We start from the raw sequence: 227,015 nt of genomic DNA, 5'->3' as shown, positions 1-227,015 counted from the left end.
CCGCGTTGTTCGTTTCCGCGAGTACCCGGCGTGCCTTCGGCATCGCGATGCGCAGCGTGCACTGCTCGAAGACCGCGGGTTTGCCCCAAAACGCTTCGATCCCGGCGACGTCTTGGCTCGCCAGCACCAGGTGGATGCCTTGCGAGCGGCCGCGCCGGGCGATGTCTTCGAGCAATTGCGTGGCCTGCGCGGTGACCTGGTCGCGTCCGGCGAAGAGGTATTGGAATTCGTCGATCACCGCCACGATCCGCGGCCAGTGTCCGCCCGGATCCTGTTCTCGCAGGTCGGCCAGGTTCGTGACCTCGTGTTCCTTGGCCGCGGCGGAACGGCGGCGCAGTTCGTCGGCGAGGAAACGCAGTAGTGCCAACCCGAATTCGCGGTCGGTGTTGACGTTGACGCCGACCAGTTTCGCGTGCGGCAGCCAGCTGGAGTCCTTACGACCGGGAGCGAGACCGGCGAACGAGACACCTTCCTTGAAGTCCAGCAGGTACAACGCCAGTTCGTCCGGCGTGTAGCGCGCGGCGAGACTGCCCAGCAACGCGTAAAGGAAGTTCGTTTTCCCGGAACCGCTCGGGCCGCCGATGAGCGCGTGCGGGCTCGCGTCGCCGATCACGACTTCGACGGCTTCGCCCTCGTGGAACCCGATCGGCGCGCGCAGTTCCCGCGCGGAGCTTTCCTGGCCGATCTCGGCGGGCATCAGATCGGCGAACGACCGTGGGCCGCCCTGCTTCGAGATCAGTGCTTCGGCGATGCGGTTCGCCGCGCGGATGACCTGCCCGGACGGCATCGGCGGATCCAGGTCAACGACCAGGTCGCTGCCGGTCATGCTGCTGACCGCGCGGCGTTCGTCCAGCAGGCTCAGCGTTTCGATCGACGCGCTCACCGCGGTGGGCACGTCGACCAGGATCAGGCAGATCCCCGCCGCGAGCGCGCCGCTGGCCACGCGTTTGAGGTCGCGCGCGCGTTCCGCGTCGAGGGTTTCGCCGTTGCCGTACAGCACCGCGATCCGGTACGGCTCCAACCGCTGGTTGGTGGCTTTTCGCAGTTCCCGCAACGAGGTGTGGCCCGCCTGCATGCCGGTGGCGTGGATCCGGCGGATGTGCCCGGCGAGTTCGTCGAGCAGGTCCTCCAGTCGTGTCGGGTCGTACAGCGACAGCGCGCTGGTGCGGCTGAGCGGGTACAGGTCCGGCAGGATCGCGGTGAGCTGCCCGACGTCCCACAGGTGGATTTTCACCGCGCCGGGCTCGAACGCCGACAGCACGCGCATCAGCAGGCCCTGCACGATCCCGTCCACCACCGGCCGCGTTTTCGGCGCGGACGTGATGGCCAGGTGGGATTCGTCCAGCAGCGGCACGGCGACATCGAACGTGCGCGAGATGTCGCGTCCGGCCGCGGTGGCCGAACCGACCCGCCACAGCCCGGGCGCGGTGACGCCGGGATTCGTGCCGACACGGCCGAGCCATTCGCTCGGCGGCCGCCCGGCCGGGCCCGGCGCGTGCGCGGCGACGAGGTCGCGCAGTTCGCCGGGACCGGCGCTCCAGTCGGTGTAGAAGGCGGCGCGGGTGCCGCCGAGCGCGGCGAACACGTCGTGCGCCGCCGGATGCCGGGCCCACTCCGTCTGCTGCGCCGGGTCGGCGTGGTCCATGCCGACCCGGACGATCTCCTGTTCCAGCGTCAGCCGCGCCACCTCGGCCTCGGCCATTTCGCGCGCGCCCGCCGCGGCCCCGAGCACGAGCCCGATCTGGTGCCGGACCCGGTCGAGGGCGGTTTGCACACGGTTGCGTTGCTCGGCTGACTTGCTGGCCATCTCATCCCTACAGGCGTGACTGGTAGCCGCCCACTAATTCGTCGGCGGCGGCTAAACGGGTGAGGAGGTGCTCGAGTGCCTCGTCGGCCTGCGCCAATTGCTGCGGCAGCCACGGATCTGCCTTGGCTTGCGCGTCGACGAGTGCGCGCCGGGCGTCGCCGAGCAGAGCTTGCGCCCGCTCGGCATGCGCCCGTCCGTCGCCGACCCCCGCTCGCGCGGCGGTGAGCAACTGGTGGATTTCGGCGAGCCCCGACATCGGCGTTAAAGCCGCGCCGAGTAGGAATCGGCCGACGAGATGCCGGCCTGGATGGTGCTCTGCATGCCGGTGATCCCCTGCAGCGCTTCGGCGAGCAGGCCGTGCGCCTGGTTCACCTCGTGCTGGCTGCTGCCCTGGGTGGCTTGGGACAGCGACAGCTGTGCTTCTTCGAGTGCCTGCGCTGCCTGCTGCAGCGCGGCGATGCTCGCGGACGCCTTCTCGTTCGCGAGCGCGATACCAGCGCGGATCTCTTCCACTCCGGCCATGGGGGCGGGCTCCTCGGTGCGTCGTGGGCTGAAACGACCACATACAAACTTAGCGTGATCAGGTGTCTTCGGTAAGTAAGTGGGAACGGGAGAATCGACAAAGCCCCGGACGCGGTCGGCAGTCCGGGGCCTGTCGGGCGTCGGCTCATCGGGTGCGCACGCGGGGCCCGAAACCCGCGTTTCAGCCTTCTGACCTGCGGGTTATCGGGATGGGTGCGCCGGCCAACGCCCAGGTCAAAACGGTATTCGTGACACCGGGAAACCTCTCCGGACGGCTGCGATGAAGTCTGCGGCGAAGCCTAGCGGGTAGGACCGTTCGGCCGATCCCAGCCCCTGCCGCGGTTGCGGACAGCGACGGCCCGCCGCCCGGTTCAGCGAGCGCCTGCCGGATTCGGGTCGTCGCCGAGGTAAGTGCCGTAGCCCTCGACGACGAGCGGACCGTCGAAGACCAGGACCTCGTTGACCAGTCCGCCCTTCTGGTTGCGGTAGTTGATGACGAGCGCGCCGAGTCCGACGTAGACGCCGACGACCTCGAAGCGGAGATCGGGAATCCGGCGGAGCCCTTCGGCCCAGTACGCGCGCAACGCCGCTTTGCCGCGGAGCACGCCGTCGCCGCCGATCACCTGGACCGCGACCGGGGACCGGAAGGTCACGTCCTCGGCGAAGTGGGTCATCAGGGCGTCGAGATCGTGGGCGTTCCAAGCCTTTGCCCAGTGGTCGGCGAACTCTTGCGCGGCGCTGTGGTCCATGAACGAAGTCTGCCAGCGTCCGAGGGGTGGGACGGCGCGCCGTCAGCGGATTCCCTGGCGCGCCAGATCGGCCGCGATCCCGTCCAGGACACCGGAAAGCCCGGACGCGAACAGTTCGTCCAGGTCCCACGGCTCGGCCATCGACCGCATCGCGCTGCCGAGCCGCGGGTAGTCGGCGAAGCTCGGGTTATGCGCCGGTGCGCCGCGGCGTTCGGCCTCCACGTCGCTGACGTAGGTGAGGGCTACGCCTTGCACATACGAGGCGAACAGGAACATGTACCGGAACGCGTCGGCGGGGTCGAGATCGAGACCGTCGAAGGAGGCGAACGCGTGCTCGCTGCCCGCGGAAAGCGCGGGGCTGTCGTGGGTCCGGGTCGTCACCAGCACTTTCGCCAGGATCCACGGGTGCCGGTGGTAGAGGTCCCAGTCGAGGAAGGCGGCGCGCTCGAGCCCGTCGCGCCAGTCGCGCGGCGGGGTTTCCGGCAGCGGGACCTCGGTGAGCGCCGCCTCGACCATCAACGCCACCAGGTCGTCTTTGGACGCGACATGTCGGTAAAGCGCCATGGTTCCGGCACCGAGTTCGGCGGCCACCCGGCGCATCGACAACGCTTCGAGCCCCTCGGCGTCCGCGACCGCGATCCCCGCTCGGACGATCCGGTCGACGGTCAGGTGGCCGCGGTCTTCCTCGGACTCCGCCTTGCGCGCCCGGTACGCCTTCGCCTGGCAGGCCCTTGAGCAGTACTGCCGCGGGCGGCCCCGGTCCGGAGCGGCGAGCGGCTTTCCGCAGGACCCGCACTTCACTCGAGACACCTCTTTTCGTCACACGTCGACCGAGCGTGCGGAAAGTCTAGCCCGTCGGTCAGGTGCGCGGTAAAGGTGCTGGATAAAAGACTTTGAAGCGCGGCAGCGAGCATGCGTACTTTGTACGCATGCTCGAAGAAACCTCCCCCGCGAAAGCCGGTCCGCGGGAATGGGCCGGACTGGCCGTCCTGCTGTTGCCGTGCGTGCTGGCGTCGATGGACATGTCAGTGATGTTCGTGGCCATGCCGTCGCTGACCGCCGATCTGGAGCCGAGCGGTTCGCAGCTGCTCTGGATCATGGACTCGTACGGCTTCCTGCTGGCCGGCCTGCTCATCACGATGGGCACGCTCGGCGACCGGATCGGCCGTCGCCGGTTGCTGCTCGCCGGAGCGGCGGCGTTCGGCGGCGCGTCGGTCCTCGCCGCCTTCGCCGCTACGCCGACCACGCTCATCGTCGCCCGGATGCTGCTCGGCATAGCCGGCGCGACGCTCGCGCCGTCCACGCTCGCGTTGATCCGCGGCATGTTCCACGACGCCCGGCAGCGCGCCACCGCCGTCGGACTGTGGACGGCAGGGTTCGCGGGCGGCGCCGTGCTGGGGCCGATCATCGGCGGCCTGCTGCTCCAGCACTTCCACTGGGGTTCGGTGTTCCTGATCAACGTGCCGGTGATGGTTCTCCTGCTGACGCTCGGCCCGCTGTTGCTGCCGGAACACCGCGCCCCCGCGACAGGCCGGTTCGACCTGCTCGGCGCGGTGCTGTCGATCGTCTCCGTGCTCGGAATCGTCTACGGCGTCAAGCAAATCGCCGCGCACGGCTTCGACTGGCTGTCGATCGCGAGCTGCGTCGCCGGTCTCGCCGTAGGCGTGGCTTTCGTACGCCGCCAGCGCACCGCCGCGCGTCCGCTGATCGACCTCGCGCTGGTGCGGTCGCGTGCGTTCGCGGTGCCGTTGCTGATCGACCTGCTGGCGACGTTCGCGCTCGTCGGGTTCAACCTGTTCACCTGGCAGTACCTCCAGGTCGTGCGGGGCATGAGCCCGCTGGAGTCGGCGCTGTGGTCGCTGCCGACCTTCGCCGTGATGCCAGTCGGGATCGGGGCGGCCGCCACCTTGGCCGGCCGGATCGGCAAACCGCGCGTGATGACGATCGGCCTGCTGGTGGCCGCGGCGGGGTTCGTCCTGCTGACGCTGCCGCCGCCCGGAATCGGGTACTTCATCGCGGCGCTCACGGTGGTGTCGCTGGGCATCGCCGGAGTCGCGGCGGTGGTGACGGACGTGATCCTGTCCGCCGCGCCCCCGGAGCGAGCCGGAATGGCGTCGGCGATGGCGGAGACGTCCGCGGAGTTCGGCGGCGCGATGGGCATCGCCCTGCTGGGCAGCATCGGCGCGGCCGTCTACCGCGCGGCGATGCCGTCCGATTCCGGGAAAACCTTGGAGTCCGCGGCAAAGCTCCCACCGGGCGACGCACTGCGCGAGGCGGCTTTCGCGGCCTTCAGCACGGAAACCCGAGTGGCGGCGGCGGTGTGCGCGGCGCTGACCGCCGGCGCGGCTTTGGTGATCGCTCGCATCCGCTGAACGACGAAGGTCCCGGCCGCACTGCGGACGGGACCTTCGTGGTGTTGCAGCGGAGGATACAGGATTCGAACCTGCGAGGGCGTGAACCCAACACGCTTTCCAAGCGTGCGCCTTAGGCCGCTCGGCCAATCCTCCGTGGGGAAGAATACCGGATGGCCCTCCGGCCTTCCGCAGGTGGTCCGACCTGCGGCGACGGACTCAGGCCGGGACGACGTCGGCGACCACGATGGTGATGTTGTCCGGGCCGCCGCCCTCGTTGGCCAGTGCGATGAGGCGGGGGACGATTTCCTCGGGCGTGCCGGCGGAGAGGACGTCCTGGATGGCCGGTTCGCTGGCGCCCGCGGTGAGGCCGTCGGAGCAGAGCAGGTAGCGGTCGCCTGCTTGCGGGGTGAACTCCCAGACGTCCGGTTCGGCCGAGCCGGTGCTCAGGAGCGCCTTCATCAGCATCGAGCCGCGCGGGTGGTGGTCGGCGTCGGCGGCGCTGATGGTGCCGTCTTCGACCAGGGCCTGTGCCAGGGTGTGGTCGCGCGTGATGCGCTGCAGTTCGCCGTCGCGCAGGAGGTAGCCGCGGGAGTCGCCGACGTGCGCCGCGGCGAAGTGGGTGCCGTCGAACAGCAGCGTGGTCAGCGTGGTGCCCATGCCGTGCGTCGCGGGGGTTTCCTCGGCCACCTGCGCGAGCTGCCCGGCGACCCGGCGGACGCCGTCGGAGAGCAGGTTCGACAGGTTGTGCGCGGTGAGGTCGAGCGTGCGCAGCTCCGCGTCCAGCGAGGCCAGCACGCTGACCGCGGTCGAGCTGGCCACCTCGCCGTGCGGCTGGCCGCCGATCCCGTCGGCCACCACGAGCATCCGCCCGCTGGCGTAGACGGAGTCCTCGTTGTTGGTGCGTCGTCGCCCTTGGTCCGAGCCTGCGGAGTAGCGCAGGATGAACCGGGTCTGCTCGGTGGCCATGCCCCCATAAAACCATTGGTTGACTGAGTTAACAAGCAAAACGATGGAAACCGCTGTCGTCGGCTATCGTGCTCCCCATGGCAGACGACGCGGCGGTGAGTGCGGCCGACATCGCGCGCCTGGCGGGCGTGCGCCGGGCGGCGGTGAGCAACTGGCGGCGGCGCCATGACGATTTTCCCAAACCAGTGGGCGGCACGGCGTCCAGCCCGTTGTTTTCGCTTCCGGAGGTGCAGGCGTGGCTGCGCGGGCGCGGTCGTCCGTTCGAGCTGGCGCCGATCGACGAAGCTTGGCAACGGCTGCGTGCGCTCGGCGACGACCTCGACCTCGGCGCGCGGTTGGCGGCGGTCGGCGAGTACCTCGCGGACGACGCTGAGGGGCCGGACGATCCGGGGTTGCTGGCGTTGATCTCGCAGCTCGCCGCGAGCGAAGGCGCGGCGGAGACGTTCGAGCAGCTCTGCGACCGTTTCTTCGAAGCACACGCCCGCCGGCTCTCCACGACGCCCACTGCGTACGCCGACCTGATGGTGCGGCTGACCGGCGCGAAGGGGGCCACGGTGCTCGACCCGGCGTGCGGGTTCGGGTCACTGTTGCTGGCCGCCGCGGCGACCCGGGCGCGAGGGCAGGACGTCGACCCGGACACCGCGCGGATCGCGGGCATCCGGCTGCGGCTGCACGGCGCGGACACCGAGGTGCACGCCTCGGACGCGTTGCGCGCGGACGCTTTCGCGGACCGGCTGGCCGACGTCGTGCTGTGCGATCCGCCGTTCAACGAGCGCGGCTGGGGGCACGAGGAACTCGTCGGCGACGCGCGCTGGGAGTACGGGCTGCCGCCGCGGGGCGAGTCGGAGCTGGCGTGGGTGCAGCACTGCCTCGCGCACGTCAAACCCGGTGGCGCGGTCGCGGTGCTGATGCCGGGAGCGGCGGCCGGGCGGCGGAGCGGGAAACGCATCCGGGCCAACCTGCTTCGGGCGGGCGCGTTGCGCGCGGTGTGCACGCTCGCGCCGGGCACCGATCTCTGGTTGCTCACGCGACCGGAGCCGGAGCAGCGCGCGCCGGGGACGGTGCTGATCGCCGACACCACCTCGGACGACGTCGAGCAGGTGTGGCAGGACTTCCTGGCCGATCCGGACACCGGCGAACGCATCATCGACGTGCTCGACGACGACGTCGACCTGAGTCCGTCCGGCCGTCCCGGCGAGAGCGATTCCGGCGAGGCTTTCCTTGCCGCGCAACGGGTTTTCAGGCAGATCGGGATCGAGCTGCCCAAGCTGGAACCGGCGTCCGGCGAAACGGCGCACACGACCGTCGGAGAGCTGGTGAAAGCGGGCGCACTGCGGATCACGCACGCGCCGCCGCGTACCGCTGACGGCGACGAACCCGTGCTGACGACCGACGACGTCCTCATCGGCGGCCCGCCGACCGGGCACGCCGCGCCGGATCCGGCGGCGGTGCTCGCCCACGAGGGGGACGTGGTCGCGTCGGTCACCGGCGCGGTGATCGTCCACAGTGGAGCGCCGGTGCGGCTCGGGCCCGCGCTTTCCCGTTATCGCGTGGATCCGGAGCGGCTCGACCCGCAGTTCCTCGCCGGATGCCTGCGCGCCGCGGACTTCCCGGTGCACAGCGCGTCGACCCGGATCGACGCACGGCGGCTGAAGGTGCCGCGGCATCCGCTCGAAACACAGCGTGCGTACGGCGTCGCTTTCCGCGCGCTCGCGGACTTCGACCGGGCACTGCGGCAAACCGCGGAAATCGGCCGCGACCTGGTGCGGCTAGGCTTTGCCGCACTCGCCGAAGGACGGCTGAAGCCCGGTGGCGGGTGAGCGCTGTGAGGGGGCCCATGCTGATCGCGGACCGCTACGAGGTCGACGATCTGCCGCTCGGGCGGGGCGGCATGGGTTCAGTGCACCGCGGGCTCGACCGGCGGCTCGGCAGGCAGGTCGCGATCAAGCTGCTTCGGCTTCCTGGCGGCGACGAAGAGCTGGAAGAACGCTTCGCCCGCGAAGCGCGGATCCTCGCGACGCTCGACCATCCCGGCGCGCCCACGCTCTACGACTTCGGTGCCCATGACGATCGGTTGTTCCAGGTCATGCAGTTCGTCGAAGGCGTGACGCTGGACGATCTACTCGCCGAACACGGTCCGCTGCCGGTGTCCTGGGCGGCGGCGATCGCGGCGCAAGCGGCCGCGGTCCTGGCGGCAGCGCACGCTCGCGCGGTCTGTCACCGTGACCTCAAGCCGGCCAACCTGATGCTCTGCCCGGACGGCAGTGTGAAGGTGATGGACTTCGGGCTCGCTGTGTTGCGCGAAGCCGACACTGCTCGCTTCACGCGCGCGGGGCAGCTGCTGGGGACACCGTCGTACATGGCTCCGGAGCAGATCCAGCGTGGGCACGCGGAGCCGCGAAGCGACCTGTACGCGCTCGGCTGCGTATTGCACGAGATGCTCACTGGCCGTCCGGTCTTCACCGGGCCGACGGCGTACGCGGTCTTCGACAAGCAGGTGAAGGAACCAGCGCCAGTGGTCCCCGGTGTGCCTCGGGAGTTGAATACGCTTCTCGCTGCGACGCTCGCGAAGGATCCTTCGGTGCGGCCGTCTGGGGCGGAGGTGCTGTACGCGCATCTTGTGCCTTTCGCGCGGGATTTGCCGCCGTTGCCGGGGTTCCTGCATCCGGCGACGGTGTTGAGTCCTTCGCGGATGTACGCGCGCATGGTGGGGCTTAGCGGCGAGCGCTGATGCTTGTCGGCGTCTGCTCCGAGAGCGGCAGACCGCGCTTCTGAATGCGGTAGTAGGTGAAGGCGTTCTGTACGCCGATGCTGACGCCGATCGTGAGCATGATCGTCGAGGACGTCACGGTGTTGCTGACACCGAGCGCGGCTCCGATGAAGGAGAAGGCGACGCGTACGCCGATGGTCGCGAACCACAGCACCAGAGTGAGCGGAGTGCCCTTCACGAACGTCGTGCCTTCGCGTGCACTGAGGACCGAAGTGGAGCTTCGCAGGACGCCCAGCAGCCCGAGGACCACGACGTCGCCAGCCAGCAGCGCGTACTCCGTCGCGGTCGCGCTTTGCAACGCGGTGGCGGCGGAGAACACGCCGATCGCGGTCAGGATGAACGGGAGCGTCAGCAAACGCTTGCGGCTGAGGAGCGTGCCGCGCCACTGCCGGTAGACGACCCGGTACAGGACGAGCGCTGCGATCGCGGCGTAGAGAACGATGGTGAGCGGGCCGAGGTTCATGCTTCCAGCCTCGCCGGAATCGATGCGGGTTTCGTCGGCGTACGGGCTGGGGCCAGGTGGATCCGCGGCTCAACCCCGGGGTGGAGAAGCCGGATCGTGACCATTGCCGAGCAACCACGAAGGGGTGACGGTCGTCTATTCGGGTGATACGGGTCCTGCCGAATGCGACCCGACCGAACGCGGGGGTACCGGATCGTGAAGAGGGTTCTGGTGGGGATGGCGGCGCTGGCCGCGGCTTTCGGGCTCGTGGCGTGCTCCGGCAATACGGCCGGATCGGCTGCCGGCGGCGGCGCGGTGCCTGCGGCGGCGAGCGTGCCCGTCTCGTCCTCCAGTGCGCCGACCAGCAGTTCTGCCCCGGCGACCAGCAGCAGCCCGGCGAGCACCAGCGCGAAACCGACTCCGAAACCGACGCCGAAGCCCGCTCCCAAGCCGAAGGCCGACCCGGAGCCGAGCACCGCCGACGTCCCGTGCGCCGCGGCCGCCGCCGCTTCGGGCACCAGCGCCTGCGTGGACATTTCCGCGCACCGCGCCTGGCTGCTGCAGGACGGCAAGGTGATCTACGGCCCCGTGTCGATGCTGCCCGGACGCAAGGGGCACGCGACCCCGACCGGCACGTTCCACGTGCTGTCCAAGGAAAAGCTGCACCTGAGCAAGCAGTTCGACAACGCGCCGATGCCGAACTCGGTCTTCTTCTACCCGGGCGACGCGTTCCACACCGGCAGCCTGAAGGTGTACTCGCACGGCTGCATCCACCTGTCGGCGACGTCGTCGCTGCGGTTCTTCAACACCCTGCACATTGGCGACGTGGTCCAGGTCGTGCCCTGACCGACCGCGTCACGGTCGAATAAATATCACCCGATAGAGGCAACTTCGTCCCCCTTCTGAGCGATTACCGGTCGCTGAGAAAGGGGTCCCGAATGGCCTGGCGCAAGCTCCGTTCCCTGGTGGTGGCCGCATTAGCGGTCGTCGCTGTCCCCACCGCGGTCACCGCCGTCGCCCCGGCGGCAGCAGCCGATACCCCGGCGCTGCCGCCGGGGTTCGTTTTGCGGGACCTGCCCACCGGGCTCGGCCAGTACGAGTTCACCGACTTCGCCTGGCTGCCTGACGACAGCGTGCTGGCGCTCGGCAAGTCCGGCGTCGTCAACTGGGTCCCGGCCGCGGGTGGCGGCGCGCCGCAGCGGATCGCGACTTTCCCGGTCGAGACGCAGGGCGACATGGGCCTCACGAGCATCGCGCTCGCGCCGGACTACGCCAGCTCGCACCAGGTATACCTGAACCGCTCGGTCTCGCTCGGCAACGGCCAGTACACGATGCGCGCCGCGAAGTTCACCGTGCAGCTCGACGGCGCGGGACATCCGTCCGGGCTGACCGGCGAGAAGGTGATTTTCGACCTGCCCGGCAGTCCGTATTACATCCACGGTCTCGACACGGTTTACCCCGCGCCGGACGGCACGCTCTGGTACTCCGTCGGAGACAACGGCGACGCGGGCAAGACCAACCCGGTCGCCTTCGTCGCGCAAGACCTCGATTCGCCGTTCGGCAAGATCCTGCACCTCACCGCGGACGGCAAGGGCGTACCGAGCAATCCGTACTACAACGCCGCCGCGCCGGATTCCGCTCGCAGCAAGGTGTTCGCGAGCGGATTCCGCAACCCGTTCCGGTTCAGTCTCGACCCGAAGAGCGGGCTGCCGGTGGTCGGCGATGTCGGCTGGTACACGTGGGAAGAGGTGGACGTCGTGCAGCCGGGCGCGAATCTCGCCTGGCCCTGCTACGAGGGGAACCACCCGACGCCGGGCTATTCGGCTGACGCGCGTTGTGCCGTGGCGGTGAACACCCCGCCGTTGTGGGACTACCAGCACGGGACCGGTCCGGCGCAGGGCAACAGTGTCACCGGCGGGATTGTGTATGGCGGCACGACTTATCCGGCCGCTTACCAGGGCGCGTACTTCTTCGGGGACTACGCGGGGCAGAAGATCTGGACGCTGCGGTACGACGCGCAGGGCAAGCTCACGCAGGCGCCCACGAGTCCCGCGCCGTTCCAGAATGTCGGCGGGGTTACCCGGATATCCGCTGCGCCCAACGGGGACATCGTCTTCACAGACCTCAACTCCGGCGTACTGCGGCGGTTGAGCTACTCGACGAACAATGCTCCGCCGGTGGCGAAGGCTACTTCCTCGACGGATCCGGATACTCGCACGGTATCCTTTGCTGCCAACGATTCGACTGACGCTGACGGCGATCCGCTCACCTATTCCTGGGACTTCGGCGACGGCAGCACCGGCACCGGGGTTCAGGTCAGCCATCAGTACGGGGATGGCGCTTCGTTCACCGCGACGTTGACGGTTTCGGATCCGCTTGGCGGTGTCGGGACCGTGAAGATCGCTGTCGCCCCGGGCAATCACTCGCCGGTGCTGAATTTGTCCGCGCCGGACAAGACTTTTGCGGTGGGCGAGCAGGTTTCGTTGTCCGCCAAGGCGACTGACGCGGAGGATGGCGAGCTTCCCGTCACGTGGACGTCATTGATTCGGCATTGTCCGGATCTCGGCGCCTGCCACGTGCATCCCAGTGACGGTGCGACGGGGCCGACGTTGACTGTTCCGTTTACCGATCACACGGACTCTCGGATGGAATTCACCGCGACGGTCACGGACAGCGCCGGGGTGCAGGCGAGCAAGACGTATGTCGCTTACCCGCGCCAGCATCGGTTGACGTTGGTGGGCACGCAGCCGGCCGCGTTGAGCATCCCGAGCGAGGGTGGCGTCAGCAGTGCGATGGTCACTGAGGGTGCGACCTTTGACGTGACTGCTGCGGCGGTTGGCACCGACGGGGTTTCCAAATTCACCGGTTGGCAGGGCGGTCCGGCTACCTCTTCGTGGTCGATCACCGTCGGCGCTGGTGATATGACGCTGACCGCCAACTACCTGACGGCGATCGATCAGCGGTATGCGGCTGAGCCGGAGTTGCGGAGTTCGATCGGCGCGCCGACGGGTCCTGAGGTCGTTGACGGGCCGGTGCGGTATCGGCCGTATGCGAATGGGCGGTTGTACTGGTCCGCGGCTACCGGGGTGCATGAGATCGGCGGGGAGATCCTGGCCCGGTATCTCGCGATCGGCGGGCATCAGGTGTACGGACCGCCGACGACCGACGAGACCCGGACCGCGGACGGGGTGGGCCGGTACAACCATTTGATCGGCACGCCGGGAAGCCAGGCCGCGGCTATTTTCTGGACGCCGTCCACCGGGGCGCATTCGGTACAGGGACAGATTCTGGTCAAGTGGGCCGCTCTCGGCTGGGAACGCGGGGTGGGGTATCCGACCACCGACGAGTCCGGGACTCCCGACGGGGTCGGGCGGTACAACCACTTCACCAGTGGCTCGATTTATTGGACGCCTACCGGTGGCGCGCATCAGATCGGCGGGGCGATTCGGGACAAGTGGGCTTCGTTGGGTTGGGAGCGGGGTCTTGGTTACCCGACTACGGATGAGTCCGCGACGCCGGACGGAGTGGGGCGGTACAACCACTTCACGGTTGGTGGGTCGATCTACTGGACGCCGTCTACCGGTGCGCACCAGATTGGTGGGGCTATCCGGGACAAATGGGCTTCGTTGGGCTGGGAGCGGGGTCTTGGTTACCCGACCACGGACGAGTCCGCGACGCCAGACCGGGTCGGCCGGTACAACCACTTCACGGTGGGCGGGTCGATCTACTGGACGCCGTCCACTGGGGCGCATCAGATCGGCGGGGCGATTCGGGACAAGTGGGCTGCTCTCGGCTGGGAGCGAGGTCTCGGTTACCCGACTACCGATGAAACCGGTACGCCTAACGGGATCGCGCGGTACAACCACTTCAACGGCGGCGGGTCGATTTACTGGAGCCCGCGTACCGGGGCGCATATGGTGCAGGGGGAGATTCGCAAGCGGTGGGCCGCGCTGGGCTGGGAGTGGGGATATTTGGGGTTGCCCACCTCGGATGAATACCCGATCACCGGCGGGGCCCGAAGCGATTTCCAGGGCGGTTATGTGATTTACCGGTATGGAGTGACCACGAATTACCGGTGGTGAGTCGGCTCGGGGCTGCCGTCGGTGTCCTCGCCGGCGGTAGCTCCGCACCGGAGTTTCTTGTTACTGTGTCCGCAGGTCGTGACTGGCGTGTGAAGATGGATCACCATCGGGGAGCGACCTCGTCCACGTGACGTCGTGCCGTACGCCTGGGCTCTTGTGGGATCGAGATCCGGGAGACACGGCGATGGTTCAAGCTCTGGCTTTTTCGGAAGCGTCCTGGCACCGGCCGCGGCTGGTGGGAATCGTGAACGTCAGCGCGGACTCGTTCTCCGACGGCGGCAGATTCCTGACCCCGGCGAACGCACTCGCGCACGCTCGCCGATTGCTGGCGGCGGGTGCGGACGTCGTCGAACTCGGTCCGGCTGCCAGTCATCCGGGTGCCGAGCCGGTGACCGCCGACGAGGAGATCCGGCGGCTGGACCTGGTCCTGGACCACCTGGTCACCGACGGCATCCCGGTGTCGGTCGACTCGTTCCAACCCCGGACCCACCTGTTCGCCGCTGCTCGCGGTGCCGCGTTTCTCAATGACATCCAGGGATTTCCGGACCCTGAACGGTACGCGGAGCTGGCTGGTACCGGATGCCGCCTCGTCGTCATGCACTCGGTGCAGCGGCGGGGTCCCGCGACCAAGGTGCGCACCGATCCACAGGCGGTGCTGACGGCGCTGGAGCAGTTCTTCGACCAGCGGCTGACCGCGCTCGAAGCGGCGGGCATCGACCGCGAACGGCTGATCATCGATCCCGGGCTCGGCTACTTTCTCGGTGCCACGCCGGAACCGTCGCTGGCTGTCCTGGCGGCACTCCGCGCGATCCGGACCAGGTTCGGTGTCCCGATCATGGTTTCGCCGTCCCGGAAGTCGTTTCTGCGGGCGATCACCGGACGCGAGCTGTCGGAGATCGGCCCGGCCAGCCTCGCCGCGGAGCTTTATGCCGCCAGCCACAGCGTCGATTTCATCCGGACTCACGACGTCGCAGCGCTTCGGGACGCGCTCACCGTATTCACCGCTCTAGACCAGTACGCAGGAGCCAGCCGATGACGCGTCTCGACACTGCTCGGATCCGGGCCGCTCGCCAGCGGATCGATCCTGCTTTCCTCGACTCCCCGCTGTTCCGTTGCGAAGCGCTGGAACGCGACCTCGGCTGCGCGGTGAGCATCAAGCTCGAAACGGCGAACCCGGTCCGGAGCTTCAAGGCGCGCGGCACCGAAGTCGTCGCCAGCGCACTCGCCGACAACCACGCCTCCGCTGTCGTGTGCGCGAGCGCGGGAAACCTCGGCCAAGCCCTCGCCTGGTCCGGCCGCGACCGAGGACTCGACGTGACCGTGGTGGCCTCCCGCTTCGCACCCGCCGCCAAGCTCGAGCGCATCCGCGCGCTGGACGCCCGGCTGGAACTGGTGGACGGCGACATCGAAACGGCACGCGAACGAGCAGCAGCCATCGCACGGCGCGACGGCATCCGGCTGGTCGAAGACAGCCTGGACCTCGAGACCTGTGAAGGCGCGGCAACCATCGGCCTGGAACTGGCGGACACCCTGCCCGCGTTCGATGCCGTACTGATCGCTTTGGGCGGCGGGGCACTGGCCACCGGCGTGGGACACGTGCTCAAGGAGCGCGCGCCCGAGGTCGAGGTGATCTGCGTCCAGCCACTGGGCGCACCGGCGATGACGCGCTCCTGGCACCAGCAGCGCGTCGTCTCAACCGACTCGACGGACACCATCGCCGACGGCGTCGCTGGCCGCTTTCCTATCCCAGCGGTGCTGAATGACCTCCTTCTTGTCGCCGACGACGCCGTCCTGGTTCAGGAGGCGTCGATCATCGCTGGCATGCGGATGCTGTTCGAGCGCGCCGGACTCGTCGTCGAACCCTCAGCTGCGCTCGGTGTAGCCGCGATCCTCGAAAACCGCGACCGCTTCGCTGGACGGCACGTGGTCACGATCGTCTGCGGGAGCAACGTCGATGAAGCCGCTTACCGCCGTTGGATCGGGGCGGCTCCCGAACACAGGTCTTGACGGTTTTCCGGAGACGGTTTCCGTGGCGGCGAAGGGATTCTGCGACGGCATAGTGGCATGTGAAACACCCGTTGCGGCAGATTTCGTTGCGGCACAACCTAAGCCGCAGCAGCCGCGACGCAGAACTCGTTCCCCTCCGGATCCGCCATCACCACATGGTGTCCCTCGTCCTCCGCCAGGATCGTCCCGCCTGCCGCCACCAAACGTTCCGCCTCGGCCTTGACCCTGGCCCACCGTTGAGCCGGTTCGCCATCCGCGGGGATTCTGATGTCGATGTGCAGCCGGTTCTTCGCCGTCTTCGGTTCCGGCACCTTCAGGATCGTCAGCCGAGGTCCGGTGCCTTCGGGATGGCACAGCCAGGCGCCATCCTCGGCTGACTCGTCCTCGGGCAGGTCGAACTGAGCGAGCCACTCCTCGCGGGTTCTGAACGGTGGCGGCCGAGGCTCGTCGACATAACCGAGCGCCGTTTTCCGGAAACCCGCGAGGAGTTGTGCGTTGGTGCAGTCCAGGGTGAGATCGATGGTGGCAGTCATGCCGAAAAGCTACTGCGCACCACCGACAAAAATTCAGGCCAGATCAGCCGGACGGGTGCCGGTGGAGGCGAGTGGCAGGCCCAGCGCCACCCGTTCGGTCAGCCAGCTGCTCGGGCGGTAGCGGGGATCCCCGGTGCCGCGCAGGAGGCCGTTCAGGATGCGCAGGACCTTTTCCGGGCCGACCAGATCGCCCCATGCCAGGGGGCCGCGGGGGTAGCCCAGGCCAAGGCGCACCGCGGTGTCGATGTCGGCGGGGGCCGCGAGACCCTGGTCGGCGATGTAGCAAGCCGTGTTGATGATCGAGGCCAGGAGGCGTTGCGCGATGGGGGCGGCACCGTCGCGGACGACCGTCACCGGGGTTCCGGTAGCGGCCAGGGCACCCCAGGCGGCGCGGCCGTAGTGCGGGTCCAGTCCGGGGTGGACGGACATGGTGAAGCGCGATTCGTAGCCGAGGGCGTCGATTCCGACGACGCGCGCGGCGGGCAGTTCCAGTTGCCGCGCAGCGTCCACAGTGGACTCTCCGCGCAGGGTCACCAGGAGAACCGTGTCGGGATAGGCGTCCGGGACGACGTCGACGCCCGCTGCGGACAGGAGACGGCCGAGGCGTTCGTCGGCGGCGTAGACCGGCATGGTCGGGGCGGGCGGAGCGGTGGGCTCCGGCGGGACCTCTTGTTTTCCGTCGACGTAGCGGTAGAAGCCCTCGCCGGTTTTGCGGCCGAAGAGCCCGGCGGCGACGCGCGGGCGGGTGAGCCACGACGGGCGCAGGCGCGGTTCGGAGTGGAAGCCGCTCCAGATGCTTTCCAGCACCGCGTGCGAGACGTCCAAACCGGTGAGGTCCAGCAGCTCGAACGGACCGAGTTTGAGGCCGAGGACGTCGCGCGCGATGCGGTCGATCTCGGCGGGGGCGGCGAGGGATTCGGAAAGAATCTGCAGCGCCTCGGTGTTCAGGCCGCGGCCCGCGTGGTTGACGAGGAAGCCGGGGGCGTCCTTCGCCAGCACCGGCTCGTGGCCCCACCCGCGGACGAGTTCGAGGGCTTCGCCGGGCAGCCAGTCGGCGGTGCGCGCGCCGGGGATGACCTCGACCAGGCGCATGAGCGGGACCGGGTTGAAGAAGTGCAGACCGATCATCCGCGTCGGGTCAGCGAGCCCGGCGGCGATTTGGGTGACCGACAGCGAGCTGGTGTTGGTCGCGAAGATCGTTTCGGGGCCGCAGATCTTCTCGAGCCCGGCGAAGAGCGTCTGCTTCGTGTCGAGGTCTTCGCGGACGGCTTCGATCACCAGGTCCACCCCGTCGGCGGGGGCGAGCGGGCCGTCGACCGGGACGAGGCGTTCCTTCGCCGCGCGGCCGTTCTCCTCGCTCAGCTTCTCCTTGGCGACCAGCCGGTCGACCATCGCGCCGACGTGGTCGATCGCCGCGGCGACCGCTTCCGGCTGCACGTCCGCGAGTTCCACGGTGACCCCGCCGGTCGCGGCGAGCTGGACGATGCCGCGTCCCATCACCCCGGTGCCGATCACGCGGATCCTGCCGACCCGTCCGGCCCATCCCGTCACGTCGAACCTGCCTTTCGCTTTGGCGCCACGGCGAACTTACCCCGGACTACAGACCGACGAAGTCCGCCATCTGCCCGACGAGGTGTTCGAAGTACGCGTCCGCCGGGTCGACGCTGCCGACGTACTGGCCGAACAGCTCGAAATTGAGCGCGCCGAACAGCTGGGTCCAGGCGGCGATGGCGCGCATGACGACCTCGGCCGGCGCGTCGAGGTCCAGAGTCCGGCTGAGCTGGTCGGCCTGCGCGCGCAGTTCCTCCGACATCGGCGCGGTGACCGCCGGCTCGTGCGGATGGGCGTCGCGCAGCACCGCGACCAGCGCGAAGGCCACTCGCCCGGCGGGGCCGACGGTGTCCTGCGGAGCCTGGTAACCGGGGATCGGCGACCCGTAGATGAGCGCGTATTCGTGCGGGTTCGCGCGGGCCCAGTCGCGGGTCGCGCGCCAGATGGCCCGCCAGCGTTCGCGCGGGTCGCCGGTGTGCGGGTCGGCCTGTTCGGCGGCCTGGCCGACGGCGTTGTACGCGTCGACGATCAGCGCGGTGAGCAGGTGATCGCGGCTCGGGAAGTACCGGTACAGCGCCGACGAGACCATCCCCAGTTCACGGGAGACCGCACGCAGGGAAAGCCCGTGCGCGCCGACGTCTGCCAGCTGACGGCGGGCCTCGTCCTTGATCTCGCGGGTCAGCTCTGCACGGACCCGCTCGCGGGCGGTCCGGGGTGCGGCAGTCATGCGATCAGTGTGCCTCGAACGAGAGCGCTGCGCAAAACCGAGAGCACTGCTCTTGACGCGAGACGGCCTGTGGGTGTTCACTGTTCACAACAGAGAGCACCGCTCTCGCAGATCGAGGAGGACCCGATGACCAGCACCCGCTACCTCGAACCGGGCAAGGCGACCGCGGCGTTCAACGGCTGCGTCCGCTGGCTCACCAAGCGCGGCCTCAGCGTGTGGGGCAGCCGGGTGCTGGGCGTCCGCGGCCGCAAGTCAGGCGAACTGCGCGAGGTGCCGGTGAACCTGCTGCCGTTCGAGGGCAAGCAGTACCTGGTGGCCGCACGCGGCGAAACCCAGTGGGTGCGGAACCTGCGCGCCGCGGGCGAGGGCCAGCTGACCGTCGGCCGCCGCACCGAGACGTTCACCTACCGCGAGCTGTCCGACGAGGAGAAGCCCGCCATCCTGCGCTCGTACCTCAAGCGCTGGGCATTCGAGGTCGGCACGTTCTTCGAGGGCGTGGACGCGAAGGCACCGGAGGAGAAGCTGCTGGAGATCGCGCCCGGCTACCCGGTGTTCGAGATCTTCACCCGGTGATCAGCGCACGCGTTTCCGGAAGGTGGTGGCCGCGACGAGAACCACGCCGACGAGGAACGCGACCAGCCCGATCAGGAACCAGAGCTTCTGGCCGGTCATGAAACTGCCGGTCAGCACCCCGACGCCCTGCAGCACCCACACCGCGCCGACGAGCACCAGCACCACACCGCACGCCAGCGTGATCCACCGCTTCACGAGCATCTCCTAGCTAGACGGACCCTCTTGAGGAGTGTCTCAAGGTTCCCCCTCGCGACCCGCCCAGCCCAGCCCCGGCCCGGATGTGCCCCCAATGTGGCATTGGGTGCATCTGACGCACCGAACGCCACATTGGGTGCATCCAACGCACCGAATGTGGCATTGGGGCGCAAGCCCCCACCCCACCCAAACCGCAGCCGGTGCTCCCAACGGTCGAGGCACCCAGCCCCACCCCGCAGCCGATGCACCCAACGAGCGAGGCACCCAGCCCTCCCCCAACCCCGATACGAAGCTCTCCTGCGGTTCGGGGGTGCTTGTCAAGGCATCTTTCCCGCCTTGACAAGCACCCCCGAACCGTCAGCACAATCAAACTTCGGGGTGCCCCACGCAACCACTCACCAAGCACCTACCCCCGCCGACGAGGCTGCCCACTCCCAAACTGCTGAGCCTCCCCCAGCGAAGTAGCAGTAGCCGTAGCCCCCTGCACCTTCGCCACCACAGTCACGTTGTCCCCAGACTTAGGCGACCCACTCTTCTCCGTAGAAGAATCCAACGTATAGCTCTGCTTATAACCGTCCTTGCTAGTCAAAGTCACCGAAGTAGCACTGAGCTCGGTAATCGTCCCGGTCTGCAGCCGCTCAGTCGCATACCCACCAGCCGAATCCGCCACCACGAAATCGCCATGCAACGCATCCCGCAGCGCAGCCATCCCGCCCATCCCCCCGCGACCGGCAAACCCACCAGGCCCGCCTGGCCCACCGAACCCGCCCGGCCCTTGCTGCGCGGCCGCGTTATTGCCACTGGTCCCCGCCCAGATCGCCAGTCCACCACCGACCGCGATCACCACCGCGACTCCCGCCGCGATCGCGGTTTTCCGGCCGGACCACGCCTTGCCCTGGCCGCTGCCGCCGGATGCGGGGGCGGGCTGCTCTCCCCAGGTCGCGCCCTCTGCTGGATCGGTCGTCATGGTCTCCTCCGGAACGTTCGCGCTTGTCCTTTCCGAGCGTCGGGGCGGCCGCTGTGCGGAAGCTGTGCCGGACGTGGGGGACACCTGTGCACCCAGGCGGGGGAACGGCGCACAGGAAACACACAGCCGGCGCACAGGCCGACCTGAAGACGGGGCCCGAAGATGGCACCATGAGCAGTGTGAACGCCGCGTCTGCCGGCCGGGGCAAGGCCGAACTGCGCCGCGCGGACGGCAGCCCGGTCCGCGTGCTGGTCGTCGACGACGAGTCGACGCTGGCCGAACTCGTGTCCATGGCCCTGCGGATGGAGGGCTGGGAGGTGCGCAGCGCGGGCACCGGTGCCGAGGCGGTGCGCGTCGGCCGCGATTTCCGGCCGGACGCCGTGGTGCTCGACGTGATGCTGCCCGATTTCGACGGCCTCGAGGTGCTGCGCCGGATGCGCGCCGAAACGCCGTATCTGCCGGTTCTTTTCCTTACCGCCAAGGACGCGGTGGAGGACCGGATCGCCGGGCTCACCGCGGGCGGCGACGATTACGTGACCAAACCGTTCAGCCTGGAAGAAGTGGCGCTGCGGCTGCGCGCGCTGCTGCGCCGGGCGGGCGGGGTTTCCGGATCGACCGGCTCGCAGCTGGTGGTCGGCGATCTGACCCTGGACGAGGACAGTCGCGAGGTGCACCGGGGCGGCGATCTGGTGCCGCTCACCGCGACCGAGTTCGAATTGCTCCGCTACCTGATGCGCAATCCGCGCCGGGTGCTGTCGAAGGCGCAGATCCTCGACCGCGTGTGGAGCTACGATTTCGGCGGCCAGGCGAATATCGTCGAGCTGTACATTTCCTACCTCCGCAAGAAAATCGACGCCGATCGGGAACCGATGATCCACACCATGCGCGGCGCCGGGTATGTCCTCAAACCAGCCGCGGGCTGAGCGCCGCCGTCCGTGGTCGTTGCGCCGCAGGCTGATCGTTCAGCTGGCGGCGCTGCTCGCGCTGGTCTGCCTGGTGGTCGGGGTGGTCACCGAGTTCGCGTTGAACAGCTTTCTCGTCGGACAGCTCGACGGGCAGCTGTCGGCGGCGAGCGATCGCGGGTTCCGGCACGGCGTTCCGCGTCCGCCGATCAACGGTTCCGGGAAGCTGCCGCCGGATCCGCTGCGCGTGCTCGGCCAGCCCGAGGGGACGCTGAGCCTGGTCGTCCACGACGGCAAGGTCAACGGGCAGGTGATCGGCCCGTTCGGCCTCGTCCCGCTGACCCCGGAGCAGGATCGGGTCCTGCTCGTCCTCGCGCCGAACGGCCAGAGCCGCACGGTCGAACTTCCCGGGAGTCTCAAGAAATACCGCGTGGTCGCGACGTATTCGCCGCGCGGCGAGTTCACCGTGATCGGGCTGCCGATGAGCCGGGTCTCGGAAACGTTGTGGCGGCTGGGATTCATCTTCGGCGGCGTCGCGCTCGGCGGGATTCTCGTCGCCGGGTTCGCCGGTGCGGTCACGATCCGGCGCACGATGGCTCCGCTGGACCGGCTCGCCGCCACCGCTTCCCGGGTATCCGAACTGCCGCTGGACCGCGGCGAGGTCGCGTTGTCCGAGCGAGTGCCCGAAGTGGACACTGACCCGCGCACCGAGGTCGGCAAGGTCGGTTCGGCGATCAACCGGATGCTGGGCCACATCGCCGAAGCGCTCGCCGCCCGGCATGCCAGCGAAAGCCGGGTGCGGCAGTTCGTCGCGGACGCGAGCCACGAATTGCGCACGCCGCTCGCCGCGATTCGCGGATACGCCGAACTGACCCGGCGCGGCAGCGAACAGGTGCCGCCGGACATCGCGTTCGCGATGAGCCGGGTGGAATCCGAATCGGCGCGGATGACGACGCTGGTGGAGGATTTGCTGCTGCTCGCCCGGCTCGATTCCGGGCGTCCGGTCGTGCACGAGCCGGTCGATTTGTCCCGGCTGGTCGCGGACGCGGTCGCCGATTCGCACGTCGCCGGTCCGGAACACAAGTGGCTGCTGGAACTTCCCGGTGAACCGATCGCGGTGCTCGGCGATGCCGGGCAACTGCACCAGGTCGTGCTGAACCTCCTCGGCAACGCCCGCACGCACACGCCTGCGGGCACCACAGTGACCACCGCACTGTCCACTAGGGACGGATGGGTCACTTTGTCCGTTGTGGACGATGGGCCGGGAATTCCGCCGGAAATCCTGCCCGAGGTGTTCGAGCGGTTCGCGCGCGGCGACAATTCGCGTTCGCGTGCTGCCGGGAGCACTGGGCTGGGGCTGGCGATTGTCGCCGCGGTCGTGGCCGCGCATTCCGGACGGGTGATGGTGAACAGCGGTCCCGGGCGGACCGAATTCGTGGCCTCGTTCCCGCAATTGCGTGACGGTGCCAACACTACTTAGCGAGCGATTCACAGCCCGCGCACAGCCCGGCCCGTGAGAATGACGGGCATGACGACTGCCGTCGCGCCGCGCTGGGTGCGCCCCGCCGTCGCGGTGCTGCTGCTGGGCACCGCCGCGTTGTATCTCACGAATGTCGCGATTTCCGGCTGGGGCAATGATTTCTACGCGATGGCCGTGCAAGCGGGCACGTGGGACTGGAAAGCGTGGTTCTTCGGTTCGCTCGACCCGGGCAATGTGGTCACCGTCGACAAACCGCCGCTTTCCCTGTGGGCGATGGGATTGTCCGGGCGGCTCTTCGGCTTCTCCAGCTGGAGCATGCTGGTGCCGGACGCGCTCGCCGGCGTGGGCTCGGTCGGCCTGCTGTACCTGGCGGTGCGGCGGCTTTCCGGTCCGGTCGCCGGATTGCTGGCCGGGGCGTTGCTCGCGCTCACCCCGGTCGCCGCGCTGATGTTCCGGTTCAACAACCCGGACGCGTTCCTGGTGCTGCTGCTTGTCGCGGGTGGGTATTTCCTGGTGCGGGCGCTGGAAACGGCGAGCACGAAATGGCTGCTGCTGTCGGGTGTCGCGATCGGTTTCGGGTTCCTCGACAAGATGTTGCAGGCATTCCTGGTGTTGCCTGCCTTCGTGCTCGCCTACGCGGTTGCAGCGCCGACTTCCTTGGGACGGCGGGGGTGGCAATTGCTCGCCGCCGCCGGTGCGGTGGTGGTTTCCGCGGGTTGGTGGGTGCTCGCGGTGGCGTTGTGGCCGGTCGCGGATCGGCCGTACATCAGCGGGTCGACGAACAACAGCGTGCTGGAATTGGCCTTCGGGTACAACGGGCTCGGCCGGATTTTCGGACAGTCGCACGGAGGGGACGCCCGGCCGAAGATGCCGGAGTTTTCCGGTGCCGGACACGGTTTCGGCGGTCAGACGGGCCTGACTCGCTTGTTCACCGAGCAATTCGGCGGCGAAGCGTCCTGGCTGCTGCCAGCCGCCTTGATCGGGCTCGTGGCCGGGTTGTGGTTCACCCGGCGTGCGCCGCGGACTGACCGGACTCGGGCGGCGCTGCTGCTGTGGGGCGCCTGGACGGTGCTCAGCGTCCTCGTCTTCAGCTACATGAGCGGGATCATCCACCCGTACTACACGGTCGCGCTCGTTCCTGGAATCGCTGCCACCGTGGCGATTTCCGCTACTGAACTGTGGCGTGGCCGTGCTTATCTCGCGCCGCGGGCGGTGCTCGCGGTGATGCTGGCGGCGACGGTCGCGTGGAGTTTCGTTCTCCTGCACCGGACGCCGAGCTGGCAGCCATGGGTGCGGTACTCCGTGTTGGTGCTGGGTGTCCTTGGCGTTTTCGCGTTGCTGATCGGGACTGCGCGCCGGGCAGTCGCGCTGCTGGCACTCGTGGCTGCCCTGCTGGGGATGGCCTCATTCACCGTGGCCACCGCGTCGACGGCGCATACCGGGGGAAGTCCGGCATCCGGACCGCAGCACAAGAGCCGCATCAGTTTCGGCGGACCGCAACAGTCCAATGTGGAACTGAATCGGCTGCTGGAGTCCACGACGACGAAGTGGGCCGCCGCGGAAACCGGTGCGATGCAGGCCGCCGGGCTCGCGTTGGGCAGCGGCAAACCGGTGCTCGCCGTCGGCGGGTTCAGCGGTGGCGACCCCGCGCCGACCCTCGCGCAATTCCAGCAGTACGTGGCGAGCGGAGAGATCCACTACTTCGTCGTCGGAGCGCGCAACGGCCGCGGCGGCCCAGGTGGCAGCCGCGGCACGTCCGGGAAGATCACCGCCTGGGTCGAGCAGCACTTCCACCCCACCACGGTCGGCGGCGCGAAGGTCTACGACCTCACGCAAAAGTGACCGAGGTATTGGCTCCGCACAACACAAAACACGGCAGATCGGCCGGCACGCGCCCGGCCAGCCAAGCGGCCAGCGGGGCCGCGGCGGCAGGTTCGACGACGAGCCGGAAGTCGCGCCACAGCAGGTCGCGCGCGGCGAGGATCTCGGCGTCGGACACCAGCACAGACGTGACGCCTGGCGAGTTGAGGATGCCGAACGCCAGCTCGCCGACACGGGTCGCGCCGAGCGCGGAGGCGGCGACCGAGTCGATGGTGACGTCCACCGGCTCGCCCGCGGCGAGGGCGGCGTGCAGTGCCTGGCAGTGCTCTGGCTCCACCGCGAACACCTGACGGCCGTCCGCGGCCAGCGTCGCACCGGACGCCAGTCCACCGCCGCCCACCGCGACGGCAATGGCATCGACGTCCGGTGCGTCGGCCACGATCTCCGCGGTCGCGGTTCCTTGCCCGGCGATGACGTCGGCGTCGTCGTACGCGTGCAGGTAGCGGGTGCCTGGTTCTTCTGCGACGGCCAGCGCGGCTGCCGCGGCCTCGCTGTACGCCGCGCCGTGCCGGATGAGCTTCGCGCCGGCCGCTTCGATGCCGGCGGCCTTCGCTTCGGGCACGGACTCCGGCACGTAGACGACAGCGGGAATGCCCAGCGACTGCGCGGCAGTGGCGACGCCAAGGCCGTGATTGCCGCCCGACGCCGTGACGACGCGCTTCGGCTTAGGTCCGTTGAGCAGGGCGTTCACCGCGCCGCGGAGTTTGAACGAACCGGACCGCTGGAGCTGCTCCAGCTTGAGCACGAGGGGACGGCCGTCGATTTCGGTGCGTAACAGCGGTGTCCACCGGACGTGTGGTCGGAGGCGGAGATGGGCAGCGGCGACGTCGGCGGCGACAGGTGCGGTGCGCATATCGGCCATTCTGCTCCCGGTCCTGCTCGCTCGCGTGCCGCTCGCCGGGAAAACCCCAGCGTGTCAGGGCACGACACGGGGCAAGAGGGCATTGTCCATCCCTTGCCGATCTCGCTAAGCTCTGCGCAGACGTGGGGTGTCCGACCATGTGCGTACCGCGACGAGTACTACTGAGAGTAGTAGCGTCCTGCGGGTGTCCCCGTTCGGTGCACTCCACGCCTCGGTCTCGTCGGGACTCCTCGGGAACGGAAGGTGACGTGGATGCGCGACGGCTCGCCCCGGTCGCGGGAATCCGCTGCGCGGCTGCTTGACCGCCTCGGGATCCGCACCGTGCAGGCGCGAGTGACCGTGCTGGTCGTGGCTCCGCTGGTCCTGGTCTTGGCAGCGGCAGTTCCGCTCGTGGTTGCCCAGGTCACCGCCGCGTCGGCAGCCGCGACCGCTTCGGACACCGCGGCCCGAGGGCAGCGGGTCGGCGGCCTGGTCGGGCAGTTGCAGCGGGAAAGCCTGCTCACGGCCGCTTTTGTCGCTGACCCGTCGGCCACCAACTCGGCGCTCGTCCGGCAGCAGCAGACGGTCGACAGCGCTGCCCACGGCGTCGCGGACAGCCTGGTGAGCCCCGGTGGTGAACTGGCGAAACTGCGGCAGAAGGCGCTCAATCGTCAGATTTCCGTAGCTGATGTCGCTTCTGGCTACGATTCCATGTCCGTCGGGCTGATCGACGCACTGGGACTGGCCACTTCGGACAGCTCCGGGGCAAGGACGCTCGACGCCCTGCTGCGCGCGGACGAACAGCGAGCGGCCCGGGCGAGCGCGCTGATCGCGTCCGCCGGAGCCGATCGCGCAGGTCAGCGCGCTGCCGTCTACGGAGAACAGTTCGCCCGGCTGGCGGGGAAGCAGGACGCGGCACAGGTCGACGCGGTCGAGGCCGGAGCGACGGCCCAGCAGCTTGACCGGCTGGCCGCGGCACCGCGGCAGGACCGGCAGTTTGTGTCCGATGTGGTCACTGCCGGTGCTCAGCTCGCCGATCAGCGCGACGCGATGGAGACCCGGATCGCCGACGCGATTGCCGCCGCGGCCTCCGCGAAAGCGTCCAGCGCGACCCGGACGGCCTTCATCGTCGGCGGTGCCGCGATTGTCCTTTTCGGACTGGTTGCCGCGTTGTCCGTGCTGGCCGCGCGCTCCATTGCCCGGCCGCTGCGGCGGCTGAGCAGGCAAGCCCGCTCGACCGCCGACCTCGCTGCGCCTGAATTGGTTCAGGCCGCCGAACCGGGATCGGGTCCGCCGCAACCGCTGCTGCCCGCGCTCGAGGCGGACACCGGCGGCGAACTGGCCGAGCTGGCCGAGGCGTTCAACCGGCTCCGCGGCACCGCGGTGGAAGCGGTGACCGAGCAGGCGAACTCGCGCCGCGCCGGGGTGCAGCTGCTGGTCGGAGCCGCCAAGCGCACGCAGAATCTGGTCGCGGGCCAGCGCGCCGCGATCGAGGAATTGACGCGCGGCGCCGACGATCCGGTGCTGCTCGCCGGGCTGCACCGCGTGGGGCACGCGGCCCTCCGGCTGCGGCGCACCGCGGACGATCTGCTTGTGGTGACCGGAAATCGCGACGAAACCCGGGTCGGCGGTCCGATCGAACTGGCCACCGCGTTGCGTTCGGCCGCCGCGGAAATCGACGACGAATCCCGGATCCGGCTCGGCGAACCGGCGGAGGCGCTGCTCGCGCCGTCGCTGGGGATCGACCTGGTGCTGCTGTTCGCCGAACTGCTGGAAAACGCCGCCGCGTTCTCCCCGCCGGAGTCGCTGGTGGAGATTTCGACGGAGTTCCAGTCGTCGGGCGACCTGCTGGTGCGCATCGCCGATCACGGCGTCGGGCTGTCCGCGGACCGGTTGGCGCAGGAGAACCGCCGCCTCGCCGAACCGGTCGACGAGGCGTCCGGCCAGCAGCTCGGCTTGGCCGTGGTCGGACGGCTCGCGCAGCGGCATTCGCTGCGGGTCGAACTGGAGTCCACTCCGGACGGTGGCGTGACGGCGAAGATCTCGGTGCCGCAGGCGCTGTTCACCCGCGACGTCGATTTCCGGCGCGGGCCTGGGCTTTTCGAGCCGGGGCAGGTGCCCGACCCGCGGCCGGTCCTGCTGCCCGCGCCCGCGATCGCCGCGTTGTCCACGCCGACTCCGGCCGGATTCCGGTGGTTCACCGACCCGCCGGAGCCGGAAGCCGACGAGCCGGCGCAGGACGAGGCTCCGAAATGGCCGGAAGCGGAGCCGGAATTCGCGTCCCGCGCCGGAACGCTGGAACTTCCCGACGAGCCCGAAGAGTCCACAGAGGACGTTCCGGACACCGCGGACCCGTCCCCGACGCACCAGTTCACCGTGGTGCAGCCGGAATCCCGTGACGGCGTCTTCCGTCGCGTCCCCGGCGCGCAACTGGCCCCCGGGCTCAAACTGCCGCAGATCGTCCGCACCCCGTTGCCGCGCCGCGAATTGCGCGATCCGGCCGCCGAGCGGGCCACCTTCGACTCGTTTTCCGACGGCGTCGCCAAAGCACAGCAAGTCACCGCCCAGCAGGCCGATCAAGGAGGATCATGACCGTTCCCGCCGCCGCGCAGAACTTCAACTGGCTGGTCAACCGCTTCGCGCTGCACACCGCGGGCGCGATCGCCGCGCTCGCGGTGTCCGCGGACGGGCTGCTGATCGCCGCGTCGCAGGACCTTGACCGCGCCGACGCCGACCGGCTCGCGGCGACCTGCTCGGCGATGCTCGCGCTGGCACAGAGCGTGTCCGAAAGCCATCCGCTCGGCGATCCGGACAAGGTCGTGGTCGAGCTGGAACGCGGCTACCTCGTGGTCTGCACCATCAGCATCGGCTGCTCGCTCGGCGTGCTGGCCAACAAGCAGGCCAGCCTCGGCACGATCGCCTACGAGATGGCGATGTTCGCCAACCGCGCGTCCGAAGTCCTTACCCCCGCGCTGGTCGAGGAGTTGAAGAACACCGCGTTCGCCTGACCCGTGAAGATCCTCGTGCTTGGCCCGGCCGGAGCCGGGAAAACGACGGCGGTGCACGCCGTTTCGGAGATCGCGCCGGTGCGCACCGACGCCGGCGACACCACCGCGGCGCTCGACTTCGGCAGGCTCGGCGAGGGCGAGCGGCGCCGCTACCTGTTCGGCGCGCCGGGTCAGGCCCGGTTCTGGTTCCGCTGGCCCGATCTCGTGCGGGGCGCGGACGCGGCGCTCGTGGTGGTCGACCCGCGGCGGATCGCGGACGCCTACCCGGTGCTCGACGCGGTCGAAGGGCTGCGGCTGCCGTTCGTGGTCGGGGTGAACTGCTTCGACGGCCTGCTCACGCGTCCGCTGCACGACGTGCGCTGGGCGTTGACCGTGCGCGACGGCATTCCGGTGCATCCGTTCGACGCCCGCGACCCGGCGTCCGTGCGCGAGGTGCTCGACCTCGTCGAGGCCGCCGTGGTGCGGGGGTCGGAGGCGCGGCAACCGAGTCCGCTATAGTCGTCTGCGGGGACCCCCCGTGGCGTCCACCCTGTGAACTTCCCCAGGGCCGGAAGGCAGCAAGGATAAGCGGGCTCTGGCGGGTACGGGGGGAACCCGCTTTTTTATGCCCTAAAACAGGCCTAACACGTCATCAGGTGGGGTCGGCGAGGGCAGTGCCTCCGCGTCGAAGACCGGCGCGGCCTTACCCCGCAGCTGCCGCAGCTCATCGCCGTGCACCACCCGCGCCGGATACGGCGAGGACGCCGCGCGCCGGGTCAGCTCCGCGGTCGGCAGGTCGAGCCGCGAGGCGGCCAGCACGAGATTCCCGAACCGGCGCCCGCGCAGCACGCTGGGCTCGGCCAGCAGGACGACGTGCGGAAACACCTCCGCCAGCGTCGCGAGGAACCGGCGGGCGAACGGCAGGCCGGGGCCGTCGGAGATGTTCGCCAGCATCGTGGCGCCCGGTCGCAGCACGCGGGCCACGTCGGTGACGAACTCGACCGTCGCCAAGCCGCTTGCCAGCGTCGCGCGCTCGAAGGCGTCGAGCACGATCAGGTCCGCCGTCGCGTCGTGCCTGCTGCGCACGCCCGTGCGGCCGTCCTCAATCCGTACCCGCAGCTTCGGGACGCTGCGCAGGTCGAGCTGTTCGCGGACCAGGTCGATCAGCGGCTCGTCGGCGTCGAAGACCAGCTGCCGCGAACCCGGTCGCGTCGCGGCGACGTAGCGCGGCAGGGAGCAGCCCGCGCCGCCGACGTGCAGCGCGTCGAGCGGGCCGGGCGGAAGGAAGTCGACCAGGTCGCCGAGCCGGCGCACGTAGTCGAACTCCAGGTTCGTCGGGTCGTCCAGATCGACGTAGGACTGTGCCACCCCGCCCACCGAAAGCATCCACGCGTTGGGCCGATCGGCGTCGCGCAGCAGCTCGGCGGTCCCGAACCGCACCGGATAAGTGCCCGGCCGCGGGCCGCTCGGCGCACGGCCGCGACCGGAACGGGAGGGGCTCACCGTGCTCACTGTAGTCTCGGGCTCGTGGCTCTCGCGCTGTACCGGAAGTACCGTCCGGCGACCTTCGCCGAGGTCGTCGGCCAGGAGCATGTGACCGAACCGCTGCGCACGGCGCTGGCCGCCGGGCGCATCAACCACGCGTACCTGTTCTCCGGGCCGCGCGGCTGCGGCAAGACGTCGAGCGCGCGGATCATGGCGCGCTCGCTCAACTGCGCCAAAGGCCCGACCCCGGATCCGTGCGGCGAGTGCAACTCGTGCCGCGCGCTCGCGCCGGAAGGCCCTGGCAGCGTCGACGTCACCGAACTCGACGCGGCCAGCCACGGCGGTGTGGACGACGCCCGCGAACTGCGGGACAAGGCGTTCTACGCGCCCGCCGAATCGCGCTATCGCGTGTTCATCATCGACGAGGCGCACATGGTCACCACGCAGGGCTTCAACGCCCTGCTGAAGATCGTCGAAGAACCGCCCGAGCACCTGATCTTCATCTTCGCCACCACCGAGCCGGACAAGGTGCTCACCACCATCCGCTCGCGCACGCACCACTACCCGTTCCGGCTGATCCCGCCGAGCTCGATGCGGGAGCTGCTGGAACGCAACGTCGCCGCCGAGGGCGCGACGGTCGAACCTGCGGTGTACCCGTTGGTGATCCGCGCGGGCGGCGGTTCGGCTCGCGACACGCAGTCGGTGCTCGACCAGCTGCTCGCCGGGGCCGGTCCGGAAGGCGTCACGTACCCGCGGGCGGTGGCGCTGCTGGGCGTCACGGACACCGCGCTGATCGACGCGGTGATCGACGGGCTCGCGAACGACAACCCGGCCGAAGTGTTCGGCACCGTCGAAAAACTCGCCGACGCCGGACACGACCCGCGCCGCTTCGCCACCGACCTGCTCGACCGCCTGCGGGACCTGCTGCTGATGCGCGCGGTCCCGGAAGCGGGCGAGCGCGGTCTGGTCGCCGCGCCGGACGACGAACTGAAGCGGATGACCGAGCAGGCGGAGAAGCTCGGCCCGGCCACGCTGTCCCGCTACGCCGACATCGTCCACAGTGGACTGCTCGAGATGCGCGGCGCGACGTCGCCGCGGCTCGTGCTCGAACTGCTCTGCGCGCGGATGCTGCTGCCGTCGGTCACCGAGGCGGAGAAAGCCTTGCTGGCGCGGATCGAACGGCTCGAGCGGCGGCCCGCTGGCGCGCCTGCTCCCGCCGCGGCACCTGCTGCTCCCGCGCCCAATGCCGGTCCCGCACCCGCTCCGGCGGCTGCCGCTGCTCCGGCGGAGGCGCCGGCTCGGTTCCAGCGGCCTTCGCAGCGTCCGGCGCAGGAAGCTCCCGCCGAACGTCCGGCGGCGGAGGCTCGTCCGGCGGCCGAAGAACCGGTGCGTCCGGAGGTCAGCCGTCCGGCTCCCGTCGAACCGCCTGCCGCGGCTGCTCCCGCACCCGAGGCCCCGCCCGCTCCGCCTGCTGAGGAGGCCCCGTCCGCGGGCGGGATCGACGCGGCCAAGGTGCGCGAGAAGTGGCCGCAACTGCTGGCGTCGCTGCGTAAGTTCACCGGCGGCCGGGCGCTCGAAGCCATGCTCACGCAGGCGACGGTCGCCGAGGTCGACGGTTCGGCGGTCACGCTGACGCACAAGTCCGAACCGCTCGCCCGGCGGCTGAGCGACCAGGGGAACGCGAGTAAGATCGCGGCCGGGCTGAGCGAGGTGCTCGGCGGCGAATGGCAGGTCCGCTGCGTGCACGGCGCGGCCCCGGCGGCCGCTCCGGCGCGGCAGGCCCCCCGGCAGCAACCGGCGGCACCGGCTCCGGAACGGTCGTTCACGCGTCCGTCCGCGGCTGCGCAGACTCCCTCGGCAGCGCCGCCTGCCCCGCCGAAGCCCGCGGCGGAAGCGCCGAGCCGTCCGCGCGTCACCACGAGCGAACCGGACATCCCGCTCCCGCCCGAGCCCACGGACGAGGACGACGACATCTACTCCGAGGATTCCAGCCCGGTCCCGCCGCCTCCGCCGCCGCCCGCGGAGGAGGATCCGGAGCAGATCGCACGGAAGCTGCTCTCGGATCACCTCGGCGCGCGTCCGCTGGACTAGCGGATCAGCCGGACCGTGAGCGGGTGCGACGTCGGCGGTGCCTGCACGGTCACGGTCCGGGTCGCGGCGTCCCAGGTCCAGCTTCCGCTGCGCCGACCGTCCACGTACACCGCGGCTGGCTTGGCGGCATTGGTGAACCGGACCGTCCAAGCGCGTTGCGAGGCACCGATCGCGAGCATTGCCGAGTGGGCATTTTCGGTGTAGCGCAAGGCAGTCGAGGACCGCTCCTCCTGCAGAGTGAACGCGCCGTTGTGGCCGCCAGCCACCGTGACGGTCGCGGCGGTCAGCGGATCGTGCGCGTCACCGGCGACATTTCCGCTGCGGGTGACCATGATTCCGCCCGAGCGCACGAACACCGGCATCGTGTCCCAGCCCGTGGTGATCTGCGCGCTGGTGCCGCCGCGGTAGGTCTTGCCGGTGAAGTAGTCCGTCCAGTCGCTGCCCGGCGGGAACCAGACGCTCGTGGTCGCGGTGGCACCCGGGCTGGTCGCCGGAGCCACGAGGACGTCCGGGCCGTACAGGTATTCCCCGCCCGCCTGCGCGTACGCCTCCTGCTGGTCCGGATATTGCAGGTACAGCGGTCGCACGATCGGCATTCCGGTCGCGGTCGCCTGCTGCGCGAGCGAGTAGGTGTAGGGCACGAGATTTTCGCGCAGGTTCAGGAATTTCGTCGCTGACGCGTCCGCGGCGGCTCCGTACTGCCAGGGCAGCCGGTCGCTGTGGTTCGAGTGCAGCCGGTCGATCGGCTGGAACGTTCCGAGTTGCACCCAGCGCGCGTACAGATCGTCCGGCAGCTTGGTGCTGCCCGGCTCCGTGCCCGGCTGCTGCAACCCGCCGGTGTGGCCGCCGATGTCGTGGCTCACCGAAGCCAGGCCGGTCGCCGCGGACTCACCGGGGGTGTAGCCGACCTCGAAGGCCAGCGTTGCCCAGTCGGAAATGGTGTCGCCGGTGAAGTGCAGCGTGGTGCGCTTGTCCGCCCACGGACCGGTCGGCACGGCGGTCGGCGAGCTGTATCCGCCGGCTTGCAGCGAGCCGTACGCACGGGAGAACGCGAAGCCGCCGTGCTGTGCGTACTGCTGGTTGATCCACGCGTCCGGGGTGACGCCGGCGAGGCTGGATTTCGAGGCGTCGCAACACCAATCGAGCCACCAGACGTCGTTGCCCTGCTGTTCCATCGGCCGGTGCAGGTCGAAGTAGGCCCGCAGCTGGTCGGGGTCGCCGAAGTCGAAGACGTAGCAGTCTTTTCCGCAGCTGGGCTGAAGTTTGCCCTTCGCGGTCGCCTGCGCGGCCGGGAACTGCGGGTCGTCGCCGCGGATGCTCGGGTGGATGTTCAGCGACGTGTGCAGGCCCTGGTCGTGCGCCCACTGGAAGAACGCCTTCGGATCGGGGAAGCGGGTCGGGTCGATTTCCCAGCCGTTCCACCGGTCCGGCGATTTGAAGTCGGTGTCCACGACGAGCATGTCGAGCGGCACCTGCTGCTCGCGGAACTTCGGCACGATCGTCTGCTCGAAGTCAGCGGCGGTGCGGTCGTAGTACTCGGAATACCAGACGCCGTAAGCCCAGTGGGGCAGCAGCAGCGACGGTCCGGTCAGCTGGGCCAATTCCTGGAGCGCTTGGCCGTAGTCTTGGCCGTACGCGAAGACGTAACCGTCCTGATAGTTCTCGCTGCTGGGTCGCTGAGTGACGACTTTGGTGCGCGGGTCGTACAGCGCCGATGCGGTGTCGTCCAGCAGCGACCAGCCGTCCTGGTAAAGGATTCCTGGCGCGGTGACCGCAGTTCCGTCGACGCCGTCGAGGCCGCGTCGGTAGCCGCCGAGCGGCGCGTGCGGGGCGAGCAACACCGAATGCGCGGCGGTGACGGCGACGGTGTCGAGGTTGACGTGGCAGTTCGAGTCCGGACAGGACAGTGTGACGGTGTTGGTGCCAGCTTTGAGCTGTACCGGGATTGCCTTGGTGCGCCAGGAATTCCAGCTACTGGTCGATGCCAGGGTCAGGTTGGTGGCGGTGCCACCGGCTTGGAGCGTCAACGAGGTTGGCTGGGTTTGGCCGGACACGGCGGTCGCGTCGGCGTAGCGCAGCTGCAGATCGTAGGCACCGTCGGCGGGGACGCCGGTGATCGTCAGCGCGTCCGCAGCGCCGGATCGCTCCATGCCAGCGAGGAAGGCCTTGCCCGAGTGTCCGTCGTGGTCGCTGGCCGGGTGTGCGCCGCCGGACAGCGCGCCCTGCTCGGCCTCGCAGAGGACACCGAACGCGCACGGCGTCGGCGCGGGCGGCACGGGTTGCGGGTACTCGGCACCAGTGTTGACCAGGGCAAGGCTGTCGATGTTGACGTTGCCCGAATCGCCGGTGCCGCGCTTGACGGTCACCTGATGCTGTCCTGCGGGCAGCGTGATCGGCACGGTCGCGACGGCCCAGGTGTCCCAGTCCGCGGTCGCCGGAAGGGTGATGGTCCGCGCGTTCGCACCGTCCACGAGGACGCTGAGTGTGCGGGCGGTGTGCTGTCCGTCGCCGCCTGTTCCGTTGGCGTAGCGCAGATCCAGCTGGTGATCACCGGCAGCGGTGGCGCGGAAAGCGAGGCTGTCGCCGGGGTTGATGAAGCCCGCCGCGAAACCGTCGCCGGTGTAGCCGCGGTGGTCGGTAGCCGTGCCTGGCCCGTTGAGCTGCAGATGTTCGGCCTCGCAGAGGGTGCCGAAAGCGCAGACCGGCGTCAGCTTGCCCGCCCACGGCCGCGCGGTGACGTCCTGGCCGCCGGTTCGCAGCTGGACGGTGAGGTTGTCGTCGGAGAACGCGCCCGAGTCGAGCTTGTAGCGCAGCTGGACGGCGCTGGTCCGGATGGTCAGCCAGCCGTCGCGTTTCGTTGCGGTGTAAGGGGTTTTGGAGAAGCTGCCGCGGCCGATCGCGTTGAACGTGCCCGCGTCGACGAACTTGGCGTCACCCGCGTATTCGGTGCGGATGAGTGTCGGCGACAGGACTTCGAACCGCGCTGGCCCGGCGGTCACCGACTGTGGAGCGGCCTCGGCGACTCCCGTCGACACGAGAGTGCCCGCCATGGCTGCCACGGCGAACAGCCGTACCAGTCGTCCTCGGAGTGAAGTTGCCACCGACGCCTCCTCGAAAGGTCCCCAGCGACGGTAAGTCGGGACCGATCAAGAAAGAAGACGGTGTCCGGTGTTCTGTCCGCTCAGTAGCCCTTTCGGCTCTCTGCGTCAGGCACCGGCCAGGTACGCCTCGATCGCCTTCGCGATGGCCTGCGCGTAGTGCGCCCGGCCCGCCGCCGAGGACATCTGACCGGCCTCGTCGGCGTTGCGCATGTTGCCGCATTCGACAAGCACGGCGGGCCGGGTCGACAGATTCAGCCCGCCCAGATCATTCCGTGGCGAGAGGCCCGCCGAGCCGATGTAAGTGGAGGTGGGAAAGCCGTAGTCGCGGATTCCGTCGCGCATGGTGCGCGCAAGCTTCAGCGAAGGTTCGCCCTGCGCGGCGTTCAACGGCGGTGCCGAGTACGCGACGTGGAAGCCGTGCGCGGTTGGCGAAGTGGACCCGTCGGCGTGGATCGAGACCACTGCGTCGGCGTTCGCGTCGTTGCCGATCCGCGCGCGCTCGTCGACGCACGGGCCGACGCCGGAGTCGTTCTGTCGCGTGTAGACGACCTTGATTCCCTTGGCCGCCAACGCATTCCCGACCTGCTGCGCGACCGCGAAGGTGAAGGCGTGCTCCGGGTACCCGGCGTTGGTCGAGGTGCCGGTGGTGTTGCACGGCTTCGTCTGCCCGCGCCCGGCGGGCACCTTCCGGTTGATCTCGCCGGGGTGCGAGGCGTTGCCGCCGTTGTGTCCGGGATCGAGGACCACGACCTTGCCCGAGCCGACCGGCGGCACGGCGGACGTCGAGGGCGGGCTGGAAGACGAGGACGGCGCCGGTGGCGGGCTGGAAGACGAAGGGCTCGGCGTCGCGGATCCCGGGGACGACGTCGGCGCGGCGGCCGGTGCCGGAGGCGTCCCGCCGCCGCCGGAACACGCCGTGAGCAGCAGCAGGCCGGTCAGCAGCGGGAGTGTCTTCGCTCGCACGCGACCACGGTGCCACAGCACACGCGTGCCGCGGGGACGGACGCGCCGGACTCGCGGCTAGGCTGGGGAGGAACACCCAAACGCGGAAGGACCGAGTGCGATCATGGTGCAACCCGGCGGCGGCGGCTTCGACCTGTCGCAGATCATGCAGCAGGCCCAGCAGATGCAGCAGAAGCTGGTGGAGGCCCAGGAGGAACTCGCCAACACCGAGGTCACCGGCACCGCGGGCGGCGGTCTGGTCACCGCGACGGTGTCCGGCGACAGCCAGTTGAAGGGCCTCGTCATCGACCCGAAGGTGGTCGACCCGGACGACGTCGAAACCCTGGCCGACCTGGTGGTCGCCGCGGTGCGCGACGCGTCGGCGAGCGCGCAGAAGCTCACCGAGCAGAAGCTGGGCCCGCTGGCGGGCGGCCTCGGCGGCGGCATGCCGGACCTCGGCAGCCTCGGCTTCGGCGGCTGACACTTGTACGAAGGTGTCGTCCAGGACCTGATCGACGAACTGGGGCGGTTGCCCGGCGTCGGTCCGAAGAGTGCCCAGCGCATCGCGTTCCACCTGCTGGCCGCCGACCCCGCGGACATCGCGCGGCTGCAGGACGTGCTGGGCAAGGTCAAGGAAGGCGTGCAGTTCTGCGAGATCTGCGGCAACGTCTCGGAACAGGAAACGTGCCGGATCTGCCGCGACGAACGCCGCGACCTCACGGTGATCTGCGTGGTCGAGGAGCCGAAGGACGTGCTGGCGGTCGAGCGGACCCGCGAGTTCAAGGGCCGCTACCACGTCCTCGGCGGCGCTCTGGACCCGCTGTCGGGCATCGGCCCGGAGCAGTTGCGGATGCGAGAACTGCTGAAGCGCATCGGCGAGGCGGACGTCCGGGAGATCATCATCGCGACCGACCCGAACACCGAGGGCGAGGCGACCGCGACGTACCTGGTGCGGATGCTGCGCGATTTCCCGGGCCTCTCGGTGACGCGGCTGGCGTCGGGGCTGCCGATGGGCGGGGACCTGGAGTTCGCGGACGAACTGACTTTGGGCCGCGCGTTGTCCGGGCGGCGCGCGCTCTGAGCTGTTGACAGGGAAGGACGCGGCCGTGGCGCCGCGTCCTTTTTTGCACTGGGGGAGGCACGATGACCTGGGTGGACCCCGTCCGTACCCGGCTCTGGTCGACGACGGAGTTCGTGGACCTCGTGGATTGCACCGAGCGGCCGCACACGCGGTACGGCGAGGACCTGGCCGGCGCGATCCTGCTCACCGTGTCCGGGGTGGTGATTCTCGACGAGAATCTGGCTTCGGAGATCGAAGGACTGTGGTCTGCGGTCGCGCACCTCGTCGCGGAGTACCGGAAAACTGGCTGCGCGCGGTCACTCTTCCCGGACCAGTCGCTGGAGCTCGCACTGGACCGGGTGTCGCGAGGGCTGGTTCGGATCACCGTCCGCGGCAGCGATTTCCGCCGGGCCTCGGTGGGCGGGGAAGCGGACCTGCTGTCGGCACTGGTCGCCGGCGGGCTTCAGTTCTTCGAGAAGATGGCTGAGCTGACACAGAATTTCTACGCCCGGGAGATCCAGCTGCTCAAGGGTCAGCAATAACCCAGCTGTGCCAACGAGTTCACCACGATGTCCGACGGATGGTACTTGTCCGTCCAGGACTGTCCGCGGCGATTTCGGTACGTGGACAGGAATTCCCGCAGCCGGTCTCCGCGCATCTCGGTCAGGACGACGTTCTCGCCGATGCCCACGTGCCGTTCGGTGCGGGCCCGGTGGACCGCGCACGGGACGCCGAGGTAGCCGCATTCCTCCTGCAACCCGCCGGAGTCCGTGACCACGTACTCGGCTCGCGCGACCAGTGGCAGGAACTTCAGGTACCGCATCTTCGGCTGCGCGATGAACCTGTCGTCGAACAGCTCGTCCAAGCCCAGCGCGCGGATCTTCTCCCGCTCTGGCGCGCCGGCCAGGTACAGGACCGGCATCTCGCGGCTCTGCGCGCGCAGGATTTCCAGTGCCTCGCGGTACTTGTCCGCCCGCGACACCAGTTCGAACCGGTGCAGCGTCGCCAGGCCGAACTTCTCCGGCAGGCCCGGCACGTCCAGCGGCTGGTCGACGACCTGACGCATCGAGTCGATCGCCGTGTTCGCCTCGGTGTTCACCACGACGCCGCGGGCGCCCCGCAGGTTGTGCACCTCGCGCTCGCTCGGCGAGAAGTGGATGTCCACGAACTTCCCGGCGATCTTGCGGTTCAGTTCCTCCGGCAGCGGCGACAGGATGCTGCCCGACCGCGTGCCCGCCTCGATGTGCCCAACGCGGGCCTTCAGGATCTTCTTACCGATCAACGCTCCGTACGGCGTGGTGAACGTGTCGCCGTGCACCAGCACCAAGGGCGGGCGGCCGTCCTCGGTCAACTGGGCGCGGAGTTCGGCGCGGCGGCTCCACGCGGTGCGCATGACCTGCGCGGCCCAGCCCGGCACCTGCGCCGGGGATTCGAGGTCGCGTGCCCGCGCGCGAGGCACGAACCACAGATCCGGTTCGGGCAGCCGCAGATCGGACAGGACGTCGGCGACCTCGTCCACGTGCTGCGCGGTGAACCAGAGCTTCGGGGTCGTTCCGCGCTCGGCGACGCGGTGGAAGACCGGCGCGATCTTGATCAGTTCCGCGGTGGTGCCTGCGACGAAGGAGATCACCGTGGATGCCCAATCAACAGAGGGTTAGCGACGGCGGCAAGGATACTGCGCATTCCCGCCGGTCAAGTGCAGGGTAGCCTCGCCGCGTGAGTGCTCACCCGCTCCTTCCGTCGCTCAGCGTCGTGATCCCGGTCCACAACGAACAGGACTGGATCGACCGCAGCGTGGGCGCGCTGATCGCCTCCGCCGAGGCGGCCCGGTGGCCGGTCGAGGTGCTCGTCGTGGACGACGGGAGCACCGACGGCACGCCCGGGAAGCTGGCCCGGCTGCGCGAGGAACACGGCATCACGGTGCTGACCCAGCCCAACGGCGGCCGGTTCGAGGCCCGCCGTGCCGGGATGGCGAAGGCCTCCGGCGACTGGCTGCTGCTGCTGGACAGCCGGGTCATCGTCGACGCGGACAGCCTCGCCTTCCTGCGCGAGCAGCTGGTCGAACACCCGGAGCGCGCGGTCTGGAACGGCCACATCCACGTCGCCTCTGAGCGCAATCCCTACGCCGGGTTCATGGCCGGCCTCGTCGCCGTCGGCTGGCGGCGGTACTTCGCGGACCCGAAGCTGACGTCGTTCGGCATCGAGGAGTTCGACGTCTACCCGAAGGGCACCACGTTCTTCTGCGCCCGCCGCGACCTGCTGGAGGGCGCGGCGGCCGCGTTCGAGTCGCTGTTCGACGACGTCCGGCTCGCCAGCGACGACACCCGGATGCTGCGCTGGATCGCCGAACGCGCGCGGATTTTTCTGGCCCCGCAGTTCTCCGCGATCTACCACGGGCGTGATTCCTTCAGAAAGTTCTACGCTCAGTCATTCTTTCGGGGGACAACCTATGTGGATTCCTACCTAAATTCACCCGGTCCAGCGAGAAACGCGTTATTTTGCTCGCTCGCTGTAGGCGTGATTGGTGCCGGACTTGCGGTGAAAATGCCGAAGACAACGGCCGCGCTCGGGGTGACCGGAAGCGTCGCGGCGGCCGCCGTGGTGAAGAAGTGCGGGGCCACCAACGCCGAGGCGCGCGCGGTCAGCACCCTGCTGCCGGTCTTCGCGGCCGGCTTCGGCTCGGGGGTGTTCCGGGGGCTCTACCTGGCATTACGCGCACGGCTGCGGCGTCGATGAGCGTGACCGAAGAGACGGCAGGCGGAGTCGTCCGCGACACCCATCGCACCGCTGGGAAACTCGGCGGTTCGCTGCTCGCGTCGATCGTTCTCGGCTACGTCCTCACCGTCGCTTGCGCGCGGCTTCTGCCGCCGGACCAGTACGCCACGTTCGTCACCTTCTGGGGCCTGCTGATGGGTCTCGGCAGCGCGCTTTCCCCGCTTGAGCAGGAACTTTCCCGGCAGTCCGCGGTGGCCGCGCTCACTGGCGGGCTCGCCGGCCGGGGTGCGCTCCGGGCCGTCGCCACCGCCGCCGCGGTGGCCGCCGCGTTCGGGCTCGCGCTGCTCGTCCCGCCGGTCCGCGACCGGCTTTTCCCCGGCTACGGGGAACTCGCCCTCGTCGTGCTGGCCGGCGGAGTCGCGTTCGCCTGCCAGTTCGGCGTTCGCGGGCTGCTGATCGGGCAGCACCAGGTGAAGCATTTCGCCTGGCTGGTGGTCGCCGAACCGGCGGTTCGCGCGCTGGTCCTGGGCCTGCTGGTCCTCGCGACGGCCTACCAGTTGGTCCCGTTGGCGCTGGCAGTCGCGGCGGGTTCGTTCGCCTGGCTGCTGTTCGTCCGCCAAGGCTGGCGGCTGCTCGACGTCCGCGCCGAGGGCGACGGCTGGCCAGTGACTGTCCGCCGGATGCTGATGCTGCTGCTCGGTGCCGCGCTCACCGCGAGCGTCATCACCGGATATCCCGCGCTCGTCGGCCTGCTCGCACCGGGCGGCGACCGCGGCCGGCTGGGTGCGGTCTTCGCCGCGCTGGTCATCGCACGGTTGCCATTGACGCTGGTAGGGCCGGTGCAATCGCTTGCGGTGCCGTTCGTCGTGCGGCTTTCCACGAGCGACGCCGGACGGCACCGGCTGCGTCGCGTGCTGCTGCTCGGCACGTTCGCCTCGCTCGCGCTGGCCGCGCTCGGCGCGCTGGTCGGCCTGTTGATCGGCCCATGGGCGGTGGGGTTCGTCTACGGCACCGGCTACCAGGTCGACGGCTGGGCGGTCGCCGGGCTCGTCTGGTCCTCGGTGCTGCTGGTGCCCATGCAGCTGCTCACCGCCGTGCTCGTCGCGCGCGCCCAGGCCAGGCGCGTGTTGATCACGTGGACGGTGGTCGCGGCCACCGCTTCGGTGCTGCTGCTGGCGGTACCCGGGGACACCGTTTTCCGTGCCGTGATCGCACTCGCCGCCGCGCCAATGACCGGCCTCGCGGTTGTGCTCGCATTCGTTCTCGTCAATTCGTCGATCATGGCAACGAACCACTCCGATGAAACGGCGGAATAGCGCCGCAGTAGTGTGACTTCGCAGCCTCCGGCATCGGTGTGCGGCGAAGGCAAAATGGTGCTCACGGTTGGACCGCGAAATCGATGAACGTTCTTCTGGTGCTGCTCGCGTTCTGGGTGCCCGGGCTCGTCTTCGGGACTGCCGTCCGGCTGCGCGGATGGACGCTCGCCGCCACCGCGCCGCTGCTCACTTTCGGAGTCGTCGCGCTCGGCGTCCCGGTGCTCGGCGGCCTCGGCATCCGCTGGACGATGCTCGCGGTCGCGCTCTGGACGCTCGTGCTCGCGATCGTCGGCTTCGGGCTGGCGTTCGCCGCGCGACGGCTGCGCGCGCGCCGTCATCCGGACTGGACGGTCGAAGAACTTCCGAAGCTCCCGCTGCGCGACCACGTCGTGATGGCGGCGGGCGTCGCCGCGGGCCTCGTCGTGGGCGCGGTCGCGTTTTTGCGCGGCACCAACGGGATCAACACGGTCCAGCAGGGCTGGGACGCGCCGTTCCACGGCAACCTGATCCGCTGGATCGCCGAACACGGCGACGCCCGGCCGTCCACCGTGGGCACGATCGCGAACCTGCCCCACCAGACGAACTACTTCTACCCGGACACCTACCACGCACTGCTCTCGCTGGTCTTCGGCAAGGGCGGGCTGACCATGATGCCCACGCTGAACCTGGCCGCGCTGGCAGTGGTTTTCACCGTGCCGGTCGGCGTCGCGGCGCTGTGCCGCGTGTGGGGCATGCCGGCGCTCGGTACCGCCGCAGCCGCCGCGGTCACCACGTGGTTCAGCGCGTTCCCGTACGACTCGCTGTGGCGCGGTCCGCTGTGGCCGTACGTCGCGGGCGTCGCGCTGATCCCGGCGATGCTCGTGCTCGCGCGGTACCTGCTGAAGCCGGACGGCGCGACGGGCCCGGTCGCGCTCGGGGTCGGCGTCGCCGGACTGTGCGGGCTGCACACCAGCCTCGTGTTCGTGCTCGGCGCGTACTTCCTGCTCATCCTGCTCGCGGTGCTGCTGCGCTACGAGAAGATCGATTGGCGGCGTAGCGCTCCCACGCTGATCGCGACAGCCGGGCTGGCGATCGCGCTCGGCGTGCCGCTCGTGCTGCCGTCGCTGTACAACGCGAGCGGCGTGACGAGCGCGCACTGGCCGACGGAGGCGACCCTCGCCGGCGGCCTCGGCGAGACGCTGACGTTCTCCCCGATGTCGGAGTTCCCGCAGTGGTGGGTCGGCGTGCCCGCGTTCATCGGCATCGTGCTGATGGTGCGGCACCGGCGGATGCTGTGGCTGGTCGGCGCGTACGTCGTGTTCGGCGGGCTGTTCATGGTCTCCGTGTCGCTCGAATCGAACCTCGTGCGGTCGGTCACGAGCGTCTTCTACAACGACCACTGGCGGATCGCCGCGCTCGTGCCGCTCGCCGGTGCGGTGGCGTTCGGCGAGTTCGCGCACACCTTCGTCGCCTGGCTGGTCCGCAAAACGCAGCCACGGGTGAAGCTCAAGCCGGTCGCGCTCACCGGCGTCGCCGTGCTGCTGCTGGTTGTGGTGCTCGGCGGGCTGAGCGGGGGCGGTTACGTCGGCCGCAACGCGGTGCGGCTGGCGGCCAGGTACCAGGACGGGCCCACGGTGTCCAAAGCGGAGGAAGCCGCGTACGCCTGGCTCGCGCAGCACACGGTGCCCGGCGAACGCGTGATGAACAACAAGGCCGACGGTTCCGCGTGGATGTACGCGCTGTCCGGCGTGACGCCCGTCGAGTGGAACTTCTACGGAGCCGGCCCGGGCACGACGGCCGCGTACCTCAGCGACCAGGTCGACCAGGTCGGCACGTCGCCGCGGGTCCGCAGGGACCTCACGGACCTGCGCGTGCGCTATGTCATCCAGGGCAAGGGGCTGGCCACCGCTACCGCGATCCAGTCGGCGGGCGTCGCCCGGATCGCCGAGGGCCCGATGTTCCACGTCGTCTTCCGCAATTCCGACGCGACGATTTACGAGATCGCGGGACAGTCCGGCGTCGCGGTGGCACCCGCGCTGAGCACTTCGCACGGGGAGTGAGCGCTCATGGCTGACTTGTCCGGCACGCTCGTGCACACCCGCCGCGTGCTCATCGTGATCCCGGCCTTCAACGAGCAGGACAGCGTCTCGTCGGTGCTCGCCCAGATCAAACGGTCGCTGCCCGGCATGGACGTGCTGGTCGTCGACGACGGTTCGCTCGACCGCACCGCCGAACTCGCCCGCGAGGCGGGAGCCAGGGTGGTCCGGCTGTCGGTGAACCTCGGCGTCGGCGGCGCGATGCGCACCGGATTCCGTTACGCCGTCTCGCGCGGGTACGACACCGTGGTCCAGGTCGACGCCGACGGACAGCACGATCCGGCCGAGGTCGGCGCGTTGCTGCGGCTGCTCGACGAGGGAGCCGACCTCGCGATCGGCTCCCGGTTCGCGGGCAAGGGTTCGTACCGGGCCGTCGGTCCGCGCAAGTACGCGATGGCCGTGCTGTCGCTGGTGTTCAGCAAGCTGGCCGGGACCAGGCTCACCGACGTCACGTCCGGGTTCAAGGCGATGGGACCGCGCGCGATCCGGCTGTTCGCCGCCGGCTACCCGGCCGAATACCTCGGCGACACGGTCGAGGCGCTCATGCTGGCGATCCGGGCGAAGCTCGCGATCGCGGAAACCCCGGTCCTGATGCGGGAGCGGGCGGGCGGCACGCCGAGCCATTCGCCGGTGAAATCCGCCGTGTACCTGGGCCGCGCGGGGCTGGCGCTGCTGCTCGCCCTGGTCCGCCGCCGTCCCTCCGTCGATTCTTCCGACGCCGTGTAAGGAGGCCCTCCATGGCAGGCTGGCGGGTGCTGAGCATCGTCATCGCGTGTCTCGTGCTGTTCGTCGTCATCGAGATGATGCGGCGGCGCAAACTGCGCGAGAAGTACGCTGGCATCTGGCTCGTGGTGGCCATCGGGGTCGTGATCCTCGCCGTGGTGCCCGCGGTGGCGAACTTCGTGGCGCACCTGACGGGCGTGGAGACCCCGTCGAACTTCGTCTTCTTCCTGTCCGGAGTGGTCCTCGCGATGGTTTCGCTGCAGCTTTCGACCGAGGTCGGGCACCTGGAGGAAGAGGTACGGACCTCGGTCGAGGAGACCGCCTTGCTGCGCTGCGAACTGGAAGACACCCAGCGCGAGCTCGAAGCACGCATCGCCGAACTGGAGAAACGCACGACCGCGCCGGACACCGTGGACGGCCTGCCCGAAGCGAGGCCGGCACGCGTTCCCTGATCTCCGCGCTGCTCGCCGCCCCGCCCCGGCTCGGCGGCGTTCGGGTGCTCGCCGTCGACGGTCCGTCCGGAGCCGGGAAATCCACTCTCGCCGCCGAGACGGTCGAGGGTCTCGGTTCGCGTGCCGCATTGGTCAGCACGGACGCCTTCGCCACCTGGGACGATCCCGTCGCGTGGTGGCCGCAGCTGGAAGACGGAGTGCTGACGCCGCTGGCACAGGGCCTGCCCGGCGAGTACCGGCGGATGGACTGGACCTCTGGCACTCCGCGGCCGGGCGAGCTGGTGCGCGTCGAGGTGCCTGAGGTGCTGGTGCTGGAAGGCGTGTCGAGCGGACGCCGCGCGGTGCGGTCCCGGTTGTCGTGGCTGTGCTGGGTCGAGGGCGGCACCGAGGCTGAACGGTTGTCCAGGGCAGTCGCCCGGGACGGCGAGCCCGCACGGGCCGAACTGCGCCGCTGGCAGTTGTTCGAGCGCGGCTGGTTCGCCGTCGACGGCACCCGGGAGGCCGCCGACCAGCTGGTCTGAACAACCGGAATCCCGGCTCGACATCGGTTTGCGGCAGGCGAAATGGCTATTGCGCGGAATGCGCGAGCACGGCGGACACGAGTGCATTCGGGCCGATTCGGCGGCCTTCGCGGGCAACTCTCCAGGCCGGCCGGAGAGATTCCGGAACATCCACGGCACCCGGAACGGACAACCCGGACCGCTAGGCCAACCGGGTGAGCAAACCGCCACTCAACGTACCAAACCGGCAGTTTTCGCTACGCTGTGCACACAATTGCCGACACGTTGCGCTCAATTTGGGCCTTACGTAGCGCGATCGTAACCTCACGTGCTTAAGCGGGGGCCGAGTTCCCGCTAGTGTCACCGAACACACCGATCGCATTGGTCTTCCCGAACTGACCGCCGACGGTGCTTTCGAGACACCGAACATTCCCAAGGGGTGCCAGATGCAGCAATTGCGGCTGACCCGAACACGCCGGGCAGCTCTGATCGGGCTCGCGGGCGCGCTCGCAGTCTCGCTGTCCGCGTGCGCGGAATCGAAGCGCGACGAGTCCGGAGGCGGTGGGTCCGGGGGCACCATGGTCTTCGGCAACACCGGCAACCCGAAGATGTTCGACCCGATCTTCAACGACGAGGGCGAGACGTTCCGGATCACCCGGCAGATGCTGGACACGCTGATCCAGAACAAGCCGGGCACCGCGGACCTGGCCCCGTCGCTCGCCACGAAGTGGACGCCGAGCAACGACGGCAAGACCTGGACCTTCGACCTCAAGCAGGGCGTGAAGTTCAGCGACGGCACCGCGTTCGACGCGAAGGCCGTCTGCTTCAACTTCGATCGCTGGTACAACATGAAGGGCGCCACCGCCCAGAGCCAGATGATCTACTACGGCGACGTCTTCGAGGGCTTCAAGAACAACGAGGGCACGACCAAGGGCCAGCCGGTCTACCAGAGCTGCGAGGCGAAGGACGACCACACCGCGGTCCTGAACCTGACCCGCGCGAAGGGCGCCTTCCCGGCCGCGTTCACCCTGCCGTCGTTCGCGATCCAGAGCCCCACCGCGCTGCAGAAGTACAACGCGGACAAGGTCACCGGCTCCGGCACGTCGATCACGTATCCGGAGTACGGCTACAAGCACCCGACCGGCACCGGCCCGTTCAAGTTCGAGAGCTGGGACCAGGGCAACGGCCAGATCACCTTGGTGCGCAACGAGACCAGCACGATGCCGCAGCCTGCCAAGCTGGACAAGCTCGTGTTCAAGGTGATCCCGGACGAGAACGCCCGCAAGCAGGCGCTCAAGGCCGGCGACATCAACGGCTACGACTTCCCGGCTCCCGCCGACTACGGCCTTCTGCGCAACGACGGCGAGCAGGTGCTGATCCGCCCGTCGTTCAACGTGCTCTACCTCGGCATCAACCAGGCCGGCCCCAACGGCGCGAAGCTGCAGAACCCCAAGGTCCGCCAGGCGCTGGCCTACGGCATCAACCGCGAGCAGTTCGTGCGCTCCAAGCTGGCCGAGGGTTCCGAGGTCGCGACCGAGTTCGTGCCGAAGGCGATCTCCGGCTACACCGACGACGTGACCAAGTACCCGTACGACAAGGAAAAGGCCAAGGCGTTGCTGAAAGAAGCAGGCGCCGAGGGCATGACTCTGAAGTTCTACTACCCGACCGAGGTCACCCGGCCCTACATGCCGAACCCGGCCGACACCTACACCGCGATCTCCGAGGACCTGAAGGCCATCGGCATCAACGTGCAGCCGGTCGCCGAGTCGTGGAACGGCGGGTACAAGGACGACGTGCAGCAGAACGGCAAGCAGGACATCCACCTGCTGGGCTGGACCGGTGACTACAACGACGCGGGCAACTTCGTCGGCACCTTCTTCGGCCGCCCGAAGCCGGAGTTCGGCCTCACCGACCAGAACAACCAGGGCATCTTCAAGGCGCTCGCCGACGCGGACGCGGCGCCCTCGGGCGACGCGCACACCAAGGCGTACCAGGAAGCCAACAAGAAGATCATGGAATACCTGCCCGCCATCCCGATCGCCTACCCGACGCCGGCGATCGTGGTCGGCCCGAAGATCAAGGGCGTGGTGGCCAGCCCGCTCACCGACGAACGCTTTGACAACGTCACTGTCGGCTGACGTGCTCCACTGAGCAGCCAGGCCAAGGGCAGGTGCTACCGCGCCTGCCCTTGGCCTCGTTCCCGGGCTGTACACAAAGGACTACTCGTGCTCCGTTTTCTCGTGCGTCGGCTGCTACAAGCGATCCCGACGCTCCTCATCCTGTCCATCCTGGTGTTCGCCTGGTTGCGCTCACTTCCCGGCGGGCCCGCGTCGGCTCTCCTCGGGGACAAGGCGACACCGGAAAAACTGGCGAACCTCAACCACGTGCTCGGCCTCGACCAGCCGATTTTCGTGCAGTACTTCAAATTCCTCGGTCGCGCGGTCACCGGTGATTTCGGCAATTCGCTCGTGTCGTCCCGGCCGGTGATGTCGGAGATCGGCACATTCCTCCCGGCCACCATCGAACTGGGCATCACGGCGATGCTGATCGCGGTGCTGTTCGGCATCTCGTTCGGCTATCTCGCCGCCCGGTTCCGCGGCCAGATCGTCGACAACGTCATCATCGTGCTGACCCTGGTCGGCGTGGCGGTGCCGATCTTCTTCCTCGGCTACATGATGCAGGACCTGCTTTCCACGCCGCTCGGCTTGCCGTCGCAGGGCAGGCAGGCACCGGGCATCGACGCCACCGTCGTCACGCATTTCGCCATTCTCGACGGAATGATGACCGGCGAATGGGACGCGGTGTGGGACGCGATCAAGCACCTCATTCTTCCCGCGCTCGCGCTCGCCACGATTCCGCTCGCGGTGATCACCCGGATCACCCGCGCGTCGGTGCTCGACGTGTTCAACGAGGACTTCATCCGCACCGCGAACTCCAAGGGCCTCACCCAGCCCGTGGTCCGCCAGCGGCACGTGCTGCGCAATGCTTTGCTGCCGGTGATCACCACGATCGGCCTGCAGACCGGCGCGCTGCTCGGCGGCGCCGTGCTGACCGAGCGAGTGTTCAACTTCCGCGGCCTCGGATTCCTTCTCGCCGAAGGGATCGACAAGCGGGACTACCCGCGGCTGCAGGCGCTGCTGCTTCTCGGGGCACTGGTCTACGTGCTCGTGAACATGCTCGTGGATATTTCCTACGGGCTCATCGACCCGAGGGTGCGTGTGCGGTGAACACTCTGCTGAACAAGAAGAAAGAGCCGATCGACAAGCTCGCCGCGGCTTCGGCGGGCGGGCGCAGTCTCGGCGCCGAGGCACTGCGCCGGATGCTGCGCAGCCCGGTGGCGATCGTCGGCGGCGTGATCACCCTGCTGTTCCTGCTGCTGGCGATTTTCGCGCCGCTGCTCGCGCCGAAGGACCCACAGGTCCGGTACCTGCAGGACAAGGTCATCCTCGGCCGGGGCATCATTCCGGGCGCACAGCCCGGTTTCCCGCTCGGCGTCGACGACTTCGGCCGCGACTTCCTGTCCCGGCTGCTGATCGGCGCACAGCAGACGCTGCTGGTCGGCGTGCTCGCCACGGTGATCGGCGTGCTGCTCGGCGCGCTCATCGGCGGGCTCGCGGGCGCGTTCGGCGGCTGGGTCGACACCGTCCTCATGCGCATCGTCGACGTGCTGCTGGCGTTTCCCTCGCTGCTGCTGGCGATTTCGATCGCGGCGCTGTTCGCGAAGCCGAGCCAGTGGACGGTGATCATCGCGGTGTCGATCATCGGCGTGCCGATCTTCGCCCGGCTGCTGCGCGGTTCGATGCTCGCCCAGCGCGAGGCGGACCACGTGCTGGCGGCGACGTCGCTCGGCGTGAAGCGGACGACCGTCGTGTTCCGGCACATGCTGCCGAACTCGCTCGGCCCGGTGATCGTGCAGGCGACGCTGACCCTGGCGACCGCGATCCTGGAGGCCGCGGCACTGTCGTTCCTCGGTCTCGGCGACCCGGACCCGACCCGCGCGGAGTGGGGATTGATGCTGGGCAACGCTTCCCAGCACTTCCTCGACATCCGGCCCGAGCTGGCCTACTACCCGGCGATCGCGATCATCATCGTGGCGCTCGGGTTCACGCTGCTCGGCGAGTCCCTCCGCGAAGCCCTCGACCCGAAGAACCGGCGGTGACCCCGTGGCACTTCTCGAAGTCCGCGACCTGAAGGTCGTGTTCCAGCGCCGCGGCGAGCGTCCGTTCACCGCGGTCGACGGCGTGAGTTTCGACGTCGAACCCGGCCAGACGGTCGGGCTGGTCGGCGAGTCCGGCTGCGGCAAGTCGGTGACCTCGCTCGCGATCATGCGGCTGCTCGCCAAGCGCGGCAACACCGTCAGCGGTTCGGTGCGCTTCGAGGGCACCGATCTGCTGACCCTGTCCGACCGCGAAATGCGCGACCGGCGCGGCCGCGATCTCGGCATGGTGTTCCAGGACCCGCTGTCCTCGCTGAACCCGGTCATCCCGATCGGGCTGCAGATCACCGAGGTGCTGGAGCGCCACCGCGACATGCCGCGCAAGAAGGCGCGGATCGAAGCGGCGGAACTGCTCGACAAGGTCGGCATTCCCGACCCGACGCGGCGGCTTTCCGAGTACCCGCACCAGCTTTCCGGCGGGATGCGCCAGCGCGCGCTGATCGCGATCGCGCTGGCGTGCCGTCCTCGGCTGCTCATCGCGGACGAGCCGACCACCGCGCTCGACGTGACGATCCAGGCGCAGATCCTCGCCCTGCTGCGGGAACTGGTGCAGGACACCGGGACCGCGCTGGTGATGATCACGCACGACCTCGGCGTCGTCGCCGGGCTCTGCGACGAGGTCAACGTGCTCTACGGCGGCCGGATCGTGGAGCGCCAGGAGCGGCATTCGCTGTTCGCGCAGCCGCGGCATCCGTACACGCACGGCCTGCTGGCCTCGATCCCGCGGCTCGACGAGGGCCGCGGCGAGAAGCTGGTGCCGATCCGCGGTTCGGTGGCCGACAACATCCCGTGGGACGGCGGCTGTGCCTTCGCGCCGCGCTGCCCGAACGCGATCCAGGCCTGCCTGGAGAATTCGCCGGAGCTGGTTCCCGACCGGAACGGCTTGCTGCGCTGCCACAACCCGGTGCAACCCGCCGTGGCGGCAGGAGGAGGAACCCGATGACGGTGGCGAACACCGACGAGGTGCTGCTCGAGGTCACCGGCCTCAAGGTGCACTTCCCGATCAAACGCGGCATCGTCGTGGACCGCACGGTGGGCCACGTGTTCGCGGTCGACGGGGTTGACCTGTCGATCCGCCGCGGCGAAACCTACGGCCTGGTCGGCGAATCCGGCTGCGGCAAGTCGACGCTCGGCCGCGCGATCCTGCGGCTCAACGAACCGACCGACGGCAAGGTCGTGTTCGACGGCACCGACGTCGCCCAGCTCAAGGGCGAGCAGCTGCGCAAGGCGCGGCGGCGGATGCAGATGGTGTTCCAGGACCCGATGTCGAGCCTGGACCCGCGCCAGTCGGTCGAATCGATCCTCGTCGAGGGCATGCGCGCGCACGGCCTCGACAAGGACAAGGAATCGACCGCGAAGCGGCTGCGCGAACTGCTGAGCGCGGTCGGCCTTCCGGAGTCGTCGCTGCGGAAGTACCCGCACGAGTTCTCCGGCGGCCAGCGCCAGCGCATCGGCATCGCGCGGGCGCTGTCGGTGGAGCCGGACCTGATCGTCGCCGACGAACCGGTGTCCGCGCTGGACGTTTCGGTGCAGGCGCAGGTGGTGAACCTGCTGGAGGACCTCCAGGACGAGCTCGGTCTCACCTACGTGGTGATCGCGCACGACCTCGCGGTGGTCCGGCACATCTCCGACCGGATCGGCGTGATGTACCTCGGCGCGCTGGTCGAGGAAACGACGTCGGAGGAGCTGTACCAAAACCCGCTGCACCCGTACACGCGCGCGCTGCTGTCGGCGATCCCGGTGCCGGACCCGGTGGTGGAGGACAGCCGCGAGCAAATCCTGCTCGCCGGCGACCTCCCGTCGCCCGCCAACCCGCCGTCGGGCTGCCGCTTCCACACGCGGTGCCCGTGGAAGCAGGAAAGCCTGTGCGACACCGATCGCCCGCAATTGCGCGAGATCGGAGCCGGACACCGGGTGGCCTGCCACTACGCGGAGGACATCCGCGACGGGCGGATCCAGCCGCACAAGGTCGAGGTGGAACTGGTCGACGCCGGAGCGCTGAACCCGGACCTCGGCCCGCCGGACGTCGGTTCGGCCGCCGAGATCCTCTGACCGTCCGTGAAGGACTCCTTGAGGGAATCTGATTCCCTCAAGGAGTCCTTCACGGCTTTTCAGGGCTTTCAGGGCTGGAGGTCGACGGCAGCGCGGAACGAACCGTCCATGTGGAACGGCGTCGAGTTGTGCTCGTGCGCGATCAGCCAGCCGTTTCCGTTGCGTCGCAAGGCGAACGTGGTGCGGAACCAGAGCGTGAACGATTCGTTGTGGCCCTGCGGCGTCGCGGTCAGCTTCGTCAGCGCCGCCACCACCGCCAGATCGCCGGACACCGTGATCTCCTCGTCGTGGTACGTGTAGGAAATCGGCCCGTCGAAGGTGCTCATCCACTGCGCGACGTGCTCCGCGGAAGCGCGGGTCGTGCGCAGCGGCGGGGCGAGGTCGAATTTGACCGCCTTCTCGGTGTAGCTCGCGACGACTCGCTTCGGGTCCTTCGCGTGCATCGCGGCGGTGCGCTCGGCCAGCAGGTCGCGGATCTCGTTTTCGGACATTTTGTGGTCTCCTTTTCCCGGACTCGGTGTTCGTCCGGGACGTCGAAGCCGCGGGTCCGGCTTCGACATCTGGGGTGGAAAAACTTTTCGAGGAGGCTCCCGATGAAGTATCTGGTCCTGATCTACGGCAACCCGGCGTCGCGCGCGGCCTGGGCGGGGATGAGCGACGAGCAGAAGGCCGAGGGCCTGCGGGCCTACCAGCGGTTCCACGAGGAGCTGGCGGGCACCGGCGAGCGGATCGTGTCCGAGCGGCTGGCCGCGCCCGAGCTGACGAAGCAGGTCCGCGTGAGCACTGACGGCGTGAGCACCACCGACGGCCCGTTCGCCGAGATCAAGGAACAGCTCGCCGGGTTCTACCTGCTGGAATGCGATTCGGAGGCCCGTGCGCTGGAGATCGCCGCGCGGATCCCGGAGGCGCCGTTCGCGACGATCGAGGTGCGGCCTGTGATGGGGCTGACCGGCGACGTGGACTTCGAGCTGTGATCGACGGCCTCCTGCGCGACCTCATCCCGCAGGTCCTGACCGCGCTCGTGCGCCGCTACGGCGATTTCGGCAAATGCGAGGACGCCGTGCAGGAGGCCCTGCTCGCCGCCGCCGTGCAGTGGCCGAAGGACGGGGTCCCGGACAATCCGAAGGCCTGGCTCATCACGACCGCTTCGCGGCGGCGGATCGAGATGTGGCGCAACGAAGCCGCGCGGATCCGCCGCGAGGAGACGGTGGCCGCGCTGGAACCGCCGTCCTTCGAACTCGTGCCGCAGCAAGACGACACCCTCACCCTGCTGTTGCTCTGCTGCCATCCCGCGCTGACCCGTCCGTCGCAGGTGGCGCTCACGTTGCGTGCCGTCGGCGGCCTGACCACCGCCGAGATTGCGCGCGCGTACCTGGTTCCGGAGCCGACGATCGGTCAGCGGATCAGCCGCGCGAAACAGAAGCTGCGCGGTGCGGATTTCGCCCTGCCGCCCCGGGACGAGCTGCCGGAACGCGTCGCCGCGGTACTGCAGGTGCTGTATCTGGTGTTCACCGAGGGCCACACCGCCAGCTCCGGCAGCGAGGTGAACCGCGTCGAACTGACCGCCGAGGCCATCCGGCTCGCCCGGCAACTGCACGCGCTGCTGCCTGCTGACGGCGAGGTCGCCGGTCTGCTCGCCCTCATGCTGCTCACTGACGCCCGCCGTCCCGCCCGCACCGGCCAGGACGGCGTGCCCGTGCCGCTGGCCGAACAAGACCGTTCGCTCTGGGACGCGTCCGCGATCGCCGAAGGCAGCGCACTCATCGAACACGCGCTGGCGAACACCCCCGTCGGCCCGTACCAGCTGCAAGCCGCGATCGCCGCCGTGCACGACGAAGCCCCGACCGCCGACGACACCGAGTGGCCGCAGATCCTGATGCTGTACGACCTCCTGCGGCAGCTCGCGCCCGGCCCGATGGTCACCCTCAACCGCCTGGTCGCGCTCGCCCGCGTCGAAGGCCCCGCGGTCGCGCTGGCCGAACTGGACGCGTCCGAGCACCTGGACCACTACCGCGCCGACGTGGTCCGCGCCGATCTCCTCGAACGGTCCGGCGACGCGCAAGGCGCCCGCGACTGCTACCTCCGGGCCGCCCAGCGCACCTTGAGCCTGCCGGAACGCGAGTACTTCGAATCGCGCGCTTTGCGTGTTATGTCGGAAAAACCCTGAAAAACCCCTGCCTGAAGACGGACCCCACCCCCGACTCCAGGCGGACGCGAGAACGCTCGTCAGCTGGGTACTCTGCGGAGACCAGGCACGAATCACAAGGGGGTTGGCAGTGAACATCGACCACGTGCTGGAGGCGATCCCTCCGCTCTCGGTCTACCTGTTGGTGGGCTTGGTGGTGATGGTCGAAAGCCTGGGCATCCCGCTGCCGGGGGAGATCGTGCTGGTGAGCGCTGCGCTGCTGGCGTCGTCGCACAGCGGGCTGAACCCGCTGTGGATCGGCGTGCTGGCGTCGGCGGGCGCGATCATCGGCGACAGCATCGGGTACCTGATCGGCAAGAAGGGCGGCAAACGGCTCTTCGCCTGGGCCGGCCGGAAGTTCCCGAAACATTTCGGCCCCGACCACATCGCGAGCGCCGAAAAGATGTTCCACAAACGCGGCATGTGGGCCGTGTTCTTCGGCCGGTTCGTCGCGGTGCTGCGCATCCTGGCCGGCCCGCTCGCCGGGTCGCTGAACATGCACTACCCGCGCTTCCTGATCGCGAACGCACTGGGCGGCATCGTCTGGGCGGGCGGGACGACGGCGCTCATCTACTACCTCGGCGTGGTCGCCGACAAGTGGCTGAAGGGCTTCCAGTGGGCAGGCCTCGGCGCGGCGCTGGTGATCGGCATCGTGGTGACGCTGGTGCTGAAGAAGCGCATGGCCCGCCACGCGGCGGGATCGGCCTCGTCCGCGTCGTCGGAGGAGAAGAACGACGCGGTCGCCTGAACCGGCTGACGGGATTCCCCCGGCAGGTCTTCGGACGTGCCGGGGGTTTTCTGTTCCCCGGCCCGGAAATAAGCGATGCCCCGAGCGGCATGCGAAAGCAGAGGCGACCCGGGGCGTACTGCGCCATACTAGCACATCCCCTCCGCCCGAGAGGGGCAAGAAACGGGGAGGGGCAGCTGATGCCGGGGGAGCCGGGGTGGATCAGGGAAGGTTTGTCGACCCCGAGGTTCGCGCCGTATCTCGCGAAGGCGGAAGGCGATCTCGCTCGGGCTTGTGCGTTGTACTGGTGGAACGTAGAGGTTTCCGCGGCGTTCTACCCGTCGCTGCATTGCCTGGAGCTCGCGCTGCGGAACGGCCTGCACCGCACGCTGGCGATGGCGTTCGACCGGGAAGACTGGTGGCAGGTCGCCCCGCTGCGCCCCGACGGCGTCGGCAAGCTGGCAGAGGCCCGGCGCAAGCTGACCGTGCGCGGACGGCCGCAGACGCCCGATGACCTCGTGGCCAACCTGTCGCTCGGGTTCTGGGTGTCCACGCTCAGCAGTGCCTACGACCGGACGCTGTGGGTCCCGCACCTGCACCGCACGTTCGCCTTCTACCGCGGCAAACGGCGTGATCTGCACACGGATTTGCGCACCGTTCTGCTGTTCCGCAACCGGATCATGCATCACGAGCCGATTCATCACCGGCATCTGTGGAAGGACCACGAGACGATCCTGCGGGTGCTCGGCTATCTGGTCCCGGAGCTGGCCGGCGAGCTGAAGGCGTACGACCGGGTGCCCGAACTGGTGCGGCAGCGTCCCAGCCGGTGACCCTTACACCGGCAGCAGTTCCTCCGGTGTGACCGCGGGCTTCTTCCGCAGCGAGCCCAGCAAAACCCCGCCGATCACCACCGCTGCGGCGACCAGGGTCAGTACCGTCGGCACCTCGCCGAGGATGAAGAACGACGCCGTCAACCCGACCACCGGCACGAGCAGCGAGAACGGCGCGACCACGCCCGCCGGGTTGCGGCGCATCAGCGTGGTCCAGATGCCGGAGCCCACGACCGTCCCGAAGATGACGACGTACGCCAGGCCCGCGATGCCGATCAGGCCGGTCTTGGTGCCGAGCGTCGCCAGCGAGTGCCACGCCGCGGCCGGGCCTTCGAAGATGCTCGACAGCGCCAGCATCGGCAGCGGCGGCACCACCGACATCCACAGCGTCAGGTGCAGCGGGTTGTCCGGCTCCGCGCGGCGCATGCTCAGGTTGCCGATCGCCCAGCTCAGCGCGGCCAGCAGGGTCAGCAGCACCGGCACCAGCGCGGCGTGGGCGGACTGCTGCCAGGCGATCGCGGTCATGCCCGCCACCGCGAGCAGGATCCCGGCCAGCTGCCGTCCGGAGACGCGTTCCCGCAGCAGCACCGCGCCCAGCAGCACGGTGAACGGCGCGGACGCCTGCAGCACCAGCGACGCCAGCCCAGTCGGCATGCCCAGGTGCATCGCGACGAACAGGAACGCGAACTGTCCGGTGCCGAACCCGAGCCCGTAGCCGAGGAGGTAGCGCAGCTTCACGCGCGGCCGCGGCACCAGGACCATCGTCGGAATCGCGATCAGCAGAAACCGCAGCGCGCCCGCGAACATCGGCGGGAATTGGCCGAGTGTGGCGTGGATCGCAATGAAATTCAGACCCCACAAGACGGCGACGAACACAGCGAGCAGACGGTCCCGGATGGCCATGCCGCCACTCTGCCTAGGCAAACCTTGAAGCACCAGCGAGAAAAACTGCACCGACTGTGTAGCGCTGCTTCACATACACTGCGCGGATGGACTTGGGCAGGCTCCGGACGCTGCGCGAATTCGCCGATCGGGGCAGCGTCACCGCCGCCGCTCGAGCGTTGCACTGCACCCCGTCGGCGATATCCCAGCAGTTGCGCGCGTTGCAGGCGGAGGTCGGCATCGCCCTCACCGAACCGGCCGGCCGCGGGCTGCGGCTCACCGACGCGGGCCGCGCGCTGGTAGCCCGCGCCGACGACGTGCTGGCCGCGCTGGACCGGGCCGAAGCGGAACTGGCCACCTACCGCAGCGCCCCGCGCGGACGGGTGCGGATCGCGATCTTTCAGTCCGCGGGCCTGATGCTCCTGCCCGGTCTGCTGCGCCGCATCGACCAGTACGAAAACCTCGACGTCGACGTCCGCGACGTCGACATGGTCCCGCCGCAGGTCCCGGGCCTGGTCGCCGACTACGACGTCGTCGTCGCCCACCGAGACGAGCACGCGCCCGAATTCGACACCGAACGCCTCGACGTCGTCCCGCTGCTGCGCGAACCGCTGGACGTCGCACTGCCCGCCGATCACCGGCTCGCCCGCCGCCGCCGGGTCGAACTCGCCGATCTCGCCGACGAACGCTGGATCTCGGTGGACCACGGCTTCCCGGTCGACGACGTCCTGCGCTCGCTGACCGTGCGCACCGGCGTGCGGCCGCAGATCGTCCAGCGCATCAACGATTTCCGCATCACCGAACGGCTTGTCGCGGCCGGACACGGGATCGCGTTGATGCCTAGGTACACAATGGACACTCGACGCGGCAGTGGATTGGTCGGCCGTCCGCTGGCGGGAATCCGGGCGGCGCGGTTGGTGGAAGTGGTGTGCCGTACCGGTGCGGTGAACCGTCCGGCGGTCGCGACTGTGATCGATGAGTTGCGTGCCGAGGTCGCCGCGTTGACGACCTAACCGGGTTCCCGGGCAGGAAGCCCACGCAGCAACGTGTCGAGAAACAGCTCAAACCGCGGCGCGTCCGGCCCGAGATCGAGCGGGTTTTCCCGTACGGCGAGCCAGCTGACCGTGCACGTGATGAAGATGTACCAGCTCTGCTCGGCCAGTTCCGGCGACACCCCGGCGTTGGTGAACGCGGCGACCACCTGCGAGCGCAGCCTGCCGAACGAATCCGCGTTGTGCCGGTGCGGCCGGGACAACCGGGTCGCGTAACCGGGCACCGCGAGGAACTGGTCGTGCATCGCCCACGCGACCTGGGCGAGCCACGGCCGCCAAGACCGGCGTGGCGGTCCTTCCTCGGGAAGTACCCGCTCCAGCACCACCTCGCTGATCAGATCGAACAGCGCGTCCCGGGTGGCGACCCAGCGGTAGAGCGCGCCATGCGTCACGCCCAGCCGCGTCGCCAGCTCGCGCATGGTCAAGGTGTCGAGGTTTCCCGTGGACAACGCCGCGTCGACGATCCGCTCGCGATCGAGCTGCGCGGGGCGGCCGGGCCGCGGTCGGGTCATAGCTGCGGACTCTACCGAGACAGAGTTAGTGACCAATGGTTACAAACAGGAGTACGGTCGTGGCATGGAAAACATCGAGGGCACCGTGCGGCCCGGTTTCGAACAGGTGCGGGACACGTTCGCGGCGGTTGCCGACGGAGCTGCCCAGCTGGTGGCGTATCACCGCGGCGAGCGAGTAGTCGACTTGTGGACCGGCGTCGACGGGGACTGCCTGCTTGGCGCTTACTCCGCGACGAAAGGCGCGGCGCATCTGGTCGTCGCGCTGCTGGTCCAGGACGGGGTGCTGGACCTTGACCAGCGGGTGCGCCACTACTGGCCGGAGTTCTCGGCCGACGTCACGCTCAGGGAACTCCTGGCGCACCGAGCCGGACTGGTCGGCGCCGACGAAGGATTCTCCCGCGCGGAACTCGCGGACGACCGGATCGTCGCGGAACGCCTGGCCCGCCAGCGCCCGTTCTGGCGACCGGGAACCGCGTTCGGCTACCACGCGCTGGTCATCGGCGCGCTCAGCGGCGAGGTCGTGCTGCGGGCGACCGGCCGCACCATTCAGGAACACTTCGCCGCACGGATCCGCGATCCGTACGCAGTGGACTTCTACCTCGGCCTCCCCGCCGAACTGGAACCGCGATTCGCCAGTGCGGAGCCGATGATCCTGACCCCCGAGCGGCAGATCGCCCCGCCCGCCGCCAACAGCCTGAACGGGATCGCGTTCAACCGGCACCATCCGGACGGCCCGGAGGTCTGGGAACTGCCGAATCTCCCGGAGGTCCGGCGGCTCGGCCCGGCCTCGTTCGGCGGCGTCGCCTCGGCCCGTGGGTTGGCCCGGATGTACGCCGCCGCGATCAGTCCGCTGGACGGCGAACCGCCGCTGCTGAAGCCGGAAACCGCCGCCGAGTTCGCGCAAATCCAGTCCACCGGCGACGACGTGGTGTTGCATCAGCACAAGGCGTTCGGCGTCGGATTCCACGCCACCAGCGAGTACTACCCCGAGTTGGGCCAGGGCAGCTTCGGACACAGCGGCGCGGGTGGCCAGCAGGCGTTCGCCGACCCGCGCAATGGCGTCGCGTACGGCTACACCCGCCGCCGGATCCCGTTCCCCGCCGCGGCCGCGCCGGAGAACGAACCGCTGATCAAGGCGCTGTACTCGGCGCTGCGTGCCGTCGAATCCCGATAGTGATCGCCGAGCCCAGCAGCACCGCGATGGTCAGCGACAGCGCGAGGCTCAGGCCCGGCTCGGCGACCAGTTGCCCGCCGGCGTAGCCGAGGAACGCGACGTACGACGTCCACAGCAGCACGCCGACCGCGGACGCGGTCAGGAACTCGGTGAACCGCCATCGCAACGAGCCGGCCAGCAGCGCGCCGATCGTGCCGCCGGAAGGCAGCCATCGCGCGACCACCAGAACCGGTCGCGGATGCCGTTGCAAGCGTCCGTCGAGCCAGGTCAGCCCGGCGGCCAGTTTGCGCCGACGGCCCAGCCGGGCCAGTACGCGAGCCCCGCCGAACCGCCCGAGTGCGTACAACGCCTGGTCGGACAGCAGGCAGCCGAAGCTGGCGACTGCGATCACGACGGCAAGCGAGGTCCCGTGCTGCGCGGCTGCCACGCCCATGCCGAGCAGAGTCACCTCGGTGGGCAACACCGGCACCAGCGAGACGACGAACAGCACCACCAGCCCAGCCGTCGTAGCGTCCATATCTCCATTAACCGCTTCGTCGACGCCGATGAGTCCCAATCACCGGCTCTTCACAGCAAGGCACAGCCAGGACACAGATTTCCGGAACCCGGACAGAGGATGTCAGGGTTCGCGCGCACGCTGGTGGTTCACCGAGAGAGAAGAGGACGAACGGAATGAGCGGGGAACTGGCGGGCAAGGTCGCGCTCGTGGCGGGCGGCACGCGCGGGGCGAGCCGGGCGATCGCGGTCGAGCTGGGCCGGGCCGGGGCGTACGTGTACGTCACCGGCCGCACGACGCGGGCCGGACGGTCCGAAGTGGACCGTCCGGAGACCATCGAGGACACTCTGGAGCGGATCGAAGCCGCGGGCGGCAAGGGAACCGCGCTGCGGGTCGACCACCTGGTGAGCGACGAGGTCGCCGCGCTCGCCAAGCGGATCGACGCCGAGCACGGCGGCCTCGACATCCTGGTCGACGGCATCTGGGGCGGCGACCGTTACCTGGAATGGGGCAAACCGGTCTGGGAGCACTCGCTGGACGCCAGCCTGCGGATGATGCGGCTGTCTCTCGACGCCCACCTGATCACCAGCCACCACCTGTTTCCGCTGGTCATCCGGCGTCCGGGCGGGCTGGTGATCGAACTGACCGACGGCACCGCCGAGTACAACCAGAAGTACCGCGAGGGCACGTCGCTGCCGTACTACCTGGCGAAGGCGGCGATCAACGTCTTGGCGGTCGGCGAGGCGGCTGAACTCAAAAAGCACGAGTGCACCGCGATCGCGTTCACGCCGGGGTGGCTGCGTTCGGAGGCGATGCTGGAGATTTTCGAGGTCACCGAGGAAAACTGGCGCGACGCGACCGCCCGTGAGCCGCACTTCGTGATCTCGGAATCGCCGACCTTCTCCGGCCGCACGGTCGTCGCGCTCGCCGCCGACGCGGACCGGCACCGGTGGACCGGACAGACCGTTTCCAGCGGTCAGCTGGCGAAGGTCTACGAGATCGACGACGTGGACGGCAGCCGTCCGGACGCGTGGCGGTACATCGAGGAGGTGCAGGAACCCGGAAAGCCCGCCGACGCCAGCGGCTACCGCTGATCCTTGTTGCGCTCAGCCAGCGCTTGACCGAATTCCGCGACCGCGGCGCGGATCTCCGGCGGGGTGAGCACCTCGACGCCGGGGCCGAGGGAAACCAGCTGTCCGACGGCGACTTCCTTGCCCTCCATGGCGAACTCGGCCTCGGCCCACCCGTCGGCGTCCTTCGGGCCGAGCGACACCAGTACCTCGTTCACGTGCTCGGGCCCGAAAACCCGCCGCAACGCCCCCGCCGCGGACCGGTCGAGCCGAGCCGTCACCTTCAACGGCAGCGGCATCTTCTCGAACTCCGCCGACGACGCGCGCCACCAGTCAGCGAGCGAGAATTCCTCCGGCCGGGCAAAGGTTTCCCCGGTTTCGGCGACCGCCGTCAGCCGGGAGACGCGATACGTCCGCAGGTCGGCGTCGACGCGCGCCACCAGGTACCAAACCCCGGCTTTGAGCACGAGCCCCAGCGGATCGAGCGTCCGCCGGGTGACCTTGTCGCGCCGCCGGTACCGCACGTCGAGCCGCTGCTGCGTCCACACCGCCTTCGCGACCGCGGGCAGCGCGCCCGTGTCGTCCGGAGAGGTGAACCAGGCCGAGGCGTCGAGATGAAACCGCCCGGCGACCGTCCGGGCCTGTTCCTGCAGCTGCTTCGGCATGCTCGCGGACACTTTCGCGTGCGCCGCGGCCACGGCGGTGCCGAGACCGAGCCCGGCCAGCGCGTCCGGCACGTCGAGGGCCAACAGCGCCACGGCCTCCCGCGAGGTGAGGCCGTCGAGCCGCGAACGCCAGCCATCGACGAGCCGGATGCCGCCGTGCCGCCCGGGTTCGCTCCAGAGCGGCACGCCGGCTTCGCGCAACGCGGCGAGATCCCGCCGCAGCGTCCGCTCGGTCACGCCCAGCTCGCCGGCCAGCTCCCCGACGGTGCCCGCGCGTTTGCGGTGCAGCGTGAAGAGAAGCGCGACCAGGCGCTCGGCTCGCATCCTCGTCTCCCTCGCCCAGAACCGCCCCAATGCCGCATTGGGTGCATGTGACGCACCCAATGTGGCATGGGGACGATCAGGTTCGGGTCAGCGGTTGGCCCGGTTGACCGCGCTGACCACGGCACGCAGCGAGGCGGTGACGATCGACGGGTCGACGCCGATGCCCCAGAACACGCGGTCGGAGATCGCGCATTCGATGTAGGACGCGGCGCGCGAGTCGTCGCCAGGGCTCAGCGTGTGCTCGCTGTAGTCCAGGAGCCGCAGGTCGTAGCCCACAGTGGACAGTGCGTCGAAGAACGCGGCGATCGGCCCGTTGCCGCGGCCGGTGATCTCGTGCTCGTCGCCCTCGACCTTCACCGTGGCCTCGAGGTCGTACTCGCCGCCGCCGTTGTCGGTGACCCGCTGCTTGATCAGCTCCAGCGGGGTCTTCGACTCCAGGTACTCGGCCGAGAACGCGCGCCACATGGTGGCCGGGTCGACCTCGCCGCCCTCGGTGTCGGTGTAGGCCTGGATGACCTTCGAGAACTCCATCTGCAGCCGGCGCGGCAGGTCCAGCTGGTGCTCGGCCTTCATGATGTAGGCGACGCCGCCCTTGCCGGACTGCGAGTTCACCCGGATCACGGCCTCGTAGGTGCGGCCGACGTCCTTCGGGTCGATCGGCAGGTACGGGACCTCCCACGGGTGCTCGTCGACCGGGACGCCCTTCTTGTCGGCGGCGTCCTTCATCGCGTCGAGGCCCTTGTTGATCGCGTCCTGGTGGCTGCCGGAGAAGGCGGTGAACACCAGGTCGCCGCCCCACGGGGAGCGTTCCGGGACCGGCAGCTGGTTGCAGTACTCGACGGTCCGCTTGATCTCGTCCATGTCGGAGAAGTCGATCTGCGGGTCGATGCCCTGGCTGTAGAGGTTCATGCCCAGCGCGACCAGGTCGACGTTGCCGGTGCGCTCGCCGTTGCCGAACAGGCAGCCCTCGATCCGGTCCGCGCCGGCCTGGTAGCCCAGTTCGGCGGCGGCGATGCCGGTGCCGCGGTCGTTGTGCGGGTGCAGCGACAGGATCACCGAATCGCGGCGTTCCAGGTTGCGGCTCATCCACTCGATCGAGTCGGCGTAGACGTTCGGCGTCGCCATCTCGACGGTCGCCGGCAGGTTCAGGATCACCGGCTTCTCCGGCGTCGGCTGCCAGATCTCGGTGACGGCGTTGCACACCTCGAGCGCGTAAGACAGCTCGGTGCCGGTGTAGGACTCGGGCGAGTACTGGAAGCGGAAGTCGGTGTCCGGCTGCTTCGCCGCCAGCTCGACGACCATTTCGGCGGCCTGCGTCGCGATCTTCTTGATGCCCTCGCGCTCCTCGCGGAACACGACGCGGCGCTGCAGGATCGACGTCGAGTTGTAAATGTGGACGATCGCTCGCGGCGCGCCCTCGAGCGCCTGGAAGGTGCGCTCGATCAGCTCGGGGCGGCACTGGGTCAGCACCTGGATGTGCACGTCGTCCGGGATCGCGCCCTCTTCGATGATCTCGCGGACGAAGTCGAAGTCGGTCTGCGACGCGGCCGGGAAGCCGACCTCGATCTCCTTGTAGCCCATGCGGACCAGCAGGTCGAAGAACTTGCGCTTGCGCGCGGGCGACATCGGGTCGATCAGCGCCTGGTTGCCGTCGCGCAGGTCGACGGCACACCACAGCGGCGCGCGGTCGATGCGCTTGTCCGGCCAGGTGCGGTCGGGTACGTCGATGTTCTCGACGACGTCGTACCAGGGGCGGTAACGGTGGACCGGCATGGACGTGCCGCGCTGCGGGTTCCACGAGGGCTGTCCGGCGGGCGCGGGACGAGAGGGCGTGCGCAGACGGGAGTTAGTGGTGCGGGGGTCGGTGCTCATCGCGGGAAATTCTCCTGAAGGGATCGGTGCGGACGACCGGCACCACAAAGCCCCGCGACGAGGAGCCGGTCAGATCAGGCCCCGTCGCGGCAGCGAAGCAGGAGTTCACGCGCCACGGGGTCACTGTAACCACCCGACGCCGCGAAAGGAAAGCCGCCCGTCGCGATCGAACTGTTACGTCGGGTGGCTGATACCTGTTACTAGCGGGTAGCGGGCCGCGAAACGACGTGCCAGACTGCCCGGCATGGGCGAGCACGCGGAAGAAGCGCAGGAAACCGAGGCGAAGGCGCGGCCCCAGCGCACCCCGGTGGACTGGCGGCGCACTCGTGAGCGCGGGGTGTCCTTCCTCGCATCGCTGGTGCGCTGGGTCGGACTGCTGTTCGCCGCGGTCTTGGTGCTGCACGTGATTTTCGTCATCGGCGAGGCAAACCAGGGCAACGGCATCGTCTCGTTCGTCCGCGGCTGGGCCGACGGACTGTCGCTCGGCTTCAAGGACCTGTTCACGCCGAGCGACGCGAAACTGCGCGTTCTGGTGAACTACGGCATCGCGGCGGTGTTCTGGCTGATCGTGTCGGGAATCCTGGCGAAGATCATCCGGCGCGTCGGGGGCGCGGGCGCCTGACTGGTCAGTTTTCGGCCAGTTCGTCGAACACTCGGTCGCAGATGTACTGGCGTCCGTAGTTCCCGCCGGTGATCTCGCGCAGGAAGCCAGCTTCCTCGAGTTTTTTGATCGCGTTGCTCGCGGTCGGGTAGGACACGCCGAGGTTGTTCTGCACCTCGGGAATCGTCATCATCGGGTACCCGATGATGGTCACCGCGAGATCCTGGACGGCGCCTCGTGCGCCGAGGCCGCGCATCGTGTCGCTCACTTCCTGGGAGAACGCGGTGAGCCTGCCGATCGTGTTTCCCGCGGCCAATGCGCGGGCTTTGACAGCTTCGGCGAAGAACCGCACCCAGGGATCGAAGTCACCTGTCTTGCTGACGTTCAGGAGGTGGTCGATGTAATCCTCCCTGCGCGGTTCCAGCCAGGACGACAAGTTCAGCACCGGGTACTTGAGGATCTTCTCCTCGATCAGCTGCAAGGTGATGATCAGCCGTCCGATCCGGCCGTTTCCGTCGCTGAACGGGTGCAGGGTTTCGAACTGGTAGTGGCCGAGTGCCAGCTTCACTAGTGCTGGCAGCTCCTGCTCGGCGTTGATCCACTTTTCCCATGCGCTCACCCCGTCTCGGAGCATGTCGCCGTTCGGCGGCGGGACGAAACGAGACTGTTCGATTCCGCGGCCGCGGTCGCCGATGCAGACCAGTCGTTCGCGCAGCCGGCCCGCGTCGTAGGAGTCGCCACGCGTGCCGGCGACGAGGATCTGCTGGAGTTTCGAGACCACCTTCAGGCAGATGGGCAGTTTGCTGATGAGGTCCAGACCCTCGAACGCGGCCTTGACGTAGTTCTGGATCTCTCGGATCTCCGCGGTGGCCGGCTCCCTGCTGGTTTGCTGCGCCTGGAGCACATCGGCGTAGGGGGCGAAGGTGCCTTCCAGTGCCGAAGTACTGATCGCTTCCCGGGTAAGCGAGGGGCGGACCAGGAGTCCGGGGTTGGGCAGCTGATCGGTCAGGGCATCCAGCGCGCCAAGCGCCCGGTCGGCTTCGCTGAGCAGCTTGTAGGTTCCGGCGGTGAGCGCGACCTCGGTGGGAAGCGGGTCAGGAACAAACGCGAAGTGGCGGTACGGTTGCTTGGTGCGCCCGTCGGTGCCGGTTATGGGTACGAGGTGCCCGATCGGCGACTGACGGAAGGTCTCTAGCTCCACTTTTAAAGGTTATCAGCAAAGGCTTTAATTCTGCTCGCGACATCTCAAGTTCCTTGAATTTTTTCAAGGAACTTGCAAGGAACCGCCCGATGCCTTGAATTCACCGCGTCGGGGCGCTGGTGCGTCGACCAGCGCCCCGCCTATGGTTCAGGACTGCCAGGTCACGGCGTCCTTGCCGTAGTCAGTGTTCGGCGCCAGGTCCCGGTACGTGCTCGCGGTGTAGCTAGCCCCCTTGACCTCCGTGCCAGCGGGGGCCAGTGCCAGCACGCAGCTGTCGTACGAAGCGCCCTTCGTGGTGAACGCCTTGCCGGAGTTGCCGCGGTCGCACTTCTCGAACTTGCCGATCACCGTCACGTGCGGGCCGTCGGTGCCATCCGCGAGCAGGCCGTTCATCAGGCCCAGCGAGCTGTACGAGAAGTCCGAGCCGGTCTCGTTCGTGACCTTGACCTGGATGTAGTACGGCGTCATCCCCTTGGCCCGGTCGCCGAGCTTCAGCGGGGCCAGGTCGGCCTCCACGCCCTTGTCGATGCCGGTCACCGTCACGCCGATCGCGCCGGTGATCTTCTGCGACTTGAACGGCACCACGGCCTTCTCGCCGATCTTCAGCTTCGTGCCCTGCTTGGTGTAGTCGGCGGAGGCGGAGTCGCCGGCGGGAGCGGCGGCCGAGGAGGACGGTGCGGCCGCGGAGGACGAAGCGGGCGGAGTGGCGATCGGCGGGGCGGGGGTGTCCTCGGAGGAGCACCCGGACAGCGCGAACGCCATCGCCGTCGCGGAAACCGCCAGTGCAACCGGCATCGCTGTACGCATTTCGTCACTCCTTGAGAAGAATCCCACCGAATCAGCGGCCTGACCGGTTTGGCGTCTATCTGACCTCAACGGCGGGACTCCGGTTCCCCGGATTGCTCACGAAACGGTCACAGTGCCGGAGACCCCCATCGATCACCGAAGACGAACTCCGCGAGCGGCAGCCGTCGCCGAGGGGCGAGTTCGCGTTCGATCCGGCGCGGGTCGTCCAGTACGGACGGGTCGGCGGGCGACCCGACGGCGATCGCGACCCGGGCCACCGCCTCGTCCGGGAGGCCGAACTCCGCGCGGACCGCGTCCGGCGAGAAGCCCGCCATCTGGTGGGCGATCAGGCCGAGTTCGACTGCCTGGAGGACGAGGTTCTCGGTCGCCAAACCCAGTCCGTAGTCGGCGTAGGGCACCTCGCCCTTCTCATTCGTGGTGACCGTCACGCCGATCAGCAACGCGCTCGCCCGGAACGCCCACGCCTGGTTCCCGGAGTTGAGCGTCGCGAGGATGCGGGGGAACACCGGATCGCCCCGGCGGCCGACGAGGTAGCGCGCCGGCTGGGTGTTGCCGAAAGACGGCGCCCACCTGGCGGCTTCGAGCAACGCGGTCAGCTGGGCGCCGGTGATTTCGGCGGTCTCGTCGTAGGCCCGCGGGCTCCACCGCTCGGCGATGGCCGGCGCGACGGGGACGCTCGTCTCGGCTGGTTTGCGCATGCGGCGAAGGTAGTACGGCCGGGGAGTGCTCTCCGTCACTCCGGAGGAAGGGCTTCGAGCTTTCCCCTGGCGTTAAGGAAAATTTACTTCCAAACCCTCCTGACGGGCCGTGGCGGACCACTCGATGGGGTGGCGAGCGCCGTTCGCGCCGGTAGGCTCTTCTCCAAATGAAGGGCCGTGGGCGCTCCTCGGTGCCCTCCAAGGAGTACGCCCCGGCCCGTCAAGGAGGTTCGGGCGTGGCCCTCGTGGTCCAGAAGTACGGCGGATCGTCGCTGGAAAGTGCCGACCGGATCAAGCGCGTGGCAGAACGGATCGTCGCGACCAAGAAGGCGGGCAACGACGTGGTCGTCGTGTGCTCGGCGATGGGCGACACCACTGATGAGCTGCTCGATCTGGCGCAGCAAGTGAACCCGGCTCCGCCGGAGCGGGAAATGGACATGCTGCTCACCGCCGGTGAGCGCATCTCGAATTCGCTGGTCGCGATGGCCATTTCCGCGCAGGGCGCGCAAGCCTGGTCGTTCACCGGTTCCCAAGCGGGCGTGGTCACCACCTCGGTGCATGGCAACGCGCGCATCATCGACGTCACTCCGAGCCGCGTCACCGAGGCGCTCGAGCAGGGTTACGTCGCGCTGGTGGCCGGTTTCCAAGGCGTGGCACAGGACACCAAGGACATCACGACGCTCGGCCGCGGCGGTTCCGACACCACCGCGGTGGCGCTCGCCGCCGCGCTGAACGCGGACGTCTGCGAGATCTATTCCGATGTGGACGGTGTGTATTCGGCCGACCCTCGGATCGTGCCGGACGCCAAAAAGCTCGACACCATCCCGTACGAGGAGATGCTGGAGCTCGCGGCGAGCGGATCGAAGATCCTGCACCTGCGTTCGGTCGAGTACGCGCGCCGTTACGGCGTGCCGATCCGAGTCCGTTCTTCTTACAGCGACAAGCCGGGCACCACGGTGGCCGGATCGATCGAGGAGATCCCCGTGGAACAAGCGCTGATCACCGGTGTGGCACACGACCGCTCGGAAGCGAAGATCACCGTGACCGGCGTGCCGGACCACGCCGGTGCCGCGGGCAAGATCTTCCGGGTGGTCGCCGACGCCGAGATCGACATCGACATGGTGCTGCAGAACGTGTCCAGCACGTCCTCGGGCCGCACCGACATCACCTTCACGCTGTCGAAGGCCAACGGGGCCAAGGCGGTCAAGGAACTCGAGAAGATCAAGGCGGAGATCGGCTTCGAGTCCGTGCTGTACGACGACCACGTCGGCAAGGTGTCGCTCGTCGGCGCCGGGATGCGTTCGCACCCGGGCGTCACCGCGACGTTCTGCGAGGCGCTGGCCAACGCGGGCGTGAACATCGAAATCATCAACACCTCGGAGATCCGCATTTCGGTGCTGATCCGCGATGCGCAGCTGGACGAGGCCGTGCGCGCGATCCACGAGGCGTTCGAACTGGGCGGCGACGAGGAAGCCGTCGTCTACGCGGGGAGTGGTCGCTGATGGCGCAGGGTCTTCGCGTCGGGGTGGTCGGGGCTACCGGCCAGGTCGGCGCTGTGATGCGCAAGCTGCTCGACGAGCGGAATTTCCCGGTCGAGCAAATCCGGTACTTCGCCTCGGCCCGTTCAGCGGGACGCACGCTGCCGTGGCGCGACGAGGAAATCACCGTCGAGGACACGGCGACCGCTGATCTGTCCGGTTTGGACATCGCGTTGTTCTCCGCGGGCGGTGCGACGTCGCGCGAGCAGGCGCCGCGGTTCGCCGAGGCGGGCGCGATCGTGGTCGACAACTCGTCGGCGTTCCGGCGCGACCCGGACGTGCCGCTGATCGTCAGCGAGGTCAACCCGGAGGCGATCAAGGACGTGCGGAAGGGGATCATCGCGAACCCCAACTGCACCACCATGGCCGCGATGCCGGTCCTCAAGCCGCTGCACGACGAAGCCGGTCTGGTGCGGATCATCGCGAGCACCTACCAGGCGGTGTCCGGCAGCGGTCTGGCCGGCGTCGACGAACTGGCCGCTCAGGTGAACGCTGTCGCCTCGCGCGCGGCCTCGCTCACGCACGACGGTTCGGCGGTCGAATTCCCGGCCCCGGCCAAGTACGTCGCGCCGATCGCGTTCAACGTCCTGCCGATGGCCGGGTCCATTGTGGACGACGGCACGTTCGAGACGGACGAGGAACAGAAGCTGCGCAACGAAAGCCGGAAGATCCTGGGCATCCCGGAGCTGCTGGTGTCCGGCACGTGCGTCCGGGTGCCGGTGTTCACCGGGCACTCGCTGTCGATCAACGTCGAATTCGAACGGCCGCTGTCGGTCGAGCGGGCGACCGAACTGCTGTCGAACGCGCCGGGCGTGCAACTGGCGGACGTGCCGACGCCGCTGCAGGCCGCGGGAATCGACCCGAGCCTCGTCGGGCGCATCCGGACCGACCCGGGTGTCCCGGACGGCCGCGGTCTCGCGCTGTTCGTCTCCGCCGACAACCTCCGCAAGGGGGCGGCGCTGAACACCGTGCAGATCGCCGAACTGGTGGCGCAGAACCGCTGAGCTTCGCGCTGAAACTGCCCGGTCCCTTGTCCAGGGACCGGGCAGTTTTCACTTCTTCTTCTGCCGCGGCTTGATCGGTTTCAGCCCGAACGCGACCCGGATCTCCGGCTTCTGCAACGGGCGCAGCACCGCCTGCATCAGGAAACCCCACAGGATCAGCCCGACCGGCGCGCCGCCCCCGGCTCCGGAACTCATGGCCAGCGACAGGATCGCGCCGAGCAGCAGCATCGCCATGAACCCGCACTCGAGCCAGATGAGCGCGAGCATCACCCCGCGCTGCCGCCTGCCCAGCAGGACGGCGCACACCACCAACGCACTGGTCAGCGCCGAGTTGATTACCAGGATCGTCACCGGCAGGGTCACGGTGCCCGACGTGCCGCCAAGCCCGAGCAGGTAACCGACGAACGCCGCGAGCGCCAGGTAGAGCACGGCCTGGCCGCCGATCGCCCACCGCATCGACCGGATTCCTCGTCGCACCTCCTGCTCCGCGTTTTCGCCGGACGCGGGCATCGGCTGGGATGGACTGGACGGGATCACCTCGGACACCACCTCTTGCTCGGGAACCAGGCCAGGAGACCACTGGTCGTTCGGGACCGGTCCCCGCTGCTTGGCGAGCCGGCAGGCTTGGTTGCGGTGCGTCCGGAATTCGTGAATGGCTCCGTAACCGCTGTACGACCACACCCGTCCGGACGCGCTCCGGCCGAGGTGGCGGAATTGTTCCACCGCTTAGGGGCCACGCCGGAGTTCGACGAGCGCGGCTTCGACGCGCTTGTCCCCTCCTCGGCGAAGGTCCACATTAGATCGTGGGTGCCGAACCACTTGTCACACCAATACTGCAGGGCGCGCGCTGGAATCCCGTGAATTGCTCCGCGCTGACGTACTTCGCCCCCGCGCGCTGCGGATCTGCCACGCCACGTTCGTGAGCGCGTCGGCGTGCACCGCGGAACGGTGTAGAGCTTGATCAGTCCCAGCAAAGGGTTTCCTCTCAGGAACGAACCGGGGCGAGCAACGCGCGGAGCGGAGCGGTGTCCCCGTCGATCGCCGCGCCGACGGCGGGATCCAGTTCGGCGGCGTACGGTTCGGCCAGCACCAGCTTCGCTGGTCCAGACCAAGACAGTTCCCAGTGCGCCGCACCGGCTTTGGCGAGCATTGCGTGCAGCACAATGGACAGTCTCAAGTGGACTTGCGCTCGGTAGAGTTCGCGCTCCGGCCGCGCCCGGGCCTCCGGCGGAGCCGTGGGGTCGGCGAGTTCCTCGAGGCGTCCGGCGTCGAGCAGGTCCAGCAGATCGTCGAGACGGCGGCTGCGGAGGATCCGCAGCGCCTCGGCCTGATTCGAATCGCGCACGCCGATGTCGACGAGGCTGGCCCAGTCGAGCTTCTTCTTCGAGGACACTCCCTCCGTGAAGCCGGTGATCAGTACCGCATCGAGCAGCTCCGGTCCGTTGTGGAGAAGGTCCATCGCCGGTCGCTCGCCGCCGGGCGGAACCGGGACGGCCGGAGCGGCTTCCAGCAGCGCGATCCGTTCTGCCATCGGCGGGTGGCTGTCGTACTTCGAGGCAGGCCGCGACGGCGGATTTTCCCGCAGGGAAGCCATTTCCTCCGCGCGCTGATCGTCGGAGAGCAGCAGCTGGTAGCCCTCGGTCATCCGCGCCGGCAGATAGCCGGAGGACCAGGCGACCGTCGCGTAGTCGTTCAGGAACACCCACCAGGCCGCGTCGAGGACTTCGACCTCGCGCAGCGCGCTGGCCGCGGCCGCGCTGCCGGCGACGCGCGCGGAATCGGTGTCGGCAGCGAGTTCCTGTTGCTGACTCACGCGCGCCGAGACCTGGAAATACACGGCGGCGTACGCGGTGAAGATCGGCCGCACCAGCCGGCCGGACCCAGCCGAGCTGAGTCCGTTCACGACTCGCCCGATCGTCTGCCGTCCGCGATAAGTCGCGCCGGCGAAGCGGGTGTGGCGATTGCTGTAGTGGCCGAGCTCGTGCCCGAGAATGGCCCGGAGCTGGCTGACCCGCATCCCGGCGAAAAGCTGCGCGCCAATGAACATCCGGCGCCGCCGCACGCGCAGCCCCGCCCAGTGCGTCTCCTCGTTCACCGCCGCGTTGACCTGCGGAACGAGGTAAATCTCGTCCGGCGGCCGGGTGCCGACCTCCTGGGCGAGCTCGCGGACGGCTGCCCACAGTTCGGGCTGCTCGCCGGGCGTGACGAGCACACCGTCGACGTCGTCGTGCGACCGCTCGAACGTCAGCAGGGCGGTGACCAGCACGTACAGCACGGGAACGGCGAGGAAGCCGAGCCGTATCGCGGTGAACGGATGACCGTGGAACGCCTCGACCTCGAGCCAGATCAGCGCCCCGGCGACGGCGAGCATCAGCACCGGAAACCCGGCCAGCAACAAGACCGCGAGCGTCGCCCGCAATGAGTACCTCATGGAAAAACGGAATCCTCCCCAAGACCGGCACCCTCGGCGAACCGGTCGTCCGAGCCGTTATCGACGGAAGCGCCGATTTCGTTTCACCGATGCACCGGTGTTCGAAAACCCGTTGTCGCCAGCGCCCGAGTGCCGGATGCTGAGCGGGCAAACTTCGTTCTGGGAAAGGAAAGTCATGTACACGGCAGTGGACGGCGCGCGGGTTCCGATCCGGATGTGGGCAGATCCCGCGTCGGTCGAAGACCAAGCGATGCGGCAGCTGCGCAACGTCGCGAACCTGCCGTGGGTGCACGGCGTCGCGGTGATGCCGGACGTCCACTACGGCAAGGGCGCCACGGTCGGCAGCGTCATCGCGATGCGCGACGCGGTCTCCCCGGCCGCGGTCGGCGTCGACATCGGCTGCGGGATGAGCGCGGTGCGGACCTCGCTCACCGCGAGCGACCTGCCCGACGACCTCGGCAAGCTGCGCAAGCGGATCGAATCGGCGGTGCCGGTCGGGTTCGGCTTGCACAAGACGCCGGTCAACACCGCGAAGGTGCACGGCGTCGGCGGCTGGGACACGTTCTGGAAGTCGTTCGGCGACCTGCACGAGGGAGTCCAGGACCTGCGCAAGCGCGCGCATCTGCAGGTAGGCAGCCTCGGCGGCGGCAACCACTTCATCGAGGTCTGCCTCGAACAGGGCGGCGCCGACGAGGGCCGGGTCTGGCTGATGCTGCATTCGGGTTCGCGCAACATCGGCAAGGAACTCGCTGAGCGGCACATGGCGATCGCGCGGAAACTGCCGCACAACCGCGATCTGCCGGACCCCGACCTGTCGGTGTTCGTCGCGGACACGCCGGAAATGCAGGCGTACCGGCGCGACCTTTTCTGGGCACAGGACTACGCGGCACGGAACCGGGCGACGATGGTCGCGCTGGTGAAGCTCGCGGTCGCGGAAGTGATCCCGGGGACGACGTTCGATGACGCAGTTTCGTGTCACCACAACTATGTCGCCGAGGAAACCTACGACGGCGTCGACCTGCTCGTCACCCGCAAGGGCGCGATCCGGGCCGGCTCCGGCGATCTCGGGATCATCCCGGGCAGCATGGGAACGGGCTCGTACATCGTGCGCGGACTCGGCAACACCGCGTCGTTCGAGTCCGCGTCCCACGGAGCCGGACGGCGGATGTCGCGGACGAAGGCTCGCAAGACCTTCACCGCCGCCGACCTCGCCGCGCAGACCGCGGGCGTGGAATGCCGGAAGGACACCGGGGTCGTCGACGAGATCCCGGCCGCGTACAAGGACATCGAGACGGTGATCCAGGCGCAGACCGACCTGGTCGAGGTGGTCGCCCACCTCAAGCAGGTCGTGTGCGTGAAGGGATGAGGGGTTCCCGCGGGCGAATCGCGCCGGTGCGCCCGCGGGAGCCGCTACCCTGATGGCATGAAGAGCTGGGGGGTGGCGGTCGCCTTGGTCGCGGCCGGAACGTTGCTGGCCGGATGCGACCAGGTCGATTCGGCGGTCAATCAGACGAATTCAGCGGTGGACAAGGTCTCCACGTGCACCGAAGCGCTGGGCCTCGCGGACCTGAACCCGTTGGTGGACGGCGACAAGCTCAAGGCCCGCGCGCAGGACAAGGAACGGCGGCTGCGCGAGCTGGCGGCCGACGTCAAGGAAGAGGACGTCAAGAACGCCCTGCTCGGCATGGCCGATTCGTACGTCCAGGTGCAGAAGGAACACCTCGAGGACGCCGGGGTGATCGCCCGGTGGACCAAACGGAACCTGGAAAAGCTCGACGGGCTGCGCAAAGCCTGCACCTGACCCTTCGCAGAAATCCGTGAAGGAGCCCTTCACGGACGTCCGCGTCGCGGATCGCGCCCGGCAACAGCTCAGCGGCGAGCCCGCACAGCCGCCGCCAGCGAAGGGGTTCGCACCGAGCTCCGGCGCAGCGACCACACCAGCCCCAGCGCCGCCAGCGCCAGCCCGCCGAATCCGGCCGCCGCGAAACCCCACGCCGGGCTCGAATGGTCGATCGCGAAGCCGACCACCGGGCTCCCCGCGGCCAGCCCGAGCCGCGTCGACGCGTCCTGCAGGCCCATCGCCTCGCCGCGGACGGCGGGCGGCGCGAGTTCGCTGACCGCCTCCGTGGTGGCGGCGAGCGTCGGGGCGCAGACCAGGTTCGTCGGGATCAGCACGAGCATCAGCAGCCACCACGGCTGCGTCACCAGCCCGACCGGGATCACCAGCAGCGCGAGCAGCAGCATCAGCAGCCCCTGCGGCAGCGACTTCCGCACCGCGCCGTGCACGATGCCGCCGATCATCGACGCCGCGCACATCACCGCGATGACCAGGCCGGTCCAGCCGACGTCGCCGTGCGAGCGCAGCGCGGCCAGCGTCGCGACCTCCGTGCCGACCAGGCAGAACAGCGTTCCGGCGGCGATCAGCAGGGTCGCCAGCAGCCGTCCGGTGAGCCAGGACCGCAGCGGCGGCCGCACGATGCCGGCCGGGGCGAGTTCGTCCTCGTTCCGGATCGGCGGGTTGAGCAGGAAGATCAGCAGCGCGGTGACGCCGAAGATGGTGCCGATGCCGCTCAAGGTCAGCGTCGCCGACAGTTGCGAGATCGCCGCGATCCCGGCCGCCGGGCCGATCATGAACGACGCCTCGACCAGGATCGTGTCCAGCGAGTACGCCGCGCGCCGCTGGTCGGCGGGCACGAGCGCGGCGAGGATCTGCCGCGCCAGCGAACCCGCGGGCACCGACAGCACGCCAGCAGGCAGCGCGCACACCACCAGCGCCTCGTACGACAGGTGCGGAGCCGCGAACCAGAACGCGGTGGACGACAACCCGCACACCGCGACCACCGGACGCAGGCCGTACCGGTCGATGGTGCGCCCGATCACCGGCGCGCCGAGCGCCATGCCCAAGGTGACCGCCGCGCCGACGACGCCCGCCGCGCCGTAGCCCCGGCCGAGGCCACTGACGACGTACAGCGTCAGCGTCACGCCGGTCATCGTCATGGGCACGCGTGCGAAGAACATCAGCGCCATCGACGGGCGGAGGCCGGGGACGCTCAGGACGCGGCGATAAGGCTGAAAAGGCACGTACCCCATGAGAGCAAGAGTTGGTACGAGCGTGCAACTTCTTTTCGTCACACTCGCTGAGCGGCACCCGCCACCCGTCCGGGTGTCGTGCAGGCGTTCGGCGGACCCGGAAAATGCGAGCGCGACCTGGGTGATAACTTCATCGGCAGCACGGAAAAGCATTCTCGCCGCCCATTCGCGAACAGTTTTTCACATTTCCGCGCCGACCTTGGAGTTTTCCGGTCGAGGCGGCGGAGTTCCCCAGGAAAAAGGGGAGCGGACCCGAATGCGGGCGGCGGTGCGTGCGTGGGGGACCCCCACGGTCGGACGAGCGAGATCGCGCGTCCCGACAGGGTGATGAAGGTAATCGATCACGAACTACGCCTGTGTGAGTGAGCGATGCCGCCGTTCGGGCAATCCGGCTACTATGAGTCAGATTCAGGTCCGCGGTCCGTGATCGTCGGGGGACGCGCAAGCCGTCCACGTTAATCAATTGCGGGCCGGTTCCCGATTCTTGGATTCGGCACGTAAGGGTTAGAAAAACTCCCTATCCGGTGATCGGCTGGTGTTGGGCCGACACGGCGGGTATCGATTTACCCGGCAGGTCCCAGAGGCCAGGGAGGTAAAGAATGAAAGGCAAGATCGGGCGGATCATCGCTGTGGTCGCCGCGGGCAGTCTGCTGGCCGTCGGCACCTCGGGGATGGCCTCCGCGAGCCCGGCGGGCGGCAAGGGGTCCTCGGCCACTCAAGCCGTCGCCGCGCAGGTACTGCAGATGCGGGACGACCTGACCAAGGTCGCGTACGCCGGCGATGTCGCCAAGACGAGGGCGGACCTCACCCGGCTCAGCCCGGTGCTCGCCGACATCGCGGCGGGCAAGCGCTACCAGGTCCAATCCGAAACCCAGCAACTCTCGTCGGCGGCGAAGGTCCGCGCGGACGAGTCCAACCGGCTCCTCGGCGACCCGACTGCGACGCCGCGGCAGATCCCGCCGCTGCCGATCCCGCCGTTGCCGGACCTGCCCGGACCGCTCAAGGCGGTGAGCGACCTGGTCAAGGGCCTGCTCGCCGCGGTCACCAGCCTGCTGGCCGGGCTGCTCGGCGGAGTGCCGGTACCGCCGCTTCCGGTGCCGACGCCACCGCTGCCGGCCCCGCCGGTGCCCGCCCCGGTGCCAGTGCCGGGAACCTGAACGGCCTGACGGGGAGGGGGAAAGGCCCGGAGCCTGGTGCGGTTCGCCGCGCCAGGCTCCGTTCCATGTCCGGGCTCGGGTGCCGGGTGTTGACCGGGAACACCGTTCGCGGGCGGTTGGCGAGCCCGGCTTGCAGCGCGTTCGGGTGCCGGTGTTGACCGGGAACGCCGCTGACGGATGGTTGGCATGGCCCGCTCGCAGAGCGTTCGGGCACCGGTGTGACCGGCGACGTCCCTTGCGGGTGCTTGGCGTGTCTCGTTCGCAATGCGTCCGAGTTCGGTCCGGGTGCCGGTGCTGACCGGCGACCCCGCTCGCGAGCGCTTTGGCGTGCCCGCTCGCAGCGTCTCCGGGCCCAGGCCCCGGTGCTAACCGGCAACCCCTCTCACGAGCGCTTGGCGAGCCCCACCCGCAGCGCGCCCGCCATCTCCGCGATCGCCTCGCGGAACCGGGTCCCCACTCCGGCGAAGTTGAGGAATCCGTGGATCAGGTCGGCCTGCCTGCTGACCGCCACCGGAACTCCCGCCGCGCGCAGTTTTTCCGCGTACGCCTCGCCTTCGTCGCGCAGCGGGTCGAAGCCCGCGGTGACGATGTAGGCGGGCGGGAGTCCACTGTGGTCAGACGCGAGCAAAGGCGACATCCGTGGGTCGGCTTTGTCGACGCCCTCCGGCGCGTAATGCCCCTCGAACCACACCATCGCCTCGTCGGTGAGGAAGAGGTCTTCGCCGAACAGTTCGCGAGACCGGCGTCGCGTAGTGAAGTCGACCGCCGGGTAGATCAACAGCTGGAACGCGGGGGCCGGTCCGCCCCGCCGGGTCGCCTCCAGTGCGACGACGGCGGACAGGTTGCCGCCCGCGCTGTCGCCGCCCACCGCGATCCGGTCCGGGTCCGCGCCGAGGTCGGCCGCCTTGGCGTGCGCGTAGTCGAACGCGGCCAGCGCGTCCTCCACCGGTCCGGGGAACGGGCATTCCGGCGCGAGCCGGTACTCCACCGACAGCACCCGGACCCCGGCGTGTTTCGCGAGGTAGCGCGCGGCGTTGTCGTGCGTGGCCCGGCTGCCGATGACCCATCCGCCGCCGTGGAAGAACACCAGCAGCGGCGACGGTTCCGGCAGGCCGGCCGGGGTGTAGAGGGTGGCTTCGAGGGACGCGTCGCCGGACGGGATGGCGACGTCGCGGGTCGCGACCGGGTCGATCCGTTTGCCGTTGACCAGGTGCTGGCTCGCTTCCAGCAGCGCCCGGGACCGCTCGACCGACCCGTTGACCAGCGAAGCACCGGAGAGCTTCTGCAACCGCAGCAGCAACTGGGCGTCGAGGGCGAGCTCCTGGCCGTCCAGCCGCAGCGGTGCTCCGGCGATCAGCCTGCGCACCGGCCTGGGCAGCCAGAACAGCAACTGCGCGGCGGCAGCCTGGGCGCGGATCTGCAGCGGAATGGCCATCGTTCCTCCTCGAACGCCGGATGAGCCGAGGTTACTTGCCAGTAGGTACGTTGGTCCAGTCGGTGTGTGACCCAGGCCTCCGTCTCAGATCCTGGTCCTCCAGTTAGGTGGAGGGGTTAGCCTCAAAACAGGCCAGCGTGGCGCAGCCACTCCGTTGAGGGTGGTGGTGGGGAGGAAGGTCGGAAGTGACTTCGGGACAAAAGGTCAAGGTGCTGGGCATTGGCGGCTCGCTGCGCGAGGGCTCGCAATCCGAGCGCGCGTTGCGCATCGCGCTCGCCGCCGCCGAGGAACGCGGCGTCGTGACCGAGCTGATCCCCGGTCCGGAGCTGGTCCTTCCGTTCTACGACACCGCGACCCCGGAGCGGGACGAACGCGCGCGGAAGCTCATCGAGGGCGTGCGCCAGGCGGACGGGCTCATCGTCGTCTCGCCCGGTTACCACGGCGGGCTGTCCGGGCTGGTCAAGAACGCCCTGGACTACATCGAAGACCTCCGCGAGGACACCCGCCCCTACCTCGACGGCCGCGCGGTGGGGCTCGCCGCCGTCGCGTACGGCTGGCAGGCCGCGGTCACCACGCTCGAACAGCTCCGCACGATCACGCACGCGTTGCGCGGCTGGTCCACCCCGCTGGGTGGTTCGATCAACTCCGCCGAGACGAAATTCGACGAGGGCGGCGGCGCGTCCGACGAGAAGAGCGTCCGCACGTTGCGGCTCATCGGGGAGCAGGTCGCGGAGCACGCGTTGCTTCGCTCACGCTGAGGTTTCCCCTCCTCGAATCCCGGTTATTCCCGGGGTGATGACTGCCATGCCGGGGCACGGTTCCGCGGATGCGGGGCGTTGAACTCATTGCGACGCTGACTCCGGAGGCGTCCCCGATGAGGAGGTAACACGCATGGCCGAGCCGATTTACACCGCCGTCGCGACCGCGCGAGGAGAAGGCCGCAACGGCGACGTGACGTCCTCGGACGGCGTGCTGGACGAGTCGCTGGCGATCCCCAAGGAAATGGGCGGTCCCGGCGGCGACAAGACCAACCCGGAGCAGCTGTTCGCCGCGGGGTACTCCGCGTGCTTCCTGAGCGCGCTGCAGGCCGTGGCCCGGCAGGCGAAGGTCGCGCTGCCCGCCGCGACGGTGACCGGTTCGGTGAGCGTGTTCAAGAAGGACGTCGGGTTCCAGCTCGGCGTGCGCCTTGACGTTTCGCTGCCCGGTTTGGCGAAGGCCGACGCCGACCAGCTGGTCGAGCAGGCGCACCAGGTCTGCCCGTACTCCAACGCGACCCGCGGCAACATCGAGGTGGAGCTGACCACCACCGTCTGACCCAAGACAGAGGAGGGACACCCGAGATGACCACTTCCCCGATCAAGAGCCCGCTTTCCGAATCCGACAAGGAGATCACCGGCAACGCGCTGCAGGCGACGCTCGCCGACCTGATCGACCTCTCGCTGATCGCGAAGCAGGCGCACTGGAACGTAGTGGGCCAGAACTTCCGCAGCGCGCACCTGCAGCTCGACGAGCTGGTGTCGACCGCGCGGCAGTACGTCGACGAGGTGGCCGAGCGCGCCGCCGCGATCGGGGTTTCGCCCAACGGCAAGGCGAAAACCGTCGTGGCGACCTCCGGTGCGCCGGAGTACCCGGACAACTGGCAGTCCGTCGAATCGACCATCGCGGCGATCGTCGACACGCTCGCGGCGCTGATCGAACGGCTCCGCAAGCGCATCGACGAGACCGACAAGAGCGACCTCGTGACGCAGGACCTGCTCATCGAGATCACCCGCGCGCTGGAAGAGGCGCACTGGATGTGGCAGGCGCAGCAGGCCTGACCCGCGCCGCCTGACGAAAAGCCGTCCGCCGTTGTCGCGGACGGCTTTTCGTTCATCCGGTGGTCGTCGCGGGTGCCCGGCAGTAGGTTCGCTGACATGGTGCTGCATCAGGGGAAACAAGATCGGGCAGACCGGAAGACCGGCACGAATCCGTTGTACGCGGGGAGCAATCCGGCGCTCGCCGCGGACTTCACGATGCCGCGCGACCGGCTGCGGGACGATTCGCTGCCGCCGGACACGGCGCTGCAGCTGGTGCGCGACGAGCTGATGCTCGACGGCAACGCGCGGCTCAACCTCGCCACGTTCGTCACGACGTGGATGGAGCCGCAGGCGCGCGAGCTGATGGCCGAGTGCGTCGACAAGAACATGATCGACAAGGACGAGTACCCGCAGACCGCGGAACTCGAGCGGCGCTGCGTCAACATCCTCGCCGACCTGTGGCACGCGCCGGATCCCGCCGACATCATGGGCTGCTCGACCACCGGGTCGTCCGAGGCGTGCATGCTCGCCGGAATGGCGTTGAAGCGCCGCTGGTCGAAACTGGGCCGCACCGGGAAGCCGAACCTGGTGATGGGCGTCAACGTCCAGGTGTGCTGGGAAAAGTTCTGCGAGTACTGGGAAGTCGAGCCGCGCCTGGTGCCGATGCAGGGCGACCGGTACCACCTGTCCGCGGAAGAAGCGGTGAAGCTCTGCGACGAGAACACCATCGGCGTCGTCGCGATCCTCGGCTCGACCTTCGACGGCAGCTACGAGCCGGTCGCCGAGGTCGCGGCCGCCCTCGACGCGCTGCAGGAGCGAACCGGCTGGGACATTCCGGTGCACGTCGACGGCGCGTCCGGCGCGATGATCGCCCCGTTCCTCGACGAGGACCTGGAGTGGGACTTCCGGCTGCCGCGCGTCGCGTCGATCAACACCTCCGGGCACAAATACGGCCTCGTGTACCCCGGCGTCGGCTGGGTGGTGTGGCGCGACAAGGCGGCGCTGCCCGAGGAACTGGTGTTCAACGTCAATTACCTCGGCGGCGACATGCCAACCTTCGCGCTCAACTTCTCCCGCCCCGGTTCGGAAGTCGCCGCGCAGTACTACACGTTCGTCCGGCTGGGCCGCGAAGGTTTCCGTGTGGTGCAACAAGCTTCCCGCGACGTGGCGACCTACCTGGCCGAGGAGATCTCCAAACTGGGGCCGTTCGAACTGCTCACCCGCGGCGACCAGCTGCCGGTATTCGCCTTCACCACCCGTTCGGATGTCACCTCGTTCGACGTCTTCGACGTGTCCCGCCGCCTCCGCGAACGCGGCTGGCTCGTGCCCGCGTACACGTTCCCGGACAACCGCACCGACCTGGCGGTCCTGCGCGTCGTCGTCCGCAACGGCTTCACCCACGACCTGGCTGACCTGCTGCTCGGCGACCTGAAGCGGATCCTTCCGGAACTGAACCGGCAGCCGTCCCCGCAGCACGACCCGGCCACGTCGACCGGTTTCCACCATTAACTGGCGAGTAACCTAGCTGACATGGGCCTTGCCAAGGATGAACGCCAAGCGCTGAGCGACCTCTTCGAGCAGCTCGGCCCGGATGCCCCGACCCTGTGCGAGGGCTGGCAGACGCGGGACCTGGCCGCGCATCTGGTCGTGCGGGAGCACCGGCCGGACGCGATGCCGGGGATCGTCGTGCCCGCGCTGGCCGGGCACACGCAGAAGGTGCAGGACGGCGTCGCGGCGCGTCCGTGGGACGACCTGGTCGCCCAGGTCCGCCGAGGCCCGTCCCGGTTCTGGCCGACGTCCATCGGCCCGGTGGACGAGGCGACGAACAGCGCCGAGTTCCTGGTGCACCACGAGGATGTCCGCCGGGCACAACCGGATTGGACCCCGCGCCCGGCCGATCCGTCGCGGGACGGGGCGGCGTGGCGGCTCGCGACGCGGACGGCGAAGCTGAACCTGCGCAAGTCCCCGGTCGGGGTGGTGCTGCGGACCCCGGACGGCCAGTCGGCTTCGGTGAAGTCGGGCGCCCCGGTGGTCACGGTGGTGGGCGAGCCGGTGGAACTGCTGCTTTTCGTCTTCGGGCGGGACGCGGTGCAGGTGACTTACGAGGGTGACGATGCCGCGATGGCGCAGTTGAAGGGCGCCAAGCGCGGGCTGTGATCCGGGCCGCCCGGGCAGACCCCTGGGCGGCCCGAACCGTCAGCGCATTCCCAGCGCCCGCAAGGCGAAGTACACCTCGATGGACGTCTGCTTGATCGTCTCGGCGATCACCAGCGAGCCGTGCCCGGCGTCGTAGCGGTAGAACTCGTGGGGTGCGTCGCGCTTGGCGAGGCGGTCCAGGTAGTTCTCGATCTGCCGGATCGGGCAGCGCGGGTCGTTGTCGCCGGCCAGGATCAGGACCGGGGCGGCGACCGCGTCCACGTACGTCAGCGGCGAGCACTCGCGGTACACCGCGGGCACGTCCGCCGGGGAGCCGCCGAACAGGGCGCGGTCGAACGAGCGCAGCTGCTCCATCTCGTCCTCGTACGCGGCCACGTAGTCGGCCACCGGCACGCCCGCGACGCCGGCGGCCCATCGGGTCGGCTGGGTGCCCAGCGCCAGCAGGGTCAGGTATCCGCCCCACGAAGCGCCGTTCACGACGCACTTGTCCTTATCGGACAGTCCACTTTCGACTGCCCAGTCGTGCACCGCCGCGACGTCTTCCAGTTCGGTCAGGCCAGGGCGGCCTTCGATGGCGTCGCGCCACGCCGAGCCGTAGCCGGTGGAGCCGCGGTAGTTCACCTCGACCACGGCGAATCCGGCGTCCAGCCAGGTCGCGCGGTAGGCGGAGAACCGGTCCTCGTCAGCCGCGTGCGGGCCGCCGTGCAGCGAAAACACCGTCGGCAACGGGCCTTCGGGAGCATTCGCCGGACGGGAAACCAGCGCGTGGATCCGGCCGCCGACCCCCTCGACGAACGCGTCGGTGACCGGCGACGAACGCGGCGCGCGCTCGCCCGGCGGCGTCAGCAGGACCGAGTCGGTGCCGTCGGCCGCGCGGGCACGGACCGCTGCGGGCTCCGCGGCGCTGGACCACGAGTACTCGATGGTCCCGTCCGGCCGCACGCCCGCGCCGCCGATCCGTCCGGCCGGAGTGTCCACAGCGGACAGTTCGCCGGTGTCGAGGTCGTAGCGGTACAACGAACTACGCGCCTCATGGAAGTGCACGACGAGCAACGCGCGTGCGTCCGGATACCAGTCCGCGACGACCTCGCCGGGCAAATCGATCAGCAGTTCGGTTTCGGTGTCCGCCTGCACGTCCCACACCAGCAGTTCTTCGCGACCGCGGCGTTCGTGCAGGACCAGCACGCGCTGGTCGCCCGGCAGCGGCGAGAACTCCAGTGCCTGCAAGCCTTTTCCTTCGCCGTCCCACTTCTCCGCGACGGTGGCGAACCCGTCAGTGGACAGCACGCGCAACGCCGGGTGCCGGGAATCCCCGTGCTCGGAATGGGAAATGGCGAGCAGGCTTTCGTCGCGCGACATCGACGCGATCCCCGCGTCGTCCGCGTGCTGATAGAACCGCTCGGTCACACCGTCGATTTTCGCGAAGAGTTCGCTGCCGTCGTCGGTCGAAACACCGGCCGCGATCACTCGCTGGCCGATTTCCAGACCGGCCGGGTATCCGTCGTGAATATCGGGCAGTGCTTTGACCGCCGCGGAACTGTCGCCGTCGAACGGCTGGGTGCGCCAGGACCCGAACTCGTCGCCGTCGGTGTCGTCGAACCACCAGATGGCTGTTCCGTCGGGCGAGGGCGTCGCGTGCAGGGTGCCGTTGGGCCGGTTGGTGACTCGCCGGTGACTGTCGGTGGCCCGGTCCCACGCGTAAACCTCCCATACGCCACTGGCGTTGGAGACGTACACGTTGGCCTCAGGCGCGTCGCGGGCCCACTCGGGCACCGAGATGCGCGGCGCGTGGAACCGCGCCAGCCAGCGCTTTTCGGCTTCGGGGTCGTCGAACAGGCGGTCCGGGACCACCGCGGGCGGATTTTGGTTGCCTGACTGCGTGCTCACCCCTCGATCCTGCCACCTTCTACCCGTACTCTGTGCGGGGTGCTGGAGGGTTACGCGCCGGGCTATGCCCAAGACGCGCTGTCGACGATGAACACGCGCACAGCGAGTGACCGCGCCGCGTTCGCCCGATCACTCTTCACCCCAGGCGCACGAGTCCTGGACCTGGGTTGTGGGCAAGGTTCGCTTCTCAGTGCCCTGACCCCGGCCGTGCGGGTGGTCTGCGTCGACGTCTGTCCACCGGAACCGGCTTTGCCGTCGACAGCGGACTATGTGGCTGGAGCGGTCTACGCACTTCCCTTTGCGGCTTCATCGATCGACGTGGTGTTCTCTCATTCGCTCTTCGAGCATCTGTCCGACCCGCACGCGGCTCTGACCGAAATCCGCCGCATCCTGCGCCCTGGAGGCAGGCTGGCGTTGGCCGCGCCGGACTGGAGCCGCGCGAAAATCCGGCCCAGAACAGCAAACGTGGACGCCGCACTGCGCGGCTACTACCTCGTGCGCCGCCGCGCGGGCGGAGACCCTTTCGCGGGCCGCGCTATCGCCGCCCACGTCGCCGACGCAGGATTCACCGACATCGTCGAACGCGCTCGTTTTCGGGAAGACCTGTCCTACCGATCCTTGGCCGCCTACATGGAATCCCGGCTGGCCGTCGCCCTGTCGGAATCCGGCGCGAACGAGCGTGACCAACTGACCTCCGCGGCTCGTTCCGCCTGGTCCTGGGCAAGAACGGCCGCCGTGGGGGACTTTCAGCAGTGCTGGCAAGAGTTGACCGCTACGTGCTGAACACACCCGCTGCCGCGTGAACGACGGGTACCGCGCCGAGCGCAACGCAAAACAGCCCGGCAGGCCAGAGCGTCCGGCTGTACATCCGCCGAGACAGCCAGACCGCGAATCCGCCGGCCAGCATGGTCCAGACCGCGCCTGTCGCGAACATGGCGAACGCCGCGCCCGCGTTGACCCAGCCTTGACCGCCGCGGCTTAACGCGAGAACGAAGAGAAGCCCGCACACCGCGGCGATTCCCAGTGTGATCAGTGCCAGCCCGAGAACCAGGATTACCGTTCTCGCGGTCCGGAAGTTCCGGCTGTCGTCTGGCATTTCGGCACGATACCGTGGCCGATAAATTGAGCCGCGCGTTTTCGCACTGCCTCAGAAAGGCAATTGCTTTCCGAGTACGCCCGGATCGTGACTTCGCGATCGGCACGGGGAGCAGGCGATCAAGGACGAGCACTGCGCCGGGAGCTCCGGACCGGCCGGGCAAGGCCACTGCCGGTCCTCGGGCGAACCAGGGACGGCGGCGAAACTATGAAGGCCGGGTAGTCGCGATCTCGTGACTACCCGGCCTTCATGCGTCGGGGTGGCGGGATTTGAACCCACGACCTCCTCGACCCGAACGAGGCACGCTACCAAGCTGCGCCACACCCCGAGGTACTGCTTAGCGGGTCGAGAGTAAGTCTAGCGGACGGGTTTCGCGGCTTTACGCGGGGCTGGTTTGCGGGGGTCGGAGGCCCCGGATCCGCGCGGGACCAGCGTCAACAGGCTCGCTTCGGGCGGGCAGGCGAAGCGGGCGGGGGCGTAGGGGGAGGTGCCGAGTCCGGCGGAGACGTGCAGCCACATCCGGGCTCCCCAGCGGGAGGCGCCGCGGGCGCGGCTGCGGTCGAGTTCGCAGTTGGTGATGATCGCGCCGTAGCCGGGGATGCGGAGTTGCCCGCCGTGGGTGTGGCCGGCGAGGACGAGGTCGTAGCCGTCGGTGGCGAAGGTGTCGAGGACGCGCGGTTCCGGGGAGTGCGTGACGCCGATGCGGACGGCCGCGGTGGTGTCGGCGGGTCCGGCGATGTCGGAGTACCGGTCGCGGTGGAGGTGCGGGTCGTCGACACCGGCGGCGAAGACGGCGCGGCCGCCGACGTCGACCGTGCGGCGGACGTGCGTGAGGTCGACCCAGCCGTGTTCGACGAAGGCGGCGCGGAGGTCGCGCCAGGGCAGCTGGGTGCCGTGGATGCGCTTCTTTTTGCCGCGCGGCATGAGGTAGCGCGCGGGGTTCTTGGGCTTGGGCGCGTAGTAGTCGTTGCTGCCGAAGACGAACAGCCCCGGCCGGTCCAGCAGCGGGCCGAGCGCGCGGAGCACGGAGGGGACCGCGGTGCGGTGGGAGAGGTTGTCGCCGGTGTTGACGACGAGGTCCGGTTCGAGCTCGTCGAGCGCGGCGACCCAGCGTTGCTTGGCCTGGTGACCGGGGAGCATGTGCAGGTCGGAGACGTGCAGGATGGTGAACGGCGGCGTACCGGGCGCGAGCACGGGCAACTCGGCGGTCCGCAGGGTGTAGCGGCGGCGTTCGATGCCGACGGCGTAACCGAGAGTGGCGGCCCCGAGGGCGATGGTCCCTACGGCAAACCGCTTCGCGGTGCCCCCGGGCGGACTGGCGTTACCGAGCGTGCTCACATGTTCGAGGATACGTGTTCGGCCATCCGGAGGGGTGGCCCCGGCTCAGTCGTTGAGCTTGACCTCCCGTTTCACCGGGGCGCCGCCGTCCGGCATGAGTTCGTCGACGGGAGCGGCAACCGGGCGTCGTGGGCTCGAGATGGACTGGACCAGCCGGACGACGGCGGTTAAGCCCGGACAAGCGAAACGGGGCGGGAGATCGCGTCTCCCGCCCCGTTTTCACCGGATTCAGTTGGTATACGCCGGATCCTCCGGCGGCAACGGCACGACCGGCTGGCCCTCCATGATGTTCTTCATCGCGCCGAACCACGTCTGCGCGGGAGTCTTGCCGCCGAACATGTTGCCCGTGCCGCAAGTGCTCACGTTGCCGACGCCGTTGTAGCAAAGGCCGCCGCTGCCGCCTTCCGGACGGAACACCATGGCCGCACCGGCCATCTGCGGCGTGCCCGCCACGAAGGTCGCCGAGCCGTTGTTCTGGGTCGTCCCCGTCTTGCCGACGAGCGGCCGGTTCCAGCCGACGCCCTCGGCCGCCTTGGCGGACGTGCCACCGGGCTGGTCGTCCTTGCTCATCCCGACCGCCATGGTGTTCGCGAGGCCTTCGGGCACGACCTGCTCGCAGGGAGCTTCCTTGATCGGCACCGGCTTGCCGTCGCGGTCGGTCACCGCCGCCAGCGGGGTCGGCGGGCACCATTTGCCGCCGCTCAGGATGGTCGCGGCGACGTTCGCCATTTCCAGGCCGCTGGTCGGGCTGAAGCCGAGCGTGAACGCACCCGTGCCCGGGTAGTTGCCCTTGGGGCCGTAAGCCTGCGCCTGAGTCTGGTTCTTGCCAGGGTCGTTCGACTTCGGGTCGACCTTTCCGCCGCCGGGGTTGCTCGCCATGGTCTCCCGCATGCCCAGCTTCGTCGCCATGTCGATGGCGGGCCCGGTGCTGCCGAGTTTGTCCTCCAGCGCCACGAACGCGGTGTTCGGAGAAGTCGCGAGCGCGTTCTGCAGCGAAGCCGACTCGGGATAGCCATTGCCGGCGTTGCCCACGCAATACCAGCGCGTGTTGGGCGCGCCGGTCGCCGGACAGTGCGGCTGGCTGCCGGTGAAGACGTGCGAGACGTAGCTGTTGCCGACCGGGATGTTGCTGTAGATCCCCGCGATGTGCTGGTTCAGCACGGCCGCGGTGGTGAAGATCTTGTAGCTCGACCCCGCGCCGCCGGTGTTGAACACGCCGGACGGGAGCGCGTAGGTGGTCTGTCCTTGATCCGCGTCGATCCCGTAGTCCCGGTTCGCCGCGAGCGCCACTACTTCGTGCCGGTCCTTGCCGGGACGGATCAGCGAAAGCGTGTTCGCGACGTTCTTCTGGGTTTTGCTCACTTGGGTTTCGGCCGAGACCTTCGCCTCGTGATTGGCCTTCTCGTCCAGCGTGGTCTTGATCGTGTACCCGCCGGTGTACAGCTGGTCCTCGGTCATCCCGGACTTGAGCAGGTAGTCCTGGACGTACTGGCAGAAGAACCCGTTCTCCGGACCGGCTCCGGTGCAGTTCGACGCGGGCTTCTGCGGGGTGTCCGGCACGATGCCGAGCGGTTCCGCCTTGAACTTGTCCGCGTCCGCCTTCGCCAGTTTCTGGTTGCTGACCATCCGGTCCAGCACCAGGTTGCGCCGCTTGGTCGCCTTGTCCGGGTGGTTCCACGGGTCGAGGACGATCGGGTTGTTCACGATGCCCGCGAGCAGCGCGGCCTGCGGGACGGTCAGGTTCTCCGGCGTGGTGTTGAAGTAGGCGTGCGCTGCCGCTCCGATGCCGTAGATCTGCCGGGAGAACTCGACGATGTTGAGGTAGCCAGCGAGAATCTGGTCCTTCGAGAGCTTGGTCTCGAGGTTGATCGCGATCCGGGCTTCCTTGAGCTTGCGCGAGAGCGACTGTTCCTGCGCCTTCGCCTGCCCGTTCTTGTCGCCGCGGTAGACGACGTTGATCAGGTAGTTCTTGACGTACTGCTGCGTGATCGTCGAGGCGCCCTGCGTGTCCCCGCCCGCGGTGTTGGAGACGGCGGCGCGCAGCGTCCGTCCCCAGTTCACCCCGTGGTGCTCGTAGAACGCCTTGTCCTCGGCCGACAGCAGCGCCCACTTCAGCGCCGGGTTGATCTGGTCCGGGCGGACCGGGATCCGGTACTGCTTGTACAGCGTCGCGATCGGCTTGCCGCCGGAGTCGGTGATAGTCGTCACCAGCGGCGGGGGGATGTCGGCGAGGTCGGACGACGTCTTGTCGACCGTTTCGCTCGCCTGGTTGGACACGACCCCCGCGGCGCCCACCACCGGGAACATGATCCCGGCGACCAGCACCCCTGCCAGCAGGCACAGGCCGAGGAGCTTGAAAAGACCATCCGTTTTGCGCACGAAAGCCAGGGTACTGAAGCCCCGTGTCGCCTTCGTGACCTCACGCCCGCGCGCCCCCCGCGAGCGATCATTAACAGGCCCCCGTGTCGTGACCTTTGGTAACGGAATGCATGCTAGGTCTCGACGGAGGGAACCGAGGGACCCTACAGTCCGTCAACGTCTCACGTAGATGCCGACAGACGGAGCAGCCCGGGTGGGAGCCTGGCTGGTCCGGACGGCGGCAGCGGCACCGGGGAGGTGCCGTCACCGACGTGCGGCGCAGTGGGAAACGCTCGCGGGGGTGGGAGCGGGAGCTTCGCCTTCGCTGGTGCCATACACCAGATGAGGGAGCTGGGGGTATGCAAACCAATCAGGTTGGCTGGCGGGTCGATGCCTCGTGCCGGGACGCTGATCCCGACGGGTTGTTCGTGCGAGGTGCCGAACAGAACAGGGCGAAAGCCGTGTGCATGGGGTGCCCGGTCCGCACCGAATGCCTCGCCGAGGCACTCGACGGCCGGATCAATTTCGGGGTCTGGGGCGGGATGACGGAACGGGAGCGGCGCGCCCTGCTGCGCCGTCGTCCGGACGTGACCAGCTGGACCGACCTGCTCGAAGCGGCCAAGCGGGACGCGCTGGCCGCCGCGGCGGGCTGAACCTGCTCGTGAGCGGCTGTGTTTCGCGCACAGCCGCTCACGACGTCAGCTTTGCTCCGATGTCGCGCAGGCCCTCGAGGTCGTGGACGTCACCGGCGAGCGCGGGCACCCGGGTCAGCGGCACTTCCGGATGCGCGCGGGTGAAGCGCGCCAGCAGCCGGTTCTCGCGTTCGGCCAGCGCGACGCGGTCGGCGTGCAGCCGCAGCACGGCCTCGGCGAGCGGCGCGTTCTGCACTGACTCGGCAGCGGTCAGCGCTTCGGTCGCGGACAGCGGCGCGAGCACCGGATGCGTGCGGTTGGCGACCAGTCCGGCCAGCGGCATCGATTCGCCGGCGAGCCGCTCCACGAAGTAGGACGCCTCGCGCAGCGCGTCCGGCTCCGGCGCGGCCACCACGAGGAACGACGTGCCCGAGGACCGCAGCAGTTCGGCGGTCTTGCGCGCGCGTTCGCGGAATCCGCCGAACATGCTGTCGAAGGCCTGCATGAACGCCGACGCGTCGGCGAGCAACTGGCCGCCGATGATCGTCGACACGGCCTTCGCGAACATCGAGAACCCCGCGCTGACCACCTTGCGCAGACCCCAGCCGCCCGCCTTCGCCGGACCGGTGAGCAGCCGGATCATCCGGCCGTCGAGCGCGGTGGACAGGCGGGTCGGCGCGTCGAGGAAGTCGAGCGCGGACCGGCTCGGCGGCGTGTCGACGATGATCAGATCCCATTCGTCGGTCGCCGCGAGCTGGCCGAGCTTCTCCATCGCCATGTACTCCTGCGTGCCGGAGAACGACGTGGAAATGGTCTGGTAGAAGGGGTTCTGCAGCAGCTGCTCGGCCCGCTCAGGCCCGGCGTGCACGCGCACCATGTCGTCGAACGTGCGGCGCATGTCGAGCATCATCGCCCACAGTTCGCCCTTGGGCTCGAAGCCCTCGACCCGCACCTGCTTCGGGTGATTGCCCAGTTCGCGCAGCCCGAGCGCCTGCGCGAGCCTGCGTGCCGGGTCGATCGTGAGCACCACGGTCTGCCTGCCGCGTTCGGCGGCCCGCAGCGCGAGCGCCGCCGCGGTGGTGGTCTTGCCGACGCCGCCGGAACCGCAGCACACGATCACGCGGCTGTCCGGGTCGTCGAGGAGGGCGTCCACGTCGAGCGTCGGGTCGGCGGGCATCAGCGCACCCCCTGTTCCTGCAGCGTTTCGGCGAGTTCGTAGAGCGCGGCGACGTCGACGCCGTCGGTGAGGTCCGGCAGCTCCAGCGTCGGCAGATCGGCCTCGGCGAGCTGTTCGCGGGCCCGTTGCTCGGCGGCGACCCGGACGGCGTGCTCCACGGTTTCCTCCACGAGCGCGTCGAGCGTCGCCTCCGGCAGGTTCAGCCCGGCCGAGGCGAGGCCGGAGCGCACCCGGTCGGCGTCCACCCGGCCGTCGGCGGCCGCGGTCACCGAACGCGCGGGCAGCCGCGGCGGACGGACCCGGTTCACGAGCACGGCGCCCGGCCGCAGATCGGCCCCGTCCAGCTCGGCCACCGCTTCGACGGTCTCGCGCACCGGCATCTCCTCCAGCAGCGTGGTGAGGTGCACGGCGGTCTCGCCGGAATGCAGCAGCCGGACGACGCCGTCGGCCTGGCCGCGGATCGGGCCGGTCTTGGCGAGGTCGGTGAGAGCCTTGGTGACGTCGAGGAACTTCACCACGCGCCCGGTCGGCGGCGCGTCGACCACGACCGCGTCGTAGGTGTGGCGCCCGTCGGATTCGGTGCGCCCGACGCATTCCTTGATCTTCCCGGTGAGCAGGACGTCGCGAAGGCCCGGCGCGAGCGTGGTGGCGAACTCGATCGCCCCCATCCGGCGCAGCGTCCGCCCGGCGAAACCGAGGTTGTAGAACATTTCGAAGTACTCGAGCAGCGCCGCTTCGACGTCGATGTGCAGCGCGCGCAGTTCGCCGCCGCCCGGGACCGACGCGATCCGCTGTTCCGCGTACGGCAGCGGTTCGGTGTCGAAAAGCTGTGCGATGCCTTGCCGTCCCTCGACCTCGATCAAGAGCACCCGGCGGCCATTGCGGGCGAGTGCGAGACCCAGCGCCGCGGCGAGCGTGGTCTTGCCGGTTCCGCCCTTGCCGGTGACGAAGTGCAGCCGGGCCCTGGCGAGCTCGTCGGTCCAGCCGGCGGAGGGTGTGGTCACATCCTCAACACTAAACCGGTGCTCAGCTGGCCAGCATCATGACGCTGACCGCAGCGGCGACGGCCGCGACGACGATCCAGGTCACCACGCCGGGCAGCACGGTCAGCGTGAGCACTGCCACCACGATCAGCCCGGTGAGGGTGACCGCCCCGGCGATCGCCACCTGGCCCGAATCGTTCACCCGGTCCCGCGTTTTGGCCATCACGGCCAGCACGAGCGGCACCCCGGCCACGGTGAGCAGCACGGTCGCGACGATCCGCCAGGTCTCCACGCGCCCACGCTAGCGAGCGACGATCGGATGTGAACTGACCCACACTCACCCGGCCTACCAGGCGCTCCCCTGGACGGGTGACGGGCTTTCGGCGGCGGCGGTCCGGAGGGGCCTTGCCCGCTTGGTTACGCTCCCGAGTCATGAGTGCGACCAAATGGGAGTACGCCACCGTCCCGCTGCTGATCCACGCTACGAAGCAGATCCTCGACCAGTGGGGCGAGGACGGCTGGGAGCTGGTGACCGTGCTGCCCAACCCGAGCGGCGAACAGCACGTCGCGTACCTGAAGCGGCCGAAGAGCTGAGGGGGCGGCGTTGACCTGGAGCGACCGGCTCGCCGAGCTCGGCATCGAACTGCCCGGAGTCGCCGCACCGCTGGCCGCGTATGTGCCGGCCGTGCGCTCCGGCTCGCACGTCTACACCTCCGGCCAGCTGCCCTTCGTCGACGGCGCGCTCGCCGCGACCGGGAAGGTCGGCGGCGAGGTCAGCCCGGAGGAAGCCAAGGGCCACGCCCGCACGGCGACGCTGAACGCGCTCGCCGCGGTGCACGCCCTCGTCGGCATCGACTCAGTTGTCCGGATTGTCAAGGTGGTCGGTTTCGTCGCCTCCGCGGAGGGCTTCACCGGCCAGCCCGCGGTCGTGAACGGGGCGTCCGAACTGCTCGGCGAGATCTTCGGCGACGCCGGGGTGCACGCTCGTTCGGCCGTCGGCGTCGCGGAGCTTCCGATCGCGTCGCCGGTCGAGGTCGAACTGATCGTGGAGGTGAAGTGATGGATCCCGACATCGAACAGTCCCTGCACGAACTGCTGCTGCGGCTCGCCGGCCGTACGCCGGACCAGCTGTTGTGGCGGTTCCGCGACTGGCTCGGCGAAGGCGCGATGGGGACGCTCGCGCGGACCCTGCCGAGGTCTTTGCTCAAGCACAGGATCGATTTGGACCAGGCGGAGTACCGCCTGCTCGTGGCCGGTCTGATCCCGCACGGCGCCGACTGGCACCAGGTGAGTTCGACCCTGGGGGTAGACGACGTCACCGAGACCAGGTACACATTCACGCAGAGTGCGCCCGAATGGGTGAACTCCGTCGACTCTGTGTCCGTCTTGCTCCACGCGACGTTGCGTGGACGCGCGGATGTGGGGGAAGTACGGCAGAGCTGGCGGCGCCTCGGCGCTTCCGGCGAGGGCGGGGCGAAGCGAGTCCTGCTGGTGACGGCGACCGCGGGACAGCCCCGGCTCACCGGTGAACTGCAGCGGGTGCTGCGGGTCATGGGGGACGAGGAACCGAGTGTCGAGGTCATCCCGCCGCGCTTCGACCTTCCCGGGTACCACCGGGCCGCGCTCGCCGAGTCCGAGCTGGTCTGCGTAGGCGCCGCGGGCGCCGGTCATCGACTTGTCGCCGCTTAACGCTCGTTGCCGCCAGGCGAGCTGGGAGGAGCAGAGCCATGGTGGAGGTTCACGACGGCCCGATGGATGGGTTCTCGGTGCCCCTGCGCCTGCATAACTTGTTGCTGGCCCTGGCGGGCCGCATCGACGACAGCGCGCTCACCGAAGCGCGGGAACTGATCGCCCGTGCCCACATCGACGAGGCGGTGGAACTCACCACCGGCACGTTGATCGCGGGCCGGATCGCGGTGAGCGAGGCCGAACAGCGCGAGCTGGCGCTGGTGCTCGAGATGAGCCGGTCGGACGCGACGCTCGCGAACGACCTGCTGGTCACCGACCACGAGCCGATGCACACGCACCGGTTCACGGGCGACAACCAGCCGGAGTTCGGTCTCGCCGAGGCGCTCGACCGGACCTTGCAGGTGCTGCCCGACGTGCGTTCCGTGCACGCGGTGTGGCGCAACACGCCGGCGGGCAGCGTGCCGGGCGCGCTGCCGCAGCGGGTCGTGCTGGTCGAACTCGGCCCCGAGGGCAACCCGCCCGCGGTCGCGTTCCGGGTCGACACCGCGCTGCGCCGGGCGGGCATCCGCTCGGTCGTGGAGGTGAGCGGTCCGGGGATCCCGCAGTCGGATTACCACCAGGCCGCGGGTGCCGTCGCGAGCCCGGTGTGGGTCACTGGCAGCACGCATTCGGCCCCCGACTACCGGCCGGAACCGACGCCGCAGCGCAGCGCCCCGGCGCCCGCTTCGGCCCCGGTCCCCGAACCGGTCTCGGAAGCGCCGAGCCGGCACGGGCACCGTCAGCCCGAACCGGAACCGGTAGCCGCCGCCGAACCGGTGGTCCCGGTCGCGCCGGTGGTGCCGATCGTGCAGGCCGTGCCCGCACAGCCGGTGTCGATGCCGGAGCCGGCGGCCGAGCCCGCCGCGTCTTCGGAGCGGCCGAGGACGGCCGGGTCGGAGACGCGTGCCGAGCGCACGTCGGACCTGACACCGTCCGAGGTGGCGCAGCTGCGGCGCGCGCTGGCCGAGGACCCGGAGAAGGGCCGCGAGATCGCCGCGGGCAAGCCGAGCATGCACGAGGTGGTCGAGCTGCCCGCGCTGGATCTGGACGATCCGAGCCTGTCCGAACGCGACCGCGCGCTGCTGCGCGAGCTGCACGAGGAACTGGCTGAGCGCGAGCGTGCCGAGGCTGCCCGGTTGCGGCTCAACGGCGCGTCCCGTTCCGGCGGGGACCAGCACTGGTCCTGAGCCCCTTGTTGTTCCGTGAAGGGCTCCTTGAGGGAAGCAGATTCCCGCAAGGAGCCCTTCACGGCTTTCGGCCGGCCGGGCGCGCGACGGCGGTTCCGGGCTGGCTCGGGTTGCGGTTCGGGAAGTCCGCCTTGAGCGACTCCGAGTCCGTGCGGGTTCCTGCCGCGAGGTGACACAAGTAATCCGCGACGCGTACGGATTGCGAGGTATGTTGCCCGAGTGGAACGGCCGCGTGAATTCGTTTTCGACATCCCCGCCCGTCCCGGCATCGCGATCCGGGACAACGCGGATGGCCCGCCGGCGACCCCGAAGGACGCCGCCACGGTGATCCTGCTGCGGGACGTTTCGGACGGCGTGGAGGTCTTCCTCCAGCACCGCGTCATGGGCATGGCGTTCGCCGGCGGGATGACGGTGTTCCCTGGCGGCGGGGTCGATCCGCGCGACGCCGACACCTCCGTGGCGTGGGCCGGGCCGCCGCCGTCGTGGTGGGCCGAGCAGTTCACCTGCGACGAAAGCCTCGCCCGCGCGCTCGTTTGCGCCGCGGTTCGGGAGACGTTCGAGGAGTCCGGCGTGCTGCTGGCCGGGACCGAGGACTCGGTCGTCGCCGACGTCACGCCGTACCACGAAGCGCGGAAAGCGTTGGAATCACGGGAAATCTCGCTCGCCGGTTTCCTCGCCGACGCCGGTCTCACGTTGCGCGCGGACCTGCTGCACCCGTACGCGCACTGGGTCACGCCGCCGCAGGAACAGCGTCGATACGACACCCGCTTCTTCGTCGCGAAGCTGCCTGAGGGCCAGCGCGCGGACGGCGCGACTTCGGAAGCTGCTGCCGCCGGTTGGCAACCGCCCGCCGAGGCAGTCGCGGACGCGCGCGAAGGCCGTCGCGCGTTGATGCCGCCGACGTGGCTGACCCTCGTCGAACTCGCCGAGTTCTCCCAGGCCGATGCGGTGCTCGCCGAGCCGCGCGAGATCGTGAAGACTGTGCCGACCCTGGTCCGGGACGGCGAGAACATCCGCGTTGTCCTCGATACTTCGGAGTCCTGAGTGACCGCTCCCGCTTATGGCGTGCTGCGCCGTGTTTCGGAAACCGCGTCGGTGCTGCTGGAAAACAATCCTTCGACGATGACCCTGGAGGGCACCAACACGTGGGTGCTGCGCGGTGGCGACGCCGCGGCCGCCGTGGTCGTCGACCCTGGTTACCACGATCTGGAGCACCTGGAAAAGCTCGCCGCTGTCGGTCCAGTCGAGCTGATCCTGCTGACCCACCACCACCCGGATCACGCCGAAGGAGCCCCCTGGTTCGCTTCGAAAACCGGCGCGCCGGTGCGTGCCTTCGACGCTTCCCTCTGCATCGACGCGCCCGCGTTCGCCGACGGCGACTCCTTCTCGGCGGGTGGCCTGGACTTCACCGTCCTGCACACCCCCGGCCACACCGACGATTCAGTGTCGCTGCTGGTCGGAGGCCAGATCCTGACCGGAGACACAATCCTCGGCCGAGGCACGACGGTCCTGCACGACCTGGGCGACTACCTCCGCTCGCTGCGCAAACTGATCGCACTCCCGACCGGCACCCCAGGCCTGCCCGGCCACGGCCCGGAGCTGCCGGACCTGCCCGCCACCGCGCGGGAGTATTTGGAGCACCGGGAACAGCGCTTGGATCAGGTGCGTTCCGCCTTGCGAACGCTCGGCGAAGACGCAACGCCGCGGCAAGTGGTCGAGGTGGTGTACGCCGACGTCGACCGCGCGCTGTGGGCACCGGCCGAGGCGAGCGTGCGCGCACAACTGGAGTATCTACGGGCGTCTTCGGAGGACGGACAATGAGCAACGTCGAGGTCGAGTTCTACTGGCGCCCAGGCTGCGGCTTCTGCTCAGCCCTGCGCCGCCCCCTGCTGGAAAGCGGTTTGCCGGTAAGGGAAATCAACATCTGGGAAGAACCGGGCGCGGCTGAGCGAGTGCGCGAGGTAGCGAACGGCAACGAGACGGTGCCCACGGTGATCGTGGGGTCGACCGCGCTGGTGAACCCGACTTTCGACGAGGTCAAGGCCGCGGTGGCTGCGGAGTCGGCTGCCTGAGGTTGTTTCAGGCGCGCTGAGTGGAGCCTGGGGATGCTTCAGGCGCGCGGCTGGTGGCTGCGCAGGCCCTGGCACGCTCCGCGTGCGAGACCGTTGCCGCCGGGCGTGTGCCGTGCCGCGGGTCGTCCTAGTGCCATGGCGTGCCGCACAGGCCCGCTGCTCTGGGCTCGCTCGGGCGAGCCCGAGCGCCCTGGCGGTTTCCCGGGCACGCGGCACCGGCCCAGCCGCTGCGGGCTCGCTCGGGTGCGCCCTAGCCCTAGTGCCCTGGCGGTTTCCCGGGCATGCCGCACCGGCTCGGCGGCTGTGGGCTCGCTCGGGTGCCCCAGAGCAGGCCGGGGTGGCATGGGCGCAGACGGCGTCTGGCCCGTCGCCGCGCACTTCCGCGCACGGCGGACCGCCGGAAGCGCCCACGGCCAACCGACGGCGACATGCCCCGGCCCCGGAGCACGCTCAGCGTGCGAGACGGCTTCTGGCCCACCACGGCCCGCCTGAGCGCGACTTGGCCCGAGGTGGGCATGGTGCGGCTGCGCTTTGCGCCGCTCAGCCCAGCCCAGCCCAGCCCGGCTCGGCCCGGCCCGGCTCGGCCCGGCTCGGCCAGCCCAGTCCGGCTCGACTCGTCCCGGCTCAGTGCAGTCCGCCCAGCCTGGCCACTCGCCCCGGCATTGGCCCGCCGTTCGGCCGCCACCACGCGGCCGAACCCGTGACGACTCCGGTTCGCACCCCGCCCGGTGCGAGCCAGCCGTCAGGCCGAAGCCCGAGTCGGCATTCGCCGGTTACCGGGACAGCATCGGCATCAAGTAGTACTTCAATGCCACCTCCCGTCCGTCCTCGTCGGCTGGGGTCAGGACGCACGCTCGCAGCCCTGGCTGGATTGCCAGTCGGACGCGTTCTCCGCTGAACGGGGCTAGGGCGTCCAGCAGGTACCGGGCCTGGAAGGACGGGGACGTTCGGCCGCCGCAAACGTTTGCTTTCAGGTGTTCTTCTGCCTCGCCGGTGTCTTGGCGGGCGCTGGCCAGGCGGAGGTGGGCGTCGCCGACTTCGAGGGTCAGGACTCGGCGGTCTTCGGAGTAGACGCCGACTCGGCGGATGGCTGCGGCTAGCTCGTCGGCACCTACCTCGACTTCTGTGTCTACCGCGTCGGACGGGATGGAGTCCGCGGACAGGAAGCCTGCGTCCAGGACCGCTGTGGTGACGGTGCCTCCTGCCCAGCTCAGGGCGAAGTGACTGGGGTCGGCGTGCAGTCCCATGGCACCGACGCTGTGGCGGGCGGCTTCGGTCAGCAGGGTGGCTGGGACCAGGACGTCGATGGGTCCCCGGACGTCCCGCAGCGGCAGGCGGGCGACGGCCATGCGGTAGCGGTCCGAGGCGGTCAGGCACAGTTCGCCGCCGATTGATTGCACTCGTACGCCGGTGAAGATCGGGAGTGGGTCGTCCTTGGCGGCGGTGCCCGCGACGGTGCGCAAAGCCGTGCCGAGGGCCGCACCGTCTACTTTGGACAGCAGGGGTGGCGGTTCCGGCACGTGGAGCAGGTCGCGGTCCAGCAAAGGCAGGGCGAAGCGGGCACTGTCCGTTCGGATCGCGAGGCGGGTTCCTTCGACGGCTAACCGGACCTGGTCGACATCCAGCATGCGGACCGTTTCGGCGAACGGCGCGGCTGGTACTACGACCTCGCCGTCGAGATGGGTCGTCGCCGGGCAGGACAACTGGACGGCCAAATCACGATCGCTGCCGGACACGACGAGGCCCTCAGCGGTCGCCCGCAAACGCAGGCGGGCTTGCCTCGACAGGAGTCGGGCCGCGGCGCTCGCGACCGCCGCCAGCGGCCGCACGAAGGATGTGAGATCCATGCCACGCAAAGTAGCGGCGACCACCGACAAAAACGGTGGGCAAGGTGGTTGAGCTGCGGAAACAGGGAAGACCGCCAGTGAGCATGGGGGTGCCCGGCCCGGGAAAACCCGAAAACGGCTACCCGGCGGCGCTGCCGGGTGAGGTGGGCAAAAGGGGCTCGGGTGGTTCCTCGGCCGTGGCGAGGCGGCATCTGCCGTGGGTAGAGGCGAGTTATCCGGCAGCGCTGGCGAGTAGGGCGGGCAAGTGGGCTCGGGTGGTTCCTCGGCAGTGGCGAGCTGCCGTGGGTAGAGGCGAGTTACCCAGCAGCGCTGGCGAATGGGGCGGGCAAGGATGCTCGGGCGGTTCCCCGGCAGTGGCGAGGCGGGCACCAGCCGTGGGCAGAGACGAGTTACCCAGCAGCGCGGCCGAGTGAGGTAGCCAAGGAGACTCAGGCGGTTCCCCAACAGCGACTAGGCGGGCACCATCCGTGGATAGAAGCGAGTCACGCACGGGTGGGCGAAAGGGCTCGGCTGGTGCCCCAACAGTGACGAAGCGGCACCAGCCGTAGGAAGAACCGAGCTACCCAGCAACCCCGACAAGAGCACCGTCAGCAGGCGCCGGCGAAGCAGCCCGCACAGTCCCGCGCAGCAGCCACACCACCACTGCCAACACGACACCGGCCACGCCAGCAGCCAGGAAAGCTGCAGCCGTCCCGGAATGTTCGACCAGGTAGCCGCTCACCGATTGGCCTGCCGCTAGCCCCAGCGTCACTGCTGTGAGGACCCAGCCGAATGCCTCTGCCGCGGTGCCGCGCGGGGCGACGACCTCGATGGCCGCGGAGTGGGTCGTCGACTGGGGCGTGATCATTGCGCCGGCCAGCAGCATCAGCAGTGCCAGCGCCCACAGGCTCGACGGAAGCGCAAGCAGGGCAACGAAAGCACCGAAGCCGCCCAGCAGGATCGGCAGGCGCAGGCCCAGGCGGCGCGGCCACGGGTGCAGGCTGTAGGCCACGCCGAACGCCACCGAACTCAACGACCACGCGGACAGCAGCAGACCGCTGAGCGAGGGGTGGCCGGATTCCGTCGCAGCGGCGGGCACGGCGACCTCCACGAAGCCGATCACCATGCCGAAACCGAGCGCGGCCAGCGCGAGCGTCCGCATTCCGGGGCTGGCCAGCGCGCCGAGCAGCGGCGTCTTCGCCTTCGGGGCCGGACCCCACGCGCGCACGGTCGGGTTCAGCGCGAACAGCACCGCGCCGGTGACCATGGTGATCGCGCCGACGATCATGGCGGTGCCCGCCCACGGCGCGGTGATCAGCAGGCCCGCGATGCCGGGGCCGAGGATGAAGAAGACCTCCATGCTGATCGCCTCATAGGACAGGGCGGCGTTGCGCGCCGGTCCCTCCGGCAGGATTTTCGTCCACAGCGCCCGCGACGCCGAGCCGACCATCGGCTCCGAAAGCCCGGTCGCGGCGGCCAGCGGGATCAGCACGAACGTCGGCAGGTGCGCCTCGATCGCGATCGCGAGCGACGCCATCGACAGCGCGAACACCGCTGCGACGACCAGCAGCGGACGGCTCGGCCCGAACCGGTCGATCAGCCTGCCCTGCACGACCGCGCCCACCGAGACCCCGGCGAGCGAGCTTGCGGAGACCAGCCCGGCGGCGGCGAACGAGCCGGTTTCGCGCTGCACGTACAGCAGCGCGGAAATGCCGATCATCGCGATCGGGAGCCGGGCGAGGATCGACGCGATCACCGGGCCGCGCGAGCCAGGGGCGGTCAGCGCGGCGCGGTAGTCGGCGAGCGTGGTGCGGCCTTCGGAGTGGGCAGACTGGGACACGCGTACTAGTATGACGAAATTGGTACGGCGGTACCAGTAATTTCCCGGTCATCTTGGTCACGCCCGATCGGGTAAGTCAGTACGCTCGCGCGATGCGGCTGATGTTCTCCTCCGGAGCTGGGTACAGCCATCTCGCGCCGATGCTTCCGCTCGCCAAGGCGGCCCGCGCCGCTGGGGACGAGGTCGCGTTCGTGACCGGTCCGGAAGCCGTTCAGTACTTGGAAAACACCGGTCTGCAGGCGGTGTCGGTGGGGCAGCCGAGCGACCCCGCCGCCGCGGCCTCGATGTGGCAGCGGGCTCGCGAGGAGATGGCCGGGATGTCCGCGGACGAGCGGCTCTCCCATCTGGTCGCCGAGTACATGGTCGGGCTCGGCGCGGCCGCGCGGCTCGACGCCATGGTCGGGTTCGTCCGCGACTGGCGGCCGGATCTCGTCGTCGCCAATCTCGCCGAACGCGCGGCCGTGATGGCTGCGTGCCTGGCCGGCGTGCCGTACGCGATGCACGCGATCGGTCCGCCGAAGTCCGCCGCGACGATGGAGCGGGCCTGGGAAGTCGCCAACGGTCTGGTTCGCGAACGCGGGCTCGACGCGTTGCCGCCGCGCGACGCCGTGCCGTACCTGGACTTCTGGCCGACGGGATTGATCCCGTCTGACGTCGCGTGGGAGTACCCGACGCGCTGGCCGCTCCAGCCCGCTGGCGTGACGCCGACGCCTGGTCCGCGCCCGGCAGTCCTCGACGGGCTGCCCTACGACCGGACCGTCTACGTCACCCTCGGCACCACCCACAACGCTCGGCCAGGCGTGCTGGAGGGAATGGTGGCCGCGCTGCGCGACGAGCCGGTGAACGTCGTGGCGACGATCGGCCGGGACGGCGACGTCGGCCGGTTCGGACAGCAGCCGGACCACGTGCGGATCGAGCAGTTCGTGCCGCAGTCGCAGCTGCTGCCCGCCGTCGACGCGGTGGTATGCCACGGCGGCTCGGCGACCGTTCTCGGCGCGCTCGCGCACGGCGTGCCGCTGGTGGTCCTGCCGCTGGCGACTGATCATTTCGAAGTCGCGGCGCAGATCCAGGACGCGGAAGCCGGAATCGCGGTCGACTCCGGCGACGGAATCCTCGAGGCGGTCCAGACGGTGCTCGCCGGCCCGGCCTACCGGGCGTCCGCGGCGGCGCTGGCCGCCCAGATCGCTGAGCAGCCCGCTCCGGCGGCGGTGGCGGCCCGGTTGCGTGACCTAAAGGTCTCGATCCGATAACACCAGCTGGATTCTTCGTGAACTCGTGCAACGAAGACGCGGTCTTGGCGTCCTTGAGGGTGAATGGCCTTGAATTCGTGAGTTTTGGCCGTGATGGTTGAACGACAGCCCATTACGGGCTGGACAGCACTGCAGCACCCAGCTCCCTCCGGCATATGGGTCGGGGCCTGGTCCGGAGGGCGGGGAGCGCGGGTCGTCGGGGGATGATCCGTGCGCAGGCGAGGAGCCGGTGCGCCACGTCGGGGGTGGCGCCCGGCTCCTTGTCATTTTCCCGGCCGGACCGGCCGAAACCGGCGGCGACACGGGCCCGGAGCGGAATGCCGCTCTTGTGGGGGACAGTCCGGTACGCACGCACGAAGGCCACCCCCAGTAGGAGGTGGCCTTCGAAAAACCCGTGCGGATTAACCCACTCGGGGGAAGATCAGCGGGCGCGGCGGGCGAGCCGCTCCGGGTCGAGGATCAGCACGCTCTTGCCCTCGAGCCGCAGCCAGCCGCGGTGCGCGAAGTCGGCGAGCGCCTTGTTGACGGTCTCGCGGGACGCGCCGACGTACTGGGCGATCTCTTCCTGCGTCAGGTCGTGCGTGACCCGCAGCAGGCCCGCCTCCTGGCTGCCGAAGCGCTGCGCCAGCTGCAGCAGCGCACGGGCCACGCGGCCGGGGACGTCGGTGAAGATCAGCTCCGCGACCATGTTGTTCGTGCGGCGCAGGCGGCGCGCGACGACGCGCAGCAGCTGCTCGGCGATCTCCGGGCGGGTGGCGATCCACTGCCGCAGCGCCGGGCGGTCCATGGTGACCGCGCGGACCTCGGTGACCGTCGTGGCGCCGGACGTGCGCGGGCCGGGGTCGAAGATGGACAGTTCGCCGAACATGTCGGACGGACCGGCGATCCACAGCAGGTTCTCGCGGCCGTCCGGGGACTTGCGGCCGATCTTCACCTTGCCGGACTGGATGATGTACAGCCGGTCGCCCGGCTCGCCCTCGTTGAAGATGACATGGCCGCGGGGGAACTCCACGGATTCCAAGGTCTGGGCCAGCGCCTCCGCCGCTGCCGGCTCCACACCCTGGAAAATGCCCGCACGGGCCAGGGTTTCGTCCACCTCGGGTGCCTCCTCGTCGAGAAACGATCACTTCCTTCGCAGGTCGAAGGCAGTGTCGCCGATCACTTTCGCGTCAGTCTAGGGCGTGTCGGGCAGATCGCTCGTCAGCTCGCCGCGCCCGGCGCGGCTGCCTGGAACGATCACGTCCGACTGAGCAGCCTAACTCCGCACCTTGCGCGCGCGTAGCCTGGCTGCCCGTCCGCCGAGCCTGCGGAGCCGGAACAGCTCGAGCGCGCGGCCGATCCCGTGCCCGTACAGGGCCCTGACCTCGTTGGGCTGGGCCTGCTCCAGGAACTCCTCGACCTCGTTCTCCTGAACCGCGACGTGCTTGAGCCTGCTCTCGACCCGTTCCATGAACAACGCGAAGAACATGATCACCAGCGGGACCAAGATCACGAACCACACGGTCATGCCACAGCTCCGCTGTTTTCGGTGACGCACTCGGTCATGGATCTCCAGATCCTCGCTCAGGGCGGACGCGCGGCCCGCAGAGGTGGTGCTCTGGCGGTTCGGCCGTCCACCGGCGGATGCTCCCGACCGGCTCGTCCGACTCGCCCGTAGGCTATCGGGGTGCCCCCTGTTGTCCCGAACGGGCCCCGCGCGGACCGCGAAGAAAGCCGGCTCGCTCTCGTGAGACGCGCCCGGCGGATGAAACGTTGCCTCGACGAGGTTTATCCGGACGCGAAGGCCGAGCTGGACTTCACGAATCCGCTGGAACTGCTGGTCGCGGTGGTGTTGTCGGCGCAGACCACGGACGTGCGGGTGAACCTCGTCACGCCCGCGTTGTTCAAGAAGTACCGCACCGCGGCCGATTACGCCGGAGCGGAGCGCGCCGAACTCGAGGAATACCTGCGCACGACCGGGTTTTTCCGGGCGAAGGCGAATTCGCTGATGGGTCTCGGCGCGGCGCTCGTGGAGCGCTACGGCGGCGAGGTGCCGAAGAAGCTGGACGACCTCGTCACGCTGCCCGGCGTCGGCCGCAAGACCGCGAATGTCGTGCTCGGCAACGCTTTCGACGTGCCGGGAATCACAGTGGACACTCACTTCGGCCGTCTCGTGCGGCGCTGGGGCTGGACCGCGGAAGAGGATCCGGTCAAGGTCGAGCACGCGGTCGGCGAGCTGATCCCGCGCAAAGAGTGGACCATGCTGTCCCACCGCGTGATTTTCCACGGCCGCCGCGTGTGCCACGCCCGGAAACCGGCCTGCGGCGCGTGTCCGCTGCGCAAGGACTGCCCGTCGTTCGGCACCGGGCCCACCGAGTTCGAGGTGGCCGCGAAACTGGTCAAGGGCCCGGAGAGGGACCACATTCTCGAGCTGGCGGCGCGCGGGTGACTGCAGTCACCAAATGGGCGCTCGGGGTCGCGGTGCTGGCGGTGGCCGCGTTGGTCGCCGTCCTGACGCTGCGCGGCGGCGATTCGACGGCCGCGCCGCCCGCGTCCGGCGACCTCACCGCGGCGCGCGCGGCGGCGAAGCTCCAGGCTTGTCCGCCCGCCGCGGCGAAGGCGGTCGGCCAGCTGTCCGGGATCGAGGCGGACTGCCTCGGCGACGGGTCCAGGGTGGACGTCGGCAAGGTCCTCGGCGGCGGCCCGGTGCTGGTCAACGTGTGGGCGTCGTGGTGCCAGCCGTGCCGCACCGAACTGCCGGTGCTGCAGCGGTACGCCGCCGAGCCGGGTGCGGTGCGCGTGGTCGGCGTGCAGGTCGCCAGCCCGGCTTCGGACGGGCTCGGCTTGTTCCAGCGACTCGGCGTGCACCTGCCGTCGCTCTACGACGGCGACGGCCAGACCGGTCCCATCCGCACCGCGCTCAAGGTGCCCTCGTCGCTGCCCGCGTCGTACCTGGTCACCGCGGACGGCCAGGTCCGGTTCATCGCGAACCCGCGGGTGTTCGACAACACTGACCAGGTGCGCGCTGCTGTGAAGGACTACTCATGACCACCGGACCGCTCGTCGAACCCGAAGCCGTGCCGGAATGGCTGCGGCCGCTGGTGAAGGTGTCCGGCGAGGTCGACAGCCGCACGTTCACCCGCTTCAGCCCGCCGGAAGACCTGCTCACCCGCGCCGCCGCGGTGCTCATTCTCTTCGGCGAACGGCCCGGCGGAGACGGTCCGGACGTCCTGTTGCAGCGGCGGGCGGACACGCTCGGCTCGCACGCCGGGCAGGTTTCCTTCCCCGGCGGCGGCGCGGAGGACGGCGACGACGGCCCGGTCGGCACGGCGCTGCGCGAGGCCGAGGAGGAGACCGGCGTCGACCCGTCGGGGATCCTGCCCGTCGCGGTGCTGCCAGAGCTGTTCGTGCCGGTGTCGAGGTTCGCGGTGACGCCGGTGCTGGCGCATTGGCACACCCCGTCGCCGGTGCGCGCCGTCGATCCGGCCGAGACGGCGGCGGTCGCGCGGGTTTCGCTGGCCGACCTCGCCGACCCGGCCAACCGGTTCACCGTGCGCCGCGGCGACGCGTCGTGGCGAGGTCCGGCGTTCACCGTCGACGGCCTGTTCGTCTGGGGTTTCACCGCCGGTCTGCTGTCGGTGCTGCTCTCGCTCGGCGGCTGGGAACGGGAGTGGGACACCGGCGATGTGCGCGAGCTTGACGTAGCGTGGGCCGAACATCAGGGCCGGTCGGCGGCCCGGGACGGTTCTATCGAGGAGTGACGGCGCGGTGAACTGGGTCGATGTCGTCGTCCTGCTGCTCGCGGTCATGGCCGCGGTTTCCGGTGCGTTCCAGGGCGTGATCGTCGCGCTGCCCGCGCTCGTGGGCGTCGCGCTGGGCGCGGTGGCCGGGGTGAAGCTGGCGCCGTTCGTGATCAGCCTTTTCGACAGTCCGGTCGCCAAGGTGGCTTTCGCGTTCGCGGTGGTCGTGTTCCTGATCGTGCTCGGCGAGACGCTCGGCGTGTGGGTCGGGCGGAAGCTGCGGCAGAAGATCAATCCGGACAAGCTTTCCGGCATCGACAAGACGCTCGGTGCGATCTTGCAGGCGGCCGCGGTGTTCGTGGTCGCTTGGCTGGTCGCTAATCCGTTGACTACGGTGTCGGCGATTCCCGGGTTGGCTAAGTCGATCAACTCGTCGGTCGTGCTGGGTGAGGTCAACGACCTGATGCCTGCTGAGGCGCAGGGGCTTCCCAGTGATCTGCGGAAGTTGCTTGACGCGTCTGGGTTTCCGTCTGCGTTGTCGCCGTTTGAGAAGGCGCCTTCGGCGGATACGCCGCCGCCGGATACTTCGCTCAATGTGTCCGCTGTGGCTAAGCGGGTGCATCCCAGTGTGGTGAAGATTCGGGGGAACGCGCCTTCTTGTTCTCGGGCGCTTGAGGGCAGTGGGTTTGTGGTTGCGCCGCAGCGGGTTATGACCAATGCGCATGTGGTGGCGGGGACTGACGAGGTCGGGATTGAGTCGACTTCGGGGGATTATCGGGCTCGGGTTGTTTACTTCAATCCGGAGGTTGATATTGCCGTGTTGGCGGTGCCTGGGTTGAAGGCGCCGGTGTTGCCGTTTGCGCCGCAGACTGCTCGGGCTGGGGATAATGCGGTGGTGTTGGGGTATCCGTTGGATGGGCCCTACACGGCTACTCCGGCTCGGGTTCGGGGGCGGATTAACTTGCGCGGGCCGGATATTTATGACTCTCGTACTGTGCAGCGGGATGTGTTTACGGTTCGGGGGACGGTGCGGAGCGGGAATTCCGGGGGGCCGATGATTACTCCTGACGGGGATGTCATCGGGGTGGTGTTTGGGGCTGCGGTGGAGGATCCGGATACCGGGTTTACGTTGACCGCGGATCAGGTGCGCAGTGAGGTTGATGCTGCTTCGCCGCAGACTGCTCGGGTGGGGACTGGGGCTTGCGCTAGTTGAGTCTGGCTCGGCTCGTCGCCTGGCGGCGACATTGGCCCGTGCTTGCGTGGGGCACCCCGAAGCTTGATTGTGCTGACGGTCTGGGGGTGCTTCGTATCGGGGTGCGGGGGGAGGGCTGGGTGCCTCGCTCGTTGGGTGGGTCTGTTGCGGGTTGTTGGTGCTGGTGGTTAGCGGATGAAGTCCACAACGGACTTTGTTACTCGGTCTGGGTCTTCTAGCTGGGGGAAGTGGCCGATGCCTGGCCAGAGTTTTGGTTCGCTGTGGGGGCCTGCCCAGTGGACTGACGCCAGTGCGGTTTCCGGGAGGATGCAGGTGTCGTCCGCGCCGTGCAACTGCAGTACGGGGGCGGTGATGCGGGCGTTGACTGCGTCGGTGAAGCGTCGGCCTTCGCCTCGGAACTGGGCGCGGAAGGCCCAGCGGTAGTACTCCAGTGCGGAGTGGGCGACGCCTGGGACCAGCATGGCTTGGCGGAACGGCGGCAGGGTCTCGGTGAAGTCCGAGGAGGAGCGCCAGGTCTCGCCGGACCATTTGCTGAACAGTTCTTCTACTGCCGCCGCGTTGTCGCGGACCAGCCATTTCTCCGGGGCCATCGGTACCTGGAAGCGGAAAAGGTGGCCTGCGGCGCGGATCTGGCTGCTGGTGCGCTTCACCGCCGACTTGAACGCTAGCGGGTGTGCGGCGCCGATGGCGGTCACCGAGGACACCAGGCGGGGGTGCAGTGCGGCGACTGTCCAGGCGAGCATGCCGCCCCAGGCGTGTCCTACCAGGTGTGCCCGGCGGGCGCCCAGGGTCTTGATCAGGCCGCCTACGTCGCCTGCCAGGGTCCACGCGTCATAGCCGCGCGGGGGTTTGTCCGAGTCGCCGTAGCCGCGCAGATCTACCGCTACCGCGCGGAAACCGGCGTCGGCCAGCGCGGGCAGCTGGTGTCGCCAGGTCCACCAGAAACCCGCGAACCCGTGCAGGAGCAGCACTAACGGGCCCTCGCCGCATTCGGCTACGTGCAGGCGGATGCCGTTGGCCGAGACGTCGCGATGCGTCCACGGCCCGTCGACCCGCACGCTCGACGGGTCCGGCGTCAGCTCCACCACCGGCGCGTGGGCTGGCGTCAGCCCTGCGTCGAGGGCAGGTCGTCGTCTTCGACCGGCTTGCGCTTGAACGCCTCGGCCGTCTCCTTGACGCTGCTGATCGTGCGTTCCGGCGCGCGCAGCTTCTTCACCTTGCGCCAGCCGAGGAACGCGGTCGCGCCCACGGTGATCAGCATCAGGCCGAACACCGTCGCGAACGCGGGCCAGCGGATGCCCCACCAGTCCGACAGACCCTCGGCGATCAGCAGGAACAGGAAGAAGGTGCTGTACAGAAAGACGGTGAGGGCGATCAGGAAGAAGACCGTCCCCTTGAGCGCCTTCTTCGCTTCCTGCGCCAGCTCGGCTTTCGCCAGCTCGATTTCGGCGCGGACCAGCGTCGACAGGTGCTGGGTGGCGTCGCCGACGAGCTTGCCGATGGACTGCTCGCTCGCCGCGGCTTCCTCGTCGCTGGACAGGGGCAGGTACGGCACGGCCCCCACGCCGTCGGGGCTGGTGCGCTCGTGTTTGGGGCTGCTCACTGGGTCATCGTGCCACGTGGCCGTACGCGAGGCGCGACGGACCGGCGGGAGTGTCGGGATCAACCCGCCTTCGCGTGTACCCGGCTGCGCCGCAGGAGCAGCACGGCGGCGGTCAGCGAGGCGATCGCGGAGGCGATCAAGACGGCCGCCTTGGCCACTTCGGCCATGTCCTCGGGCAGGGCGAGTTCGGCGATCAGCAGGCTGACGGTGAACCCGACTCCGCCGAGCACGGACAGCGCGGCCACGTCTCGCCAGCTCATCCCGCTGGGCTTTTCCGCGACGTGCAGCTTCACCGCCAGCAGGCTCGCCCCGAAGATGCCGACGAACTTCCCGACGACCAGTCCGATGAGGACAGCCAGCGGCAACGCGGTGGTGAAAACCGTCGACAGCGCGTCGCCGTTCACCGAAATCCCCGCGGCGAACAAGGCGAACACCGGCACCGCCACCGCCGCTGACCACGGCTGCAAGCGGTGCTCGAGCCGGACCGCGGGTGCTTCCTCCTCGCCCTCGTCCTCGCGGACGCGAGTGAGCAGCCCGAGCGCGACGCCGGCGATCGTCGCGTGGATGCCCGCCGAATGCACCGCGACCCAGGTGATCAGCGCGATCGGCACGTACAGCCACGGCGTCCGGACGCGCTTGTGCTGCAGGAAGGCGTAAAGCCCGAGCGCGACCACCGCGACCGCCGCCGCGATCAGGTTGAAACTGCTGGTGAAGAGGATCGCGATGACGAGGATCGCGCCGAGGTCGTCCACCACGGCAAGGGAAAGCAGGAAGACCCGCGCGCTGCTCGGCAGGTTCGAGGCGGTCAGCGCGAGCACGCCGAGCGCGAACGCGATGTCCGTGGCCACCGGGATCGCCCACGCCCGGTCGACGCCGGGCGTGCCCCAGGCGATCGAGAGCGCGAGCACCGCGGGCACGACCATCCCGCCGACCGCGGCGATCACCGGCAGCACCGCCTGCCGCCACCGGGACAGCTCGCCGACCACCAGTTCTCGTTTGAGCTCAAGCCCCGCGACGAAGAAGAACAGCGCGAGCAGGCCGTCCTTCGCCCAGTCGCCGAGGGTGAGGTTGAGGTGCAGGAACTCCGGGCCGAGCCGGAAGTCGCGCAATGCCTCGTAAGCGGGCGCGAGCGGCGAGTTGGCCCAGACCAGGGCGACCGCGGTGGCGGCGAGCAGGATCAGCCCGCCAGTGGTTTCCGTGCGCAGGAAACGGGCGAATTCGGCGACGGCGCGGGCTGGGGTCACGAAAAACTCCTTGTGGGGACGGCGGCTCTCCCGCCGACCAGACTTCCCGGCACACCGATGTCCAGTTTACCGTCCGCAGTCGCCGACTACCGCCCGTTGTGACGAACGGCAAACCCAGGACTGCCCGATGACGCTCGCATCTGGCCGAGTCGCACGCAAACGCAGGTCCGCCCGTCGCCGCGGCCAAGTTGTCTAGTCCATACTGACGCCGGTTTTTCGTTCACCTGTTCGCCTTCTAGCATGCGAGGAGAGAACGACAACGATGTTGAATACAGGGACGAGGCAGTAGTGAGCACCCCTATCGACGCCCAGGCCGACACCAGATTTTTCGGGCACCCGAGGGGGTTGGCGAACCTCTTCGGCGTGGAGATGTGGGAGCGCTTCTCCTTCTACGGGATGCAGGGCATCCTCGCCATCTACCTCTACTACCAGGCCGACAAGGGCGGCCTCGGGATCGACCAGAGCGCCGCGCTCGGCATCGTCGGCGCGTACGGCGGCACGGTCTACCTCGCCACGGTCGTCGGCGCGTGGATCGCCGACCGGCTGCTCGGCTCCGAACGCACGCTGTTCTACAGCGCCATCGTGGTGATGATCGGGCACATCGCGCTGGCCGTGCTGCCCGGCCTGACCGGCGTCGGCGTCGGTCTCGCGTGCGTCGCGCTCGGGTCCGGCGGGCTCAAGGGCAACGCGACCTCGGTGGTCGGCACGCTGTACGCCGAGGGCGACGAGCGGCGCGACGCCGGATTCACGATCTTCTACATGGGCGTCAACATCGGCGGGTTCATCGGCCCGCTGCTGACCGGGCTCGCCCAGCAGAACGGCGGCTTCCACCTCGGCTTCGGGCTCGCCGCGATCGGCATGGCGCTCGGGCTGATCCAGTACACGATCGGGCGGAAGAACCTCGGCGCGAAGGCGTCCGAGGTGCCGAACCCGCTGCCGTCCTCGCAGCGCGTGCTCGTGATCGGCGTGGCCGTGGTGATCGTCGCCGCGGTCGTCGCGCTGATCATGTCCGGCGTGGTCACCCCGGACAACCTCGCCGACGTCGTGGTCTACGTGGTCGTCGCGATCTCGGTGGTCTACTTCGTCGCGATCCTGTCCAGCAAGAAGATCACCTCGGACGAGCGCAGCCGGGTGCTGTCGTTCATCCCGATGTACATCGCGAGCGCCGCGTTCTTCTCGCTGTACCAGCAGCAGTCGACGGTCGTCTCGGTCTACAGCGACCAGCGGCTCGACCGCGACCTGTTCGGCTGGACGATGCCGGTGTCCTGGGTCAACTCGATCAACCCGGTGTTCATCATCGTGTTCGCGCCGATCATCGCGGCGGTCTGGACGAAGCTCGGCCCGAAGCAGCCGTCGACGCCGATGAAGTTCGTGCTCGGCACGGTGCTCATGGGCGTGGCGTTCCTGCTGTTCCTGCCGATGGCGCACACCGGGCAGAACGGCAGCCCGCTGCTCGCGCTGGCCGGCATCCTGCTGGTGTTCACGATCGCCGAGCTGATGCTGTCGCCGGTCGGGCTTTCGCTGTCGACGAAGCTCGCGCCGGAGGCGTTCCGGACGCAGATGGTGGCGCTGAACTTCCTGTCGGTTTCGCTGGGCACGGCGATGTCGGGCAAGCTCGCGCAGTCCTACGACCCGCACGACGAGGTGCCGTACTTCAGCATCATTGGCGGCGTCGCGATCGTGGTCGGCGTGGTGTTGCTCGCGCTGATCCCCTTCATCCGCAAGTTGATGCGCGGAGTTCACTAACCCACGGTGGTGCCGAAAAGCACTCCGACGAAGTAAGTGACGAGCATGGTGAGGGCGCCGACGCCGACGTTTCGGACGATCGCGCGCCCCGCCTGCGCGTTGCCGAGCCTCGCGCTCACGAACCCGGTGAGCGTGAGGCCGACGACCACCGCCAGCGCGCACGCCCAGACGCGGACGCTGACCGACGTCCAGGCGATCGCCAGCAACGGCAGCAGCGCGCCGACGGAGAACGCCAGCAGCGACGCCCACGCCGCCTGCCACGGGCTGGTGAGGTTGTCCGGGTCGATGCCGAGTTCGGCCTCCGCGTGCGCCTGCAGCGGATCCTTGTCGGTCAGCTCGCGCGCGACCTGCTTCGCCAGCTCCGGCGAGAGGCCCTTGTCCTCGTAGATCTGCGCGAGTTCGCGTTCCTCGGCCTCCGGCATCGTTTTCAGTTCGTGCTTCTCGAGCCGCAGCAGCGCGCGTTCGGTGTCGCGCTGGGTGCTCACGCTCACGTATTCCCCGCCCGCCATGGAAAACGCGCCCGCGACGAGCCCGGCAATTCCGGCGGTGAGGATCGTGGTGCTGTCGGTGGTGGCTCCCGCGACGCCGACGACGATGCCCGCGACGGACACGATCCCGTCGTTCGCGCCGAGAACCCCGGCGCGCAGCCAGTTCAGCTTGCCGCCGAGGTCCTCGTGCGGTTCGTGCGCGTGCACCGCGTCGCCCATCGTTTCGGTCACGGCTTCAGTGAATCACGGAAATTGTTTCCGCGCGACATTTTCCCGGATTGCAGGAATTCGGTTAAGAAAGGCAATCCTCAATGAATTGTGCCTTGCCTGACCGGGCGAATAGGCTGCCGGGATGGAGCGGGAGTGGCGGACGTTGTCGGTGGTGGAGGGCGTGGCGTTGCGCGGCGGCACCGGGCTGATCCGGGAACGGGCGCGCGCGGAACACGGTCTGGCGTACGAAATCCGTTATCCGGCGGGCGTCGCGTCGGCCGAGCACAGCCACGACCACGACAGCATCGTGCACGTGCTGGAAGGGCGACTGCGCGGAACGGTCGACGGCGTGTGGTCCGAACTCGGGCCGGGAGACGTGCTGGTGCATCCGCGCGGCGTGCGCCACCACGTCGAAGCGCTGACCGACAGCCGGTGGATCGAGTTCAAAGCCCCGCTGCCGGGACGGCCGCCGGTGGGCTGAAACGACGAACGCCCGGGTCCGGAGCCACGAGTGGACACCGGACCCGGGCGAACCGGGTCTGACTCAGTTGTCGAGCTCGGCCAGCGCCGCCTTCGCGGCTTCCAGCTCGGCCTCGAGCTGCGCGACCTTCGCGGCCTGCGCCTCGCGGGCGGCGTTGATGACCTCGTCGATCGGGCCGGACAGGTCGTCGTGCAGTTCCTTCGCCGCACGCGAAACCGCCGCGGCCGGAACGGCAAGGCCCTTCGCGACCCACTTGGCGCCGTTCTTCAGCTCGGCCTGCCACTCGCCGTCCGCCGTGCCGGTGACGGTGAGCGTGAGCTCCACGGTGCGGGTCTTCTTCGCCGTCGACGCCGCGGCCTTCGGGCGGCCGCGCTTCGGCTTCGGCGATTCGACCGCCGGGGTCTCCTCAGCCTGCGAAGACTCCGGCTTCGGGGCGTCCTCCGGGGCGCTCGAAGCTTCGGGAGCGGCGGTGGGCTCGGCGACTTCCGGGGCCTCCGGGGTGCCGGCGGCCTGCGGCGATGACTCCGCCGCCGGCCCGGCCGCAGTGTCCTCGTCGTGCGTCAAGGCTTCCACGGACATTCGTGTCGTCTCCTTGCCCGGATCTGGGTTGGGTACGCGGGCATCTTAGAACATGCGTTCGATGCCCGCACTTTCAGGGGATCAATGCAGGAAGGGACCCTCCCAGCCGGGAGGGTCCCTTCCTGACGGTGAAGAACTTACTCCTCCTTGCCGGAGTTCAGCCCGGAGGAGATGAGGTCCATGACCGACGAGTCGGCGAGCGTGGTGACGTCGCCGATCTGGCGGTTCTCCGCGACGTCGCGCAGCAGTCGGCGCATGATCTTGCCGGAGCGGGTCTTCGGCAGCTCGGCCACGACCATGATCTGCCGCGGCTTCGCGATCGGCCCGATCTCCTTCGCGACGTGGTTGCGCAGCTCCTGCACCGCGTCGTCCCCGCCGTCGACCGCGTTGCCGCGCAGGATCACGAACGCGACGATGCCCTGTCCAGTGGTCGGGTCCGTCGCGCCGACGACGGCGGCCTCGGCGACCGTCGGATGCGACACGAGCGCGGACTCGACCTCGGTGGTGGAGATCCGGTGCCCGGACACGTTCATCACGTCGTCCACGCGGCCGAGCAGCCAGATGTCGCCGTCCTCGTCGTACTTCGCGCCGTCGCCCGCGAAGTAGTAGCCCTGCTCGGAGAAACGGGACCAGTAGGTGTCGCGGAAGCGCTCGTCGTCGCCCCACACGCCGCGCAGCATCGACGGCCACGGCTTGTCCAGCACCAGGTATCCGCCGCCGCCGTGCGGGACCTCGGCGCCGGTGTCGTCCACGACCTTCGCCGAGATGCCCGGCAGCGCGCGCTGCGCGGAACCCGGCTTGGCGGCGGTGACGCCCGGCAGCGGCGAGATCATGATCGCGCCGGTTTCGGTCTGCCACCACGTGTCGACGACCGGCGTCTTGTTCGCGCCGATCTTGTCGCGGTACCAGATCCAGGCCTCGGGGTTGATCGGCTCGCCCACGCTGCCGAGGACCCGCAGCGAGGACAGGTCGTACTTCGCCGGGATGTCCTCGCCCCACTTCATGAAGGTGCGGATCAGCGTCGGCGCGGTGTAGTAGATCGAGACCTTGTACTTCTGGATGATTTCCCAGTGCCTGCCCTCGTGCGGGGTGTTCGGCGTGCCTTCGTAGACGACCTGGGTCACGCGGTTCGCCAGCGGTCCGTACACGATGTAGGAGTGTCCGGTGATCCAGCCGATGTCGGCGGTGCACCAATAGACGTCTTCGCCCGGCTTGTGGTCGAACACGACATTGTGGGTGTACGCGGTCTGGGTCAGGTAGCCGCCCGAAGTGTGCAGAATGCCCTTCGGCTTACCGGTGGTGCCCGAGGTGTAGAGGATGAACAGCGGGTGCTCGGAATCGAACGCTTCCGGCTTGTGTTCGGTGGACTGCCCGTCGACCAGTTCGTGCCACCACAGGTCGCGGCCCTCGGTCCACGGCGTCTCGCCCTCGAGGTCGCTGCCGGTGCGCCGGACGACAATGACCTTCTGCACGGTTTCCGCGCCCTGCAAGGCTTCGTCGACGTTCGCCTTCATCGGCGCGGCCTTGCCGCGGCGGTACTGGCCGTCCGACGTGATCACGATCTTCGCCGCCGCGTCGTCCACCCGCGCGCGCAGTGCCGTCGGCGAGAAACCGCCGAACACCACGCTGTGCAGGGCTCCGATGCGCGCGCACGCCAGCATCGCGAAAATCGCCTCGGGCACCATCTGCAGCTGGATCGCCACGACGTCCCCGGCGACGACGCCCAGCGACGACAGCGCGTTCGCGGCCTTCGAGACCTCGTCCTTCAGCTGCGCGTAGGTGATGTCGCGCGTGTCGCCCGGTTCGCCGACCCAGTGGATCGCGACCTGGTCCCCGTGGCCGGACTCGACGTGCCGGTCCACGCAGTTGTACGCGACGTTCAGTTTCCCGCCCACGAACCACTTCGCGAACGGAGCATTGGTCCAGTCCAATACCTGGGACCACTTCGTGTCCCACGACAGCCGCTCCGCCTGCCCGGCCCAGAACTGCTCCCGGTCAGCGTCCGCCGTCGCATACATATCGGCCTTCGCGTTCGCCTGACCAGCGAACTCGTCGCTGGGAGGAAACGTGCGGCTCTCCGTGAGCAGGTTGTCCAACGCTGGGGACTGCTCGGTCATGGTGCAAAGCCTCCTGTAGTGCGAACCCGCGGCTCAGGGAACGCTAGCGACGTTAGTCCGCCTACGACAAGGTTGCAGCCACGTTGCGCGCACAGCGCCAAGCGGAGTGCGGCGAGGCTCAGCCGAGGCGGGCGAGCAGCCGGGCACGGGCGCCCGGCCACTCGGCGTCCGTCATCGAGTAGAGCACCGTGTCGCGGGTCGTGCCGTCCGGACGGATCCGGTGCGCCCGCAGCACCCCTTCGCGCAGCGCGCCGAGCCGTTCGATGGCGCGTTGCGAACGGAGGTTGCGGTTGTCGGTTTCCCACGCGACGCGCTGGGCGCCCCAGTCCTCGAAGGCGTTGCGCAGCAGGAGGAATTTGGACTCGGTGTTGAGCGCCGTGCGCTGGAAATCCGCGCCGATCCAGGTGTGCCCGATCGAGAGGATCCGGTGCTTCGCTACTACCTGGTAATAAGAAGTGGTTCCGGCGACGCGGCCGGACGCGACGTCGATCTGCGCCCACGGGCGGCGGTCCTGGTCGGCGAGCGCGTCCTTCACCATCGTCTCGGCTTCGCCGAGGTCGGCGGGCTGGCGGAGGCTCAGCCAGGCCCAGATGCCCGGGTCGGCTCCGGCTTCGAGCAGGCCGGCGGCGTGCTCGAGGCCGAGGGGTTCGAGCCGTACGTGGCGGCCGGACAGAATGGGGTGCTCGCTCCAGGTCACGGGCTCACGCTACGGCGACGAGTGGCTGTGTCGAAGTGCCATTTCCCAGTCATTTCAGCAGTCCACTTTACGGCCGCTTATGCTCGGCGGACCACCCGAGAAAGAGAGCGCGCATGGCCGAGGAGCGAGAAAACCTCACCTGGGAGTTGTTCGGTTCGGCGAGCCGGGAGCTGGCGGAGGCGGTGGCCGAGGACGGGTTCGCGCCCGACCTCATCCTGTCCATCGCGCGCGGCGGGCTGTTCGTCGCCGGCGCGCTCGGGTACGCGCTCGACGTGAAGAACCTGCACGTGATGAACGTCGAGTTCTACACCGGCGTCGACCAGCGGCTGGACCTTCCGGTCATGCTGCCGCCGGTGCCCAACGTGGTGGATCTCACACACAAGAAGGTGCTGGTCACCGACGACGTCGCGGACACCGGCGCGACGCTCAAGCTGGTCCGCGACTTCTGCGCCGACCACGTCGCGGACGTGCGGTGCGCGGTGGTCTACGAGAAGCCCGCCTCGACGGTGAAGTGCGAATACGTGTGGAAGCGGACTGACCGGTGGATCAACTTTCCCTGGTCGGTGCTGCCTCCGGTGGTGGAGCGCGCGGGGCAGGTGCTCGACGCATGAGTGATCCCCTGAAGCCATTGCTGGAGCTCGACGGCGTCGCCGCGGCAGCCAAGGCCGCGCAGGACGCCGTCTTCGCCGTGCACCGGCTGCCCGCGAACCTGCGGGGCGGCGCGGAGACCGCGGCGGAGGCTTCGGTTCGGGCGGCTCGGGCTTCGGCGGGGATCGACGGGGCCAATCCCGAGCTGCCGGAAGACGGTTCGGTGACCGACCCGCTGCTCGCCGGGGCGCTGCGGGTCGCGGAGAAGCTGGAGTCGTTGCTGCCGACGTGGCGGCGGGCTCCGTTGCAGACGGTGGCCCGGCTGCATTTGCTGGCCGCGTCGGACGTGGTGTCCGATCCGGATCAGCTCGGCCGTCCGCAGCGCGGCGGCGAGCGACTGGAGATGCTGGCTCAGCTCGTCACCGGCGCGACCTCGGTGCCCGGGCCGGTGCTGACCGCGGTGGTGCACGGCGAACTGCTGGCGCTGTCGCCGTTCGGTTCGGCGGACGGGGTGGTCGCCCGGGCGGCGGCTCGCCTGTCGATGGTGGCCACCGGGCTTGACCCGAAGGCGTTGACGGTGCCGGAAGTCGCCTATTTCCGGCGGGTGCCGCGGTATGTCGAGCTGGCGCAAGGGTTCGCTGGCGGGACGGCCGACGGCGTGCGCGAGTGGCTGCTCTTCTGCTGCGAGGCGTTCGAAATCGGGGCGAGCGAGGCGCGGAGCATCTCGTCGGCCGCTGGCTGACCCGGGCCGAGCTGTGTGATGCTGAAGGCATGATCAAGCCTGGAGGACGCGACCTCTGCCGTCGGCGACACGCCGAAACCGGCGCGGAATGCTGCCTGCCGGATACCCATTACCCGCGGCCGCATTGCGACGTCTCGGGAACCAGTTGGCACGACGGCCTTTGCCCGGACTGCCATGGCGGTGGTGCCGTGTTCGACGCGGTGTGTCCCACCTGCAACGGCCACGGGTTCGAGCTGATCGTGATGGACGAAGATTAAGCTTCCAGCGTGGGCTGACCACATAGAGAATCAGCGTTCTGTGGTGGATTGACCCATGGTCGCCCAGGTCGGAGCGACTTACTGTTTCCGGCCATGACCAGTGACAGTTCCCTCGCCGGGCGCACCGCGCTGGTGACCGGCGGCGGCAGCGGCATCGGGCTGGCCTGCGTGCGGGCGTTCGGCGCGGCCGGGGCCAAGGTGCATGTCGTGGACGTCGCCGGGGCGGAGGCGGCTGCCGCTGAGGTCGGCGGGCAGGCGCACGCCGTGGACCTGACCGACCCGGCGGCGCTGGCGAGGCTGCCCGCGGACGTCGACGTGCTCGTCAACAACGCGGGCGTGCAGCACGTCGCCCCGTTGCCGGAATTCCCGCCGGAGCGGTTCGCCTTCATCCAGTCGTTGATGGTGACCGCGCCGTTTCTGTTGATCCGCCAGTGCCTGCCCGCGATGTACGCGCGCGGCTGGGGCCGGATTGTCAACATGTCCAGCGTGCACGGCGTGCGGGCGAGTCCGTACAAAGCTGCTTACGTCACGGCGAAACACGCGCTCGAGGGACTGTCCAAAGTGGCCGCTCTCGAAGGTGCCGAGCACGGCGTGACTAGCAACTGCGTGAATCCCGGCTACGTTCGTACGTCGCTCGTCACCGGTCAGATCGAAGCGCAGGCGGCCGAACACGGGGTGCCGCCGGAAGAAGTGCTGGAACAGGTTTTGCTGCGCCGGGCCGCGATCAAGCGATTGATCGAACCCGAGGACGTCGCCGATCTCGTGGTGTGGCTGTGCGGCGAGTCCGCCGGGCACGTCACCGGCGCGTCGCTTCCCGTTGACGGCGGCTGGACCGCTGGCTGAATCCCCTTTTCCCCACAACGGAGTGGAGTCCATTATGGACAAAAAGCTGCTGCGCGTCGTCGGAGCCGGGCTGATCGGAACCACCATCGAGTGGTACGACTTCTTCCTCTACACCTCGGCCGCCGCGCTGGTCTTCAACAAGCTGTTCTTCCCGACCGCCGACCCGCTCACCGGCACCTTGCTCGCCTTGCTCACCTACGCGGTCGGCTTCCTCGCGCGGCCGATCGGCGGGCTCGTGTTCGGGCACTTCGGCGACCGGATCGGACGCAAGAAACTGCTGGTCGTGAGCCTCCTGATGATGGGCGGCTCGACGTTCGCGATGGGGTTGCTGCCCACCTACAGCGCGGTCGGCGTGCTCGCAGCGGTCCTGCTCACGCTGCTGCGGCTGATCCAGGGCTTCGCCCTCGGCGGCGAGTGGGGCGGCGCGGTGCTGCTGGTGTCCGAGCACGGCGACGACCGGCGGCGCGGGTTCTGGGCGTCGTGGCCGCAGACCGGCGTTCCGGCCGGGAACCTGCTGGCCACCGCGGTGCTCACGATCCTGGCATCGGCGCAGTCGGACGCGACTTTCCAGGCTTGGGGCTGGCGGGTTCCGTTCCTGCTGTCCGGCGTGCTGGTGGTGCTCGGCCTGTGGATCCGGCTGGCGGTTTCGGAATCGCCGGTGTTCATCGCGGCGAAGGCTGCCGCGGACGAGCGTGAGCAGGCACCGATTGTCGACGTTTTCCGCGGGCACTTCCGCGCGCTGGCGGTGACGTTCGGCGCGCGCATCGCGGAAAACGTGTCCTACTACGTGATCACCGCGTTCATTCTCGTGTACGTGACCACCGGACTCGGCCTGCCGAAGGCGACCGGGCTGACCGCGGTGCTCGTCGCGTCCGCGGTGCACTTCGTGACGATTCCCTTGTGGGGCTTGCTGTCCGACAAGATCGGCAGGAAGCCGGTGTACCTGTTCGGCGTGGTCGGGATGGCCGCTTGGTCGTTTGGTTTCTTCTGGCTGCTCGACTTGCGCACGACAGGTTCGGTGATCGGCGCGGCGGTGATCGGGCTGGTCGTGCACGGTGCGATGTACGGGCCGCAGGCGGCGTTCTTCGCGGAACAATTCCCGACGCGCGTGCGCTATACCGGGCTTTCGGTCGGCGGCCAGCTGTCGTCCATCGCGGCCGGTGCGGTCGCGCCGTTGATCGCGGTGGCGCTGTTCGAGGCGTACCACTCGACGGTGCCGGTTTCGGTCTACGTGGTCGCGATGTGCCTGTTGTCGCTGGTCGCGCTGCTCGCCGCCCGGGAGACGCGCGGCGCGTCGCTGCACGAGACGGCGGCCGAACGGCAGGCTTCAATGACAGCATGACGGGTGTGGACCCCACTGCCGAGGCGTATCGCCGGCTGCTCGAACTGCTCGCCGCCGGAGCGAGCAGCGAGCAGCTGGCGCACGTCGCTGCCCGGGGGTTGTCCGCGGAACAGTCCGCCGCGATCGGTTCGGCGACCGAGCTGGCGTTGCGGATCCGCGAGACGCTCAGCGAGCACCGGCGGCGGGAAGCCGAGCTGACCGCGTTGTTCGACACCGCCAGCGACCTCGCCCGGTTGCGCGATCCGGACGCGGTGCTGCGGTCGATTGTCCGGCGCGCGCGGACGTTGCTGGGCGTGGACGTTTCGTACCTCAGCCTCAACGACGAGGCGAACGGCGAGACGTACATCCGGGTCACCGACGGGTCGGTTTCCGCGCTGTTCCAGCAGATTGTCCTGGGGATGGGCGAGGGGCTCGGCGGGCTCGTAGCGCAAACCGCGCGTCCCTACGCGACCGCGGACTACTTCGAGGACGAGCGGTTCCGGCACACGAATCCGATCGACGCGGGTGTCCGCGAGGAGGGGTTGAAGGCGATCCTCGGCGTGCCGCTGGCGATCGGCGGCAAGGTGTTGGGCGTGCTGTATGCGTCCGACCGGTCGTCGCGGGCATTCTCGACGGCGGAAGTCGCGCTGCTGTCATCGTTGGCCGCGCACGCCGCGATCGCGTTGGACACCGCGCATCTGCTGGAAGAAACGCGATCCGCGGCCGCGGAACTGAACGCGGCCAACGCGACGATGCGCCGCGCCGACGACGCGCACGACCGGTTGATGGACCTCGTGCTCGGCGGCGCGGATTTGCCTGCGGTGGCGGCGGAAGTGGCCGGTGTGTTGCGCGGATCGATCGCTGTGCACGACGAGGAAGGCGGCCTGCTGGCCGGTACTGCGGTCGATTTTGACGCTGCCGCGGTTGCTTCATCGCACGCCAATGGACGCGCTGTGTCCACAAAGGACGCATGGGTCTGCGCAGTGCGGGCGGGCCGCGAACTGCTCGGCAGCCTGACGCTCTCCGGGCGGCCCGAGCTAGCCGGGGACGATCGTCGGCTCTTTGAACGGGCTGCGGTTGTCACGGCGTTGCTGTTGCTGCTGCGTCGTTCCGTCGCGCAAGCCGAGGATCAAGTACGCGGCGAGTTGCTGACCGACCTGCTTACCGCGCCGACTCGTAACCCGGGCTCGTTGGTCGCTCGCGCACGCCGGTTGGGGGTCGATTTGTCGGCACCGCACGCGGTTTTGGTCGCACATGCGTCCGGCATTTCTCGACGCGGGCTCGCCGCAGCCTGTGCACGGTACGGGGATTTGGTCGGTGTTCACGCGGAGCAAGTTGTCGCACTCGCTCCGGATCAGCCTGCGGCAGCAGGGATCGCGGCCGAGCTGAAGTCCGTTGTGGACTGTCCGGTGACCGTCGGCGCGGCTGGTCCGGCGAGTGGCCCGGAAGCGTTGGCGCAGGCGTACACTGAAGCTGTTCGATGCGTTAATACCCTGCTCGCTCTCGGCCGCGAAGGCGACGGCGCGGCGATGGCCGACCTCGGGTTCCTCGGCGTCCTGCTCGGCAGGCATTCCGACCTGTCTGGCTACGTCCGCGCGACACTCGGACCGGTCCTCGACTACGACGCCCGCCGCGGCACCGACCTTATCGGCACGCTGCGTGCGTACTACGCGGCAGGCGGGAATTTGGCGCGGGCAAAGGAAACCCTGCACGTCCACGTCAACACGGTCGCGCAACGGATGGAACGCCTCGCGGTGCTGCTGGGCGAGGACTGGCGCGAGCCCGAACGCTCGCTGGAGATCCAGCTCGCGCTGCGCGTGCATCAACTCGGCGGCTGACGGACCCCGGCGAGGATCAGATCGAGCATCCGGTCCAGTTGCTCCGGCCCGTCCGGCAGCGTCCGCATGCTGCACGCACCGACCACCGTCACGACCACGTCCTGCGCCCGGACGTCCGTCCGAAGCGTGCCATCGGCCGCGCCCGCGTCCATGATCAGCTGGACGGCCTCGGTCAGTTCGGCGCGGACTTGCGTCATGTCGACCGTGCCCGCCTCGATGATCGCGCGCAGCGTGTCGGCCATGTCGTACTTCGTACTCGCGTACTCGGCGAAGCGGTCCATCCACCGGCGCAGCGCGCGAAGCGGCTTCTCGCTCTCAAGCAGCTTCGGCGCACTCGCGACGACCTGAGCCAACTCGTCCCGGTACAGCGCTTCGACCAGTGCTTCGCGGGTAGGGAAGTGACGGTAGAGCGTCCCGATGCCGACACCTGCTTCGCGTGCGACGCGCTCCAACGTCACTGGCTCGTCGCCTTCGCCGAACGCTTTGCGGGCAGCAGCGAGCAGGCGAAGCCGGTTGCGTTCGGCGTCCGCGCGCGGTTTCTTGGCGCTCGACAAAGCGGAGGGCCCTCCGGTTCTGCTACGGTGGAAATACGGAGGTGCCTCCGCATCATCTTCCACTATGCCACGGCAGGAGTCTTTCCTCATGACGGCAACCACTGCTCCAGGCGGCACCGCGAAGCTCGCCGGCCGCGAGGTCGCGCGGATCGGCTACGGCGTGATGCAACTCGGCCGCCCCGGAACCGACCGCGCTGACCAGGTGAAACTGCTGCGCGAGGCGGCCAACGCGGGTGTGAACCACCTCGACACCGCCCAGTTCTACAGCGACGGCCGCTGCAACGACCTGATCCGCGAAGCCTTCTCGCCCTATCCGGACGACCTGGTCGTGGTGACCAAGGTCGGGGCCGAGGAATCAGCGCAAGGGCTCCGGCTCGCGCAACAGCCCGAGCAGCTGCGGGCGCAGGTCGAGGCCAACCTCGCCGCGCTCGGCGTCGAACAGCTCGACGTGGTCAACCTGCGCCGCGCGGACGCCGGACCCGGCCTGATCGCGGAAGGCGACCAGCTCGTCGACATCGACGACCAGCTCGCCGAGCTGATTTCCCTGCGCGACGCGGGAAAGATCGGCTCGCTCGGGCTCAGCAACGTGTCCGCCGACCAGCTCCGGCACGCGCTCGGAGCCGAGATCGTCTGCGTGCAGAACTCCTACAACGTGCTCTACCGCGCCACGGAACCGGTGCTGGAGCTGTGCCGGGAACACGAAATCGCGTGGGTGCCGTACTTCCCGCTGGGCTCCGCGTTCGAGCTGGGCCAGGACGTGCGCGGCAATCCGGTCGTGACCGGCGTCGCGGCCGAACTCGGCTGCACCCCGGCGCAGGTCGCGCTGGCCTGGTTGTTGCAACGCTACGCGGGCACGCTCCTGATCGCGGGCACGGCGACCCCCGCGCATCTCGCCGAAAACCTCGCGGCCGGCCAGGTGCAGCTGCCCGCCGAAGCGGTAGCCGCCCTGGACCGGCTCGGCTGACCTCAGAAGTTCAGCGCCGCGATCCGCTCGACGTCGGCGAGGATGTTGATCTCCGTGATCACCCCGTCGGCCACGGTGAACGACAGCACCGAAACCGCCTTCCCGTCGCGCCGGGCGACGAAGCCAGGACCGCCGTTGACGGTCGCGTACTGCGACACCAGACCGTCCGGGCGGAACTGCGACGCGCTGCCCGCGACCTCGGCCGCGCCGCGCACGACCTTCGAGCCGAGTCCGCCGGTGTCGACGCGCAGCAGGGCGTCCGGGTGCAGCAGGGCGACGAGCCCCTCGAGGTTGCCGCCGCGCGCAGCGGTGAGCCAGGCGTCCGCGATCTTGCGCTGCTGCGCTCGATCCGCCGGACCGGCCGGGGTCACCCCCTGCACGCGGCGGCGCGCCCGGCTCGCCAGCTGCCGCACCGCGGCGGTGTTCTTGTCGAGCATCGTCGCGATCTCGTCGAACGGCACGGCGAACATGTCGTGCAGGACGAACGCGAGCCGTTCCGCCGGGTCGAGCGCCTCCAGCACCACCAGCAGGGCGAGCCCCACCGAGTCCGCGAGGACCTCCTGTTCCGCCGGGTCGACGCCGTCCCCGGTCTCCACGACCGGGTCCGGCACCCGGATGTCCAGCGGGTCCTCGCGCCGGCTCGCGCGCGAGCGCAGCATGTTGAGGCACTGCCGCGACACGATCGTCGTCAGCCAGCTGCCGGTGTTGCGGACGTCCTCTCCCGAGGACCGCGTCACCCGCAGCCAGGTCTCCTGGATGGCGTCGTCGGCCTCGGCGAACGAACCGAGCATCCGGTACGCCACCGCTCGCAACCTGGGCCGATGCTCCTCGAACTGAGCCGCCCAAAAATTCTCGTCCTGTTTTTCGTCCCGCACTGTCACATCTTCTCCTTGGGCCGGGTCACACCAGCAAGACCCGCCGAACGAGGCGGGCGTGACAGGAGGAGATCACCATGCAGGCTCGGATGACCCACCCGATCCAGGTTCAGCCGGACGCCATGAAGGCGCTGATGGCGCTGAGCAAGGCCACGAACGACAGCACCGTGCCCGCGACGACGCACCACCTGATCCACCTGCGGGTGAGCCAGATCAACGGCTGCAGCATGTGCGTCGACATGCACTCGCGGGAGATGAAGGAAGCGGGCGAGAAGGACGAGCGGATCTGGGGCGTCGGCGCGTGGCGCGAATCGCCGTACTTCACCGACGCCGAGCGCGCCGCGCTGGACCTGGCCGAGCACGTGACCCGGCTCGCCGACCGGTCGGACCCGGTGCCGGACGAGGTCTGGGACGCCGCCGCGGACATCTACGACGAGAAGGAGCTCTCGTCGCTGCTGCTGTCCATCGCCGGCATCAACGTGTGGAACCGGCTCAACGCCGCGATCCGCCAGCCGGTCGGCTCGTTCTGAGACGCGCTGGGGGTACTGGGGGTGGTGCCGGGGCGGCGGCAGGGGGATCCGCCGCCGCTCCCGGCAGCTTCACACGCTCGCGGGCAACTGGTCCCGGATCGCCGCGACGGCGGCTCGCGGATCGTCGGCCCAGAGGTCGAGCCGAGTGATCTCGACGGTGCCCTTGCGGCCGAGGTCGATCAGCCGCGGTGCGCACAGGGTGACCGAGATGTTGGTCGCCTGGCTGATTCCCACGGCCAGCACGCCGTCTTCGGGCACGCTGACCCCGCCGCGTTCCTTGAGCGACCGGCTCGCCTGCCGGACCGAATCGATGCTGGCCAACGGGATCCGATGGTCGAAGAAGGACAGGTACCGCACGCGGAGCCCGTCGCCGCTGACTGCGTGCGGGTACTTGTAGAGCGTCGCGACGAGTGCCAAGAACGCGAGCGCGCCCAGGATTTCCAGCACCAGCAACACGATCCGCACCGGAACCGACTTCACCACGACCTCGACCAGCACGATGTCGACCGGGTTGACCGCCAGCATCACCCAGAACAGCGGACGGATGCCGCGGCTGTAGTGGATCGCGACGCCGTCCGGCGGCACGTCGGTCTGGCGGCGGAACACGAGCGCCAGCGCTCTGGCCAGTATCGGCAGTTGTCCCTTCACGATGCCCCCTGCGGTGTCAGTCGGCGGCACCCAGCCGCGCGGCCCACTTCTCCTCTATTCTCCCGAATTTCCAGATCGCGAACGCGGCCGACCAGGTGATCACGAACAGCCCGACGATCGCGAAGCCCACGTAGTCGAGGTCCACCGAGGCGATCGCGGCGAGCGGGCCGGACGTGATGTCGAGCTTCTCGGCGAGCAGCGTCACCAGTTCGATGGTCCCGATGCCGAGCGCGACCGCCACGGAAAGCGCGGTGACCGTGAGGTTGTAATAAATCTTCCGGATCGGCCGGGAAAACGCCCAGCCGTATGCGTAGTTCATCAGCACGCCGTCGGCGGCGTCGAACAAGCTCATTCCGGCGGCGAACAAGATCGGCAGCACGAGAATCGCGTACCAGGGCAAGGAGAACGCGGCCGCACCCGCGGCGAGCACGAGCAATCCGATTTCCGTCGCGGTGTCGAAACCGAGTCCGAAAAGGACTCCCACCGGATAGATGTGCCACGGCTTCCGCACCGCCTTGGTGGCTCCGCGCAACAGCCGGTTCATCAGGCCGCGGTTGTCGAGATGACGTTCCAGTTCCGCCTCGTCCAGTTCGCCGCGGCGCATCCGGGCGAACACGCGCGCGATCCCGACGAGCACGACCAGGTTCATGATCGCGATCAGGTACAGGAAAACCCCGGACACCGACGTGCCGATCAGGCCGGTCGTCTCGTGCAGCGCGGAACCGTCGTCCTCCAGTTGCCCGGCGATCGCGCGGACGCCCGTCGACAGCAGCAGGCACAGCGCGAAGACGATCGTCGAATGCCCGAGGGAGAACCAGAACCCGACAGACAGCGGACGCTGCCCGTCGGCCATCAGCTTGCGCGTGGTGTTGTCGATGGCGGCGATGTGGTCGGCGTCGAAGGCGTGCCGCATGCCGAGCGTGAACGCGGTGACCCCGAGGCCGATGCCGAAGGTGCCGCCCGCACCGAGCGCGTAATGCTCAGGCGCGACCACCAGCACGAGCAACCCCCAGCCGACGAGGTTGAGCAGCAGGATCACGGCCGCCATGCCGCCGATCGACCACCGGTCGCCGCGAGTGAGCCGCTGCGTCATCGCCGTCCTCTCGCTCGCCGGAAAGCCGTGAAGAGCCCCTTGCGGGAATCAGATTCTCGCAAGGGGCCCTTCACGGACAATCGGGTAAAGCTCAGCCGGCGCGCAGGTGCAGCGAGTCGAGCGCCTTGCGGACGTGCCCGCCCGCCGCGGACAGCGCCTCGGCGGAACGCGTGACGTCGCAGCCGGACAGCAGGTGCACGAGCGCGACCTTGAGGTCGCCGCCCGCTTCGGTGAGCGCGTCCGAGCAGTCGGCCATCGTCATGCCGGTGGCTTCCTGCAGGATCCGGATGGTGCGGCCGCGCAGCTTCGCGTTCGTCGCGCGCATGCTCACCATCAGGTTCGAGTACGTCTTGCCCAGCTTGATCATCGTCGCGCTGGAGAACGCGGTGAGGATCAGCTTCTGCGCCGTGCCCGCCTTCATCCGGGTCGAGCCCGCGATGGCCTCGGGACCGGTGGCGACGGCGATCAGGACGTCCACGCCAGCCGGTTGCGCGGCGCGCGGGTTCGCCGAGACGAGCCCGGTGTGCGCGCCGATCCGGCTGGCTTCGGCGAGCGCGCCGAGCACGTACGGAGTGCGCCCGGAGGCCGCGAGACCGAGCACGAAATCGCCCGGCCGCACCGACCCGGCGATTTCCGCCGCGCCGGCGTCCGCGTCGTCCTCGGCGTTCTCGACGGCCTGCCGCAGCGCCTTCTCACCGCCCGCGTGGTGGGCGATGAACCAGTCGCCGGGCACGTTGAACGTCGGCACGAGCTCAGCCGCGTCCAGCGTCGCGAGGCGGCCCGAGGTGCCCGCGCCGACGTAATGCACGCGCCCCCCGCCGCGCAGCGCCTCGACGGCGTAGTCGACCGCGCGGGCCAGCTGCGGCAGCACCGCGGCCACCGCGTCCGGCACCCGGCGGTCCTCGGCGTTGATCGCGCCGAGGATCCCCATGGTGGACATCAGATCGATGTCCACCGTGCGCGGGTTTCGTTGTTCGGTGGGCGAATCGACGTGCACCGTCTGGCAAGGGACGGACATCAGATCCTCGCTTCTTGGTTCATTTGCCGGTTTCCCGCGGACGACGACGACCGTCGGGTCTGACCCCGAGCCGGTGCGAGCCGACCGCGTCCCTCGTGGCGTCCAAGGCGCTGACCGACGCCTCCATGTGCCGCTGCGCGACGCCGATGAAGAGGCAGTCGATGACGGTCAGCTGGGCGATCCGGCTGGCGGTGGCCCCGGACCGGAAGGTGGTTTCGCGGGCCGCCGTGGTGAGCACGTGGTCGGCGACCTCGGTGATCGGCGAGCGCGGGAAGTTCGTGACCGCGACGGTCACCGCGCCGTGCTCGCGCGCGACCCGCAGCGCCTCGACGGTGTCCGTGGTCGCGCCGGTGTGCGAGATGCCGACCGCGACGTCGCCCGGCTTCAGCACGGCGGCCGAGGTCAGCATGATGTGCGTGTCCGACCAGGAGAAGCTGACGCGGCCGATCCGGTGCAGCTTCTGCTGCAGGTCAGCGGCGACGAAAGCGCTTGCGCCCACGCCGTACACGTCGACCCGGCCGGCTTCCGCGACGAGGTCGATCACGCTCTGCAGCGCGGCGACGTCGAGCTGGTCGGCGGTCTCTTCGACGGCGCGCGCGTCGGCGAAGCTGACCTTGCCGATGACGGACGCCAGGTCGTCGCCGGGGCCGATCTCGCCGCCGAGGTTGCGCGAGGTGCGCGCCTCGGTGCGGGCGGTGTCCGCGGCGAGCGCGATGCGCAGCTGCGGGTAGCCGCCGACGCCGACGGCCTTGCAGAAGCGCGTCACGGTGGTCTCGGAGGTGTTCGCGGCGAGCGCGACCTCGGTGATGCTGCGGCGCGCGACGGCGGCCGGGTCTTCCAGGACAACCTTCGCGACCCGCTGCTCGGCCCGGGCGAGTCCGGGCAGCAGCGAGCGAATGCGGACCAGGGGGCTCGCATCCGCGTCGCGCGCCGTCGCCTGACCTGCGAGGTGCTCGGAGGGTGCGCTGCTGATTACGGATCCCGCATCATCCGCCGTCGGAAAGTTACTAACCGTTGGCATTTGCGACAAGGCTACCCACATCCTTCGGCAGAACCACAACCCGTCCGTGTCTGCGGACTTCGGTTTGCGATTAATCGTTGTCAAGAAAGTCGCCAACCGAGTCCACGGTGTTAACGACCTCAAGCTAACGACTTGGCAACTAAGTGTGTCTAGCGAAGGAGTCTTGTTCCACTGAGTGGGGACACGAAGGTGGCAATGCGCGGCGGGGTGCCTACCGAGCGCTCAAATTCCAGCCCGAAGAGGCCAGCTCCGAGGGGTTTCGCTCACCATCGAGAACGACGTGGCCGCGTTGGGTGACTTTCACACTATCGAGGGAAACTCCCCGTCCCGTGTAATTCGGATCGGTGCTGTAACGCCACCGGAGCGAGGTAGCCGCGGCGGCGGGCACCTCCGCGGACACCCGCCACCAGGAGCGGTGCCCGTGTCCGCCGAGCGCGGACGTCTCGTCGCCGGGTGCGCCCGGGCCACGGGCCTGGAGCGGAACAGGTTGCCAATTAACCCCGTCGGTGCTCGATTCGAGCTGCAGCGGGTCGCTCGGGCCCTCTGTGTCGACGAAAGCGGCGAAGGAGACGCGCAGTGGTGCACCTGCTGGAAGCGGTTGGGTACTGAGCGTAGCGACGCCGTTGTTTCCCAGGCTCGCGTACCAGGCATCGGGACCCTGGACCGGCCGCACGGCCATCGCCTTCGCGAGCGAGGTCGCCCAGACCTGGCGGGCGGTGTTGATGGAACCCCAGGTGCGCGTGGGGTGCACGCGGTTGGTGAGCAGCAACGCGAACGACCGCGACTCGGGGTCGATGACCAGCGTGGTGCCGGTGAAACCGGTGTGGCCCGCGCTGATCGGCGACGCCAGCGCGCCCATGTACCAGGGCTGGTCCAGTTCGAAGCCGAGCCCGTGCTCGTCGCCGGGGAAGCGCTGGTTGTAGTTCGTCAGCATCTTGGTGACGGTGTCCGGCCGCAGGATCCGGTGCCCACGGTAGCTGCCGCCGTTGAGGATGGCTTGGGAGAGCACGGCCATGTCGTTCGCCGTGGAGAAGACGCCGGCGTGCCCGGCGACGCCGCCGAGCGACCAGGCGTTCTCGTCGTGCACCTGTCCGCGCACGAGCCCGCGCGGCGGCGTCGTCTCGTACTCGGTCGCGGCGATGCGGTCGAGCTTCGACGCGGGCGGGTTGTAGCCGGTGTCGACCATGCCGAGCGGCGCGGTGATGCGGTCGTGCACCACCTGGTCCAGCGGCTTGCCGGACAGCTTCTCGATCAGCAGGCCCAGGGTGAGCATGTTGAGGTCGGAGTACAGGTACGTGCTGCCCGGCGCGTTCTTGAGCGGGCTGTCGAGGATGGCCTTGCGCCGCGATGGGATGTCGGGATAGCCAGCCCAGAGCGACGGTGACGGGTCGGCGTCGAAGCCCGAGGTGTGGGTGAGCAGCTGCAGCACGGTGACGTCCTGCTTGCCGTTGACGCCGAACTCCGGCAGATAGCGCACGACCGGCGCGTTGACGTCCAGCTTGCCCTGCTCGGTCAGCTGCAGCGCGGCGATCGAGGTGAAGAGCTTCGAGATCGACGCCATGTCGAAAATGGTGTCGTTGCGCATCGGGACCTGCTGGTCCGGCGGCAGTTCGGTGCCCTTGGCGTCGGCGTACCGGAGCGCGCCGCCGACGGCGTAACGGTCCACGACCACGCCGTCGTGCGCGAGCAGGCCGACCGCGCCGGAGAAGTGCGGATGCCCGCTGGCGTCCGGCTGCGTCCAGCTCTTCAGGAACTGTTCGGCGTCGCGGATCGGCTGCGGATCGAGGTTGACCTCGCCCGGGCTGCCGTCGCGCAGCGTCGTGCTCGCCGGGGCGAACCCGTGCTGCGGACGGTCGAAACGCCCGGCGAAGCCGCCGTGTCGGTTGTCGATCGTGGCTGCTCCCGCGGTCGTCGTGGCCGCGACCAGTACGGCCAACGTCGCGACGAGCACTTTCCTAGCACGCATGACCGCTCTCCTCAGCGATAGATCAGGTGGGGGCGGCGTCTGCGGGCGAAGTCGGCGAGTTCGGCGCGCCACGCGCCGGTGATCTCGTCTACCCCGGCGCCGGCGTCGACCATGGTGCGCAGCCGCGCGGATCCGGACAGCTTGTCGATCATGTGGTCCGGCCGCCAGCCGAATTTGTCGGGCGCGACGCGCTTGGCCGTCACGAACATCGAGACGGTGGTGCTGATGGCGTCGAAGGCGCGCGGGTCGGTGACGGTGACCTGTACGCCGCCGCAGGGCTCGTTCACGAATTTGCCGAAGGTAGGCACGAAGTAGATCTCGCGGAACGCCGCGCCCGGCAGGTGGAGCTTCTCGAGCTCTTCGCGCCAACGCCAGTCGAGGCCCGGCGCGCCGATGATCTCGAACGGCCTTGTGGTGCCGCGTCCTTCGGAGAACACGGTGCCCTCGAACATGCCTGTGCCCGGGTAAACGAGCGCTGTGTCCGGCGTCGGCATGTTCGGGCTTGGCAGGACCCAACGGAGACCGGTGTCGGCGAAGAAGCTGTCGCGTCGCCAGCCGCGTACCTGGACGACTTCGAGCTTCGCCAGCTTCACGCCTTCGCCGGGCAGGAACTCGGCGGCGAAGAACCGCGCGAGTTCGCCGACCGTCATCCCGTGCTGCTGCGCGATCGGCTTCAGCCCGACGCCGGACGAGAACTTCGGGTCGAGCACTGGGCCGGACAGTCGTCCGCCGATGGGGTTCGGCCGGTCTAGGACGACGAAGGCCGCGTCGACCTTCGCTGCGGCGACCATCGCCGTGTACAGCGACCAGATGTACGTGTAGAAGCGCGCGCCGACGTCAGCGATGTCGAAGACGACAGTGTCCAGTCCGGCCTTCTGAAACAGCGAAGCGAGCTTCGTCGCGTTCGCGCCGTACGCGTCGTACACGGGGATGCCGGTGCGCGGGTCCGTGTAATCGCCTTCGGAGCCACCGGCTTGCGCGCTGCCGCGAAAGCCGTGCTCCGGCCCGAAGGCCGCGACGGGACGTACGCCCGCCGCGACCATCGAGTCGACGATGTGGTCACCGTTGGCGAGCACGCCTGTCGGGTTGGACAGCACGCCGAGCTTGCGTCCGGCGAGCGGACGCCAGCCCTGCGCGGCGAGCTGTTCGGCACCGGTGAGCACCCGGCGTGCCAACTCGGCTTGCGGTGCTTCGGGTGTCGCTTGGGCTGCCTGTGCCGCTGTCGAACTGCTCGCCAGCACTGGCACGGCGAGCGCCGGAACGGCCAGGAAATTCCTGCGGTTGAGAGTCACCAGGTCAGCCCGTGTCCGAAGGGGTATTTGACGGTGTGCACGTCCGCCCCGGCCGGGACGTCGACCGGCAGCTTCCCGCTGGGCTTCGTCTCGCCGAGCACGACCTTCGCCAGCGCTTCGAGCGACGGCGTGATGTACCCGTAGGTGGCGAGCCAGGTCGGCACCGGGTTCGCGTAGCCGGCGTCGTACGGAATCTGCGCGGCGACCGCGACCACCGGCTTGCCAGTGTCCATGAGTGCTTGAAGAAGCTTGCCCTGTAAGGGGAAACCGCCGAGGTTGTTGGTGAGCACCACGACGACGTCATTCTGCTTCGCGGCCGCCGCGGCTTCGGCGATCTGCGCGTCGGTCGGGGTTTGCCCGGTGGCGAGCGCGGTCGCCTTGGTGCCGTGTGCGGTGAAGCGGTCGGCAAGCGTTTGCGTCGTGGTCGCGCCCCAGCCGGTGACCAGCACGCTCGACGGCTTCTGCTTGAGCGGCAGCACCCCGGCGTCATTGGCGATCGCGGTGATCGACCGGTCGGCGATGCCCTGCGCGGTAGCCAGGTGGTCCGGCGTGCCGACCTTCTTCATGACCTGCGACGGGTTATCGAACGGCGAGTACAGGATTCCGCGCTTCAGCTTGAGCTTCAGCACCCGCAGCACGCTCTGGTCGATCCGCTGCATCGGCAGGTCGCCGGACTTCACTGCGGCGATCACCGCGTTGATCGCGACGTCCAGGTGCACCGGCATGAGCAGCTGGTCCACGCCAGCTTTCAAGGCGAGAACCGGGATTTCGGCGTCGCTGTGCAACTCCCGCACGCCCTGCATCTCGAGCGAGTCGGTGATCACGACGCCGTTGTAGCCGAGTTCGCCGCGCAGCTTGCCGGTGATGATCGGCTTCGACAGCGTCGCGGGCTCACCGGACGGGTCGAGGCTCGGGAACTGGATGTGCGCGCTCATGATCGAGTCGATGCCGGCGGCGATCGCGGCCTTGAACGGCGGCACGTCGATCTTGCGCCAGTCCGCCTCGGAGCGGTCGATCTTCGGCAGCCCGGTGTGACTGTCGGTGGCCGCGTCGCCGTGGCCGGGGAAGTGCTTCGCGGTGGACGAGACGGTCTGGCTCGCCGGCCCGGAGTCCTGGTAGCCCTTGACCTCCGCGGTCACGAAACTGCTGGCCAGGTCGGGTCGTCCGGAGAACGACCGGACGCCGATGACCGGGTTGGCCGGGTTGGAGTTGACGTCCGCGTCCGGCGCGTAGTCCTGGTTGATGCCGACCGCGCGCAGCTCGTGGCCGAGGATCGTGGCGGCCTTGGTCGCGCTGCCGGTGTCCCGGCCGGCGGCGATGGCCATCGAGTTGGGGAACTCGGTGGCCGGCGCGCCCATCCGCGTGACCGTGCCGCCCTCCTGGTCGGTGCCGATCTGCAGCGGGATGTGCGCGCCGCTGGAGATCGCCGCGCGCTGTAGGCCGTTGGACAGCTTCGCGACCTGCGTCGGGTCGTCGAAGTTGTCGCGGCTGGAGTTGTTGAAGTAGATGACGCCGCCGAGGTGGTACTTCTGCACGGCTTGGGCGGCGGTGTCGACGCCGAAGTCGGTCTGGTTCTTCGGGTTGACCTCGTCCGCGGACTTGCCGTTCACCCACGTGACGAACAGCTGCCCCACTTTTTCTTCCAGGCTCATGCCGCGCAGCGCCCGTGCGGCCGCGGCGTCGAGCTGGGCGGCCGCCTGCTGGGGTGTCTGCTGCGGCTGTTTCGGCGCCGCGAACGCCGAGGAACTCAACCCCCCGACGGCGAGCACCCCCGCAAGGGGAACGGCGAACACCTGCATCCTCCGCGTGCGCGCGAGTCGGTTCGTCACGAATTGCCTCCCAGTGTCGCGTGCCGCCGCGGGTGCGGACGCGAGTCGTGAAGCGTCCACCGGGCAGCACCGGTATCGGGAAGCTACTCACCGCGATACGGGGTTGTCCATCGGCCGAGCGCAGGAACGAGAGGGTTCACCTGGGAGGACGTCAGGCCGCGCGCGGATTTCTTCGAGCCGGGCTCGGTCCGCTGCGCAAGGGCCGCCGACATAACACTGGCGGCGCCCGTCAGCCGAGGCCAACGGGCGCCGCCAGTCAGCGCGAACATCTCGGGCGACCAAGCGTGCAACTCTGGTCGTACCTTCATGGACTCGGCGTCCGGCGTCCCGGTACGCAGTCCCTAGACGACGAGCCTCCCGCGGCGTGCTGCGCGTGGGTACCCGGAGTCCGCGCACGGAGGTTGCCCGGGGTGACAGAGGCTTCTCTTCTACCTCTGTCCTGGCCGAATCAACGTCCGCACCTACTTTCTACGCCGTGAGCGCGGTCACTTCAAGTGCGCGTACGGGTGCACCGGTACAGAGGCTCGATCCGGTGACAACACCACCCACAGCAACGGACCTAGCTGCGGAAACCGGCGTTTTGGTACCGCCACGCGGGTGCTCAGTTGTCGGCGCCCCGAGACCGGCGGCGCCGGCTCAGGCTGTACCAGGTCGCGCCCGCCGCCACGGCCCCCACGCCGAGCGCCACCATGCCCGCGGACTTCGCCGGGATCCGCGTCCGCAGCGACATCGGCCGCTCGAACGCGAGGATCGGCCAGCCGTGCTCGTCCGCGGTCCGGCGCAGGAGCTTGTCGGGGTTCACCGCGTGCGGGTGACCCACCACCTCCAGCAGGGGGATGTCGGTGCTGGAGTCGGTGTAGGCGAAGCAGTCAGCGAGGTCGTAGCCGTGCGTCGCGGCCTGCTGCTTCGCGGCGACGGCTTTGTTCTCGCCGTAGCAATAGAAATCGACCTCGCCGGAGTAGCGGCCGTCGACGATCTCCATGCGAGTGGCGACGCAGCGGGTCGCGCCGAGCATCTCCGCGACCGGGGCGGCGACCTCCTCGCCGGTCGCGGACAGCACGATCACGTCGTGCCCGTCGTCGAGGTGCTGTGCGATGAGGTCGGTCGCCTCCACGTAAACGAGCGGATCGACTACGTCGTGCAAGGTTTCGCGCACGATCGCGGAAACCTGCGCGACATCCCAGCCCGCGCACAACGCGGAAACCTCGGCGCGCATCCGCTCGGTCTTGTCCGCGTCCGCACCGGCGAGCGAGAAAACCAGTTGCGCGTAAGCACTTCGCAGCGCCGCACGGCGGTTGATCAGTCCTTCGCGGAGCAACGGCTTGCTGAACGCGAGCGCGCTGGACGACGCGATGATCGTCTTGTCGAGGTCGAAGAAGGCGGCTACGCGCCGGGGTGCTTCTTCGCTGCGGGGTTCGGCCACGTGATCAGGATAGGCGTACCGCGCCGTGTTGTTGGCAGCACACCGGTCGTGGCGACGGCCGGAAAATCGATGACATCGGCTCGCTTACGGCCTCGGGTGCCGTTATCGAATCGTATGTGTCACTCACACAGCCAACTCATAGCTAACGGAGTTACAGTGAACGGACCCGGTCTTGAACCGGGCTGGTTCAGTCCGACCCCCCGGGGCTGAACCCCCTGGCGGCCCTCGTCCCTCCCCCCTGGCGAGGGCCGCCTTCTATTCTTCCCCGTTTTCCCGTCGGCGAACAATTTTCACTTCTGCCCCGATACCGTTGTCTGGACCATGTTTGCGGCCCTGACCTGGGCTGTCTCGGTCGTTCACCGCGCGCCTTACGGGCAAGATCAATTAACCGCGTGCTTACCTTTCCGGTGTTTTCTCCGGCCGCGGCGCTCCTTACTCGTGCCGGTGCGGCAAATTTACTTCTTTGCTCTCGATTTTCCGGAGGTTCTCCGCGGCAATCGTTTTCTCGGCCGAATGCGCGGAGCCGTGCATTGTCCGGTGCGGGCGGACACTCCGCGGTGCTGGATCGATTTCGCACCCCGAGTTGTCCACAACCCCCGGGTTATCCACATGACGGAAAAACGGGCGTTGCCGTGTCGGCGGGCGGGGAGCGACGGTGGAAGTCCGGCCCGCGAAACCCAGGGGAGGGGCACATGGCCACCGCACAACCGCTCGTCGTCTCCGGCGAAGGCACCGTGTTCGAAGAGATCCGCCGCGTCGCCGCGGTAGTCGGCTGCGAGTTCGATCACGCGCCAGATCTGGCCGCCGCACGCGGACGATGGACGCGAGCTCCGCTCGTGGTGCTGGACGAGGACATTTCGGTTGACAGCCCGCCCATGCCAGCACGCGACAGCGTCGTGCTTGTCTGCAAAGGCGCACCCGGTCTCGATACCTGGCGACGCGCGGCCGCTCTCGGCGCCCGCCGAGTCTTCAGCCTGCCTGACGACGAAGCGGGCTTGACCGGTGCGTTCGCCGACGTCACCGACGCACCAGCCGAATCTCCAGGCCCAGTAATCGCTTTCGTCGGCGGCCGAGGCGGTTCCGGCACCTCAGTGCTGGCCGCAGCGGTCGCCGTCGAAGGCGCCCGTACCGACTCCGCGCTCTTGGTCGACTGCGATCCGTTAGGCGGCGGATTGGATCTCCCGCTGGGTCTGGAACACACGAAAGGCCTGCGCTGGCCCGAAGTTCGGTTGTCCGGCCGAGTGTCTGTCCCGTCCCTGATCGCCTCACTGCCCAGCCGCGGCAAGCTCCCCGTGTTGTCCTGCGGCCGTTCCGGCGAGGGTCCGAGTCCTCGCGCTTTGTCCGCGGTAGTCGCCGCGGGTAGCCGCGCCGGCCGAACCGTCGTCTGCGATTTACCCCGCCATTTCGACGAGGGCACGCTCGCCGTCGCCTCAGCCGCAGATCTGGTCGTGCTAGTCGTTCCCGTCGAGTTCCGTGCCTGTATGGCAGCGAAACAAGTTCTGACCCGCCTCCGTCCGCACACCGAGCGTTTCGCAGTCGTCGCAAGTGGACATCGCATCGACGGCGTCCCGGCTTCGCAAACCGCGGGAATGCTCGGCCCGCCTTTGATCGCTGACGTGGCTCCAGAACGTCGAGTAGCCGCCACCTTGGAATCCGGCGAGTTCGACCTGCCCCCGAAGGGCGCGTTGGCCACCGCGGCTCGTGCCGTGCTGGCGAACCTGCGTCCCCTCACCACCGCACAGGCCGCGTAAATGACCACCGACCTAGTAGAACGAGTCCGCCACCGCCTGGCCGGCGAAAGCCGCGGCACCGACCCGATCGCCCTAGCCGAAGCCGTCCGCGCCGAAGCCGGCGGCGCCCTGAGCCACGACGCAGTGCTGGCTGCCGTCCGCCAAGCCAGAGACGAGTTCGTAGGCGCGGGCCCGCTAGCCTCGTTGCTGGAGGACGACACGGTCACCGACGTCCTGGTCACCGCCCCCGACCAGGTCTGGACCGACGGTCCCGCAGGCCTCGCCCGCACAACCATCCGCTTCCCCAACGAGGACGCCGTCCGCCGCCTAGCGCAACGCCTGGCTCTAGCCGCAGGCCGCCGCCTGGACGACGCCCAGCCATACGTCGACGGCTGGCTCCCCGCCCGCCAAGGCCGAATCCGCGTCCACGCCGTCCTGCCGCCCATCGCGGCGAACGGCACCTGCCTGTCCCTGCGCGTCCTACGCCCGGTGACCCACGACCTAGCCGCGCTCGAAGCGCACGGCTCCATCGACCCAACCGCCCGGAACATCCTCGCAGCAATCCTCAACCACCGCCTAGCCTTCCTCGTCACCGGCGGCACCGGTGCCGGAAAGACGACGCTCCTGAGCGCCTTGCTGAGTGCGGTAGCTCCCACGGAACGAATCGTCTGCGTAGAAGACGCTGGCGAACTACGCCCGACCCACCCACAGTTCGTAAGCCTCGTCGCCAGACCCGCGAACGTAGAAGGTGCTGGCGCGGTCGAACTTCCAGAACTGGTCCGCCAAGCCCTGCGCATGCGTCCAGACCGCCTGATCGTCGGCGAGGTTCGCGGTGCAGAAGTGTGCTCCCTGCTGAACGCCATGAACACCGGCCACGACGGCGGTGCCTGCACCTTGCACGCGAACTCCCCCGCAGAAGCCCCGGCACGCCTGGAGGCTCTGGCCGCCCTAGGCGGTCTGCCGAGAGACGCGCTGCACAGCCAATTAGCCGCAGCCGTCCGCGTCATCCTCCACATGCGCCGAACACCCACCGGCCGCCGCCTGACGGAAGTCGCAGTACTCCAGCGCTACCACGGAGAAGTAAAAACCCACCCCGTCTGGCGCGACGGCCACTGGACGAACCGCCGCTCCCTCTTCACCGCCCTGACCACTCCCGAATCCGCCCGCGACTAGCTCATTCGCTCCAGCATCGAGGTGACCCCCGTTGATCTCCGCATGGCCGTTCCTCTGCGCAGGCACCGGAATCCTGTGCTGGCCAGCCACCCCCAACCGCCTTCTTCCGACACCCCGCCGCCACCTCCGCTTTCCCGTCCCGCCCCGGCAGGCACTCTGGCTGGCCCCCGCCGCCGTCGCCCTGCCGCTGGGCGGAATCGGCGCTGCGATAGCCATCGCCCTGCTCACCCTCGCCGTCCGCCAGGAATGGCACAGTAGAAGGGAAACCACCGAAACCCTGACCCGCGCCGAACGCACCGCGACCGTCCTCCGCACGATGGTCTCCGAACTCCGCGCCGGCGCCCACCCGGTAACGGCCGCCGAAGCAGCGGCGGACGCAGTCCCGGAACTAGCCGGAGAACTCCACAACCTCGCCACCGCCGCCCGCCTAGACGGAGCCTTGGATTCGCCCGCACTCCCCGCCGTCGCCCAATCCTGGAACCTCGCCCGCCGTCACGGCCTGCCCATCGCCGACGCCCTCGACGCCGCCCGTCGAGACGTCGACGCCGAAGTCGCCTTCGTCCGCCGTCTGCGCGCAAAGATGGCAGGCCCACGCATGAGCGCGATAGTCCTGACCGTGCTACCCGTCGGCTGCCTGGCAATGGGCCAGCTCATCGGTGCCAATCCGCTCGCCGTCCTCACGGAAACCCTTATCGGACAAGCGTTTCTGGTCGCAGGCGCAGCCCTGCTCTGGGCAGGAACCGCCTGGTCCAGAGCCCTCACCAACCGCAGGTCCGCGCCATGACCGCCCTGAGCCTCGCCCTCGCCGCCACCGCACTGCTGCTCTGGCCAACCACCGCCCAGCCCCGACACCTAGCCCGGCCCAACCGTCCACGCCGCACCCCGCGACCAGAAGTCTGGCACCCCGCCGCCGCAATCGTCTGCGGTGTGTCCGCCACCGTCCTCACCGGATTCCCGGTAGGACTAGCCGCCGGTGCAGGCTCATGGTGGCTCCTGCGCCGATCCCGCCACCCCAAGAACCCAGACGACGTCGCGGAACGGCTCCGTTCCGCGTCAGTTCTGGACATGCTCGCCGCCTGCCTGCGCGCCGGAATGCCAGTCCCGACCGCCCTCGAAGCCGTAGCACCCGGCGCACCACCGGCCACCGAAACCGCCCTGCACGCAACAGCAAACCTGCTGGCCCTAGGCGCGGACCCGGCCCCAGCCTGGGCCCCGCTCCGAGCCCGAACGGGCTTCGCCGAGCTGGCAGTCGCGGCCACCCGAACCGCGCGGTCCGGGGCAGCCCTCGCCTCGACCGCGGACGACCTGGCCCGCCGCATCCGCGACGGACTGGGCGTCGAGGCCGAAGAACGCGCCGAACGCGCCGGAGTCGCCCTGGCCCTGCCGGTCGGGTTGTGCTTCCTGCCCGCGTTCTTCGCCCTCGGCGTGCTGCCGGTAGTGCTCGGCCTTGCCGGGCGAATCGGCGGCCTGCTGTGAACCCGTCCACGACAGAAAGGGAATCCGACCATGTGGTTCTTGCCCGGAGACGAGGGCACCACCACCGCCGAATACGCCATCGGCACGGTAGCCGCGGCAGCGTTCGCCGTGGCGCTCTACGTGCTGCTCAGCGGAGACTCCGTCTCCGCGACGTTGGCCGGCCTGGTGCACAAAGCCCTGACGGTGGCCACCTGATGGCCAACCGTCGCCGGGACGGCGGATTTGTCACGGTAGAAGCCGCCCTGTCCCTGGGCGCGCTGACCGCCGTGCTGGCGATCCTGCTAGCGGGCACCAGCGCGATCGCCGGACACCTCCGATGCCTGGACGCCGCCCGCGAAGCCGCCCGCCTGACCGCGGCCGGACAACCAGGAGCCGCCGACGCAGTGGTCCAAACCATTGCCCCGTACGGCGCACACCTCACCATCCACCGCACCGGCGACGGCCTCACCGCCGAAGTAACCACCGACGCCCTGTCCGCTCTCCACCTGAGCGCAACCGCCTACGCCATCGTCGAGCCGACCTCAGCCTCATGACCCAAAAACAACCCGCGGACGCAGGCGTAGCCACGATCTGGACAGCCCTGGCCGCCGCCACCCTGATCGCCGTGACAGTCCTGGTGTGGTGGCTAGCCGCAGCCATCACCGCCCGCCACCGCACCGAAGCCGCCGCCGACCTCGGTGCACTAGCCGCAGCAGCCCACGCCGCCGCCGGACCGACCCTCGCCTGCGCCCGAGCCAAGGAGGTAGCCGACCACGAACGCGCAGTACTGACCAGCTGCCGCTGGCACAACCGCGACGCCTTCATCGAAGTCCGCTCCACGACCACCCCCATCCCCGGCCTACCACCCCCCACCGCAAAATCCCGCGCCGGTCCGGTCGACCTGCCTCCCTGACCGGGGGTCCCACCGGCCCCGGCAGCCGCGTCGGCAGCGATCTCCGGCCCGGTCGGCAGCCATGCTCCGCAACGGCCCTACGCGTGTGAACATCGGCGCTGGCCCGGCGGCCGTGTCGGCAGCGATCACCGGCCCGGTCGGCAGCCATGCTCCGCAACGGCCCTACGCGTGCGGACACCGGCGCTGGCCCGGCAGCCGCGTTCAGCGGGAGCCACGTGCGGGCTGGTCGAGTAACCGTGCCCGCTGCTTGCGCGGCGCCAGTGCTGGCCCGGTGGCGGAGCTGACAGGCAGCGACGCTTGCGCGCCACCGGTGCTGGCCCGGTCGCGGTGCTGGGAGGCAGCGACGCGCGGCCCGGTCCAGCGTTCGTGCTCCGCGACGGGCCTCTGACTGGTCGCGCTCGCCGGAGCTGCTGCGCGACCACCCGCGCTGTCCCCGATTGCTCGGGCCGAGGACTGCCTCAGCGATCACCCCGGCCCAGTTCGCCCACAGCAGTCCAACGCGTGGTTTGCCACCGAGGCCGACCTCGCCCGACCCAACCGAAGGGAGTTGCAACCTGCCACCCGCCTCCGCTCACCCCGCCAACCCGGTCACCGCGCACCGTCCTCCGCGGCGCGCCGGAGCCACTCGTCGGCGACGAGCCGGACCGGTGACCAGTCGCCGGAACCCCGGTTCGTCCGGACCTTTCCGGCACCGGCGACGAGTGGCGAAGAACACGAGCAGCGGTCGCTGGCGCACGCCGAACGGTCAAACCCGCAGGTCAGCGGGTGGTCCGCGGGTATGCCTCAGTACGCGTGCGAAAAGGCGGGAAAGTGTCGAATCCCGTGGTGGGCCCGTTCTCGCGGGCCGGACGGCGGGGTCAGCGGCCGGTGATCGGCACCTTGTTATCGGCCGGACAGTGGGCTACTGGGCGTTCATCGCTCGGTAACGGCCGGTTGTCGCGCGGAGTCTTCCCCGCAATGTGCAACTTGCCGTTTAGTGAGACGTGCGCCACCACGGCCCCGACCCGGACGGCGCGAAAACCGGACCTCGAAGGCAGGAAAGCAATGTTGGACGCGAATTGGCCGGACAGCTGGCGGAACGCCTTCCGCATCGAATTGCGTGCGGAGGCGATCGGCCTCGCTTGGCGCGGCTGGCCGGTGCTTCCGGGGGCGACCCCGGAGCCGATCACCGCGGAGGGGGACGATCTGACCTGGCGCCGGCCGGTGCCGGTGCGCGACGACTGGCGTGAGCTGGTCGGTTCGCACGCCCACGAGGTCGCCAGCTGGTTCAGCGACCGCACGCACAGCCTGCTCGTGGCGACCGGCACCGTGCTCGACGCGGTCGAGGTGGACCAGGAACTGGGCAAGCGCGCCGCCCGGCTGCTGCGTTCCATCGGGCACCCGGCCCCGATCGTCGCGATGCCGAACGGCCGGTGGCTGTTCCTCACCCAGCCCTCCGAGCACCTGCCCGCCGAAATCGCCGAGCAGATTTCCGTGCAGTGGCACGGCAAGGACAGCTACATCCCGCTGCCGCCGTCGCCGTTCCAGCACGGCGTCGTGCACTGGCGAGTGAAGCCCGAGGTGTGCGGCTGGCAGTTGCCGCCCGCCGCCGAGGTGCAGGACGTGCTGGTCCGCGCCCTCGCCGACGAGCACGCCTCGATGCTGGTCGAGAGCACCGCCGCCTGATTTCCGGTTCCACCCCGGCAGGCAGCACGCGACAACCGAAGAAAGTTTTCACGCTCCACCGTGGCCGCACTGTTCCCCGTGCTGACGCAACGCCCCGAGCACGGCTCCCAGTACGGCCACCGCCCCTGCCTTGTCCAGCGGATCGTTGCCGTTCCCGCACTTCGGCGACTGGACGCAGGACGGGCAGCCCGTCGGGCACTCGCAGGAGACGATCGCCTCCCGCGTAGCGGCCAGCCACGGGACAATCGCGGCATAACCGCGGTCGGCAAACCCCGCACCCCCGGGATGCCCATCGTGCACGAACACCGTCGCCTCCCCGGTGTCCTCGTGCCACGCGGTAGACACCCCGCCGATGTCCCAGCGGTCGCACGTAGCGAACAGCGGTAGCAGGCCGATCGCCGCGTGCTCGGCGGCATGCAGGGCACCGGGGACGCGCGCCGGAATCAACCCGGCGCCCCCCGGTGCTCTGCCAGCACCCCCGGTCCCCGCCGGTCCCACCGCACCACCGATCTCGACCCCGGCACCGGGCCCCCGCCCATCCGCCGGATCGCCCGAAACTTCGCCGGTTACCCCGACAACCGACGAGGCACCCCCGGTCCCCACCGGTTTTCCAGCCGCACGACGGTCCGCTGCCCCCGCAGCGGCCCTGCCAATTCCCCCGGCGGCTGGCGACGCATTCCCGGTCCCCACCGGTTCCCCGCCGTCATGACTGGACGCGGACGCCGCAGCGGCTTCGTCGATTGCTCCGTCGGTTGGCGGCACGCTCTCGGTCCCCACCGGTTCTCCGGCAGCATGACTGGACGCAGCCGTCCCGCTGAATTCCCTGTCGGCTGGCGATGCGATCCCGCTCCCCGCCGGTTCTCCTGTCGACGCCGCTTCCGTGTCGCCGGAATTCCCGGCAGTCGGTGACGTGCCCTCGGCCCCAGTCGGTCCGCCAACCCCCTGGCTCGTTACCCCACCACCGCCACCCGGAGACTCCAGCAGCTCACCAGAAACCGTGTACCAAACCGCTCTCGTGTGCAGGCTCTGTTCCGGCAGGTCGAGCGGCGTGTGGTCCAGCACCTCACCCGACGGCCGCCTCCGCAAATACCCCACCACCTGCGACGTCACCGCGACCTCGCCCAGGCACACCGTCACTCCGCCGTGGCGGCATTGTTCTTCTGTCGACAGCACCGAGATATCCACGATCTCGCGCGGCGAAGTCGTCCAGTCCGGGTCCTCCGCGTGCACCAGCGCCAAGCCCGTCTCCAGGTCCAGCTCATCGACGACATACGACGATCCCTGATGCAGATACACCGCCCCGGGATGGACGGAGTAGCAAGCCGACCCGGGATCGACGGTGCCCAGCATTCGGCCGGAGTCCGCTTCCACCACTGCGATCTGATCGCCGCCTGAGCCGCGGATGCCGACTTCTCCGTGCGGGCGGTCGCGGGAAGTCCAGTACCAGCCGCTGGAACGGCGGCGCAGCAGTTTCTCCTCGGCCAGATCCGCCAGCACCGCGCGGGCCGCCTCGCCGCCGAAGGTTTCCAGTTCCGGTTCGGTGAGCGGCAGCTCCGCGACGGCGCACGCGAGTTGCGGGCCCAATACGTAAGGGTTCGTCGGGTCCAGTACCGCGGTTTCCACCGGGCGTTCCAGCAACGCGGCCGGGTGGTGCACCAGGTAGGTGTCGAGCGGATCGTCTCGGGCGACGAACACCACGAGCGCTTCGTCGCCCGAACGTCCGGCGCGGCCGGATTGCTGCCAGAACGACGCGAGAGTGCCGGGGTAACCAGCCAGAACCACAGCGTCCAGGCCGGCGATGTCGACGCCCAGCTCCAAAGCGTTCGTGGTCGCGACACCCAGCAGCCGACCCGAAAGCAGGGCTTGCTCCAGGGCGCGCCGCTCTTCAGGAAGATAGCCGGATCGGTACGCGGCAACGGTATCCGCCAACCGAGGGTCCACTTCGGACAGAAGACGGCGTGCTCCCAGCGCGGTCAGCTCAGCACCGCGGCGGGAGCGGACGAACGCCAGCGACCGAGCGCCTTCGACGACCAGTTCGGTGAGAATTCGCGCGGTCTCGACGCCAGCCGGACGGCGGACGGGTGCGCCGTTCTCTCCGGTCAGTTCGTCGAGCAGTGGCGGCTCCCACAACGCGACCGTCCGCGCACCACGCGGCGACGCGTCATCGGTGACCGCGGCGCAGTCCACGCCGGTGAGCCGAGTGGCGAAGGAGGCTGGCGAAGCAGTGGTCGCCGAAGCCAGCACGAACACCGGGGAAGCGCCGTAGTGCTCCGCCACCCGGCGCAGGCGACGCAGCAACAGCGCGACGTGCGAGCCGAAGACGCCGCGATAACTGTGGCATTCGTCGACCACGACGTACCGCAACCGGCGGAAGAACTGCGTCCATCGGGAGTGCGCCGAAAGGATGCCGCGGTGCAGCATGTCGGGGTTGCTGAACACCCAGTTCGCGTGTGCGCGGACCCAGTCGCGCTCTGTCATCGGGGTGTCCCCGTCGAACGCCGCCGCGCGTACGCCCGCGACGTCCAAAGAGGACACCGCGCGCAGCTGATCAGCACCGAGCGCCTTCGTCGGCGACAGATACAGCGCCGTCGCCCGCGCGTCCGTCGCCAATGCGCTCAGCACCGGCAGCTGATACGCCAGCGACTTCCCCGACGCGGTTCCAGTGGACACCACGACGTGCGTGCCCGCATGCGCCAGCGAAGCGGCCTCGACCTGGTGCCGCCACGGTTTTTCGACTCCGGCCGCGCGGAACGCGGCCACCGCCGACGGCTCCGCCCACTCCGGCCACGGCTCGTGCCGGGCCGCGCGTTCCGGCAGCCGGGACACGTGCGTCACCGGATTCTCGTGCGCCGGGATCCCTGCCGTGACCCGGTCCAGCAGCCTCCGTCCTCGCTCTCCCACCACGTGCCGAAGCTTCGCACAGGGCACCGACAAAACCGGGCCGAGATCGATCCAGTGACCAATCACACAAGGTTACCGAACGTGCTGTCGCCGGGACGCATTGCGGACGCGCAGATCACTACCAATACACTCCCTCGATCCACACCCACTGTGGCGAGCGTCATGTGAGACGTGCATTGCTTGCACGGCTAGCGTGTCCTTCGGCACAGATCCACGCCAGCGCAGGCGCGCCGGGTACGACGGGCCCGCGCTGGCCAAACGGCGTTCCCAGGAGGACGAATGTCCCGGCAGTTCCTCGCGGAGGGCGGTATCACGCTCTCCGGGGGTGGCTACACCATCGTCGGTGTGGTCGCCGTGGTCGCCCTTGTCGCACTGGCCATCGGTTACGTACTGCTCAAGGAGGTGCTGGCCGCGGGCCAGGGCACCGCCAAGATGCAGGACATCGCCAAGGCAGTGCAGGAAGGTGCGGCCGCATACCTGAAGCGGCAGCGCAACACCCTCGCCATCTTCGGCGTGATCGTGTTCCTGCTCCTGTTCGCGCTTCCCGCGGACGACTGGAGCGAACGGATCGGCCGGTCGATCTTCTTCCTCGTCGGGGCGGCGTTCTCGTTCACCATCGGCTACCTCGGCATGTGGCTGGCCACGCAGGCGAACCTGCGCGTGGCCGCCGCGTCGCGCGAGGAGGGCGGGCGCGAGAAGGCGATGCGCGTGGCGTTCCGCACCGGCGGCGTGGTCGGCATGATCACCGTCGGGCTCGGCCTCTTCGGCGCGGCCGTCGTGGTGCTCGTCTACACCGGCCAGGCACCGAAGGTGTTGGAGGGCTTCGGTTTCGGCGCGGCGCTGATCGCCATGTTCATGCGGGTCGGCGGCGGCATCTTCACCAAGGCCGCCGACGTCGGCGCCGACCTGGTCGGCAAGGTCGAGCAGGGTATCCCCGAGGACGACCCGCGCAACGCCGCGACGATCGCCGACAACGTGGGCGACAACGTCGGCGACTGCGCGGGCATGGCCGCGGACCTCTTCGAGTCCTACGCGGTGATGCTCGTCGCCGCGCTGATCCTCGGCAGCTCCGCGTTCGGCGCGTCCGGCCTGATCTTCCCGCTGATCGTGCCCGCCATCGGCGTGATCACCGCGGTGATCGGCGTCTACATCACGAAGGCGCGCGCGGGCGAGGGCGGCCTGGTCACGATCAACCGCTCGTTCTACATCTCCGCGGTCATTTCCGCGGTGCTGTCGGCGATCGCCGCGTTCGTGTACCTGCCGAACAGCTTCGCCGAATTCGGCGAGGGCTACGCGCACAACACCGGCAACCCCGCGGTGATCGCGACGGTCTCGGTGATCATCGGCATCGTGCTCGCCGCGCTGATCCTGCGCATCACCGGCTACTACACCGGCACCGAGCACAAGCCGGTGCAGGACGTCGGCAAGACGTCGGAAACCGGTGCGGCGACGGTGATCCTGTCCGGCATCTCGGTCGGGTTCGAGTCCGCCGTGTACACCGCGCTGGTGATCGGCGCGGCCGTGTTCGGCGCGTACCTGCTCGGCGGCGGCGTCGCGCTGTTCGCGGTGGCGCTGGCCGGCACCGGCCTGCTGACCACCGTCGGCGTCATCGTCGCGATGGACACCTTCGGCCCGGTCTCGGACAACGCGCAGGGCATCGCCGAGATGTCCGGCGACGTCGACGAGAAGGCCGCGCAGATCCTCACCGAGCTGGACGCGGTCGGCAACACCACCAAGGCCATCACCAAGGGCATCGCGATCGCCACCGCGGTGCTGGCGGCGACTGCGCTGTTCGGGTCCTATTCGGACGCGATCGCGAAGACCGTGGCCGAACGCGGCGAGGGCGCGGTCACCGCGGTGTCCTCGTTCGTCAACCAGGTGGTCAGCCCGAACACGCTGGTCGGCGTGATCGTCGGCGCGGCGGTCGTGTTCCTCTTCTCCGGTCTCGCGGTCAACGCGGTTTCGCGTGCCGCCGGCGCGGTGGTGTACGAGGTGCGCCGCCAGTTCCGCGACATCCCCGGGATCATGGAGGGCACCACGCGGCCCGAGTACGGCCGGGTCGTCGACATCGTCACCCGCGATTCGCTGCGGGAGCTGGCGACGCCGGGTCTGCTGGCCGTCTTCGCGCCGATCGCGGTCGGTTTCGGTCTCGGCACCGGTGCGCTCGCCGGGTACCTGGCCGGCGCGATCGCGACCGGCACGCTGATGGCGATCTTCCTCGCCAACTCCGGTGGCGCCTGGGACAACGCCAAGAAGCTCGTCGAGGACGGCAACCACGGCGGCAAGGGTTCCGACGCGCACGAGGCGACGATCATCGGCGACACCGTCGGCGACCCGTTCAAGGACACCGCCGGTCCCGCGATCAACCCGCTGATCAAGGTCATGAACCTGGTCTCGGTGCTGATCGCGCCCGCGGTGGTCACGCTGACGCTCGGCGGCGGCGCGGACACCACGTGGCGGATCGTGATCGCGGTCGTCGCGGTCGCGGTGATCGTCGCGGCGATCGTCGTGTCCAAGCGGCGCGGCAGCGTCATGTCGGAGACTCCGGCGGAGGCGAAAGCCTGACGCATTGCTCCATTCGGGCCCGGTACGCCTCGTGCGTGCCGGGCCCGTTCGCGTCCGCTCCCCGGGGCGAGTTGCGGACTACTGGCGGGTCGGTACCGTGCGGAGGACACGGATCTCGACGGACAGGAGTGGTGCGGGTGCGGCCGCGGTGGACCGGTTTAGCCGCGCTGGCAACAGGAATCGGGATAGGGCTCACGGGCTGCGGGCAACCGCCGCCGCCGACCGAGCAGGTCGTGTCCGGCGGGCACTCGGAAACCGCGGGCCAATCCGACCCGGCCGCGAAATGGGCCGACGGATACTGCGGGGCGGTCACGCACCTGGTTCGTGCGCTGGCGAATCTGCCTTCGATCGATCCGAGTTCGTCAGCGCAGGCCACTCGCACGTCGAGCGATCTTCTGGCGTCGGTCGCCCGCGGCATCGACCAGACCGTGTCCGGGTTGCACCGGGTCGGTCCCGCGCCGCTGCCCGGCGGCGAACCGGCGCGTACCGCTTTGCTCGGCCAGTTCGCTTCGGTGCGGCAGCAGGCGAACGAGGTGCGCGGCAAACTCGACGCGGCCGACAATCCCGCCGCGGTGAAGGCGGCGCTGGACGACGCCAAATCGGCTATCGACCAGATTTCCCGGCTCGACGTCCTCAAGGGCTTGGACGCGACGCCAGCCCTGTCCGCGGCGGGCAAGCGCGCGGCGGGCTGTCAGCAGCTGGTCGTCCCGCCCGCGCCACGCTGATCAGGATCGAGCGCCCGCCGAAGCGCGGCGGCGCGCTCCGCGTCATGGTGCGCGACGGCGGACAGGTAGTGCTGAAGCAGCGCCTGCCGAGACCGTTCGAGCTCGACCGAGCTGACCGACGCCGCCCGGCCGTCTCGCAGCGTCGCCAGCACCGGTTCGGGCAGCCGGTCGACTTCGCGCCCGTGCCAAGGATTCAAGCCGTGCCGCAGGCATTCCAGCGCGATGATCTGGTCGCGCAGGTCGTCGAGCATCAGGACTGCTTGCCACGTCCGTCCGCGGGCGATGGCCGAGCGGGCGTGCAACGCGTACAGCCAGGCCATGCCGATCATCTGCTCGCTGCCCGGTTCCGCGACGCGGGTCGGCTCGTTGGCCTGGCCGAAAACGAGCTGGAAGCCGTCCTCGGTGGCCCGGAACAGCTCGTGGGGCCAGAACGACAAGTCGACCTGGAGCGAGGAGCCGAGGAGAAAGACCCGGTAGCGAACTCCTTCGCGCGAGGTCACGTCGAGGGTGTCGGCGACGCCGAACTTCTCGTCGAGCGACTGAGTCCAGCGTGCGACGACTGCGGGTTCGTCCGCGTCCTCCGCGAGCTGAAGGACGAGGTCGATGTCCGACCAGCGGTCCTCGGTCCCGCGAGCGGCCGATCCGACCAGCGCGGCACCTGCGATGTCCGCGTCGTGGCGGGCCGCGGCGATCAGCTCGGCGCGCACCCGGACGCGTTCGGCGACTTCGAACAAAGGAACCCCCAATGCCGGTATTACTATACCGGCAACACTGTGTGCCCGGGAAAAACCTCGGCGTGACGCTCGCCTTCAATCGAACTTGTGTTCTATCATCGCGGCGTGGATCGGACGATCTCGCTGTTCTCGGCGGAGGCGACCGGCCCGGGCCTGCCAGACCTGGCCGGGCTGTTGTGCTGCCAAGGGCAGATCACCGGGTTCGGCCGCACGGCGGCGCGGCTGTCGGTGCTGGTCGAGGAGTCGTGGCGGGCTCGGGTGCTGGCGCGCGAATGCCGGAGCCGGGGTGCGGACGCGCAGGTCGCGGTGGCCGACTGCGGCAGTCCGCAGGTGCGCACGTCGTTCCGGGTCGATCTGCTCGGGCTCGCCGAACAGTGGCTGCGGCCGGGGCACACCGGTCCGGCGGAGGACGATTCGGGCAAGGCGGTGCCCGGCGGCTTCCGGCTGAGCGGCGCGATGCTCCGGATGTGGGCGCTCGCGGCAGGTCGTCCCGAACCTGGTGGCTACTTGCTAGGAGTCGATCCGCTGGCCCCAGGAATGCACGAGGAGCTGCTGGCCGTGCTCGCGCCGCTCGGCGTCCAAGCGCGGCTGCTCGGTCCGAAGGCGGAGCAGCCCGCGGTGCGCGTCAGCGGGCGGCGGAAGCTGGCCGGTCTGCTGGAGCTGATCGGCGAACCTCCGGCGGGCGCGGAGGCGGCGTGGCCGGAGCTGCCGCCGGCCGGGGAACGCCGCGAACGGACGGCGGGGGAGCCGCGCCGAGGTGCTCCGGCGGAGAGCCCTACACAGTATTTACTGGAGGCTGTGGGGTAGAGCCGCGCAGAAAAAAGGTCCCCATCGCTCAGCGGAGCGACGAGGGACCTTTCCGAGGACGGGTCTTACGGTTTCGGCAGGGTGCAGCCCTGCTGGTTGAGGTCGATCTCGTTGGCCGGGGTCAGGCAGGCCGGGATTCCGTAGGTCTCCTGGCCGTACTTGTAGTTCGGCCGCACGGTCACGTTGCCCGCTTCGTCGACCTCGCACGGGTTGTTCAGCGTGCAGCGCTGGCCGTCGTCGTTGGACGTGTTGTTCACGCCGATGACCTTGCCGGTGTTGCGGTCGACGACCGGCGAACCGGACGTGCCGCCGATGGTCGCGCAGCCCGGCACGTACCGGATCGAGTCCTTCCAGACCCAGTTGTTCTCGTGCAGTTCGTGCACGAAACCGTCGATCGAGCAGGAGTAGATCTGCTTCCAGTACCCGGACACCACGTCGATCGGCGTGCCCGCCTGCGGATGGGTGTTGACCAGTTCGAGCGGCGGCACGCTGTACTTCTGCTCGATGTCGGCGTAGGTGTCGCTCAGCTGGTAGAGCGAGATATCAGTGTCGGTCATCGTCGCGTAGACGACCTTGGTCGCGGTCACGGTGCCCACCGAGCTCTGGCCGTCCGGCGACAGCAGGTCGAACGAGCGGTTCGAAGGCTGCCCGACGATCACCTGCCCCGGATCGGGCATGCCGTCTTCGAGACAGTGCCCGTTCGAGAGCACCATCGCGGGCGCGTCCATCGGCGTGGCGGCCGGTTTCACGACCGAACCAGAGCAGTTGGACAGCGCCACGGCACCGGTGAACGTGGTGGTCGCCGCGCTCGCTTCGGGGGCGGTGACCAGCGCGAACGTCGCCGTGATGGCGATCGCGGTGCCAACCAGTCGGCGGATCATGGTGGGTTCCTTTCGGCTGGGGGGAGGAATAAGTGAACCGTCGACTTCCTTGGACCCGCCACCGTCTAACGGAGGGTATCGGTGGTATGACCGGTTACCCTGCACGGCACGTGTCCGATATCACGTGCTAGGTGTGGAAAGGAAACATCGCCGAGGTCAGCGGCGATCCGACGGGCAAGGGCCCGGCGGCTCGTCAGGGCACCTCGGCGCTGCGCGGACACTGGGGACGTGCACACTGACAGGTCGAGACGCGGGCGCAGTACCCCTCTGGTGCAGGGGTGAGAGCGCCGCTGCGGCGGCGCGGAGATGAGTGGAGAGCAGGGCAGCGTGGCAGGAACACGGACCAAGAAGAGCGGCGCCGGGGGCAACGGTGCCGATCGACGGCGGCTGGTGATCGTCGAGTCGCCTACCAAGGCCCGCAAGATCGCCCCTTATCTCGGCGGCAACTACGTCGTCGAGTCCTCCGTCGGGCACATCCGGGACCTGCCCCGCGGCGCCGCTGACGTCCCCGCGCAGTACAAGGGCGAATCGTGGGCCCGGCTCGGCGTCGACATCGACAACGACTTCAAGCCGCTCTACATCGTGACCCCGGACAAGAAGTCCAAGGTCACCGAGCTGAAGGGGCTGCTGAAGGACGTCGACGAGCTCTACCTCGCGACGGACCCCGACCGCGAGGGCGAGGCCATCGCCTGGCACCTGCTGGAGACCTTGAAGCCCAAGGTCCCGGTGCGCCGGATGGTCTTCCACGAGGTCACCGAGCAGGCCATCCAGGCCGCCGCCGCGGCCACCCGCGAGCTGGACGCCGACCTGGTCGACGCGCAGGAAACCCGCCGCATCCTCGACCGGCTTTACGGCTACGAGGTCTCGCCGGTGCTGTGGAAGAAGGTCATGCCGAAGCTCTCGGCGGGCCGCGTGCAGTCCGTGGCGACGCGGATCGTCGTGGAGCGCGAGCGCGAGCGGATGCGCTTCACCTCGGCGTCGTACTGGGACATCTCGGCGACCATGGACGCTGGCGAAGACGCTTCGCCGCGTACGTTCCCCTCGCGGCTCATCGCGGTCGACGGTGCGCGCCTCGCGACGGGTCGCGACTTCGACTCCAACGGTCAGCTCAAGGGCAACACCGCGGACATCCGCGTGCTCGGCGAATCCGACGCCCGGGCGCTGGCCCAGGGGCTGCAGAACCGCGACTTCAAGGTCGCGAGCGTCGAAGAGAAGCCGTACACGCGGAAGCCGTACGCGCCGTTCATGACGTCGACGCTGCAGCAGGAGGCGGGCCGCAAGCTGCGCTTCACCTCCGAGCGCACGATGCGGGTCGCGCAGAAGCTGTACGAGAACGGTTACATCACTTATATGCGTACCGACTCCACGACGCTGTCGGAGTCGGCGATCACGGCCGCGCGAAGCCAGGCAACGCAGCTGTACGGCAAGGAGTACGTCTCGCCGTCGCCGCGCCAGTACACGCGCAAGGTGAAGAACGCGCAGGAAGCGCACGAGGCGATCCGTCCGTCGGGCGAGGTCTTCCGTACGCCGGGCCAGGTCGCGAAAGAGCTGGACACCGACGAGTTCCGGCTCTACGAGATGATCTGGCAGCGCACGATCGCGTCGCAGATGGCGGACGCGAAGGGCACCACGATGTCGGTGCGCATCATCGGCACCGCCACGACCGGCGAGGAGTGCACCTTCGCCGCTTCGGGCCGCACGATCACCTTCGCCGGCTTCCTGAAGGCATACGTCGAGGCAGTCGACTCCGAGGCCGGCGGCGAGGCCGACGACAAGCAGAGCCGGCTTCCGGTGCTGGTCAAGGACCAGGGCCTGACCGCGCCCGAGCTGTCCGCGGACGGCCACTCCACGTCGCCGCCCGCGCGCTACTCCGAGCCGAGCCTGGTCAGCAAGCTGGAAGAGCTGGGCATCGGCCGCCCGTCGACGTACGCGTCGATCATCAAGACCATCCAGGACCGCGGCTACGTCTGGAAGAAGGGCTCCGCCCTCGTTCCGTCGTGGGTCGCGTTCGCGGTGATCGGCTTGCTGGAGCGGCACTTCGAACGGCTGGTGGACTACAACTTCACCGCCGGTCTCGAGGACGAGCTGGACCGCATCGCCAGCGGCGACGAGCACCGCGTCGAATGGCTGTCGAAGTTCTACTTCGGCGGCGACTTCGGCGTCGAGGGTTCGGTCGGCCGGCTCGGCGGGCTGAAGAAGCTGGTCGACGGCAGCGTCGAGGGCATCGACGCGCGCGAGATCAACTCGATCCCGATGTTCAGCGACGCCGAAGGGCACCAGGTCGTGGTGCGCGTCGGCCGCTACGGGCCGTACCTGGAGCGCGAGGTCAACGGCGAGTCGCAGCGCGCGAACCTGCCCGAAGACCTGCCGCCGGACGAGCTGACGGCGGAGATCGCGGAGAAGCTCTTCGCGACGCCGCAGGAAGGTCGCGTGCTGGGCACCGACCCGGTCAGCGGGCACGAGATCGTGGCGAAGGAAGGCCGCTTCGGCCCGTACGTCACGGAGCTGCTGCCTGAGCCGGAGCTGCCCGAGGACGCGACGGCGGCGCAGAAGAAGGCCGCGAAGGCGAAGCTGCCGAAGCCGCGTACGGGCTCGCTGTTCAAGTCGATGTCGATCGAGACGATCACGCTCGACGACGCGCTGAAGCTGCTTTCGCTGCCGCGCGTCGTGGGCAAGGACCCGGAGTCGGGCGACGAGATCACCGCGCAGAACGGGCGCTACGGGCCGTACCTGAAGAAGGGCACGGACTCGCGGTCGATCCAGACCGAGGACCAGCTGTTCTCGATCACGCTGGAAGAGGCGCTGAAGATCTATTCGGAGCCGAAGCAGCGCGGCCGGTCGGCCACTGCGCGTCCGCCGCTGAAGGAACTCGGCGACGACCCGGTGTCGGGCAAGCCGATGGTGGTCAAGGACGGCCGCTTCGGCCCGTACGTGACCGACGGCGAGTACAACGCGACGCTGCGGAAGTCCGACAGCATCGAGGAACTCACCGCGGAGCGCGCCGCCGAGCTGTTGGCGGAGAAGCGCGCGAAGGGCCCGGCTCCGAAGAAGCGGACGACGCGCAAGGCACCGGCGAAGTCCACCGCGACGAAGTCGACCACGACCAAGTCGACGGCGGCGAAGTCGACCACTGCGAAGAAGGCACCGGCGAAGCGGAGCAGCACCGCGACGAAGTCGAAGTAACGAGGATCTGAAGGGCCACCTGGAAACTCCGGGTGGCCCTTTCTCGTGTCAGGGGGATGGATGGGGGAGACACAGCGCGCGCGTGCCGCGGTTTCCGTGGTTTTCGCGGTATGCGGTGCGGCGTTTGCTTCGTGGGCGGCTCGAATTCCTGCGGTACAAGGAAAACTCGGCCTCAGCGCCGGAGAGCTCGGGATCGGCCTTTTCGGGCTCGCCGCCGGTTCGGTCGTCGCCTTGCTGGCGGCGGGGCCGTTGATCACGAAGATCGGCAGCCGGCGCGGGGTTCTTTGCGGAGCCACGGTCTTGTGCGGCGGCTTGCCCCTCGTCGCCTTCGCGCCGGACGCGCCGCTGTTCGTCGCCGCGCTCGTCGTGCTCGGAGTGGGCAACAGCCTGCTGGACGTCTCGATGAACGCGCACGCCGCGCGCGTCGAAGAGGCTTACGGACGGCCAATTTTCGCTGGGTTCCACGCGTTCTGGAACATCGGCGGACTGGCGGGCTCGGGTCTCGCGGCGCTGATGGAGGTCTGGCGGGTGCCGGTCGAAGCGCATTTCACCGGCGCTGGTGCCGTGCTGCTGGTGCTCGGGATCCTGGCCGCTACGCAGTTCTTGCCGGGCGCTGATCGCGGACAGGGCGATGCGGCGTTTGCCTTGCCCAGCAAGGCATTGATCCCGTTGGGCGTGATCGCGTTCTGCGGGTTCGTCGCGGAAGGCACGGTGAACGACTGGAGCGCGGTCTACCTCCGAGAGGTCACCACGGCGAGCGCGGCTGTCGCGTCGCTGGGCTATTTCGCGTTCTCGATCACGATGATCGCGGTGCGCACGGTGGCCGACCGGGTCGTAGAGCGTGTTGGTGCGGTGTTGTTCATGCGGGTCGCTACGGCGGTGACGGTCGCCGGGTTCCTGCTGGTGGTCGCGGTTCCGGTGCCGGTGGTCGCGGTGGTGGGGTTCGCCGTGGTCGGGCTCGGCGTGTCCGGGATGGTGCCGCTCGCGTGGAGTGCGGCCGGGCGCAAGCAGCCGGAAGCGCCGGGCCGGGCGATCGCGGCCGTCGCGGCGTGCGGGTACCTCGGGTTCCTCGCCGGTCCGGTGCTGGTCAGCGGCCTGAGCGGCGGGATCGGCCTGCACTGGACACTCGCTGTGGTCGGTGCCCTCGTGGTCACGGTCGGTTTCCTCGCGCCCACAATGCGTGTCGGCGAGCCGGTGTCGCGGCGCTGACCGACCGCTCGGCGCACGGATGGGTTGACTCGAACAAAAGTTCGAGAAATTGTCGGTACCAGGGTGTTCAATGACGGGGTGAGCAGTTCAGCACCCGTCGTCTTCGACGTCATCGACGAGGTCATCGGACCGCTGCGGGCCGAGATGCCGCAGCGGCCTTCGGTGATGGAGTTCTACGACCCGCATTTCGAGGTGCCGCCCGTGCTGGCCGAGGAGGAGCCCGCCGGAGCGGCTTCGGGACTGAGCCTCGCCGAGGAGGTCCGGCAGTCGTTCGGGCCGATGCTCGGCGCCGGCTTGGCCGAGGAGGTGGAGCAGTACACGCGCTTCGTCGCCGGGATGGCCGCGCTCGGCCTCGCCGCGGACGGGGAGGTGACCGCCGAGGCGGTCGAGCTGTACCGAGTGCTGCGCGGCGGGTTCATCCGGGGAGTGGTCACCGGGGTGTTCCCGGCGAGCGAGGAGCCGTGGGAGGTGCGGTTCTTCGGAGACGAGGACTTCACCACGGTGATGAGCAAACTGGGCCGCCGGGCGCGGCTGCGGTCCGGAATGCTCAGCGCACTGCCGGGATGGGTGTTCGACGGCCTGCCCGATCGCCCGCCCGGCCCTGGTCCCGCCGTGCGCATCGAAACGGACGACAGCGGCCTGATCCCACGGGAGGCGTGGGGAGACCTGGACGTCATCCGGCAAGCCGTCGCCCGGCCCCGGCAGGGAACGGTGCTGGTGGACCTGGCGGTGCGGGACGCGGTGCTGGCGGAGTATCCGCACGGCGCGTTCGGATTGGTGGACAACGATCAAGGGAGGTACCAGTTCCGAGCCGCCCCGCGAGGCGGCGGCAGAGGCGGATGGGTGGTGACGTGGTCTCCGGCTACCCGGGGGACTGCCGAGGCTTGGATTGTGGAGGCGGTGCGCAGCCATGCTTGACCGGGTGTGAGGGGGCTGGGCTGGTCTTAGGCGGCCGAGCCCGGGGAGAGCCCGTGTGAGTCCGATGCGGTCCAACTGGGCTCGGCGCGGTCGGTCGTGTTCGGGAGGGCCCGGGCGGGGGCCAGCTCGGCTGGGCTCGGCGTGGTCCGGTTGGGCGTGGGCGGTCCGGTCGTGCTCGGGAGAGCCTGGCTGAGCGCGGGTTTGTTTGCCTGAGTTCGAGCCAGCCCGGCTGGAGCTGGGGCGGTCCGGCTGAGCGTGCGACGGGTCCTGCCGAGCGGTGCTGATCCAGGCTGGGCTCCGGCCGCGGTTGGCTGGGGCGAGCGTGGCTCAATCGCGCTCAGCGCCTTCCCGAGGCGGACGTTGTCGGTTCATTGGTCCCGACTGAGGCGTCCAACCCGGCCGCCTGCCAGCTCGGTCGAATCGCAAGCCCAGCTGTCTGCGAGCCGTGCCGTTCTGACGGCTTGGCTAGCAGGTCGACGGGGCCACCCGGTTCGGCCGCGGACCTCACAGCCCTGCCTGCCCGCCGGCCATTCAGCCCCTACAGCCAGTCAGCCTTGCCCCCCTAAAATCAACCCCGCTCCACCACCACCGGAAGCCACAGTTTCCGCCGCCAAAACCCCTCCCCGAGCCCGTCCGCAGGAGGTCACTGGTCCGGGTGGCGCGCCTTCCCCCGGGCGCGGGCAGTAGTGGTTCTGCGGCCATTGGGTGGATGCGGGGACCGGTACTCTCGCCGACACTGGACTCGGCGGACATTCCGTAGTGAGGTGGTCACCATGAGCACGAGCGACGGGACTCCGTTTTTTCCCGCCTCCGGGCCTGACCGGGACGGGACGTTGGCCGGTGACGTCGGCGAGGTCGGGGGCGAGCGGTTCTCCGATCCGTTGTCCGGGTTCGAGATGGCGTCCAACCGCGCGCCCCGGCCGCTGCCGACTGCCAAGCCGGTTCAGCATGACCCCGAAGAGGTCAAGCGGATGGTCGAGGCCGCGCTCAAAGAGGAAGCCAAGAAAAAAGAAGTCGTCAAGACGCCGAATCCGATTCCGCCTTCCGACCGGCCGGATCTGGTTCCGCTCGGGTTGCTGCCCCGGCAGCGGACCTGGCCGACCAAGGCTCCTCAGCTGCTGAAGAAGGTGCCCCGGCCTCGGCCGAAGCGGGTTACCGAGATCGCTGACGACGACATCGAGGAAGAGCTCGCCGAGCGGCAGAGCCGGCGTGGGATGCCCTCGCTCAGCATGCCCAGCTTCGGGCGTCCGTCCAGCAGCACGGCGGGCGTGGTGCTCGCTGTGGTGTTGCTCATCGTGTTCGGAATCGTGGCGATCGAGCTCATCGCTAGCCTGGTGAGCAGTGTGAAGGGGCTGTTCGGCTGACACCCGCTGACCTCGGATATCACGGGGCGTGCCCTCCTCCCGTGCGCGGCGGGACTACCCTGGCTGCTACACGGTCGGGGGATCCGCCGGGGTCGCCTGACTCCGCCGTGACAAGTGGGGTGGGCGTATCAGCGAGGGCGTACGGTCGGTGCCTGGCACCGGCCCGGGCGGATCGGGCGGGACGTCCACGATCCATCGGGCCCGCCGGGTGCTGGCGATCAAACCGTTCCGTCGGCTGTGGGGCGTCACGTATCTGTGCAGTGTCGCCGACTGGCTGAACCTGCTGAACCTCACCAGCCTGAGCACCAAACTCCTCGACAACTACTCCGCGCAGAACTACGCGTTCGTCGGCGTCATCGTCACCGCGCTGCTGCCCGGCCTGCTCTTCGCGCCGGTCGGCGGCCTGCTCGCGGACCGGTTCGACCGGCGCAAGATCATGGTCGTCTGCGACCTGCTGCGCTGCGGGTTCCTGCTGTCGATCGCGGTCGTCGGGGCGCCGTGGTGGCTGTTCGTGGCGAACTTCCTGGTCGGCTGCTGTTCGATCATGTGGATCCCGTCCAAGGACGCGGCGGTGCCGAACCTGCTGCGCCGCCCCGAGCAGGTCGAGACCGCCAACCAGCTCGGCATGGTGATGACCTACGGCCTCGCCGTCATCACCGCCGCTGGGGCGAACGCGCTGATCCAGGGCGCGAACTCCACGTTCCACCTGTTCCAGGGCCCCGGCGTCGACCTGTACATCGCCAAGGTCGTCGTCGTCATCACCGGCCTGCTGTACCTGATCAGCGGCATCCTCGTCGCCACCCGCATCCCCGAGCTGTCCCTGCGCGACGTCCACTCGCTGCCGCAGCAGAAGGTCAAGCGGGCCGACGAGGAGAAGTTCGGCTTCGGCGCGATGATGCGCGACGGGCTGAAGTTCGTCCGCAGCACGCCGATCGTCCGCGGCCTGCTGATCGGTGCCTTCGGCGCGTTCGCGGCCGGTGGCGCGGTCATCGGCGCGGCCAAGCCGTACTCGTCGTCGCTGCTCGGCGGCGACGCGGCGTTCAACCTGCTGATGCTGGCCGTCTTCATCGGCCTCGCTCTCGGCATGGCGCTGGCCCCGAAGCTCGCGCACCGGCTGCCGCACGACCGGCTGTTCGGCATCTCGATCGTCCTCGCCGGGCTCGCGCTCGGCGTCGTCGCGTTGTCGCCGCACCTGGCGATCTCGGTCGGCGCGGTCGCCTTCGTCGGCATCTGCGCCGGCACCGCCTTCCTCACCGGCGTCACGATCATCGGCTCCCGCGTCGAGGACGCGATCCGCGGCCGGATCAACGCGATCTATCAGGCGATGCTCAAGATCGTGCTGTTCGGCGCGACGGTGGTCACGCCGGTGCTGATCGGCCTGGTCCGGCAGCGCAACGTCAACCTGTTCGGCACGCCGATCATCGTCGACGGCACCCGTCCGGTCATCCTCGGCGGCGGCCTGCTCGCGGTGCTGCTCGGGATCATCGCGTACCGGCAGATGGACGAGCGGCGCACCGAGAAAATCTTCAGCGACCTGCGCAACGCGCTGCGTCGCAACCCGCGCCGCGTCAACGGCTTCCTGATCGCCATCGAGGGCACCACCGCGGTCAACACCGCCGAACAGGCCGCTCGCCTCGCGCGCTGGCTCGGCACCGGCACCCGTCCGGTCGTCCTCACCGCCGACCCGGCGCTCGGCGAACAGCGCTTCCGCACCCTCGTCTCGGACGCTGCCCTCACCGGGGTGCGGGCGCAGGCGCTCGTCGCCGCGGCCGTGCGCGCCGAACTGGTGGAACGCCAGATCCAGCCCGCGCTCGACGCCGGGTCCGTCGTCGTCATGGAACGCTTCGTCGACTCCCCGCTCGCGTCGCTGTCCGCGGCGGGCGAGCTGGACCGCGACGAGCTGGAAGGCCTGGTCGACTGGGCCACCGGACGGCTCCGCCCCGACCTCACCGTGCTCCTCGACTCCGAGCACCCGGACGACCCGCAGCCGCCGCTGAAGGACCAGCTGTGGGTGCAGAAGCTGCTCGCCGAGATGGCCGCCGCAGACCCGGACCGGTACGTGGTGGTCGACGCCGAGGGCTCCGACGGCGACGTCGCGGGTCGCGTCCGCAGCGCCGTCCAGTCGGTCTTCGTCGGCTCGCTCGCCGGGCTCGCCCCGGCGGAACCGCCGGAGGAGGAGCCTGAGGACGCGGCTGTCGCGGACGTCGCCGAGGCGGCGGCCGCCGAAGCGGAAGCGACGCAGAACGGTGCGGACGCACTGCCCGTAGTGTCCAAAGTGGAGGATCGGTGACGACCCCGATCGGCGTCTGGACTGAGCTTGTCGGCCAGGAGCCTGCCGTGGAAACGCTGTCCACCGCGGCGGCCGCGGCGGCCAAGATCGTGGCCGGGGAACCCGTCGCGCCAGCGGCGATGACGCACGCCTGGCTGCTGACCGGACCGCCCGGCTCCGGCCGTTCGGTCGCCGCGCGCACGTTCGCCGCGGCCCTGCAGTGCAGTACCGGAACCGGTTGCGGCGCTTGCCCCGGCTGCCGGACGACGATGGCCGGCACCCACGCGGACGTGCGGCTCGTCGTCCCGGAAGGACTGTCCATTTCGGTCGCCGAGATGCGCGCGCTCGTGCAGGCGGCGGCGCGCCGGCCGACGACCGGCGAGTGGCAGGTCGTGATCATCGAGGACGCCGACCGGCTTACCGAAGGCGCTTCGAACGCGCTGCTCAAGGCCGTGGAAGAGCCGCCCGCCCGCACCGTTTTCCTGCTGTGCGCGCCCTCGGATCACCCGGAGGACGTCTCGGTCACCATCCGTTCGCGGTGCCGGTTGGTCCCGCTGCGCACCCCGCCCGCCGAGGCGATCGCGCAGGTGCTGATCTCCCGGGACGGCGTCGAGCCCGAGCGCGCCAACTGGGCCGCGGCGGTGTGCAACGGCCACGTCGGCCGCGCGCGCCGCCTCGCCACTGATGAAGCCGCTCGCCAGCGTCGCGCCACCGTGCTGCGGATTCCGCTCGGACTGCGCCGTCCGGACGACGTTTTCACCAGCGCCGACCAGCTGATCAGCGCGGCGGAAGCGGACGCGGGCGAGGAAAGCAAGGGTCGCGACGAGCAGGAACGCTCTGAACTGCGCACCGCGATGGGCGGCGACGGCACCGGCAAGGGCGTCGCCGGAGCGAAGCGTGCCGCAGAGGCCGCGGTGAAGCAGCTGGAGAAGCGCCAGAAGTCCCGCGCGACGCGAACCCAGCGCGACACGCTCGACATCGCCCTGGTGGATCTGGCCGGGTTCTACCGCGACGTGCTCGTGACGACCTCGCGTTCCGGTGCGACGCTGACGCATCCTGACCACGCCGAGCAGATCAACTCGGCCGCGGCGGCTTGGTCGCTGGAATCGACGATGCGCCGCCTGGAAGCCGTCCTGGAATGCCGCGAGGCGATCGGGCTGAACGTGAAGCCGCGGATCGCGGTCGAAGCCATGGTCACGACGCTTCGCCAAGGCTGACCCAGACCCGTTAACGAAAACGGCCCCCTCGCCAGCAGCGAGGGGGCCGTTCTCATTTGCCTAGCGCGTCAGTCGCGCGGATGCGGCGACGGCTTGAACGGCGTGTCCGGACCGCCGGTCGGCCGCTTCAGCACCAGCGCGGGTCGCCGCCGGTTCGGGAACGCCGCCACCATCACGACGCCGAGCAGCAGCATCGCCGTACCTGTCCAGAACAGCGGCACCGTGTCGTACGCGCCGTTCGTGTAGGCCAGGTGCTTCACCGGACCAGCCGGTGCGGCACCGCCCTGCGGCGGGGCGGGCGGAGTCGTCGTCGAACCGCACACGACGCCGCCGGTCGGGGCGTACGCGCGGGCGATCTGCTCGCCGAGCGACAGCTGCGCCAGCGACGACGGCAGGTTGTCGCCTGCCTGCGTCGGCAGCAGCTCCTTGAGCTTCTGCGTCGGCAGCACCTGGAGGTCGAGCAGCCGCGCGGCCGCGCCGATCTGGTAGCCCTTGAACGGCGTGGTCGCCTCGGACTGCTTCTGGTCCAGGTTCGCGATGCTCAGCCGCAGCACGCCGAGGTCGAGCACCTTCCCGGTGGTGTCGCCGAGCTGCTGCAAGCCCTTCGTCGCGGTGGCGACGAGGCCGCCGACCACCGGCACGTTGTCCAGCGCGCCGAACTGCTGGCTCAGCGGTGCGAGCGGCAGGCCGATCGGGATGTCCTTGGTCGGGTGCGCCGCGTCGAGCGTGTACAGCGTCTTGCCGCCGGCCGCGATGGTGATCACCGGAGCCTGGTAGTCGACCTTGGACGTCTTCGCGTCGCCGGTGGAGGTGACGGTGAGCGTCGGCTGGCTGGCCACCTTGAGGTTCAGCTCGAGCGGGGTGCCCTTGAGGATGTTGATGTCCGCCGCCTGCAGCGTGGACCTCGACTGCACCGCCTTGTTCTTCGAACCGGGGATGTCGACGAGCTTGACCTGCGACCGCGACGACAGCGTGTTCGGCAGGCTCAGCAGCGAACCGGTGCCCGTCGCGGGAGTCTGGCCGCTGCCGGGCAGCAGGCCGCCGAGGCTCTGCAGCCCGCTCTTCGGGTCGAAGCCCTGCGCGAGCTGGGTGCCGTCCGGCAGCTTCAGCCCGCCGCTGCCGAGCAGCGGGACCTGCGGAAGCGTCGGGATGACGTTCAGCAGCGACAGGCTCGCGACGGACGTGCTGGCGTCGGCGATCGTGTCCACGCACGGGCCGAGCGATTCGCTCCAGCGGGCGTGCGCGGTGCCGTTCAGCAGCCCGACGTTCAGCAGCGGGTTCGGCGGCGCGTTCAGGCCCCCGCTGATCTCCTTCGGGTTGTCCGGAAGCGCGGTCTGCACGAGGCTGCCCGGCGTCTGCGGAGCCTGGCCCCCGACGGCCAGCCCGAACGGAGACGACTGCGCGATCGACTTCTCGTAGGCCAGGTAGGCCTCCGAGTTCGCCGACGCGCTGGACAGGCCCATCCCGGCCTCGAGCGCGGACTGCTTCGGCAGCGTCTGGCCGAAGCCCGGAAGGATCGTGCTCGTGGTGACCGAGTTCGGCAGCAGCCGCAGGACGCCGAGCGCGGTGCCCGCGTCGCCCACCGCGTGCCCGAGCGGCTGCGGCCCGATGGGCGCCGACGCGGGCGGCTGCGAGGGGTTGTTCGGCTGCGGAATCGGCGTCGTGGGAATCTCCTGCGCACCGGCCGGCGCGGCCAGGAGCAGCAGCAACGCGGCAGTTGCGGGTACCGCCAGCGCACGGGGCAGTCTTCGCTGCATGTGCCGGGTCCTCCAGTGGATCGCCGGGTCGGGGGGTGAGACCGAAGTCATAGGAGCCTAACGACGCGGCCCCCGCAAGGTGACGCACCACGCCTCCGCTACACTGATGACCGTCGCACAGCGGCATGCCGCCTTAGCTCAGTCGGCCAGAGCGATTCACTCGTAATGAATAGGTCGGGGGTTCGATTCCCCCAGGCGGCTCCGCAGGTCAGGCCCCATCCGAGACTTCTCGGATGGGGCCTGACTCGTCTGGTGGGTGACTAAGTGGGTGACTACGGCGGCTGGTGGGTGGGTGGAGGAATTTCCGCAGGTTCACCCAGTTCGGGGAAGATTCGATCCGTCGTAGCCAGCCTGATCAGCTGGATCACTCGGCGAGTGTGGGTCTCAGGCTGCGCCTCGACCTCGGCTTGGTCTGTGACGGCTAGGCCACTAGTTCATCTAGACAGTGACGAAATGACTACATAACGTGACCTAGTAGGGCTGCGATCCTGCGTGGCAGCCAGGTCGATGCGCAGACAACGCATGGGCGCGGGCGAGGCACCGCGAGGCGATGTATCGGGTCTCAGTACGCCGCCGGAATGGCCGACCGGATGGGGCTAATCAAGACTTCCTAGAAGGTGGCTAGTAGACGCTTCGAACGACGTAACGCGATCATGTCGAGTAGGAAGTCGCGGTGGTCGAACGCGTTGGGCAGGTCTGTTACGACGTAAGTGATGGCGCTGGTCAGGTCAGCGAGCTTCCATCGTGCGTTCTGGACTGACAGCGCATGCGCCCAGTGCGAGTACGCCAACTGGTGGAATGTCTCCAAGTTGACACTGGTCGAACATGTGTTCGAGGAGCTACTCTGTAGCTATGTCTGACAAGAGCGCGATCGAGTGGACTGAGGCGACGTGGAACCCAACGACTGGGTGTGATCGCGTTTCTGAGGGCTGTGACAACTGCTACGCCCTAACCCTTGCGAAGCGGCTTAAGGCGATGGGTGTTGAGAAGTATCAAACTGACGGTGATCCACGCACGAGTGGTCCGGGATTCGGAGTTGCATGGCATGAAGATACCTTGTCCGCTCCGTACTCTTGGCGAAAACCGCGCCTGGTATTTGTTAACTCAATGAGTGATCTTTTTCACGCTCGTGTTCCGGTGGCATTCGTGCATGACGTATTTCAAGTTATGCGTGAGACACCGCAGCATACTTATCAAATTCTGACCAAACGTAGCAAGAGGATGCTTCGGTTGGCTCCAAGCCTTCAGTGGCCGGAAAACGTTTGGATGGGTGTCAGCGTTGAATCAGCCGATCAATTTGATCGGGTAAGTCATTTGCATGCTGTTCCCGCTGCGGTCAGGTTCCTATCGTGTGAGCCATTGCTGGGGCCTTTGTCGGGAATTCCACTCGATGGGATCGACTGGGTGATCGCTGGCGGGGAAAGTGGGCCGAATGCGCGATCACTGGACCCTGAGTGGGTCCGTGAGATTCGCGACAGGTGTCGCGAGTTCTCCACGCCTTTTTTCTTTAAGCAGTGGGGAGGGGTGCGTGCAAAGAGTGGCGGTCGCACGCTTGACGGTGAACTATGGAGTGAGATGCCGGCTCCTAGGCGCGCTCCACGTACGCTCGCTGAAGCTTCCCTGTAGGAACTACCTTGATGATGTTCCGAGTTTTCAGGAGCTTTAGCGCGCTTCGAATGTGCGTTTCGCGAGCCAGTCCCAATGTGCGACCAAGTAGTTCGCCGAGTTTGCTTTCAATAATGAAGCCGGGTTGACTGTTCAGTATTAATTCGATGTTGGTTGCTATCTCGTCAATCCACGCTTCTTTGTTATCGTCGAAGCTAAGTCCACGCAGTTCTTCTTGGCCGCCGGCGGCTTCTTCGCGGCGCGATGCGAGCCATTGTCGCCACTCCTGGCGAGCCATGGACATCGATCGCGCCATCTCCCATAGGCCATCCCAGTGGCGCGTGAAGAGGATTAGCTCATAGACTGGCTTTGCTTCCAGTGAGTCGGCAACGTTCGCAGTTATTGTGCCATAATTTGCGGCCTGGCAGACGCGGTTTGCGTAGCCATGTAATACTTCCTGGACCCAGCCTTCGCTCTCATTTCGAGCTAACTCTTGCCACCAATCACCGCCGAGTGCTTCGTTGAGAGCTCGAATTTGTCCTTCTTTTGCCGGGTACTCTTTTTCGCTGCGAACCACGCCCGAAATTCGCCGGACTGCCTCGTATGAGAAGTTCATGAGAAGCTCGGTCTTAGGCTGCTGGAAGCTCGGCGTCGCTGGCTTGTCTCGTGAGGTAAGGACGTGAACGACACGTTCAAAGGGGATCGTTAGACCGTAGGGGTCAAGGAAGACAAGAAGAGGTAGTCCGTCGGTCTTCGACAAGACGTCGTCGACATGCTTTTCAACCGGTCCCTGGCGGACCTCGTACGTGGACGGATCGACGCCCTTACTTTTCAGTAGATCGGAAAGCTTGTCGCAGTAGTCCTGCTCCTTCTCGCTAAAAACTGAGTACACTGATCGCAAGCTCGCCATAGCCACTGCTGTGTCGACCAGTAGTTCAGGTGATCCCGGATTTTCGTCCTCGTAGCGTCCAGGGCCAGAGTAAGCGTCGTAAACGACTAGCTTATTGTTGGCTGACGTCGAGCCAACTTTTCCTGCCCAGGCGGGAGTGTAACTCTTCAGCAGCTTATGCTTATAGATCGCCGCAGCTTGAGGGGAAAGAAAGAAATTCTTGTTGCTGCTCATCGACTCAATCCCCTCCGTGTCCTGATCCGAACAGACAAGGATAGTTGCAGATGTGGCGATGATCGATCCGCCAGTCCGGTGGTGCCGCCGCTCGGTCTGCGAAGGCTTACCCGAGGTGTCACTCCAGGCTTCGGGACGAATCGTACGTGTGTTCTATGGCGAAGTATGCGTTGTGCTCGTCGGCGGCGTTTGTGGGGCGCGTCTTTTAGACGCTGTGCCCCGCGTCCTCGATCGGATCCGGTGCATTCGTGCTAGAGCAGCGACGGCATGTTGTAGTGTGCTGTCTCCTGCGCATCTGAGTGTGAGGATCAAAATCGATGTCGATAATGTGCTCCCGCTGAAACTTGATTTTGCTGCCGATATCCAGCCGTGGAAAGCCTAGAGGTCTGTTTGCTAGGGAGCCGACGAACGTTCGATTACCTACCTTTTCAACGATTACCCACATCTTTTCGCTCCAGCCGTCGCTTTGATCAAACATCAGCTTGACGACGGTGCCGGGTTCTATTGCGTCCTTTTCTTCCTCCTCTGGGATCCAGAACGACCCGGGATGAAGGCGATTTAGTTTGACTCCCGATTTGAGCTTCCAGTGCAGGATGACCCGACCTGTGAGTGCCCATCTGATGCGCGGGCCAAGTCCGTCAAATATCGCTGTTTCGATCTGCTCGGCGACCCAGAATGGACGCTTAAGGCGCGGAACCTCGTACAGTTCGGCAATCAACTCTGCTCGCCGAGGGTCGTCTCGCTCGTAAACCATAACGACGAGGCGCAGCACGAAACCGGGCGCGAAGCCGTACAGGAGGATTGCAATCAGCAATGTAGGCCACGAGGCCACGCTCTGGAGTAGTTCGGTTACGTTCACGCGAACCGCCCGACTAGGCCGGGAAGGTTGGTGAAGCGAGCGTCGCGGCGAGCGTCGACAAGGATGCCTCCGAGTGCCAGTCGTCCCTTGTCCGTCAGCTCGTAGTACCGGCGGGGCGGACGCTTGCCTTTGATGGTTGCGGGATCTTCCCAGCCGTCGACGAGCCAACCTTCGTCCAACATTCGCGTCAAGATCGGGTAGAGCACGCCAGACCGGACACCGGCCGCCTTGGACAGGTGGTAGCCCCAGTGGCGACCGGTCGGGTTGTCCAGTATGGCGATCGTCACCTGGACTAAAGCATGTGTCTTCCGCACGCCTCGTAATCTACATAGGTAGTTTACGGGTGTCCACTGTGCGTGGGCCCTCGCGCGAAGATGGCGGCAGGACCTCGCGCCTCGAACGAGCTGAGTGACATCTGGGTGCATGTCTGCCAAGAGGCTCTTCGGGGCTCTGGGGCCTGGCGGGTGACTAAGTGGGTGACAATCGGGGTGACTAACTCCGGACGTGCACGGACGTTCGGGGACGGTGTATACGCAGGTCAGAGCCCTACGACCGAGGTCAACGAGTGACGAAATCCGCTCGTAATGAATAGGTCGGGGGTTCGATTCCCCCAGGCGGCTCCACGAATCAGGCCCGTCCGAGACACCTCGGACGGGGCCTGATTCGTTCGGCAGGCAACCCCGAGATTCACCCGTTAGGGGAGTTAGCTCCGTTCGGCGAGCAGCTCCAGCCCGCCGGACCCGAGGCGCAGGACGAACGGGACCAGTTCCGTCGTCTCGTACGGCGAAGCGAGGACCTGCTTCCGGACGGTGTCCGCCATGTCGGAGCCCTCCCTGGCGACGTACATCTCGTCCGGGCAGGGCAGGCCGACGATCAGGTTTCCGGTCCCGAGGTGCGGTGCCAGCTGGGCATGCAGATCGGGCAGCGCGAGTGCGGACGCCGCCAGCTGGTTCTCCCTGGCCAGCGAGACCAGCACGTCCTCGCCCGAACTGCGGATCTCGAACTTCAGCCCGCGGACTAGGGCACCGAACCCGACGTCGAACAGTTTCTCGAGCGGCGCGCCCATCTGCTCCTGCTCGTGCCGGGTGATGTGCTGCATCCCGATCTTGCCCTCCGGGGTCCGCGACACCACCGCGAGCGCGACCGACACCTTGCCGGGCACGAGTGGGCGGTGTGGCAGGGCCTCGAGCAGTTCGGCGCGCGGCGAGGACGCGCTCCAGAGGATCGGCAGGATCTCCTCGGCGCTTTTCCGCTGCTCGGTTTCGGCCATTACGGCGCGTGCTTCGGCGAAGGCGCGGTCCCATTCACCGGGACCCGGCCGGGGGAAACTGTAGGTGCACTCGGCCTTCCGGAAATTCTTGGCCATGAATTTCTGGTCGGCCGCGGAGGGCTGCCATTCGCTGTATACGGCCAAAACCGCGGACCCGCGCACCTTGTGCTGCTGCCGGATGCTCCCCCACGCCTGCTCGACCGCGTCCTCGGCCTGGGTGGGCGCGCTGGCCAGCACCGGTTCGGGGAGGCCTTGATCCGGAAGACGACGAGGTTCTGGGAAACGTCATCGTTCATGAGATTTCCCTGAAGGAAAAGGATCTTCGCATGCGTCCTAGCTACCACAATCGGTGCGCAGTCCGGCGAGGCTGAACGAGAGCATGCGCCGCCACGCGTCCGGGGTTGCCTCAACGGTCTCGCGCACGATCAGCGCGTTCGTGAAGATCAGCAGCATCAGATCGTCGGACGTGACATCCGCGCGCAGCGGTTTTGGGGGAGCTGCGCGACCGCGGCGAAGGCAGCATCCTGATCAGCCAGAGCGTCTCGGCGACGCAGCCCGCGCCTGTCCTGAGCGGCATCGGCCCGGCGATGGCGGCGACCCGCAACTACATCCAGAGCCTGTCAGCGGAAATCTCGCCGCACGGCGTGCACGCGGCGACGCTCCAGATCGGAGCCATGATCAGGGGCAGCGCCGTCCATTCCGCACTGCTGTCCGGTGCCCTCGGACCCAATACTGAGTTTCCGGAGATCGACCCGGCCGACATCGCGGAGACGCTGTGGGAGATGCACGCCAAGCGTGACGCCTCCGACCTTCAGCTTCCCTAGCTGCGTTGCGGGGCAGCGGATTCCGGGATCGGCTCGCCGACGCCAGTCGTCAGCAGCGCGTGCAGGCTCGTGTTGACGCAACTCGTCCAGCCGCGCGAGCACTCGCGGTAGCAAGCCTGGTCCGGAGTGAGGCCGTGGTGCGTGAAGCGCAGCGTCGTCCCGTTCGGGCCTGGCGTGATGTCGAAGCTCATCCGGGTGTCGGTCCATTCGTCCGGCTGATCCGTGAAGGCGACGTACGCGTCCTCGACGTGCCAAGCGACGCGGCGGCCGGGCACGAGCTCCGTGACACGGATCCGGGTCGACGGGATTCCCTTGTCCACAAAGGAAAACGCGTCGCCGACCGCGGTCGCGATGCCGGTGATCGTTTTGCTGAACCAGGCTCGGACGTCGGTGACCGCGGCGAAGACCTCTTCGGGGGTGCGGTCGACGGTCAGCTCGGTGGTGAAGGAGTTCATCGGTCTTCCTTTCGCCAAGTAATGCAACTGAATGGTTGCGATATTATGGCAACCATCTGGTTGCGTCAATGGGGTGTGGTTGCCTAGGCTCGGTCCGGAAGGAGCACGACATGGGGTTTCCCGACCGCATCGAGCGGACGGTCGAGCTGGCGCAGCCGCCCGCGACGGTGTGGACGGCGCTGACCACCGCGGACGGCCTGAGCGCCTGGTTCGGCGACGAGGCCGAGATCGACCTGCGTCCGGGCGGGCTCGGCCGGGTCGCGTGGATCGGGGACCGCACTGCCGAGATCCGGGTCGAGCGCGTCGAGGAGCCCGCGGTGTTCGGCTTCACCTGGCAGGTCGACGGGATGCCGGAGGACGACCCGCGGCGCACGTACGTCGAGTTCACGCTGCGGGCCGAGGGCGGCGGGACCCGGCTCACCGTCGTCGAATCCGGGTTCGCGCAACTGCCGGACGGCCAGTACCCGGCGACCTACCGTTCGCACGTCGAAGGCTGGGCGCGCGAACTGGACGAGCTGGCGGCCAGTCTCGATGGCAGCTGACTCCGAAGCGGTCGCCGAGCAGGTATTCGCCGCGCTCGCCGATCCGACCCGGCGCGCGATCCTCGCCGAGCTGGCCGCACGCGGTCCGGCGACCGCGACGGACCTGGCGGCGCGGCTTCCGATCACGCGGCAGGCAATCGCCAAGCACCTCGGCCTGCTGTCCGACGCCGGGCTGGTCGCCGCCGAACCTGGTGAGCGCCGCCGCGTGCGGTACCGGCTCGATTCCGCGCCGATGCGGGTCGCGCAGCAGTTCCTCGCGGCGCTCGCGCGGGACTGGGACGGTCCGCTCGCCGCGCTGCGGGCTCATCTCGACGGCGAAGAATGACCCGCGATTTCACTCATGTGAGGGACGGAGTCGGCCGACTGGCCAGCGGCAAAGGGCCGGAAGAACGAGGGCGGGGCGCGCCGGTCTCGGTTGACTGGAAGCCATGAACAGCGTGCGGAACAAGGCGGTACTGGCCGCGACCGGGATCGTGGCTCTGGCCACGGTCGCGTCGTGCGGGCTCGGCGCCTCGGTCGAGGAGAAGTCGAACGGCCACGTGAAGGCGGTTTCCTACGACACCGGAAAGCAGGGCAAAGCCAACGCGGACGCCCGGCTGCCGTCGTGGGTGCCCGACGACGCGAAGTCAGTCACCGAACTGATCCGCACCACCGGTTCGGAACGGATTCTGCGCTACCAACCAGGTCCCTCCGGCCTGCCCGCGCTGTGCAAGCCGGGAAAGGCCGAGGCGAAAGCGCCGACGCTCACCGCGGACTGGTGGCCGGCGGGCGAGCACAAGCGGATGGACACGGACTGCGGCGGCTGGCACGTCGCGGTCGAGACCGACGGCGTGTTCGCCTATCAGGTCGAAACGGTGGCCAACGCCGACAAATAACAGCGGCCGCCCCGGGAACCGGGGCGGCCACTGTCTGTCCTCTGTGGTCAGTTGGCGGGCGGGGTCAGCTTCAGCACCGTCGCGGTGGCTTGCCCGCGCGGGGTGCGGTAGCTGATTTCCTCACCTGCCTTCGCGTTGGCCAGCGCGAGGCCGAGCGGGCTGTCGGAGGTGATCGCGTCCGCGTCCTCGCCGGGAAGGGTCACCACGGTGAACTCTTCCTCGTCACCGTCGGAAAAACGCAGCGAAACCCGCGTGCCGTCGGGAAGCAGCGAGCTGTCGTACGCGCCGTGCTCCAGCTTCGCGGTGACGTCGGCGATCTGCCGGTCCAGACGCGCCGCTGCCTCGGCGCGGTCGATCACGTCCGCCTGGTCGGCGGCGTCCCCCGTGCGTTCCTGCTCGCCGGGCTGCGGCGATAGCGCCTCGCGTTGCGCGCGCAGATCCGCGATTTCCTTCTCCAGCTGACGGCGCGCCGCCTCGCTGAGCCCCTTGTCCCCTGAGATCACCATGCCGGGCATTGTCCGCTGCGCGGACCGGGGTGGCCAATCCGGTTTTTCACCCGCCGGAAGACGTTGGGACGGCTGGCCTAGGATTCAGGGCTGCCGTCCTGACAAACGTAACGAGGATCACCGTGAGCGCCGTACCCGGTCGCAGCACCCAGCTGTCGCCCAACCAGTTGCAGAAACAGGAACTGATCGTCGAAGCCGCTCGCAAGGTCCTCGCCCGCGAAGGGCTCGCCGGCTGCACGGTACGCGCGATCGCCGAGGCCGGGCCGCTCACCAAGAGCGCGATCCACTACTACTTCGCCGACATCGACGTGCTCATCGACCGGGCGATGGCCGCGCACATCAACACTTTCGCGGCGGGGCTGCGCAAGGTCGCGGACAAGCACTCCGACCCGCGCAAACGGCTTTTCGCGGTGACCGAGGCCTACCTCGCCGAATTCGCCGACCGTCCGCGCGGCGCGTTCCTCTGGTTCGAGTACTGGATCGCGGCGGGCCGCGCGCAGCACCCGCAGGCGATCGACGCGATGCTCACCTCGATCACCGAACTGTTCGCCGAACTCCTCGCCCCGCTCGACGTCGACGATCCGCGCGCCCGTGCCCGCGCGCTGCTGAGCTATCTGCTCGGCGCGGTGGTGCAGCAACGCGTCCGGCCGCGGTCGTCCGCGAGCCTCCGCGGCGACATCGAGGCGCTCTGCTTCGCCGGATACCGCTGACGCCGCTTAGGCTCCCGGCATGCCTTTGTTCTCCTTGGACGGCGTCAGCCCGCAGGTCCACCCGGACGCCTGGATCGCCCCCACCGCCACCCTGATCGGCAACGTGACCGTCGAGAAGGACGCTTCGGTCTGGTACGGCGCGGTGATCCGCGCGGACTTCGGCCCGATCGTCATCCGCGAGGGCGCGAACATCCAGGACAACTCGGTGATCCACTCCGGACCCGAGATGACCGAGGTCGGCCGCAACGTGACCGTCGGGCACCAGTGCCTCGTGCACGACTGCACGGTCGGAGAACAGGCGTTGATCGGCAACGGTTCCACGGTGCTCGACCGCGCGGTGATCGGAGCGCGCGCGTTCGTCGCGGCGGGGTCGACGGTCACGCCCGGCACCGAGGTCCCGGCGGAGACGATCGCGATGGGCAGCCCGGCGAAGAAGTTCGTGGAGCTCACCGATTCCGCGCGGCTGTGGGTCGACCACAACGCGGCGGTCTACCAGGAACTCGCCCGGCGTCATCGCGGCGGCCTCGAGCAGGTCTGAGCCGTTTCCCGTCCGTTCCCGCGGACCGGACGGGGCTGGCGCGGTGCACTAAACTTCGTCCCGCAGCAGCGACTGGCGCCATTCAAGAGGTGGAGCACCACCGGGGAGCGACGACGAGGCCGGCACCGCGCGCCTGGGTGAGGGCCACTGCAGAGCCGGAGTACGCCATGACACACCAGCCCGCCCTGTCCGCACTGTCCTCGGCGGATCCGCAGATCGCGGGACTCGTCGAGGACGAGGCGAAACGCCAGCACGACAAGATCCGCCTGATCGCGTCCGAGAACTACGTTTCGCAGGCGGTGCTCGAAGCCACCGGAAGCGTGCTCACCAACAAGTACTCCGAGGGCTACGCGGGCAAGCGCTACTACGAGGGCCAGCAGTTCATCGACCAGGTCGAGCAGGTGGCGATCGAGCGTGCGAAGGCTGTCTTCGGCACCGACCACGCGAACGTCCAGCCGTACTCCGGTTCCCCGGCCAACCTCGCGGTGTACCTGGCGTTCGCGAAGCCGGGCGACACCGTGCTCGGCATGGCGCTGCCGGACGGTGGCCACCTCACGCACGGCTGGAGCGTGTCCGCGACCGGCAAGTGGTTCACGCCGGTCCGCTACGGTGTCCGGAAGGAAACCGGCCGCGTCGACCTCGACCAGGTCCGCGACCTCGCCCGCCAGCACCGGCCGAAGCTGATCTTCGCGGGCGGTACGGCCATCCCGCGCACCATCGACTTCCCGGCGTTCGCGGAGATCGCCCGCGAGGTCGACGCCGTGCTGGTGGCCGACATCGCGCACATCGCCGGCCTGATCGCGGGCGGCGCGCACCCGTCGCCGGTCGGCCACGCGCAGGTCATCACCACGACCACGCACAAGACGCTGCGCGGTCCGCGCGGCGCGATGATCCTCTCCGACGCCGAGCACGCCAAGGCCGTCGACAAGGCGGTGTTCCCCGGTCTGCAGGGCGGTCCGCACAACCACACGACGGCCGCCATCGCGGTCGCGCTGGGGGAGGCGCAGCAGCCGTCGTTCTCCGAGTACGCGCACACGATCGTCGCGAACGCCAAGGCGCTGGCCGAAGCGCTGGTCGAGCGCGGGTACGACCTCGTCTCCGGCGGCACGGACAACCACCTGCTCCTGATCGACCTGACCAACAAGGCGGTGCCCGGCAAGCCCGCCGCGCAGGCGCTGGACCGCGCGGGCATCGAGCTGAACTACAACACCGTGCCGTTCGACCCGCGCAAGCCGTTCGACCCGTCCGGCATCCGGCTTGGCACGTCGGCGATCACGACGCGCGGGCTCAAGCCGGAGCACCAGGTGCAGGTCGCGGACTGGATCGACCGGACCGTGACGGCTGCGGCCGCGCAGCAGGACGGCGCGCTGGACGCGATCGCCGCCGAGATCCGCGAGTTCCTGCAGCCGTTCCCGATCCCGGGCTACGCCGAGTGATGTCGTGAGCGGCGAAGCCGGTTAGAACCGGCTTCGCCACTCACGAGTTGTTGAGCCGCGCTGCCTGCCTGATCAAGTGAGCGCGCTCGGCCATGTTGGGTGCTTTCTCCGCCGCTTCGCTGTACAGCCGCGCGGCGGTCGCCAGATCTCCGTCCCGTTCGTGCAGGTAAGCCGCCACCGCGCGATACCGCGGCAGCTTGTCGTCCAACTCCGCCAGCGCCTTCAACCCGGCACGCGGCCCGTCCGCCTCGCCGACCGCGACCGCCCGGTTGAGCCGGACGATCGGGCTGTCGGTCAGCGCCAGCAGCTCGTCGTACCACTCGACGATCTGCACCCAGTCGGTTTCTTCCGCGGCTAGAGCGTCGGCGTGCAGCGCGGCGATCGCGGCTTGGGCCTGGTACTCGCCGAGCTGGTCGCGGGCCAGCGCCGCCTGGAGGATGTCGACGCCCTCGGCGATCAGCCGGGTGTCCCAGGTCCCGCGGTCCTGTTCGGCGAGCGGCACGAGGCTGCCGTCGGGTTTCGTCCGCGCGGCCCGGCGGGCGTGGTGCAGCAGCATCAACGCGAGCAGACCGGCCACTTCCGGATGGTCGAATCCCGCCGCGAGCTGCCGGGTCAGCCGGATGGCTTCGGCGGCGAGGTCGAGCTCGCCGGAGTAACCCTCGTTGAAGACCAGGTACAGCACTCGCAGCACGGTCGCGACGTCGCCGGGCGCGTCGAACCGCACGCTTGAGACGGTCTTCTTCGCCCGGCTGATCCGTTGCGCCATCGTCGCTTCCGGCACCAGATACGCCTGCGCGATCTGCTTCGTGGTCAACCCGCCGACCGCGCGCAGCGTGAGCGCGACGGCCGACGACGGCGTCAAAGACGGATGCGCGCACAGGAAGTAGAGCTGGAGCGAATCGTCCACCGCGGACGCTGGACCGGGCTGCGGCTCGGCGTCCATCGCCACTTCCCGGCCCCGGCGCGAGGACTCCGACCGCGTGGCGTCGAGGAACCGGCGCCACGCGGCGGAGATGAGCCACGCCTTCGGGTCGCGCGGCGGATCGTCCCGCCACGCGTCCAACGCGCGGATCAGCGCTTCCTGCACGGCATCCTCGGCCGACGCGAAATCCGCTCCGCGCCGGACGAGGATGCCGATCACCGCGGGCACGAGTTCCCGCAGCAGCTCCTCGTTCACTCGGTCACCGAAGGCGTGACGCCGTAGAACGGGCGCAGTTCGAGCCATTCGTGGATCGGCTTGCCGCCCGCTCCGGGAGCCGCGGAGAGCTCTCCGGCCAGTTCGATCGCACGGTCGTAGCTGTCGACGTCGATGATCATCCAGCCCGCGATGACGTCCTTGGTCTCGGCGAACGGGCCGTCGGTGACCGGCGGGCGGCCCTCGCCGTCGAAGCGGACCCACGTGCCTTCCGGCGACAGCGCCTGCTCGCTGACGAACTCGCCGGTCTCCACGAGCCGGTCGGCGAAGTCGCGCATGTACTGGATGTGGGCGGTGACCTCCTCGGGCGTCCACTGGTCCATCGGGACGTTGTTCACCGAAGCCGGCGCGCCGCGGTAGTGCTTGAGCAGCAGGTACTTGGCCATCGTGGTTCTCCTCCGTGCTGGTGGCGGCTCCTTGCCGGCCACGTTCGCGCCAGGGACGGAGCCGTCCGCCCGTTCTCGACATCGCCCGGCGAGAGATTAGCGTCACACGATATTTGGTTGATGAATGCAAGCTTTTCGGGAACAGTTGTGGCGAGCAAGTAGTTGAGAGATACAAGCAACTAGTACGGCACTGAGGGAGACCACCATGAGCGACACCGCCACTGCGGAAGGGGGCGCCACCACGAACGGACGGCTTTCACACCGGCAGATCCTCACGGTTCTGTCCGGACTGATGCTCGGCATGTTCCTGGCGGCCCTCGACCAGACCATTGTGTCCTCGGCGATGAAGACCATCGCCGACGAACTGCACGGACAGAGCCTCCAGGCCTGGGCCACCACCGCCTACCTGATCACCGCGACGCTTTCCACACCGCTGTACGGCAAGCTGTCCGACCTCTTCGGCCGCAAGCCGATGTACCTGACCGCGATCTCGCTGTTCCTCGCCGGTTCGCTGGCGAGCGCGATGGCCGGGTCGATGTACGAACTGGCCGCGTTCCGCGCGTTCCAGGGTCTCGGCGCCGGCGGCCTGATGTCGCTCGCGCTGGCGATCATCACCGACATCACCTCGCCGCGGGAACGCAGCCGCTACCAGGGCTACTTCATGGCCGTGTTCGGCGTCTCGAGCGTCGCCGGCCCGGTCGTCGGCGGGTTCTTCGCCGGGCTCGACTCGTTCGCCGGCCTCACCGGCTGGCGCTGGGTGTTCATGGTGAACGTCCCGATCGCGCTCGCCGCGCTGGTCGTGGTGACCAAGGTGCTGAACCTCCCGCACACCCGCGTCGACCAGAAGGTCGACTTCCTCGGAGCGGGCGCGCTGACGGTCGGCCTCGTGCCGCTGCTGCTCGTCGCCGAGCAGGGTCGCGAATGGGGATGGGGTTCGCCCGCGTCGCTGGCGATGTACCTGGTCGGCGCACTCGGCGTGGTCCTGTTCATCCTCCAGGAACGCCGGATGGGCGACGCCGCCCTGCTGCCGCTGCGGCTGTTCCGCAGCGGGGTGTTCCGGGTCTCGACGATGGTCACCGTGATCCAGGGCATCGGGATGTTCGGCGCGATGATGTCGCTGCCGCTATACCTGCAGATCGTCAAGGGCGCGACGCCGACCCAGGCCGGGCTGCAGATGCTGCCGCTCACCCTCGGGATCATGGTCGCGAGCCTCGGCAGCGGCCGGATCATCACCCGGACCGGCCGGTACAAGGGCTTCGCGGTCGCCGGACTCGGCCTGATGGCCGCGGCGGTCTTCTCGTTCTCGATGATCGGGGTGGACACCGCGCTCGGCGTGGTCATGGCCATCGCGTTCGTGCTCGGACTCGGCCTCGGCTCGACCATGCAGACGCTGACCCTGGCCGCCACGAACGACGTCACGCCCCGCGACATCGGCGTCGCGACCTCGTCGGTGACCTTCTTCCGGCAGATCGGCGGCACGGCGGGCACCGCGGTGTTCCTGTCGATCCTGTTCAGCACGGTCGGCGACCGGATCGCGGCGGCGGTCCGCTCGGCGATGGCCTCCCCGGCCTACACCGCGGCGCTGGCGCAGCACCCGGAGTTCGCCCGGCAGCTGGCCGGCGGCGGGCTCGACGTGAACGACACCTCGTTCCTGTCGACCCTCGACCCGGTGCTCGCCCGGCCGATCCTCGAAGGGTTCTCCAGCTCGATGAGCACGGTGTTCCTGATCGGCGGCGCGGTGCTGACCGTCGGGTTCGCGCTGGTCTGGCTGCTGCGGGAGAAGCCGCTCTCGGACAAGTCGGCCATGGAGCAGCGCGCCGAGCAGGAAGCGGGCGAACTGGCCCTCGCGGGCTGAGCGAGCAGTAAAAAGGGGCCGTCCACCAGGCAGGTGGACGGCCCCTTTTCGGTTGCCTCAGTGGTGCTCTTCGCCGTTGATCTCTTCCTTGGCGAGGCGGTCCTTCTCGCGCTCGTACGAACGGGCGATCTCCGACTCGGCGTCGGCGCGGCTCACCCAGGACGAGCCCTCGACGCTCTTGCCCGGCTCGAGGTCCTTGTAGACCTCGAAGAAGTGCTGGATCTCGAGCTTGTGGAACTCGTTCAGGTGGTGAATGTCCCGCAGGTGCTCGAGACGCGGGTCGTTCGTCGGGACGGCGAGGACCTTGTCGTCCGGGCCCTTCTCGTCGGTCATCCGGAACATGCCGATCGCGCGGCAGCGGATCAGGCAGCCGGGGAACGTCGGCTCCTGGACGAGCACGAGCACGTCGAGTGGGTCGCCGTCCTGGCCGAGCGTGTCGTCGATGAACCCGTAGTCGGCCGGGTACTGGGTCGCGGTGAACAGGGTCCGGTCGAGCTTGATCCGACCGGTCTTGTGGTCGACCTCGTACTTGTTGCGCTCCCCCTTGGGGATTTCGATCGTGACGTCGAATTCCACGGCCGTCCTCGCTGCTTCTCGAATCTCGGTGTCCCACGCGCTCGTGGGCGGCAACCTAATGACCTCGTTGACGTCACTAGTGTGGACTACGCCCCGTCGGCCGGTCGCGCCGATGTAGGCCAGACGGCATGTGACCTTGGCCCCTCCGGGGGCGGGTGAGAAGGAGTGGTGGGTGCCGGAAAACGACCAGCCGAGGTGGCCCACGGGCGACGAGGACACCTCGTCCCAGGCGGACCGGGCGACCTCCCGCCTCCCCCTGCCCAAGCGCGACGCGGGAGCCACCGCGCAGCTTTCCGTGCCGAACGTCACACCGGGCGACGGGCCGGGATCGTGGTTCCGGCCCAAAGTCGAACCGGAGGAAGTCCCCGGGCTCAACGCGCCCTCGGACGCTCCCGTCACGCCGCCGGAACCGCCCCGGTCGAACCTCGCGGACCGGATGAGCGGTGCGTCGGTGCCCGCCCGGCCGGAGGAGCCGAAACCGCAGGCGCCGTGGGTCCCGGTGGAGGGGCCGACCCGGTTCACGGCCGGGGTGCCGAGGCCGGGCGACAACGCGGGCCGTCCGGACGCCGAGGCGACGGTGCAGGCGTCGCAGCAGCAGCCGAGGCCGTCCGCGGAGGGGGCCGCGGAGCAGACGGTCCGCGCGCAGCCGAATGTTTCGCCTGGTCAGGGTGGGCAGCAGCAGTCGTCGCCCGCGTGGCAGGCCGCGCGGAAGCCGGGGAACTCGCTGTTCGAGCCCGCTGGGTCCGGCGCGGGGTCTTCGGACGAGGGGCAGGGGTGGAACCCGTTCCAGTCCGGCCGGCCCGCCGAGGCTGCCGAGTCCGCCGGGAAGCCGGGGCAGTTCGCCGCGTTCCGGGACGAAACGCCGGGAACGGGCGAGAACAGCCAGGGCTGGGCGGCGTTCCGGCCGGTCGTCGCGCGGGACGAGCAGGGGCAGGAGCCGCCCAAGGAGGGCTGGACCGCCTTCCGCGACGACTCCGGTCCCGCCGCGGGCCAGGACCAGTCGGGCCGGGGCGGAGAAGGAGCACCTGAGTTCCGGGGCGCGCGTTCCGATGGGCAGGCTCAATCCGGCCGCGCCGGGGAGGAACCGCAGGAGAACCGGACGGGCTTCCGAGGCGAACCGGCTCCCGGTTCCGCCGCCGCACGGCTCAACCCGGGTCAGCCTGGTCGCCAGGGGAACGAGTCGCAGGAGAACTGGGGGCGTTCCAGCGCCGCTCAGTCCGGTCGTCCGGGGGATGAGTCGCAGGAGAACTGGGGCCGCGCGAGCGCCGCTCAAGCCAGTCGTCCCGGGGACGAGTCGCAGGAGAACTGGGGCCGCTCCAACGCCGCTCAACCCGGCCGTCCAGGAGACGAATCGCAGGCGAGCCGGAACGAATCCGAAGCCGAGTCGTGGTCGCAGCAGATCGAAATCCCGGTCCGTCCTGCCCTGCCCGAACCAGCGCCCGGCACCGTCCCACCGGCGGGCGGCGGCCAGGTGCGGCCGATGCGCATCGACCCGACCGGGGGCCAGTTCCCGGCGGAGGCGACCGTCGGCATTCCGCGGCCGCCCGAAGGTTTCCCCGGTGAAGCGCAGCAGGGACCGTCCGAAGCGACCGTCGGCATTCCTCGTCCTGCGGAAGGCTTCGCCGAACGCCCAGGTCCGGAGCAGATTCCGCCGCGGGCTGCCGAGCAGCCTCCGGAACCGCCGTCCGGGGCCGGGCCGATTCCGCCGCAGGGTGACGCGCCTCGGCCGGAGGGCAAGAAGCCTCGCCGGAAGGCGTTGATCCTGGCGCTCGTCGTGCTGCTTCTGCTCGCCGCCGCGGGTGGGGCGTCGGCTGTGCCCGCCGTGTCCAACCGGCTTGGGTTGCCGTGGGCGCCGAACGCGCCGAAGGGCAGTGCGCCCGACCCCGCCGACGCCAGCCTCGCGCTGCACGGCCCGGACACGTCCGGTCAGGGGCCGTCCGCGAACGGCGTCGCCGCGAAGCTCTCCGGTCCCGCCGGGGCGGCCGCGTTGTCGCAGCTCAGCGGCAGTGTGATCGACCCGGCGAACGGCACCGTGCTGTGGGATCACGCGTCGAACACCCCGCTGACCCCGGCGTCGACCACGAAGATCCTCACCGTCGCCGCGGCGCTGCTCGCGATGGAGCCGACGAAGCGGATCTCCACCAAGATCGTCCAGGGTGCGCAGCCGGGCACGGTCGTCATCGTCGGCGGCGGCGACCCGTCGCTGACCGCGCTGCCGGTCGGCACCGATTCGCCGCTCTACCCGGGCGCGGCGCACGTCGACGACCTCGTCAACCAGGTCAAGAAGGCCGGCGGCGACGTCAAGAAGGTCCAGCTCGACGCGAGCGCCTTCAGCGGCCCGAACACCGCGCCGGGCTGGGAGCCGGGCGACGCGCCGTCGCTGTACGGCGCCCCGATCGTCCCGGCCATGACCGACGGCGGCCGCGGGAACCCGAAGGTCGACGAGACCATGCGCTCGGGCAACCCGGGGACCGCGCTCACCCAGCTCGTCGCGGACAAGCTCGGCGCGAGCCCAGCCGGTCCCGCCAAGGCTCCGGAAGGGGCGAAGGTGCTCGGCGAAGTCCAGTCGGCACCGCTGCCGGACCTCGCGTACGCGCTGCTGCAGATCTCCGACAACGTGCTCGCCGACTCGCTCGGCCGCCAGGTCGCCATGGCCACCGGTGGGGAAGCGTCGTTCGCCGGCGCCTCGGCCGCGGTGAAGAAGGTGTTGGCAGACCACGGGTTCGACGTCAACGGCCTGCAGCTGTTCGACACGAGCGGACTGTCCAATCAGAACAAGGTGCCGGCCAGGCTGCTGGCACAGGTGCTCGCCGCGGCGGCCGGTCCGGACGGCAAGGACCCGAACACGCCGAAGCTGCGTCCGCTGCTGGCCGGGCTTCCGGTCGCGGGCAGCCCGGAGGGCACCCTGCACGGCCGCTACCACTCGGGCGAAACCCAAGGGGGCAAGGGCTGGGTGCGGGCCAAGACCGGCACGCTCACCGGCGTCAACACCCTCGCGGGGTATGTGCTCGACAGCGACAACCGTGTGCTCGCCTTCGCGTTCATGTCCAACGGCTCGGAGAAGAATTCCGGGCAGGCGGCGCTCGACGTGCTGGCGACGGCCTTGCGGGGCTGCGGCTGCAAGTAGCCCGCACTGAGCCGACTCGCTGAACCGGTTCGGCTGAGCTGCCCACAAACGCGTACCGGAAGGTAGCGTCGGAGGCGTGAGCCAGGAAACCGAGACCCGACGGCGGCCCATGGTCGACTGGGACCGGGCAGCCGCCACCGGCGCGCTGCTCGTGCGCGGCGGCCCGCAGGTCGCGCGCGGCGAAGCGGACCGCGCGGTGGTCGACCTGCGGGAGCTGACCGCCGAGGCGGAGGGGCACGTCCGCGAGCTGACCGGCCTCGGCCGGGACCTGCCGCTGCTGCCCGGCACCGTGGTCGACCGGCCGGGCTGGGTCCGGTCCGCGGCGTCCGGTCTCGGCGAGCTCACCGGGCGCGCGCTGCCCGCGGCGCAGGGCGGTCCGCTCGGCCCGATCCTGGCGTCCGGCGCCGGCGTGCAGACCGGGCTGCTGCTCGCGTTCCTGGCGTCCCGCGTGCTGGGTCAGTACGACCCGTTCGGCGGCCCGGAGAACAAGGGCGAGCTGCTGCTCGTCGCGCCGAACGTGGTGGCCGCCGAACGCGCGCTGAAGGTTCCCGCACACGATTTCCGGCTGTGGGTCTGCCTGCACGAATGCACGCACCGCCTGCAGTTCACCGCGGTGCCGTGGCTGCGCGACTACTTCGCCGACGAGGTCGAACGGCTGGTGTCCGGGCTCGCGGAGAGCTCCACCGAGGGGCTGGCCGAACTGGTCGGCAGGCTGCCCGACGCGCTGCGCAACCGCGGCAAGGGCGGCGGCATCGCGGAGCTGCTGCAGTCGCCGAAGGAGCGGTCGGTTTTCGACCGCCTGCTGGCGTTGTCGACGCTGCTGGAGGGCCACGCCGACTACGTGATGGACGCGGTCGGCCCGCAGGTCGTGCCGAGCGTCGAGCAGATCCGGGAGCGGTTCACCGCGCGGCGGCAAGGCGGCGGGCTTTTCGACCGGCTGCTGCGCGCGGTGCTCGGTCTCGACGCGAAGATCCGCCAGTACGAGGAAGGCGCGAAGTTCACGCGGCACGTGGTCGACGCGGTCGGGATGGACGGGTTCAACAAGGTTTGGCGCTCGCCGAACACGTTGCCGACCCGCGCCGAGATCGCCGACCCCGCGGCCTGGGTGCGGCGCCTGCACGGGTGAGCGCGCTCGCCGCGGTCCGGACAGCGGTCCGCGATTTCCTTGCGACAGTCGCTGTTCCCGGCGAAGTGTGCGTCGCGGTGTCAGGCGGCGCGGACTCCTTAGCGCTCGCTGAAGCGACGGCGTACGTCCTTCGGCATCGAGACGTCCGTACGCGGGCGCTCGTCGTCGACCATGGCCTTCAGGCCGACTCAGCGGTTGTTGCCGCCGAAGCGGCGACGGTCGTGAAGGGCCTTGGCATCGACGTCGTCGAAGTGCATGCCGTGCACGTCGTGGGCAAAGGCGGTCCTGAAGCAGCCGCGCGCGCCGCGAGGTACCACGCGCTGCGCGAAGCGTTGCCAAACGGCGAAGGGCTCGTACTGCTCGGCCACACCCAAGACGACCAAGCCGAAACGGTGTTGCTCGGCCTAGGACGCGGTTCCGGGCCACGGTCGTTGGCGGGCATGCGTCCGCACGATCCGCCGTGGGGCCGTCCGCTGCTCGGCATCACGCGCGCGCAAACCGTCGCGGCGTGCACAGAACTCGGCCTAGCACCGTGGCAAGACCCGCACAACGCCGATCCCCGCTTCACTCGCGTACGGCTGCGTACGGAAGCACTGCCGCTCCTGGAGGACGTGCTGTCGGGTGGAGTCGCTCCAGCTTTAGCCCGTACGGCCGCACAGCTGCGCGAGGACACCGAGGCGTTGGACACACTCGCCGCGCGCGTTCACGAGCGCGCGGCCCGCGAAGACGACCTCGACGTAGCCGTGCTGGCGGCCGAGCCCGCTGCGCTGCGCAGACGGGTTCTCCGCAGGTGGCTGCTGGACTCCGGGGTCCGCGAACTGACCGACGCGCACCTGCGTTCGGTCGACGCGCTCGTGGCCCGCTGGCGGGGTCAGGGCGGGGTGTGGCTGCCGGGCAACTTGGAGGCTCGACGGCGGCGTGGCAGGCTCTCGCTTGCCGGACCCGAACCCACCACCCGAGGGGAATGACCCGTGTACGAGGGCGAGATCGCCTCCGTGCTCATCACCGAGCAGCAGATCAAAGACAAGATCGCGGAGCTGGCGGCGAAAATCGCCGCGGACCACCCGGAAAACGGCCAGGGCGACCTCCTCCTGGTCGGCGTCCTCAAGGGCGCCGTCATGTTCATGACCGACTTCGCGCGGGCGCTTCCGGTGCCGACGCAGCTGGAGTTCATGGCCGTGTCGTCCTACGGGTCTTCGACCTCGTCGTCGGGGGTGGTGCGGATCTTGAAGGACCTCGACCGCGACATCGCCGGGCGCGACGTGCTCATCGTCGAGGACATCGTCGACTCCGGGCTCACCCTGTCCTGGCTGCTGAAGAACCTGGCGAGCCGGAACCCGGCCTCGCTCGAGGTCGTCTCGCTGCTGCGCAAGCCGGAAGCCGTGAAGGTCGAGGTGCCGGTCAAATACATCGGCTTCGACATCCCCAACGAGTTCGTCGTGGGCTACGGCCTCGACTACGCCGAGCGCTACCGCGACCTGCCCTACATCGGCACGCTCGATCCGCACGTCTACACGTCCGGTTAGTCCGGTTCGCGATAATCCTTCCGGCCGCGGAACCCGGAAGCCCGAAATCGCGTCATAGGGCTCGACCAGGTGCGTTAACCTATGCGAAGACCTATTGCCATGCGGACGAGTGACACCAGCCGACGGGCTGGTCCTCGCGCGGGGGAACGGAGAGAGGGCAGATGGGCAACAACAGCTCGGCGGATGCCGCGGCGTTCAAGAACGCCGCTGTCAACGGCCAGGTCGGGATCGACCCGGATGCCGCGCAGACCGTGCTGAAGAAGATCCGGACCGGGCGCGACGCGGTCGAAGCTCTCCTGAACAGCGCGGGCACGCTCGCGCAGCCGCCGAAGCTCGGCGCGAACCCGGTCGGCAAGGCGATGGCGACCAAGTTCGTGCAGCGCGCCGACGGCGGCGGCGACTCCTACTCGTCCGCGCTGCAGAACCTGCTCAGCCAGTACCAGGCCGCGGAGGAAGGCATCGTCGCGGCGATGGCGCGCTACCACGAGATCGACCAGTCCGCCGCCGACCCGTTCCGCAACAAGGCCTGACGTCCTAGGGGGATCACGCAGTCATGGCACCGAACACCACCACCTCGGCCCCGGACGGCTCCGTCCCGGACGGGTCGGGCTACACCACCTCCGGCTACGGCACCTCGTCCTCGGTCCCGGCGCCCGGCTCCGCCGTCGCGATGGGCTCGAACGCGGCGACCAACGACATCGTCGCCTCCGCGCGCAGCAGCTCCGGCGGCTTCGAGATGGGCGGCGACCGCGCCATCGGCAACCCGCCGAACTGGCAGGCGCAGGAAAGCCACCAGCTCTACATCGGCGCGACCACGGACAACGACCCGGGCACCGCCGAGGCCACCGGGCAGCACTGGGCCAAGCACGGCACCGAGCTGAAGCAGGCGTCCGACGACCTGTACAACGCGATCACCGAACTGGGCAACGTCTGGGTCGGCCACGGCGCCGCCAGCGCGCAGGGCGCGCTCGTGGCGATCGCCAACTCGGGCACGCAGGCCTCCGACGCCGCGCACACGATGTCGGACCGGCTCGCCCGCCAGGCCGCCGCGGCCGCCGAGGTCAAGAAGATGCCGGCCCCGCGCGACTACGACCCGAAGCAGGCCATGACGGCCGCGCTCGCGGGCGGTCCGGCCGCGCTGGCCGCGGACCAGAAGGCGCAGGCGGACGCCGCGAACGACGTCAAGGCGCAGCAGGTCGCGTTCTTCAACGCCTACACCCAGGCGATGAGCGAGGTCGACAGCTCCACCCCGAGCTTCGGCCCTGACTCGCTCGGCATGAAGCCGACCGCGTCGCACTTCAACGGCAACTCGTTCAACAACGTCAACAACCTCGGCCACACCGACGGACCCGGCGCGCTCGGTTCCCCGGCCAGCTTCGGCACGGTGGGCGCGCACGGCGCGGCCGGCGGCGCGGCGGTCGCCGGACACGGCGCCCCGGCGCACATCTCGGCCGACTCGGGCAAGTACGGCACCTCCGGTCTCGAGGGCGGCGCGCTCGCCGGCGGCACCGGGGTGGGCGTTGGCGCCGCTTCCGGCGTCGGTGCGGCTCCGGTCGCCGCCGCGCCCGCACCCGCGTCCACGGGCGGCAGCGGCCTCGGTTCCGCGCTCGGCCTCGGCGCGATCGGCGCGGGCGCCGGGCTCGCCGGCGGCAAACTGGGCGAGGGCAACCGCAGCGGTTCGCGCAAGGAGGAGGAAGGCAAGACCTCCGCGGCGTCCGAGCACCAGAGCGGCCAGAGCGCCGCGTCGGCGGCTCCGCAGCAGCAGGGCGTCGTCCCGGCGGGCGGCACCATCGGCCAGTCGCAGGGCGGCATGAGCCCGATGGGCGGCATGGGCGGAGCGGGCGCGCACGGCGCGGGCGAAGGGGACGAGGAGCACACGCACGCTTCGTTCCTCATCGAACCGGACCCGGACGACGCGTTCGGGGCCAACCAGGCCACCCCGCCGCCGGTCATCGGCGCGTGGTCGGACGACGACAACTGACGCAGTGCTCGCGGGCGCGTGACCGGACCGGTCACGCGCCCGCGAGCGTTCGCAAACACGTGGGGTAGGGGGTTGGTCGATGCCGAACGCGGAGCTGCTCGCGCCGATCGAGGTGGACTTCCTGTGGGAGTCGGCCGGTATGGGCGAGCTGCCGTATCCGCTGCGGATCCGTTCGCACGGCGCGACGATGGACGAGCGCTCGGCGCTGCGCACGCGCACGCTCGGCGCACTGGCTGACCGGGGGCTCGCGGACGACCGCGGCAGGCCCGCTCCGCACGTCGAGGACTACTTCGGGATCCTCGCGTCGCCGGACGTCAGCCTCGACACCGTCCAGTTGCTCGACCCGAACGGCGAGCCGCTGCTCGCGGTCGCGGGCAGCGCGAACGGCGACGGCCTGTTCGCCGTGCAGGACCAGCGCGGGCTGCACCTGCACCCGTGCGCGCCGGACGGCCTGGCCACGGCGATCATCTCGCTTCTGCCGGCCGCCCCGCGCGGTACCGAGAAGTCGATCACCGTGCCGCTGGAGCAGCTGGTCGGCGCTTCCGGGGTCGACTTCATGCAGCGGCGCGGCAACCAGGTCGATGCCTCCGGCCGCGCGAGCGTGGACGAGGACCGCAAGGCGCTCGCCCGGCTGCACGCCCAGCAGCGACTGCGCGGCGGTCAGATCGGCGCGAACGCCCGCAACCGCCTCGGCGGCCGCAGCCGGTCGACGGTGCTGAGCTGGTTCGACACCGAAACCGGCCGGTACTTCACACAGGCGAGCCAGGGCCACGACGGCCGCGACTGGATCACCATCGCGCCCGCCGACCCGGCGACCCTGCGGCACCGGCTAGGCGAAATGCTCGCCGGGGTGGCCGACCAGGCCAGCGCGGGCGCGTTCTGACCCGCGTTGACTGAGCTGCGCTGACCAGCCTCGGCTCCCGCTCGGCCGAAACCGCCCCAATGTGGCATTGGGTGCATCTGACGCACCGAATGCCGCATTGGGTGCGCAGGGTGCACCGAACGCGGCATCGGGTGCGCAGGATGCACCGAACGCCACATTGGGTGCGTGGGACGCACCCAATGCCACGTTGGGGGCGCGGGATGCACCCAAAGTGGCATCGAGGCGCTTGAAGACTGCCGATCCGGCGCTACGCTGGGCCGGAAATCGTTGACCGGAGGGTGAGCAGCACCGGATGCACCAAGAGTTCTTCTCGCCGCTGGCATTCGACTTCCTGTGGGAGTCGATGGAGCTGGGCGAGCTGCCCTACCCGCTGCGCGTGCGCTCGCACGGCGCGACCGAGGACGAGCGCGTGTCGCTGCGGCACCGGGTCGACACCGAGCTGAAGGCGCGCGGCATCCGCGACTCGCGCGGCCGGGTCGAGCCCGACGTCGAGGAGTGGCTGACGCTGCTCGCGCGGGCCCCGCATTCCATCGACGCGCTGCACATCCCGCAGTTCGAGGCGCATCCGGTCGCGTTGCTCGCCGCGGGCGACGAGCGCACCGGCGTGGTCGCGATCCAGGACGCCGACGGCATCTGGCTGCGCGCGATCCCGGCGGACGGACTGGTGTCCACGATCGTCGAACTGCTGCCCGGCGGTCCGCGCGGCAGTGAGGCGTCGGTCACGCTTCCGCTGGACGAGGCGCTGCACACCCAGCCGATCCGGGTTCCGGTCGCCGCGGGCGGCGGGCAGTCCGAGGAAAAGGGCGGCCGGCGGGCGAGGCGCCAGTCGCTCAGCGAGCGCGCCACGGTCGATCCGCGCGAGACCTACGCGCTCATCGCGGGCCAACCGCGGCAGCGCGGCGGTCAGCTCGCAGCGAACAGCCGGTCCCAGCTGGGAAGCCGGCAGCGGTCGCGCGTCCTCGGCTGGTTCGACACTGCCACCGGACGGTATTTGAGCTTGTCGAGGGCGGGTTCGGACGGCCGGGAATGGGTCACCGTTGCCCCGGCGGACCCGGCCACGCTGCGGAGCAGGCTGGGTGAAATGGTGGCTTCGGTGGCGGTTGACACCCGGTAGCCGGGTGACGTCTCCTCCCGGAACGGGAACCCTCGCGCGGGATTGGCCGTTGACCTGCGAGAGGCTCGCCAGGCTTCCCCGCCCGCCCGGACGGTACGCTGGTGGGACGGGTGCCTTGCGGCACCCACGGGTTGTCAAGATCGCGATGGCGGGTATCACAGGAGCCGCCCAACCAGGGAGGGTCGAGGCCGCAAGGGCCGAGTCGTATGAACCGGAAGAGCGTGCTCAGGAACCCACTGCTGTGGATCGTCGCGGGGTTGCTGGCGTTGTTCGCCTACAACACGATCTTCGACAGCGATCGTGGCTACACCCAGGCTCCTATCTCCACGGCGATGCAGCAGGTCAAGGCTGGACATGTCAAGGAAGCGAGCCTCGAGGACAAGGAGCAGCAGCTCAAACTGCTGCTCACGCAGCCGATCGACATCGACGGCCAGCAGGCCGACAAGGTCGTCGCGCAGTTCCCCGGCGGTGCGACCGATGACATCTACAAAGATCTCCTCGGCGCGAACGTCGGCAACCAGGCGAACCATCCGATCAAGTTCACCACCAAGGTCACCCAGCAGAGCCTGCTGACCCAGATCCTGATCTTCGCGATCCCGCTGGCGCTGGTGCTCGGCCTGCTGATGTGGATGATGAACAACGCGCAGGGCGGCGGGAACCGCGTCCTGAACTTCGGCAAGTCGAAGGCGAAGCAGCTCAACAAGGACATGCCGAAGACCACCTTCGGCGACGTCGCGGGCGCTGACGAAGCGGTCGAAGAGCTGTACGAGATCAAGGACTTCCTGCAGAACCCGGCGCGCTACCAGGCGCTCGGCGCGAAGATCCCGAAGGGCGTGCTGCTCTACGGGCCGCCCGGCACCGGCAAGACGCTGCTCGCGCGTGCTGTCGCGGGCGAAGCGGGCGTGCCGTTCTACACGATCTCCGGTTCGGACTTCGTCGAGATGTTCGTCGGTGTCGGTGCTTCGCGAGTGCGCGACCTGTTCGAGCAGGCGAAGCAGAACGCGCCGTGCATCATCTTCGTGGACGAGATCGACGCGGTCGGCCGCCAGCGCGGCGCCGGCCTCGGCGGCGGACACGACGAGCGCGAGCAGACGCTGAACCAGCTGCTGGTCGAGATGGACGGCTTCGACGCCCGCGGCGGCATCATCCTGATCGCGGCCACCAACCGGCCGGACATCCTCGACCCGGCGCTGCTGCGCCCCGGCCGGTTCGACCGGCAGATCCCGGTGTCCGCGCCGGACCTGCTCGGCCGCAAGGCGATCCTCGAGGTGCACGCGAAGGGCAAGCCGATCGCGCAGGGCACCGACCTGACCGGGCTGGCCAAGCGCACGGTCGGCATGTCCGGTGCGGACCTGGCCAACGTGCTGAACGAGGCCGCGCTGCTCACCGCCCGCGAGAACGGGCACGTGATCACCGACGTCGCGCTCGAGGAATCGGTCGACCGCGTGGTCGGCGGTCCCGCGCGCAAGAGCCGGATCATTTCCGAGAAGGAAAAGAAGATCACCGCCTACCACGAGGGCGGGCACGCGCTCGCCGCGTGGGCGATGCCGGACATCGAACCGGTGTACAAGCTGACGATCCTGCCGCGCGGCCGTACCGGCGGGCACGCGCTGCTGGTGCCGGAGGACGACAAGCAGCTGATGACCCGGTCGGAGATGATCGGCAGGCTGGTCTTCGCGATGGGCGGCCGCACGGCCGAGGAGCTCGTCTTCCACGAGCCCACCACCGGTGCGTCCTCGGACATCGAGCAGGCGACGAAGATCGCCCGCGCGATGGTCACCGAATACGGCATGAGCGCGCGGCTGGGCGCGGTGAAGTACGGCCAGGAGCAGGGCGACCCGTTCCTCGGCCGGTCCGCGGGACGGCAGGCCGACTACTCGCTCGAGGTGGCGCACGAGATCGACGAGGAGGTGCGCAAGCTCATCGAGACCGCGCACACCGAGGCGTGGCACGTGCTGAACACCTACCGCGACGTGCTCGACAACCTGGTCATGGAGCTGCTGGAGAAGGAAACGCTGCAGCGCAAGGACCTCGAGCGGATCTTCGCGACGGTCGAGAAGCGCCCGCACATCACCGTCTTCAACGAGTTCGGCGAGCGCACGCCGTCGGACAAGCCGCCGATCAAGACCCCGGGCGAGCTGGCGATGGAGCGCGGCGAGCCGTGGCCGCCGCCCGCTCCGGAGAAGGAAAAGCCCGCCCTGCAGCCCGCTCCGACCCCGGTCGGCACGGCTCCTGGCGCCGGCGAGCTGCCCGGCGGTCCGCCGTACCAGGCTCCGGACCCGAACGCGAACCCGTACGCCCCGCCGGCGAACGGCGGTCGTCCGGGCGGGCCGAACGGCGCCGGCCGCTGGGGCCAGCCGTATGGTGGTCAGCAGCAGCCGGGCGGTCCGGCAGGCGGCGGCTACCAGCCCGGTGGCCCGGGCGGTGCGCAGAGCGGACCGCCGAACTACGGGGCGCCTCCGGGCTGGACCCCGGCGACGTCCCCGGGCGGCCAGCAGCCGTGGCGCCCCGCCGAAGACCGTCCGCGTGAGCAGGGCTGGTTCGCCGACGGCGCGAACGGCCAGCAGCCGGACGAGGGGCAGCATCGGCGTGACGTCGACGGATCAGACAAGCAGTAAAGACGGCATCCGCCCGGTCTTCGATCAGGACCGGGCGGAGCGCGCCGTTCGCGAGCTGCTGCTCGCCTGCGGCGAAGACCCGGATCGGGACGGTCTCCAGGACACCCCGGCCCGGGTCGCTCGCGCTTATCAGGAAATGTTCGCCGGCCTCTACACCGATCCGGACGAGGTGCTGGCGCGGACGTTCGACGAATCGCACGAGGAGCTCGTGCTCGTCACGGACATCCCGATGTATTCCAACTGTGAACACCACTTGCTGCCCTTCCACGGCGTGGCCCACGTCGGCTATATCCCGAACGGCGACGGCAAGGTCACCGGGCTGTCGAAGCTCGCCCGGCTGGTCGATCTCTACGCTCGCCGCCCGCAGGTGCAGGAGCGGCTCACCTCGCAGATCGCCGACGCGCTCGTGCGGCGGCTGGAGCCGCGCGGCGTGATCGTGGTCGTCGAGGCCGAGCATTTGTGCATGTCGGTGCGCGGGATCCGCAAGCCGGGTTCGCGGACCACCACGTCGGCGGTGCGCGGGATGCTGCGGTCGTCGGCGACGTCGCGGGCCGAGGCGATCGAGCTGATCCGGGGGCGCCGGTGATCCCCCGGCCGGGGCGGTGCGCCGTGATGGGCGTGCTGAACGTGACGCCGGATTCGTTCTCCGACGGCGGCCGCTACCTCGATCTCGACCAGGCGCTGGAGCACGCGCGCGAGATGTGGGCGCGTGGCGCGGACCTGATCGACGTCGGCGGCGAATCGACGCGGCCGGGTGCTTCGCGGGTCGACGCGGAGACCGAGGCCGCGCGCATCTTGCCGGTGATCCGGCAGCTGGCTTCCGAGGGCGTCGTGCTGTCGGTCGACACCACGCGGGCCGCGGTCGCGGAAGCCGCGGTGGCGGCCGGTGCGAAGGTGATCAACGACGTGTCCGGCGGGCTTGCCGATCCAGCGATGGGGCGGGTCGCGGCGGAAACCAAGGCGCCGTGGGTGCTGATGCACTGGCGCGGGCACAGCAAGGACATGAACGCGCTGGCCACGTACACCGACGTCGTCGCCGAGGTGCGTGGCGAGTTGCTGCAGCGGGTCGACGAGGCGATCGCGGCCGGGGTTGCCGAGAGCGAGATCGTGCTCGACCCGGGTCTCGGGTTCGCGAAGCACGCCGAGCACGACTGGGCGCTGCTGCACGGGCTGGATGCGTTGCTGGACTTGGGTTTCCCGGTTTTGGTGGGTGCTTCGCGCAAACGTTTCCTCGGCCGTCTGCTGTCCGGAAAGGACGGTGTGCCGAGGCCCCCGGACGGTCGCGAGGTCGCCACCGCGTCGATCTCGGCGCTGGCCGCGTCGGCGGGCGCTTGGGGCGTGCGGGTGCACGAGGTGGGGGCTTCACTGGACGCCGTGGCGGTGGCCGCGGCCTGGCAGCAAGGACGGGCCGATGGCTGACCGCATCACGCTCACGGGACTGCGCGTGTTCGGCCGACATGGGGTCTTCGACCACGAGAAGCGCGACGGACAGGAATTCGGCATCGACATCGTCGCGTGGCTCGACCTCGGGCCCGCCGCGGCATCGGACGACCTGACCAAGACGCTGCACTACGGCGAGCTGGCCGAACTGGCGGCGGGGATCGTCGCCGGGGAGCCGTACGACCTGATCGAGAGCGTCGCCGGGAAGATCGCCGACGAGGTCATGCGCGACGATCGGCTGACCGCCGTCGAGGTCACCGTGCACAAGCCGTCCGCGCCGATTCCGCTGACCTTCGACGACGTCGCGGTCACCGTCCGGCGGGAGCGGTGAGCCGCGCGGTCCTGTCGCTGGGCTCCAACCTCGGCGACCGGCTCGGCTACCTGCGCAGCGCGGTCGACGCGGTGCGCCCGGCGCTCGTCGCGGTGTCCGGCGTGTACGAGACGAAAGCCTGGGGCGTCGAGGACCAGCCGGATTTCCTGAACGCGCTGTGCATCGTCGACGACCCGGCACGCGACCACTGGGCGTGGCTGCGCGCCGGGCAGGCGGCCGAGCAGGCGGCGGGCCGGGTGCGCGAACTGCGCTGGGGCCCGCGCACGCTGGATGTCGACATAGTGACAGTGCAGGGCGTGACGTCCGACGATCCGGAGTTGTTGCTGCCGCATCCCGGGACCCCGGACCGGGCGAGCGTGCTGATCCCGTGGCTCGAGATCGACCCGGACGCCGAGGTTCCCGGGCACGGCCGGGCCGCCGACCTGCTCGCCCGGCTGCCGGAAGCCGACCGGGCGGGCGTCGTCCTGCGGCCCGGCCTGACCCTGTCGTGAGTGCCTAGGCCGGTTCTAACCGGCTTGGACGCTCACGAGGCCCGCAGCGCTGCCAGCAGGAATTGCACTTCCTCCTGGCGGCTCGGGATGGCGGGCCAGCCGTTGATCGTCGCGAGCAACTGCCAGTACCGCTCGGCGCGCGGATCCGCCCCGGCGGCGATCCCGTCGGCCATCCGGTTGCGGACCGCCGGGTCGGCCGGGTCCTGGTCCGGCCGGGCCGAGGCGGTCGCGATCGCGTCCGCCAGCGCCCGTCCGGCCGGGGAGCCCGGCGCGTGGCCCGCGTCGAGCGCGGACCGGGCGTCGGTCATCCAGGCGGCCCAGTTTTCCTGTTGAGCCTTGGTCGGCTGCTCGTACTCGCCCGCTTCCCGCGCGGACGAATGCCGTTCGCTCATCGTGCGGATGGACTGCCGGAATCCCGGGTCCTGCACGAGTTCGGCGAACTCGATCCAGGCTTCCAACTGTTCCGGCGTCGGATCATCCGGAAGATCCGGTTTCGCCGACTGCATTCGCGCGTAGAACTCGGGATCGACATCGAGCCCTTCCATCATTTCGGCCCAGAACTCGTCCACCAAACGGCGGCGTTCCTCGTCCGGCATTTGGGCGATGCGATTCATCAGTTTCACTTCCTCCAGCTCGGAATCCCGTTTCAGCACCGCGCGCAATACCGCGCGGCGCAGCCGCAACCGCCGGATCTGCTCGTCGAGCGCGTCGACGTGGCTCGTCGCCAGGTCGCGCACCGTCGTCTCGCGCGCCAGTGCGCGGGACACGTCGGGCAGGCCGATGCCCAGCTCGCGCAGCGTCCGCACCAGCTCCAGCCGGGCGAGCGCGTGCGCGTCGTACAGCCGGTAGCCGGCTCCGGTCCGCTGCGTGGGCGGGAGCAGGCCCTCGTCGGAGTAGAACCGGATGGTCTTCACCGGCAGCCCGGTGCGCCGGGACAGTTCGCCGATCGTGAAGACCGTGGTGGCAGGCATGTCAGGCATCGTGGAGTCTCCAGTCGCTGGAGAGTCAAGCCTGCCAGAGCGGGCTCGGTACGGTGGAGTCATGCACTTCACGCGGTCCCGGGACCTGGTCGTGGCCGCGGTCCTCGGCCTCGCCGTGGTCTATGTGCTGTTCCAGGCTGCTTACGGCGATCTGCCGCAGCTGCCGTTGCTCGCCGGGGTGACCTTCGCGGTGCTCGCGATCGCGGAGGCGGGGTTGGCGCTGTCGATCCGGTCGCGGATCAAGTCCGGCCGGGTGCACGGCAACGCGGTCGGGATCGCTCGGGCGGTGGCGCTGGCTAAGGCGTCTTCGCTGGCCGGGGCGTTCCTCGGCGGTGGTTGGCTGGCCGCGTTCATCTACGTTTTCCCGCGACGTGACGAACTCGTCGCCGCGGTCTCCGACAGCAAGTCGGCGGTCGTCGGGGTGGTGTCGTCGGCGCTGCTCGTAGCTGCCGGTTTGTGGCTCGAGCACTGCTGCCGGACGCCACCGGAGGACCGTAAGGGAACGACCGGTTAACGCTTCGATGGCGCCGCTCGAAGTACCGACTAGGTCTCATTCGGATCACCGGAAGGTACGGTGTCAGGCATGACTGGCGTGGGTGACGACTCGCACGGCCGCCGCCCTGGCAGGCCGTGGCTTGTCGTCGGATTGCTCCTCGCCGTCGGCGCCACCCTCGCGTTGGTGCTCAGCGACGACCTCCGGTACCTCCGGCTCGGGATCGTCGCGGCGCTCTGGGCTGCCCTGATCGGCGCCTTCCTGGCTGTCCGGGCCCGCAAGAACGCGGCGCACAGCGAGGACGCGGTCGCCGAGGCGCAGGCGGTATACGAACTCGAGCTGGAACGCGAGATCGCGGCCCGGCGGGAGTACGAACTCGAGCTCGAAACGGAAACGCGCGAGGCCGCGCAGGCACAATCGCGCGAAGAATTGGATGCGCTGCGTGCCGAAGTGGCTGCGCTCCGCGAAAGCCTGCAATCGCTGTTCGGCGGCGAGGTGTTGCTCGAACGCGTCGCGCTCACCGCGCAGGCGACCCGGATGCGCTCGCTGAACGACGAGCAGCGGCTCGTTTCGGCCGGTTCGGAAACCAAGAACGGCAATGGCAAGAAACCGGCTCAGCTGCTCGCCCCGAAGAAGCCGGTGGTCGATGTTCCGGAGCGGCCGACCGAATTCATGGACCGGGTGCTCGACGCGGCTCCACCGGAGCGTCGCCGTACTCCTGCGAACGGGACGGCGAAGACCAATGGCGCCAACGGGACTTCCGGTGCGAACGGCTCGATCAGCGCTGGGCTGAACGGTTCGGGACCGAATGGTTCCGGGCCGAATGGCGACCGCTCGACTCAGCTGCGTACGCAGCAGATGCCGCGGCTCAAGCCGAAGCGGCCGGAACCGCCTGCCGAGCCGGAGCCGTTCGAGGACGAGGTCGAAGCGGAGAGTCCCGCTCCGCGCGGCGGCCGCGATCCTCGGGCCAACCTGGCGGAGGCGTTCGTGCCCCGCGGCGACTCGGGTCCGCACGAGGGGCGGGCCAGTGTGGCGGATGCCTTCGCTGGCCGTGAGCCGCGGAATGGAGCGCCGGATGCCGCACGGCCCGCTCGTGGTGGTGCGCCGGAGCCGCAGGTCGAGCGTGGGCCTCGGGGCGGTGCGCCGAAGCCGCGCGCTGATCGTGCGCCGGAGCCGTATGAAGCTGAGCGCCGTTCGGCGGGTGACTCTGGGTCGCACGTCATTCCGGAGCCGTTCGAGCAGGACGGTGCTGGGGCGCGCAATGTGACTGAGCCGTTGCCGCGTGAGGCTGAGCGGGTTCGGGAGCCGCGTGGGCCACGGCCTCGGCCTCAGAAGGAAGCGGCGGAGACGCCTCGGCGGCCTGAAGCGCAGCCGACCCGGACTGTGGCGCCGGTGAGCAAGCCGGAGCCGGTCAAGGAGGAGCGGCCGGTGCCCCGGTTGGCGGCACGGCCTGCGCCGCAGCGGGAGGAGCGGCCGGAAGCTGCTGAGCAGACTGCTATTTCCCGGCCTGCTGAGCCTGCTCGGCATGCTGAACCTGCTCCTCAGGCGGAGAAAGCGGTGCCGGAGAAGGAAACCGCGGTGGAGTCGCAGAAGCGGGCTCCGTCTCGGTTGGAGCAGTTCTCTCGGTCGGATTTGTCGCCGTTGGCGGAGGACACGCCTACTGGGCGGCATGGGGCTCCTGGGGCGGATGCGGTTAATCCGACGTTGCCTGAGTCGGTTCGCAGTTCGGTGAGCAATGGGACTGGGGGGCGGCGTCGGCGGCCTGAGGGGGAGGCTGTTTCGGCTTCGTCTGGGGGGCGTCGGAGGCGGCCGGAGGGGGAGCCGCCTGCTTGGGAGGCTCCTGCTGAGGAGGCTGCCTCGGCTGGGCATCACGCTTCTGGGCGGTCGGTTACTGAATTGCTTGCGGCTAATGGGAAGACGGAGGGGAGTCCTCGGCGTCGGCGTCGGGCTGAGGATTGATCGTTCTTCGTCGGCTCTGTCGGCTCGTCGCCTGGCGGCGACATTGCGCCCATTGTTGCGGTGGGCACCCCGAAGCTTGATTGTGCTGACGGTCTGGGGTGGCTTGTCAAGGCGGGAAAGATGCCTTGACAAGCCACCCCAGACCGCAGGGGAGCTTCGTATCGGGGTGCGGGGGTGGTGTGGGTGCACTTCGAGTTGGGTGCATCGGTGGTGGTTTCGTTCGTGGTGGGGGTTGCGCCCCAATGTGGCGTTGGGTGCATGCCACGCACCCAATGTGGCGTTCGGTGCGTGGGACGCACCCAATGCCGCATTGGGGCGCTTCCCGAGCAGGCGTGGGGCGGGCGGGGCGCGCGAGGGTCGTGAGGGGAACCCTCACGGAATCAGATTCCCTCAGGGTGGCCCTCACGTACGCCAAAAAGCCGTGAAGGGCTTCTTCAGGGAATCCAGGTCCGTGAAGGAGCCCCTCACAGACCGGCCGCGGTGAGTGAGGGGAACCCTGGGGGAATCAGATTCCGTCAGGGTGGCCCTCACGGACTTCGGGGGCGCGAGATGAGGGGCACGAGGCATCGCGCGGAGGGCTGAACTCGGTGCGCCCAACCGGCATCCCTTGGGGGGCCTGCGTATGGTGACCGCTCGTGAACGGCACCCTTTCTGCCACGCCGCCTGGGTCTGCGTCCACGGGCTCTCGTTCGCGGCATATCACCGTGCTCCTTCCGGTGCTCGGGTTGATCGTCGTGGCGTTGTGCGGGCTTTTTCTCTTCGGGCTCGCGACTGCGCGCGTCGGGTGGCTGGCGGTCGCGATCGGGGTGGTCGCTGCGTTGGTGCCGGTCGGCGTGGTGGTTGCCGGGTTGCTCTGGGTTGATCGTTGGGAACCCGAGCCGGCGAAGTTGCTGCTGATTGCTTTCGCTTGGGGCGCTTGCATTGCCACGGTTACCGCGCTGTTGATCAATACCGGGGCCGAGGCGTTCGGTGACCTGCTTCTCGGGGGCGGCAACGGCAGCAAGGTGAGTGCGCTCGTCTCCGCGCCGCTGGTCGAGGAAGCCGCGAAGGGCGTTTTTGTCCTGTTGATCTTCTGGCGGCGCAACGAGGAATTCGACGGGATCGTCGACGGCGTCGTCTACGCGGGGTTCGCGGCCGCTGGGTTCGCCTTCACCGAGAACATCTACTACTTCGGCCGCGCCTTCGCTGACCACGGCTTCGGCAACGGGACCAGCTCCGGCGTGCTTGCCGCTTTCCTCGTGCGTGGGGTGCTTTCGCCGTTCACGCATCCGCTGTTCACCGCTATGACCGGCATCGGGTTCGGGATCGCGGCGCGGTACGCGCAGCGGTGGGTTCGGATTCTCGCGCCGCTCGCCGGGTATCTCGCCGGGGTCTTCCTGCACGTGCTCTGGAACGCGGCGGCCACGCTCAACGGCGGGAAGTCCTTTCTCACCTTGTACTTCCTCGTGATTTTGCCGCTGCTGATCGCCGCGATCTACGTGATCGTGTTGCAGCGGCGGCGAGAACAGCGGATTGTCGCCGCCGCGTTGCCGAAGATGGCGGCTGCGCGGTGGATCGCGCCGTCGGAGATCGAGTTGCTCGCGAGTCTTCCTGGGCGGCGGCAATGGCGGAAGCAGGCGCGCAAGCAGTCCGGGCGGGCGGCGGCGCGGGCGGTGGGCCGGTATCAGGCGAGCGTGACCGAGCTCGCATTCCTTCGTCGTACTCGGCTGCGCACCGAGCAGGACCGGCAGCGGCAGGAAGAGTTGTTGCAGGCACTGCGGGACGCGCGGGCGGATGCGGTGCAATTGGCGAACAATCGCGACAGTCGGTGAACATTCCCCGTCCGGGGTAGCTCGACCGTGCCAAAAGTAGCGCTCCACCGGGGGAATCGAGGGCACGGCGACCGCGGGAAGCCGAACGCCAATAAGGTACGGGCGCGATTGGACGCCCCGGGTGAAGCTGGTCACCCGGGCACCTCGATCCCGCCGGGTCGGGGCTACTCTCGCGCCGTCGTCTGGTACCCGCGACAAAAGAGCGGGACTGGAACGAACATGAGGAGTTTCGAGCCATGAGCGTCCACAGGCGCACGCCATGAACCGACCGGCCCGCCTTGCCGTGGGCGTCGTTTCCGCCGGCCGCGTGGGCAGTGTCCTCGGTGCGGCATTGGCCAGGGCAGGCCACACCGTAGTCGCCGCTTCGGGGCTGTCCGCGGCTTCGCTGAACCGCGCGGAACGGCTGCTGCCGGATGTCCCCTTGCTGCCGCCCGACGAGGTCGTGCGGAGAGCGGATCTCGTCTTGCTCGCGTTGCCCGACGACGCGCTCGCCGGCACCGTCCGTGGTCTGGTCGCTACGAATTCGGTATGCGCGGGCCAGATCGTGGTGCACACCTCGGGTGCGCACGGCATCGACGTGCTGGCCCCGGTCGCGGAAGCCGGTGCGCTGCCGCTCGCGCTGCATCCGGTGCTCACCTTCACCGGACGCGAGGAAGACCTGGAACGCCTTGTCGCGGCAAGCATCGGCGTCACCGCGGCGCCGGACGACGACGCGGCGTGGAACGTCGGCGAGGCGCTCGCCGTCGAGATGGGCGCCGAACCGGTGCGGGTTCCCGAATCCGCGCGGGCGCTGTATCACGCGGCGCTGGCGCACGGCGCGAATCACCTGATGACGCTGGTCGCCGACTGCACCGAAACCTTGCGCGGCGCCGGAATCGGGCATCCGGAACGACTCGTCGCACCGCTGCTTTCGGCGGCATTGGACAATGTCCTTCGCCACGGGGACCGCGCCCTCACCGGACCGGTCCCGCGTGGTGATCTCGGCACCGTCCGCAAGCACCTCGACGTGCTCACGGACCGGGCGCCGCAGATCGCCCCGGCCTACCGGGCGCTGGCCCGGCGCACGGCCGAACGGTCCCGCGCGGCGGGCCTGCTCGATCCCGCGGCCGCGGGCGAACTGACCGATCTTCTCGCCGACCCCGCTGAAGGACAGACCCCGTGACGACACCGAAATTCCAGCGCGGAACGCTCAACACGTTCCAGCCGCCCGAGCACATCAGCAAGGTGAGCTGGGGCCTGCGCAGCGTCGGCCGGAAGGTCGCGCTCGTGCCCACCATGGGCGCGCTGCACGACGGCCACCGCGAGCTGCTGCGCCGCGCGAAGCGGCTGCCGAACACCGTCGTCGCCGCGTCGATCTTCGTGAACCCGTTGCAGTTCGGCGAGGGCGAGGACTTCGAGGCGTACCCGCGCCAGCTCGAAGCCGACTTGGCGACATTGTCCGAAGCGGGCGTCGAACTGGCCTTCACGCCGAAGGCTTCGGACCTGTACGCGGACAATGCGATGGTCACCGTGAACCCGGGCCCGCTCGGCGACGAACTCGAGGGAGCTGTGCGGCCCGGGCATTTCTCCGGGGTGCTGACGGTCGTCGCGAAGCTGTTCAACCTGCTGCGCCCGGATTACGCGTTCTTCGGGGAGAAGGACTACCAGCAGCTGGTGCTGATCAAGCGGATGGTGGCGGACCTGAACATCGACACCCGCGTCATCGGGGTGCCGACGGTCCGGGAACGGGACGGTCTCGCGCTGTCCTCGCGCAACGTCTACCTGACGCCGGAACAACGGGAAGACGCCGTGGTGCTGTCGGCCGCTTTGTCGGCCGGGGCGCACGTCGGACGGGACGGAGCGGAGGCCGTGCTGGACATGGCGCGCAAGACGCTCGCGGCCCGGCCCCAGGTGGAAGTGGATTACCTGGAATTGAGGGGAACCGATTTGGGGCCGGCGCCCGTCGACGGTGAGGCGCGGTTGCTGGTCGCGGCCCGGGTGGGGAGTACCCGGCTGATCGACAACGCGGGAGTGCTGCTCGGAAAAGCCGTGGAACATCCGAGCGGGGATCCGGACGCAGGGGAATAGGGAGAGTCCACGATGTATCGCACGATGCTGAAATCGAAGATCCACCGGGCCACGGTGACCCAGGCCGACCTGCACTACGTGGGCTCGGTCACGGTCGACGAGGACCTGATGGAGGCCGCCGATCTGCTCGAGGGCGAGCAGGTGTCCATTGTGGACGTCACGAACGGCGCCCGGCTGGAAACCTACGTCATCACCGGCGAGCGCGGCAGCGGCGTGCTCGGCATCAACGGAGCCGCCGCGCACCTGGTGCACCCGGGCGACCTCGTCATCCTGATCGCCTACGGGCAGATGGACGACGCGGAGGCGCGCGCGTACCGGCCGCGAGTGATCTTTGTGGACGATTACAACCGGATCGTCGAGCGCGGGGACGACCCCGCGCACGCCCCGGACGGATCGGGCCTGCTGAGCGGCACGGTCACGCTGCCCGAAGAGGACACGATGACCTTCCCGGTGGCCGAAACCGCGGACGCGCGCCGGCTCGACGCGTTGCTGCACGCCGAAAACTGACCGATCGACGGCGGACGATTCGCGGGCCGCGGTAAGGAAAGACCTCGTTGCTGCTCACTGTCGACGTCGGGAACACCAACATCAATCTCGGTCTCTACCAGGGAACCGAGCTCCTCGGCGACTGGCGGATGCGCACCGACGCGCAGATGACCGCGGACGAACTCGCGCTGACCATGCGGGGACTGCTCGGCCCGCACGCCGACGCGGTCACCGGGATCAGCGCGCTGTCCACGGTTCCCGCGGTGCTGCGGGAATTGCGCGTGATGCTCGGCCGCTATTACGCGCGGGTGCCGAAGATCGTCGTCGAGCCCGGCGTGCGCACCGGCGTCGCGCTGCTGGTGGACAACCCGAAGGAAGTCGGCGCGGACCGGCTCGTGAACACCCTCGCCGCGCACCATTTGCACGCCACCGCGTGCGTGGTGGTCGATTTCGGCACCTCCACGAACGTCGACGCGATCTCGGCCCGGGGCGAATTCCTCGGCGGGGCGTTCGCCCCGGGCATCGAGATCTCGGTGGACGCGCTCGCCGCCCGCGCGGCCGCGCTGCGGAAGGTGGAACTCGTCCCGCCGCGTTCGGTGATCGGCAAGAACACCGTGGAATGCCTGCAGTCCGGCATTCTGTACGGCTTCGCCGGCCAGGTCGACGGGCTCGTGCGACGGATCGTGCGCGAATTGCAGCACGACAGCGCAGAACCGGTCACGGTGATCGCCACCGGCGGGCTCGCCCCGTTGGTGCTGGGCGAATCCGAGACCATCAAGGAGCACGTGCCGGACCTGACGCTGCTCGGCCTGCGGCTGGTGTACGAACGGAATGTGCGTTAGCCGATCTGCTCGGCGAGGTAATCCTCGAACGTGCGGGCGCCGGTGTCCGCGTCGAGGTTGAGGTTGCCGTCGGCGCGATAGACCTTTCCGGCCGCGCCGGGAATGCGCACCGGCATTTTCAGCCGCCGTCGTCCGCGAGCCCGCAAAAACTTGTCGACCAGCTCGCCCATGCCGTACACCTTGGGCCCGGCCAGATCCCGTACCCGTCCGGCCGGATCGCCGAGCGCCAGCTGTGCGATCCGCTCGGCCACCTCCCGGACCTCGACCGGCTGGAAATTGATCGCGGGAACCGGCACGACCGGCAGTTTCGCCACCGCCTGCACGGCATTGAGGCAGAAACCGTGGAACTGGGCGGCGCGGAGGATGGTCGAGGGCACATCCGACGCGGCGACGAGTTTTTCGGCCTCGTGCTTGCGGCGGAAATAACCCAGCGGCACCACGTCCGCGGCGATCACCGAAATGAAAACCAGATGGCCGACTCCGGCGCGTTCGGCCGCGCGGACCAGATTCCCCGTCGCGACGTCGTCGCCCTTCGGACCGCCCGCCAGGTGCACGACGACGTCGGCGCCGTCGATCGCGGGAGCCAGTCCATCGCCGGTCATCAGGTCGCACGCGAACCGGTCGGGACCGTTCGCGGTGCGGCTGAGGACGCGCACCTTCGCGTCGCCGAGCGCGGGAACGACCAGTTTGCCGAGGGTTCCGGTGCCGCCGGTGACCAAGATCGTCGTCATGACAATTCCTTCCGGGTACAGTGCCGCTGGGCTTGGGCACTGGGGGTGTCCTACTGGGATGAACCCGGCCGTGAAGGAGATGTGACACGTGGACGAGAAAAGCCTGCTCGCGGCTCAATTCGAGGAGCAACGTCTACGGCTGCGCGGAGTCGCTTACCGGATGCTCGGGTCGCTGAGCGAGGCCGACGACGCGGTGCAGGAAGCCTGGCTGCGCGTCGACAGCGCGGACCTTTCCGCAGTGCAGAATTTGCCTGCCTGGCTCACGACTGTGGTCGCGCGGGTGTGCCTGAACCTGTTGCGCACGCGCGAACGCCGTCGGGAGGATTCGCTGGACGCGTTCCCCCTCGACCGCGGCGACGACGGCGCGGACCTCGCCGAAGAAGCCCAGCTGGCCGATTCCGTCGGCCTGGCGATGCTGGTAGTGCTCGACGTCCTCGGCCCGGCCGAGCGGATCGCGTTCGTGCTGCACGACATGTTCGCCGTGCCCTTCGAGGACATCGCGCAGATCCTGGACCGCAATCCGGCGGCGGTCCGGCAGCTGGCCAGCCGAGCCCGTCGCCGGGTGCGTGGCGGAGAAGCCGGACCGGCTGATGCGAGCAAGCGGCGTGGGGTCGTCGAGGCGTATCTGGCCGCGGCTCGCGAGGGAGACTTCGCGGGACTGCTGAAGGTGCTCGACCCAGACGTCGTGCTGCACTCGGACACCAGCGCGGCCCCGGTGGTGCTGCGCGGTGTCCGAGCGGTCAGCAAGGGCGCGCTGCTCGCTTCGGAAATGGCGCGCAGCACGCAGGTCGCGGTGGTCGACGGCGTTCCCGGATTGGTGCTCGCCCCGCGCGGCAGGCTGGCCGTGGTCCTCAAGTTCGTTTTCGACGGCGACCTGATTGCCGGGATCGACGTGATTTCCGCGCCGGAGCGGCTGCGCGGGCTGGAGATCGCGCTCGGATGAACCTCAGTGGAACAGTTTCAGCCCGACGACCCCGGCGACAATCAGCACGAGGCAGGTGATCCGACCGACGGTGAGCGGATCGTTCATCGCGACGATCCCGTACACCGCGGTTCCCACCGCGCCGATGCCGACCCACACCGCGTATCCGGTGCCGAGCGGAATTTCGCGCAATGAATACGCGAGGCCGGACATGCTGAGCAGCAGCGCGCCGCCGAACAGCACGCTCGGCCAGAGCCTGCTGAAGCCTTTCGAGGCGCCGAGCGCCGCGGCCCACACGGTTTCGAGAAATCCGGAAACAACAAGAACGAGCCAGGCCATGATCGAGAACCTTTCGCAGTGACGGATGCGTTCACTGCGCCGTCTTGTCGTCACCGGGTACGACGCGCTCGTCCGGGGCGGGAGCACCGCCGCTTCCGAAATTAGCACTCCCGGCCCGCGGCGAGGTGGTGATTTCGGTCGCCGCTCAGCCCCGGCGAGCCCGCATCACCGTCGTGACCAGTGGATAGTCGAATTCGCCTGTTCCCGTCTCCGGAACGGATTCCAGGTACTCCCTGGCTCGCGCGAGCGTCCGGTCGCGGTCCGGCTCCGAAGCGACGAGCAGATGCGAATGCGTGGACACGGTCGCCAGCAGCGAATCGATCGAGCGGCGGTGCTGGTGGGCGAACCGCTCCTGTTCGAACGGGCCGAAGCCGTCCGCGCGCAGCGTTTGTTCCGCGCCGGCGAGGTAGCGGCTGATGCCCGTGCGGATGATCCGGGCGAATTCGAGCACCCACGGCACTGATTCATCGTCGTGATTCCATAGCGCCACGACGGCCCCTCCCGGCCGCAGCACCCGGCGGATCTGCGCGAACGCCGGCGCCAAATCGAACCAGTGCAGGGCCTGTCCGATGAACACCGCGTCCACCGACGCGTCCGGAAGCGGAATGTCCTCGGCCTTGCCGAGCAGCGCGGGAACGTCCGGCAGTCGCCGGGACAGTTCGGCGAGCATGTCCGGATCGGGCTCCACCGCGGTCACCGAGCGGCCGAGGCCGGCCAGTCCCTCGGTGAGTTTTCCGGTGCCCGCCGCGAGGTCCAGCACCTCACGTACCGGTCGATTTGCTCCGGACATCCCCCATTCGAGTGCGGCCAGGGGATAGTCCGGCCGGTGCCGGGCGTAGGCGCCCGCCTGGTCGCCGAACGAAGAAGCCCGCCGGGCGTGCAGTTCCGCATCAGTGCCGGGATCGCTCACGAGTAACCACCCTAATACCGTGAGTGCCCCGGTAGGGGAATCCGGTTGACGCGGTTCACCAGCGGCTTCGTACGCTATGGCCATGACCGAATTCCCCGCGTCCGACGCACTGCCCGATGACGACCTGCCCGAACAGATGCGGGTGCGCCGGGACAAGCGCGACCGGATAATCGCGGAGGGCGCCGATCCTTACCCGGTAGAGGTTCCGCGTACGCACACTCTCGCGCAGATCCGTGCCGAACATTCCGGTCTCGAAGCCGACACCAGCACCGGTCAGTCGGTCGGCGTCACCGGTCGCGTCATGTTTCTCCGCAATACGGGCAAACTGTGTTTCGCCACTCTTCGTGAGGGCGACGGCACGGAACTGCAGGCGATGCTGAGTCTCGCGCAGGTCGGCGCCGAGTCGCTCGCCTCGTGGAAGTCCACTGTCGATCTCGGCGACCACGTATTCGTGCACGGCGAGGTGATCACCTCGAAGCGCGGCGAGCTTTCCGTGCTGGCCGACAGCTGGCAGATCGCGGCGAAGTCGCTGCGCCCGCTGCCGGTGGCGTTCAAGGAGCTGGCCGAGGAAACGCGAATCCGGCAGCGTTATGTCGATCTGATTATGCGGCCGAAGGCGCGCGACGTGGTGCGCACGCGCTCCGGCGTGATGCGTTCGCTGCGCGAGTCGTTCCACCGCCGGGGATTCACCGAGGTCGAGACGCCGATGCTGCAGACGCTGCACGGCGGAGCCGCGGCCCGGCCGTTCGTCACGCATTCCAATGCCTTCGACCTCGAGCTGTTCCTGCGCATCGCGCCGGAGCTGTACCTCAAGCGCTGTGTGGTCGGCGGCATCGAGAAGGTTTTCGAGATCAACCGGAACTTCCGCAACGAGGGCAGCGACTCCTCGCACTCGCCGGAGTTCGCGATGCTGGAGTACTACGAGGCGTACGCCACTTACGACACGAATGCCGTGATGACGCGCGAACTCATCCAGGAGGCCGCGGAGAACGTGCTCGGCACCCAGGTCGTCACTCTCGCCGACGGAACCGAGTACGACCTTTCCGGCGAATGGACGACACTCGGCATGTACGAGTCGCTCTCGGAAGCGCTCGGCGAGGAAGTGACGCCGGATACTCCCGCCGAAGCACTGCACAAGATCGCCGCGGCGCGCGAGATCGAGGTGGATCCCAAGCTAGCGCACGGCAAACTCGTTGAGGAACTGTGGGAACATCTCGTCGGCGACGGACTGCACGCCCCCACATTTGTCCGCGATTTCCCGCTCGAGACGTCTCCGCTCACCCGGCAGCACCGCACCCGCGCGGGCGTGGCCGAGAAGTGGGACCTGTACGTGCGCGGATTCGAACTCGCCACCGGATACTCCGAGCTGGTGGATCCGGTCGTGGAACGGCAGCGGCTCACCGAACAGGCGCGGCTCGCCGCTGCCGGGGATAGCGAGGCCATGCGTCTCGACGAGGATTTCCTCCGCGCGCTCGAGTACGGAATGCCGCCGAGCGGCGGGGTCGGAATGGGGATCGACCGGCTGCTCATGGCACTGACCGGGCTCGGTATCCGGGAGACGATCCTCTTCCCGCTCGTACGCCCTGAATAGGTCGCGGCCCCGTCGCACGGTCGGATTTTCTCAATGCGGATTTGCCTACGGCGGGGCAAGCGGGTATTAATATGGGTGTCAAAGACTTCTGTAGCTCGGGGCTTGCCCCGAAACCAGATCATGTAGCCAGATCATTCGGGCAAGCCCCGCAGGAGGAATCAGATGGCACAGAAGGTGCTGGTCTCTCTGGTCGACGACCTCGACGGCAGTGAGGCGGAAGAGACCGTTGAGTTCGGTTTGGACGGTGTGAGCTACCAGATCGACCTGTCGAGCGAAAACGCCGAGGAACTGCGGGACGCGCTGGCGCAGTATGTCGAGCACGCGCGCCGCGCCGGCGGCCGCAAGCGCGCGCCGCTGCGTCCGGTCGCCGGCGGCAAGTCCCCGGCCCGCCCGGCCGCGGTCGACCGCGAGCAGAACCAGGCGATTCGCGCGTGGGCCCGCAAGAACGGTTTCCAGGTTTCCGACCGCGGGCGCATCCCGTCGGAGGTCGTCGAGGCTTACCACAAGAAGAACTGACCGGGCATTTCCGGAACTCGCGGATGCGGTCCTCCGGTTAGCGAACCGGAGACCCCCTTCGGGGACTGCCTGCCAAACGGCCGTCGGGAACATTCCCGGCGGCCGTTTGGCGTTCCGGATTAGTTTCCCGGCTTTGCGCCGTCCGGCGTGCCCGACATCAGCCGGCGAGCGGAGCGCGCGTACTCCGCGGGAGGCGCTCCGGTCACCGCGCGGAAATCGCGGATGAAGTGAGGTTGGTCGCTATAGCCCAGCCGAGTCGCCAGATCTGCGTAATCCGGCGGGATCGGTGCGGCGAGCAACCGAGCGGCTTCGTTGAGGCGGTAAATCCGGATCGCCCACTTCGGCGTTGTTCCGACGTGCTCGGCGAACAACCGCTGCACCGCCCGGACGGACAGTCCGAGTGCCGCCGCCAGTTCCGCGACCTTGGTGATCCCGGGATCCGCGGCGATTGTTTCCACCGCGTCGGCGGCCGCCCGGGTCGCTCGCGGAATGGGACGGCGGCGTGCGATCAGCAAGTTGTCGATTGCATTGATCATTTCCGCGTCGGTCCGCGCATTCCGGATGGATTTTTCCGCGAGCGCGGCGTCCGGCCCGAAGACCTCGGCCACGTCCGCCGCGCGATCGGCGAGGGTGCGCACCGGGGCGTCGAGGAACGGGCGGAAACAGCCGGGCCGGATCCTCGCCCCGATCCCGTGCACGCGTCCGGTGAGCCGGTGCGTGAAAAGCTGGTGCGCCGGACCGTAAACCCCGCACGCGCCGGGAAAGAACGTCACGTGCACCGACAGATTCGGCAGCACGTGCTGGTCGTGGGGTTCGGGCAGGTCCCAGCGCAGGATCCAGTGGTGTTCCACGAATTCGCGCAGTTCCGGGGCGGGCGGATGCCGGGTCAGCGTGAACTTGGTGCGAGCCGTCCGCTCGTTCAGGATGCCGCTCGGGATCCGCCGCATGGCTGAAAACAGTAGTGCGTCGCGTAATTTCAAGACGGCCGCCGAACCCGGGTGGTTGGCTCGGGAGCATGTCGAATCACTCCGGACTGCTCGCCCCGGCCGCCGCCGAACTGCGGCGCGTCGCGGCGGCCGCCCCGTCGCTGACCGCGCCCACCGCGTGCGCCGACTACGACGTGCGCGGCCTCCTCAACCACCTTCTCTACTGGGGCCCGTGGCTGGCCGCCGCGATCCGGCACGAGCCTTACGAACCGCCCGCGCCGACCGAAGCCGAGGCGTCCCTCGTCGGCGACGACTGGCCGAAGGCGTTGGAAGCGATGACCGACGACGTGCTCGCCGCGCTCGCCCCGGCGGAGGCGTGGACCGGCACCATCACCTTCGGCGGTTCCGAGCTGCCCGCCGCGGTCGTCGGTGACATGGTGCTCGGCGAACTCGTCCTGCACGCCTGGGACCTGACGCGGGCGAGCGGCACGGAGCTGAACTGTCCGGACGAAACTGCCGAGGTTGTCCTCGCGTTCGCGGCGGGGATGGGCGAGCAGGCCCGCAAGGGCGGCGTCTTCGGCCCGGAAGTCGCGGTGCCGGAAACCGCGCCGGTGCTGCATCGGGCGCTGGGCGCGACGGGCCGGGACCCGTACGCCTGAAAGATCACTCGATGGAGATCATCGGGGACAGGTGCGCGGACAGCTGTCGCATTCCGCCTCGCCGGGTAGGAGATAGGAGAAGCAACAGCTCTCCCGGCGGCGTTCCCAAACCCGGTGTCCGTCGTCGTTGACCGCCATTCGCAAGGTGGACGCCGAGGTCAGCGGGCGGTACTGCGCGTCGAGCACCAGCGCGGCATCCGCGACGCCAGCGCCTTCGGACTCGGCTGTCCCGCCTTGCCGGCCAACCCGCCACAGCGCGCCGTCCAGCGCGTCTGTGGCGGCCGCCCAGAGCATGCGGCGGCCGAGCCGGGTGCCAGGGGCGTAGGCGCGGACGAAGCGGGCAGCGTGGCCGACGAACTGCGCGCGCAGCACCGCGGCCAGCGCGCGCTCGTCGCGGACGACGGTCGCCTCGGGGCGGACGCTGCCCGGGTCGGTGGGCAGGCAATAGAAGGCGTCGCTGAGCACGGCCATGCCCTCGGGATGCGGTCGATCGGGGCCGAGGCCGAACGCGAGCTGCTCCGGCTTCAGCGACGGCACCCGGCGCTCGTGGTGCAGCAGCAGCGCGCCCACGTACGCGGGGACGTACAGGTACCAAGACATCACGTAGCTGGCCGCCGTGCGCGCGGGTGCCGCGCCGTGCTGGTCGAGGAGCCAGTCGGTCAGCCGGGACCGCCACTCGGCGAACAGCTCGGGCTGTTCCAGGAGGTCAGCGCAGCGGAACCAGCCCTCGGGGACGTCGCGGCGCAGTTCGTACCGGGCGCTGGTGCGCAGCAGGGAGGACGCGAGACCGTCGCCGATCTCGCGGGCGTCGTCGCGCGAGCGCTGCGGGTTCACCGGTCCACCCCCTGTTCTGGGCACAGCCTGCATTAGGTGTGCCTAACCTTACATACGGCGCGGCATTGCGCCAATCGGGTGGCCAAGGGGTGAGACCACCCGGACGCGCGGGGGTGTTCGCGCTGAGCGGACAGGGGCGCCGGGGCGGAATCCTGATCCGGTCCCGTACGTTCGAGAGGGAGTAAAGGTGCAGCGCAACCGGATGAGCAGCGGTGACCGACCGGGTCGCCGTCCGGGTGCGAAGGGGCCGCCGGAAGCCGTAGTGGTACGCAAGCGCGACCGCTTGGCTACTAGAGTGGTCTCACGGTGCTGTCCGCCGCGGACGCGATCCGCGGAGGTTACGGGCCGCCGACGCAGCAGTCGAGGGAGTGCGCATGTTTGAGAGGTTCACCGACCGCGCGAGGCGGGTGGTCGTCCTGGCCCAAGAAGAGGCCCGGATGCTCAACCACAACTACATCGGCACCGAGCACATCCTCCTGGGTCTGATCCACGAGGGTGAGGGTGTCGCCGCCAAGGCGCTGGAGTCGCTGGGCATCGCCCTCGAGGGCGTGCGCCAGCAGGTCGAGGAGATCATCGGCCAGGGCCAGCAGGCGCCGAGCGGGCACATCCCGTTCACGCCGCGGGCGAAGAAGGTGCTGGAGCTGTCGCTGCGCGAGGCGCTGCAGCTCGGCCACAACTACATCGGCACGGAGCACATCCTGCTCGGCCTGATCCGCGAGGGCGAGGGCGTCGCCGCCCAGGTGCTCGTGAAGCTGGGCGCGGACCTCAACCGGGTCCGCCAGCAGGTGCTGCAGCTCCTGTCGGGCTACCAGACCGGCGAGAAGTCCGCCGAGAGCGGTTCCGGCCGCGGCGAGGGCACCCCGTCCTCCTCGCTGGTGCTCGACCAGTTCGGCCGCAACATGACCGTGCTCGCCCGCGAGGGCAAGCTCGACCCGGTCATCGGGCGCGGCAAGGAGATCGAGCGGGTCATGCAGGTGCTGTCCCGCCGGACTAAGAACAACCCGGTGCTCATCGGCGAGCCCGGCGTCGGCAAGACCGCCGTCGTCGAGGGGCTCGCGCAGAGCATCGTCAAGGGCGAGGTGCCCGAGACGCTCAAGGACAAGCAGCTCTACACCCTCGACCTCGGCTCGCTGGTCGCCGGTTCCCGGTACCGCGGTGACTTCGAAGAGCGCCTGAAGAAGGTGCTCAAGGAGATCAAGACCCGCGGCGACATCATCCTGTTCATCGACGAGCTGCACACGCTCGTCGGCGCGGGCGCCGCCGAGGGCGCGATCGACGCGGCGTCGATCCTGAAGCCGATGCTGGCCCGCGGCGAGCTGCAGACGATCGGTGCGACCACGCTCGAGGAGTACCGCAAGTACATCGAGAAGGACGCCGCGCTGGAGCGCCGCTTCCAGCCGATCCAGGTGGGCGAGCCGTCGCTCGAGCACACGATCGAGATCCTGAAGGGCCTGCGCGACCGGTACGAGGCGCACCACCGCGTCTCGATCACCGACTCGGCGCTGGTCGCGGCCGCGACGCTGGCCGACCGCTACATCAACGACCGGTTCCTGCCGGACAAGGCGATCGACCTGATCGACGAGGCCGGGGCCCGGATGCGCATCCGCCGGATGACCGCTCCGCCGGACCTGCGCGAGTTCGACGAGAAGATCGCCGACGTGCGCCGGGACAAGGAGTCCGCGATCGACGCGCAGGACTTCGAGCGGGCCGCGCGCCTTCGCGACGAGGAGAAGCAGCTCCTCGGCCAGAAGGGCGAGCGGGAGAAGCAGTGGAAGGACGGCGACCTCGACGTCGTCGCCGAGGTGGACGACGAGCAGATCGCGGAGGTGCTGGCCAACTGGACCGGCATCCCGGTGTTCAAGCTCACCGAGGAGGAGACCACCCGGCTGCTGCGCATGGAGGACGAACTCCACAAGCGCATCATCGGCCAGGAGGACGCGGTCAAGGCCGTCTCCCAGGCGATCCGCCGTACGCGTGCGGGTCTGAAGGACCCGAAGCGCCCGTCCGGTTCGTTCATCTTCGCCGGCCCGTCCGGTGTCGGTAAGACCGAGCTGTCGAAGGCGCTGGCGTCCTTCCTGTTCGGCGAGGACGACGCGCTCATCCAGATCGACATGGGCGAGTTCCACGACCGCTACACCGCTTCGCGGCTCTTCGGCGCCCCTCCGGGCTACGTCGGCTACGAAGAGGGCGGGCAGCTGACCGAGAAGGTGCGGCGCAAGCCGTTCTCGGTGGTGCTTTTCGACGAGATCGAAAAGGCGCACCAGGAGATCTACAACACCCTCCTGCAGGTGCTCGAAGACGGCCGCCTCACCGACGGTCAGGGCCGCACGGTCGACTTCAAGAACACCGTGCTGATCTTCACCTCGAACCTGGGCACCTCGGACATCTCGAAGTCCGTGAGCCTCGGCTTCTCCTCCGGAGCGGATTCGACGAACCGCTACGAGAAGATGAAGCAGAAGGTCAACGAGGAAATGAAGAAGCATTTCCGCCCGGAGTTCCTGAACCGGATCGACGACATCATCGTCTTCCACCAGCTCAACCAGGAACAGATCATCCAGATGGTGGATCTGATGATCGGCCGGGTCGAGACGCAACTCAAGGCCAAGGACATGGAGATCGAGCTCACCGAAAAGGCGAAGGCGCTGCTGGCCAAGCGCGGCTTCGACCCGGTGCTCGGCGCCCGGCCGCTGCGTCGCACGATCCAGCGCGAGATCGAGGACCAGCTGTCGGAGAAGATCCTCTTCGGCGAGGTCGAAGCGGGTCAGATCATCGTGGTCGACGTCGAGGGCTGGAGCGGCAACCCGGAAGACCGCGACGACGAGGCGCACTTCACCTTCCGCGGGGAGAAGCGTCCGTCCTCGGTTCCCGACGCTCCGCCGGTGAGCATCGGCGCCGCCGAGAACGGCGAAGCCGAGAACGAGTGAGTTAAGCAAGGAAAAAGGGCGGCTCCCAGGTTTGGGGGCCGCCCTTTTCTCTATTGTCGGGTTATGGGGTCTTCTTCGAGAATCTCGCGGCACGCCATGGCGAGTGCCGGTCTTTCGCTGCTGAGCGACCGGCAGCTCACCGAACGGCTGGAATCCGCCGAGGTGCTGTCCGAAGGAATCGGCGGCACCGGCGCCCGGCTGGATGTCGATGGAGTCCCAGTCTTCGCGAAGCGGGTGCCGCTCACCGCACTGGAGCGGCAGCATCCGCATTCGACGGCGAATCTCTATGGCCTGCCTGCCTTTTGCCATTACGGCCTAGGTTCGCCGGAGGGCTCGGCGTGGCGGGAACTGGCGCTGCACACCATGGCGAACGGCTGGGTCCTCAGTGGCGCGTGCGAGAACTTCCCACTGCTGCATCATTGGCGGATCCTGCCCGTCCCCTCGGGTCGGGTGCCAGACCGTCCGTTGGAAGAAGATGTCGAGTACTGGGGCGGCTCCAAGGCGGTCCGTAAGCGACTCACGGAATTGCGGGACGCGTCGTCGAGCGTTGTTTTGTTCTGCGAGTATTTCCCGACCAATGTGCATCGGTGGCTGCCTGACCATCTGGATCAGGTCGAGCGCCTTGCCGGGCAGGTCGCCGAGACGCTCTCGTTCCTTCGTGCACAGGGAGTTCTGCACTTCGACAACCACTTCGAGAACTTCCTGACCGACGGCGACCGGTTCGTCCTGACCGATTTCGGCCTGTCCTTCGCGCGCCGGTTCGATCTGACCGCGGAGGAGATGGCGTTCGCGGAGCTGAATGCGGGGCATGACCGGGCTTACGGGTCGATGTATCTGGTGAACTGGCTGGTGACCGAGGTGTGCGGGACTTGGGACCGAGAGAGCCGCCTGACCGCGGTCCGCCGCGCGGCTGCCGGGGAGCTTTCGTTGCCCTCGCCGGTCGCTGAAGTGGTGGCTCGCCATGCCGCGGTGGCGGTGGAGATGAACGCCTTTTACGTGCGGTTGCTGGAGGACCGGGAGACGCCTTTTCCGGCGGAGGTTTTCACCAGCTAACTGTCGAACGCGATCTCACGGCAGCGCCTGGCGATTCGCTCGGCGAAGGCAGGACAGCCGGATTTGGCTAGTGCGCCAGCGAAATCCAAGTGTGTGCGGCCGCGTCCGGAGAAGTACTGGATTTGCCTCCGCAGCGTGGCGCGGACGAGTCGCGGCGACGAATCATCGATGAGCACGAAGAATTCGTCCGGGGTGTAGATCTCGTAATCGAGCGTATCCCGTACTGACGTCGGCAGGTCAGTGAACCCGCGGTCAAGGCTGACAACGCAATCCATGGATCCGGCGACGGCGGCTGCGTGGATGTGCCGATCGAAGGGATCGGTCAGAGCGACAGCCTCCTGCCCAGACGGGTAGTCGTCGATCCGGCCGTCCATCGTTCCGGCGATCGCGTCCCGGACTTTGGTGATCTCGGTTCCGCTGAGGCCGGAATTTCGCCTGCGGATGCTCTGGATGGTCTCTGCGAGAATGTCCTCGGTGTAGAAAACGTGGAACATGCTTGCGTTTCCCGTGTCCTTGAGCAGAAGCAGCCAGTCTCGGAGCGTTCTGGCGTGCAGGACATTGGCATCGGGAAGCACGCGAGTGGGCATCGCACCACGATACGAGGGCGAAATTTTCGCGGGGCGGCCCCTCCTGTTCGATTCTGACTATTCGATGCCGAGTTGGTCTTCGATCGCGAGCAGGTCGTTCAACGCGTCTCGTTGTTTGCGCAGTCGTTCCCGGCGGAAGGCGAGAACGTCGTCGCGGCGAAGTTTGGTGTGGCTGCCGGTTCGGGTGCTTGGCAGGTCGCCGGCGCGGACGTGTTTCATCAGCGTGGTCCTGGAGATTCCGAGCAATTCCGCGGCCACGGTGGTGGTGATGACCTCCGGCATCGCGCCGACGGTCACGGTTCCGCCCTCGGCCACGATGGAGATGATCTGGCGCAGCAGTTCGCGGATCTCGCCACCCAGTTCGACGCCGTCGAGCGTGACCTGGCCGCCCGCGTCGGCGATCAGTTCCGCGGCGGCGTGTGCCTCCTGCTGGGCGCGCGGGGTCGCGAACAATGACTCTCGCGCGGTGGTGGTCGGTGTCATGATCTCTCCGCTTCACGGCTGTTGACGTACCCAAGTGTGCCTCAGCTTCACTTATTTTGGCAACTTGGTTTCAGTTATATCTGTCACCAGGGCTCATGAGACGATGCGATGGGGTTTTGGGAGGGGAACTGCGTGGACGTCCTGTCGATCGACTTCGGTACTTCCGGCACGGTCGGCGTCTTGGCGGCCTTCGGGCGCGGGCCGCGGGCTATTGAGGTTGACGGGTCGGTCACCATGTCTTCCGCGGTGTATGCGGAGGAGGACGGGCGGCTCGTCGTCGGGCAGGACGCGGAGCGGCGGGCTCGGCTGGATCCCAGCCGGTTCGAGCCCAATCCCAAGCGGCGGATCGACGACGGTGAGCTGCTGCTCGGCGATCGGCCGGTGCCGGTTGTCGACGCGTTCGCTGCCGTGTTGCGGCGGATGGGCGAGGAGGCCGAGCGGCAGCTCTCCGGGGTTCCGGACGAGGTGCGGTTGTCGCATCCGGCCGGCTGGGGTGCGCAGCGGCAGCAGACGCTCCGGGCCGCGGCGGGGAAAGCCGGGTTCGTTCAGGCGCGGTTGGTGCCGGAGCCGGTCGCGGCGGCGGCGCATTACGCGACTCTCCGCGAAACGGGTGCGCCTAGCGGGCCGATCGCGGTGTACGACCTCGGCGCGGGCACGTTCGACTGTGCTGTCGTCGGCGCGGGTACCGCGGTTCTTGCGGAGGACGGGTTGCCGGATCTCGGCAGTCTCGACATCGACCAAGCCTTGCTGGTCCACATTGGACGGTCCGTGTCGCATGCGGATCCGGCGCAGTGGCAACGGCTTCTTCGTCCGCAGACGACCAGTGACCGGCGGTTGCGGCGGGTGTTGCTTCAAGACGTCCGCGACGCCAAGGAAAGTCTTTCCCGGCACGCGCACACTGAGGTGCCGATGCCGGATCCGTTCGGCGACGTTCTCGTCACCCGCGCCGAATTGGAAGCTTTGGTTCGGCCGAATCTGTTGCGCAGTGCGGAAATGCTCGCGGCGACGATCGCCCGGGCCGGGCTTACGCCGGATCGGCTCGGGGGCGTGTATCTGGTCGGCGGGCCCAGCCGGATGCCGTTGCTGGCTTCGCTGGTCGGGTCGACGCTTGGCGTGGTGCCGACTACCGAGGACCAGCCGGAGACGGCGGTCGCGTTCGGCTTGCATCACGTGGACGTGCGTCCGGCAGCGCCCATGCCCGCGCCTGCACCGGCATCTTGGCCGCCCGTGCAGCAACAGCCCATGCAGCAACAGCCTGCCCAGCAACCCGTACTGAACCAGCGGCCTCCGGCACCCATGCCGCCCCCGCAAGGATGGCAACAGCCGCACAAGAAGAAGTCCCGCAAACCGCTGATCATCGGCGCGATCGCCCTGGCCGTGCTCGTCGTCGCCGGGATCGTGACCGCTGTCGTCGCCACTCGCGGCGACGACAAGCCCGCGGCCAACCAGCCAGTCGTCCCGCCGAACACCACCACCTGCGCTGGTTCACAACCAGCGCTCCCCGGCGAAAACGGCCTCACGAAGTGCATCCGCCGCCTGGCCGGTCCGACTATCCAAACCCGCGCCACCTGTTCCGACGACCCGGAGCTGGCGAAAGCCCTAGGCGCGGTACGCAGCGCGCTGTGCCGCTTCCCGGACAAGACCACCGTCGCGTTCCACGAAGGGCTCACCCTCGCCCAGGTCGAGCCGAGCGCGCGCAAGGACATGGCAGGCCGCATCGAGACCGACACCTGGCGCACTCGCACCGGGTTGAGCGGCCGCTACGTCGCGGGAGTCGGGCCGAAGCTCGGGTTGCTGATCTACCAGGCCGACGGCATTCCGGTGGTCGGCACGGTGATGGACACCAGCCCGTCGCACACCAGCCGCCGGCCACAGGATCTGGTGCAGTTCTTCGAGAAGACCGTCCAGCCTGGCGAATAGGGCTCAGTGCAGGGTGCCTGCCGAGGTGGCCACGTCCTCGTGCACGGTCAGCGCGGTGTCCGCCACGATCTCGAGCGCTCGCGCGATCGAGTCCAGCGGCATCCGCGCTTCCTCCGGCACGTGCACGAAACCGCCGCGCAGTCCGGGAAACTCCGTCGCGATCAGGTGCATCAGGCCGTAGAAGACTTGATTGCACACGTACGTCCCGGCGGTGTACGACACGGCCGCGGGCAGCCCCGCCGACTCGATCGCCGCGACCGCCGCTTTCACCGGGAGCGTGGTGAAGTACGCGGACGGCCCGCCCTCGACCACCGGGACGTCGACCGGCTGCGCGCCCGCGTTGTCCGGGATCCGGGCGTCGATCAGGTTGATCGCCACCCGCTCCGGCGTGACGTGCTGGCGGCCGCCGGCCAGTCCGGCGCACACGACCAGGTTCGGCCGGTGCGCCAGGATCGCGGCTCGCAGCGCCGGCAGCGACGCGTCGAACTCGCACGGCAGTTCAACCGCCACCGTGTCCGTCCGCCGCGCCGCTGCCAGCGAAGCCGCCTGCCAAGAAGGGTTCGTCGCCGCTCCGTCGAACGGTGCGAACCCGGTCAGCAGAACCGTCACTTGGCGGCCGGCTTCAGGTCGCCCGGGTAGAGGTACTCGTCGGACGGCTTGCCGTTGCCGTAGATCCACGCGTCGAAGAAGCCCTGCAGGTCCATGCCGGACACCTTCTCACAGTACTTCTGGAAGTCCTGCATGCTCGCGTTTCCGTCGTGGTGCAGGCGGTTCCAGGTCTTGAGCACCTGGTCGAACGCGTCCTGTCCCATGTACTTGCTGAGCGCGTGCAGCATGACCGGGCCCTTGGAGTACACGTAGGTGAACTCGTGGCCGGGGCCCATGTCGTACAGCTTGCCCGCCCAGAACGAATCGCTGGCCGACGCGACCTGGTCGAGGTACCTGGCGTCGAGGTCGGTGCCGTTCTTCTGCGCCCACAGCCAGGTCGCATACGACGCGAAGCATTCGTTGAGGCAGACGTCCTTCCAGTGGTCGACGGCGACCGTGTCGCCCCACCACTGGTGCGCGTTCTCGTGCACGATCGTGCCGATATTGCCCGCGCGGCCGGAGTAGATCGGCCTGCTCATCGTCTCGAGGGAGAACCCGATCGGCTCGGTCAGGTAGATGCCGCCCGCGGCGTCCACCGGGTACTTGCCGAACTTCGATTCGAGGAAGTCGAGAACCTCGGGCAGCTGCGCGTCGGCCTGCTTCGTGGCGTCGGTGGTGCCCGGCGCGTACGCGCTGACGATCGGGGTGCCGTCCGCGCGCTTGCGCTGGTTGAAGGTCCACTTGTCGATCGCGACCGTGGTCATGTACGGCGCGGTCGGGGTGTTCTCCGCCCAGACGTGCGTGGTGCCCGCGCGCGTCCGGTACTTGCCGACCTCGCGGCCGTTGGCGATCACGCCCCACTCGTTCGGGACGGTGATCGACAGCCGGAACTTCGCCTTGTCGCGCGGGGTGTCGTTGACCGGGTACCAGGTGGTGGCCGACTTCGGCTCGCCCGCCGCGAACGCGCCGCCGGACTTGGTGAACTGCCAGCCGTTCTTGCCGAGGTTCGGGTCGTCGATCGCGACCGGGACGCCGTGGTAGGCGACCTCCGTGGTGAACGGAAGGCCCTTCCACAGCGGCAGCCTCGGCGTGATCACCAGTTCGTGGTCGCCGGTGCGGGTGAACTTCGCGGGAATGCCGTTGACCCGGACCGCGTCGACGGTGAGGCCCCGCAGGTCGAGGTCGAACGAGCTGAGCGACTGGGTCGCCTTCGCGTGGACCGTCTGGACGCCGGCGAGCTGGTGGGTGTCGGGAGCGTAGTTGACCCTGAGGTCGTAGTCGGAGACCTCGTACCCGCCGTTGCCGTCTTGCGGGTAGTAGCTGTCTCCGGCGCCGTCCGAACCGGGCGTGGGCTTGTCCCAGCCGGCCGGTCCGGCCGACGCGATCCCAGTGCCGAGCGTCAAAGCGGTGAGGGTGGCTGCGACGGTCACTGCCGGGCGATGCCAGCGGTGCAGTGCTCTCATGGGCGCTCCTGTGTCTGCGGGTGAATCCTCCGCAACGTAGCGCCGGGAAGCCGGGCAGTAACCGCTTTGGCCGCAGTTTGTCCCGAAAGTCCACACTTACGTCGGGCCCCGACACGGCGAGGGCGTTGTCTGGAAAGGTGGACCTCATGCGCGTCGCGCTGCTGGGCCCGCTGCGAGCGGAGGGGGAGGACGGCACGCCGATCGACATCGGCGGAGCCCGCCTTCGCATGCTCCTTTCCCGGCTCGCGCTCGACGCCGGCCGCGCGGTTCCCGCCGAGGCGCTGATCGACGGTCTGTGGGGCGCGGAACCCCCTGCGGACGCGGCCAATGCGCTCCAGTCGCTGGTCTCGCGGCTGCGTCGAGTGCTGCGGCCTGCGGGGGCGGAGCTGGAGTCGGTCAACGGCGGTTATCGGCTCGCGGTGCCGCCGGAAGCGGTGGATCTTCACCGGTTCGAGCAGTTGTCCGCCGAGGGGCGCCGGGAACTTGCCGCTGGCCGGGACGGCACCGCCGCCGAATCGCTCGCCGCCGCGCTCGCGTTGTGGCGCGGACCGGCGCTCGCGGACGTGCTGGACGCGCCGTTCGCCGCCGCGCCCGCGACGCTGCTGGAGGAGCGGCGCACGGAGACCGCCGAGGACTGGTTCGAAGCCGAGCTGCGGCTGGGACGGCACGCGGACGTGCTCGCGGAACTCACCGCCGCCGCGCAAGCGCATCCGCTGCGGGAACGGTTGGCCGGCTTGCGAATCCGTGCGCTTTCCGCGGCCGGACGGCAGGCCGACGCGCTCGCCGCGTATTCCGCGATCCGGACGACGCTGGCCGACGAACTGGGCGTCGACCCGTCGGTGGAACTGCAGGAAGTGCATCTGCGTGCGCTGCGCGGCGAGTACACGCCGGTCGCCGCGGTGGTCGACCGGTTGCCGCAGCGGCTGACCAGCTTCATCGGCCGCACCGACGAGCTGAAGCTGCTGGCCGAACTGCTCGAAGGATCCCGGCTGGTCACGCTCGTCGGCCCAGGCGGAGCCGGCAAGACCCGGCTCGCGACGGAGGCGGCTTCTCGGCATCCAGCGCACTCGCGCGGGTTGGTGTGGTTCGTGCCGCTGGCCGGTGTGCGGGACGCGGAAGACGTGCTGACCGCGCTGCTCAACGCGTTGGAGGTCCGCGACATCCGGACGACGGAGACCGACGCGCGGCGCCGGCAGGTCGATCCGTTCGAGCACGCGGTGGAGACGCTCGAGGGCGCGGAAGCGTTGCTGGTGCTGGACAACTGCGAACACCTCGTGGACACCGTCGCGGGGCTGGCCGAGAATTTGCTGCGCCGGCTGCCCGCGTTGCGAGTGCTCGCCACGAGCCGGGAGCCGCTGGCGATCACCGGGGAAGCGTTGTGCCCGCTCGGTCCGCTGCCGGTGCCGGACGAGGCCGCGCCGCCCTCGGACGTCGGCACGCTCGATTCCGTCCGGCTGTTCCTCGACCGCGCGATGGCGGTACGGCCGGGGTTCCGGCTCGACGAGTCCACAGTGGACGCGGTACGGCAGATCTGCTGCCGGCTCGACGGAATGCCGCTGGCGCTCGAACTTGCCGCCGCGCGGTTGCGGTCGATGACCGCCGAACAGATCGCCGAACGGCTCGACGACCGGTTCCGCTTGCTCACCTCCGGCAGCCGTACGGCGTTGCCGCGCCAGCGCACGCTGCGCGCGGTGGTGGAGTGGAGCTGGGATCTGCTGAGCGACGCGGAAGTCCGGCTCGCGCGCAGGCTCGCGGTGTTCGCGGCGAGTTTTTCCGAGGAGGCGGTGGAAAACGTCTGCGCGGACGAGGAACTGCCCGCGGAAGACGTCGTGTACGTACTGGGTTCGCTGGTGGAGAAGTCCATTGTGGACGTGGTGGGCATGCGCTACCGCCTGCTGGAAACCCTGCGCGCCTACGCGACCGAGCGGCTCGCCGAATCCGGCGAACGGGAGCGGATGCGGGAGGCGATGGTCGCCTACTACGCGGAATTGGCCGACCGCAACGAACCGTTGCTGCGCGGACGGGACCAGCTCCAGGCGATCGACGTGTACGAGCACGAAAGCGATAACTTCAACGCCGCGCTGCGGGCGGCGATCGAGTCCGATTCCGCGGCAGCGGCGGCCCGGCTGCTGTTCGGATTGTTCTGGTATCTCAACATCGTCGGCCAGAACGAGCGGGGCGCGCTGTTCGTGGACGAGGTGCTCGAACTGAGCGGCGAGCTGCCGCCGGACGTGGCGGCGAGCCTGCGGTTGATCCAGGTGCTGATGCGGGTGATGGCCGGGCCGCAAGAGAAGGTGGACGTCCCCGACCTGATCGAGGAATGCGTGCGGACCGGCGCCGCGGACCGGAATCCGTGGCTGTGGGTGGGGTTGCCGATCGTGGCGTACCTCAACGGCGAGCGGGACCTGGCGCTGCGCGAGATCCGCCGGGCCGTCGCGCGGGACGATGTCTGGAGCCGCGCCGCCGGGCACTGGGCGGAGAGCTTCGTCCTCGGCGACACCGGGGATCTCGGGAGCGCGGACCGGGCGCGAGAGCTTGCCCACCAGGGCTTCGCCGAGGTCGGCGACCGCTGGGGACTCGGGATGACGCACGGGTTCCGGGCCGCGGCGCGGTCGCAGGCCGGCGACCACGAGGGCGCGATTGCCGGGTACACCGAGGGATTGCGGCTGGTGATGGAGCTGCGGTCAAGGGACGACATCGTGCAGCAGTGGTGGCGGCTGGCGGTGGAGCGTTCGCGCTCCGGAGATCAGGAAGGCGCGTGGCGGGACATGGAAGCCGCCGAACGCTACGCGGCTGCCGGGGTCAACAACGGCTTGCGCCTGATCGTGTTGCTCGGCCGTGCCGAGTTGCTGATCCGTGAGCGCAATGTCGCCGAGGCGCGCGAGGTGTTCCGGGAAATGAAGGCGGCGCGCGCGGATTGGCCGACTCCGGAGGGTTTCGAGGCGGAATGGCTCGGCACCATCGAGGCCGGTTTGCTGCTCGCCGAAGGCCGTCCGGACGAAGCGGAGCCAGCGGTGTTCGGCGTGGTCGAGCAGGCGGCGAGGCGCTTCGACATGCCGGACCTGGCTGCCATGGTCGAACTGCTGGCGCGGATCCGGTACCAGCAGGGGCGGCTGGAGTCGTCGGCCCGGCTGCTGGCGCTGAGCGCGGTGGTGCGCGGCCGGTTCGACCTGGGAAGCCCGGAGGTCCGGGAGCTGATCGAGAACCTGACCAGGGAGCTGGGCGAGGAGCGATACGAGGCGCTCGTGGCCGAGACCTCGCAGCTGGACCGGGCGGAGGCGATCGAGGCGGTCCGGGCGGAGCGCTCGCCTGTTATCGACGATAACTAAAACTTGCTTCCACTGATGTTTCCGGTGATACGCTCCATTGGGTATCACCGGAAACGCAGAGGAGCTGTCATGCGCATCGTCGCCCTGGAAGAACACGTGATCCTGCCTGTCCTGCGCGACGCGTGGGCGAAGGCGGGCCTCCAACCGCACGGCTATCCCGACGACCATCCGGTCACGCGACGCCTGCACGACGTCGGGGAGGGACGTCTCGCCGACATGGACGACCAGGGCATCGACGTCGCAGTGCTGTCCCTGTCGACCCCCGGCGTGCAGAACCTTCCGGCCGCCGACGCCGTGCCCGTCGCGCGGGAGGCCAACGACGCACTCGCCGAGATCGTCGCCGCCAATCCGGCGCGATTCCAGGCCTTCGCCACGCTCCCGACGTCCTCGCCCGAAGCCGCCGCTGAGGAGCTGGAACGCGCGGTCAGCCTGGGTTTCCGCGGCGCGATGCTGTACGGCCGCACCGGCGACAAACTGGCCGACGCCCCGGAATTCGACGACCTCTACGGAACCGCCGCACGACTCCGCGTCCCGCTGCACTTCCATCCCCAGGCGCCGGTGCAGGCGGTACAAGAGGCGTATTACTCGGGCTTGCCCAACGGCGTCGGCGCGGCATTGGCGACCGCCGGACTCGGCTGGTACTACGACCTGGGCGTGCAATACCTGCGGATGATCTTCTCCGGCGTCTTCGACCGGCACCCCGAACTGCAGGTGATCGCCGGACACTGGGGCGAGGTGGTCTTGTTCTACCTGGACCACGTCGGCTTCCTGCGGGAAATGGCCGGGTTGCGGCAGCCGCTGGCCGACTACTTCCGCCAGAACTTCTGGATCGCGGGCAGCGGAACGGTCAGCGAACGCTACCTGCGCTGGGCGGCGGAAGTGGTGGGGACGGAGCGGATGCTCTATTCGACCGACTATCCGTACACCTTCGGCACCCGGCCGGGCGGATTTCCTTACCTGGACACGAGTGGCGGTGTCGCGCGGTCGTTCTTGGAGAAAGCGCCGTTCAGCGAAGACGAGAAGGCGGCCATTGGCTCCGGGAACTGGGAGCGGCTGACTGGCCATCTCGCGGGGGCTTCACTCGGGCGAGCCTAAGTGACCGAGAGTCCGCTTGATCACCGCCAGACCGGCCGACATCGTTTTGCTCATCGGCGCGGCCAGTTGGTCGGGCAGCACGTCGCGGATCCACACCAGCCGGCACCGCTGCTCGCCATCGGCCAAGACCTGCATGGAGGCGTTGTCGTGTTCGGGTCGGACATCGCCGCCGACGACTGAGTAGACGATCCGGCGGGTGTCGTGGTCAACGCCGATCCGCCGTTCCCGGACGACCGTGCCGTCGGCGAAGGTGACGATCCGGCAGTCGTCCTCGGCCCGGCTGTCCAGCACGAACCCCGGCGCCATCCGCCGGGGACCCGCGACGAAGTCGCCGATCACCTCCCACACGTCGTCGGCGCTGGACTCGATCACCGCTTCTTCGCGAATGGACGCCATGTCTCCTGCTCCCTTTTTCGTGCTGTGCCAATGGGTGTGCCAGCTTGCCCGGTCCCAGCCGCTCGGGTCTTGAAGATTTTTGCGGAATTGTCAGACCCTCGCCGTAGCCTCCGGGTGTGCTCTCCTTCGTCGATCTCGCCGCTCGCCCGGAGTTCGCCGTCGGCACGGTGGACTGCCGGGACGATCACCGCGGCTGGTCGGTCGAGCGGCCGCGCGAGGACGTGCGGCTCGTGCTCGTGCGCCGCGGCGGGTTCCGCCGCCGGGTCCGCGGGGTCTGCGCGGACCTCGACCGCACCGTCGGATACCTCGGGATGCCCGGCGAGGAGGAGCACTTCGCCCATCCCGCCGGCGGTGACAAATGCACCTCGATCACCCTGACGCCCGCGTTCTGGCGCACCCTGGCCGGTGACGCACCGCTGCTGGAGCGTTCAACGCTGTACGTGGACGGCACGCTCGACCTCGCCCACCGCCGGCTCCTCGCCGCCACTCGCGCCGCCGATACCGAGTACGCGGCGACCGAAGGACTGATCGGCCTGCTAGCCGCGGTGGTCTGGCAGGTCGTGACCACGGCAGTCCCGGACAGCGACCAGGCAGGCGACCGTGCGCTAGCAGCTCAAGCCCGCCGCGCGATCGGCGACGATCATCCCGCGGCGGACGGCCTGATTCCGCTGGCGGCCCTGCTGGGCGTCTCGCCTTACCGGCTCAGCCGGGCCTTCACCCGCGAACTGGGAGTGTCGCTGACCCGGTACCGCAATCGCGTGCGCGTAGCCCGCGCGCTGGACCGGCTGGAGGCAGGCGAACCCAGCTTGGCCGCCCTCGCCGCCGACCTCGGGTTCGCCGATCAGGCCCACCTGTGCCGAACGGTGCGCGCGCACCTCGGGCACACCCCGACCGCACTGCGCCGGCTGCTCGCCATAAAAAAGTGAGTGTCTGTGCCCGGCTGTGGAACCCGGACACAGACACTCACCCACAGCGTCCACACCCCCGTGCGGGACGCCCTCAGACCCGCTTGCGGTAGGCCCACGTCGCGAGCGGGAAGAACACCACGACCGCACCGGCCATCCACGCCAGCGCGCCCAGCAGGGAGCCGCCGTACGCGGCGCCGCCGTTGAGCAGGCCGCGCATCACGTCGGACATCAGGCTCACCGGGCTGATGTCCGCCCATGCTTTGAGCCAGCCCGGCATCGTGGCCGTCGGGAGGAACACGTTGCTGCCGAAGGTCAGCGGCATGATGAAGACGAACATCACGCCCTGCGCCGCGCCGGGGGACTTCATCAGCATCCCGACGAACACCGAACCCCAGCAGAAGCACAGGCCGAACGCGATCGCCAGCAGGATCGCGAGGACGAACTCCCCGGGACCGGTCTGCACGCGGAAGCCCATCACGGTCGCCACGGTCAGCAGCACCGTCAGGCACACCACGTACCGCACGAGGTCCGCCAGCACCGCGCCCACCAATGGCGCCGAGCGGGCGATCGGCATGGAGCGGAAGCGGTCGAAGACGCCCTTGGTGATGTCGGTGTTGAGCTGAGTGCCGACCGTCAGCGAGGCCTGCAGCACGTTCATCACGATCAGGCCGGGCACGAACGACTGCAGGTAGTTCTCGATCGAACCGCCCAGCGCGTTGCCGAACAGGTAGGTGAACATCAGCAGGAAGATGATCGGCATCAGCGTGACGTCGGCCAGCTGTTCCGGGTTCTTGCGGATCTTCAGGATTCCCCGCCAGGCAAGCGAAAACGCGTGCTTCGCGCCCTGGACCGGGCTGATGTGCCGGGGCGGGGCCGCCACGGCGGTCGCGGTGGTCACGACCGGCTCCCTTCGAGTTCGCGTTCGGGCTTCGGCTCTTCGGCGGCGTGTCCGGTCAGCGCGAGGAACACCTCGTCGAGGCTGGGCAGCCGCAGCGCCAGTTCGTCGGAGGTGATGCCCGCCGAGTCGAGCCGGCGCACCAGCGTGGACAGCAGGACCGGGTCGGACACCGGTGCGGTCAGCAGCCCGGTGGCGTCGTCGCGGACCGGGCGGGCTCCGGTGAGCTCGGCCAGGATGCGGTCGACCTCGTCGAGGTCGCTCAGCGACGTCGGCCGCACCTGCAGCGTCTGCCCGCCGACCCGCCGCTTCAGCTCGTCGGCGCGGCCGTCGGCGACCACGTGGCCGTGGTCGAACACGGTGATCCGGTCCGCCAGCTGGTCGGCCTCCTCCAGGTACTGCGTGGTGAGCAGCACAGTCGCGCCGTCGGCGACAAGGCTGCGGACCACCGCCCACACCTCGTTGCGTGCGTGCGGGTCGAGTCCGGTGGTCGGCTCGTCCAGATACAGCACGGCGGGGCGGCCGACGAGGCTCGCCGCCAGGTCGAGCCTGCGCCGCATGCCGCCGGAGTACGTCCGGATCGGCCGCTTGGCCGCGTCGGTCAGCTCGAACCGCTCCAGCAGTTCGGCCGCCCGCGCCCGCGCGTCAGCCCGGGACAGGTTGAGCAGCTTCCCGATCAGCACCAGGTTCTCGGTGCCGCTCAGGTCCTCGTCCACCGACGCGTACTGCCCGGTGAGCCCGATCAGCCCGCGCACCCGGACCGGGTCGCGGACCACGTCGTAACCCCCGACCGTGGCCCGCCCCGCGTCGGGTCTCAGCAGGGTCGCCAGGATGCGGACCGCGGTTGTCTTGCCCGCGCCGTTCGGCCCGAGCACCCCGACCACCTTGCCGAACGGGACCTCGAGGTCCACCCCGTCCAGCGCCTTCGTCTCCCCGAAATGCTTGACCAGGCCCTCGGCCTGGATCGCGTGCGACATGACGCCTCCTCCTGTGTCGCTCAAGCACACAGTGGACGGAGGCGCTGGCAAGCCGCGCACACGGCGCTGACACGGACCTGTCAGCGCCTGCCCGGCATACTCTGGATCATGGTGATGGAGGCGCGGACGCGAACCCGGCTGGTCACGGGCCTGCTCGTGCTGGTCGGACTGCCGCTGTTCACAGTGGCCTTGCTGCGCACGATCGGCTGGGACGGCAGCAGCTGGTACCTGACCGCGCTGCTGGCGCTGACCCCGTACGTCGTCATCTACGGCGTGCTGCTCGCCGCGCTCGCGCTGGTGCTGCGGCGCTGGTGGGTCGGCGGCGTCGCGCTCGCGTTGTCCGCGCTGCTGGCGGTGTTCGTCGCGCCGCGGGTGATGTCCGACGACCAGCCCGCGGCGCAGGGGAAGACGGTGCGCGTGCTGGCGGCCAACCTCTACCTCGGCCAGGCCGATCCCGCGGCGCTCGTGCGGCTGGTCCGGGAGCAGCGGGTCGACGTGCTGAACCTGGTGGAGATGACGCCCGCCGCGATGTCCGGACTGGAGAAGGCCGGGCTCTTCCAGACGCTGCCGTACCGCGTGCTCCATCCGGCGTCCGGTGTGGACGGTTCGGGCATCGTGTCGCGATATCCGCTTGCCGAGCAGGATTACACTGGTGATTCGGTTCAGAATCAGCCCGGCGCGGCGGCGGATCTCGGCGGCGGAACGACGTTGGAGATCGTGGCGGCGCATCCGCGTTCGCCGGATTCCGGGTATTACCAGTGGGAGCAGCAGATGCGGGACCTGTCGCGCGCCATCGGCGAGCACGGCCTGCGTGTCGTGGCAGGCGATTTCAACGCCACCCTCGACCACGCCGCGCTGCGGACGGTGCTGTCCCGCGGGTACGTCGACGCGGCGGAGGCGCGCGGCGACGGCCTGATCCCGACCTGGTCGACGTCGGCGGTCCCGCTCGTGCCGCTGGATCACGTGCTGGTGGACCGCCGGGTCGCGATCCGGGATTACCAAGTGTTCGATGTGCCCGGAAGCGATCACCGGGCGGTTTACGCGGAGGTGCAACTGCCATGACGACCTTGCGGCCGAGCAGCGGGGAAGCCGAATACCCGCGGCTGCTGGAGATCTGGCGCAGTGCCGTCGAGGCAACGCACCATTTCCTGGCGCCGTCGGACGTCGAGTACTACGCCACGCGTGTCCCGGTCTACTTCCCGGAAGTGGAGTTGACCGTGGCGGAGGTCGACGGAATCGCGGCCGGTTTCTCCGGGATCGCCGAGGGAAAGCTGGAAATGCTGTTCGTGCACGACGATTTCCGCGGTCGCGGGGTCGGGTCGGCATTGCTGCGGGCGGCGTTGGACCGTTTCCCGGGCCTCACGCTGGACGTGAACGAGCAGAACCCGCAGGCGGTCGGTTTCTATCTGCACCACGGGTTCGAGGTAGTCGGCAGGCAGGAAACGGATCCGGACGGTCGTCCGTTCCCGTTGCTGGAGCTCAAACGAGCTTGACCAGCGTCTCCAGCGCTCCGGCGGGGATCGAAATCCCGCGTCCGTGGCGGATCTGCGGTTCGCGCGGATTGATCCGGATCAGCGCGCCCGTGGCCGCGCTGGCGAGTTCGGAATACCGGCGCACGGTCGGAACCGCTTGCCCGGCACCGATTTCGACCACCACCGCGTCACGGTGCGCGCGCCGCCACGCCGCCAGTTCGTCGAGCTGTTCCTGACTGCGGTCCGGAACCCAGTCGAAATCCCCGAACATCAGGATGTTGGGCCGGGCGAGGCTGCCGCAACGCGGACACGACGGCAACGGCGGCCGGGCGCGCATGGTCGCCTCGTCCAGATCGACCGCGACGTCCGCGGCCGACCAGATCTCCCGCGAACACCCGGCCAGGCACTGCAGATGGTGGATCGACCCGTGCGCCTCGGCGACGTGCGGGAAGCCCGCCGCCTGGAACTGTCCGTCCACATTGGACGTGAAGACCCGCACGCCGCCAGGTTTCGCGAGCCCGCGTTCGAGCAGCAGACCGAACCCGCGGTGCGGCACCGTCCTCCGGTACAGGTCGAGCCGGTGCCCGTAGAAACCCCAGGCCAGCTCCGGGTCCGAGGCGAAATGCTGCGGGTCGGCCAGCTCCTCGAACCGCAGCCCGAGCCCGGTGTACGGCGGATAAGCCCGCCAAAACCCCTCCCCGCCACGAAAATCGGGCAGACCGGAGTCGACGCCCATCCCGGCGCCGGCGCACACGAGCAGCGCGCCGGCACCCGAGATCAGCTCGGCGGCGCGGGCGAGTTCGTCACTCACCCGGCTTCGATGCCTGCACGACCTCGAACTCCAGCAGGTTCGCACCGGTCGACACCGGGTTCTTGCGCTCGCCAGCGTGCGCCTCGCGCGCCGGACCGCCCGCCCAGGCCTGGTAGTGCTCCTCGGTTTCCCACTTCGTGTAGACGAAGTAGCGCGTCTCGCCCGCGACCGGGCGAAGCAGCTCGAAGCCGAGGAAGCCCTCCTGGTTGTCGACGGAGTGCAGCCGAGCGGCGAACCGCTTCTCCAACTCCGGGCCGGCGCCTTCGGGGACCTCGATTGCGTTGATCTTGACCACTGCCATGGCTCCAGGGTACTTACGCCTGGCCTGGTTTCGCGGTTCGTGCCACTCTGCTCACATGGGGGACGACGAAGTCTTTGGCACCGAATTGGCCCGCAACCTGCAGCGCCTCGTGAAAGCCGCGGCCGAGTCCGTCGGTTCGGCCGGTTCGAACGAGCTGATCGACCGCGTCACCGGGCACCTCGGCGTGCCGCTCGCGCAGGCGCTGGTGGTCACGCGCAACTTCGAGGACTGGGAGCACGCGACCATCCAGGCGGGCGTCGACGCGTACCTCGCGGAGCACGGGATCGGCACCGACTGGTTCGGCATCGCCGGCGGCCTGCGCGGCCATGAAGACCTGGTCGGCATGCTGGTCACGGCCAAACAGCACGGCCATTACGAGCTGGGCGCGGTGGACTACGCGACGGTCGCCGTCGGCCCGGACGAGGCGGCGGACGTCGTCCAGCTGGGGCTGATCGGCACGGTCGCGCCGGACGGTTCGCCGGTGCTGGTCGGCGTGCGCGGCTCGGCCCCGCAGTACGGCCAGGTGAGCTGCCGGCTCGAGGTGATCGCCGAGGACCGGCGGGCGGCCACCGAAACCCGGGACCGCATCGAAGCGCTGATGACCGAGCACGATGTGCTGCGCGGCCAGGTGATCGCGTTCGGGTTGAGCGAGCACCGCAACAACGAGCTGGTCACCTTCCTGCCGCGGCCGGAGCTGCGCAAAGAAGACGTGGTGCTGCCAGCGGGAGTCCTCGAAGCGGTCGAACGGCACACGTTCGGCATCGCGAAACACGGCGCGCGGCTGGCCGAGGCGGGTCAGCACCTGAAGCGCGGCCTGCTGCTGCACGGCCCGCCCGGCACCGGGAAAACGCACACCGTGCGGTACCTGATGGGCCAGCTTCCGGACTGCACAGTCGTGATCCTGACCGGTGCCGCGATGCGGTTCATCTCGCAAGCCGCTTCGCTGGCGCGCCGGCTGCAGCCGAGCGTCATGGTGCTTGAGGACGTCGACCTGATCGCCGAGGACCGCAACCTCGCGCACGGCCCGACGCCGCTGTTGTTCAGCCTCCTCGACGCGATGGACGGCGTCGGCGGCGACGCGGATGTCACCTTTCTGCTCACCACCAACCGGGCAAGCAGCCTGGAGAAAGCGCTGGCCGACCGTCCCGGCCGAGTCGACCTGGCAGTGGAGGTGCCGCTGCCGGACGCCGCCGGACGCGAAGCGCTGCTGCGGCTCTACTCGCGTGACCTGGAGCTGACGGCCGACCTGACGCCAGTGGTCGAGGCGACCGAAGGCGTCACGGCGTCGTTCATGAAAGAACTGCTCCGCCGGGCATCCCTGCGCGCACTGGCGCTCCGGCCCGACGAACCAGTGCGGGTCGGCGACCCCGAACTGGGCGCGGCTCTAACCGAAATGAACGACTCCCGCAGCAATCTGACCAGGTCGTTGCTCGGCAGTCAGGGCCGCAACCCGCCCGGATAGAGATCGGCGTCCGACGGCAGTTTCGTCCCGTGGAACCAGTCGTTGAGGAAGCCGCTCAAGTCCCGGCCGGCGACCTTCGACACGAGCTTCTCGAAATCCGCCCACGTAGCGTTGCTGTTGCGGTGCTCGCTCACCCACTCATGCAGCACCTTCTCGAATCCCGGCTCGCCCAGTTCCCGGCGCAGCGCGTGCACCGCGAGGATGCCCTTGTCGTACGCGCCTTCGAACAGGTGCTCCGGCCCCATGTCGACGAGCTTCTGTCCCCAGAAATCCGTGCTGCCCTTGGTGATCTCGACGGCCGCGCGGTAGCGGTCGTCCAGGTTCTGGCCCTCGCGTTCGCCCCACATCCACTGCGCGTACGACGCGAAGCACTCGTTCAGGCAGAT

Annotated in this window: 217 protein-coding genes, 3 tRNA genes, 1 other RNA gene, 1 pseudogene and 2 riboswitches (2 of these 224 running past the window's edge); of the genes and pseudogenes, 132 read left to right on the top strand and 90 right to left on the bottom strand. The window is 69.0% G+C overall.

All coding sequences use genetic code 11. From position 1 onward, the window contains the following. The 5 genes from WA670_RS02015 to WA670_RS01995 all read right to left on the bottom strand — a co-directional run. Positions 1-1,807 carry the 5' portion of an FtsK/SpoIIIE domain-containing protein gene (locus WA670_RS02015; protein ID WP_336156778.1) on the bottom strand. Its footprint begins 944 nt before the window's first position, so the window shows 1,807 of its 2,751 coding nt (coding positions 1-1,807); its start codon is at positions 1,805-1,807; the stop codon falls past the left edge of the window. Positions 1,808-1,814: 7 nt separating this feature from the next. Next, positions 1,815-2,063, bottom strand: a complete 249-nt coding sequence (locus WA670_RS02010; protein ID WP_043834588.1) for a hypothetical protein — start codon at positions 2,061-2,063, stop codon at positions 1,815-1,817. A 5-nt stretch (positions 2,064-2,068) separates the two neighbouring features. Then, entirely contained in the window at positions 2,069-2,329 is a 261-nt protein-coding gene (locus tag WA670_RS02005; RefSeq protein ID WP_009084635.1) for a hypothetical protein, read from the bottom strand. Positions 2,330-2,700: 371 nt separating this feature from the next. Next, positions 2,701-3,078 (bottom strand): YybH family protein, encoded by a 378-nt coding sequence (locus WA670_RS02000; protein WP_037808544.1) that lies wholly within the window; start codon positions 3,076-3,078, stop codon positions 2,701-2,703. Between the two features lie 42 nt (positions 3,079-3,120). Next, entirely contained in the window at positions 3,121-3,879 is a 759-nt protein-coding gene (locus WA670_RS01995; protein WP_205673025.1) for a TetR/AcrR family transcriptional regulator, read from the bottom strand. Positions 3,880-4,007: 128 nt separating this feature from the next. Between WA670_RS01995 and WA670_RS01990 the strand changes: the two genes are divergently transcribed. Beyond that, the gene (locus tag WA670_RS01990; RefSeq protein ID WP_134727596.1) at positions 4,008-5,450 is read left to right on the top strand and encodes an MFS transporter; all 1,443 of its coding nucleotides are present in this window, start codon (positions 4,008-4,010) and stop codon (positions 5,448-5,450) included. A 50-nt stretch (positions 5,451-5,500) separates the two neighbouring features. Here the strand turns inward: WA670_RS01990 and WA670_RS01985 are convergent. Next, a tRNA-Ser gene (locus WA670_RS01985) sits at positions 5,501-5,585 on the bottom strand. Between the two features lie 63 nt (positions 5,586-5,648). Beyond that, positions 5,649-6,398: a PP2C family protein-serine/threonine phosphatase gene (locus WA670_RS01980; RefSeq protein ID WP_336156776.1), complete on the bottom strand. Its 750-nt coding sequence runs from the start codon at positions 6,396-6,398 to the stop codon at positions 5,649-5,651. A gap of 77 nt (positions 6,399-6,475) precedes the next feature. Between WA670_RS01980 and WA670_RS01975 the strand changes: the two genes are divergently transcribed. Together WA670_RS01975 and WA670_RS01970 are read left to right on the top strand one after the other, a co-directional pair. Continuing rightward, entirely contained in the window at positions 6,476-8,218 is a 1,743-nt protein-coding gene (locus WA670_RS01975) for an HsdM family class I SAM-dependent methyltransferase (protein WP_336156775.1), read from the top strand. A 17-nt stretch (positions 8,219-8,235) separates the two neighbouring features. Further along, positions 8,236-9,129 (top strand): serine/threonine-protein kinase, encoded by an 894-nt coding sequence (locus tag WA670_RS01970; RefSeq protein WP_037808537.1) that lies wholly within the window; start codon positions 8,236-8,238, stop codon positions 9,127-9,129. Here WA670_RS01970 and WA670_RS01965 read toward each other — a convergent pair. Both WA670_RS01965 and WA670_RS01960 read right to left on the bottom strand, forming a co-directional pair. Next, a complete protein-coding gene (locus WA670_RS01965) occupies positions 9,113-9,631 on the bottom strand; it encodes a hypothetical protein (RefSeq protein ID WP_043834577.1) in 519 nt (172 codons plus the stop codon). The two genes, WA670_RS01970 and WA670_RS01965, sit on opposite strands and share 17 nt — an antisense overlap. After that, the gene (locus tag WA670_RS01960) at positions 9,628-10,146 is read right to left on the bottom strand and encodes a hypothetical protein (RefSeq protein WP_199817307.1); all 519 of its coding nucleotides are present in this window, start codon (positions 10,144-10,146) and stop codon (positions 9,628-9,630) included. Before WA670_RS01960 ends, WA670_RS01965 begins: the two co-directional genes overlap by 4 nt. Between WA670_RS01960 and WA670_RS01955 the strand changes: the two genes are divergently transcribed. From WA670_RS01955 to WA670_RS01940, 4 genes are all read left to right on the top strand, one after another. Further along, a complete protein-coding gene (locus WA670_RS01955; RefSeq protein WP_199817306.1) occupies positions 10,139-10,456 on the top strand; it encodes a L,D-transpeptidase in 318 nt (105 codons plus the stop codon). The genes WA670_RS01960 and WA670_RS01955 overlap by 8 nt on opposite strands. Before the next feature lie 92 nt (positions 10,457-10,548). After that, positions 10,549-13,692: a PQQ-dependent sugar dehydrogenase gene (locus WA670_RS01950; RefSeq protein ID WP_336156772.1), complete on the top strand. Its 3,144-nt coding sequence runs from the start codon at positions 10,549-10,551 to the stop codon at positions 13,690-13,692. 68 nt (positions 13,693-13,760) lie between these two features. Continuing rightward, positions 13,761-13,851, top strand: a riboswitch (ZMP/ZTP riboswitch). Between the two features lie 25 nt (positions 13,852-13,876). Continuing rightward, a complete protein-coding gene (folP, locus tag WA670_RS01945; protein ID WP_336156771.1) occupies positions 13,877-14,728 on the top strand; it encodes a dihydropteroate synthase in 852 nt (283 codons plus the stop codon). Further along, positions 14,725-15,699 carry a threonine ammonia-lyase gene (locus WA670_RS01940; protein WP_336156770.1) on the top strand — a complete coding sequence of 325 codons (975 nt, stop codon included), beginning with the start codon at positions 14,725-14,727 and terminating at the stop codon, positions 15,697-15,699. Before folP (WA670_RS01945) ends, WA670_RS01940 begins: the two co-directional genes overlap by 4 nt. Positions 15,700-15,797: 98 nt before the next feature. Here the strand turns inward: WA670_RS01940 and WA670_RS01935 are convergent, their stop codons facing one another. Genes WA670_RS01935 through WA670_RS01925 form a run of 3 tightly spaced genes read right to left on the bottom strand, consistent with a single transcriptional unit; the run spans position 15,798 to position 18,510 of the window. Beyond that, positions 15,798-16,232, bottom strand: a complete 435-nt coding sequence (locus WA670_RS01935; protein WP_336156769.1) for a VOC family protein — start codon at positions 16,230-16,232, stop codon at positions 15,798-15,800. Positions 16,233-16,265: 33 nt separating this feature from the next. Further along, on the bottom strand, positions 16,266-17,783 hold the full coding sequence (locus WA670_RS01930) for a 3-hydroxyacyl-CoA dehydrogenase (RefSeq protein WP_336156768.1): 1,518 nt from the start codon (positions 17,781-17,783) through the stop codon (positions 16,266-16,268). Positions 17,784-17,829: 46 nt separating this feature from the next. Then, on the bottom strand, positions 17,830-18,510 hold the full coding sequence (locus WA670_RS01925) for a TetR/AcrR family transcriptional regulator (RefSeq protein WP_037808524.1): 681 nt from the start codon (positions 18,508-18,510) through the stop codon (positions 17,830-17,832). 126 nt (positions 18,511-18,636) lie between these two features. Between WA670_RS01925 and WA670_RS01920 the strand changes: the two genes are divergently transcribed. After that, positions 18,637-19,083 carry a nitroreductase family deazaflavin-dependent oxidoreductase gene (locus WA670_RS01920; RefSeq protein ID WP_238603890.1) on the top strand — a complete coding sequence of 149 codons (447 nt, stop codon included), beginning with the start codon at positions 18,637-18,639 and terminating at the stop codon, positions 19,081-19,083. Here the strand turns inward: WA670_RS01920 and WA670_RS01915 are convergent, their stop codons facing one another. Both WA670_RS01915 and WA670_RS01910 read right to left on the bottom strand, forming a co-directional pair. After that, entirely contained in the window at positions 19,084-19,278 is a 195-nt protein-coding gene (locus tag WA670_RS01915; RefSeq protein ID WP_037809354.1) for a hypothetical protein, read from the bottom strand. A gap of 406 nt (positions 19,279-19,684) precedes the next feature. Beyond that, positions 19,685-20,245: a hypothetical protein gene (locus WA670_RS01910; RefSeq protein ID WP_336156767.1), complete on the bottom strand. Its 561-nt coding sequence runs from the start codon at positions 20,243-20,245 to the stop codon at positions 19,685-19,687. A gap of 170 nt (positions 20,246-20,415) precedes the next feature. Between WA670_RS01910 and WA670_RS01905 the strand changes: the two genes are divergently transcribed. The 3 genes from WA670_RS01905 to WA670_RS01895 are packed head-to-tail and all read left to right on the top strand — an operon-like array spanning position 20,416 to position 24,469. Next, a complete protein-coding gene (locus WA670_RS01905; protein WP_043834561.1) occupies positions 20,416-21,168 on the top strand; it encodes a response regulator transcription factor in 753 nt (250 codons plus the stop codon). Continuing rightward, a complete protein-coding gene (locus tag WA670_RS01900) occupies positions 21,143-22,627 on the top strand; it encodes a sensor histidine kinase (RefSeq protein WP_238603891.1) in 1,485 nt (494 codons plus the stop codon). The genes WA670_RS01905 and WA670_RS01900 overlap by 26 nt, the downstream gene beginning before the upstream one ends. Before the next feature lie 48 nt (positions 22,628-22,675). Further along, entirely contained in the window at positions 22,676-24,469 is a 1,794-nt protein-coding gene (locus tag WA670_RS01895) for a glycosyltransferase family 39 protein (RefSeq protein WP_238603892.1), read from the top strand. Here WA670_RS01895 and WA670_RS01890 read toward each other — a convergent pair. After that, entirely contained in the window at positions 24,456-25,361 is a 906-nt protein-coding gene (locus WA670_RS01890; RefSeq protein WP_238603893.1) for a serine/threonine dehydratase, read from the bottom strand. The genes WA670_RS01895 and WA670_RS01890 overlap by 14 nt on opposite strands. 261 nt (positions 25,362-25,622) lie before the next feature. On the opposite strand from WA670_RS01890, the gene WA670_RS01885 reads away from it, so the two are divergent. The 4 genes from WA670_RS01885 (at position 25,623) to ffs (ending at position 28,960) form a co-directional block, all read left to right on the top strand. Continuing rightward, positions 25,623-27,941, top strand: coding sequence for a sensor histidine kinase (locus tag WA670_RS01885; protein ID WP_238603894.1), 2,319 nt, complete (start codon positions 25,623-25,625; stop codon positions 27,939-27,941). Next, a complete protein-coding gene (locus WA670_RS01880; protein ID WP_009084595.1) occupies positions 27,938-28,357 on the top strand; it encodes a roadblock/LC7 domain-containing protein in 420 nt (139 codons plus the stop codon). The genes WA670_RS01885 and WA670_RS01880 overlap by 4 nt, the downstream gene beginning before the upstream one ends. A gap of 3 nt (positions 28,358-28,360) precedes the next feature. Beyond that, on the top strand, positions 28,361-28,855 hold the full coding sequence (locus WA670_RS01875; protein WP_037808510.1) for a GTP-binding protein: 495 nt from the start codon (positions 28,361-28,363) through the stop codon (positions 28,853-28,855). A 5-nt stretch (positions 28,856-28,860) separates the two neighbouring features. Continuing rightward, an RNA gene (ffs, locus tag WA670_RS01870) (signal recognition particle sRNA small type) lies at positions 28,861-28,960 on the top strand. Between the two features lie 6 nt (positions 28,961-28,966). On the opposite strand, the gene WA670_RS01865 is transcribed toward ffs, so the two are convergent. Continuing rightward, positions 28,967-29,839, bottom strand: a complete 873-nt coding sequence (locus WA670_RS01865) for a spermidine synthase (protein WP_442893059.1) — start codon at positions 29,837-29,839, stop codon at positions 28,967-28,969. A gap of 24 nt (positions 29,840-29,863) precedes the next feature. Between WA670_RS01865 and WA670_RS01860 the strand changes: the two genes are divergently transcribed. Beyond that, a complete protein-coding gene (locus WA670_RS01860; protein WP_336156766.1) occupies positions 29,864-31,912 on the top strand; it encodes a DNA polymerase III subunit gamma and tau in 2,049 nt (682 codons plus the stop codon). On the opposite strand, the gene WA670_RS01855 is transcribed toward WA670_RS01860, so the two are convergent. Beyond that, positions 31,909-35,013, bottom strand: a complete 3,105-nt coding sequence (locus WA670_RS01855) for a TIM-barrel domain-containing protein (RefSeq protein ID WP_336156765.1) — start codon at positions 35,011-35,013, stop codon at positions 31,909-31,911. The genes WA670_RS01860 and WA670_RS01855 overlap by 4 nt on opposite strands. 105 nt (positions 35,014-35,118) lie before the next feature. Further along, positions 35,119-35,976 (bottom strand): N-acetylmuramoyl-L-alanine amidase, encoded by an 858-nt coding sequence (locus WA670_RS01850; RefSeq protein WP_442893058.1) that lies wholly within the window; start codon positions 35,974-35,976, stop codon positions 35,119-35,121. A 103-nt stretch (positions 35,977-36,079) separates the two neighbouring features. On the opposite strand from WA670_RS01850, the gene WA670_RS01845 reads away from it, so the two are divergent. The 3 genes from WA670_RS01845 (at position 36,080) to WA670_RS01835 (ending at position 37,557) form a co-directional block, all read left to right on the top strand. Beyond that, positions 36,080-36,436 (top strand): YbaB/EbfC family nucleoid-associated protein, encoded by a 357-nt coding sequence (locus tag WA670_RS01845; RefSeq protein ID WP_037808500.1) that lies wholly within the window; start codon positions 36,080-36,082, stop codon positions 36,434-36,436. A gap of 3 nt (positions 36,437-36,439) precedes the next feature. Further along, a complete protein-coding gene (gene recR / locus WA670_RS01840; RefSeq protein ID WP_037808499.1) occupies positions 36,440-37,036 on the top strand; it encodes a recombination mediator RecR in 597 nt (198 codons plus the stop codon). Between the two features lie 62 nt (positions 37,037-37,098). Next, on the top strand, positions 37,099-37,557 hold the full coding sequence (locus WA670_RS01835) for a hypothetical protein (RefSeq protein ID WP_336156764.1): 459 nt from the start codon (positions 37,099-37,101) through the stop codon (positions 37,555-37,557). Here the strand turns inward: WA670_RS01835 and WA670_RS01830 are convergent. After that, positions 37,548-38,645 (bottom strand): UDP-N-acetylglucosamine 2-epimerase, encoded by a 1,098-nt coding sequence (locus tag WA670_RS01830; protein ID WP_336156763.1) that lies wholly within the window; start codon positions 38,643-38,645, stop codon positions 37,548-37,550. The two genes, WA670_RS01835 and WA670_RS01830, sit on opposite strands and share 10 nt — an antisense overlap. Positions 38,646-38,731: 86 nt before the next feature. Here WA670_RS01830 and WA670_RS01825 point away from each other — a divergent pair, with 86 nt between their 5' ends. The 11 genes from WA670_RS01825 to WA670_RS01775 all read left to right on the top strand — a co-directional run bounded on the left by WA670_RS01825 (position 38,732) and on the right by WA670_RS01775 (position 51,064). Then, positions 38,732-39,751, top strand: a complete 1,020-nt coding sequence (locus WA670_RS01825; RefSeq protein ID WP_336156762.1) for a glycosyltransferase family 2 protein — start codon at positions 38,732-38,734, stop codon at positions 39,749-39,751. Next, the gene (locus WA670_RS01820; RefSeq protein WP_336156761.1) at positions 39,748-41,046 is read left to right on the top strand and encodes a hypothetical protein; all 1,299 of its coding nucleotides are present in this window, start codon (positions 39,748-39,750) and stop codon (positions 41,044-41,046) included. The genes WA670_RS01825 and WA670_RS01820 overlap by 4 nt, the downstream gene beginning before the upstream one ends. 83 nt (positions 41,047-41,129) lie before the next feature. Continuing rightward, positions 41,130-43,085, top strand: a complete 1,956-nt coding sequence (locus WA670_RS01815) for a DUF6541 family protein (protein ID WP_336156760.1) — start codon at positions 41,130-41,132, stop codon at positions 43,083-43,085. 6 nt (positions 43,086-43,091) lie between these two features. Then, positions 43,092-43,847 (top strand): glycosyltransferase family 2 protein, encoded by a 756-nt coding sequence (locus tag WA670_RS01810; protein ID WP_051728631.1) that lies wholly within the window; start codon positions 43,092-43,094, stop codon positions 43,845-43,847. 11 nt (positions 43,848-43,858) lie between these two features. Further along, a complete protein-coding gene (locus WA670_RS01805; protein ID WP_037808489.1) occupies positions 43,859-44,296 on the top strand; it encodes a DUF2304 domain-containing protein in 438 nt (145 codons plus the stop codon). 44 nt (positions 44,297-44,340) lie between these two features. After that, positions 44,341-44,817, top strand: a complete 477-nt coding sequence (locus tag WA670_RS01800; RefSeq protein WP_240691203.1) for a uridine kinase family protein — start codon at positions 44,341-44,343, stop codon at positions 44,815-44,817. A 425-nt stretch (positions 44,818-45,242) separates the two neighbouring features. After that, positions 45,243-46,934 carry an ABC transporter substrate-binding protein gene (locus WA670_RS01795; protein ID WP_167753949.1) on the top strand — a complete coding sequence of 564 codons (1,692 nt, stop codon included), beginning with the start codon at positions 45,243-45,245 and terminating at the stop codon, positions 46,932-46,934. A gap of 87 nt (positions 46,935-47,021) precedes the next feature. Further along, positions 47,022-48,023, top strand: a complete 1,002-nt coding sequence (locus WA670_RS01790) for an ABC transporter permease (RefSeq protein ID WP_134727574.1) — start codon at positions 47,022-47,024, stop codon at positions 48,021-48,023. Further along, positions 48,020-48,955, top strand: a complete 936-nt coding sequence (locus tag WA670_RS01785; protein ID WP_037808484.1) for an ABC transporter permease — start codon at positions 48,020-48,022, stop codon at positions 48,953-48,955. Before WA670_RS01790 ends, WA670_RS01785 begins: the two co-directional genes overlap by 4 nt. 4 nt (positions 48,956-48,959) lie before the next feature. After that, positions 48,960-49,955 (top strand): ABC transporter ATP-binding protein, encoded by a 996-nt coding sequence (locus WA670_RS01780; protein WP_037808482.1) that lies wholly within the window; start codon positions 48,960-48,962, stop codon positions 49,953-49,955. Then, a complete protein-coding gene (locus WA670_RS01775; RefSeq protein ID WP_043834533.1) occupies positions 49,952-51,064 on the top strand; it encodes an ABC transporter ATP-binding protein in 1,113 nt (370 codons plus the stop codon). Before WA670_RS01780 ends, WA670_RS01775 begins: the two co-directional genes overlap by 4 nt. A gap of 68 nt (positions 51,065-51,132) precedes the next feature. On the opposite strand, the gene WA670_RS01770 is transcribed toward WA670_RS01775, so the two are convergent. Then, the gene (locus WA670_RS01770; RefSeq protein ID WP_336156759.1) at positions 51,133-51,555 is read right to left on the bottom strand and encodes a YybH family protein; all 423 of its coding nucleotides are present in this window, start codon (positions 51,553-51,555) and stop codon (positions 51,133-51,135) included. A 102-nt stretch (positions 51,556-51,657) separates the two neighbouring features. On the opposite strand from WA670_RS01770, the gene WA670_RS01765 reads away from it, so the two are divergent. The 4 genes from WA670_RS01765 to WA670_RS01750 all read left to right on the top strand — a co-directional run bounded on the left by WA670_RS01765 (position 51,658) and on the right by WA670_RS01750 (position 54,806). Next, the gene (locus tag WA670_RS01765; protein ID WP_037808470.1) at positions 51,658-52,038 is read left to right on the top strand and encodes a YciI family protein; all 381 of its coding nucleotides are present in this window, start codon (positions 51,658-51,660) and stop codon (positions 52,036-52,038) included. Then, the gene (locus tag WA670_RS01760) at positions 52,035-53,231 is read left to right on the top strand and encodes an RNA polymerase sigma factor (protein WP_336156758.1); all 1,197 of its coding nucleotides are present in this window, start codon (positions 52,035-52,037) and stop codon (positions 53,229-53,231) included. Before WA670_RS01765 ends, WA670_RS01760 begins: the two co-directional genes overlap by 4 nt. A gap of 109 nt (positions 53,232-53,340) precedes the next feature. Further along, a complete protein-coding gene (locus tag WA670_RS01755) occupies positions 53,341-53,997 on the top strand; it encodes a DedA family protein (protein ID WP_134728537.1) in 657 nt (218 codons plus the stop codon). 212 nt (positions 53,998-54,209) lie between these two features. Continuing rightward, entirely contained in the window at positions 54,210-54,806 is a 597-nt protein-coding gene (locus WA670_RS01750) for a hypothetical protein (protein ID WP_336156757.1), read from the top strand. A 3-nt stretch (positions 54,807-54,809) separates the two neighbouring features. Here WA670_RS01750 and WA670_RS01745 read toward each other — a convergent pair whose 3' ends face one another. Next, positions 54,810-55,709 (bottom strand): EamA family transporter, encoded by a 900-nt coding sequence (locus WA670_RS01745; RefSeq protein ID WP_336156756.1) that lies wholly within the window; start codon positions 55,707-55,709, stop codon positions 54,810-54,812. A gap of 86 nt (positions 55,710-55,795) precedes the next feature. Here WA670_RS01745 and WA670_RS01740 point away from each other — a divergent pair, with 86 nt between their 5' ends. After that, on the top strand, positions 55,796-56,701 hold the full coding sequence (locus WA670_RS01740; RefSeq protein WP_037808463.1) for a LysR family transcriptional regulator: 906 nt from the start codon (positions 55,796-55,798) through the stop codon (positions 56,699-56,701). Here the strand turns inward: WA670_RS01740 and WA670_RS01735 are convergent. Further along, on the bottom strand, positions 56,698-57,252 hold the full coding sequence (locus WA670_RS01735) for a TetR/AcrR family transcriptional regulator (protein ID WP_336156755.1): 555 nt from the start codon (positions 57,250-57,252) through the stop codon (positions 56,698-56,700). The two genes, WA670_RS01740 and WA670_RS01735, sit on opposite strands and share 4 nt — an antisense overlap. Positions 57,253-57,316: 64 nt before the next feature. On the opposite strand from WA670_RS01735, the gene WA670_RS01730 reads away from it, so the two are divergent. Then, positions 57,317-58,426: a serine hydrolase domain-containing protein gene (locus tag WA670_RS01730; RefSeq protein ID WP_336156753.1), complete on the top strand. Its 1,110-nt coding sequence runs from the start codon at positions 57,317-57,319 to the stop codon at positions 58,424-58,426. Here the strand turns inward: WA670_RS01730 and WA670_RS01725 are convergent. Continuing rightward, a complete protein-coding gene (locus WA670_RS01725) occupies positions 58,383-58,943 on the bottom strand; it encodes a DedA family protein (protein ID WP_336156752.1) in 561 nt (186 codons plus the stop codon). The genes WA670_RS01730 and WA670_RS01725 overlap by 44 nt on opposite strands. A gap of 155 nt (positions 58,944-59,098) precedes the next feature. Here WA670_RS01725 and WA670_RS01720 point away from each other — a divergent pair, with 155 nt between their 5' ends. Further along, a complete protein-coding gene (locus WA670_RS01720) occupies positions 59,099-60,016 on the top strand; it encodes an SDR family oxidoreductase (RefSeq protein WP_336156751.1) in 918 nt (305 codons plus the stop codon). Here WA670_RS01720 and WA670_RS01715 read toward each other — a convergent pair. Both WA670_RS01715 and leuA read right to left on the bottom strand, forming a co-directional pair. After that, positions 60,007-60,981, bottom strand: a complete 975-nt coding sequence (locus WA670_RS01715) for a helix-turn-helix transcriptional regulator (protein WP_336156750.1) — start codon at positions 60,979-60,981, stop codon at positions 60,007-60,009. The genes WA670_RS01720 and WA670_RS01715 overlap by 10 nt on opposite strands. 87 nt (positions 60,982-61,068) lie before the next feature. Continuing rightward, the gene (gene leuA, locus WA670_RS01710; RefSeq protein WP_043827063.1) at positions 61,069-62,853 is read right to left on the bottom strand and encodes a 2-isopropylmalate synthase; all 1,785 of its coding nucleotides are present in this window, start codon (positions 62,851-62,853) and stop codon (positions 61,069-61,071) included. 244 nt (positions 62,854-63,097) lie between these two features. Here leuA and WA670_RS01705 point away from each other — a divergent pair, with 244 nt between their 5' ends. After that, positions 63,098-63,475: a hypothetical protein gene (locus tag WA670_RS01705; RefSeq protein WP_037808446.1), complete on the top strand. Its 378-nt coding sequence runs from the start codon at positions 63,098-63,100 to the stop codon at positions 63,473-63,475. A gap of 4 nt (positions 63,476-63,479) precedes the next feature. Here the strand turns inward: WA670_RS01705 and WA670_RS01700 are convergent, their stop codons facing one another. The 3 genes from WA670_RS01700 to WA670_RS01690 form a co-directional block, all read right to left on the bottom strand. After that, complete coding sequence (locus WA670_RS01700; protein WP_037808443.1) at positions 63,480-64,655, bottom strand: Fic family protein; 1,176 nt, start codon at positions 64,653-64,655, stop codon at positions 63,480-63,482. Positions 64,656-64,802: 147 nt separating this feature from the next. After that, positions 64,803-65,462, bottom strand: coding sequence for a hypothetical protein (locus tag WA670_RS01695; protein ID WP_134728528.1), 660 nt, complete (start codon positions 65,460-65,462; stop codon positions 64,803-64,805). A gap of 107 nt (positions 65,463-65,569) precedes the next feature. Continuing rightward, complete coding sequence (locus WA670_RS01690; RefSeq protein WP_336156749.1) at positions 65,570-66,160, bottom strand: nitroreductase family protein; 591 nt, start codon at positions 66,158-66,160, stop codon at positions 65,570-65,572. A gap of 236 nt (positions 66,161-66,396) precedes the next feature. Between WA670_RS01690 and WA670_RS01685 the strand changes: the two genes are divergently transcribed. Continuing rightward, a complete protein-coding gene (locus WA670_RS01685) occupies positions 66,397-67,662 on the top strand; it encodes an aspartate kinase (RefSeq protein WP_037808437.1) in 1,266 nt (421 codons plus the stop codon). Continuing rightward, positions 67,662-68,702: an aspartate-semialdehyde dehydrogenase gene (locus WA670_RS01680; protein WP_037808435.1), complete on the top strand. Its 1,041-nt coding sequence runs from the start codon at positions 67,662-67,664 to the stop codon at positions 68,700-68,702. Before WA670_RS01685 ends, WA670_RS01680 begins: the two co-directional genes overlap by 1 nt. 48 nt (positions 68,703-68,750) lie before the next feature. On the opposite strand, the gene WA670_RS01675 is transcribed toward WA670_RS01680, so the two are convergent. After that, positions 68,751-69,425 (bottom strand): hypothetical protein, encoded by a 675-nt coding sequence (locus WA670_RS01675; RefSeq protein ID WP_134728527.1) that lies wholly within the window; start codon positions 69,423-69,425, stop codon positions 68,751-68,753. 262 nt (positions 69,426-69,687) lie between these two features. Further along, positions 69,688-71,133 (bottom strand): M48 family metalloprotease, encoded by a 1,446-nt coding sequence (locus WA670_RS01670; RefSeq protein ID WP_336156747.1) that lies wholly within the window; start codon positions 71,131-71,133, stop codon positions 69,688-69,690. Positions 71,134-71,308: 175 nt separating this feature from the next. Between WA670_RS01670 and WA670_RS01665 the strand changes: the two genes are divergently transcribed. After that, positions 71,309-72,499 (top strand): RtcB family protein, encoded by a 1,191-nt coding sequence (locus tag WA670_RS01665; RefSeq protein WP_037808430.1) that lies wholly within the window; start codon positions 71,309-71,311, stop codon positions 72,497-72,499. A gap of 57 nt (positions 72,500-72,556) precedes the next feature. Next, positions 72,557-72,934, top strand: coding sequence for a hypothetical protein (locus WA670_RS01660; RefSeq protein ID WP_037808429.1), 378 nt, complete (start codon positions 72,557-72,559; stop codon positions 72,932-72,934). Between the two features lie 68 nt (positions 72,935-73,002). Here the strand turns inward: WA670_RS01660 and WA670_RS01655 are convergent, their stop codons facing one another. Next, entirely contained in the window at positions 73,003-74,151 is a 1,149-nt protein-coding gene (locus WA670_RS01655) for an MFS transporter (RefSeq protein ID WP_037809344.1), read from the bottom strand. Positions 74,152-74,822: 671 nt separating this feature from the next. Between WA670_RS01655 and WA670_RS01650 the strand changes: the two genes are divergently transcribed. Further along, positions 74,823-75,380: a hypothetical protein gene (locus WA670_RS01650; RefSeq protein WP_037808428.1), complete on the top strand. Its 558-nt coding sequence runs from the start codon at positions 74,823-74,825 to the stop codon at positions 75,378-75,380. A gap of 382 nt (positions 75,381-75,762) precedes the next feature. On the opposite strand, the gene WA670_RS01645 is transcribed toward WA670_RS01650, so the two are convergent. After that, positions 75,763-76,815, bottom strand: a complete 1,053-nt coding sequence (locus tag WA670_RS01645; protein WP_134728525.1) for an alpha/beta hydrolase — start codon at positions 76,813-76,815, stop codon at positions 75,763-75,765. 185 nt (positions 76,816-77,000) lie between these two features. Here WA670_RS01645 and WA670_RS01640 point away from each other — a divergent pair, with 185 nt between their 5' ends. The 5 genes from WA670_RS01640 to WA670_RS01620 all read left to right on the top strand — a co-directional run bounded on the left by WA670_RS01640 (position 77,001) and on the right by WA670_RS01620 (position 80,768). Further along, positions 77,001-77,573: an NADPH-dependent FMN reductase gene (locus tag WA670_RS01640; protein WP_205673106.1), complete on the top strand. Its 573-nt coding sequence runs from the start codon at positions 77,001-77,003 to the stop codon at positions 77,571-77,573. Between the two features lie 133 nt (positions 77,574-77,706). Then, a complete protein-coding gene (locus tag WA670_RS01635) occupies positions 77,707-78,129 on the top strand; it encodes an organic hydroperoxide resistance protein (RefSeq protein WP_009084505.1) in 423 nt (140 codons plus the stop codon). Between the two features lie 26 nt (positions 78,130-78,155). Beyond that, positions 78,156-78,632: a DNA starvation/stationary phase protection protein Dps gene (gene dps, locus WA670_RS01630; RefSeq protein WP_037808424.1), complete on the top strand. Its 477-nt coding sequence runs from the start codon at positions 78,156-78,158 to the stop codon at positions 78,630-78,632. 96 nt (positions 78,633-78,728) lie between these two features. Beyond that, entirely contained in the window at positions 78,729-80,120 is a 1,392-nt protein-coding gene (locus tag WA670_RS01625) for a glutamate decarboxylase (protein ID WP_336156745.1), read from the top strand. Positions 80,121-80,141: 21 nt separating this feature from the next. Continuing rightward, entirely contained in the window at positions 80,142-80,768 is a 627-nt protein-coding gene (locus WA670_RS01620; RefSeq protein WP_134728523.1) for a TIGR03085 family metal-binding protein, read from the top strand. Between the two features lie 39 nt (positions 80,769-80,807). Here WA670_RS01620 and WA670_RS01615 read toward each other — a convergent pair whose 3' ends face one another. Further along, the gene (locus WA670_RS01615; protein WP_134728522.1) at positions 80,808-82,655 is read right to left on the bottom strand and encodes a S9 family peptidase; all 1,848 of its coding nucleotides are present in this window, start codon (positions 82,653-82,655) and stop codon (positions 80,808-80,810) included. Positions 82,656-82,694: 39 nt separating this feature from the next. Between WA670_RS01615 and WA670_RS01610 the strand changes: the two genes are divergently transcribed. Continuing rightward, positions 82,695-83,438, top strand: a complete 744-nt coding sequence (locus WA670_RS01610; RefSeq protein WP_037808415.1) for a methyltransferase domain-containing protein — start codon at positions 82,695-82,697, stop codon at positions 83,436-83,438. Here the strand turns inward: WA670_RS01610 and WA670_RS01605 are convergent. The 4 genes from WA670_RS01605 to WA670_RS01590 all read right to left on the bottom strand — a co-directional run bounded on the left by WA670_RS01605 (position 83,428) and on the right by WA670_RS01590 (position 87,468). Next, a complete protein-coding gene (locus tag WA670_RS01605; RefSeq protein ID WP_336156744.1) occupies positions 83,428-83,751 on the bottom strand; it encodes a hypothetical protein in 324 nt (107 codons plus the stop codon). The two genes, WA670_RS01610 and WA670_RS01605, sit on opposite strands and share 11 nt — an antisense overlap. A 254-nt stretch (positions 83,752-84,005) precedes the next feature. Then, a tRNA-Pro gene (locus WA670_RS01600) sits at positions 84,006-84,079 on the bottom strand. A gap of 29 nt (positions 84,080-84,108) precedes the next feature. Beyond that, on the bottom strand, positions 84,109-85,089 hold the full coding sequence (locus tag WA670_RS01595; protein ID WP_051728629.1) for a metallophosphoesterase: 981 nt from the start codon (positions 85,087-85,089) through the stop codon (positions 84,109-84,111). Positions 85,090-85,317: 228 nt separating this feature from the next. After that, positions 85,318-87,468: a transglycosylase domain-containing protein gene (locus WA670_RS01590; RefSeq protein WP_336156743.1), complete on the bottom strand. Its 2,151-nt coding sequence runs from the start codon at positions 87,466-87,468 to the stop codon at positions 85,318-85,320. A 338-nt stretch (positions 87,469-87,806) separates the two neighbouring features. Between WA670_RS01590 and WA670_RS01585 the strand changes: the two genes are divergently transcribed. Continuing rightward, on the top strand, positions 87,807-88,100 hold the full coding sequence (locus tag WA670_RS01585; protein ID WP_020664154.1) for a WhiB family transcriptional regulator: 294 nt from the start codon (positions 87,807-87,809) through the stop codon (positions 88,098-88,100). Between the two features lie 37 nt (positions 88,101-88,137). On the opposite strand, the gene WA670_RS01580 is transcribed toward WA670_RS01585, so the two are convergent. The 3 genes from WA670_RS01580 to WA670_RS01570 are packed head-to-tail and all read right to left on the bottom strand — an operon-like array spanning position 88,138 to position 90,531. After that, positions 88,138-89,256, bottom strand: coding sequence for an ArsA family ATPase (locus tag WA670_RS01580; RefSeq protein ID WP_037808406.1), 1,119 nt, complete (start codon positions 89,254-89,256; stop codon positions 88,138-88,140). Beyond that, positions 89,256-90,260: an ArsA-related P-loop ATPase gene (locus WA670_RS01575; protein ID WP_037808405.1), complete on the bottom strand. Its 1,005-nt coding sequence runs from the start codon at positions 90,258-90,260 to the stop codon at positions 89,256-89,258. Before WA670_RS01575 ends, WA670_RS01580 begins: the two co-directional genes overlap by 1 nt. A 22-nt stretch (positions 90,261-90,282) precedes the next feature. After that, a complete protein-coding gene (locus WA670_RS01570) occupies positions 90,283-90,531 on the bottom strand; it encodes a hypothetical protein (protein WP_336156741.1) in 249 nt (82 codons plus the stop codon). Positions 90,532-90,671: 140 nt separating this feature from the next. On the opposite strand from WA670_RS01570, the gene WA670_RS01565 reads away from it, so the two are divergent. From WA670_RS01565 to WA670_RS01535, 7 genes are all read left to right on the top strand, one after another. Continuing rightward, positions 90,672-90,833, top strand: a complete 162-nt coding sequence (locus WA670_RS01565; protein ID WP_020664158.1) for a DUF4177 domain-containing protein — start codon at positions 90,672-90,674, stop codon at positions 90,831-90,833. 10 nt (positions 90,834-90,843) lie between these two features. Beyond that, positions 90,844-91,299, top strand: a complete 456-nt coding sequence (locus WA670_RS01560; protein WP_037808400.1) for a RidA family protein — start codon at positions 90,844-90,846, stop codon at positions 91,297-91,299. Continuing rightward, positions 91,299-91,928 (top strand): hypothetical protein, encoded by a 630-nt coding sequence (locus WA670_RS01555; RefSeq protein ID WP_037808399.1) that lies wholly within the window; start codon positions 91,299-91,301, stop codon positions 91,926-91,928. Before WA670_RS01560 ends, WA670_RS01555 begins: the two co-directional genes overlap by 1 nt. Before the next feature lie 38 nt (positions 91,929-91,966). Next, the gene (locus tag WA670_RS01550; protein WP_037808398.1) at positions 91,967-93,154 is read left to right on the top strand and encodes a hypothetical protein; all 1,188 of its coding nucleotides are present in this window, start codon (positions 91,967-91,969) and stop codon (positions 93,152-93,154) included. Between the two features lie 219 nt (positions 93,155-93,373). Continuing rightward, entirely contained in the window at positions 93,374-94,198 is an 825-nt protein-coding gene (locus WA670_RS01545) for an NUDIX hydrolase (RefSeq protein ID WP_336156740.1), read from the top strand. Further along, complete coding sequence (locus WA670_RS01540; RefSeq protein ID WP_275294011.1) at positions 94,199-94,975, top strand: MBL fold metallo-hydrolase; 777 nt, start codon at positions 94,199-94,201, stop codon at positions 94,973-94,975. After that, positions 94,972-95,226, top strand: a complete 255-nt coding sequence (locus WA670_RS01535; RefSeq protein WP_037808395.1) for a glutaredoxin domain-containing protein — start codon at positions 94,972-94,974, stop codon at positions 95,224-95,226. Before WA670_RS01540 ends, WA670_RS01535 begins: the two co-directional genes overlap by 4 nt. A gap of 773 nt (positions 95,227-95,999) precedes the next feature. Here WA670_RS01535 and WA670_RS01530 read toward each other — a convergent pair. Continuing rightward, the gene (locus tag WA670_RS01530) at positions 96,000-97,073 is read right to left on the bottom strand and encodes a DNA polymerase III subunit beta (protein WP_336156738.1); all 1,074 of its coding nucleotides are present in this window, start codon (positions 97,071-97,073) and stop codon (positions 96,000-96,002) included. Positions 97,074-97,632: 559 nt separating this feature from the next. Then, positions 97,633-98,892, bottom strand: coding sequence for an MFS transporter (locus WA670_RS01525; RefSeq protein WP_336156737.1), 1,260 nt, complete (start codon positions 98,890-98,892; stop codon positions 97,633-97,635). A gap of 92 nt (positions 98,893-98,984) precedes the next feature. Between WA670_RS01525 and WA670_RS01520 the strand changes: the two genes are divergently transcribed. Further along, on the top strand, positions 98,985-100,142 hold the full coding sequence (locus tag WA670_RS01520) for a glycosyltransferase (protein WP_336156736.1): 1,158 nt from the start codon (positions 98,985-98,987) through the stop codon (positions 100,140-100,142). 421 nt (positions 100,143-100,563) lie between these two features. Here the strand turns inward: WA670_RS01520 and WA670_RS01515 are convergent, their stop codons facing one another. Both WA670_RS01515 and WA670_RS01510 read right to left on the bottom strand, forming a co-directional pair. Beyond that, positions 100,564-101,238, bottom strand: coding sequence for a Crp/Fnr family transcriptional regulator (locus tag WA670_RS01515; protein ID WP_009084463.1), 675 nt, complete (start codon positions 101,236-101,238; stop codon positions 100,564-100,566). Positions 101,239-101,397: 159 nt separating this feature from the next. Beyond that, positions 101,398-101,649, bottom strand: coding sequence for a hypothetical protein (locus tag WA670_RS01510; RefSeq protein WP_037369289.1), 252 nt, complete (start codon positions 101,647-101,649; stop codon positions 101,398-101,400). A gap of 237 nt (positions 101,650-101,886) precedes the next feature. Here WA670_RS01510 and nth point away from each other — a divergent pair, with 237 nt between their 5' ends. From nth to WA670_RS01490, 4 genes are read left to right on the top strand one after another with little or no spacing between them, the layout of a single operon-like run. Next, on the top strand, positions 101,887-102,570 hold the full coding sequence (gene nth, locus WA670_RS01505) for an endonuclease III (RefSeq protein ID WP_238608221.1): 684 nt from the start codon (positions 101,887-101,889) through the stop codon (positions 102,568-102,570). Further along, on the top strand, positions 102,567-103,169 hold the full coding sequence (locus WA670_RS01500) for a TlpA family protein disulfide reductase (protein ID WP_037808386.1): 603 nt from the start codon (positions 102,567-102,569) through the stop codon (positions 103,167-103,169). Before nth ends, WA670_RS01500 begins: the two co-directional genes overlap by 4 nt. Then, complete coding sequence (locus WA670_RS01495) at positions 103,166-103,882, top strand: NUDIX hydrolase (protein ID WP_037808385.1); 717 nt, start codon at positions 103,166-103,168, stop codon at positions 103,880-103,882. Before WA670_RS01500 ends, WA670_RS01495 begins: the two co-directional genes overlap by 4 nt. 7 nt (positions 103,883-103,889) lie before the next feature. Continuing rightward, positions 103,890-105,074, top strand: a complete 1,185-nt coding sequence (locus tag WA670_RS01490) for a MarP family serine protease (protein ID WP_336156735.1) — start codon at positions 103,890-103,892, stop codon at positions 105,072-105,074. Between the two features lie 167 nt (positions 105,075-105,241). Here WA670_RS01490 and WA670_RS01485 read toward each other — a convergent pair whose 3' ends face one another. Genes WA670_RS01485 through nhaA form a run of 3 tightly spaced genes read right to left on the bottom strand, consistent with a single transcriptional unit; the run spans position 105,242 to position 107,921 of the window. Continuing rightward, positions 105,242-106,159 carry an alpha/beta fold hydrolase gene (locus WA670_RS01485; protein ID WP_238608222.1) on the bottom strand — a complete coding sequence of 306 codons (918 nt, stop codon included), beginning with the start codon at positions 106,157-106,159 and terminating at the stop codon, positions 105,242-105,244. A gap of 20 nt (positions 106,160-106,179) precedes the next feature. Further along, positions 106,180-106,677 carry a phage holin family protein gene (locus WA670_RS01480; protein WP_134728516.1) on the bottom strand — a complete coding sequence of 166 codons (498 nt, stop codon included), beginning with the start codon at positions 106,675-106,677 and terminating at the stop codon, positions 106,180-106,182. A gap of 59 nt (positions 106,678-106,736) precedes the next feature. Next, positions 106,737-107,921, bottom strand: a complete 1,185-nt coding sequence (gene nhaA / locus WA670_RS01475) for a Na+/H+ antiporter NhaA (protein ID WP_134728515.1) — start codon at positions 107,919-107,921, stop codon at positions 106,737-106,739. Between the two features lie 288 nt (positions 107,922-108,209). On the opposite strand from nhaA, the gene WA670_RS01470 reads away from it, so the two are divergent. Continuing rightward, entirely contained in the window at positions 108,210-109,667 is a 1,458-nt protein-coding gene (locus WA670_RS01470; protein ID WP_043827093.1) for a peptide MFS transporter, read from the top strand. Here WA670_RS01470 and WA670_RS01465 read toward each other — a convergent pair. After that, complete coding sequence (locus WA670_RS01465) at positions 109,664-110,386, bottom strand: VIT1/CCC1 transporter family protein (protein WP_037808379.1); 723 nt, start codon at positions 110,384-110,386, stop codon at positions 109,664-109,666. The two genes, WA670_RS01470 and WA670_RS01465, sit on opposite strands and share 4 nt — an antisense overlap. Before the next feature lie 121 nt (positions 110,387-110,507). On the opposite strand from WA670_RS01465, the gene WA670_RS01460 reads away from it, so the two are divergent. Continuing rightward, a complete protein-coding gene (locus WA670_RS01460; RefSeq protein WP_336156734.1) occupies positions 110,508-110,846 on the top strand; it encodes a cupin domain-containing protein in 339 nt (112 codons plus the stop codon). Positions 110,847-110,909: 63 nt separating this feature from the next. Here the strand turns inward: WA670_RS01460 and WA670_RS01455 are convergent, their stop codons facing one another. The 3 genes from WA670_RS01455 to WA670_RS01445 all read right to left on the bottom strand — a co-directional run bounded on the left by WA670_RS01455 (position 110,910) and on the right by WA670_RS01445 (position 114,239). After that, a complete protein-coding gene (locus tag WA670_RS01455; RefSeq protein ID WP_037808376.1) occupies positions 110,910-111,425 on the bottom strand; it encodes a DUF6319 family protein in 516 nt (171 codons plus the stop codon). 137 nt (positions 111,426-111,562) lie between these two features. After that, a complete protein-coding gene (gene acs / locus WA670_RS01450; protein ID WP_336156733.1) occupies positions 111,563-113,542 on the bottom strand; it encodes an acetate--CoA ligase in 1,980 nt (659 codons plus the stop codon). Positions 113,543-113,660: 118 nt separating this feature from the next. Then, positions 113,661-114,239, bottom strand: coding sequence for a GNAT family N-acetyltransferase (locus WA670_RS01445; RefSeq protein ID WP_134728513.1), 579 nt, complete (start codon positions 114,237-114,239; stop codon positions 113,661-113,663). 113 nt (positions 114,240-114,352) lie between these two features. Between WA670_RS01445 and WA670_RS01440 the strand changes: the two genes are divergently transcribed. From WA670_RS01440 to WA670_RS01415, 6 genes are all read left to right on the top strand, one after another. Further along, positions 114,353-114,850 carry a phosphoribosyltransferase gene (locus WA670_RS01440; protein ID WP_037808373.1) on the top strand — a complete coding sequence of 166 codons (498 nt, stop codon included), beginning with the start codon at positions 114,353-114,355 and terminating at the stop codon, positions 114,848-114,850. Then, entirely contained in the window at positions 114,847-115,569 is a 723-nt protein-coding gene (locus WA670_RS01435) for an oxidoreductase (RefSeq protein WP_134728512.1), read from the top strand. Before WA670_RS01440 ends, WA670_RS01435 begins: the two co-directional genes overlap by 4 nt. Positions 115,570-115,598: 29 nt before the next feature. Further along, positions 115,599-115,826 (top strand): hypothetical protein, encoded by a 228-nt coding sequence (locus WA670_RS01430; RefSeq protein ID WP_134662040.1) that lies wholly within the window; start codon positions 115,599-115,601, stop codon positions 115,824-115,826. 93 nt (positions 115,827-115,919) lie between these two features. Beyond that, positions 115,920-116,669, top strand: a complete 750-nt coding sequence (locus tag WA670_RS01425) for a 3-hydroxybutyrate dehydrogenase (RefSeq protein WP_336156732.1) — start codon at positions 115,920-115,922, stop codon at positions 116,667-116,669. A 34-nt stretch (positions 116,670-116,703) separates the two neighbouring features. Beyond that, a complete protein-coding gene (locus WA670_RS01420) occupies positions 116,704-118,011 on the top strand; it encodes an MFS transporter (RefSeq protein ID WP_134728510.1) in 1,308 nt (435 codons plus the stop codon). After that, positions 118,008-119,828, top strand: a complete 1,821-nt coding sequence (locus WA670_RS01415; RefSeq protein WP_336156730.1) for a helix-turn-helix domain-containing protein — start codon at positions 118,008-118,010, stop codon at positions 119,826-119,828. The genes WA670_RS01420 and WA670_RS01415 overlap by 4 nt, the downstream gene beginning before the upstream one ends. On the opposite strand, the gene WA670_RS01410 is transcribed toward WA670_RS01415, so the two are convergent. Further along, complete coding sequence (locus tag WA670_RS01410; RefSeq protein WP_037808368.1) at positions 119,813-120,382, bottom strand: TetR/AcrR family transcriptional regulator; 570 nt, start codon at positions 120,380-120,382, stop codon at positions 119,813-119,815. The genes WA670_RS01415 and WA670_RS01410 overlap by 16 nt on opposite strands. Before the next feature lie 88 nt (positions 120,383-120,470). Here WA670_RS01410 and WA670_RS01405 point away from each other — a divergent pair, with 88 nt between their 5' ends. Continuing rightward, a complete protein-coding gene (locus WA670_RS01405; RefSeq protein ID WP_336156729.1) occupies positions 120,471-121,346 on the top strand; it encodes an aldo/keto reductase in 876 nt (291 codons plus the stop codon). 2 nt (positions 121,347-121,348) lie between these two features. Here the strand turns inward: WA670_RS01405 and WA670_RS01400 are convergent, their stop codons facing one another. Next, entirely contained in the window at positions 121,349-122,227 is an 879-nt protein-coding gene (locus WA670_RS01400; RefSeq protein ID WP_238603933.1) for a sigma-70 family RNA polymerase sigma factor, read from the bottom strand. 71 nt (positions 122,228-122,298) lie between these two features. On the opposite strand from WA670_RS01400, the gene WA670_RS01395 reads away from it, so the two are divergent. Continuing rightward, a complete protein-coding gene (locus WA670_RS01395) occupies positions 122,299-122,751 on the top strand; it encodes a carboxymuconolactone decarboxylase family protein (RefSeq protein ID WP_037808365.1) in 453 nt (150 codons plus the stop codon). A 69-nt stretch (positions 122,752-122,820) separates the two neighbouring features. Here WA670_RS01395 and WA670_RS01390 read toward each other — a convergent pair whose 3' ends face one another. From WA670_RS01390 to WA670_RS01355, 8 genes are all read right to left on the bottom strand, one after another. Beyond that, a complete protein-coding gene (locus tag WA670_RS01390; RefSeq protein ID WP_336156728.1) occupies positions 122,821-123,399 on the bottom strand; it encodes a hypothetical protein in 579 nt (192 codons plus the stop codon). Between the two features lie 16 nt (positions 123,400-123,415). Further along, the gene (locus WA670_RS01385; RefSeq protein ID WP_336156727.1) at positions 123,416-124,492 is read right to left on the bottom strand and encodes a HoxN/HupN/NixA family nickel/cobalt transporter; all 1,077 of its coding nucleotides are present in this window, start codon (positions 124,490-124,492) and stop codon (positions 123,416-123,418) included. 91 nt (positions 124,493-124,583) lie between these two features. Then, positions 124,584-125,513, bottom strand: coding sequence for an N-acetylmuramic acid 6-phosphate etherase (locus WA670_RS01380; protein WP_106961109.1), 930 nt, complete (start codon positions 125,511-125,513; stop codon positions 124,584-124,586). A gap of 16 nt (positions 125,514-125,529) precedes the next feature. After that, complete coding sequence (locus WA670_RS01375; protein ID WP_037808359.1) at positions 125,530-126,531, bottom strand: MurR/RpiR family transcriptional regulator; 1,002 nt, start codon at positions 126,529-126,531, stop codon at positions 125,530-125,532. A gap of 211 nt (positions 126,532-126,742) precedes the next feature. Beyond that, complete coding sequence (locus tag WA670_RS01370; RefSeq protein ID WP_336156726.1) at positions 126,743-128,497, bottom strand: serine hydrolase; 1,755 nt, start codon at positions 128,495-128,497, stop codon at positions 126,743-126,745. Positions 128,498-128,508: 11 nt separating this feature from the next. Continuing rightward, positions 128,509-129,789, bottom strand: a complete 1,281-nt coding sequence (locus WA670_RS01365; protein ID WP_336156725.1) for an exo-beta-N-acetylmuramidase NamZ family protein — start codon at positions 129,787-129,789, stop codon at positions 128,509-128,511. Next, positions 129,786-131,588, bottom strand: coding sequence for a glycoside hydrolase family 3 N-terminal domain-containing protein (locus tag WA670_RS01360; protein ID WP_037808355.1), 1,803 nt, complete (start codon positions 131,586-131,588; stop codon positions 129,786-129,788). Before WA670_RS01360 ends, WA670_RS01365 begins: the two co-directional genes overlap by 4 nt. A 631-nt stretch (positions 131,589-132,219) precedes the next feature. Further along, complete coding sequence (locus WA670_RS01355; RefSeq protein ID WP_238603939.1) at positions 132,220-133,041, bottom strand: HAD family hydrolase; 822 nt, start codon at positions 133,039-133,041, stop codon at positions 132,220-132,222. Positions 133,042-133,733: 692 nt separating this feature from the next. On the opposite strand from WA670_RS01355, the gene ssd reads away from it, so the two are divergent. From ssd to WA670_RS01315, 8 genes are all read left to right on the top strand, one after another. Next, complete coding sequence (gene ssd, locus WA670_RS01350) at positions 133,734-134,792, top strand: septum site-determining protein Ssd (protein WP_336156724.1); 1,059 nt, start codon at positions 133,734-133,736, stop codon at positions 134,790-134,792. Continuing rightward, entirely contained in the window at positions 134,793-135,944 is a 1,152-nt protein-coding gene (locus tag WA670_RS01345) for a TadA family conjugal transfer-associated ATPase (protein WP_336156723.1), read from the top strand. A 31-nt stretch (positions 135,945-135,975) separates the two neighbouring features. Beyond that, positions 135,976-136,728, top strand: a complete 753-nt coding sequence (locus tag WA670_RS01340; protein WP_336156722.1) for a type II secretion system F family protein — start codon at positions 135,976-135,978, stop codon at positions 136,726-136,728. Between the two features lie 143 nt (positions 136,729-136,871). Then, positions 136,872-137,420 (top strand): type II secretion system F family protein, encoded by a 549-nt coding sequence (locus WA670_RS01335; protein WP_442893057.1) that lies wholly within the window; start codon positions 136,872-136,874, stop codon positions 137,418-137,420. A gap of 30 nt (positions 137,421-137,450) precedes the next feature. Beyond that, positions 137,451-137,615, top strand: coding sequence for a DUF4244 domain-containing protein (locus WA670_RS01330; RefSeq protein WP_078561018.1), 165 nt, complete (start codon positions 137,451-137,453; stop codon positions 137,613-137,615). Continuing rightward, on the top strand, positions 137,615-137,953 hold the full coding sequence (locus WA670_RS01325; protein ID WP_336156720.1) for a TadE family type IV pilus minor pilin: 339 nt from the start codon (positions 137,615-137,617) through the stop codon (positions 137,951-137,953). Before WA670_RS01330 ends, WA670_RS01325 begins: the two co-directional genes overlap by 1 nt. Continuing rightward, positions 137,950-138,312, top strand: a complete 363-nt coding sequence (locus tag WA670_RS01320; RefSeq protein WP_037808347.1) for an Rv3654c family TadE-like protein — start codon at positions 137,950-137,952, stop codon at positions 138,310-138,312. Before WA670_RS01325 ends, WA670_RS01320 begins: the two co-directional genes overlap by 4 nt. 1,044 nt (positions 138,313-139,356) lie before the next feature. After that, complete coding sequence (locus WA670_RS01315; RefSeq protein ID WP_037808345.1) at positions 139,357-139,977, top strand: bifunctional DNA primase/polymerase; 621 nt, start codon at positions 139,357-139,359, stop codon at positions 139,975-139,977. Positions 139,978-140,025: 48 nt separating this feature from the next. On the opposite strand, the gene WA670_RS01310 is transcribed toward WA670_RS01315, so the two are convergent. Further along, a complete protein-coding gene (locus WA670_RS01310; protein WP_336156718.1) occupies positions 140,026-142,881 on the bottom strand; it encodes a DEAD/DEAH box helicase in 2,856 nt (951 codons plus the stop codon). Positions 142,882-143,157: 276 nt separating this feature from the next. Between WA670_RS01310 and WA670_RS01305 the strand changes: the two genes are divergently transcribed. Both WA670_RS01305 and WA670_RS01300 read left to right on the top strand, forming a co-directional pair. Continuing rightward, positions 143,158-145,443 carry a sodium-translocating pyrophosphatase gene (locus tag WA670_RS01305; RefSeq protein ID WP_037808341.1) on the top strand — a complete coding sequence of 762 codons (2,286 nt, stop codon included), beginning with the start codon at positions 143,158-143,160 and terminating at the stop codon, positions 145,441-145,443. Between the two features lie 137 nt (positions 145,444-145,580). Further along, positions 145,581-146,168 (top strand): hypothetical protein, encoded by a 588-nt coding sequence (locus WA670_RS01300; RefSeq protein ID WP_037808339.1) that lies wholly within the window; start codon positions 145,581-145,583, stop codon positions 146,166-146,168. Here the strand turns inward: WA670_RS01300 and WA670_RS01295 are convergent. Further along, positions 146,135-146,914: a nucleotidyltransferase domain-containing protein gene (locus WA670_RS01295; RefSeq protein ID WP_336156717.1), complete on the bottom strand. Its 780-nt coding sequence runs from the start codon at positions 146,912-146,914 to the stop codon at positions 146,135-146,137. The two genes, WA670_RS01300 and WA670_RS01295, sit on opposite strands and share 34 nt — an antisense overlap. A gap of 93 nt (positions 146,915-147,007) precedes the next feature. On the opposite strand from WA670_RS01295, the gene WA670_RS01290 reads away from it, so the two are divergent. Next, positions 147,008-147,709: a hypothetical protein gene (locus tag WA670_RS01290; RefSeq protein ID WP_336156716.1), complete on the top strand. Its 702-nt coding sequence runs from the start codon at positions 147,008-147,010 to the stop codon at positions 147,707-147,709. Between the two features lie 65 nt (positions 147,710-147,774). Here the strand turns inward: WA670_RS01290 and WA670_RS01285 are convergent, their stop codons facing one another. Continuing rightward, positions 147,775-148,590 carry a S1 family peptidase gene (locus WA670_RS01285; RefSeq protein WP_037808335.1) on the bottom strand — a complete coding sequence of 272 codons (816 nt, stop codon included), beginning with the start codon at positions 148,588-148,590 and terminating at the stop codon, positions 147,775-147,777. Between the two features lie 306 nt (positions 148,591-148,896). On the opposite strand from WA670_RS01285, the gene topA reads away from it, so the two are divergent. The 6 genes from topA to WA670_RS01255 all read left to right on the top strand — a co-directional run bounded on the left by topA (position 148,897) and on the right by WA670_RS01255 (position 158,750). Continuing rightward, positions 148,897-151,773: a type I DNA topoisomerase gene (gene topA, locus WA670_RS01280; protein ID WP_336156715.1), complete on the top strand. Its 2,877-nt coding sequence runs from the start codon at positions 148,897-148,899 to the stop codon at positions 151,771-151,773. Between the two features lie 60 nt (positions 151,774-151,833). Continuing rightward, positions 151,834-152,982: an MFS transporter gene (locus WA670_RS01275; protein ID WP_336156714.1), complete on the top strand. Its 1,149-nt coding sequence runs from the start codon at positions 151,834-151,836 to the stop codon at positions 152,980-152,982. 63 nt (positions 152,983-153,045) lie between these two features. Beyond that, positions 153,046-153,900 (top strand): ESX secretion-associated protein EspG, encoded by an 855-nt coding sequence (locus tag WA670_RS01270; protein WP_037808327.1) that lies wholly within the window; start codon positions 153,046-153,048, stop codon positions 153,898-153,900. A gap of 773 nt (positions 153,901-154,673) precedes the next feature. Beyond that, positions 154,674-155,264, top strand: a complete 591-nt coding sequence (locus WA670_RS01265) for a hypothetical protein (RefSeq protein ID WP_238603950.1) — start codon at positions 154,674-154,676, stop codon at positions 155,262-155,264. Between the two features lie 148 nt (positions 155,265-155,412). Then, positions 155,413-157,554, top strand: a complete 2,142-nt coding sequence (locus WA670_RS01260; RefSeq protein ID WP_043827120.1) for a bifunctional MFS transporter/dTMP kinase — start codon at positions 155,413-155,415, stop codon at positions 157,552-157,554. Continuing rightward, on the top strand, positions 157,551-158,750 hold the full coding sequence (locus tag WA670_RS01255; RefSeq protein WP_043827121.1) for a DNA polymerase III subunit delta': 1,200 nt from the start codon (positions 157,551-157,553) through the stop codon (positions 158,748-158,750). The genes WA670_RS01260 and WA670_RS01255 overlap by 4 nt, the downstream gene beginning before the upstream one ends. A 68-nt stretch (positions 158,751-158,818) precedes the next feature. Here WA670_RS01255 and WA670_RS01250 read toward each other — a convergent pair whose 3' ends face one another. Next, positions 158,819-160,507 (bottom strand): hypothetical protein, encoded by a 1,689-nt coding sequence (locus tag WA670_RS01250; protein WP_051728625.1) that lies wholly within the window; start codon positions 160,505-160,507, stop codon positions 158,819-158,821. A 127-nt stretch (positions 160,508-160,634) separates the two neighbouring features. On the opposite strand from WA670_RS01250, the gene WA670_RS01245 reads away from it, so the two are divergent. Then, a tRNA-Thr gene (locus tag WA670_RS01245) sits at positions 160,635-160,708 on the top strand. A 624-nt stretch (positions 160,709-161,332) separates the two neighbouring features. Then, a complete protein-coding gene (locus WA670_RS01240; protein ID WP_336156713.1) occupies positions 161,333-162,133 on the top strand; it encodes a DUF5131 family protein in 801 nt (266 codons plus the stop codon). On the opposite strand, the gene tcmP is transcribed toward WA670_RS01240, so the two are convergent. The 4 genes from tcmP to WA670_RS01220 all read right to left on the bottom strand — a co-directional run bounded on the left by tcmP (position 162,093) and on the right by WA670_RS01220 (position 165,601). Further along, positions 162,093-163,235, bottom strand: coding sequence for a three-Cys-motif partner protein TcmP (gene tcmP, locus WA670_RS01235; RefSeq protein WP_336156712.1), 1,143 nt, complete (start codon positions 163,233-163,235; stop codon positions 162,093-162,095). The two genes, WA670_RS01240 and tcmP, sit on opposite strands and share 41 nt — an antisense overlap. A 205-nt stretch (positions 163,236-163,440) precedes the next feature. Next, a complete protein-coding gene (locus WA670_RS01230; protein WP_336156711.1) occupies positions 163,441-164,094 on the bottom strand; it encodes a hypothetical protein in 654 nt (217 codons plus the stop codon). Beyond that, positions 164,091-164,408: a helix-turn-helix transcriptional regulator gene (locus tag WA670_RS01225; protein ID WP_336156710.1), complete on the bottom strand. Its 318-nt coding sequence runs from the start codon at positions 164,406-164,408 to the stop codon at positions 164,091-164,093. The genes WA670_RS01230 and WA670_RS01225 overlap by 4 nt, the downstream gene beginning before the upstream one ends. Before the next feature lie 389 nt (positions 164,409-164,797). Further along, positions 164,798-165,601: a hypothetical protein gene (locus WA670_RS01220; protein WP_336156709.1), complete on the bottom strand. Its 804-nt coding sequence runs from the start codon at positions 165,599-165,601 to the stop codon at positions 164,798-164,800. Positions 165,602-165,852: 251 nt separating this feature from the next. Between WA670_RS01220 and WA670_RS01215 the strand changes: the two genes are divergently transcribed. After that, on the top strand, positions 165,853-166,188 hold the full coding sequence (locus tag WA670_RS01215; protein WP_336156708.1) for a hypothetical protein: 336 nt from the start codon (positions 165,853-165,855) through the stop codon (positions 166,186-166,188). Here WA670_RS01215 and WA670_RS01210 read toward each other — a convergent pair. Then, complete coding sequence (locus tag WA670_RS01210; RefSeq protein ID WP_336156707.1) at positions 166,185-166,643, bottom strand: SRPBCC family protein; 459 nt, start codon at positions 166,641-166,643, stop codon at positions 166,185-166,187. The two genes, WA670_RS01215 and WA670_RS01210, sit on opposite strands and share 4 nt — an antisense overlap. 110 nt (positions 166,644-166,753) lie before the next feature. Between WA670_RS01210 and WA670_RS01205 the strand changes: the two genes are divergently transcribed. From WA670_RS01205 to WA670_RS01195, 3 genes are all read left to right on the top strand, one after another. Then, positions 166,754-167,185: an SRPBCC domain-containing protein gene (locus WA670_RS01205; RefSeq protein ID WP_336156706.1), complete on the top strand. Its 432-nt coding sequence runs from the start codon at positions 166,754-166,756 to the stop codon at positions 167,183-167,185. Then, positions 167,175-167,510, top strand: a complete 336-nt coding sequence (locus WA670_RS01200; protein ID WP_134728489.1) for an ArsR/SmtB family transcription factor — start codon at positions 167,175-167,177, stop codon at positions 167,508-167,510. Before WA670_RS01205 ends, WA670_RS01200 begins: the two co-directional genes overlap by 11 nt. A gap of 103 nt (positions 167,511-167,613) precedes the next feature. Next, entirely contained in the window at positions 167,614-168,060 is a 447-nt protein-coding gene (locus WA670_RS01195) for a hypothetical protein (RefSeq protein WP_336156704.1), read from the top strand. A 47-nt stretch (positions 168,061-168,107) separates the two neighbouring features. Here the strand turns inward: WA670_RS01195 and WA670_RS01190 are convergent, their stop codons facing one another. After that, a complete protein-coding gene (locus WA670_RS01190; RefSeq protein WP_037808306.1) occupies positions 168,108-168,566 on the bottom strand; it encodes a GreA/GreB family elongation factor in 459 nt (152 codons plus the stop codon). A gap of 122 nt (positions 168,567-168,688) precedes the next feature. On the opposite strand from WA670_RS01190, the gene WA670_RS01185 reads away from it, so the two are divergent. The 3 genes from WA670_RS01185 (at position 168,689) to glyA (ending at position 171,250) form a co-directional block, all read left to right on the top strand. Then, entirely contained in the window at positions 168,689-169,276 is a 588-nt protein-coding gene (locus WA670_RS01185) for a TetR/AcrR family transcriptional regulator (RefSeq protein ID WP_037808304.1), read from the top strand. A 19-nt stretch (positions 169,277-169,295) separates the two neighbouring features. Then, a complete protein-coding gene (locus WA670_RS01180) occupies positions 169,296-169,814 on the top strand; it encodes a gamma carbonic anhydrase family protein (RefSeq protein WP_043827126.1) in 519 nt (172 codons plus the stop codon). Positions 169,815-169,981: 167 nt separating this feature from the next. Beyond that, on the top strand, positions 169,982-171,250 hold the full coding sequence (gene glyA / locus WA670_RS01175; RefSeq protein WP_037808297.1) for a serine hydroxymethyltransferase: 1,269 nt from the start codon (positions 169,982-169,984) through the stop codon (positions 171,248-171,250). Between the two features lie 40 nt (positions 171,251-171,290). On the opposite strand, the gene WA670_RS01170 is transcribed toward glyA, so the two are convergent. Together WA670_RS01170 and WA670_RS01165 are read right to left on the bottom strand one after the other, a co-directional pair. Further along, positions 171,291-172,427 carry an RNA polymerase sigma factor gene (locus WA670_RS01170; RefSeq protein ID WP_037808295.1) on the bottom strand — a complete coding sequence of 379 codons (1,137 nt, stop codon included), beginning with the start codon at positions 172,425-172,427 and terminating at the stop codon, positions 171,291-171,293. Further along, positions 172,424-172,831, bottom strand: a complete 408-nt coding sequence (locus tag WA670_RS01165) for a YciI family protein (protein ID WP_037808293.1) — start codon at positions 172,829-172,831, stop codon at positions 172,424-172,426. Before WA670_RS01165 ends, WA670_RS01170 begins: the two co-directional genes overlap by 4 nt. Before the next feature lie 205 nt (positions 172,832-173,036). Between WA670_RS01165 and WA670_RS01160 the strand changes: the two genes are divergently transcribed. Further along, positions 173,037-174,686 (top strand): MDR family MFS transporter, encoded by a 1,650-nt coding sequence (locus WA670_RS01160; protein WP_037808290.1) that lies wholly within the window; start codon positions 173,037-173,039, stop codon positions 174,684-174,686. Between the two features lie 57 nt (positions 174,687-174,743). Here the strand turns inward: WA670_RS01160 and WA670_RS01155 are convergent, their stop codons facing one another. Further along, positions 174,744-175,262: an inorganic diphosphatase gene (locus WA670_RS01155; protein WP_037369183.1), complete on the bottom strand. Its 519-nt coding sequence runs from the start codon at positions 175,260-175,262 to the stop codon at positions 174,744-174,746. Between the two features lie 172 nt (positions 175,263-175,434). Between WA670_RS01155 and dacB the strand changes: the two genes are divergently transcribed. From dacB to folK, 13 genes are all read left to right on the top strand, one after another. After that, positions 175,435-178,389 carry a D-alanyl-D-alanine carboxypeptidase/D-alanyl-D-alanine endopeptidase gene (gene dacB, locus WA670_RS01150; protein WP_240691268.1) on the top strand — a complete coding sequence of 985 codons (2,955 nt, stop codon included), beginning with the start codon at positions 175,435-175,437 and terminating at the stop codon, positions 178,387-178,389. 109 nt (positions 178,390-178,498) lie between these two features. Then, entirely contained in the window at positions 178,499-179,515 is a 1,017-nt protein-coding gene (locus WA670_RS01145) for a zinc-dependent metalloprotease (protein ID WP_037808288.1), read from the top strand. Continuing rightward, positions 179,512-180,483: a tRNA lysidine(34) synthetase TilS gene (gene tilS / locus WA670_RS01140; RefSeq protein WP_037808286.1), complete on the top strand. Its 972-nt coding sequence runs from the start codon at positions 179,512-179,514 to the stop codon at positions 180,481-180,483. Before WA670_RS01145 ends, tilS begins: the two co-directional genes overlap by 4 nt. 3 nt (positions 180,484-180,486) lie before the next feature. After that, entirely contained in the window at positions 180,487-181,041 is a 555-nt protein-coding gene (gene hpt / locus WA670_RS01135; protein ID WP_037369179.1) for a hypoxanthine phosphoribosyltransferase, read from the top strand. A 161-nt stretch (positions 181,042-181,202) separates the two neighbouring features. Continuing rightward, positions 181,203-181,571 carry a hypothetical protein gene (locus WA670_RS01130; protein WP_037808285.1) on the top strand — a complete coding sequence of 123 codons (369 nt, stop codon included), beginning with the start codon at positions 181,203-181,205 and terminating at the stop codon, positions 181,569-181,571. A gap of 140 nt (positions 181,572-181,711) precedes the next feature. Next, positions 181,712-183,022, top strand: a complete 1,311-nt coding sequence (locus WA670_RS01125) for a hypothetical protein (protein ID WP_051728667.1) — start codon at positions 181,712-181,714, stop codon at positions 183,020-183,022. Positions 183,023-183,101: 79 nt separating this feature from the next. Further along, entirely contained in the window at positions 183,102-183,905 is an 804-nt protein-coding gene (locus WA670_RS01120; RefSeq protein ID WP_037808284.1) for an ESX secretion-associated protein EspG, read from the top strand. A gap of 292 nt (positions 183,906-184,197) precedes the next feature. Further along, a complete protein-coding gene (locus WA670_RS01115; RefSeq protein ID WP_037808283.1) occupies positions 184,198-185,019 on the top strand; it encodes an ESX secretion-associated protein EspG in 822 nt (273 codons plus the stop codon). Between the two features lie 206 nt (positions 185,020-185,225). Next, entirely contained in the window at positions 185,226-187,637 is a 2,412-nt protein-coding gene (gene ftsH, locus WA670_RS01110; RefSeq protein WP_037808281.1) for an ATP-dependent zinc metalloprotease FtsH, read from the top strand. Continuing rightward, on the top strand, positions 187,609-188,223 hold the full coding sequence (gene folE / locus WA670_RS01105) for a GTP cyclohydrolase I FolE (protein WP_037808279.1): 615 nt from the start codon (positions 187,609-187,611) through the stop codon (positions 188,221-188,223). Before ftsH ends, folE begins: the two co-directional genes overlap by 29 nt. A gap of 26 nt (positions 188,224-188,249) precedes the next feature. After that, the gene (gene folP / locus WA670_RS01100) at positions 188,250-189,056 is read left to right on the top strand and encodes a dihydropteroate synthase (RefSeq protein ID WP_078870258.1); all 807 of its coding nucleotides are present in this window, start codon (positions 188,250-188,252) and stop codon (positions 189,054-189,056) included. Continuing rightward, positions 189,049-189,408 (top strand): dihydroneopterin aldolase, encoded by a 360-nt coding sequence (gene folB, locus WA670_RS01095; RefSeq protein WP_037808275.1) that lies wholly within the window; start codon positions 189,049-189,051, stop codon positions 189,406-189,408. The genes folP (WA670_RS01100) and folB overlap by 8 nt, the downstream gene beginning before the upstream one ends. Beyond that, entirely contained in the window at positions 189,405-189,899 is a 495-nt protein-coding gene (gene folK, locus WA670_RS01090; RefSeq protein ID WP_134661997.1) for a 2-amino-4-hydroxy-6-hydroxymethyldihydropteridine diphosphokinase, read from the top strand. The genes folB and folK overlap by 4 nt, the downstream gene beginning before the upstream one ends. A gap of 32 nt (positions 189,900-189,931) precedes the next feature. On the opposite strand, the gene WA670_RS01085 is transcribed toward folK, so the two are convergent. Beyond that, positions 189,932-190,870: a helix-turn-helix domain-containing protein gene (locus WA670_RS01085; RefSeq protein WP_238603957.1), complete on the bottom strand. Its 939-nt coding sequence runs from the start codon at positions 190,868-190,870 to the stop codon at positions 189,932-189,934. Positions 190,871-190,940: 70 nt separating this feature from the next. Here WA670_RS01085 and WA670_RS01080 point away from each other — a divergent pair, with 70 nt between their 5' ends. The 7 genes and pseudogenes from WA670_RS01080 to WA670_RS01050 all read left to right on the top strand — a co-directional run bounded on the left by WA670_RS01080 (position 190,941) and on the right by WA670_RS01050 (position 198,537). Continuing rightward, positions 190,941-191,393 carry a DUF3180 domain-containing protein gene (locus WA670_RS01080; protein ID WP_037808270.1) on the top strand — a complete coding sequence of 151 codons (453 nt, stop codon included), beginning with the start codon at positions 190,941-190,943 and terminating at the stop codon, positions 191,391-191,393. 69 nt (positions 191,394-191,462) lie between these two features. Beyond that, positions 191,463-193,331 (top strand): DUF6779 domain-containing protein, encoded by a 1,869-nt coding sequence (locus tag WA670_RS01075; protein ID WP_336156700.1) that lies wholly within the window; start codon positions 191,463-191,465, stop codon positions 193,329-193,331. A gap of 704 nt (positions 193,332-194,035) precedes the next feature. Next, positions 194,036-195,142: a PrsW family intramembrane metalloprotease gene (locus WA670_RS01070; protein ID WP_134728482.1), complete on the top strand. Its 1,107-nt coding sequence runs from the start codon at positions 194,036-194,038 to the stop codon at positions 195,140-195,142. A 247-nt stretch (positions 195,143-195,389) separates the two neighbouring features. Next, positions 195,390-196,304: pseudogene (locus WA670_RS01065) on the top strand (Rossmann-like and DUF2520 domain-containing protein); the annotation flags it as partial. Further along, complete coding sequence (panC, locus tag WA670_RS01060; protein WP_037808266.1) at positions 196,301-197,209, top strand: pantoate--beta-alanine ligase; 909 nt, start codon at positions 196,301-196,303, stop codon at positions 197,207-197,209. The pseudogene WA670_RS01065 and the gene panC, both read left to right, overlap by 4 nt. A gap of 12 nt (positions 197,210-197,221) precedes the next feature. Beyond that, positions 197,222-197,716, top strand: a complete 495-nt coding sequence (gene panD, locus WA670_RS01055; protein ID WP_043827144.1) for an aspartate 1-decarboxylase — start codon at positions 197,222-197,224, stop codon at positions 197,714-197,716. 47 nt (positions 197,717-197,763) lie between these two features. After that, entirely contained in the window at positions 197,764-198,537 is a 774-nt protein-coding gene (locus tag WA670_RS01050; RefSeq protein ID WP_037808260.1) for a type III pantothenate kinase, read from the top strand. Here the strand turns inward: WA670_RS01050 and WA670_RS01045 are convergent. Next, entirely contained in the window at positions 198,534-199,268 is a 735-nt protein-coding gene (locus WA670_RS01045; RefSeq protein WP_134728481.1) for an SDR family oxidoreductase, read from the bottom strand. The genes WA670_RS01050 and WA670_RS01045 overlap by 4 nt on opposite strands. A gap of 88 nt (positions 199,269-199,356) precedes the next feature. On the opposite strand from WA670_RS01045, the gene WA670_RS01040 reads away from it, so the two are divergent. Next, positions 199,357-200,211, top strand: a complete 855-nt coding sequence (locus WA670_RS01040; RefSeq protein WP_336156698.1) for a sigma-70 family RNA polymerase sigma factor — start codon at positions 199,357-199,359, stop codon at positions 200,209-200,211. Positions 200,212-200,214: 3 nt separating this feature from the next. Here the strand turns inward: WA670_RS01040 and WA670_RS01035 are convergent, their stop codons facing one another. Together WA670_RS01035 and WA670_RS01030 are read right to left on the bottom strand one after the other, a co-directional pair. Then, a complete protein-coding gene (locus WA670_RS01035; protein WP_037808251.1) occupies positions 200,215-200,529 on the bottom strand; it encodes a DMT family transporter in 315 nt (104 codons plus the stop codon). A gap of 33 nt (positions 200,530-200,562) precedes the next feature. Then, positions 200,563-200,625, bottom strand: a riboswitch (guanidine-III (ykkC-III) riboswitch). Between the two features lie 49 nt (positions 200,626-200,674). Then, complete coding sequence (locus WA670_RS01030; RefSeq protein WP_240691267.1) at positions 200,675-201,439, bottom strand: class I SAM-dependent methyltransferase; 765 nt, start codon at positions 201,437-201,439, stop codon at positions 200,675-200,677. A gap of 82 nt (positions 201,440-201,521) precedes the next feature. Here WA670_RS01030 and lysS point away from each other — a divergent pair, with 82 nt between their 5' ends. After that, positions 201,522-203,030, top strand: coding sequence for a lysine--tRNA ligase (lysS, locus tag WA670_RS01025; protein WP_134728478.1), 1,509 nt, complete (start codon positions 201,522-201,524; stop codon positions 203,028-203,030). Positions 203,031-203,192: 162 nt separating this feature from the next. Beyond that, positions 203,193-203,546, top strand: coding sequence for a histone-like nucleoid-structuring protein Lsr2 (locus WA670_RS01020; protein ID WP_037354752.1), 354 nt, complete (start codon positions 203,193-203,195; stop codon positions 203,544-203,546). A 119-nt stretch (positions 203,547-203,665) separates the two neighbouring features. Here the strand turns inward: WA670_RS01020 and WA670_RS01015 are convergent, their stop codons facing one another. Continuing rightward, positions 203,666-204,493, bottom strand: a complete 828-nt coding sequence (locus WA670_RS01015; protein WP_134728477.1) for a helix-turn-helix domain-containing protein — start codon at positions 204,491-204,493, stop codon at positions 203,666-203,668. A gap of 68 nt (positions 204,494-204,561) precedes the next feature. Here WA670_RS01015 and WA670_RS01010 point away from each other — a divergent pair, with 68 nt between their 5' ends. Next, complete coding sequence (locus WA670_RS01010; RefSeq protein ID WP_134728476.1) at positions 204,562-205,131, top strand: TIGR03086 family metal-binding protein; 570 nt, start codon at positions 204,562-204,564, stop codon at positions 205,129-205,131. A gap of 18 nt (positions 205,132-205,149) precedes the next feature. Here WA670_RS01010 and WA670_RS01005 read toward each other — a convergent pair whose 3' ends face one another. Next, positions 205,150-205,965 carry a (2Fe-2S)-binding protein gene (locus WA670_RS01005; protein ID WP_336156697.1) on the bottom strand — a complete coding sequence of 272 codons (816 nt, stop codon included), beginning with the start codon at positions 205,963-205,965 and terminating at the stop codon, positions 205,150-205,152. Between the two features lie 374 nt (positions 205,966-206,339). On the opposite strand from WA670_RS01005, the gene WA670_RS01000 reads away from it, so the two are divergent. Together WA670_RS01000 and WA670_RS00995 are read left to right on the top strand one after the other, a co-directional pair. Then, positions 206,340-208,889 carry an ATP-dependent Clp protease ATP-binding subunit gene (locus WA670_RS01000; protein WP_037808241.1) on the top strand — a complete coding sequence of 850 codons (2,550 nt, stop codon included), beginning with the start codon at positions 206,340-206,342 and terminating at the stop codon, positions 208,887-208,889. Between the two features lie 63 nt (positions 208,890-208,952). Further along, a complete protein-coding gene (locus tag WA670_RS00995; protein WP_336156696.1) occupies positions 208,953-209,942 on the top strand; it encodes a hypothetical protein in 990 nt (329 codons plus the stop codon). Here WA670_RS00995 and WA670_RS00990 read toward each other — a convergent pair. After that, a complete protein-coding gene (locus tag WA670_RS00990) occupies positions 209,939-210,529 on the bottom strand; it encodes a PIN domain-containing protein (RefSeq protein WP_336156695.1) in 591 nt (196 codons plus the stop codon). The two genes, WA670_RS00995 and WA670_RS00990, sit on opposite strands and share 4 nt — an antisense overlap. A gap of 57 nt (positions 210,530-210,586) precedes the next feature. Beyond that, positions 210,587-211,012: a helix-turn-helix domain-containing protein gene (locus tag WA670_RS00985; protein WP_037808236.1), complete on the bottom strand. Its 426-nt coding sequence runs from the start codon at positions 211,010-211,012 to the stop codon at positions 210,587-210,589. A 132-nt stretch (positions 211,013-211,144) separates the two neighbouring features. Between WA670_RS00985 and WA670_RS00980 the strand changes: the two genes are divergently transcribed. Further along, a complete protein-coding gene (locus tag WA670_RS00980) occupies positions 211,145-212,932 on the top strand; it encodes an Hsp70 family protein (RefSeq protein ID WP_336157177.1) in 1,788 nt (595 codons plus the stop codon). A 3-nt stretch (positions 212,933-212,935) separates the two neighbouring features. On the opposite strand, the gene pcp is transcribed toward WA670_RS00980, so the two are convergent. Next, positions 212,936-213,541, bottom strand: coding sequence for a pyroglutamyl-peptidase I (pcp, locus tag WA670_RS00975; protein ID WP_037808230.1), 606 nt, complete (start codon positions 213,539-213,541; stop codon positions 212,936-212,938). Next, on the bottom strand, positions 213,538-214,983 hold the full coding sequence (locus tag WA670_RS00970; protein WP_037808228.1) for a M1 family metallopeptidase: 1,446 nt from the start codon (positions 214,981-214,983) through the stop codon (positions 213,538-213,540). Before WA670_RS00970 ends, pcp begins: the two co-directional genes overlap by 4 nt. Before the next feature lie 146 nt (positions 214,984-215,129). Here WA670_RS00970 and WA670_RS00965 point away from each other — a divergent pair, with 146 nt between their 5' ends. Beyond that, positions 215,130-218,312 (top strand): BTAD domain-containing putative transcriptional regulator, encoded by a 3,183-nt coding sequence (locus tag WA670_RS00965; protein ID WP_336156694.1) that lies wholly within the window; start codon positions 215,130-215,132, stop codon positions 218,310-218,312. A gap of 69 nt (positions 218,313-218,381) precedes the next feature. Continuing rightward, the gene (locus WA670_RS00960) at positions 218,382-219,407 is read left to right on the top strand and encodes an amidohydrolase family protein (protein WP_336156693.1); all 1,026 of its coding nucleotides are present in this window, start codon (positions 218,382-218,384) and stop codon (positions 219,405-219,407) included. Here the strand turns inward: WA670_RS00960 and WA670_RS00955 are convergent. Beyond that, positions 219,390-219,803, bottom strand: coding sequence for an SRPBCC family protein (locus WA670_RS00955; protein WP_336156692.1), 414 nt, complete (start codon positions 219,801-219,803; stop codon positions 219,390-219,392). The two genes, WA670_RS00960 and WA670_RS00955, sit on opposite strands and share 18 nt — an antisense overlap. A 116-nt stretch (positions 219,804-219,919) precedes the next feature. Here WA670_RS00955 and WA670_RS00950 point away from each other — a divergent pair, with 116 nt between their 5' ends. Then, on the top strand, positions 219,920-220,729 hold the full coding sequence (locus tag WA670_RS00950; protein WP_336156691.1) for a helix-turn-helix domain-containing protein: 810 nt from the start codon (positions 219,920-219,922) through the stop codon (positions 220,727-220,729). Between the two features lie 73 nt (positions 220,730-220,802). On the opposite strand, the gene WA670_RS00945 is transcribed toward WA670_RS00950, so the two are convergent. Continuing rightward, entirely contained in the window at positions 220,803-221,609 is an 807-nt protein-coding gene (locus tag WA670_RS00945) for an ABC transporter permease (protein WP_037808218.1), read from the bottom strand. Further along, positions 221,606-222,583 carry a daunorubicin resistance protein DrrA family ABC transporter ATP-binding protein gene (locus WA670_RS00940; RefSeq protein ID WP_037809320.1) on the bottom strand — a complete coding sequence of 326 codons (978 nt, stop codon included), beginning with the start codon at positions 222,581-222,583 and terminating at the stop codon, positions 221,606-221,608. The genes WA670_RS00945 and WA670_RS00940 overlap by 4 nt, the downstream gene beginning before the upstream one ends. A gap of 108 nt (positions 222,584-222,691) precedes the next feature. On the opposite strand from WA670_RS00940, the gene WA670_RS00935 reads away from it, so the two are divergent. Beyond that, positions 222,692-223,645 (top strand): endonuclease/exonuclease/phosphatase family protein, encoded by a 954-nt coding sequence (locus WA670_RS00935; protein ID WP_275293875.1) that lies wholly within the window; start codon positions 222,692-222,694, stop codon positions 223,643-223,645. Continuing rightward, positions 223,642-224,076, top strand: a complete 435-nt coding sequence (locus tag WA670_RS00930) for an acetyltransferase (RefSeq protein ID WP_037808217.1) — start codon at positions 223,642-223,644, stop codon at positions 224,074-224,076. The genes WA670_RS00935 and WA670_RS00930 overlap by 4 nt, the downstream gene beginning before the upstream one ends. Here WA670_RS00930 and WA670_RS00925 read toward each other — a convergent pair. After that, entirely contained in the window at positions 224,063-224,866 is an 804-nt protein-coding gene (locus WA670_RS00925; RefSeq protein ID WP_336156690.1) for an SIR2 family NAD-dependent protein deacylase, read from the bottom strand. The two genes, WA670_RS00930 and WA670_RS00925, sit on opposite strands and share 14 nt — an antisense overlap. After that, the gene (locus WA670_RS00920; protein ID WP_037808215.1) at positions 224,859-225,167 is read right to left on the bottom strand and encodes an antibiotic biosynthesis monooxygenase family protein; all 309 of its coding nucleotides are present in this window, start codon (positions 225,165-225,167) and stop codon (positions 224,859-224,861) included. The genes WA670_RS00925 and WA670_RS00920 overlap by 8 nt, the downstream gene beginning before the upstream one ends. A gap of 55 nt (positions 225,168-225,222) precedes the next feature. On the opposite strand from WA670_RS00920, the gene WA670_RS00915 reads away from it, so the two are divergent. Next, a complete protein-coding gene (locus WA670_RS00915) occupies positions 225,223-226,629 on the top strand; it encodes an AAA family ATPase (RefSeq protein ID WP_336156689.1) in 1,407 nt (468 codons plus the stop codon). Here the strand turns inward: WA670_RS00915 and WA670_RS00910 are convergent. Then, positions 226,605-227,015 carry the 3' end of a M1 family metallopeptidase gene (locus WA670_RS00910; RefSeq protein WP_336156687.1) on the bottom strand. It continues 1,011 nt past the right edge of the window, so the window shows 411 of its 1,422 coding nt (coding positions 1,012-1,422); its start codon lies beyond the right edge, outside the window — the gene reads right to left on this strand; it ends in the stop codon at positions 226,605-226,607. The two genes, WA670_RS00915 and WA670_RS00910, sit on opposite strands and share 25 nt — an antisense overlap.

This window comes from Amycolatopsis sp. VC5-11 (assembly GCF_037034185.1).
GTDB classification, from domain to species: Bacteria; Actinomycetota; Actinomycetes; order Mycobacteriales; family Pseudonocardiaceae; genus Amycolatopsis; species Amycolatopsis nivea.
This window is presented reverse-complemented; position numbering and strand designations above follow the sequence as displayed.

Bases quoted from the DNA above. Each gene is read 5' to 3' on its own strand.
- WA670_RS02010 (WP_043834588.1), bottom strand. From the start codon at position 2,063: ATGTCGGGGCTCGCCGAAATCCACCAGTTGCTCACCGCCGCGCGAGCG.
- WA670_RS02005 (WP_009084635.1), bottom strand. From the start codon at position 2,329: ATGGCCGGAGTGGAAGAGATCCGCGCTGGTATCGCGCTCGCGAACGAG.
- WA670_RS02000 (WP_037808544.1), bottom strand. From the start codon at position 3,078: ATGGACCACAGCGCCGCGCAAGAGTTCGCCGACCACTGGGCAAAGGCT.
- WA670_RS01990 (WP_134727596.1), top strand. From the start codon at position 4,008: ATGCTCGAAGAAACCTCCCCCGCGAAAGCCGGTCCGCGGGAATGGGCC.
- WA670_RS01980 (WP_336156776.1), bottom strand. From the start codon at position 6,398: ATGGCCACCGAGCAGACCCGGTTCATCCTGCGCTACTCCGCAGGCTCG.
- WA670_RS01975 (WP_336156775.1), top strand. From the start codon at position 6,476: ATGGCAGACGACGCGGCGGTGAGTGCGGCCGACATCGCGCGCCTGGCG.
- WA670_RS01970 (WP_037808537.1), top strand. From the start codon at position 8,236: ATGCTGATCGCGGACCGCTACGAGGTCGACGATCTGCCGCTCGGGCGG.
- WA670_RS01965 (WP_043834577.1), bottom strand. From the start codon at position 9,631: ATGAACCTCGGCCCGCTCACCATCGTTCTCTACGCCGCGATCGCAGCG.
- WA670_RS01960 (WP_199817307.1), bottom strand. From the start codon at position 10,146: ATGTCCACGCAGGCGCTGGTGCCCGAAGCGGCGGCGGCCGCGGCGCAC.
- WA670_RS01950 (WP_336156772.1), top strand. From the start codon at position 10,549: ATGGCCTGGCGCAAGCTCCGTTCCCTGGTGGTGGCCGCATTAGCGGTC.
- folP (WP_336156771.1), top strand. From the start codon at position 13,877: ATGGTTCAAGCTCTGGCTTTTTCGGAAGCGTCCTGGCACCGGCCGCGG.
- WA670_RS01940 (WP_336156770.1), top strand. From the start codon at position 14,725: ATGACGCGTCTCGACACTGCTCGGATCCGGGCCGCTCGCCAGCGGATC.
- WA670_RS01935 (WP_336156769.1), bottom strand. From the start codon at position 16,232: ATGACTGCCACCATCGATCTCACCCTGGACTGCACCAACGCACAACTC.
- WA670_RS01925 (WP_037808524.1), bottom strand. From the start codon at position 18,510: ATGACTGCCGCACCCCGGACCGCCCGCGAGCGGGTCCGTGCAGAGCTG.
- WA670_RS01920 (WP_238603890.1), top strand. From the start codon at position 18,637: ATGACCAGCACCCGCTACCTCGAACCGGGCAAGGCGACCGCGGCGTTC.
- WA670_RS01910 (WP_336156767.1), bottom strand. From the start codon at position 20,245: ATGACGACCGATCCAGCAGAGGGCGCGACCTGGGGAGAGCAGCCCGCC.
- WA670_RS01905 (WP_043834561.1), top strand. From the start codon at position 20,416: ATGAGCAGTGTGAACGCCGCGTCTGCCGGCCGGGGCAAGGCCGAACTG.
- WA670_RS01900 (WP_238603891.1), top strand. From the start codon at position 21,143: ATGTCCTCAAACCAGCCGCGGGCTGAGCGCCGCCGTCCGTGGTCGTTG.
- WA670_RS01895 (WP_238603892.1), top strand. From the start codon at position 22,676: ATGACGACTGCCGTCGCGCCGCGCTGGGTGCGCCCCGCCGTCGCGGTG.
- WA670_RS01890 (WP_238603893.1), bottom strand. From the start codon at position 25,361: ATGCGCACCGCACCTGTCGCCGCCGACGTCGCCGCTGCCCATCTCCGC.
- WA670_RS01885 (WP_238603894.1), top strand. From the start codon at position 25,623: ATGCGCGACGGCTCGCCCCGGTCGCGGGAATCCGCTGCGCGGCTGCTT.
- WA670_RS01880 (WP_009084595.1), top strand. From the start codon at position 27,938: ATGACCGTTCCCGCCGCCGCGCAGAACTTCAACTGGCTGGTCAACCGC.
- WA670_RS01845 (WP_037808500.1), top strand. From the start codon at position 36,080: ATGGTGCAACCCGGCGGCGGCGGCTTCGACCTGTCGCAGATCATGCAG.
- WA670_RS01835 (WP_336156764.1), top strand. From the start codon at position 37,099: ATGACCTGGGTGGACCCCGTCCGTACCCGGCTCTGGTCGACGACGGAG.
- WA670_RS01820 (WP_336156761.1), top strand. From the start codon at position 39,748: ATGAGCGTGACCGAAGAGACGGCAGGCGGAGTCGTCCGCGACACCCAT.
- WA670_RS01815 (WP_336156760.1), top strand. From the start codon at position 41,130: ATGAACGTTCTTCTGGTGCTGCTCGCGTTCTGGGTGCCCGGGCTCGTC.
- WA670_RS01810 (WP_051728631.1), top strand. From the start codon at position 43,092: ATGGCTGACTTGTCCGGCACGCTCGTGCACACCCGCCGCGTGCTCATC.
- WA670_RS01805 (WP_037808489.1), top strand. From the start codon at position 43,859: ATGGCAGGCTGGCGGGTGCTGAGCATCGTCATCGCGTGTCTCGTGCTG.
- WA670_RS01795 (WP_167753949.1), top strand. From the start codon at position 45,243: ATGCAGCAATTGCGGCTGACCCGAACACGCCGGGCAGCTCTGATCGGG.
- WA670_RS01775 (WP_043834533.1), top strand. From the start codon at position 49,952: ATGACGGTGGCGAACACCGACGAGGTGCTGCTCGAGGTCACCGGCCTC.
- WA670_RS01770 (WP_336156759.1), bottom strand. From the start codon at position 51,555: ATGTCCGAAAACGAGATCCGCGACCTGCTGGCCGAGCGCACCGCCGCG.
- WA670_RS01765 (WP_037808470.1), top strand. From the start codon at position 51,658: ATGAAGTATCTGGTCCTGATCTACGGCAACCCGGCGTCGCGCGCGGCC.
- WA670_RS01745 (WP_336156756.1), bottom strand. From the start codon at position 55,709: ATGGCCATCCGGGACCGTCTGCTCGCTGTGTTCGTCGCCGTCTTGTGG.
- WA670_RS01740 (WP_037808463.1), top strand. From the start codon at position 55,796: ATGGACTTGGGCAGGCTCCGGACGCTGCGCGAATTCGCCGATCGGGGC.
- WA670_RS01735 (WP_336156755.1), bottom strand. From the start codon at position 57,252: ATGACCCGACCGCGGCCCGGCCGCCCCGCGCAGCTCGATCGCGAGCGG.
- WA670_RS01730 (WP_336156753.1), top strand. From the start codon at position 57,317: ATGGAAAACATCGAGGGCACCGTGCGGCCCGGTTTCGAACAGGTGCGG.
- WA670_RS01725 (WP_336156752.1), bottom strand. From the start codon at position 58,943: ATGGACGCTACGACGGCTGGGCTGGTGGTGCTGTTCGTCGTCTCGCTG.
- WA670_RS01720 (WP_336156751.1), top strand. From the start codon at position 59,099: ATGAGCGGGGAACTGGCGGGCAAGGTCGCGCTCGTGGCGGGCGGCACG.
- WA670_RS01715 (WP_336156750.1), bottom strand. From the start codon at position 60,981: ATGCGAGCCGAGCGCCTGGTCGCGCTTCTCTTCACGCTGCACCGCAAA.
- leuA (WP_043827063.1), bottom strand. From the start codon at position 62,853: ATGAGCACCGACCCCCGCACCACTAACTCCCGTCTGCGCACGCCCTCT.
- WA670_RS01705 (WP_037808446.1), top strand. From the start codon at position 63,098: ATGGGCGAGCACGCGGAAGAAGCGCAGGAAACCGAGGCGAAGGCGCGG.
- WA670_RS01695 (WP_134728528.1), bottom strand. From the start codon at position 65,462: ATGCGTACAGCGATGCCGGTTGCACTGGCGGTTTCCGCGACGGCGATG.
- WA670_RS01690 (WP_336156749.1), bottom strand. From the start codon at position 66,160: ATGCGCAAACCAGCCGAGACGAGCGTCCCCGTCGCGCCGGCCATCGCC.
- WA670_RS01680 (WP_037808435.1), top strand. From the start codon at position 67,662: ATGGCGCAGGGTCTTCGCGTCGGGGTGGTCGGGGCTACCGGCCAGGTC.
- WA670_RS01670 (WP_336156747.1), bottom strand. From the start codon at position 71,133: ATGAGGTACTCATTGCGGGCGACGCTCGCGGTCTTGTTGCTGGCCGGG.
- WA670_RS01665 (WP_037808430.1), top strand. From the start codon at position 71,309: ATGTACACGGCAGTGGACGGCGCGCGGGTTCCGATCCGGATGTGGGCA.
- WA670_RS01660 (WP_037808429.1), top strand. From the start codon at position 72,557: ATGAAGAGCTGGGGGGTGGCGGTCGCCTTGGTCGCGGCCGGAACGTTG.
- WA670_RS01655 (WP_037809344.1), bottom strand. From the start codon at position 74,151: ATGTTCTTCGCACGCGTGCCCATGACGATGACCGGCGTGACGCTGACG.
- WA670_RS01650 (WP_037808428.1), top strand. From the start codon at position 74,823: ATGAAAGGCAAGATCGGGCGGATCATCGCTGTGGTCGCCGCGGGCAGT.
- WA670_RS01645 (WP_134728525.1), bottom strand. From the start codon at position 76,815: ATGGCCATTCCGCTGCAGATCCGCGCCCAGGCTGCCGCCGCGCAGTTG.
- WA670_RS01635 (WP_009084505.1), top strand. From the start codon at position 77,707: ATGGCCGAGCCGATTTACACCGCCGTCGCGACCGCGCGAGGAGAAGGC.
- dps (WP_037808424.1), top strand. From the start codon at position 78,156: ATGACCACTTCCCCGATCAAGAGCCCGCTTTCCGAATCCGACAAGGAG.
- WA670_RS01625 (WP_336156745.1), top strand. From the start codon at position 78,729: ATGGTGCTGCATCAGGGGAAACAAGATCGGGCAGACCGGAAGACCGGC.
- WA670_RS01620 (WP_134728523.1), top strand. From the start codon at position 80,142: ATGGGCCTTGCCAAGGATGAACGCCAAGCGCTGAGCGACCTCTTCGAG.
- WA670_RS01605 (WP_336156744.1), bottom strand. From the start codon at position 83,751: ATGCCAGACGACAGCCGGAACTTCCGGACCGCGAGAACGGTAATCCTG.
- WA670_RS01585 (WP_020664154.1), top strand. From the start codon at position 87,807: ATGCAAACCAATCAGGTTGGCTGGCGGGTCGATGCCTCGTGCCGGGAC.
- WA670_RS01580 (WP_037808406.1), bottom strand. From the start codon at position 89,256: ATGCCCGCCGACCCGACGCTCGACGTGGACGCCCTCCTCGACGACCCG.
- WA670_RS01565 (WP_020664158.1), top strand. From the start codon at position 90,672: ATGAGTGCGACCAAATGGGAGTACGCCACCGTCCCGCTGCTGATCCAC.
- WA670_RS01555 (WP_037808399.1), top strand. From the start codon at position 91,299: ATGGATCCCGACATCGAACAGTCCCTGCACGAACTGCTGCTGCGGCTC.
- WA670_RS01550 (WP_037808398.1), top strand. From the start codon at position 91,967: ATGGTGGAGGTTCACGACGGCCCGATGGATGGGTTCTCGGTGCCCCTG.
- WA670_RS01535 (WP_037808395.1), top strand. From the start codon at position 94,972: ATGAGCAACGTCGAGGTCGAGTTCTACTGGCGCCCAGGCTGCGGCTTC.
- WA670_RS01530 (WP_336156738.1), bottom strand. From the start codon at position 97,073: ATGGATCTCACATCCTTCGTGCGGCCGCTGGCGGCGGTCGCGAGCGCC.
- WA670_RS01520 (WP_336156736.1), top strand. From the start codon at position 98,985: ATGCGGCTGATGTTCTCCTCCGGAGCTGGGTACAGCCATCTCGCGCCG.
- WA670_RS01510 (WP_037369289.1), bottom strand. From the start codon at position 101,649: ATGACCGTGTGGTTCGTGATCTTGGTCCCGCTGGTGATCATGTTCTTC.
- nth (WP_238608221.1), top strand. From the start codon at position 101,887: ATGAAACGTTGCCTCGACGAGGTTTATCCGGACGCGAAGGCCGAGCTG.
- WA670_RS01495 (WP_037808385.1), top strand. From the start codon at position 103,166: ATGACCACCGGACCGCTCGTCGAACCCGAAGCCGTGCCGGAATGGCTG.
- WA670_RS01460 (WP_336156734.1), top strand. From the start codon at position 110,508: ATGGAGCGGGAGTGGCGGACGTTGTCGGTGGTGGAGGGCGTGGCGTTG.
- WA670_RS01455 (WP_037808376.1), bottom strand. From the start codon at position 111,425: ATGTCCGTGGAAGCCTTGACGCACGACGAGGACACTGCGGCCGGGCCG.
- acs (WP_336156733.1), bottom strand. From the start codon at position 113,542: ATGACCGAGCAGTCCCCAGCGTTGGACAACCTGCTCACGGAGAGCCGC.
- WA670_RS01440 (WP_037808373.1), top strand. From the start codon at position 114,353: ATGGCCGAGGAGCGAGAAAACCTCACCTGGGAGTTGTTCGGTTCGGCG.
- WA670_RS01435 (WP_134728512.1), top strand. From the start codon at position 114,847: ATGAGTGATCCCCTGAAGCCATTGCTGGAGCTCGACGGCGTCGCCGCG.
- WA670_RS01430 (WP_134662040.1), top strand. From the start codon at position 115,599: ATGATCAAGCCTGGAGGACGCGACCTCTGCCGTCGGCGACACGCCGAA.
- WA670_RS01425 (WP_336156732.1), top strand. From the start codon at position 115,920: ATGACCAGTGACAGTTCCCTCGCCGGGCGCACCGCGCTGGTGACCGGC.
- WA670_RS01420 (WP_134728510.1), top strand. From the start codon at position 116,704: ATGGACAAAAAGCTGCTGCGCGTCGTCGGAGCCGGGCTGATCGGAACC.
- WA670_RS01415 (WP_336156730.1), top strand. From the start codon at position 118,008: ATGACGGGTGTGGACCCCACTGCCGAGGCGTATCGCCGGCTGCTCGAA.
- WA670_RS01405 (WP_336156729.1), top strand. From the start codon at position 120,471: ATGACGGCAACCACTGCTCCAGGCGGCACCGCGAAGCTCGCCGGCCGC.
- WA670_RS01395 (WP_037808365.1), top strand. From the start codon at position 122,299: ATGCAGGCTCGGATGACCCACCCGATCCAGGTTCAGCCGGACGCCATG.
- WA670_RS01385 (WP_336156727.1), bottom strand. From the start codon at position 124,492: ATGACGCAGCGGCTCACTCGCGGCGACCGGTGGTCGATCGGCGGCATG.
- WA670_RS01375 (WP_037808359.1), bottom strand. From the start codon at position 126,531: ATGCCAACGGTTAGTAACTTTCCGACGGCGGATGATGCGGGATCCGTA.
- WA670_RS01370 (WP_336156726.1), bottom strand. From the start codon at position 128,497: ATGCGTGCTAGGAAAGTGCTCGTCGCGACGTTGGCCGTACTGGTCGCG.
- WA670_RS01360 (WP_037808355.1), bottom strand. From the start codon at position 131,588: ATGCAGGTGTTCGCCGTTCCCCTTGCGGGGGTGCTCGCCGTCGGGGGG.
- ssd (WP_336156724.1), top strand. From the start codon at position 133,734: ATGGCCACCGCACAACCGCTCGTCGTCTCCGGCGAAGGCACCGTGTTC.
- WA670_RS01345 (WP_336156723.1), top strand. From the start codon at position 134,793: ATGACCACCGACCTAGTAGAACGAGTCCGCCACCGCCTGGCCGGCGAA.
- WA670_RS01330 (WP_078561018.1), top strand. From the start codon at position 137,451: ATGTGGTTCTTGCCCGGAGACGAGGGCACCACCACCGCCGAATACGCC.
- WA670_RS01325 (WP_336156720.1), top strand. From the start codon at position 137,615: ATGGCCAACCGTCGCCGGGACGGCGGATTTGTCACGGTAGAAGCCGCC.
- WA670_RS01320 (WP_037808347.1), top strand. From the start codon at position 137,950: ATGACCCAAAAACAACCCGCGGACGCAGGCGTAGCCACGATCTGGACA.
- WA670_RS01315 (WP_037808345.1), top strand. From the start codon at position 139,357: ATGTTGGACGCGAATTGGCCGGACAGCTGGCGGAACGCCTTCCGCATC.
- WA670_RS01305 (WP_037808341.1), top strand. From the start codon at position 143,158: ATGTCCCGGCAGTTCCTCGCGGAGGGCGGTATCACGCTCTCCGGGGGT.
- WA670_RS01285 (WP_037808335.1), bottom strand. From the start codon at position 148,590: ATGATCCGCCGACTGGTTGGCACCGCGATCGCCATCACGGCGACGTTC.
- topA (WP_336156715.1), top strand. From the start codon at position 148,897: ATGAGTGGAGAGCAGGGCAGCGTGGCAGGAACACGGACCAAGAAGAGC.
- WA670_RS01275 (WP_336156714.1), top strand. From the start codon at position 151,834: ATGGGGGAGACACAGCGCGCGCGTGCCGCGGTTTCCGTGGTTTTCGCG.
- WA670_RS01265 (WP_238603950.1), top strand. From the start codon at position 154,674: ATGAGCACGAGCGACGGGACTCCGTTTTTTCCCGCCTCCGGGCCTGAC.
- WA670_RS01250 (WP_051728625.1), bottom strand. From the start codon at position 160,507: ATGCAGCGAAGACTGCCCCGTGCGCTGGCGGTACCCGCAACTGCCGCG.
- WA670_RS01240 (WP_336156713.1), top strand. From the start codon at position 161,333: ATGTGTTCGAGGAGCTACTCTGTAGCTATGTCTGACAAGAGCGCGATC.
- tcmP (WP_336156712.1), bottom strand. From the start codon at position 163,235: ATGAGCAGCAACAAGAATTTCTTTCTTTCCCCTCAAGCTGCGGCGATC.
- WA670_RS01210 (WP_336156707.1), bottom strand. From the start codon at position 166,643: ATGAACTCCTTCACCACCGAGCTGACCGTCGACCGCACCCCCGAAGAG.
- WA670_RS01205 (WP_336156706.1), top strand. From the start codon at position 166,754: ATGGGGTTTCCCGACCGCATCGAGCGGACGGTCGAGCTGGCGCAGCCG.
- WA670_RS01200 (WP_134728489.1), top strand. From the start codon at position 167,175: ATGGCAGCTGACTCCGAAGCGGTCGCCGAGCAGGTATTCGCCGCGCTC.
- WA670_RS01195 (WP_336156704.1), top strand. From the start codon at position 167,614: ATGAACAGCGTGCGGAACAAGGCGGTACTGGCCGCGACCGGGATCGTG.
- WA670_RS01190 (WP_037808306.1), bottom strand. From the start codon at position 168,566: ATGGTGATCTCAGGGGACAAGGGGCTCAGCGAGGCGGCGCGCCGTCAG.
- WA670_RS01180 (WP_043827126.1), top strand. From the start codon at position 169,296: ATGCCTTTGTTCTCCTTGGACGGCGTCAGCCCGCAGGTCCACCCGGAC.
- glyA (WP_037808297.1), top strand. From the start codon at position 169,982: ATGACACACCAGCCCGCCCTGTCCGCACTGTCCTCGGCGGATCCGCAG.
- WA670_RS01165 (WP_037808293.1), bottom strand. From the start codon at position 172,831: ATGGCCAAGTACCTGCTGCTCAAGCACTACCGCGGCGCGCCGGCTTCG.
- WA670_RS01160 (WP_037808290.1), top strand. From the start codon at position 173,037: ATGAGCGACACCGCCACTGCGGAAGGGGGCGCCACCACGAACGGACGG.
- WA670_RS01145 (WP_037808288.1), top strand. From the start codon at position 178,499: ATGGTCGACTGGGACCGGGCAGCCGCCACCGGCGCGCTGCTCGTGCGC.
- WA670_RS01130 (WP_037808285.1), top strand. From the start codon at position 181,203: ATGGGCAACAACAGCTCGGCGGATGCCGCGGCGTTCAAGAACGCCGCT.
- WA670_RS01125 (WP_051728667.1), top strand. From the start codon at position 181,712: ATGGGCTCGAACGCGGCGACCAACGACATCGTCGCCTCCGCGCGCAGC.
- WA670_RS01120 (WP_037808284.1), top strand. From the start codon at position 183,102: ATGCCGAACGCGGAGCTGCTCGCGCCGATCGAGGTGGACTTCCTGTGG.
- WA670_RS01115 (WP_037808283.1), top strand. From the start codon at position 184,198: ATGCACCAAGAGTTCTTCTCGCCGCTGGCATTCGACTTCCTGTGGGAG.
- ftsH (WP_037808281.1), top strand. From the start codon at position 185,226: ATGAACCGGAAGAGCGTGCTCAGGAACCCACTGCTGTGGATCGTCGCG.
- folP (WP_078870258.1), top strand. From the start codon at position 188,250: ATGGGCGTGCTGAACGTGACGCCGGATTCGTTCTCCGACGGCGGCCGC.
- folB (WP_037808275.1), top strand. From the start codon at position 189,049: ATGGCTGACCGCATCACGCTCACGGGACTGCGCGTGTTCGGCCGACAT.
- WA670_RS01085 (WP_238603957.1), bottom strand. From the start codon at position 190,870: ATGCCTGCCACCACGGTCTTCACGATCGGCGAACTGTCCCGGCGCACC.
- WA670_RS01080 (WP_037808270.1), top strand. From the start codon at position 190,941: ATGCACTTCACGCGGTCCCGGGACCTGGTCGTGGCCGCGGTCCTCGGC.
- WA670_RS01075 (WP_336156700.1), top strand. From the start codon at position 191,463: ATGACTGGCGTGGGTGACGACTCGCACGGCCGCCGCCCTGGCAGGCCG.
- panD (WP_043827144.1), top strand. From the start codon at position 197,222: ATGTATCGCACGATGCTGAAATCGAAGATCCACCGGGCCACGGTGACC.
- WA670_RS01045 (WP_134728481.1), bottom strand. From the start codon at position 199,268: ATGACGACGATCTTGGTCACCGGCGGCACCGGAACCCTCGGCAAACTG.
- WA670_RS01035 (WP_037808251.1), bottom strand. From the start codon at position 200,529: ATGGCCTGGCTCGTTCTTGTTGTTTCCGGATTTCTCGAAACCGTGTGG.
- lysS (WP_134728478.1), top strand. From the start codon at position 201,522: ATGACCGAATTCCCCGCGTCCGACGCACTGCCCGATGACGACCTGCCC.
- WA670_RS01020 (WP_037354752.1), top strand. From the start codon at position 203,193: ATGGCACAGAAGGTGCTGGTCTCTCTGGTCGACGACCTCGACGGCAGT.
- WA670_RS01015 (WP_134728477.1), bottom strand. From the start codon at position 204,493: ATGCGGCGGATCCCGAGCGGCATCCTGAACGAGCGGACGGCTCGCACC.
- WA670_RS01010 (WP_134728476.1), top strand. From the start codon at position 204,562: ATGTCGAATCACTCCGGACTGCTCGCCCCGGCCGCCGCCGAACTGCGG.
- WA670_RS01000 (WP_037808241.1), top strand. From the start codon at position 206,340: ATGTTTGAGAGGTTCACCGACCGCGCGAGGCGGGTGGTCGTCCTGGCC.
- WA670_RS00995 (WP_336156696.1), top strand. From the start codon at position 208,953: ATGGGGTCTTCTTCGAGAATCTCGCGGCACGCCATGGCGAGTGCCGGT.
- WA670_RS00990 (WP_336156695.1), bottom strand. From the start codon at position 210,529: ATGCCCACTCGCGTGCTTCCCGATGCCAATGTCCTGCACGCCAGAACG.
- WA670_RS00985 (WP_037808236.1), bottom strand. From the start codon at position 211,012: ATGACACCGACCACCACCGCGCGAGAGTCATTGTTCGCGACCCCGCGC.
- WA670_RS00970 (WP_037808228.1), bottom strand. From the start codon at position 214,983: ATGAGAGCACTGCACCGCTGGCATCGCCCGGCAGTGACCGTCGCAGCC.
- WA670_RS00965 (WP_336156694.1), top strand. From the start codon at position 215,130: ATGCGCGTCGCGCTGCTGGGCCCGCTGCGAGCGGAGGGGGAGGACGGC.
- WA670_RS00960 (WP_336156693.1), top strand. From the start codon at position 218,382: ATGCGCATCGTCGCCCTGGAAGAACACGTGATCCTGCCTGTCCTGCGC.
- WA670_RS00955 (WP_336156692.1), bottom strand. From the start codon at position 219,803: ATGGCGTCCATTCGCGAAGAAGCGGTGATCGAGTCCAGCGCCGACGAC.
- WA670_RS00940 (WP_037809320.1), bottom strand. From the start codon at position 222,583: ATGTCGCACGCGATCCAGGCCGAGGGCCTGGTCAAGCATTTCGGGGAG.
- WA670_RS00935 (WP_275293875.1), top strand. From the start codon at position 222,692: ATGGTGATGGAGGCGCGGACGCGAACCCGGCTGGTCACGGGCCTGCTC.
- WA670_RS00930 (WP_037808217.1), top strand. From the start codon at position 223,642: ATGACGACCTTGCGGCCGAGCAGCGGGGAAGCCGAATACCCGCGGCTG.
- WA670_RS00920 (WP_037808215.1), bottom strand. From the start codon at position 225,167: ATGGCAGTGGTCAAGATCAACGCAATCGAGGTCCCCGAAGGCGCCGGC.
- WA670_RS00915 (WP_336156689.1), top strand. From the start codon at position 225,223: ATGGGGGACGACGAAGTCTTTGGCACCGAATTGGCCCGCAACCTGCAG.